Raw genomic sequence first — 224,798 nt, forward strand, 5'->3', positions numbered from 1 at the left:
CCGGTTCCCGCTACCCCAGCCCGCCCCCTGCCGCAGGCAGCCGCCGGAACGCCCGAGGACGCGGCACATCTGGCCCGCGAACTGGCCCGCCATGCGACGACGCTCGGGGAACTGGAGGGTTTGCTTGCCACGTTCGAGGGCTGCGCGCTCAAGTTCAGCGCCAAGAACCTCGCCTTCGCCGACGGCAACCCCGAAGGACGGGTCATGCTGGTGGGAGAAGCACCCGGCGCTGACGAGGATCGGATCGGAAAGCCGTTCATGGGCCGCTCCGGCCAACTCCTCGACCGGATGCTCGCGGCGATCGGCCTGAACCGTACCCAGGTCTATGTTGCGAACATCGTACCCTGGCGGCCACCCGGCAACCGCACGCCGACGCCGCAGGAAGTGGCGATCTGCAAGCCGTTCATCGCCCGACAGATCGAGCTCGCGAACCCCGATTTCCTGCTCTGCCTGGGCGGTCCCGCGGCGCAGAACCTGCTCGACATCAAGGACGGGATCCTACGCACGCGCGGGCGCTGGTTCACGTACCGGACCGAAGACGGACGCGAGATCAAGACGCTCCCGACTCTGCATCCGGCCTATCTCCTGCGCCAGCCCCTGCAGAAGCGGCTTGGCTGGCGGGATTTCCAGGCCCTGCGCCGGGCGCTCGACGGAAAGGAATAGGGCTCCTTGTTCCGCTCTTGCGGAACCTGTCCCTACACTCCAGCTTTAACGCTCGAACGGGGCGATGCGCGCCTCTGGAAGGTGGACCATGCGCTGGGATGATTTTCGAACCTCATCGAATGTGGAAGACCGGCGCGGCATTCCTGGCGGCGCGGGTGGCCTCGGTATTGGCACCATCGTCGTGCTCGGCCTGATCGGCTGGGCGCTCGGCATCGACCCGCGCCTGCTCATCGGCGGCGCGGAGATGATCGCGAACCAGGGCAGTGGCTACGAGCAGCAGCAGGGCAAGACGGGCACGCCCCAGGACGAAATGGGCCGCTTCGCCGCCGCCATTCTCGGCAATACCGAGGACGTGTGGACGGCGGTGCTGCCGCAGCAGGCGAACCGGCAATACAAGGTGCCGAAACTCGTGCTGTTCTCGGGCGCGACGCGTTCGGGCTGCGGCGCAGCGCAATCCGCCATGGGGCCATTCTATTGCCCGCTTGATCAGACCGTCTATCTCGACCTGTCCTTCTTCCAGGAGATGCAGCGCCGCTTCCGTGCCGGCGGTGACTTCGCCTATGCCTATGTGATCGCCCACGAGGTCGGCCACCACGTGGAGAACCAGCTCGACATCCTGCCGCGCGTCCAGGCCCGTCAACAGGAGGTTGGAGCGACCGAGCGCAATCAGTTGTCCGTGCGCGTTGAACTGATGGCGGACTGCCTCGCCGGCGTCTGGGCAAAGCACTCCAACGAGAAGTGGCAGTCCCTCGAGCAGGGCGACATCGAGGAGGCCATTGCCGCGGCCGAAGCCATCGGCGACGACCGCCTGCAGCGGCAGAGCCAGGGCCAGGTGGTCCCGGATTCCTTCACTCACGGCTCCTCGGAGCAGCGCGTGCGGTGGCTGACGACCGGCCTGAAATCCGGCCAGATCCAGGCCTGCGACACGTTCCGGGCGAGCCGGCTGTAGATGTGCAAGGGCTTCACTGTCGTCCCGGACCGGCTCGGGGACCCGGCCCCGGAACCCATGAATGAGAGCGTTGCTGAATGCAGAACGATCGCTGCTTTCGGCACTCTCCCTGGCAACGGCGGCGCACATGGGTGCCGGGCTCTCGCATAACTCGTTCCGGATCGATGAGGAGTGCGCTTTCGCTGGATCACGTGCCGCAAGAGCATTAAATCAGACTCAACGCGAGAAGATTTCATGCCCGGCATCGACGATACGCTCCCCTTCGTGCCCCTCACCATTGCAGTCCTTACCGTGTCCGACACGCGCTCGCTTGCCGATGACAGGTCGGGCGACACCCTCGTCGACCGGCTGGAGCGCTCCGGTCATCGACTCGGCGAACGTGCCGTCGTGGCGGACGACATCGGCGCCATTCGAGACAAAGTGAAGGGCTGGATCGCCGATCCCGCCATCGACGTGATCATTACCACCGGCGGGACCGGGTTCACGGGCCGGGACGTGACGCCCGAGGCGATCGAGCCGCTGTTCGACAAGCGGATGGACGGCTTCTCGGCCACCTTCCACCGCATCTCCTTCGACAAGATCGGCACCTCGACGATCCAGTCGCGAGCAACGGCGGGCCTGGCCGGCACCACCTTCGTGTTCGTGCTGCCTGGCTCGCCCGGCGCCTGCAAGGATGCGTGGGACGGGATCCTCGCCACCCAGCTCGACTATCGCTACCGGCCGTGCAATTTCGTCGAAATCATGCCGCGCCTCGATGAGCACCTGAAGCGGGCCAAGCTCCAGCCCTGAAGCGCCCTCACCCGAAGACCGGATCGCGCGCGACGGTTGCCGGGAGGTTGATCGGCGCGCCAATGCGCCCGCCCTCCAGCAGAACCCGGCGACGGACGAGATCGCCCGCCCTGACCTCTCGCGGATGCAACAGAGCGCGCAGGCCATCGCGCGCGCCGCGAATCGCCCCCCCGCGGCGGCGGCGCAGGCGTCCGAGGCCCTGCTGGGAAGCGCCAAGGCCGACGAACCGCTCAAGCACCCGGATCCAACCCTCCTGCGGCACGTCTCCATCGTCGAGGCACATGAGCCATTCGTGTCTGGCCTTCCGCGCCCCTTCCCTCCACGGATCGCTTCCGGTCACGACGAGCGTGGCGCCGGACGCGTCCGCCACCCGGTCGATGGCTTCGTCGTGGGTTCTGGCCACGATGACGGCATCGGCCACGAGGCCTGCGGCGACGGCGGGAACCAGGGCGCTCAGGGTGACGGCGAGGGCCTCGGGCCCATGCGTCGAGCGGATGAGGACAGTGATCATCGGGACAGCATAACGTTTTCCAACAGCGCCGTCGCCACGAAGACGTCTCCGAAGACGACTTGATTTTGTTCCTTTTTTGTTCTCTATTTGAGCGACATTCTCATTGCCGGATTCGCTCGAGGCCGCCATGACCATCCGTTTCAGGGAAGCACCCCGCGACCCCGTCCTGTCCAGGCCTGTCACGCGTTCGCCCATCGAGGCTGCGGAAGCGGCGCGACGTCGGATGGACGACCCGGCCTACCGGGTCGAGGCGGAGCGGCGCCGCGGCCGGGGGGCGGCCGCCAATCCGACAGGTCGATATGAGCCTGCCAAGCGCGAAAGCTTCGATGACGGCTGGGATCTGGAGGAGGAGCTGCCCTCGCTTCCCACCGAGGTGATCGTCGAGAAGCCGCGGACCATCATCACCCGCAACGATTCGCCCGATATCGGCTACGACCGTTCGATCAATCCCTATCGCGGATGCGAGCACGGTTGTTCCTATTGCTTCGCCCGGCCGACCCATGCCTATCAGGGCCTGTCCTCGGGTCTCGATTTCGAGACCAAGATCTTCGCCAAGCCGAACGCGCCCGATCTTCTCGAAAAGGAACTGCGCGCTCCCTCCTACGAGCCCAAGGTGATCGCGCTCGGCTCCAACACGGATCCCTACCAGCCCGTGGAGCGGCGGTTCCGCATCACCCGTGGCATCCTGGAGGTGCTGAACCGGGCGAATCACCCGGTCGGGATCGTCACCAAGTCCGCCCTCGTCACCCGCGATATCGACATCCTGGGCAGCATGGCCGACCGGCAGCTCGCCAAGGTGGCGATTTCCATCACCACCCTCGATCCGAAGCTCGCCCGCCGCATGGAGCCTCGAGCCGCCTCACCGGCCAAGCGACTGGAGACGGTCCGCAAGCTCGCCGAGGCCGGCATTCCCGTGACGGTTCTGGTCGCACCGATCATTCCGGCGATCAACGACCACGAGATCGAGGATATTCTCAAGGCGGCCAGGAACGCGGGCGCGCAGGAGGCGGGCTATGTCCTCCTCCGCCTCCCCCATGATCTCAAGGACCTGATGCGCGATTGGCTCTTGGAACACTACCCGGACAAGCTCAACCACGTCTTCTCGCTGCTCCAGGAAGCACGGGGCGGCAAGGATTACGATGCGCAATGGGGCCAGCGGCAGACGGGAATCGGCCCCTACGCGTGGATGGTCGGCCGCCGCTTCGAAACCGCCGCCGAGAGGCTGGGACTCAACCGGCGCTCGTGGAAGCTGCGCACGGACCTGTTTTCGCCGCCGGCGAAAGAGACCGGGCAGCTGTCGCTGTTTTAGCGTCCCCTGTCATCCCGGGGCGCCGCAGTCGAGCGCGGAACCCATAGCTACCAGCGTTGAAGAATGGAAAGCGACGATTGCCGCCGCCTTCCTCATAACGTTCGGCGGTTATGGGTTCCGGGCGTGGTCCTTCGGACCATCCCGGAGTGATACCGAGCCACGCGGAAGACCGGTGCGTGCTTTTCGCATCTGGAGACAAACGGCGTTTGCCGCTTTGATAGCGCCCATGACGGAAGCGATTCGCTTGCCCCAGAAACAGGATATCGGCCTCAAGCGCGAGCGCGCTTTGCGTCGCGCGGGCTTCCGCTGTGTCGCGGGCCTCGACGAGGTCGGGCGTGGTCCGCTGGCCGGACCCGTGGTCGCGGCGGCCGTGGTCCTCGATCTGAAGGACGTGCCTGAGGGCCTCGCCGATTCGAAGGTGCTCACGGCGCAGAAGCGAGAAGCCCTGTTCCCGGAAATCCTGGCGAAGGCTCAGGTGGGCATCGCGTCGGTCTCCCATGCCGAGATAGATCTCATCAATATCCGCCAGGCCTCGCTGCTCGCCATGTGCCGGGCGCTCGCGGCCCTCCCCTGCACGCCCGACATGGCGCTCGTCGACGGCAACGATCCGCCGAAGCTGCCCTGCGCCGTCGAAACCATCGTCCAGGGTGATTCGCAGATCGCCTCCATCGCCGCCGCCTCCATCGTCGCCAAAGTGGTGCGCGACCGGCTGATGATGGCGCTCGGCACGCATTACCCGGCTTATGGATTCGCGACCAATGCCGGCTACAGCACGAGGGCGCATCTTTCCGTGCTGGCGAGCGAGGGTCCCTGCCCCTTCCACCGCCTGAGTTTCGCACCTCTGCGCCAAGGGTTACTCGATCTGTAACCGACGTTAATCGTCGTTAACCCGAAAAAGACAATAATATCAATGGATAGGCAGAATTTGCCGACCTAAAATAGGACGTCTTTTTTCGCGCTTGGAAACTTCGTCTTTACCCTAACGGCCCATGATCCGGACTGTCAGTTGCGTAAACGGTGATCACCCATGGGTACCTCGCGTACCGGGGCCGCCGGCGCCGCCACCCGGATCAGTGTCTCGCGTACCGGGCGGGCTGCGCCGGCGCCTCGGATGGGGCGCAAAGCCTCCCTCTCCGTCCTGCCGTCTCTTCCCCTCAATGAGATTCTTCTCGGCGATTGCATCGCCAATCTCGAGAAGCTTCCGCCAGAGAGCGTGGACGTCGTCTTCGCGGATCCCCCGTACAATCTCCAGCTCGAACAAGCGCTCACGCGCCCGGACCAGAGCCTCGTCGACGCGGTCGATGACGACTGGGACAAGTTCTCGAGCTTTTCCGAGTACGATGCCTTCACCCGCGCCTGGCTTGCCGGCGTGCGCCGCGTCCTAAAGAAGAACGGGACGTTGTGGGTCATCGGCTCCTACCACAACATCTTCAGGGTCGGCGTCGCCCTGCAGGACTTGAACTTCTGGCTTCTCAACGACATCGTCTGGCGCAAGGCCAATCCGATGCCGAACTTCAAGGGGCGCCGCTTCACCAACGCGCACGAGACCATGATCTGGGCCTCGAAGAGCGCCGAGGCGAAGAACTATACCTTCCATTACGATGCGCTGAAGGCCGGCAACGAAGACGTGCAGATGCGCTCGGACTGGTTCATCCCGCTCTGCACGGGCGACGAACGGCTGAAGGGCGAGGACGGTCGGAAAGTGCATCCGACCCAGAAGCCGGAAGCGCTGCTCGCCCGCGTGCTGCTCTCGTCCTCCAATCCCGGCGACGTGGTGCTCGATCCGTTCTTCGGCACAGGCACGACCGGCGCGGTGGCCAGGAAGCTCGGACGCCATTTCATCGGCCTCGAGCGGGACCCGGTCTATGCCAAGGCGGCCCGGGCGCGAATCGATGCGGTGGAGCCGCTTTCCGATGTCGCCATCGCGGCACCGCCGGAAAAGCGCGCCGAGGTGCGGGTTCCGTTCCTGTCCCTGATCGAAGGCGGCCACGTGAAGGCCGGCGAAGTTCTCGTCGACGAGCGCCGCCGCTTCCAGGCGACGGTTCGCGCTGACGGTACGCTGGCGCTCGGCGCCATCGTCGGATCGATCCATAAGGTCGGAGCACTGGTGCAGGGCCTTCCGGCCTGCAACGGCTGGACCTTCTGGAACGTGCAGCGCAACGGCAAGCTCGTCTCCATCGACGACTTTCGCGCGAAGGTGCGGGCGGAACTGGCGGCCTAGAGCATCAGGTCGATCCCTGAGGTCGCATCGTTCGGTGCGGAAAACGCAGGCCGACATTTCCGCACGTTGCGCCAGGGCTTCCCGTCCATCCGTTCGAAAGAATAGGATCCCTCGGCCCATGCCGGGGGATTTCCAGTTTGAAGAGGCCGAGACATGAAGATTGCAGTCCTGTCCGACGTTCACGGCAATGTCCTTGCCTTGGAAGCGGTTCTCGCTGATCTCGACAAACGCGGACCCGATCGCATCGTCAATCTCGGCGACTGCGTCTCGGGGCCCCTCTGGCCACGGGAGACCATGGAGCGGTTGGAGAGGCTCGATGCCATCACCATTCGCGGCAATCACGAGCGTCAGGTGTCATGCCTCGCGGTCGAGGCGATGGGACCGTCGGATGTCTATGCCTACGAAAATCTCGCGGCGCGCCAGATCGCCTGGTTGCGGGACCTGCCTGAAACGGCTTGGGTGACGCCAGGATTGCTCGCCTGCCACGGCACGCCGCAGGACGACAATACCTTCCTCATCGATGCCATCGAATCGGGCCGCCTGGTCCGTGGCCGCATGCGGGACATCGAAGAAAATCTCGGTGACACGTCGGCTGGCATCGTGCTCTGCGGCCACAGCCACCGTCCCGATCTCGTGCGCCTGTCCAACGGCGTCGTGGTCATCAATCCCGGCAGCGTCGGCTGCCCTGCCGTCGACGTTTCGGACGACCCGCCCGTCGTATCCGAATCGGGCACGCCGCATGCGCGCTACGCGATGATCGCTCTGCGCGATGGCGGGCAGGTCGATGTGGAGTTCCTCGCGGTGTCCTACGAGCACGAGAAGGCCGCGGCCCGCGCGGACGCCAATGGCCGCCCCGACTGGGCCATCGGCCTGAGAACGGGCTCGACGCGGCGTTCGACCGCCTGAGGGCCGCCATCGGCACTGGAACGGATCTGCTCCGGAGGGAGGTCTCAGCCTCTCACTCGCACCGGATGAGGACGCTCATCAGCCGTGCCCGCTCCGCGAGATCCGCTGACGGCAGTGCCTGGGTCATCGATCCCTGCTCGATTGCAATGCGATTGCTCTCGAGGAAGGTTGCAGCAAGGGTGCCCTTGATCGCAAAATTCACGTTCTGCGGAATGTCGCCATTTGTGGCAAGCATCACATTCAAGGCGTTCAGCTTCGCGGAGACGATTCCTACCACATTGCCGTTCTGGTCGAACAGCGGACCGCCCGAATTTCCTGGCTGCACCGGGGCAGATATCTGGAGGAACCTGCTGTCGTCGCGCAGCCCTGCAAGGGCCGTGACATTGCCGAGCGTGAAATTCCCCGAACTGGAGAGCAGGGTATTGAGCGGGTAGCCGAACGCTGCAATTCCCTCGCCCAGGCGAATTCCAATACGGAAGGCCGCAATGGCCGAGGGCTTGAGATCAACCTTCAGGAGCGCAAGATCGTTGGTCTTGTCCTGGGCGAGGATTCTGCCTGAGGCGACATCGCCGCTTTCTCCCCTCACGTCGATGGCAGCACATGCGTCCACCACGTGTGCGTTGGTCAGGACATGGCCCTCGGGGGAAACGAAGAATCCGGTGCCGGAAGACGGCCCCTGCCTTTCCGCCCGCTCTTTCGGCGGCTGGGCGGGGGCAGGCGCGGGGTTCGGAGGAGCGACCGGTTCGGACGGCCTCGCGACGGCAACGGATTCACGCGGCGCGGTCATCGTCGGAGGTTCGGTGAAGGCCGCTCCCGTCATCGCCGCCCAGAACGATCCGGAAATGAGTGTGGCCACCCTTTCCATGTGAAGCTGGGTCTCGCTGCTCCTCCAGAGCAAGAGGAACCCGAGAATACCATCACCGTCGCGGTGATAGCGCATGTAGCCGTCCAGTCCGTTCGCCGTGGAGTACGAAATCACGAAGAAGTCGGGCTTGAGGATCCGGAAGTGAATCTGCCCGCCTTCCGCCACGACGTCGTAGGCCGTCCTCCGGTAGTTCGCAGCCAGATCCGCGTTGCGAAAGAAAGAGTAGCTCAGCGATGCGCGCTGCAGGGAATCTTTCCAAATTGTCCCGGCGGCACTGCGCTCCGGGGAGAGCCCCAGGCCGAATGGTACCCAGATCGGGCGGCCGCGCGTGGGATGAGAAACCGAACGGAAGTTCCATGTTTGCAGGAGAGGCAGCGCAAGGTTCAGCAAGTGCTTGAATTGATCGTCATCGACGGCGCCGTTCGCGGAACGGCCATTCTCCCTCTGGAATTGTTGGATCGCGTCGAACAGCCGATTGCTGAAATTGACGTTCGGAACCGCCGGCCAGTAACCGTTCGCCGTCAGGAGCACCTGGAGCTTGATGCGCTCATCGACGCTGAAGCGATCGAATGCCCCTTGAGCTTCCGCAAATCCCTGGGGACGCTGCTGCGCGGAAACGGTCCCGATGATGCTCATCAGGAACACACATACGGCCAGCCAACGCTTCATACCCATCCCAACCCATGACGTCAGGTCGAAAATGACACAGGACGCGCAAGGGAATCCATAGCCGAGTTGAAGTCGCGGTGGCCGGGCGCCGGCCTTCAGCCCTCGTGACACGATCGATCACGGGACCGGAAGCGCTCCGAGTACCCTGGAATTGAAGATTACCCAAAGACTTGTGACGGGCTGCGTCGGACACCCGGGCCGCGCGATGGTCGGAGGCTCCTGCAGCCTCAGCCGAATGCGACCCTGCTATGCCAAAACCGTATAAGACCTTTAGTATCGTTTCATGGATTCTTCTTCTCTCGACACATCCCGGAACGCCCAGGCGGAGCCGTCCTGGGATGACCTCAAGATCTTTCTGGCCGTGGTGGCTCATGGATCGATGAACAGCGCCGGACGGGCTCTCGGCCAGAGCCAGCCGACGATTGCGCGCCGGATCAGGACGCTCGAGGAAACCCTCGGCGTCGATCTTTTCCAGCGCGGCCCCAACAGCCTGATCCTGACGGAGGCCGGACGAGCGGTGCTGGAAGCCGCGTCGCCCATGGCGGAAGCCGCCGGCTCGGTGCCTACGCTCGCTGCTGCCTTTCGCCCCGACCCGTCCGCGCCGGTGCGGCTGACGGCAACCATGTCGGTGACCCTGTTCCTGTCCCACCACGCCGCGAGCCTGGCGCGGGCGACCGCGCCGGTGGAGATCGCCTATCTCCCCATGCGACGGAAGGCCGACCTCGCCGCCGGGGAAGCGGATATCGCCCTGCGCATGCGCACCCTGCCGACGGGGGACGACCTGATGGTGCGCAAGGTCGGGCGGATCGCCTTCGCGGTCTATGCCAGTTCGGAGGATGTCTCTGCGGTGATCGTGCCGCCCGAGGATCCGCACCTGTCGACGCAGGCAGCCCTGATCGCGCGCTATGCCGACGGGCGCCCGATCGCGGCTCGGATCGGCGACGTGCCGATCCGGTATCAGGCCGCGAAGGCGGGCCTCGGGGCGGCCGTCCTGCCCTGCTGGATGGGCGACGCGGATCCCGGTCTCGTGCGGGTCATGGAGCCGCCAGACGAGATGATCGAGGATATCTTCCTCGTGACCCACCGGCGCGGCCGCGACAGGGCGAGCGTCGCCCAGGTCTCGACGGCTCTCGTGGACCTTTTCAAGCGTGAACGGAGGGCCCTGGCCGGCATCCGTCAGGCGGATTGAGCCCGTTTTCCTTTCGGCTGCGGCTTCTTCGGAGCAGCGGCGTCGCCCAGCGCGTCGCCCAGCGCATGGGCGAACACCTTCTTCATCACCCCCGGCAGGGCTTCCGCGTGCAGGTCCCGGCGCGGCGTCCAGCGCATGTCGTCCGGGGACGGCGTGCCCTTGGGCACCTTCGCGAAGAGCACGGTCAGTTCGAGGGGGAAATGCGTGAAGACGTGGCGCACCACGCCGGGGAGGCGCTGCCAGCGCGCGTCGAGGGGCGCGTCGAGCACGGCGCGGGAGGATTCGTAATCAGGGACCCAGGCGCTCGTGGGTGCCTCCGCCATGCCGCCAAGAAGGCCCTGCGGCGGCCGGGTCCTCAAAAGAATGCTGTCGTCGGCACGCAGGACTACGAAGGCTGCGCCGCGCCTGAGCTGCCCGCTCTCCTTCTTCACCTTCCTCGGAAAGGCTTCCTGCAGCCCCTCGGCCCGCGCCCGGCAGGGTGTCATCCACGGGCAGAGGGCGCAGGCGGGACGCTTCGGAGTGCAGATCGTGGCCCCGAGATCCATGAGCGCCTGCGCGAAATCGCCGGGGCGCTCCTCAGGGACGAGATCCTGCGTCAGCGCCCGGATCAGTGGCTTTGCCCGTGGCAGCGGCTCCTCGACCGTGAACAGACGGGAGATGACCCGCTCCACGTTGCCGTCGACGGCGGCGGCCGGCTGGCCGAAGGCGATGGCGGCCACCGCCGCCGCCGTATAGGCGCCGACACCCTTGAGCTTCAGGAGTTCGACCTCGGTCTCGGGAAACCGTCCCTCATGCTTCTCCATCACGGCCTTGGCGCAGGCATGGAGATTGCGGGCGCGGGAATAGTAGCCGAGACCCGCCCAGGCCTGCATCACCGTATCCACGGGAGCTTCCGCAAGCGCGGCGACCGTCGGGAATCGGTCGAGGAATCGCTGGTAGAAGGGTTTGACCGCCGCCACCGTCGTCTGCTGCAGCATGATCTCGGACAGCCAGACCCGGTACGGGTCTGCGGCCTCGCCGGGCCTGGCGCGCCATGGCAGGTCCCGCCGGTGACGGTCGTACCAGGCAAGCAGGTCGGTGGGATCGGGCTTGGTGACGCGCGAGGCGGGCGTTAACATGATCGTGGAATAATGGTCCTGACGGAATATTCCAACGCGGCTTTTGGATCGAAATCAACATGCGCCAGCCGAGGCCCCGGCCCCGACCCCTTGCCGACTTTCTCGACGCGTGTCTCGGTCCGAGCCTTGCGGCGCAAGGCTTTGCCACGTCCGATGTGATCGTCGCGTGGCCCGATATCGTCGGCGAGCGCCTGGCAGGTTTCACACAGCCTCTCAAGATCGAATGGAAGCGGAAGGCTCCCCATGCCGACCCGGAAGCCCGGCCTGATCCCGCGACCCTGGTCGTACGGGTGGAGAGTGCCTTCGCCCTGGAGATGCAGCACCTGGCTCCTGTCGTGATCGACCGGGTCAACACCTATTACGGGTGGCGCTGCATCGGAAAGCTCGTGCTCAAGCAGGGCTCGGTCCGGCGAATCGAGAAGCCGCGCCCGGCTGCGCGGTCCCTGACAGACGCGGACCGCGAGCGCCTCGGCGCCGCGATCCAGCCTATCGAGGAGGAGCGCCTGCGGGCGGCGCTGGACCGGCTTGGCCAGGCAATCGTCGGTTCGGGAGCCACGCGCACGAAAGCGTGACGCGGGAGGCGCTTGCCACGCGGCGCGTCTCCCTCTACCGCAGGACGAAATTTCTCACGGAGCATTTTGCAGATGATCACCCGGCGCCAAACGCTTCAGCTTCTCGGCACCGCCGCGGCGGCGGCCCTCCTCGCCACCAGCCTGCCGCTGCCGGCCCTGGCACAGAACGCCTCGGTTCAGGACCTTGCCGTTGCCGGCCCTCTCGGGGACGTGGCGCTCGGCCCGGCCGATGCCAAGGTAACGATCATCGAATACGCGTCCCTGACCTGCTCCCACTGCGCCCATTTCCACAAGGAGACCTGGCCGGAGCTGAAGAAGCGCTACATCGAAACGGGCAAGGTCCGCTTCATCCTGCGCGAATTCCCCCTCGATCCCTTGGCCACGGCCGGGTTCATGCTCGCCCGCTGTGACGGGAACGACAAATACTACCCCATCACCGACCTGCTCTTCGAGCAGCAGAAGAACTGGGCCTTTGTGGACAAACCGCTGGATGCCCTGCGCCAGATCATGCGCCAGGCGGGTTTTTCACAGGAGAAATTTGACGCTTGCTTGCGGGACCAGAAACTTTATGACGCGGTGAACGCGGTGAAGAACCGGGGTATTGAGCAGTTCAAGGTGGACTCGACCCCGACCTTCTTCATCAATGGTCAGCGTCACCCGGGAAGCATGTCGATCGATGAGCTCGAGCAGATCATCAAGCCCTTGCTGGGAGCCTAAGCTCTCTCCCCCCGCCCCCTCCGGGCGGGATGGAAGGGCGCGTCGATGAAGCTGACGCGCCTGCGCATCGCCGGATTCAAGACCTTCGTCGAGCCGATGGATTTCCTGATCGAGCCGGGCCTGACCGGCGTGGTCGGGCCGAACGGCTGCGGCAAGTCCAATCTCGTCGAGGCGTTGCGATGGGTCATGGGAGAGAACTCCCACAAGAACATGCGCGCCTCGGGAATGGATGATGTCATCTTCTCCGGTTCCGGCGGCCGCCCGGCCCGGAATTCCGCCGAGGTGATGCTCACCATCGACAATGCGGAACGCACGGCGCCAGCCGCCTTCAACGACGCCGACCTTCTGGAAATCTCCCGCAAGATCGAGCGCGAGGAAGGCTCCACCTACCGGATCAACGGCAAGGAGGTGCGCGCCCGCGACGTGCAGATTCTCTTCGCGGACGCGGCGACCGGCGCCCGCTCGCCCGCCCTCGTCCGGCAGGGCCAGATCAGCGAGATCATCGCCGCAAAGCCCCAGGCCCGGCGCCGCATTCTCGAGGACGCGGCCGGAATTGCCGGCCTCCACGCCCGCCGGCACGAAGCGGAGCTGCGGCTGAAGGCTGCCGAGGACAACCTGCTCCGGGTCGAGGATGTGATCCGCGAGTTGGAAAGCCAGGTCGACAGCCTGAAGCGCCAGGGGCGCCAGGCCTCGCGCTACAAGAACCTCTCCACGGAAATCCGCCGCCTCGAAGCGCTCATGTACGCCATTGGCTTTTCCGAGGCCCGGGAGCAGGCGGCAGCGTCCGAGCGGCAGGCGGCCGACGACCTGAAGGCCGTGGCCGACCGTACCGAGGAGCAGACGCGAACCGCGACGGCGCAGGCCATCGCCGCCCATGCGATCCCGCCGCTCCGGGAGGCGGAGGCCAAGGCGGCAGCTGCCCTCCAGCGCCTGACCCATGCCCGTAACGAGCTCGAATCCGAAGAGCGCCGCTCGAAGGAGCGCGTGACGGAACTCGAGCGCCACGTGAGCGACCTCAACCGGGACCTCGCCCGCGAGGCGGCACAGCGCACGGATGCCGAGGCGACCATCGAGCGCCTGCGTGGCGAGGAGGCCGAACTCGCGCTCACCACGGACGGGGCCGACGATATCCGCGCCGAGAGCGAGGAGCGGCTCCGGAGGGCCGAAGCGGATCTGGCGGAGGCCGAGGCGTCCCTGGCCGCCCTGCAGGCTCAGACCTCCGACCTGAACGCCCGCCGTGCTGCGCTGGAGCGGACGATCCGCGAGGAGCTGGAACGGGCCGCCCGGTTCGCTGCCGAGAAGGAGCGCATCGAGCACGACATCGCCGCGCTCGTGGCTCCTTCGGATGACGGCCCCGGGATCGAGACCCTGCGCGAGGAAGCGGCGCTTGCCGAGGAAGCGGCGCAGAATGCCGAAGAGGCGGTCGTCGGCGCCCGCGAGAATCTCGCCGCCGCCCGCGAGGGCGAGAACCGCCTCCGCCAGCCCCTCAACGAGGCCGAGCGCAAGGCGCAGAGGCTGGAGACCGAGGCCCGCACGCTGGCGAAACTCGTCACCTCCGCCACGGGCGATCTCTGGCCCCCGGCCCTCGACCAGATTACGGTGCAGAAAGGCTACGAGACCGCCCTCGGCGCCGCGCTCGGCGACGACCTCGACGCTTCGACCAACCCGTCCGCTCCCGCCCACTGGGCGGAGACCGGCACGGGCGGGAGCGACCCCGCCCTCCCCGAAGGCGTGACGTCCCTGGCGGATCTCTGCCAGGCACCGTCCGCGCTGCAGCGCCGGCTGCGCCAGATCGGCGTCGTCGGCAAGGATGATGGCCTCCGCCTGCGCGGAGTGCTGAAGCCGGGCCAGCGCCTTGTTTCCCAGGAGGGCGATCTCTGGCGCTGGGACGGCTTCACCACCGCGGCGGAAGCACCCTCCCCGGCCGCCCGCCGGCTCGCGGAGAAGAACCGCCTGGGCGACCTGGAGCGGGAGGCCGCTGTCGCCCGCGAGGAGGCCGAGCATCTGCGGCATGAGGCGGAGGAGGCACTGAACGCCGTCCGCACTGCCGCTTCCCATGAAATGCAGGCCATCGAGGCCGCCCGCCAGGCTCGCCAGGCCCTCGACGCCTTCCGCACACGCCTCGCCCACGCGGAGCGGCGTGAGGCGGAACTGGGCCAGCGTCGCTCGGCTCTCCAGGAAGGCCTCTCCCGCCTCACGACCAGCCAGAGCGAAGCCGAGGAGCGCGCCCACGGCGCCGAAGCGGCTCTCGAGGATCTTGCTCCTGCCCCGGATCTGGAAAACCGCCTCCTCGAGGAGCGAACCCGGGTGGCGGAGCGCCGGGCAGCAGCCTCCGAGGCGCGCGCCGCCGTGCAATCCCTCGTCCATGAGGCGGAGCTGCGCCGCCGCCGGCAGGAGGCAATCGCCGCCGATATCCGCCTATGGACGGAGCGCGCCGCCCGCGCCGCCAAGGCCCTGGAGGATCTGGGGGAGCGCCTGGAGCGGTCCCAGGACGAGCACCAGCGGCTCCTGGAGGCGCCCGATACCTACCTCATGCGCCGGCGCGCCCTGATCGCCGAGGTCGAGCAGGCGGAGGCCGCACGCAAGGAAGCCGCCGACCGGCTCGCCGACGCGGAAACTCATCTGGCGGAGACGGACCGCGCCGCCCGCGCCGCCCTCGAGGCCCTTTCCGCCGCCCGCGAAGCGCGCGCGGGGTCGCAGGCGCGGCACGAGGCGGCGATCCAGCGTCTCTCCGAGATCACCCATGCCATCGCCGAGAATCTCGACACGACGCCGGCGGGGCTGATCGAGCTCGCCGGTCTCAAGGAAGGGATCGAGCTCCCGACGCAGGCGGAGATCGAATCGAAGCTTCATTCGCTCAAGGCCGACCGGGAGCGCCTCGGCGCGGTCAACCTGCGTGCCGAGGAGGAACTGACGGAACTCGAGACGAAGCACGGCAGCATCGCCGCCGAGCGGGACGACCTCGTCGAGGCGATCAAGCGCCTGCGCGGCGCCATCGGCAGCCTCAACCGCGAGGGAAGAGAGCGTCTGCTGGCTGCGTTCGACGTGGTGAACAGCCACTTCCAGCGCCTGTTCTCGACTCTGTTCGGCGGTGGCACCGCCGAGCTGACCCTGGTCGATTCGGACGACCCGCTGGAGGCCGGCCTCGAAATCCTCGCGCGCCCGCCGGGCAAGAAGCCGCAGAGCATGACCCTGCTCTCCGGCGGCGAGCAGGCGCTGACCGCCACCGCCCTGATCTTCGCAGTCTTCCTTACCAACCCCTCGCCCATCTGCGTGCTGGACGAGGTCGATGCGCCGCTCGACGATGCCAATGTGGAGCGCTACTGCGACCTTCTCGAGGAGATGGCCCGCAGTACGGAGACCCGGTTCGTGGTGATCACCCACAACCCGATCACCATGGCGCGCATGGATCGTCTGTTCGGCGTGACGATGGCGGAACGGGGCGTCTCGCAGCTGGTTTCCGTCGACCTCCAGAGCGCCGAGCGCATCCTTGAGACAGCGTAAGGGTTTGGGGCGCAGTCATCATTCGGCCCCAGAATCGCGACCGATTTGACGCAAACCTGTTGCCACATCAAGTTTTACCTTTGAAATTCAATAGCTTAACTCTTTCTTGACGGTCCTTGACAGGGGGGACCCTCCCCCATATGTTTCGCGCGGCTTTCGGGGCCGGGATTCCAGACCTTTCCCGCACCGCTTACAAGGAGAACGCCATGGCGGACCCGACGAAGCGGAACGGCGAAAATGGTCAGGAGCCGACCAGTTCCGACGATGCTAACCTGACAGCGAGACTGAAATCTCTCGATGCGCGGATCGACCAAGCGTCCGCACAGCGAGCCAAGACAACAGGATCGCCGTCCCGTTCGAAGTCCGACTCGACCGCTCTCGGCCAGGCCTTCCGGCTTTCGGCGGAGTTCGTGTCCGGCGTCGTGGCAGGCGGGATCGTCGGGTGGCTCGTCGATTATCTGTTCGGAATCTCTCCCTGGGGGCTCATCGTCTGCATCATTCTCGGCTTCTGTGCCGGGATGCTCAATCTCCTGAGAGCGGCGGGCCTCGTAAAGGGCGCCCGATATGATGAGAAACGGTGACGTATCCCAATCCCCGGCCTCACGGCGACAGGTAACAGCGGTTTAAGAGCGGATCATGGCAAGCCCGATTGAGCAATTCCAGATCAAGCCCATCATTCCTGTCATCAATTTCACCAATTCGTCCCTGTTCATGGTCGGCGCCGTGGCGGTCATCGTCGGCGGCCTGATGCTCGCCACCCGCAAGCGCGCCATCGTTCCCGGCCGCGCCCAGTCCGTGGCGGAGGTGCTGCACGATTTCGTGGCAGGAACCTTGCGGGACGCGGCAGGCGAGGAGGGAATGAGATTCTTCCCGCTCGTGTTCTCGCTGTTCATGTTCGTGTTCACGGCCAATATGCTCGGCATGATCCCGGGCTTCTTCACGGTCACGAGCCACGTCATCGTCACGTTCTCCCTGGCGCTCCTGGTCATCGGCACCGTGGTCGTCTACGGCTTCATGAAGCACGGCACCCACTTCCTTGGTCTCTTCGTGCCATCGGGCGTGCCGGCCTGGCTCCTGCCCTTCATCGTCGTGATCGAGCTGGTCTCCTTCCTCTCACGGCCGATTTCGCTCTCTCTGCGTCTCTTCGCGAACATGCTCGCGGGGCACATCGCATTGAAGGTTTTCGCCGGCTTCGTGGTCGCCCTCCTGGGCGCCGGCGGCGCCCTGTCGATCCTCGCTCCGCTTCCGCTTCTCATGGCGGTCGCTCTCATGGCGCTCGAGTTCCTCGTCGCCGCCTTGCAGGCCTACGTCTTCACGGTGTTGACCTGCATCTACCTCAACGACGCGCTGCACCCGGGCCACTAGGTCTGCGCCGAGTTAATCCCCTCCCTCCCGGTCAAACACCTATTTCCAAGGAGATCACGATGGATCCGGTTGCTTTCAAGTTCCTCGGCGCGGGCCTCGCCTGCATCGGCATGGGCCTCGCCGCTATGGGCGTTGGCAACATCTTCGGTAGCTTCCTCTCGGGCGCCCTGCGCAACCCGTCGGCTTCCGACGGCCAGTTCGCCCGCGCCTTCATCGGTGCGGCGCTCGCCGAAGGACTTGGCATTTTCTGCCTCGTCGTCGCCCTCGTCCTTCTGTTCACCTAACATCCACGCGGTGATCGGGAGGGCGAAGCGCCCAGCGCTTCGCTTCGAGAAAGGTGACGGCGGGTCCACCGCCGTCATTCATTGTTTCTAGGATCGTTCAAAGTCCTATCAGGATCAGCTCCATGGCTCAGGCCCAGACGACCCATGCTGCAACGGAAGCACACGGCGGTGCTCACGAAGACGTCGGCTTTCCGCCCTTCCAGACGGAGACCTATCCCGGCCAGATCCTCTGGCTGATCATCACCTTCGCCGCGCTCTACGCCCTGCTGTCCAAGCTGGTTCTGCCGCGTCTGTCGGGCATCATCGAGAACCGCCGCGTGAGCATTGCGAGCGACCTCGACGAGGCCGCAGCCATGAAATCCCGCGCCGAAGAGGCGGGCGTTGCCTACGAGAAGGCGCTGTCGGAAGCCAAGGGCCGCGCCCAGGCTCTCGCTCAGGATGCCCGCGCCAAGGTGTCGGCCGAGACCGAGGCCAAGCGCAAGGCCCTCGAAGCCGACCTCGGAAAGCGCCTCGCCGAATCCGAGGCCGTCATCGCCCAGAAAAAGTCCGAAGCGATGAGCAATGTCCGCGGCATCGCCGTGGAAACGGCGAGCGCCATCGTCGAGCGCCTGACCGGCAAGGCTCCGGCCCCGCAGGTGGTGGAAGCCGCCATCGACCAAACCAAGGCTTGATAGGAGATCCACATGCTGTCCAGCGCTGAATTCTGGGTCGCCGTCGCCTTCTTCATCTTCTGGGGCATCCTGTTCTACTATGGTGTCCCCGGGAAGCTGATGAGCTCGCTCGATAGCCGCGGCAAGCGGATCGCAGACGAGCTCACCGAGGCCAAGCGCCTGCGCCAGGATGCCGAGAAGCTCCTCAAGGAGTTTGAAGCCAAACGCGCCGCCGCCGAGCGCGAGGCTGCCGACATCGTCTCCACCGCCAAGGAAGAGGCCGAGCGGCTTGCCCGCGAGGCCCAGGAGAAGATGGCCGATTTCGTGACCCGCCGCACGGCCTCGGCCGAAGCGAAGATCGCCCAGGCCGAGGTGCAGGCTGCCGCCGAAGTGCGCGCCGCCGCCGTCGACGCCGCCGTGAAGGCCTCCGAGCGCGTCCTGCGCGACGAGCTGTCGGGCCCGGTCGGTGCGTCGCTCCTGGAAAAGAGCCTCGGCGACGTTCGGACCAAGCTGCAGTAAGCTGCCACAGGGATCCCCATCGAAGGCCGCCCCTGAGGCGGCCTTCGTCGTTTCAGAGGTACTGATCATGCTGCTGATCTTCGATTGCGACGGCGTCCTGGTCGATTCGGAGGCCCTTGCCTGCACGGTCGATGCCGAGATCCTCACCGGGCTCGGCTTTCCCTACACCGCGGACGAGATCGTCTCCCAGTTTGTCGGCGTGAGCCTGAAGGACATGGTGGCGCGCATCGAGGCGGAGCACGGCCGCCGCCTGCCGGAAGATTTCGAGGAGCGCCTCAATGCACCCCTGTTCGCACGCTTCGAACAGGACCTGCAGCCGATCCCCGACATCCGCGATGCAATCCTCTCCCTGCCCTATCGCCGCTGCGTCGCCTCCTCGTCGGTGCACGAGCGGATCGCCCTGTCGCTCAGGGTCACGGGACTGGCCGATCTTTTCACGAATGTGTTCAGTGCCACGGAGGTCGTGCATGGCAAGCCGGCGCCGGATCTGTTCCTGCACGCCGCCTCGCGCATGGGATTCTCGCCGGGCGACTGCCTGGTGATCGAGGATTCACCCTCCGGGGTCCGCGCCGCCCGGTCCGCGGGCATGCGCGTCATCGGCTTCATCGGTGGCGGCCATTGCGGGCCTGCGCATGCGGACAAGCTCCGTGCGGCCGGCGCACCGGACATCCTGGAGCGGATGGCGGACCTGCCGGAGATGGTGCGTCGATCCATCGAGCCGACGTCATAATTTCTCCGCGGCAGGAAAACACCACGCCGCCATTCCAGGGCCACGCCAGCGGAGCCCAGAGCCCATCGCCACGAAGGTTCGTGGAAAAGGCGCAGCAGCAACAGCGACGTTCTATTCCGGGCTGTCAGCGGCCCAAGGTTCAGAGCCCAGCGCTCCGCGCTATTCCGGCATGCCGATCGCGAACGTCCGTCTCGTGGATCCGGGCCCGAGAGCCATGATTCATCGCGTAAGCCGGGAATGCCCGACTTGCGTAGCGAAAGGGCGAAGCCTGCCTCGAAGAGAATTGGCCGGGCAGAACCCGGCCATTTCCGCACGTGTGGGCACTTTGGAGAGAGAGCCCCCTACTCGGCCGCTTCGGCGATCGGCGCGGGCGGCGTCCACTTGAGCACCGGATTGCGCGCGGCACGGGTCTCGTCGAGGCGGCGGCGCGGCGCGTGGTACGGTGCGCCGATGAAGCGGCCCTTGTCGTTGCCCGTCTTCGCGGCCATCGCGAGATCGCGCAGGGTGGCGATGAAGAGGTCGAGGGAGGCCTTCGATTCGGATTCCGTCGGCTCGATCAGCATCGCCCCATGCACGACCAGCGGGAAATACATGGTCATGGGATGATAGCCCTCGTCGATCATCGCCTTGGCGAAATCGAGCGTCGTGACGCCGGTATCCTTGAGCCAGGCATCGTCGAACAGAACCTCGTGCATGCAGGGCTTGTCGCCGAACGGCTGCGAGAACAGGTCCGACAGCGAGGCGCGGACGTAATTGGCGTTGAGCACGGCGTCTTCCGAAGCCTGCCTCATCCCGTCCGTCCCGTGCGAGAGCATATAGGAGAGCGCGCGCACATACATGCCCATCTGGCCGTGGAACGCGGTCATGCGGCCGAAGGGCTCCTCCGCAGCATCCGCCTCCTGCTCCACCAGGGTCAGCTTCCCGTCCTTCACCGTCACGAACGGCACCGGTGCATAGGGCGCAAGCCGCGCGGAGAGCACGACCGGGCCGGAGCCCGGGCCGCCGCCGCCATGGGGCGTCGAGAAGGTCTTGTGCAGGTTGATGTGCATGGCGTCGACGCCGAGATCGCCCGGACGCGCCTTGCCGACGATGGCGTTGAAATTCGCGCCGTCGCAATAGAAATAGGCGCCCGCGTCATGGACCGCCTTGCCGATTTCCGAAACCTGGTTCTCGAAGAGGCCGCAGGTATTCGGGTTTGTGAGCATGATCGCGGCCACGTCCGGGCCGAGCAGCTTCTTCACGTCGTCCACATGCACCCAGCCGTCGTCGCGGGCCGGCACCGGCTTCACGGTGAAGCCGATCAGCGCCGCCGTGGCGGGATTGGTGCCATGGGCCGAATCGGGAACCAGAACCACCTTGCGGGTCTCGGCTTCGCCGCGCGCCTCGATGGCGGCCTTGATCGCCATCATGCCACAGAGCTCGCCATGGGCACCCGCCTTGGGCGAGAGCGCGACGGTGGTCATGTTGGTAAGCGTCACGAGGTAGCGGGCAAGCTCGCTCATCAATTCGAGGGCGCCCTGCACCGTCGAGACCGGCTGGAGCGGATGCACGTCCCCGAAGCCCGGCAGGCGGGCCATGCGCTCGTTGAGGCGCGGATTGTGCTTCATCGTGCAGGAGCCGAGCGGGAACAGGCCCGTGTCGATGCCGTAGTTCTGCTGGGAGAGGCGCACGTAGTGGCGCATCGTCTCCGGCTCGGAAAGACCGGGAAGGCCGATGGCCTCCTTGCGCTCGAGCCCGCCGAGGCGCGGCGTGAAGGCCTCCGGCTCGTCGAGGTCGACGCCCGTCGTCCCGGCATGGCCGATCTCGAAGATGAGCGGCTCGATCTGTGCCAGCGCCTTGTTGCCGGTGAAGGTCGGATGCTCGGTTTGGCCGGCCTCGCCGGTGGAAGAGGGACGTCCCTGGCGGTTCAACATCACAGAACCTCCTTCAAGGCGGCAACGAAGGCCGCGCGATCATCGTCGGTGTTCACTTCAGTGGAGGCCACCAGCAGCAGGTTGTCGAGGCCGGCGCCGGGCAGGAGCCGCGACACCGGCACGCCGCCGAGAACGCCCTTCTCCGCGAGACGCTCAACGACCTCCGCCGCGGGTTTCGAAAGCTTCACGGTGAATTCGTTGAAGAAGGTCTTGTTGAGAACCTCGGCGCCCTTCACGCCCGCGAGCTGGTCGGCGAGCTTCACGGTATTGGCATGGTTGATCCGCGCCAGCCGCGTCAGACCGGCCTCGCCGAGCAGCGTCATGTGGATCGTGAACGCCAGGGTGCAGAGACCCGAATTGGTGCAGATGTTCGACGTCGCCTTGTCGCGACGGATATGCTGCTCGCGGGTGGAGAGCGTGAGCACGAAGCCACGGCTGCCATCCGCATCCACGGTCTCGCCACAGAGGCGGCCGGGCATCTGGCGGATATATTTCGACTTGGTGGCGAAAAGGCCCACATAGGGCCCGCCGAAATTCAGCGCATTGCCGATGGACTGGCCCTCGCCCACGACGATGTCCGCGCCCTGGTCGCCGGGCGACCGCAGCAGGCCGAGGGATACCGCCTCCGTGAACACGACGACGAGCAATGCGCCGTGCTGGTGCGCCTTGTCGGCAACGGCCTTCACGTCGCGTACGTTGCCGAAGACATCCGGCGTCTGCACGACCACGCAGGATACGCTGTCGTCGATCTGTGCAAGCAGGTCTTCCGTTGCGGAAACGTCGGCCGGAAGCGTCACGACCTCGTCGCTCGCCATCTTCGAGAGCGTCCTCACCACATCCGCGTAATGCGGATGCAGGCCGCCGGACAGAACCGCCTTGCGGCGCTTGGTGACCCGGTGCGCCATCAGCACCGCCTCACCTGTGCCTGTGGAGCCGTCATACATGGAGGCGTTCGCCACCTCCATGCCCGTGAGAGCGGCCACCTGCGTCTGGAACTCGAACAGGTATTGCAGCGTCCCCTGCGCGATTTCAGGCTGATACGGCGTGTAGCTGGTCAGGAACTCGGAGCGCTGGATCAGGTGGTCCACGGTCGACGGCACATGGTGCTTGTAGGCGCCCGCACCGACGAAGAACGGGACGGACGAGGCCGAGACGTTCTTCGCGGACATGCGGGTCAGGATGCGCTCCACCTCCATCTCGCCCTTTCGGCGCGGAAGATCGATGAGGTCTTTTAGGAGCTTGTCCTGCGGAATGTCGGCGAACAGGTCGTCGACGGACTTGACCCCGATCCGCGCGAGCATCTCGCCGCGATCGGTATCGGAGAGGGGGAGATAGCGCATCAGATACAACCCTATGCGTTAATGCGACGGAATGCCGGCCACCACCACGTCCGCGAGGACGGAATTGGCGATGAAGCATTCCTGATGGGCGAGGTGGTGGAGTTCGGCGATCTGTTCGGGCGTCGGCACTTTTTCGCCGGAGAAGGTGATCTTCGGATCGAGGGTCACCTTGGAGACGTAGAGTTTGCCCTTGTCGTTCTTCGTCATGACGCCACGCGCGTCGTCCTCGTAGGAATCGACGACGAAGCGCTTCTTGGCGGCGACATAGAGGAAGGTCAGCATGTGGCAGCTTGAAATCGATGCCACCAGCGCTTCCTCCGGATCGATGGCATTCTCCAGCGAATACGGCAGCGGCACCGACGACGGCGCGGAGGAGGCCTGAACCGTGATGCCGCCGTCGAAGGACCAGCGATGGCCCCGGCTGTAGCGGCTGTCGGTGAAGACAGCCCCGTCACGGTTCCAGGAGATCTTCGCAGAATATTCGTGCGCCATCGCCGCTGCTCCGTTTAGGAAATCGACTTCACGAATTCCTGGTACTGCTCTTCGGTCATCAGGCCGTCGAGTTCGCCAGGGTTCGTAACGCGGAGCTTCAGGAACCAGCCCCGGCCGGCCGGATCCTCGTTGACGGTGCCGGGCGTATCCTCGAGGGTCGAGTTGACCTCGACCACCTCGCCGGAAACCGGCGCATAGACTTCGCTCGCCGCCTTCACGCTTTCGACGACGGCCGCCTCGTCGCCCTTGGCAAGCTTCTTGCCGACGCTCGGAAGCTCCACGAACACGACGTCGCCAAGCTGGCTCTGGGCGTAGTCGGAAATACCGACGGTGCCGGCATCGCCTTCGACGCGGATATATTCGTGATCCTTGGTGTAGCGTGTGGTCATTGGTATCCCCCTTGGATTGTCAGCGCCTGTAGCGATGCGGTGTGAACGGCATGGCCGCGACCTTGGCCGGAAGCGGCTTGCCGCGCACCATGAGATGAAGGTCCGTCCCCACAGCGGAGACGTCCCGTGAAACGTAACCCATGGCCACGGGACCATTGACCGTCGGCCCGAACCCGCCGGAGGTGACGATGCCGACCTCGCGGCCGTCGGGCGTCATGATGACGGTTCCCTCGCGGGCCGGGGCCCGGCCCTCCGGCTTCAGGCCGACGCGGACGCGGGCCGGCCCGTCCTTGAGCTCGCGCTGAACACGGGCGGCTCCAGGAAAGCCTCCCTCCTCGCGCCGGCGCTTCTGGATCGACCAGTTGAGGCCGGCCTCGATGGGCGAGGTCGTGGTGTCGATATCGTGGCCGTAGAGGCAGAGCCCCGCCTCCAGACGGAGCGAATCGCGCGCTCCGAGGCCGATGGGCTTCACTTCCGGATCGGCGAGGAGCGTCCGCCAGAGCTTTACGGCATCCGCCGCCTTCACGGAGATCTCGAACCCGTCCTCCCCCGTATAGCCGGAGCGGGACACGTGGGCCCATGCGCCGTCGATCTGCACGTCGGCGGACGCCATGAAGGCAAGGTCGGCCGTTGCGGGCGCGAGCTTGGCGAGAACCGCTGCGGCGGTGGGACCCTGGAGGGCGATCAGGGCCAGGTCGTCCTTGCGCCTCAGGGCGACGCCGTTCGGAAGCCGGGCCTCGATATGGGCATAGTCGGCGTCCTTCATCGATGCGTTGACCACCAGGTAGAGCCAGCCCTCGTGGCCCGGAGCGCCCACGCGCGTCACCATGAGGTCATCGAGAATGCCGCCGTCGTCGGCGAGCAGCTGCGAATAACGCTGCTGGTTCGGCTTCAGGTTCAGGATATCGGCCGGGATCAGGGCTTCGAGCGCCTTCGCCACGGTCGCGTGGTTCTTGTCCTCGGCGACCAGGAAGGCCTGGCCCATGTGGGAGACGTCGAACAGGCCCGCGTGCTCGCGGGTCCAGTTATGCTCCGTCAGGATTCCGGTCGGGTACTGGACCGGCATGTCGTAGCCGGCGAACGGCACCATGCGGGCGCCGAGGCCCACATGCTCGGCATGGAGCGGAGTTTGCAGGAGCGGCTCGTCGGCACGGACTGGCTCAGCCATGGGATTCCCTCAAAAGGCGCGCGTTTCATCGGGCCTTGTCAGCCCGTTCTGCGCCCCCTCTGTCCCGAGACCTGAGAGATTTCCCTTGATCGCCTGCGCGCAAGGTTACGCCCGTCGGTGGGCGACGTCGCGAAACGTCGCCGCTTTCCAGAGTGCCAGCTCCCACGCGGTCCTTTGGCCTGAGCGTTTCCGGGGCGGTTGCGCCTTCGGCGCCGGACATGACGTCCGGACTCTCCCGCGGGGATCATCGGCTCCCTCTCCTCTGAAGAGGATTTGCAATCCTGTCAATAAAGCAGGCTGCCGCAACCGGGCTGTACCCATGTCAATTGACGGCCTGTCCGCCAGGGCTCATGTTAGGTCCATCAATCACAGAAGGGGAGACGCGCGACCCGAGCCGGTCGGCAGCTCCGCACATCGTTGCTCGAACTGGTCATCGCATTCGTCCTTATCGCCCTCAACGGCGTTTTCGCGCTCTCTGAACTTGCCATCGTTTCCGCCCGCCGCGCCCGCCTCAAGACCTATGCGGACCAGGGCCGTGCCGGCGCCAGCACCGCGCTCGCCCTCATGGAGGATTCGGGGCGCTTCCTCTCGACGGTCCAGATCGGCATCACCCTGGTCGGCATCCTGGCCGGCGCCTTCTCGGGCGCGGCGCTGGGCGGCCGTCTCACCCAGATCCTCATCGGCAACGGTGTTCCACCGGGGGCAGCGGAACCCCTCGGCTACGGCATCGTGATCGGCCTGATCACCTATTTCTCCATCGTGATCGGCGAGCTCGTGCCCAAGCAACTGGCCCTGCGCCACCCTGAAAGCATCGCCTGCTACGTTGCTCCGTTGATGATGCTGGTCTCCAAGGTCGGCGCACCCGCGGTCTGGCTCCTGAACGCTTCGACGCGCCTGATCTTTGGGCTGTTCGGCTCAAGCTCCGACGGGGAGACGACCGTCACGGAAGAAGAGATCAAGATGCTCGTCGGCGAGGCGGAAAGCGCCGGCGTGATCGAGGAGGAGGAGCGCCGCATGATCGGCGGCGTGCTCCGCCTCGGGGACCGGCTCACCCGCGCCCTGATGACGCCGCGCACGGATGTGGACTGGATCGACCTCGAGGACGATCCCGAGGCGGTCCGCGAGCTTCTCATCACCACGCCACACTCGCGGCTGCCGGTGAGCGAGGGAGATTCCGACAACATGATCGGCATCGTCGAATCCCGGGAGCTGCTCGCGGCGATCCTGGCCGGGGAGGAACTCGACGTCCGCAGACACGTAAAGTCAGCTCCCGTCATCCCCGACACCCTCGACGCCCTCGATGCCCTGACGGTTCTGCGCGATTCGCCGGTGCCGATGGCCCTGGTCCATGACGAGTACGGCCATTTCGAAGGGGTCGTGACCCCTGCGGACGCGCTCGAGGCCATCGTCGGCGCCTTTCGCTCGGATGCAGGGGAAACCCAGGAGCCCGATGCCGTACGCCGGGACGACGGCTCCTGGCTGCTCTCCGGCTCCATGCCGGTGGATGAGATGGCGGATATCCTCGCCTTCCCCCTGCCCGAGAACAGGAGCTACCATACGGTCGGCGGCCTGGTCATCAGCGAGATCCAGCACCTCCCGGCGGTGGGCGAGCACGTGGACGCCTTCGGCTGGCGCTTCGAAGTGGTCGACCTCGACGGTCGCCGCATCGACAAGGTCCTCGCTCATCCGCTCGGCCAGCGGGCCGGCACCAGCGCGCCATTGCCCTGACGGAATCCGCCCCTGACAGCAAAATGCCCCGCTCTCGCGGGGCACTCAGGTCGTGTTGCAGCGTCAACGGCGCATTACTTAGCCGGGACGGGCTCTTTCGCCGGTGCGGCCTCGGGGGCGGCCTTCGCCGCCTTGTCGGCTTCGTGGAGCAGAGTGCCGACGGTCTCGGTGCGCTTGGCGCTCGCCTCTTTCTGGCGGTCGGCCTCAGCCTTTGCCTTGGCGTCGGATAGGGATGATGCCCGATAGTAGCACATGATGTCCTCCATCCATGGAGCACAGGGGCAACGTCACCCGATGAACGTGGTTCCGGGCGATCCGCTGCCGCTTTGGCTACGTGTCCTGTTTTTCTCAGCCCCGCTTCCGACGGGCCGTCGCCCCGCTGCCGAGGCCGACTTCGATCTCGAAGGTGGACGCATCGACCGCCGGGACGACGATGTCCTCCGCGATGATCGTGAAGCTTCCCTGGGTGTCCCCGGCAGGAATCGTGACGCTCGTGCGCGCCGAGCGGTTCGCGATGACCCTCGAGCCGTTTTTCACGACGATCTGGACCGGGACATCGTAGCGCCCAGGCGTACCACCCGCCCCGAGGAGCGCGCGGCCCTCGACGCCGATCTTCACGAGGGTCGAACCGTCCTGCTGGCCGGTGCATTCACGGGCGAGGTTGCTGATGGCGATCTGGCTACGCAGTCCGCTCTGTTCGCCGACCCGCCCACCGGAGAAGGCCTGGATCGCGGAGCCGCCTTCCATGATCTCGACGGTCGGGCAGTAAACGTCCTCGGTGACCTTCTTCGCAGCGGGGGGCACCGATGTGCCCGCGAACAGCACCATGTTCCCCAGCGTCGCCCCGCCCTCGCCCGGCGCGCCGCAGCCGCCCAGGGCGGTCAGGCCAAGCACAGCGAGAGCCCAGCCTGCCTTTGCGTTCCATCCGCTCATGACTTCACCCCCACAGTTCTATTCTGATCTGGCTGCTCTTAAGGCAGCGCGTCGTACCCGGCCGCGAATCCGTTCAGCGACACCGGAATGCCGATCCCTTCCTCAGGCGTCTGGAAGACGATGAAGGTGGCCGTCTGGCCGCCCTTCATCTGGTTCACGAGGTTGTCCTCCATGACCACCTCGGCAACGCAACCCGTCGAAAGGCAGCGCACGAAGCCGGCGCGGCCGATGTCGGTCTGGTCGATCTTGAGACCGAGACCGGAGGGGAGCAGGATACCCAGCGGTGCCACCACGCGAAGAAGCCGGCTCTTCGCATCAGCGGTTTTCAACACAATAATGACGAGCGTGACATTCGGACGATCTTCCGCCGCCACGTTCTGCACGAGGGCGCATTGCTCGCTCGTGGCCCCGGCCGGGGTCTCGCACCGCATCTGCCAGTCGCCGAACGTATTCTTGACCATGCCCTGAGCCTGGGCGCCGCCGGCAAAGGCCAATCCGTACAGGCCAAGCACAGCAGCCGCCGCGCGGCCAACCCAACGAGACACGCTCACAGGCACCTCCGTCCTCGATTCCAACATGCAGGGCGGGCCGGGCCGCACCTTTCCGTAAAGGTCCGTTCGGACCATGCCTAGGGCCGGGATGTCAAGCGAGAGCGCCCGCGGGATGGTGATATTGAGTCACGGAATGGGGCATTTGGCGGTTATGACGCATAAATTGCGACGCTTGAGACGTTGCGCTCCCGCCCATCCTGTGGTCATAGACGCTGATCAAAGGTGATGGCGCAGGCCGGGCACCGCATTTTGCACGCCCGCGCCCTCCCCGATGCATTTCGCGGCCTTCCTGGCCATCACATCTTAGGAGCTTTGGAACACCGATGCGGATCGAGACCTCAAGACTTCGATCGGTGACTGCCCTCTCCACGGCGGCGGTCGCACTTGTGTTGGGCATAAGTGAGGCGGCCGCTGGCACCGGCGCACCTTCCCCTTGGGAAATTAGCATGCAGGGAATGGTCACGGAGGTCGGACGCGACATGTCCAACTTCCATACCTACCTCGTCTGGCTCATCGCAGCGATCTGCCTGTTCGTACTGGCGCTGCTCATCGTCGTCATCGTCCGGTTCAACGAACGGAAGAACCCGGTCCCGTCGCCGACGACACACAACACCCTGCTCGAGGTCGCCTGGACCATCGTCCCGGTGCTGATCTTGGTGGCGATCGCAATTCCCTCCTTTCGCCTCCTGCGCCAGCAGCTGGTGGTTCCGCCTGCCGACGTCGTGGTCAAGGCCACCGGCTATGCCTGGTACTGGGGCTACGAGTATCCGGCCGATCAGGGCGGCGGCTTCAAGTTCGATTCGAACATGGTCGAGACCAAGGACCTGAAGCCCGGCCAGCCGCGCCTCCTCACCGTCGACAACGAGATGGTCGTTCCGGTGAACAAGGTGGTGAAGGTTCAGGTCACCGCCGCCGACGTGCTGCACTCCTTCGCCATGCCGTCCTTCGGCATCAAGGTCGATGCGGTCCCCGGCCGTCTCAACGAGACCTGGTTCAAGGCGGAGGCCGAGGGCGTGTATCACGGCCAGTGCTCGGAGCTCTGCGGCAACGGCCATCCCTACATGCCGATCACGATCCGTGTCGTGAGCGAGCAGCAATATGCCGCTTGGCTTACCGAGGCGAAACAGAAGTATGCTTCCGTGGACGCCCTGGCCCCGCTCAAGCTCGCGACCGCACAGTAGTATCGAAAGAAGGACCACAGAGGTCTCATCATGGCACATTCAGCTGATGCCGCTCACGCGGATCACCACGATCACCCAACCTTCTGGCGCCGGTGGTTCTATTCCACGAACCACAAGGATATCGGCACGCTTTACATGCTGTTCGGCTTCACGGCGGGCCTGGTGGGCGCAGCGCTCTCCATCGGCATGCGGCTCGAACTCCAGGAGCCCGGCCTGCAGTTCTTCTCCAATCCGCAGACCTTCAACGTCTTCGTGACCGGCCACGGCCTCATCATGGTGTTCTTCATGGTGATGCCCACCCTGATCGGCGGATTCGGCAACTGGTTCGTGCCGCTGATGATCGGCGCGCCGGACATGGCCTTCCCCCGCCTGAACAACATTTCGTACTGGCTCACCGTCGCGGGCTTCGCCCTTCTGGTGTGCTCGCTCTTCGTCGAGGGCGCTCCCGGCTCGCTCGGCTTCGGCGGCGGCTGGACGGTCTATCCGCCGCTCTCGACCGCGGGCCATCCGGGACCGGCGCTCGACTTCGGCATCCTGGCCCTGCACCTGGCCGGCGCCTCGTCGATCCTCGGCGCGATCAACTTCATCACCACCATCCTGAACATGCGCGCCCCGGGCATGACGCTGCACAAAATGCCGCTGTTCGCCTGGGCCATGCTGGTCACCGCCTTCCTGCTGCTGATGACGCTGCCCGTCCTTGCGGGTGCGATCACGATGCTGCTCACCGACCGCAACTTCGGCACGACCTTCTTCGATCCGGCCGGCGGCGGCGATCCGATCCTGTACCAGCACCTGTTCTGGTTCTTCGGTCACCCCGAAGTGTACATCATGATCCTGCCGGCGTTCGGCATCATCAGCCACATCGTCTCGACCTTCTCCAGGAAGCCGATCTTCGGCTATCTCGGCATGGCCTATGCCATGGCGGCGATCGGCGTCGTCGGCAGCGTGGTGTGGGCGCACCACATGTTCACGGTCGGCCTTTCGCTCCAGACGCAGGCCTACTTCGTGTTCGCCACCATGGTGATCGCGGTGCCGACGGGCGTGAAGGTGTTCTCGTGGATCGCCACCATGTGGGGCGGCTCCGTCCGCTTCACCGCGGCGATGACGTGGGCTGTGGGCTTCATCTTCGTGTTCACCGTCGGTGGCGTCACCGGCGTGGTCCTCGCGAACGCGCCCGTCGACCGCTACATGCACGATACCTATTATGTGGTCGCGCACTTCCACTACGTGCTGTCGCTCGGCGCGGTGTTCGGCATCTTCGCAGGCATCTACTACTGGTTCCCGAAGATCACCGGCTACATCATGCCGGAGTGGATCGGAAAGACACATTTCTGGATCGCCTTCATCGGCGCCAACGTGCTCTTCTTCCCGCAGCACTTCCTCGGCCTCTCCGGCATGCCGCGCCGTTATGCGGACTATCCGGATGCCTTTGCCGGGTGGAACCTGGTGTCGTCGATCGGCGCCTACATTTTCGCCGCCGGCCTCATCTTCTTCATCTTCGGTGTGATCTACGCCCTGATGCGCAAGGAGAAAGCCGCCGGGAACCCGTGGGGCGAGGGTGCCACGACGCTGGAATGGACCCTGTCCTCTCCTCCGCCGTTCCACCAGTTCAACGAACTGCCCCGCATTGCGGATACGGGACACTAATCCCGAGAGCCGGGCGGCCTCCGCCGCCCGCTCCTCCCCAGAGGGCTTGGGACCCAAGCCTTCCGGCGAGGAGTTGACATCGAAAGGACCCGAGCGCCGCGCCCGGGGAATTTGGAAGTTCATCGTAATGAGCATTGTATCGAATAGCCTGACCGACGCCCGTGACGAGAGCCTCGTCACCTCCGGGATCTCGCAGGGCGACGTGTCCGACTTCTTCGCGCTCCTGAAGCCGCGTGTCATGTTCCTGGTGGTCTTCACGGCGCTGGTCGGCATGCTGGTCGTCCATCCGAACGTGCATCCCGTGGTGGCCTTTGCCTCGCTGCTGATGATCGCCGTGGGGGCCGGCGGCTCGGGCTGCCTCAACATGTGGTGGGACGCGGACATCGACGCGGTGATGACCCGGACCCGGAAGCGGCCGATCCCTGCCGGAAAAATCCAGCCTGGCGAGGCCCTGGCCTTCGGCATGATCCTCTCGGTCGGCTCGGTGATCGTGCTTGGCCTCGTGAGCAATGTCCTCGCCGCGGGCCTGCTCGCCTTCACGATTTTCTTCTACGCCGTCATCTATTCGATGTGGCTGAAGCGCTCGACCCCGCAGAACATCGTCATCGGCGGCGCGGCGGGCGCCCTGCCGCCCATCGTCGCCCAGGCGGCGGTGACCGGCAACGTGGGCTGGGAGAGCATCATTCTCTTCGCCATCATCTTCATCTGGACCCCGCCGCATTTCTGGGCTCTCGCCCTCGTCAAGTCCGGCGACTACGAGCGGGCGGGCATTCCGATGATGCCGAACGTGGCCGGTCCCGATTCGACCCGCCGCCAGATCCTCGCCTATACCCTGCTCCTGGCTCCCCTGGGACTTGCCCCCGTTGTCTACGGCTTCGGCGGCCTCGCCTATGCGATCGTCGCGACGATCGGCGGTATCGGCATGCTGGCCCTGGCCTTCCAGGTTTACCGTTTGCGGACGGGCGAGCCGGCGATGCGGGTGGCGCAGCAGCTCTTTGCCTTCTCGATCCTGTATCTTTTCCTGCTCTTTGCGACCCTGCTCGCGGAGCATGGGCTCGGCTTCTTCCGGCCGGTTCTGGGGTGACGTCATGGCTGAGTTCCACCCGCGCCGCCTGACTCCCGAAGAAACGAAGCGCCGCCGCAAGCGTTCGATCGCCATCGGGCTGACGCTCGCCGCCCTCGTCCTCCTTTTCTACGTGGTCACCATCGCCAAGCTGGGCGTCGGTGTCATGCAACGTCCTCTGTAGGCGGGAGGTCACGATGTCCGGAGCGCCTCACCTCCAGAAGAACGTCCGTCGCACGGTCCTGAGCTGCATTGCGGCCGGAATCGGCATGATCGGCCTCGCTTATGCGTCCGTGCCGCTCTACGACCTGTTCTGCAAGGCCACGGGCTACGACGGCACGCCGAGCGTGCGCACGGCGAATGATTCAACCGTCGTGGACCGGGAAATCTCGGTTCGCTTCGACGCCAATGTGGCTCCTGGCCTCAACTGGCGCTTCACGCCGGAAACTCCCGAGATCAAGGTGAAGCTCGGTGAGACCACCACGGTCCTGTACCGGGTCACCAACGCGGGCGACAAGCCGACGACAGGCATCGCCACCTACAACGTCCAGCCCGATCTGGTAGGCAGCTATTTCTCGAAGCTCGAGTGCTTCTGCTTCACCGAGCAGACCCTGAAGCCGGGCGAGAGCGTGGAATCGGCCGTGGTCTTCTATGTCGATCCGCGCCTTGTGCAGGATTCCGACGTGAAGGACCTCAGCTCCCTTACCCTCTCCTACACCTACTTCCCCTCCAAGGGGGGCAAGCCGGTGGCGGAGGTCGCAACCAAGAAACCCATCGTTCAATAACGGACGTGACAAGCTAGACAGAAACGTCTTAAAGCGAGACACCTTCGAGGCACGGAGACGATACGAATGGCCGAGGCCCACGCCAAACAACACGATTACCACCTTGTCGACCCGAGCCCGTGGCCGCTCGTCGGTGCATTCAGCGCCTTCGTGATGGCGTCCGGCTTCGTGACCTGGTGGAAGGACGTCCCGGTCGCCGGGATGCATATTGGCGCCTATATCTTCGGCGCCGGCATCATCGGTGTAATTTATACGATGATCAGCTGGTGGTCGGACGTCATCCGCGAGGCGAATGACGGCCATTCCCACACCCGGGTCGTCCAGCTTCACCACCGCTACGGCATGATCATGTTCATCGCCTCCGAGGTGATGTTCTTCGTCGCCTGGTTCTGGGCCTATTTCGACGTCGCGCTGTATCCGAACGAGGCGATCCAGTACGCGCGGACCGAAGCGCTCGGCGGGCAATGGCCCCCGAAAGGCATCGAAACCTTCGATCCCTGGCACCTGCCGCTCCTGAATACCCTGATCCTCCTGACCTCGGGCACCACCGTCACCTGGGCACATCATGCGCTGCTGCAGGACGACCGCCGCGGCCTGAAGACGGGCCTGTGGCTCACCGTCATCCTGGGCATGCTTTTCACCGCCCTCCAAGCGTACGAATACAGCCACGCGGCCTTCGCCTTCAAAGGAAACATCTACGGCGCCACCTTCTTCATGGCGACCGGCTTCCACGGCGCACACGTCATCATCGGCACGATCTTTCTGGCGGTCTGCCTTCTGCGCGCTTATCGCGGCGATTTCACGCCCAAGCAGCATCTCGGCTTCGAATTCGCCGCCTGGTACTGGCACTTCGTCGACGTGGTCTGGCTGTTCCTCTTCGCCTCCATCTACGTGTGGGGCTTCGGCGGACATGTCGCCGGCCATTGACGCTGCCGCACAGCACATCATTCCACGGGGGGCGGCGACAGGCCGCCCTTCGTTTTTGACGACCAACGACTATCTGACAGCCTCCCGCTAATCTCCAGAGAGGCGGCCGGGAGAAAGATCGTGGCCCAGGACCTCACCCCACCGAATCCCATCATGGCTGGCCTGGCGGGCCGTTGCCCGCGATGCGGCAAGGGTCATCTGTTCAGCGGATACCTGACCGTGCGCCCGTCCTGCGAAAATTGCGGCCTCGACTATAAATTCGTCGATACGGGCGATGGCCCGGCCTTCTTCGTCATGTCCATCGTCGGCATCGTCGTGGTCGCCCTGGCCCTGTGGGTCGAATTCGCCTTCGAGCCCCCGATCTGGCTCCACATGGTGCTGTGGCTCGGACTGTCCGTGATCCTGAGCATGGTCCTGGTACGGCCGCTCAAGGGTGTCATGATCACCCTCCAATATCATCATAAGGCCGAGGAAGGGCGCCTTCGGAAGTGACTGGAAGCACCGCCCCGCACCCTCTCCGCTCGCTGTTGCTGCCCGGCCTTGCGACCCTGGTCGGACTCGCCATCCTGACCGGCCTCGGCACCTGGCAGCTCCAGCGCAAGGCCTGGAAGGAAGCTCTGATCGCCCAGATCCAGTCTCGCGCCTACGGGGAGCCGGGGGCGATCCTGCCGGAGGCGGAATGGAACCGCTGGCAGGCGCAGGCGGATGAGTTCCGCCGCGTCCGGGTGACCGGGACCCTTCTGAACCGGTTCGAGACGCCCGTCTACGGTCTGGCGCCCGCCGCTCCGGGCAAGACGTCGGCGCAGGGATACTACGTGATGACGCCGCTGCGCCTGGAAGACGGTGCCATCGTCATGGTCAATCGCGGCTTCGTGCCCATGGACCTGAAGGATCCGGCATCGCGACCCCAGAGCCAGGTTTCCGGCGCGACGACCGTGACGGGACTGGTGCGGGCACCGGAGGAGCGCAACATGTTCACGCCCGCCGACAACGCAGCCAAGAACACGTGGTTCACCCGCGATCCCCAGGCCATTGCCCGCGCCCACGACCTCGAGCGGGTCGCCCCCTTCTATGTGGAGGCGGATGCCACGCCCAATCCGGGCGGGTGGCCCAAGGGCGGGCAGACTCGGCTCGAGCTTCCCAACAACCACCTGCAATACGCTGTCACCTGGTACGGGATCGCCCTCACCCTCGTCGGCGTGTTCGCTGCCGTCGTGTGGCGGCGGCTGAACCCCGAGCCGGGCGAAGCCTCGCGGAGCGAAGGAAGCGGGCCGTAGCGGGCCTTCCGCTGCGCCGCAAAGCCCGCTGCCGGATCTCACTGCAGTGACATCGCCGTGCCCGCGATCCGCCTGAGTGTCCGGGGCGTCACTCCGCTTCATCGAGTGACGAGCCGCTTGGAAACTCTTTCGTTTGTCGCATTTCGGACGGAAACCGGTTCCCACCTCTCGTGAAAATGCTCTAATGTCCGGCCACCTTTCAGGAGATCGACCCTTGCTTCACGTCTCGACCCGGGGCGAAGCCCCCGCGCTCGGCTTTGCCGACGCCCTGCTCGCCGGATTGGCCCGCGATGGCGGCCTGTACGTTCCGAAAAGCTGGCCCGGCCTGACGCAGGAAACGATCAGGGAGTTCGCGGGCAAGCCCTACGCGGCGGTGGCCAAGGCGGTGCTGGGCCCCCTTGTGGATGGAGACATCTCTGAGGCCGCGCTCGGAGCCATGATCGAAGACGCCTATGCAACCTTCCGCCACGCCGCCGTCTGCCCTCTGAACCAGATCGGCGACAATCTCTTCGTTCTGGAGCTGTTCCACGGGCCGACCCTTGCCTTCAAGGACGTGGCCATGCAGCTTCTCGGCCGCCTGATGGACCATGTCCTCAAGGAAAGGGGTGCCCGCGCCACCATCGTGGGTGCGACCTCCGGGGATACGGGCAGCGCCGCGGTCGACGCGTTCAAGGGCCTCGACCAGGTCGATATCTTCATTCTCTACCCGCATGGCCGCGTGTCCGATGTCCAGCGGCGGCAGATGACGACCGTGGAATCACCCAATGTCCACGCGCTCGCGGTCGAAGGCACCTTTGACGACTGCCAGGCCATGGTGAAGGGCATGTTCAATCATGCCCGCTTCCGCGACGAGCTCCAGCTTTCCGGCGTCAATTCCATCAACTGGGCCCGCGTCGCGGCGCAAGCGGTCTATTACTTCACCGCCGCCGTTGCCCTCGGCTCGCCGCACCGGCCCGTATCCTTCGCCGTGCCGACGGGCAATTTCGGCGACATCCTCGCTGGCTGGGCCGCGAAGCGCATGGGGCTGCCCATCGAGCGGCTGATGATCGGCACCAACGCGAACGATATCCTCGCCCGGACGCTCGAGACGGGATCCTACGAGATCCGCACCGTCCAGCCCACCGCCTCGCCGTCCATGGATATCCAGATCTCGTCCAATTTCGAACGGCTTCTCTTCGAGGCCCATGGCCGGGATGCTGCGGCGGTCCGCCGCCTGATGGCCGGGCTGGCGCAGTCGAAGGCCTTCACCCTCGACGAGGCCCCGCTGGCCCGGATCCGCCAGGAATTTGGAGCCGTGGCGGTGGACGAGCCCGGCGTGGCCGCGGAGATGGCCGAGACCTACCGCACGACCGGTTACGTGCTCGACCCCCACAGTGCTGTCGGCACCCGCGCCGGTCGGGCACTGCTGAAGGACCGGCCCGAGGTCCCCGTCGTCGCCCTTTCCACCGCTCATCCGGCGAAATTCCCTGACGCTGTGGAACGCGCGACCGGGGTCCGGCCCCAGCTTCCGCCGCATATGGCCGATCTGATGACCCGGCCGGAGCGTTTCACGATCCTTCCCAACGACCAGAAGAGCGTCGAGCACTTCATCCGCGAGCGCGCCCGGGCGCTCCGAGGCGAGGCGGCATGAACCATCACTTCGTGCGCGAGAAGCGGATCGACATCACCCGGCTGCCCAACGGCCTGACGGTGGCGACTGAGCAGATGCCAGAGATCGCCACCGCGACGCTCGGAGTCTGGATCGGAACGGGTTCGCGCCACGAAACGGCCCATGAGCACGGGCTGTCGCACCTGATCGAGCACATGGCCTTCAAGGGCACCGCCCGGCGCTCCGCCCGCCAGATCGCCGAGGACATCGAGAATGTCGGCGGCGACATCAATGCGGCGACGAGCGTCGAATACACGAGCTACACGGCCCGAGTCCTCGGTGAGAATGCCGACGTGGCGCTCGACGTGCTCGGCGACATCCTCACCTCGTCCGTCTTCGATCCTGTCGAGCTCGCCCGGGAGAAGACCGTCATCCTTCAGGAATATGCGGCCGTCGAGGATACGCCGGACGACCTCGTCTACGACGCCTTCATGGAAGCGGCCTATCCGGGGCAGCCGATCGGCCGCCCGATCCTGGGCACGCCCGAGACCGTCAACGGATTCGACGAAGGCACGATCCGGGCCTTCATGGCGCGGGAATATGTGCCCGGGAAGATGGTGGTCGCCGCCGCGGGCGACGTGGACCATGATCGCATCGTCGCTCTCGCCGAAAGCTGCTTCGGCGCCATGCCCTCCGCATCGCTCCGCGAACCCGAGCCGGGAATCTACGGTGGCGGGGAGCGGCGGATCCAGCGCAAGCTGGAACAGGCCAACATCGTCCTGGGACTGCCCGGCCTTTCCTTCAAGGACCCCGGCTACTACGCCGCCCATCTCTTCGCCCATATCCTCGGCGGCGGCCTGACCTCACGGCTCTGGCACGAGGTGCGAGAGACCCGAGGGCTGGCCTATTCCATCGAGGCCTTCCACTGGCCGTTCTCCGATTGCGGCCTCTTCGGCGTCGGCGCCGGGACAGCGGGAAAGGATGTGGCCGAGCTGATGGAAGTCACGCTCGCATGCATGCGCAAAGCGACCGGCGATATCGGCGAAGCCGAGATGACCCGCGCCAAGGCGCAGATGAAGGTCGCACTATTGACGGCACTGGAAACGCCCGGCGGACGTCTCGAGCGAATTTCACGCCAGCTCTTGTCCTGGGGCCGCATCATTCCGAGCGATGAGATCGTTCAAAAGGTCGACGCACTGACCGTCGACCAGGTTCGCGAAGCTGGGAGACAACTGCTTCGGGGCGCCCCCACCTTGACGGCTATCGGTCCCCTGAAAGGGTTGCCCACCCTCAACCACGTCGCAGAGGCTCTGCGTCCCTAGATCCGATGCCCATTCTTTAAGCAGCATCGTGCGGAAAACCGGTTTCCTTCTCCGCACGATGTTCCGACCTCGGACCCTTCGAACCTTGTTGCAATTCGAGGATCTTCTCCTCAATCCCGCCGCAAAGTCGCCCCAGGCCAAGGCTACGTCCTTCCGGCGTGAGTCTTGCGGACAAGTCCGGGCATATCCCGACTTCGCCTTGCCCTCGAGCCCCCCGACCGATACCAATCCCGTTTAACCCTGTGCCCGGACGGAAGACCGAAGCGTTGCGGATCGTCTCTTTCGCCATAACCGTCATCCTGACGGCTTTCATGTGCCTTGCATGGCCGGCAAGCGGCCGGGCCGTCGAGTCCGTCCGCGTGGATCCCAAGGTCCGCGCCATCGACCTCACGCCGATGGTCGAGCGCTATCGTTCGGACGGCGACGAGATTCGCATCTCGACGGCCCCGGGCCGTGACGGCATCGTCCGCCGCATCGCGGTCAAAGCCCGCGAGTCCGGAACGCGGCCGGACTGGATCGTCTTCGCGCTCACCAACGACAGCGACGAACAGGTCGATCGGCTGCTGGTGGCACCCCATTTCCGCCTGACCTCCTCCGGCGTGATCTGGCCCGATCTCGGGTCGTCGCGTATCGCGGCGATCACGGCGAGCCAGGGAATCCGGCCAGAGCGCGACGACAGCGCGGATGCCGATATCTTCCTCGTCACCCTCGACCCGGGCAGCACGGTAACCTTCGTCGCGGAGCTTCGGTCCAACAACCTTCCCCAGCTCCATCTCTGGGATGCGGATGCCTACAAGGAACGGGTCAACGGTCTGACGCTCTACAAGGGCATCATCATCGGCATCGCCGGTCTCCTGGCCCTTTTCCTCACCATCGTATTCGTGGTGAAGGGTGCGTTGATTTTCCCCGCCGCGGCAGCGCTTGCCTGGGCCGTCCTTGCCTATGCGTGCATCGATTTCGGTTTCTTCCAGCGCATCTTCCCGATCACCGAGAAGGCGGAGCAGATCTATCGCGCCGGCGCGGAGGCGGTGCTGGCGGCCACTCTGCTCGTGTTCCTCTTCGCCTATCTCAACCTGAACCGCTGGCACGTCCGCTACAGCCACGTCACCGCGTTCTGGCTGGTCTTCCTCGGCGCGCTCATCGGGCTTGCCATCATCGATCCGCCCGTCGCCTCCGGCGTGGCGCGCATCTCGATCGCGGCCGTGGCCGGAATCGGCTTTGTCCTGGTGCTTCACCTCGCCACGCATGGCTACGACCGCGCCGTCATGCTCGTCCCGACCTGGCTTCTCCTCATCGCCTGGGTCACGGCGGCGACCTTCACCGTGATGGGTCATCTCGTCTCGGATCTCGTTCCCCCGGCCCTGATCGGCGGCCTCGTGCTCATCGTGATGCTCATCGGCTTCACGGTGATGCAGCATGCCTTTGCTGGCGGTGCCTTCGCACAGGGATTCGTGAACGATACGGAGCGGAGGGCTCTCGCCCTCGCGGGAGCCGGCGACATCGTGTTCGACTGGGACGTGGTGTCCGATATCGTCTTCGTCAGCCCGGAGGTGGAGCACCAGCTCGGCCTCAAGCGTGGTGCCCTGGAAGGTCCGGCTTCCGCCTGGCTCGATCTGGTTCACCCATTCGACAAGGACCGGTATCGCGCCGCCCTCGATGCCATCATCGAACAGCGCCGCGGACGCCTGACCCAGGATTTCCGTCTGCGCGCAGCCTCGGGCGGGCACCATTGGTTCCGTCTCAAGGCCCGCCCGGTGATCGGCACGGATGGGGAGGTCATCCGGGTCGTCGGAACCCTCGCGGATGTCACGGATTCGAAGACGTCGGAAGAGCGACTGCTCCACGACGCTGTCCATGACAATCTTACCAGTCTCCCGAACCGCCAGCTCTTCTACGACCGGCTCGAGGCGGCTCTCACCTACGCCAGTCAGGACGACAACGTGCGTCCGACGGTCCTCGTTCTCGACATCGATAATTTCAAGACCACGAACGATTCCGTGGGCCATGCGGCGGGAGATTCGATCCTTCTGACCTTGTCCCGCCGGCTGGGACGGCTCCTCAGGCCACAGGACACCGTGGCCCGGATTTCAGGCGATGAATTCGCCATCATCCTCCTCTCCGAGCGCGAGCCGGACCGGATCATCGCCTTCGCCGACATGGTGCGGCGAGCGATGACGACCCCTGTGACCTACGCGGAACGGGAGATCTTTCTGACCGCCTCCATCGGCCTTGCCCTGCACGATCCCCAGATCGCGGCGCGGCGCGAGGAGGTTCTGCGCAACGCCGAGATCGCGATGGCTCACGCCAAGCGCCAGGGCGGCGACCGGATCGAGGTCTTCCGCCCGACCATGCGCTCGGACCGGAGCGATCGCTTCACGATGGAAGCGGATCTGCGCCGCGCCCTCGAGCGCAACGAGATCAAGGTCCTGTTCAAGCCCATCGTCCGCCTGGAAGACCGCACCATTGCGGGCTTCGAATCGATGCTGCGCTGGGACCATCCGCGCCTGGGCCGTATCGGTCCCGAGGACTTCATGTCCCTGGCGGAGGAGACCGGACTCATCGTTTCCCTCAGCTTCTTCCTCCTGGAACAGACCGCACGGGAGCTCGCGGCCTGGCAGGAAGCACTCGAGGTCGAGCCGCCGATCTTCGCCAGCGTCAACATGTCGAGTCATCATCTGCTCCGCCACGATCTTCTCCAGGACGTGAAGGCGGTGATCGCCCGTACGGGCGTTCTTCCGGGATCGCTCAAGATCGAGATGACCGAGAGCCTGGTGATGGAGAACCCGGAATACTCCGCCCAGATGCTTGCCCGCCTGCAGGATCTCGGCGCGGGACTTTCCCTCGACGATTTCGGGACCGGATATTCGGCCTTGTCCTACCTGCTGCGTTTTCCCTTCGACACGATCAAGGTGGACGAATCCTTCGTGCGCCAGATGGCGTCCGGCAAGCCCGTCATTCTGCGCTCCATCATCAAGATGGCGCACGAACTCGGCATGGCGATCATCGCCGAAGGCGCGGAGACGGAATCGGAAGCCATCGAGCTCTACCAGCTCGGCTGCGAATATGCGCAGGGACCCGTTTTCGGCGAGCCGATGTCGGTGCTGCAGGCACGCCAACTCGTCGGCGCGGCCACAGAGGCCGCCTAGGACCGGATCAGGCGTGTCCGGCCTGCATCGACAGCATGGCGGGATCGATGCCGATCCGGCGAAGAGCCATCTCGTAGCGGAGTTCGGCGGACGCGTTGAAGATCAGCTCCGCATCGGCGGGGCAGTTGAGCCAGCCATTGGCCTGGATTTCGATTTCGAGCTGGCCGGCTTCCCAACCGGCATAGCCCAGCGCCAGGATGGCGTCCTTGGGTCCCTCGCCCCGGGCAATGGCACGCAGGATGTCGACGGTCGCAGTCAGGCAGATGCTCTCGTCGATCAGCAGGGTCGACTGGGCGATATGGAAATCCGACGAATGCAGAACGAAGCCGCGACTCGTTTCCACGGGGCCGCCCATGAGCACCTGCATCTGACCGACCTTCTGCGGCAGAAGGATGCGTTCCAGCTCCGGAATGATGTCGAGCTGCACCAGCAGGTCGGGCAGGCTCACATTGGCAGCAGGCCGGTTGAGGACAATGCCCATGGCGCCTTCCACCGAGTGGGCGCAGATGTAGATCACGGCCCGCGCGAAGCGCTCGTCCATCATCCCGGGCATGGCCACGAGAAGCTGGCCGTCCAGGTAACCGGGTTTCATATCGGTCGGCGTCGTCAGGAGGCTCATCTCTCACATCTGCGTTGCGGGTGCCCGATCACGGGATCGTGGATGGCGGCGCGCCCATTATAAACCGCATAAGGGAAGCGCGTCAGGGAGGCGTCAGTTCCATGACATTTCGATTAAGTTCTGCTTCAGTTGCTATTTCGGTCATTCTAGCGTTTTTCCCCTCCATTGGGCAGGCTCAACCTCCCTCTCCTTGGGTACAGGGCTTTCATTCCCGCGTCCGCCTTCTCACGGGTGGGCCGGTGAGCGCAAATTGGCTGGGCGGAATCGAAATCGCCCTCGATCCCGGGTTCAAGACCTATTGGCGCACGCCGGGAGATTCGGGGCTCCCTCCCCGCTTCGACTGGTCTGCCTCGGACAACGTTGCAGCCGTCGAGGTGAAATGGCCGCCTCCGGCCCGCCATGACGATGCCGCCGGTGCTGCCTACATCTACCGCGACGCCGTGATCCTTCCCGTGATCGTGAAGCCTGTCGATCCGGCCAGGCCCGTGAAGCTCGGGCTGTCCATCGATTACGGCGTGTGCAAGGACATCTGCATCCCGGCCCATGCGGATCTGTCCCTTCCCCTCGGGCCGGATGCGGCGCAGCGCGCCGTGCTGGAGAAGGCGCTCGCCAGCCAGCCGCGCCCTCAGCCTGTCGGGGCGCATACGGATCTGTCCGTGCTGTCCATTGAGAACCTTGCCGGCGACAAGCCGGGTTTCGCGGTCAAGGTGCAGGCACCGGCAGGTTCGAAGCCCGCTCTCTTCGCCGAGGGACCGGAGAACTGGTATCTCTCCACTTCCGCACCCGACGCCGGAAACGTCTTTGCCGTCACCATTGAAGAGAAGCCGAAGGATGCAGCCGGTCCCGTCACGATTCGTCTTACGCTTGTCGACGGGGAGCGAGGCATCGAAACCGACGTGAAGCTCGACGGGGATGGGCGGCCGCGCTAGGAGAGAGGTGCACACACCGCCTCACCTTGGGAGAACTGCCTATGACCATCCAGGTTGGAGATCGCCTGCCGCAGGCGACGTTCCGCATCATGACCGCGGACGGACCCGTTGCGAAAACCACCGACGATCTCTTCAAGGGGCGCAAGGTCGTGCTCGTCGCCGTTCCCGGCGCTTTCACGCCCACGTGCCACCGCAATCATCTGCCGGGCTATGTGCAGAAGTTCGATGACATCAAGGCCAAGGGTATCGACGCCGTCGTCGTCACCTCGGTCAACGACGTGTTCGTGCTCGATGCGTGGTCGAAAGCGACCGGCGCCGAGAACATCGAATTCATATCCGACGGCAATGCCGAGTTCGCCAAGGCCCTCGGCCTCTCCATGGACGGTTCGGGATTCGGTCTCGGCATGCGCTCCCAGCGCTATGCCATGGTCGTCGACGACGGCGTCGTGAAGGTCCTGAACGTGGAGGATGCTCCCTCCAAGGCGCAGGTCTCCGGCGCCGAGAACCTGCTCAAGAGCCTCTGATCACCCTGGCCGGCCGGCGGCCTTCGCTCAGCCCCGCGCGAGCGAAGGCTTCGGGCCGGCGCCGTTGCCACTGCCCTTGAAGGGCTGAAGGGCCGCGACCGCCAGTTGATCCACCCGGACATTGGTCGGGTCATCCGCATGCCCCTTGACCCAGTGCCAAGCCACCTGATGGCGATGGGCGGCTTCATCCAGCGCCCGCCATAAGTCTTCGTTCTTCACGGGCTTGTTGTCCGCCGTGCGCCAGCCGCGCCGCTTCCAGTTGTGCATCCAGGATGTGATGCCCTGGCGCACATACTGGGAATCCGTGAAAAGATCGACGGTGCAGGCCCGCTTCAGGGCGTTCAGCCCCTCGATGGCAGCCCGCAACTCCATGCGGTTGTTGGTCGTCTGCGGCTCGCCCCCGGAGACTTCCTTCTCGACGCCGCGGAAAATCAGGATCGCCGCCCATCCGCCCGGGCCCGGATTCCCCGAGCAGGCTCCGTCCGTGTAGATCGTGACGCGCTCACGCTCACTCATGCGGCGAGCCCCAATTCACGGGCGTGCTTCACATGTCGGTGGAAGTTGAGCTTGCGGTCGTATTCGAGCGGATCCTTCGGCTTCACGAGGGCGCCCGGCGGGACATTGAGCCAGTCGACCAGGCGCGTCAGCATGAAGCGCATGGCCGAGCCTCGGCAGAGGATCGGCAAAGCCTCGATTTCGGCCGGTGCGAGCTTGCGGACGGACTGGTAGCAGCCAAGGAGCGCCCGGCCCTTTGTCAGGTTGAACGAACCGTCCGCCTCGAAGCACCAAGCATTGAGGCAGATGGCGACATCGTAGGCAAAGGCGTCGGTACAGGCGAAGTAGAAATCGATGAGACCCGACACCTCCCCGCCGATGAAGAACACGTTGTCGGTAAAGAGGTCGGCATGGATGATGCCGGACGGCAGGCCGCCCGGCCACTCGGCCTTGAGAGCCTCGAGCTCCTGCCGGGTCCGCTTCGCCAGTCCGGAGGCGACCGTATCGGCCTGGGCCTCGGCCTGGGCGAACAGGGGCGGCCAGCCGTCGATGGAGAGGGCGTTGGGCCGGACCATGTCGAAATCCTGACCCGCAAGGTGGAGCTTTGCCAGCGCCGCACCGAGGGCGCCGCAATGCTGCGCCGTCGGTCGCCGGACAGCGATTCCTTCGAGGAAGGTACAGATCGCAGCCGGCCGGCCCGTGAGCTTCCCCAGCGCCTCGCCCTTACGGTTGTTCACCGGCAGAGGGCAATTCAGGCCCTTCCGGGCCAGATGCTGCATGAGATCGATGAAGAACGGCAGGTCGCTCTCCTTCACCCGCTTCTCGTAAAGCGTCAGGATGTACGAGCCTGCCGTCGTGTGCAGGAAGTAGTTGGTGTTTTCCACGCCCTCGGCGATGCCCTTGTAGGACAGAACCGTGCCGATGTCGTAGGTGGCGAGGAAAACGGCGAGTTCCTCGTCCTGGACTTCCGTATAGACTGCCATGGTTTATTCCGCCGCCTGTTCGCGCAGTTCGCGAGGCAGTGGAAAGAACACGCTCTCATCCGCCGTCGAGACACTTTCGACCGACACCTCATACCGCTCGGCGAAGGCGTCGATGATTTCTTCCACAAGGACCTCCGGGGCCGATGCGCCCGCAGTGATCCCGAGCCGCCGGATATTGCCGAAGAGGCTCCAGTCGATATCCTCGGCCCTGAGGATCAGGCGCACGACCGGACAGCCTTCCCGCTCCGCAACCTCGCGGAGCCGCTGAGAATTGGAGGAATTGGGCGATCCGACCACGATCATCGCATCGACGAGGGGTGCCACGCGCTTGACCGCACCCTGCCGGTTGGTCGTGGCGTAGCAGATATCTTCCTTGTGCGGACCGACGATGGCCGGGAACCGGGCTTTCAAGGCCTCCACCATGTCCTGCGTGTCGTCCACGGAGAGCGTCGTCTGCGTCACGAAGGCGAGGTTGTTTTCGTCCACGGGATGGAGCCGGGCGATATCCTCCACAGTCTCGACCAGGGTGGCCGCGCCCTCGGGCAGCTGCCCCATGGTGCCGATCACCTCCGGATGACCGCGATGCCCGATCAGGACGATGTGGCGGCCGCGTTTGTGGTGGACCTGCGCCTCCCGGTGGACCTTGGTCACAAGCGGACAGGTCGCATCGATGGCGAAGAGGCGGCGGACGGCAGCGGCCTCCGGCACCGATTTCGGGACCCCGTGGGCGGAGAAAATGACAGGCGCATCGCCGTCCGGAATCTCGTCGAGCTCCCTCACGAAGACCGCGCCTTTCCGCCTCAGGCCCTCCACCACGTACTTGTTGTGGACGATTTCATGGCGGACATACACCGGAGCGCCGTAGATCGTCAGCGCCTGCTCGACCGCATCGATGGCGCGAACGACACCGGCGCAGAAGCCACGCGGCGCGCAAAGCAGGATATCGAGGGGCGGGTTCGTCATGATGCCGCGATGTGGCGAAACCGGGCCTGCAATGTCAAGCGGGAGCGACGCATATTCGCGCCGGCGGCAGGCTGAAGAAAGGCTCGCACTTCAGGAAAAGACCCCCTAGAAAGGGGGGCATCAGCTCACCAATTGCGAATACCGATGGCGGATACGGCCTCCCACGTCAGCTTTCTTCCCCCGATCCTGACCTTCTGCGGTGCAGCGGTCGTGGCCGTGCCCCTGTTCCGCCTCCTTGGCCTGAGCGCGGTCCTGGGCTATCTCGCCGCGGGCATCGTCATCGGCCCGTCCGGCCTGAGCCTCGTCGGGGAGCCGGAAACCATCGCCACGGTGGCCGAACTCGGCGTCGTCCTCCTGCTTTTCATCATCGGGCTCGAGCTCAAGCTGAGCCACCTGTGGTCGATGAAGCGCGACATCTTCGGGCTCGGCCTTGCCCAGCTTGTCCTCACGACCCTCTGCCTCGGGGCCGCCGCGGTCGAGATCGGCTTCTCTCCGAACAGCGCTTTCGTGACCGGCGTCGCACTGGCGCTCTCGGCTACAGCGATTGCCCTGCAGATGCTCGGCGAGCGGAACGATCTCCAGACGGCCTATGGGCAGCGCTCCTTTTCGATCCTGCTGTTCCAGGACCTCTCCGTCGTACCCCTTCTTGCCTTGCTGCCGCTCCTCGCGACGGGGCTGGATGCCATCGAGCACGATTCGCTCTCCGAGCGCCTGATGACGGTTGCGACGACCATCGGGGCAATTGCCGCCGTGGTGGTCGTGGGCCGTTATGGGCTGAATCCCTTCTTTCGTGTGCTAGCGCGCAGCGGCGCCCGCGAAGTCATGACCGCGTCCGCCCTGCTCGTCGTGCTCGGGTCGGCCCTGCTGATGCAGGAGGTCGGCCTCTCCATGGCCATGGGCGCCTTCCTGGCAGGCCTCCTGCTCGCGGAGTCGAACTTCCGGCACCAGCTTGAAGCTGATATCGAGCCGTTCCGCGGGATTCTGCTCGGCCTGTTCTTCATGAGCGTCGGCATGTCCATCGACCTCGCCCTCGTGCACAGGCAATGGATCGTCCTCGCCGTCGCCGCTCCGGTGGTGGTGGTCGGCAAGACCCTGATCATCACGCTTCTGTCGCGCCTCTTCGGTGCGACCTGGCGCGACGCTCTGCGCTCCGCCGTGCTCCTGAGTCCGGCCGGCGAGTTCGCCTTCGTCCTGATTCCCTTCGCGCTCAGCCTCGGCCTCATGCCCGGGCCGGAAGCGCAGCTCGTGACGGCGCTGGCCGCCATCACGATGCTCCTGGGACCCATCGTGGCGACGGTCATGGAGAAGTCCATGCACCTCCGGGATCAGGGAGAAGCCCATCCCGAGCAGGCGGGACTCCCAGGACAGGAAGGCGAACTCTCCAGCCGCGTGCTGGTGATCGGCTTCGGCCGCTTTGGCCAGATCGTCAATCAGGTGCTTCTCGCCCAGGGCATCGAGGCGACGGTCATCGACAAGGACGTGGAGCGCATCCGGGATGCGGCCCGCTTCGGCCTCAAAGTGTATTACGGCGACGGCACGCGCCTCGACGTCCTGCGTGCCGCTGGCGCAGCCACGGCGGAAATCGTCTGCATCTGCACAGACCATCCCGACACGACGCGGAAGATCGTCGAGATTGTCCACCAGGATTTCCAGAACGCCCGCAGCTTCGTGCGTGCCTATGACCGGATCCACGCGATCGGGCTCATGGGCATGGATGTGGATTACCAGATCAGGGAATGCTTCGAATCCGCGATAGCGTTCGGACAGGCGACCTTGGAGGAACTGGGCATCGATTCCGAAACCGCGCAAGCGAGCGCCGGCGAGATCCGCAAGCGCGATATCGCGCGCCTCGTCCTGCAGAAGACGAGCGGAGACATGGGCGGGGCCGAGCTTGTCGTCGGCGCGAAGATCACGCCCGAGCCCCTGTTGAAGCCCGCCACCAAGGCACGTGGGCTCAGCGCCGAAACCCGGGACATCCTGAACGAAAGCATCTTCTGATGGACACACCCCGTGTCGAGGAAACACCTCCGAAGGAGGTGAGCGCGCCGCGCTTCGTCGTCGGCTCGACCATGCGCCACGTGCTCGTCATGACCGGAACGGGCGCGGCCGGCCTGATCGCGATCTTCATCGTCGATCTCGTTTCCCTTCTCTACATCTCCTGGCTGAACGATCCAAGCATGACCGCGGGCGTGGGCATCGCCTCCGTCGTGATGTTCTTCACCATCTCGATCAACGTGGGACTGATGATTCCCATTGGCGCCCTCGTCTCGCGCGCTCTTGGCGCGCGGGAGAACGCCCGCGCCCGCCGTCTGGCAACTTCGGGCTGCGCTCTGATGGTCATCGTGGCGAGCCTCGTCAGCGTCGCGTCCCTGGCCAGCCTGCCTTGGACCCTCGGCCTGATCGGCGCCTCCGAGCGGACCTACGGCGTCGCCCATGACTTCCTCTGGATCTCCCTGCCGACCAACGGGCTGATGGCCCTCGCGATGGCCCTCTCCAACGTCCTGCGCGCCGTCGGCGATGCCAAGCGCAGCATGTATGCGACCCTCTCGGTCGCAGCCGTCACCGTGCTGCTCGATCCGCTGTTCATCTTCGGCCTGGGACTCAAGTCGAACGGTGCCGCTCTCACCATCGACCTCGCGCGCGTCGTCTATGTCTATGTCAGCTATCGCTATGTGACGCGGTATCACGATCTGCTGTCCTGGCCACGCCTCGACCACATGATCGCGGATGCGCGACCGTTCTTCGCCATTGCTGTCCCGGCCATCCTGACGAACATCGCCGCCCCGGTCGCGAACGCTTTCTTCACAGGCATCATGGCGCGCTTCGGCGACCAGGCCATTGCCGCCTCTGCGATCATCGACCGGGTCACGCCGGTTGCCTTCGGCGGCCTGTTCGCCCTCGCCGGGGCCATTGGACCGGTCATGGGCCAGAACTGGGGCGCGCGGCAATACGATCGAGTGCGGCAGATCCTGAAGGACGCCCTCACGTTCAACCTTGTCTATGTGGCGGTCGTCTGGCTGCTTCTCTATCTGCTTCAAGTCCCTTTGACGCTTCTGTTCAATGCGCCGCCCCTGACTGCGGAGATCGTCCAGTTCTTCTGCCAGTACAGTGGACTGATCTGGTTCTTCGTGGGCCTCGTTTTCGTCTGCAACGCGTCCTTCAACAATCTCGGCTTTCCACTGTTGTCGACGTTCTTCAATTGGGGCCGCGCCACGCTCGGCATGATCCCCTTCGCCTATGTTGGCGCCGAAATGGGAGGCCCGAAGGGCGCTCTCCTGGGGATCGGGGCGGGCTCCATTGCCTTCGGAATCGGGGCCGTCATCACAGCCTTCTGGACAATTCGCAAATTGGAGCGTCAAGCTACGGTGCCATTGTAGCCAACCCGGCACATTGCGTTTGTCGAGAGGATCCCTGTGATGCTCAACTGGTTCGATCTGATGCGGCAGGCCCAGTCGAACGCCGGCCTCGACGTGCTGACCCGGCAGTTCAACCTCTCCGAAGACCAGGCGCAGAAGGCCATGCTTGCCTTCCTCCCGGCCTTCGCCATCAGTATGCAACACCTCATGCTGACGGCACCGTCGAACCCGCTCCTCCAGGGCATGGCCGCCTCTTGGCCGGCAAACCCGTGGCAGGCGGCCATGACGTCGCAGGCGCAGCAGAATGGAAAGCGCCTGATCGACACTCTCTTCGGCTCCGACGAGGCAAGCCGGCGCATCGCACATCGCGCCGCCGATTTCACGGGCCTGAATGTCGAACTGATGCAGCAAATGCTGCCGCTGATGGCCGGCATCCTCGCTGGAACCATGCACCAGATGATGACCGGCCAGGGGCACGTGGCCGAGATGTTCCCGGACCCGGCCAAGGCGCCTGGAAAGGCCGGCGACGGAGCCGATCCCTGGACAGCCCTCTGGGCCGGATGGGCGCAGGCTTTTCCCCTGAAGGATCAAGGCGGCGGCGCGTCCAGGGAGCGCAAGCCATCCCCCTCCGGGCAGCGGGATGCCGCCCTCCCCTGGCAGGACATGATGCAGAAGGGGCAGGAGATGCAGATGCAATACCTGACCTCCCTCCAGTCGATCCTCGATGAGGCTTGGAAGACCCGCAAGCCCGGGCGCTAGAGCGTTGGCCCCAAAAGCGGAATCCACTTTCGGGAATTATCCGACGCCCCTCCTCAACAGACACACTGCCCGATGAGAAAGACCCGGTTCGCATGATGCGCTACGCGGCAAACGGACTTGTCTTCACAACGGGAACAACCGGTCGAACGGATTGCTCCTTCGGCCCGATCTTCTCGCCTCGGGCATGCCTCCCGGCACATCGAACCAAAACCCGTGAGGGATTGTGAAGCAGGGACCCGGAGAGCGCCCCTTCCACATCGCTCCGCATGAGCCCGATATCCTTGAGCATGCGATCATCGAATTCGGCCAGATGCATGATCTCGCGGCGGTGTTGCAGAGCCTTGGCAACGTCGGCAACGGCGCGGAAAATCGATCCCAGGAACGTCGCTCCGGGGAGTTTCGTGACGTTAATGGTGGACCGGATCATGGTTCTATCCTTGCTCTCTGACACTCTCAATTGTCGGTTGATCCGCCTGAAACGGAGGGTCGCGTCTCAAGCGGATGTCCTTCTCGTTTCAGCAGGATGAGCGAAACGCTCCAACGCGCAAATCACGTCCAAGTCCTTGAAACAAAAAGTTTTTATGTGGTCTGCATGATATTGTTAGCATGCTTGATTCATCACTTGAAACGATTGTTTGAGATATGTATCATCAGCAATTATGATGAACGGGAAAAGGCCGATGTACCTTCTGGATATCGATCAGCTGCGGACTTTCGTCGCCATCGCGGATACGGGCTCCTTCACCCGCGCAGCGGACGTGGTGCACAAGACGCAGAGCGCCGTTTCCATGCAGATGAAGCGCCTTGAGGACCGGGTCGGACGGGCAATCTTCGAACGCGACGGACGCCTCTCGAAGCTGACCGAGGAAGGCGAGCGGTTGCTGGATTATGCCCGCCGCATCGTGCGCCTGAACGCGGAATGCATGGCCTCCTTCAACGACAACGAGCTCGTCGGCCGGGTGCGGCTCGGCGTGCCGGACGACTACGCGGACCGCTACCTGCCCGAGATCCTGGCGCGCTTCTCGCGCTCCAATCCGAAGGCCGAGGTGACGGTGATGTGCGAGCCGACGCACAACCTGATCGAGCGCGTGCAGCACGGGGACATCGACCTCGCGATCATCACCCATGTGGATCGGCGCGGCCCGTCCGAGATCGTGCGCATTGAGCAACTCCTATGGGTTACGTCCGGTCGGCACGCGGTCCACGAGGAGACCCCGATCCCGCTGGCGCTGGGACGCCCGAACTGCGACTGGCGGCACTCCGCCACGGAAGCGCTGGAAAGCGCCGACCGGCCCTTCCGCATCGCCTATGTGGCATGGCACTCGACCGCCGTCGGCGCGGCGGTCCTGTCGGGGCTCGCGGTCTCGGTACTGCCTGAGAGCGCCGTGCGTCCCGGCATGCGGATCCTCGGCCCCTCGGATGGCTTCCCGGCCTTGCCTTCGTGCAAGATCGGCCTGATCCGCGCCCGCGGCGGGGAGAATCCGTTGGCGGATGCGCTTGGCTTCCACATCAAGCAGTCGCTCGACAATCTCGGCTCGACCCGGACGCTGCTGGCGCCGGCAGCCGAATAGCCCGCCGAAGCGTTCAGGTCTTGGCGGTCGGGCGGCGCAGCACGAGGATGTTGCCGGCGAGTGCCAGAACGACGCCGGCGAGTGCAAGCGGCGTCCACACATAGCCCTCGACCAGCGTCGACACGGCAAGTGCGATGATGGGGAAAAGCACCGTTGCGTAACCCGCTCGCGCAGCGCCCAGGCGGCGCAGAAGCGTCAGATAGGACGCGAAGGCGAGGACCGACGCGCCGATGGCGAGATAGGCCAGGGCCCCGAGATAGGTCACCGTCGGCTCGATGATGAAGTCGTTGCCGCGCACCAGGTTCAGTACGAGAAGCACGACCACGCCATAGGTCATCGCCCAGGCGTTTGCGGAGATCAGCGGCGCGCCCCGCCGCTGTACCACCGTCGAGATCATGTTGCCGGAGCAGAAGAACAGGGTGCCGAGCACGCAGAGGCCAAGACCGCGCAAGGCCGCGACGTTGAAGCCAGCACCGGTGATTTCGGGCCAGAACAGCAGCACGATTCCCAGTACGCCCACCAGGCCTCCGAAGGCGACCCGCGCCTCCACGCGCTGGCGGAAGATCACGAAGCCGAGCACCAGGTTGAAGATCGAGGCCAGGGAGAAGACGACGGACAGCAGCCCCGACGGCACGGTGAGGCCGCCATAATAGAAGCAGATGAAGTTGAACGAGAAGAGACAGAGGCCCACCGCCATGAAGCGCAGGTGATCGGAGAGCGCGAAGCGCACGCGCATGCCCGCCACAAGAACCCAGCCCCAGGTGCAGAGCGCCGCCAGCGCGAAGCGCCACAGCACGGACATCTCGGGGGCGACCACTCCAAGCTGGGCATGGATACCGATCCAGCTCACGCCCCACAGGACGACCGTGGCCCCATAGAGGCCAAGAGTGCTTCCCGCGAGCCGCGCGGATGGCGCGCCCGGCATCGTTCCAGCTTGTGTCATGGTGGCTTGCGACATGGTTTCATCCCTGCGGAGCGTCCGAATTACGCCGCGCGATCCATCAAGGCAAATGATGAAATATGATCGATTTTCCTTCGAACGCTGATGAGACGGCCGCAGCGTTTCGATGAAACTCCTCGAAACCTGGATGAAACGCCGGGGATGGAACCGCGAACCATTCAACCGGCCCGCCCCCGACGGCGGGCGGCCTTGATGGCGCGGATCCGCTCCCCGTCCTCGGCCTGCAGATGACAGCCGCGTTCGAGGATCTCCAGGGTATATTCGTCGCTCGTCAGTCCCAGCCTTTCGGCCCTGTCGTCCCGGAAGCGTGCCACGTCCCATGACGGGCTGCGCCAAGCGCTCCGCTTGGCTGCCTTCCAGGCGAAGTAAGTGCCGAAGCCGCCGCGCCCCCATTCGGGAACATGGACGGGATCGTCCAGAGGCGGGCCACCATTGTGGCTGCGCGGGGGTCTGCGTGGGGCCATGGCGTCCTCAGGTCTTCAGAACAACGACGAGATAGGTGCAGGGATCGGCCGCCCTGTTGCGAAAGACGCAATCCTGGGGTGGGCCAAGGGCAAGGCAATCGCCGGGTGCAAGTTCGTGAACGGTTCCGCCTTCGACGAAGGTGAGCTCTCCGGAGAGAACCCAGATCATCTGGCGGATGAAGGCATAGGACCCGGCGGGATAGGCGACTTCGGCCCCTGGCGGCAACTCGATCCGGGTGAGTTCGAAGGGCGGATCGGGCACCGGCGGGGAAATCTGACGGCGAAGATAGCCCGTGCCTGGGTCCTGCCAGACAGGCTGATCGGCCTCCCGCAGGAGGCGGCCTGGCTGCCGCTCGGCGCGGGCAAGCAGCGTGGACAGCGTCAATCCGAACGCACTCGACAGCCGTCCCAGCAGGACCGCGGTCGGACTCGTTTCGTGACGCTCGATTCTGCTGATCATCGCTTTCGAGACGCCGGAGCGCGCCGCGAGATCCGCAAGGGACCAGCCGCGCTGTTCCCGCTCGGTCCGGATCCGTTCAGCGATCAATGATCCTGCGTCGTCTGATATGGGTGACATTCGTCCATTATATTCAACATCTCCGAAAGGTCCAGATCTCCGCTGAAACCATCCGTACCAAGCAGCCCTGCCCTCCGGCGGGAATGGGAAGCGATCCAGCACCCCGTGGAGATCCAGAGAACCGGGTCAGTGAGGACGTGACGAAGTTGTTCCGCAGGTGACGATCCGCTGCTCGAAGGATTGAGCCTCGGACCCGGAAGCGCGCCTAGCAGATCCAGTGTCGGGTCTGACCGCAATGGCACTCGGTCAGGACGTGCCGACCAGATGTGCAACCAGCTCGCAGATGCACTGCGGCGGGCGGAAGCGGCCACGCGCTCACCTCTCCATGTTCAGCATGTATGAAGTCGCCTCCTGCGCGGACAACGCATCCATTGCGTATGTGAATGTGCCGCGCTCCTTCACTTCCCGGGCAGCGCGCATGAGGGCACCGAGGGCGGCTCGGGCGAAGGATCCCCCGACACTGATCCGCTTGACGCCCGCTCGTTCGAGCTCGCTGACAGTAAATGTCTGCCCTGCGAGCCCCATCACGACATTCACCGGGCGCTTGACGGATGAACATACCGTCCGAATGGCATCCAGGCTTGGAAGCCCAGGTGCATAGAGGACATCGGCGCCCACCGCTTCGAAGGCTTGCAGGCGGCGAATCGTGTCATCCAGGTCCGCACGCCCGTTCAGGAAGTTCTCAGCGCGCGCCGTCAGAACGAAAGGGTGTCGGCGTGCCTCCTCAGCAGCCGCAGCAATCCTTTCCACCGCAAGAGTGAAGTCGAAGATGGGAGCGGCGGGATTTCCGGTCGCATCCTCGATCGAGCCGCCGACGAGACCAACCTTCGAAGCGAGGGAAATTGTTTCGGCACAGGATGCTGGATCGGCCCCGAAGCCATCCTCCAGGTCGGCGGATACAGGCAGATCGGTCGCGTCGACGATGCTCCGTGCATTCCGCAGGATATCGTCGCGCGAAAGAGCGGCTGCCGAGTCACGTCGGCCGATGGAGAAGGCGAACCCCGCGCTGGTGGTCGCCAATGCTTCGAAGCCGAGGGCTGCGAGAATGCGGGCTGAACCCGCATCCCAGGGGTTAGGAATGACGAAAGCGCCCGGACGTCGATGCAACGCGCACAGTGCCTGATATTTGTCGCTCTGACTTGCCATGCCGTGCTCCTGCTCACAGGCGAAGCATAGCATGAAGCAAGAAAGGACAATCTGTCGGGCAATGATCGCCCACCGGATCTTCGGTCGTTTCCCGCTGCGCGCCGCAACACAGGTGAGAATTGGAGAGGCCTTCGCCGTGGGCTGGAGGGCATCATATCCGGCACATGGTGAAGCGTATCGCCTAGCACTCGGCAGCTGGAATGAGAGACAACGTCTCGAAGAGCAGCGTATTCGAATAACAACTCCAGCCCAAGACAAGACAGTTCTTTAGAACATTACATTGTTGAGACTGAATTGGATGAATCGTTAAGGGACCGCCTCCGGCTGGAAGTAGACGATCAAACGTTCTCTGCCGTCATCGATCAGGCGCGGCAGATTCAGAGCGAGCGGCAGTAATGACAAGACGGTCCTGCCGCTCTTGCCGGTGGCAGGACCGCACTGTCGAAGGCTCGCTCGGGTCTCATAAGAAGACAGCCGGTCTGTCCCAGGACTGTATCGGCCTTCTGCCGCGGCTTGCGAGGCGCCGTTGCGCTTTCACACAATGCACCTCCGCCACGAAAGCGCCGCGGCAAACCGTGTTCTCTCCGCGCGTTCATGCAAACCAGAAGTCGCTCGCCCTCAGCTGCGTTACTCCAGCGATGGTGATATCGTTGTCAGTATCGAAGCGGATCACGCTGTCACCATTCACTGTGTCGACGGTCAGGTCGAACAGGCTATGGATGCCGTCGGCCGCAAATGCCGTCAGGTCGATCCAATCGCGCCCCCTTTCAAAATCGAGTACCGTGTCGTGACCGTTCGGCGGTGCGAACACGAAGGCGTCCGCGCCGCCACCGCCGAAGAACGTGTCGTTACCGACGCCGCCTGTAAGCGTGTCCTTTCCGGTGCCGCCGTCGAGGTGGTTGCCGACTCCTCCGATCACCGTTAGGGCGTCGTTGCCCCCGCCGCCGCTTAGAAAGCTCGTGCCGATCAGCGAACCAACCGTCACTGTGGCCGTCAGAATGTCGTTGCCATTGCCGCCATCGAGGTGATTCTCCGCGCGGGAGCCTTCCCCATCAGGCACCAGATCCGGGACTGCCACTGACAGCAGGGCCACGAGCGTGTCGTCATCCGCGCCGCCGTTGAGTCGGTTTTCTGCATCGATGCTGAAAGTCCCCGACCGAACAACGAGTTCCGAGGTCAGGATGTCGTTGCCGATGCCTCCATCGAGAAGATTCAGTGCCTTCACATCGAAGGGACTGCTGGCCTCGGTCGTAGCGGTCAGGATGTCCTGTCCGACGCCTCCGTCCAGGTGATTGGTCGTATCCTTCTCACCTCTCATGACCGAAGTGATCGTATCGTTTCCACCTTCGCCCCAAAGCTCGTTGGTGCTGACCGTATCCCGGAAATTGGACGATGCCGCACTCGTCGCCAGCATGGTGTCATTGCCGCGACCACCATGGAGTTCGTTCAACATGGGCTGGTCGTAACGAGCGAACGCGAGAGTGGTAGACTCTAGATAATCGTCACCATCCCCGCCATCAATCATGGCAGTAGCGCTCCCAAGGGCGGACCCAAATCCGACCGAACGAGTGAATGCAGTGACGTGATCGTTCCCTGACCCACCGTCGACTACGGTTCTGACGACGTTATTCGCATCATGCTGGCCTTCGTTATCTGCAATGGCATTGATGGTGTCGTCTCCGGCTCCGCCAAAGGCATCGACCTGGAAAAGATCGATTATTGCATCCGTTTCCGCGCCGAGTTTCGCCGTGGCATTAATAAGATCGTTGCCCGATCCTCCATCGACCAGGATGTGTGCCGACAGCACCTGTACCGGCTGACCAGGATTGATTCGATCCCCTCGAAGGTCAGCGGTGGCATTCATCGAGTCGTCGCCCGCCCCGCCGAGCTGTACGATAACAGCATCGAGCCTCTCATGAGGCTGTGCCGTCAGAGTAAGGTTGGTGGTCAGTGTGTCGGAATCCTGACCGCCAATCAGCGCCGTGCGGTTGAACGTGCTGCTCAGGTCGTCGTCGCCGCGCAGACCGTCGACGATGTCACCTTCGGCCGCGGCGGCCAGCGTATCGTTGCCATTGGTGCCGATGATCGTCTGGTGAACAGGGTCGATCAGGGACAGCCAGTCCGCCGATGCGGGGGCGGCGCGGAGACGGGCTTCGCCTCCATTGCTCAGATCGGCGGTGGGTGCGTTTGCTGTCGCCATATTTGTCCTCCTGACGGATGTCGGGACAGTCCGGAACCGGAACCGGCCGCATCCGTGCGTCGTCGGCCCCGATGAATGCTGGCACGGCGCCGGAGCCAGATCGTTCGCCGCCGTGCCTTGAGTTCGCGGTCAGGCGAACAGGAAATCCGTCGCCTTCAAGTTGGCGACGCCAACGACGGTGACATCATTGTCCGTGTCGAAGCGGATGATGCTGTCGCCATTGGTCGTGTCGATGGTCAGGTCAGAAAACTCGTGAATGTCGGCAGTGGCAAAGGCCGTAAGGTCGATCAGGTCGCGGCCGCTGTCGAAATCGCCGATCGTGTCGTGACCGTTGGGCGGCGCGAAGACGAAGGCATCGGCGCCGCCGCCGCCGAAGAACGTGTCGTCGCCGGTGCCGCTGGTGAGCGTGTCCTTTCCGGTGCCGCCGTCGAGGTGATTGTCGGTCCCTCCGATGACGGTCAACCGGTCGTCTCCGGTGCCGCCGCTCAGGAAGCTCGTTCCCGCCGAGCCCGATGCAACCGTCGCCACGAGCGTGTCGTCGCCGCTTCCGCCGTCGAGATGGTTCTCTGCGGTAGATTCACCGACGGGCGTGCCGGGCGAAACGGTAACCGAAAGATACGCTTCGAGACTATCGTCGCCGAAGCCTCCGTTCAGGATGTTGGACAGATGGTACAGGTCGGACGGTGCGGGGCCGCCAATCGCCAAGGCATCCATGCGAGCGTTGAGCACATCCTTTCCCGCGCCACCTTCCAGTTGGTTGAGAGCTCGCACATGCTGACCTTGCGCATTGGACACAGCCGTGAGGGTGTCGTCGCCAATCCCGCCGTCAAGAAAATTGGTGACGTCGGACAGACCATTTCGGAACGCCGAATCCTGTGTCGCTTCCAGGACGTCGTTGCCCTGATCACCCCACAATTCATTGACGCCGACGGGTCCAAGGCCATTCGAGTTCGTGGTGTTGTGCGCGGTAACGACGTCGTCGCCGCGGCCACCGTGAACGGAGTTCCTGACAAGTTCTGTGTCGAGGGATATGCCATTGGCCGTCGCGTCGATGATGTCGTCGCCGTCGCCGCCGTCGATCTCATTGATGGCCGTGCCGGTGAACCCGGAAATGTTGGTTTGTGCAAGAGCGGTGATGTGATCCTCGCCGGAGCCGCCTTGAATGTGGTTCATGACATGATTGTCGCCAACCGAGCCGGTGGCGTCGGCAATGGCATTGATCGTGTCGTTTCCCGGGCCGCCGAGGACGTCCGTTCTCAGGGTGACGTCGGCTGACGTCGGCCCTGCGAGATTTGCAGTGGCATTGATGATGTCGTCGCCTCTGCCGCCGTCGGACAGGACATCAGCGGTGAGTTCCTGTGCGTGAGGAGTAGGAGACGAGCCACCTTGAAGCGACACGGTCGCGTTCAGGGTGTCGTTGTCCGCACCGCCGAGCTGGATGGCAAGACCATGGGCGGTTTCGTCGTCCGGTGCCGTCACGACGTCGTTAGTGGTCAGGGTATCGTTGCCCCGGTCACCGACCAATGCCGTGCGATTGAACGTGCTGCTCAGGTCGTCGTCGCCGCGCAGCCCCTCCACGATATCTCCATCCGCGCCGGCGGCAAGAGTGTCGTTGCCATTCGTGCCGACGATGGTTTCATGAACCGGATCGATCAGTGACAGCCAGTCCGCCGATGCGGCGGCGGCCAGCGCTCGGGTTTCGTCCGTGTCGATTGTGTCGGTGTTAGTCGCCATTGTCGTCCTCCTGGCGCTGGAAGCCCCCAAGGAACGCTTGACGGACACACGCACCCGACATCCGCCAGGTTTCGTCCGTCGCAACGAATGCCGCTGCGTGCCGAATCCCGCCCCTTCCGGTCGGGTTGCTCTATGTCACCACGCAGCCACCGATGGTGTTGCGGCCACTTACGGCCAAGCCGGCGATCCGGCGTCGCTCGTTTCGAACTTAGGGAACGTTCGATGCTGATCGGGTCTGTATCGACCGGCCGATGCTCAATCGCGCCGATTACAACGGAGTGTGCCCCGCTCTTCAACCGTTCATAAGAGGTAACGGATCTCCAGAACCGCCATTTCCGTCCCTTTCGAGTAGGGGCTACGGGGCCAGGACGGTCCGGTTTACGGGCCTCAGGCCACGGGATTGAGGCCTGGTGGAGGCGATGGCTATTTCGCTGCGGCAAGGAGGGCCAGAGTCACTTTACTAGAGGACAGCTATCGCACTTCAAGAAATACCCTCCAGTTCTCACACACCGAACCCTCAGAACCCGACCTCAAGCAAGGATAGGCACCTCTATTCCTCGTATCATGGAGGAAAGTCTGTCGATATTTCAGAAAGCAAGCGAATCTCGGTTCGCCTTTCCGAAGCGTCTGTTCAATAATCCTGGCACTTCACAAGGGGACAACGCGATGAACACTTCCATGCTCTTCACTCGGACTTTGCAGACCTCTCGCTGGGTCCCGGCCCTGTTGGCACTGGGTCTGCTGTTCGCACCGGGCATGGCTCAGGCGCAGGACGTTCGATCTCCCGCGAGGGAGATGGCGGCTCCGTCAAAAGACGCTACCTCCACCCGTATCGTCCTCGTGGAATGGCGCATCAAAAAGGGGCGTGAGCAGGAATTCGTGGATTACTGGTCGAAGCAGGCGACGATCGCGGATCGCTCCGGCCTGGTCGGCGAGTTCCTCAGCCGAGTGGAGGACCGAAAGCAGTTCCCCTGGATGGTGTGGAATCTCGATCCGCGCTGGACCACCTTCGTGAATGTGGGCATCTGGCGCAGTGGCGCCGACTTCGACCAGCAAATCGGTCGCTTCATCAACAATGCAAAGCCGCCCTTGGCCTTCGAGGCGCAGAAGCGCCGCCGCGTCCTCGTTGCGCCCGAGCGCTGGCGCATCGGCGCCACGCCCTTCATGACGGCGGACCATCCGGCGGTGCGATGAGATTGCTCCTTCCGAAGCGAGGCAATGCCCGGCCGGGCGGCCCCGGAAAGCCGAAGGCATTGTTCCGGCCCAGACACTTTCTCGTCGCCGTCATCCTGGCGGCCGTCATCATGATCCCGGTCTGGGGCGTTATCTGGTGGCTTCTTCCCTGACTTCGCGATGCAGGAGGGAGGGAGCCGGTGGCCAGCGGCGGCTCCATTGCCATATGGCCCGAGCCGAGCCGTCGATCAATCCTGGCAGGGCCGGGGCTGTGGAATCCTCGACAGGGAATGCACCGCCTGGGAGGCGACGATCTGCCGGCACCGGCCGGCAATCCTGCGCCTCGCGGACAGAGCGATGGACCGGACCTGCTGTTCCGAGGTACCGTCGCGCGCCATGAGCTGACGCACGATGGGATCGGACAGCAATTCCGTCAGGCTGGGCTCGCGACGATATGGCATTGGCGGCTCCGCTTCATCCCAAGGGCCGATTCACTAAGCGATCTATGTGACGTGGCTGTGGCAGCGTCGAACCCGAGAATGGACGACATGTCGCGATGTCAGAGCCGCGCGCGCGTACTGCGTGGCGTTGCAAGGAGAAGGTTGGTCTCCGAGGCCATGACGCCAGGAATGAGCCGGATACGCCGCAGCACGGCGTCGAAATCCGTCAGGCTGGCAGCGCCAAGTTCGACCACGAGGTCCCATTTGCCGTTGGTCGTGTGGATGGCGCTGACCTCGGGGAAGCCGCCCAGGGCGTCCACCACCCGGTCGGCCGCCCTGCCCTCGACCTCGATCAACATGATGCCGCGAACGGGCAGCGATACCGCATCCGCCCGCAGGATGACCGTATAGCCGACAATGTCGCCGGATCGTTCCAGGCGTTCCATCCGGGCCCGCACTGTCGCCCGCGAGACGCCGAGCTCCAGCGCCAGATCGGAGATGCTGCGCCGCCCGTTATGGCGCAGGAGCGTGATGAGGCGCTGGTCCAGTCCGTCCATAAGTCACCATATTGATAAGCGATTCTTTTCTTTTTGGAAAATAAACCCGCCGTTATTGTCAATCTTTATCGTTCGTTTCGCCAACTTCGTTCGGTAGCTTCCCAGCTGGCCACAAGGAGAACCGAATGACGCGCAGACCATGTATCCTCTTGGGAGTTCCGGTGCAGGAAGGAGCGGGCTATCTCGGCTGCGACATGGGTCCGAGCGCCTTCCGGACGGCGGGCCTCGCCGGAGCCCTGCGCGAACTCGGCTACGAGGTCGAGGACCGGGGAAACCTTGCGCCGGCTCCGCGCCGGGATCTCACGCATCCAAACAAGGCCATCAAGGCTCTACCCGAGGTGGTTGCCTGGACGGAGACGATTGCGAAAGCCGCTTATGAGGCCAGTGGCGACGGCATGCCGATCTTCCTCGGCGGCGACCACAGCCTGTCTGCCGGCTCGATGACCGGCCTGAGTCGCCGGGCGGTCGACGACGACCGCGAATTCTTCGTCCTATGGCTCGACTCGCACCCAGACTTCCACACACTCGACACGACGCAGAGCGGCAACCTGCACGGCGTGCCGATGGCCTATGCCACCGGCCGCGACGGCTTCGACCGCCACTTTCCGGCCGTGCATGCGCCGGTCAGGCCGGAAAATGTGTGCATGATGGGCATTCGCAGCGTCGACCCTGCGGAGCGTGCCGCCCTGGCGACGGCGGGCGTCACGATCCATGACATGCGCGCCATTGACGAGAACGGCGTCGGGCCGCTGCTCGATGCGTTCCTGCGACGGGTCGCAGGCGCCAGGGGCCGACTGCATGTGAGCTTCGACGTGGACTTCATCGATCCGAGCATCGCGCCCGGCGTCGGAACCACGGTTCCGGGCGGCGCTACGTTCCGCGAGGCACATCTGATCATGGAAATCCTTCACGACAGCGGCCTCGTCACCAGCCTGGATCTCGTCGAGCTCAACCCCTTTCTGGACGAGCGCGGTCGCACCGCCCTGCTCATGGTGGATTTCGTCGCAAGCCTCATGGGCCGGCGCGTCCTCGACCGCCCGACGCGGAGCTACTGAAAATGATCGCGAACCTCAACGTCGTTCCCTTCGTCAGCGTCGACCACATGATGAAACTGGTTCTCGCCATCGGCGTGGAACGCTTTCTCACGGAGCTGGCGGATGACATCGAAGCCGATTTCCGCCGCTGGGAATTGTTCGACAAGACGCCCCGTGTCGCATCGCACAGCAAGGAGGGCGTCATCGAGCTCATGCCCACCAGCGACGGCGAAGTCTACGGTTTCAAATATGTGAACGGTCATCCGAAGAATACCCGTGAAGGACGCCAGACCGTCACCGCCTTCGGCGTGCTGGCGGATGTGGGAACGGGTTATCCCGTCCTGCTGACTGAAATGACCATCCTCACCGCCTTGCGTACGGCGGCGACCTCTGCGCTCGCCGCCAAGCACCTCGCGCCGAGGGGGGCGCGCACCATGGCGATGATCGGCAACGGCGCGCAGGCCGAGTTCCAAGCCCTCGCCTTCAAGGCCCTGCTGGGCGTAGACCGGCTCCGCCTCTATGACATCGACCGGGCAGCAAGTGCGAAATGCGTCCGCAATCTGGCGGGGATGGGACTGGACATCAAGGTATGCGCCTCCATCGAGGAAGCGATGGAGGGGGCCGAGATCGTCACCACCGTCACCGCCGACAAACAGAACGCGACCATCCTGACCGACAACATGATCGGGTCCGGCATCCATATCAACGCCATTGGCGGCGACTGCCCGGGAAAGACCGAGCTGCATCCGGACATCCTGAGGCGATCCGACATCTTCGTGGAATATCCACCGCAGACACGCATCGAAGGGGAGATCCAACAGCTGAGCCCCGATCATCCCGTCACCGAGTTGTGGCAGGTGATCGCGGGCCTCGCGCCGGGACGAAGGGATGCCCGGCAGATCACCCTGTTCGATTCGGTCGGATTCGCCATCGAGGATTTCTCTGCCCTGCGCTACGTGAAGCGGCAGATCGCCCGCACAGGCCTCTATGAAGAGCTCGATCTCCTTGCCGACCCGGATGATCCGCGCGACCTCTTTGGCATGATCCTGCGTGCGGCAGCCGCTCCGACGGCGGCGTGATCGCCGGAGGCGCATCGCTGTCCGCCGACATGGTTTTAACGCAATGGCAAGCTCCTCCGGGGCAGGCTGCGCCGCCTCGAATGCATTCTAAAATTGCGGAGCTCAGAATGAGCAGCATCACGATCCGGCCCATCGCACGGGAGGACTATGCCCGGTGGGAGCCGCTATGGGACGGCTACAATGCCTTCTATGGTCGCTCGGGACCGACCGCCCTCGACCCCGCCGTCACGCGAATGACCTGGGAGCGCTTTTTCGACGCCTATGAGCCGGTCCATGCTCTCGTGGCCGAGAACGACGGCCAGCTCCTTGGCCTGACACATTATCTCTTCCACCGCAGCACCACGGCTATCGCGCCAATCTGCTACCTGCAGGATCTGTTCACCAGCGAAGCCGCACGTGGAAGAGGTGTCGGCCGGGCCCTGATCGAGGGAGTCTATGAGCGAGCCGCCCTCGCTGGATGCCCCCGCGTCTACTGGCAGACGCACGAGACGAATGCGACGGCGATGCAGCTCTATGACAAGGTGGCGGATCGCTCGGGCTTTGTCGTCTATCGCAGGCAATTCTGAACCACGGGACGACAGAATCACCCTGAAACGAAGGGCGGAGCGGACTCTCGGGAGCCCGCTCCGGTCATGTTCGGCGGAGACGCCGTCTGCGGCGCCGGCGAGTTCCGGCTCAGCTGCGCTTCGGGGGCGACGCAGGCCAGCTCTTGATCAAGGTGTCATAATCGACCGTCTCACCCTTCGGCTTCTCGTTGGCGAGCTTGCGCTGCGGCGCGATATTGCCGGCGGCTTCGGACTTCTTGAACCATTCCTCGGCCGTGGTCTTCGGATTCAGCTTCGGGCCACACTCGCCCTGCACGTTGGCGCGCTCGAGACGTCCCAGCACTTCGTCCTGGGCTGCCGCGAGAGAGTCCATGGCCTGCTGCGGCGTCTTGGCGCCTGACGCCGCATCGCCGATGTTCTGCCACCAGAGCTGCGCGAGCTTGGGATAGTCCGGCACGTTGTTGCCGGTCGGCGTCCACTGCACGCGGGCGGGCGAGCGGTAGAACTCGATGAGGCCACCGAGTTTCGGCGCGCGCTCGGTGAAGCTCTTGTCCCAGATGTCGCTCTCACGAATGAAGGTCAGTCCAACGTGGCTCTTCTTCAGCGACACGGACTTGGAGGTCACGAACTGGGCGTAGAGCCAGGCGGCCTTGCGGCGCTCCAGCGGCGTGGACTTGAGGAGGGTCCAGGAGCCGGCGTCCTGATAGCCGAGCTTCATGCCCTCCTTCCAGTAGGATCCGTGCGGTGACGGAGCCATGCGCCATTTCGGCGTGCCGTCCTGGTTCACCACGGGAAGGCCTGGCTTCACCATGTCGGCGGTGAACGCGGTGTACCAGAAGATCTGCTGGGCGATGTTGCCCTGCGCAGGAACCGGTCCCGACTCGGAGAAGTTCATGCCGTTCGCCTGAGGCGGGGCGTATTTCTTCATCCAATCGAGGTATTTGGCGATCGAATAGACCGCCGCCGGGCCATTGGTGTCGCCGCCGCGCTCGACCGAGGACCCGACCGGACGGCAGCCTTCCATGCGGATGCCCCATTCGTCGACAGGAAGGCCGTTCGGAATGCCCTTATCGCCGTTGCCCGCCATCGACAGCCAGGCATCCGTGAAGCGCCAGCCGAGCGACGGGTCCTTCTTGCCGTAATCCATGTGGCCATAGACCTTGACGCCGTCGATCTCCTTCACGTCGTTGGTGAAGAATTCCGCAATGTCTTCATACGCCGACCAGTTCACCGGAACGCCAAGATCGTAACCATACTTGGCCTTGAACTTCTCCTTCAGGTCGGGACGCTGGAACCAGTCGTACCGGAACCAGTAGACGTTCGCGAACTGCTGATCGGGCAACTGGTACATCTTGCCGTCCGGTGCCGTCGTGAAGGACTTGCCGATGAAGTCGTTCACATCGAGCGTCGGAAGGGTGACGTCCTTGCCCTCGCCTGCCATCCAATCGTCGAGGGGAATGGCCTGCTTGTAGCGGAAATGCGTCCCGATGAGATCGGAATCGTTGACCCAGGCGTCGTAAAGATTGCGCCCGGACTGCATCTGCGTCTGGATCTTCTCCACCACGTCGCCCTCCTGAATGAGGTCGTGGGTGAGCTTGATCCCGGTGATTTCCGAGAAAGCCTTGGCGAGGGTGCGGGCCTCGTATTCGTGGGTCGTGATCGTCTCTGAAACCACGTTGATTTCCATGCCGGCGAAGGGCTTCGCGGCATTCACGAACCATTCCATCTCCTTCATCTGCTCGTCTTTGGACAAGGTCGAGGGCTGGAACTCGCTATCGACCCACTTCTTTGCCTCGTCCATTCCAGCGAAGGCCGTGCTCATTCCGAGGGCCATCGCCACCGTACTCGCCGACACAAGAAGTCTGAGACGCGATCTTGGCACCATTGGTTCTTCCTCCCGTGATCGATCGGCTTACCCGTCCGATCGGCTGTTCTCCCCGGCGCATTGCCACGGAGTCGTCTTGGGCCTCGCCCTCACACGTAGCGGAACACGAGGACCGCATAGATGAGGGAAAGGCCGAAGGCCCACCATAAGCTCGGGCCGACGAGCCCAAGCCAGGCCAAATGGATGAAGGCAGCGCCAAGAAGGGTGACGAACAGGCGGTCTCCCCGCGTCGTGGGGATGCGTAAGATCCCGACCCGCTCTGTTTCGGGCCGGTAGACCGCGAGCAGGGTCATCCCGACCAGCAAGATTGCGATGCCGGCGAAGAAGAGCGCCGTCTGCCACGTCCAGGCCATCCATGCGAAATCGGACATGCGACCCTCCTCACACCCGGCCCAGGGCGAAGCCCTTGGCGATGTAGTTGCGCACGAACCAGATCACGAGAGCGCCCGGCACGATGGTGAGCACGCCTGCCGCAGCGAGCAGGCCCCAGTCCATTCCGGAAGCCGAGACTGTCCGCGTCATCGTGGCGGCGATCGGCTTTGCGTTCACCGTGGTCAGGGTACGCGCCAGCAGCAGTTCGACCCAGGAGAACATAAAGCAGAAGAAGGCCGCGACGCCGATGCCGGATGCAATCAGCGGCATGAAGATCTTGATGAAGAAATGCGGGAAGGAATACCCGTCGATAGCCGCCGTCTCATCGATCTCCCGCGGCACTCCGGACATGAAGCCTTCGAGAATCCACACCGCGAGGGGGATGTTGAAGAGGCAGTGCGCCAGGGCGACCGCCCACGGCGTGTCGAACAGGCCGATGGCCGAATAGAGATTGAAGAATGGCAGAGCGAATACTGCGGGAGGCGCCATGCGGTTCGTCAGAAGCCAGAAGAACAGATGCTTGTCGCCGAGGAACCGGTATCGCGAGAAGGCATAGGCCGCCGGCAGTGCGAAAGAGATCGACAGGACCGTGTTGATGATCACATAGGTGAGCGAATTGATGTAGCCCGAGTACCAGCTCTCGTCGGTGAAGATCTTGATGTAATTGTCGAAGGTGATGTCCCTCGGCCAAAGGGTCAGACCGCTCGTGATCTCCAGGTTCGTCTTCAGGCTCATGTTCACGAGCCAGTAGATCGGCAACATCAGGAACACGAGATAGATGGTCATCACGACCGCTTTCCCGTTGATCCAGGGCCTGGCTACTGCGCGGTTTGCCGAGACATTCTGCGTCACGCCGTCCGACGTCCGACCGATGACGGCGGTATCGCTCATGCCTCGACCCTTTCGCGGTCAGCGTCCACGTTCGTCATGACGGTGTAGAACACCCAGCAGATGACCAGGATGATCAGATTGTACACGAGCGACATCGCTGCTGCCTTGCCGAGGTCGAACTGCCCAAGCGCCAGCTTGACCAGATCGATGGACAGGAAGGTGGTCGCGTTGCCAGGCCCGCCTCCGGTGAGTACGAAAGGCTCCGTATAGATCATGAACGAGTCCATGAAACGCAGAAGAACCGCGATCAGCAGGACGCGGCGCATCTTCGGCAACTGGATTGTGCGAAACACGGCCCATCGCGATGCGCCGTCGATGCGCGCCGCCTGGTAATAGGCATCGGGAATCGACTTCAGCCCGGCATAGCACAGGAGCGCCACCAAGCTCGTCCAATGCCACACGTCCATGACGACGATCGTGATCCAGGCATCAAGAGGATGGCCGGTGTAATTGTAGTCGATGCCGAGCGAGTTGACGGCCCAGCCGAGCAGCCCGATATCACCGCGGGCGAAGACCTGCCAGATCGTGCCGACCACGTTCCATGGGATGAGAAGCGGAAGCGCCATCAGCACGAGGCAGACCGCCACCCCCCAGCCCTCCCGTGGCATCGACAGGGCGACCAGGATCCCGAGCGGTACCTGGATCAAGAGGATGATCGCCGAGAACAGAAGCGTGCGCCACAGGGCGCCGAAGAAACGCCCGCCGAGTTCCTTGGACGGATCGAGCAGATCCTGGAACCAGGCGACGCCGTTCCAGAAGAACTGGTTATTGCCGAAGGTGTCCTGAACGGAATAGTTCACCACCGTCATGAGCGGCAGTACGGCGGAGAACGCGACGATGGCAAAGACGGGCAGAACCAGGAACCATGCCTTGTGATTGACGGTTTTCATCACGGCGCGCGTCCCTCCATCGGCTCGCCCGCGACGAGATGCCCGTCCGCATAGATGTGGATGCGTCCCGCATCGAAGATGAGTGCAGCCTCGTCGCCCTCGATGGAAATGTTGTCCGGTACGTTTGCGGCAAGGGGCTGCCCGGCCATTTCGACCCGTGCGATCCGCGCTCGTCCGATATCGTCGATACGCCTCAGGCGGACGGGCAGGCCCGATCCGCTGTGCTGGAGCCTGACGAATTCTGGACGAATGCCGAGCTCGATCCGCTGCGCCCGCGGCAGATCGGGATAGACGCGCCGAAGCGCCACCGGTTCGTCGCCGACATAGGCTGTCGCGCCCTCGATCCGGCACGGCAGGATGTTCATGCCCGGAGAACCGATGAAATGGCCCACGAAGGTGTGGGCCGGACGTTCGAACAGTTCCTCCGGCGTCCCCGTCTGCACCACGGCGCCATCGTGCATGACGACGACCTTGTCCGCGAAGGTCAGGGCCTCCGTCTGGTCGTGCGTGACGTAGATCATGGTGATGTCGAGAGCGCGGTGAATCTCCTTCAGAGTCGAGCGCAGCTGCCATTTCAGATGCGGATCGATGACCGTCAGCGGTTCGTCGAAGAGGATTGCGGCCACGTCGGGCCGCACGAGACCGCGCCCGAGCGAGATCTTCTGCTTCATGTCCGCCGTGAGATTGCTGGCCTTGCGGTCGAGGACGCGGGTCAGGTCGAGGAGGCGGGCGATCTCCTGGACCCGGGCGGCCGTCCTTTCCCGTGGGGCGCCACGGTTCTTGAGCGGAAAAGCCAGGTTCTCCCTGACCGTCATGGTGTCATAGACCACCGGGAACTGAAAGACCTGAGCGATGTTGCGCGCCTCCGTCGGCAGATCGGTCACGTCGCGGTCATCGAATCGGATACGGCCGCGCGTCGGACGCACCAGTCCCGAGATGATGTTGAGAAGGGTGGTCTTGCCGCAGCCGGAGGGACCGAGCAGGGCGTAGGCACCACCCTGATCCCAGACGTGGTCGATTTCCTTGAGGGCGTAATCCTGGGGGCCGCGCGGATCGGGCCGGTAGGCGTGGGCGAGATGGTCGAGGGTGATCCGGGCCATGGCGTCCTCCCTAAGCCGCCTTTAGGGTGACGCCTGTCCCGGCGAGATTGCCCGACTCATGGAACAGGAACAGGCGGCGCGGATCGAGAAAAGCCGTGACCGGCGATCCCGGCTCAAGGCGTTTCACGCCGGGAACCAGGGCCACGAAGCGGTGGTGTCCCGCGTCCAGATGGACGAAGCTTTCCGAGCCGGTAATCTCCGCGACGGACACGGTCGCCGGAATGGCGATCGCATCGTCCGATCCGGCTTCGAGAGCGAGATGATGGGCGCGGAATCCAACCGTGTAGGCACCGTCCGGAACCGTCGCGAAGATGCCCGCTGCGCGAATGTCCCCGCCGGTGCTCAGGGTGACGATGGCCCCTGCTCTGTGAGCCGTCAGCGTGTTGAGGGGTGGGTCGGAGAACACCCGTGCGGTGGTGATGTCGTGCGGCTGGCGATAGACCTGCGGTGTCGGGCCGAATTGCGTCACCCGCCCCTCGAAAAGCGTCGCCGTGTTGCCGCCCAGAAGCAGCGCTTCGGAGGGCTCAGTGGTCGCATAGACGAAGATCGCGCCGGACGCTGCGAAGACTTTCGGCAATTCCTCCCGCAGTTCCTCGCGCAGTTTGTAATCGAGGTTTGCGAGCGGTTCGTCGAGCAGGACAAGGTCGGCCCGTTTCACGAGAGCGCGTGCAATCGCGGTTCGCTGCTGTTGTCCTCCGGACAGATTGAGTGGCTTGCGGTCGAGATAGGGCTCGAGCTGCAACAGCCTCGCGGCCTCCTTCACGCGACTCTCGATCTCGTTTCTTGGAAGACGCGCGACGCGCAGCGGCGAGGCGATATTCTCGTACACCGTGAAGGACGGATAATTGATGAACTGCTGGTAGACCATTGCGACGCTGCGGCGCTGCACCGGCCAGCCCGTCACGTCCTTGCCGTCCACGTGGATGCGCCCCGTCGTCGGCGCATCGAGGCCGGCCATCAGCCGCATGAGCGAGGTCTTGCCCGCGAGCGTGGCGCCAAGGAGTACATTGAGAGAGCCACGCATAAGAGACAGGGATACGTCCGCGATATGGGTCTCCGACCCTACCGACTTTCCAACGTGATCGAGAACCAGCGACATGGCTCACGCCCCACGGTCGGATAGCCGCGGGCCGAGCCGCCTTCCGCCACGCAGACGTCCGGACACGGTCCCAAGGGATCGCGCACATCCGGCACCGCGGAACCGTTCCTCCAAGCGCTCCTCCCTGAAGCCCTCGTGCGATTCGGTCGTTTCTTGTCATTGTTATCGTAGAGCTTAAGTTGAGCGCCAAGGGAGCGCAAGGGCTCGCGCGTATCCGCCGGGAGCGGCCGGGACCGCCCAATTCTCAAAGCAGGGGACCTCTTCCACAATGAATGCCTTCTCGAACACTCTTCTCGCCGGACGGACGGCTCTGGTGACGGCGGCAGCGCAAGGCATCGGCCGCGCTTCGGCCCTGGCCCTGGCGGATGCGGGCGCGACGGTCTATGCAATGGATATCAATGAAACGGCCCTCTCGGCGCTCGCGGACGAGCGCCCGGCGATCGAAACCCTGGCGATGGACGTCAGGAAGGTCGCTTCCATCGAGGCCGCGCGCGCCCGCACCGGCCCCGTCGATATCCTGTTCAATTGCGCCGGCACGGTCCACCAGGGTCCCGTGCTCGAGTGCGACGAGGAGGCCTGGGACCTTTCCATGGACCTCAACGTCACGGCCATGTTCCGCACGATCCGGGCCTATCTCCCGGCCATGCTCCAGCAGGGCCGCGGTTCGATCATCAACATGAGTTCGGTCGCGGGCGCCGTGAAGGGCGTGGCGAACCGCGCGGCGTATTGTGCCACGAAGGCGGCGGTTGCCGGCCTGACAAGGTCCATCGCAGCCGACTACGTGACGAAAGGCATCCGCTGCAACGCCATCTGCCCCGGCACGGTGGAGACGCCGTCCCTCCACGAACGCATGCTCGCGCAGGGCGACTACGAGAAGGCTCGCACCGCCTTCATTGCCCGCCAACCCATGGGACGCCTGGGAAAGCCTGAGGAAATTGCCGACCTGGTCGTCTATCTGGCCAGTGATGCCGCCGCCTATACGACCGGCCAGCTGCACGTCATCGACGGCGGCTGGACCGGCTGATCGGGCACGGACAGCGATGTGACAACGAGGCCCTGTCGCTTACACGATCAGGAAATCCCCCGCCGTCATCTTGAGGCTTTTCGTCACCTGAGCGAACTGGACAGGAGCGGCCCAGCCGGTGCCGTCCGCATCGTAGGAGATCAAGCCGGTCGTCGCATCGTAGATGATACGGTCGGAAGCATCATGAGCTCTCGCTCCGGTCCAGAACTCACCCGGATCGAGAAAGCCCGAGGTTCCGGCGGCGGAAAAAATCAAGTGGTCGAGTGCGATGGTGTCGTCGACCGGGTTGAAATCGACGATGCGGTCAAGGTTGGTGTTGCGGTTTAGCGTCGCGGTGAACATGAAGGCATCGGCCCCCGCACCTCCCGTCAACACGTCGTTCCCGGCGCCGCCGATCAGGGTATCGTTTCCGCCGAGACCGCTGAGCCGGTCGTTGCCCGCGCCGCCGTTCAGGACATTGGCCGTTGCGTTCCCGGTGATGGTGTCGTTACCCCTTCCGCCCGTGGCGTTCTCGATCAGCGAACGCGGATCATCCTCGAATTGCAGGGCGTTTGCGATGTTGCCTCGCGCCGTATGGCCGCTCCCGAGTTGCGCCAACTGCGACGTCGACAGAGTCGACCACGCTCCGGGGCGGAGATCCACGGAGAGGTTCGTCGCGTAGTTGGAAAGATCGTAGGTATCGATGCCGCCGCCGTCCCAGATCGTCTCGAAGATGCGATTGGCGCCGGGCGCAGCCTGCCCCTGCCCATCGATGAAGGCCTGTCCCGTCGTCGGATCGAAGCGGTAGATGGTATTACTGGAATGGGTGGAGAAATTTGCACCGTACATATGCTGCAGGGCAGCAATATCATCCATCATCAGGGACTGGGCATATCCCCAGGTCTCGTTCTCCACATATTGACCGGCCGCTCCCACATAGGAGCGGTAGGTCATGACGGAAAACTCCATCGAGTCATGCGCGTATGGCAGCGCTCCATAAACCCCAGTCTCGTTTCCATGCTTCAGGCCGAGTGAATGGCCCAGTTCGTGCAGGAACGTGTAGAAGCCGTAATTGCCCAACCGGGGCGCATCGTACCAGCCATTCGCGGTGCCGAACCAGGTATCCCCGGCCTCCTGATAATCCGCAGGAGTGTAGGTCCAGGCGGACGAGGGAGCGCCGGACATGGCGAGCCGCAGGGTTGCGTGCGCGGTCCCCGTTTCCTGGATTTCGGTAAAGGTCAGGTTCGTGACCGCGGCGATCGATCCAAGCACGGCCTGCGCGGCGGCGATCTGCTGGGAATTGAGTGGCCTGAAGCCGTCCTGCGGCTCCCCCTGGCCGTAGCCCGAGCCGTAAAACGATGCGTTGGTTGGAAAGCTATATGTGAGATTGTTTGAGTTCCACATCAGCCCCGAAAACAGGGCATCTATCTCTTGATCGCCGGTGCGCCCGACTGAAACTGTGCTCGACATTACCGTCCCTTGTACTGTTCGGGACCAGAGAGCGTACGGGAGAACTTTGCCGTAGCCCTATATCTCTTAAGAGGTAAAAGCCCGACTAAATGACTGTCGTTATTAAGAATTTCGGCCTAACAATACGCCTTCAGCCCCGCTTGAGGACGATAGGCCCAGAACCGAGGCACGAAATCCTTGGCATCGTTCGAACCGTCAGAACAGTGATTCGACCCAGGTTGTCATGCAGGGCCAGCAATGGCCGTCGCCGTCCATGTCCGAAAACCGCGAGCATCCCCGCTTCGGTGGTGGCAGGATGAGCCCATGACGAATCTCGATCCCACCGCCTGCTACAGGGCCCTTCAGTCCCGGGACTCCCGCTTCGATGGACGCATATTCGTCGGAGTCACCTCGACCGGGATTTACTGCCGCCCGATCTGCCCAGCCTCCACGGCCAAGTTCGAGAATTGCCGGTTCTTTCCTTCGGCTGCGGCGGCCCAGGAGGCAGGCTTTCGCCCCTGCCTCCGCTGCCGTCCGGAGACCGCGCCGGATCTCGGCTCCTGGCGGGGCACATCCAACACCGTTTCGCGTGGCCTCGCCCTGATCGCGGAAGGCGCCCTGGACGGCGAAGGGGCCAGCGTCGAGGCTCTCGCGGCCCGGCTGGGTGTCGGCGAACGCCAGCTCCGCCGCCTGTTCCAGGAGCATCTCGGCGTGACGCCGATCGCGGTTGCGCAGACGCGGCGCATTCTTTTCGCCAAGCAGCTGATCCATGACACGCAACTGCCCATGTCCGAGATCGCCATGGCTGCGGGATTCGGCAGTGTGCGACGTTTCAACGAGACCTTCCAGACGCTCTACCGTCGTCCGCCGAGTGCGATCCGCAACAGGAAGGTGCATGCGCTTCCTGAAGGCTCGTCGGCGACCATCGGCGTCAGGGTTCGGCTCCGTTATCGCGCTCCGTATGACTGGGACGCCATGCTCTCATTCCTAAAGGCGCGCGCCATCGACGGCGTGGAATTTGTGGATGAGAGGGTCTACCGCAGAACTATCCTGCAGGATGGCATGATCGGAACGGTCGCGATCTCCCACCTGCCCGAAAAGGAAAGCCTGGAGGCGACCATCCGATTCCCCGGTGTCCGTGCGTTGCCTGGCATCGTGGCGCGGGTGCGCCGGGTCTTCGACCTCAGCGCCGATGTTATGACTGTCTCCAGTCACCTGGCCCAGGACCCCCAGCTCGCGGTGCTTATCGCGGCAAGGCCGGGACTTCGCGTGCCCGGAGGTTGGGATGGATTCGAAATGGCCATGCGCGCAATCCTTGGCCAGCAGGTCTCCGTGGAGGCTGGTCGCCAGCTCGGAAGCAAGCTCACCCGGATCTGCGGCACAGCGGTCCCGGCGCCGCAGGCCCAAGGCGAGCCGCTCACGATTGCCTTTCCGACGGCGTCGCAGGTGTTGCAGGCAGATCTCACGCCGCTCGGCATGCCGCAGGCGCGCAAGGCCGCCCTGAAGGCAATTGCCGACGCGGCCGTTACGGATCCAGATCTATTTCGTCCGCTCGCTACGGTTGAGGAAACGGTGGCGCGCCTCTGCTCCATTCGCGGCATTGGGGAGTGGACGGCACACTACATTGCCCTGCGTGCCGTCCGCGAGCCGGATGCTTTTCCCGCAAGCGATGTCGGGTTGCTGCGCGGCGCCGCCGGCCAGGACGGGACGAGACCCTCGCCTCACGAATTGCAGAAGCGCGCGGAAGCCTGGCGTCCCTGGCGTGCCTATGCGGCGCAGCATCTCTGGGCTGCCGACAGCCGGGGCGAATGACGTGACCACGACACCACTTCCGCTCTCGGGTTGACGCACCCGGGAAGCCACACGAATGTCCCCAACGTCATCTCATCACGGAGTCTCCGATGAACGCACGACCTGACGCAGCGATAGCATTTCAGCGCCTGCACGAGGGGCCCCAGCCTCTGATCCTCACCAACGCGTGGGATGCCGGAACGGCGCGAATGATGGAAAGTCTCGGCAGCAAAGCCGTCGCGACAACCAGTGCCGGCGTCGCCTGGGCCCACGGCTATGCGGATGGCGACACACTTCCCGTGGACCTTCTCGTAGCGACGGTTTCCTCCATCACGCGCGTCGTCAAGGTTCCCGTGAGTGCCGACATTGAAGGCGGGTATTCGGATGACCCGGACGCGGTCGGCGACATCGTGGCCCGCATCATCGATGCCGGCGTCGTCGGCATCAACATCGAGGATGGAGTAACACCGCCCGACCTGCTCTGCGCAAAGATCGAGAAAGCGCGGAAGGTCGCAAGCGCGCGTGGCGTCGATCTCTACATCAATGCGCGCACGGACGTTTACCTGCGTGGTCTCGCCCCGCAGGATTCGCGGGTCGAGGAAACGCTCGCCCGCGCCGCGCGTTACCGGGATGCGGGCGCGAGCGGGATCTTCGTCCCGGGCGCGACGGCGCCGGACGACATTCGCCGGATCGCGGCGGGGAGCGGCCTGCCTCTTAACGTGATGGCGCGTCCCGGCCTGCCTCCTGCTTCCGAACTCGGGCAACTGGGCGTGCGCCGACTGAGCGCGGGATCGGCATTGTCGGAAGCGCTTCTGAGCCAGCTGTCCAAGCTCGCAAAATCGTTCCTCGAGGCGGGCGACTCTGATGCTATCTGTGTGGCGAAATCCTACGGGGAACTCAACGCGCTGATGGCTGGTCGCTGACCGTCGGTGACACCAGGATGGAACCAGGATCGTCCGTGAGCATTCAGAGTTGGTTCACGGGCGGTTGAATAGGGTCGTTTTCATGACCGTCCGGATAGCTCCGGCCGACCCTGTGGAGAGTTCAATGTTGAACCGCGTTGTCCTGGCCTCGCTGGCGCTCGCCGGTGCTCTTATCGCCGGCGGTCCTGCAACTGCCCAATATTATGACGATGACGGGTATTACGGTCCGCCACGGTCCCGTCAGTACGAAGAATATCCAGGACCGCGTCCCCGTTATGCACCTCCGGGATATCGCGATGACTACGCTCCTCGGCGGCGCAGGGGCGGAGGCCAATGGGACTGTAATGCGAGCCGCTGCATCGACGTGTCGACGGGTGAGTTGTGGGAATCAACCTGCAATAACCGTGGCTGCTTCCCGCTCCGGCCGGCCCGCCAGCGGGGGCGCGGCTGGTAGAGATCTGCTGGGATTTCACGGAAGGGCGCGGGTAAATGGCTGTCGGGTCGGCTGTCCCCCGCATCGGGACTAGTTCCGTCACGAAACGGCGCGCCGACCAAGCTTGTGAAATCGCTTGACCAGCCTGTCCCGTTTCAGCCTTGACAGGCGGTCGAGCCAGAAGATGCCATCAAGCTGATCGATTTCGTGCTGCAGGCAGACCGCCAGGAAGCCCTCCGCATTTTCTTCGCGCATCGCGCCGTCGGTGTCCTGAAAGGCGACTCGGACATGTGCCGAACGCTCGATCTCGTCGGTTATTCCCGGCATCGAGACACTGCCCTCCACATGCCGGATCGTTTCATCGGAGAACCAGACGATCCGCGGGTTGACGTAGATCCTCGGCTCCCTCGCGGGCTCGAGTTGGATCACGGTCACGCGCTCGAGGATTCCGAGGTGCGGCGCCGTGATGCCGACACCGGGCGCCGCATGCATCGTGTCGACCAGATCGCGGACCAGTTCCATCAATGCTGCATCGAAGGCTCTTACGGGCTCCGCCCGCAAGTGGAGGCGGGGATCGGGAAAATAGACAAGGGGCTGCACCGCCAAGATACCGTCTCCGTTTCGGGCTTGCCTATTGTTTCTGCGGCATCGGCGCGACGCGCAAGCCGAAGTGTTTCAAAGGTGGGGAAGGCAAGGCCCGGCCTCAGGGGCGCTGCAGACGAAGGATGATCTCCCGGGCCGCACGTTCTCCTTCCAGCGAGGCGCCGCCAACGGTCATGGCACCGCCGCCTGCGCTCGCTTCGCCGGCGAGCCAGACCCGCTCGCCGACAGGAATGCGCAAGGCCTGTCGTGCAGCCAGGTGGCCCGGCGTCACGATGGAATACGAGCCACGGGAATATGGATCGTTCCACCATCCGGCAAGCCGTCCGCCCGATAGCCGCTCGCGAATGCGGCCTCCGACCATGGTGGCGAGACGCCCGACGGCATAGTCGATGGCTGCGCTTTCGCCTGCGGCACAAAGGTCGCGGGCATGATCGCCCCCAAAATAGGCGAGAACGATATCCTGGCCGTCCGGCCAGAACTCGAAGCTCGTCACTGCACCGCTGGGATCGATATCGGTGAGATCCGTCGCTTCCACCGCGCCGAAGCGCGCCCGGTCCACATGAAGGGCGATCTTGGTCAGCGCTCCCATATGGAGGCCGTCCAGCGCCTTCAGGGTTTCCGGGGGAAGGCCTGGGCTGAAGCGCAGGCTTTCCGCCTGAAGCACCCCTACAGGCACCGTCACGATGGCCAGGCGCGCCGTCACGGTTCCATCCGGGGTCTCCGCCTCGACCCGCCCCTCGCCCCAGCGCAGTTGCGTCACCGGCGTGTTCAGACGAACGGGAATATCGGCGCCATGCTGAGCCACCAGGGCACCATATCCGCCCAGGGGGATGAAATCGTCGCCGCTCCAGAGCTGATCATAATCCTGGACGGACACGCGCTCCGGTTCCTCGCCCAAGGCAAACAGTGTAATTCCATCGGCCGCGGCGGCGATTTCCGGCGTCTTTCCTTCTACGGCATCCGCAAAAGACGTATCGACGGAGCCGGTTGCCTCGAGCAGGTCCTCGAGATCACGATAGGCGGCCCGTCGTCGGCGCCGCTCGCTTTCGGGCAGGGGCACCCCATTGCGAAAGACGCGGAACCCGCCACTGGTCTCGACATTGAGGGCAACATTCAGATCGACCGCGATCTGCCGCCAGGGATTGCGTTCGGCCCAGTGGATATAATGGGCACCGGCATCGAAATAAGCGCCGAGAATTCGATCCGTGTGGGCCCGTCCACCGATCCGCGGACGCGCTTCGAGGACCGCCGTCGTAAGGCCGGCCTGCCGGAGGACCTTGGCGGCCGCGATGCCCGCGGCGCCTGCACCGACGACAAGCACATCCGTGTCTGCTGCCCGGACCCGGTGAACAAAGGGAGCGGACGCTGCGCCGGCTAGAAGACCGCGTCGGGTAATCCGCATGGCACCGTGCCTTCGCTGGGGACCGATGGGAGAATTTCTGCAACCTTCGGCGCAGGCACCCGACTCTAGTCCGGATTGGCGCGAATTTAGGGCGCCGTCACGCGTCGCGGAAATAGGGCTCGACGGGACCTTTCAGCTTGATGGTGAGCGGATTGCCAGCGCGGTCCTTGGTGTTTCCAACGGAAAGACGCACCCAGCCCTCGCTGACGCAGTACTCCTCCACATTGGTCTTCTCCGCGCCCTTGAAGCGGATGCCGACGCCGCGTTCCAGGATGGCAGCGTCGTAATAGGGACTCTTCGGATCCGTGGAGAGACGATCGGGAGGGGTATCGGTCATGGAATTGGCCTTCGGCTCGCTAGGGTTCGACTGCCCATAGCCGCTCCGGCGCGGTTTTCCAACCACGGCTGTGCCAGGCAAGCCGCCGATGCCCCTTGCCCAGGACTGTCGCCCAGCTGCCATGCCAGAGCTCGCCGAAACAATGCATAGACGACCTTGTGCCAGGGACAGACACGGTTTATATAGCGTACATATCATTAGCTATCTATTAATGTTGTCCCTATGAAAACCACCCGCCCGGGCACCCGCGTCGCGTTCATCGACGAGCTGACAAAGGTCAGCCGCAAGCTGCGCACGGCATTCGACGCCAAGGTTAAGGCCAACGGCCTGACCATGGCGCGGGCGCGTACTCTGCTGCGCCTGCTTCGGAAGGATTGCATGACCCAGACCGAGCTGGCGGTAGAACTCGAAATCGAAGGTCCGACGCTCGTCCCTCTCCTCGACAATCTCGAGACTCAGGGCCTGATCGAACGCCGACCGGTCGAGGGGGACCGGCGCGCCAAGCACATTGCCCTGACGGGTGACGGCCGCGCACAGGCGAGCCTTGTGAGCCAACTCGCAGACGATGTCCGGGAGATCGTTCTGGCAGACGTGACGGAGGACGATCTCCAGGCCGCCATTCGTGTCTTTCACGCGATGTCGCGCAACATCGAGGCCGCCACGTGACCGCTGGCTCCGCTGCGACGATGCCGCTTGGGCGGGCTGCGACCACAGAAGCGGCCACGCCGGATTCCAGACAGGCGACCGGCCTCACTGAAACGCAAGAATCGAGGCAGATCCAAGAAGCGCAACAAGCGGAAGCGCGCCCGGCGGCTCCCTCCTTCGTGCCCAAGCCTCCGCTGGTTGCCGCCGCTTACGTCGCGGCCGCGACGGTGCTCTCGCTGACGCAAGGCCTTGGCATGAACCTTGTCTCCGCCAACCTGCAGCAGATCCAGGGATCGCTGGGCGCCACCACCAACGAGGCGACCTGGCTGATGGCGGCTTATATGGCGCCCAATGTCAGCCTGGCGCTGCTGCTCTTCAAGATCCGTGCGCAATACGGATTGCGGCACTTCGCCGAGCTTTCCATCATCGGATTCGTTCTCGTCTCGTTGATGCATGTCTTCGTGAGCGACCTGCATTCGGCCCTCGTGGTGAGGTTCTTCAGTGGAATCGCGGCCTCGCCCATGTCCTCGCTCGGCTTCCTCTACATGCTCGAGCCGTTTCCGCCCGAAAAGAAGATGAACATTGGACTGTGCCTGGCGCTGACGAACATCGCGCTCGCCATGCCCATCGCGCGCCTGATTTCCCCGGCCCTGCTGGACATTGGGCAATGGCACGGCCTCTACCTGATCGAGATCGCTGTCGCACTAATCAGTTTTGCAGCCGTGTATCTTCTGCCGCTCACCCCGCCTCCGCGCGCCAAGGTCATCTCGTGGATCGATGTGGTAAACTATTCCCTGATCGCCGTTGGTTTCGGAGCCCTCGCGGTCGTGCTGACCCTCGGCCGCCTCTATTGGTGGTTCGAGGCACCCTGGATCGGGGTCCTCCTCGCGGTCGCGGTCGCCTGCATTACCGTGATGGCAGTGATCGAGCTCAATCGCGAAAGCCCTCAGATTGACATTCGCTGGCTGGCAAGCAGGGAGATGGTTCACTTCACCGGTGCCCTTCTGCTGTTCCGTATCGTCCTGTCGGAACAGTCGAGCGGTGCCTTCGCCTTCTTCCAGGTGCTCGGCCTTCAGAACGAGCAGATGACCACCCTTGTCTGGATCATTCTGCTTGCCACCATTGCCGGCGGCATTGCCTGCGCCGTCGTGATAAAGCCCGGACGCGAACACGCGATCCATGCGGTATCCCTTGCGCTGCTCACCCTCGGCGCGTACCTGGATAGTCGCGCAACAAACCTGACGCGACCGGTTCAGATGTATGCGAGCCAGGCGATGATCGCCTTGGCCGGCGCCTTGTTCCTGCCGCCGGCTCTCGCCGCAGGTATGACGACTGCCCTGAAGAAGGGCCCGAACTACATCCTGAGCTTCTTTGTCGTCTTTCTCGTAACCCAGAATCTCGGCGGGCTCTTGGGCTCCGCGGTGTTCGGAACTTTCGTTACATGGCGTGAAAAGCTCCATTCGCATGCCCTTACGCAGCATCTGACCATGTTCGACCCGCTGGTCACGCAACGTACGGGCCAGCTTGGTGCCGCCTATGGCCGCGCTCTCGCCGACCCGGCCCTTCGGAACGCGGAAGGCCTGGCACTGCTCGGTCAGCAGGCGACGCGAGAAGCAAACGTGCTCGCCTACAACGACACCTTCCTGCTGATCGCGATTCTCGCCGCGGCGTCGCTCTGCATCCTGCTCATTCACATGGCGGTCATCGCCATCCGGCGAAGCGCCGCCATCCATCAACCCGCCGCAACCTGACGAAACGTTCCCTGCCTCCCATGACACGCCTTTTTCGATCGACTGCTACCCTTATCGCCATCTTCCTGGGCATAGCCGGCGTGATGCTGGTTCTCTACGCGTGGCGCCTGCCCCCATTCACGAGCACTGTCGAGACCACCGAGAACGCCTATATCCGCGGCCAGGTGACCCTCATCAGCCCGCAACTTGCAGGCTACATCTCGGAAGTGGACGCCCAGGATTTCCAGAAGGTCCGTGCAGGGCAGGTTCTCGTCCGCCTCGACAGCCGCATCTACGAGCAGAAGCTCAAGCAGGCGCAGGCGAACCTTGCCGTGCAGAAGGCGGCACTCGCCAATTCCGAGCAGAAGCGCCGGTCGGACGAAGCGCGGATTTCCGCAGGCGAGGCGCAGGTGACAGGCGCCAAAGCCGCACTTGCCACGGCGGAGGCCAACTGGAGCCGTGTCGAGCCGCTGCTCCATCGTGGCGTCACGACGCAGAGCCAGGCGGATCAGAGCCGCGCAGCGCTCGAACAGTCCAGGGCGGCCCTCAGCCAGGCGCAATCCGCCCTCGAAGTGGCACGGCAGGATCTTGCCGCGACCATCGTCAATCGACAATCCCTGGAGGCCGCTGTGCAGAGCGCGGAAGCCGCCGTGCAGCTCGCAGAGATCGACCTGCAGAACACGACCATCAGGGCCCCGCAGGATGGCCGACTCAGCGAGGTTGGGGCACGCCTCGGGCAATACGTGGCCGCAGGCAGCCAGCTCATGGCCATCGTGCCCGACACGGTCTGGGTGATCGCCAACTTCAAGGAGACACAGCTGCCGGACATGAAGGTCGGCCAGCCTGTCACCTTCACGGTCGATGCCCTTGAGCACGCGAGTCTGCACGGCCATGTCGAGCGCTTCTCACCGGCCGCCGGCTCGGAATTCAGTATCCTCAAGCCCGACAACGCGACCGGCAATTTCACGAAGGTCTCCCAGCGCGTTCCGGTCCGCGTCGCCATCGATCCCGGCCAAGAGCTCGCGGAGCATCTTGCGCCCGGCATGTCCGTGGTGGTGAGCATCGACACGGCGGCGCCTGCGGAACGGAAAGCGGCAGGAGGATAGTGGCGGGATCCGTTCAATAGGTTGGCCAGAGGCCGGGCGTCGCAAGCTCCAGAAGATGCCCGTCCGGATCGCGGAAATAGATGCTCCTACCGCCCCGGTGCCAGGTCGTGCGCCCTTCGATGGCCACACCCTGCCCTGTCAGGCGAGCCTCCCAGGCTTCGAGATCTCCCGCCGCAATCGCCAGGGCAATGTGCTGCCGACCGCTTCCATCGTGGGGAGGGATCGTGCCTCCCGGCATCTCGACCGGCTCCGTGGAAGCCCCGCGCTCGAACAGCAGCAGAACGTTTCGCCCGGCGACGTCCAACGCACAGAGGCGGCGGTCCGCGAAGAGCGGCTTGAGTTCAAGGACCTTCTCGTAAAAGGCCCGCGCCCGGGGAACGTCCTCCACATACAGGGCCGTCTCCAGAACTCCGTTCAGTTGCGGCATCCCGCCTCTCCCACACGACCTTGCGCCATTCCGAAACGCCTGGCGCCTCAAGGAGATCCGCGCGTCCTGGACGGTTTCAGGCCCGGCGATATTTCCATCGGCCTGTTCTGGTCGTAAATTCCCCAGGCTGCAATCGAACCAACGAAGCGATCTCATGCCTGCCTCCCTCTCCACCATCGGCTTTGATGCCGACGACACGCTCTGGCAGAACGAGCATTTCTACCGGCTGACGGAGGACCATTTCACCTCGCTGCTGGCGGAGCATGGCGAGCCGGCGGTGCTCTCAAGCCGCCTTCTCGAAGCCGAACGGCGCAACCTCAAGCTCTACGGTTACGGCATCAAAGGTTTCACGCTTTCGATGATCGAGACGGCCATCGAGGTCACGGAAGGACGCGTGCCCTCAGCCGTCATCGAAAGAATTCTCGCCGCGGGCCGGGAGATGCTGAGCCATCCGGTCGAGACCCTTCCCCAAGTGCGGGAAACCCTGGAGCAGCTCAGCGGGCGCTATCGCATCGTGCTGATCACCAAGGGCGACCTGTTCGACCAGGAGCGCAAGCTCGCGCAATCGGGGCTCGGCGAGTTGTTCGACGCCGTCGAGATCGTCAGCGAGAAGAGTCCGACGACCTATGAGCGGCTTTTTACACGGCACGGCGATGGACCGGAGCGCAGCATGATGGTCGGCAACTCCCTCAGATCCGACATCGTTCCCGCCATCGAGGCGGGGAGCTGGGGCGTCTACGTGCCCCATGAGCTGACCTGGGCCATGGAGCATGCCGACGAGCCGATTGCCGCACCGCGTTTCAAGCGCCTGGACAATCTGGGCGAATTGATCGGGCTGGTCGAGACCATCGGCTGATCACCGCTCCGGGAGAACCAGCGCGATGTCCTCATCGCTCAGGACACGGTAGGCACCGGGTGGAAGGTCCTCCGGCAAGGCGAGATTGCCGATGCGGTCACGATGCAGCGCGGTGACGTGGTTGCCGATGGCGGCGAACATGCGCCTGACCTGATGATAACGACCCTCGGTCAGCGTGACATAGGCGCTTGTCGGCGACAGTGTCTCCATGGCGACCGGCAGAAGCGGCTTGTCGTCGCTTTCGAGCACGAGCGTGCCCGACGCGAAGGTCTCCGCTTCATCGCCGCGCAGGGGCCGGTCGAGCGTCACACGATAGCGCTTGGCGACGTGGTTGCGGGGCGAAATGATGCGATGGAGCAGGCTGCCATCGTCGGTCATCAGCAGAAGGCCGGACGTGTCCTTGTCAAGGCGGCCAATCGTGGAGATGGCCGGATCGCGGCGGCGCCAGCGCGGCGGCAGAAGCGAGTAGATCAGCGGCCCCGCCTCCTTGTGCGAGCAGGTGACGCCGACAGGCTTGTTCACCATCAGCACGATGCCCGGCGGCGGATCGAGCTTCTCGCCGTCGATGTGCATACGTTCGGACAAATCACGCGTGACGGCGATGCGCGAGTCGGGATCCTCGATGATCTCGCCGTCGAGGGTGACCCTGTCCGCATACACGAATTGCTGCACCTCACGACGCGAGCCATAGCCGAGATTGGCGAGCAGCCGATCGAGACGGAGGGTGGGCGTCTTACTCATTTGAGCGCCTCGTAGATCTTGTAGCCACCGGTCTCGATCTTGAGCCCGACGCGCCGGAACAAGGGTTTCATGACGGCCTCATAGGGAAGGTGGCGATTGGCGACGATCCAGCAGACGCCGCCCGGACGCAGGGCCTCCGCCGCATGCCGGATGAAACTCTGCCCCAGTGCGCGGTCTTCCGCGCCGCCGTCATGGAAGGGAGGGTTCATGACCACGAAATCGAGCCCGGCGGCGCCCACGCCGGTAGCCCGAACGTCGGCCCAGCGCATCTCGGCACGCGGATCGGCAATGTTGCGCCGCGCTGCCTCTACCGCGCGACGGTCGATGTCGACGAGGATCAGGTGCTCGATCCTTGGGGAGGCCAGGATTGCGCGGGCAAGCGTGCCGACGCCGCAGCCAAGGTCCGCGCCACGTCCGGAGAACAGGGGCAGGTGCTCCATCAGCAGAGCACTGCCGGGATCGAGCCGGTCCCAGCTGAAAATGCCAGGCTGCGACCACAGGCCGAGGTCCCCGACCAATCGCATCGAACCTGCTGCCACGGCCTCGTCGAAACCGAAAACGTTGGCGGGCCGCACCGCCGTGCATATGCGATAATGCCGGCGTGCATCCTCAGAGACCACGCAGCCAAATTCGACGAGCTCCTTGCGCAACCGCGAGCCACCCTTGTCCTTGGGTGCAAGGACGGTCAGCTTGGCCTTGGGGGCCAGCGCCTTCAGGCCGAGCGCAAGGGTATAGCGCCGTTCGAGGGTTCCCGGCGGCGCCTGGACAACGAGGCCGCCCAGGGTTGCTTCCGCGCAGGTTTCCAGGGGACGGGCATCCGGCACGAGGGGCGAGAACTGAATGGCGCCCTCCGGCACGGCCACCAGTTCGGCGGGAGGGGATCCATACACGCCGTCAGGTTTCATCTCGTCCAATGCTGCGCAGTCCCTGCTGATTTGCAGGTGCTCCTATCACGACCCCGGCTCGAAGGTGCGATTCTTTTTTCGACCGGACCGGACCTGAAACGCTCAGCTGGTTGTTTCGGTGCAGCGGTGCCAGGTCTGGAGCGGGTTCCCCTCCCCGCCGAAGCGGATCTGGACGGCAATCTCGCTCAAAAGGCGCATGGAGACCTCCTTTCCACCGTCCGGCTCGCTAGCTGGGGCAGTATAGAGGAAGGAATGGCGCGTATAGGCGCCCTGCATCCGTGTCCCACCGGGAGTGACGATGGTAGGCCCGGCAATGGAAAGGTGGCGTCCATCGTCGCTACACCACTCGCCGTCGATGACGTCCGCCAGGGCCGGTTGCACGCCCACAACTAAAATGAGGCCGGCGGCGGCCCAGAGGATACGTCCGGATCTTCGCGTCATGACGCTCTCCGTTCCGTTGACGGCAAATTATCGATCCGCCAGGCGGCGCGGGTCAACCGGCTGTCGGCCCGCGCCCCTCCGGCTTACGCCAAAAGGGCCCGGTGTCATTTCGCATCGCCGGAGATAGGTTCGCGCGGCCAAGTTCGTAACCTTGCAGCCCAGGGGTCTTCCATGGACACGGAACAGCAGGTCGCGCGTCACTACACCCATGGCTCCCTCGAGCGAGCCATTTTGGAGGCTCTCAAGGCGGGTGGGAAGGACATAGACCGTCTGACGGCTGCCGATCTGTCGGCGGCTGACGAGTTCCATCTCGGATGGGGCGCGGAGACGGAGGAGCTCGCCCATGAGCTCGGCTTCGGGCGCGAGGATCACGTGCTCGATATTGGATCCGGCATCGGAGGACCGGCACGTCATTTCGCGGAGACTCTCGGCTGCCGTGTCACGGGTATCGATCTCACCCAGGAATTCGTGGACGTCGCGGATGCGCTCACCCGCCGCTGCGGCCTGAGCGATCGGGTCGACTTCCGCCAGGGGAGTGCACTTGCCATGCCATTCCCGGACCGGACCTTCGATGGCGCCATTCTCATCCATGTCGGCATGAACATTCCGGACAAGGCGAGGCTCTTCGCCGAAGCGCGGCGCGTTCTCAAACCGGGAGCGCTGTTCGGCGTCTATGACATCATGCGCACTGGCGAGGGTGAGCTGCCCTACCCCATGCCCTGGGCCGCAACGCAGGAGACGAGCTTCGTCGAGCCGGTCGCGGCCTATCGTGCTCTCCTGACCGAAGCTGGGTTTGTCCTCCAGAAGGAGCGCGATCGTCGCGACTTCACGCTCAAGCTCGGACGCGAGATGCGCGAGAATTCCGCCAGACACGGCACCCCTCCCCTCGGCTTGCACGTGCTCATGGGCCCGGCATCCCTGGAACGACTTGCAAATGTGATGGCAGTTTTAGAGCGCGGCCTCATCGCTCCGACCGAAATCATCGCGCGAGCAACTTAGGCTTTGGCACCCGTCACCGAGCTGCCGAAATTCCTTGCAGGTCATGAGTACAGGCATGGGTAGAGAAGATCCTTCTCCCAGATTTGGGAATGCCATCGAAAAGGGGAATTATACATACCTGAGATCACGACACGGGACGGGCTTCGCGGACGACCTGAAGATCGTCGATCTCCCCGTGCCGGTCATGCATGGAGACGACGACCAGATCGTCCCCATCGCTGATGCCGCGCCCGTCGTCCCAGATCGTGGAAACGGCCCACTCAAGGTCTACAAAAGCTTTCCCCACGGCATGTGAACGACCCACGCAGCCGTCACCAACCCGGATCTCCTCGCCCTAATCCAGAACTGGTCGGAGTGCCAAGACGGGCGCCTGCCGCGAACCGCCACGTTTGTGGTGATATTGCAACCCTCGGCTCCGCTTCGCGTTGGCTCATCGGCGAACATCGTCGGTTCGACGATGAGCCTGATCCGAGGAGTGACGACATGCGCTATTTATTAGTCAGTACGATCGCAGCCGCAGCCTTTGCCGTAAGTGCCGGAGCGATGGCCCAAACCCCGGTGCCGAATGCGAGCGGCTCGCAGACTACCAATCCGCAGACTTATGGCGCAACCGCCAACCAGCCCCAGATGGGGCAGAAGATGACACATCCGCAGATGAAGAAGCGCCATGTGACGCGCAAGCCTCGTCATGTCACGAGTACTGGCAGCATCCGCCACTCGTCGAGTCCACGAATGCTTCCGGTCCCGAATGCAAGCGGCTCCCAGGTCACGGCGCCCGACACCTATCGCGCCAACGCCTATCAGAACCGGAGGTAGAGAGGCCTGCGAGCCCTCGCGCAATTCTGGCAAGCAGGCGGTTGACCTTGGCTGTCTGAAGCGACGCTAGAACGGTTTCCAGCCGTGCAAAGATCGTGAGATCAGGCGCGCGGTCTTCATGACCACAGGGGCGAGGCGCTCGCGCGCTCCCTCCACGCTCCAGTCGGCCGTCGAGGTCGATACGCCGACGGCGGCGAGGGGACGGCCATTGCCGTCCAAGATCGGTGCCGCAAGTGCGATTTCGCCATGGTTGACTTCCTCCTCGACCAGGGCGAAGCCGTCGCGCTGTGCCACGACGAGGCGCTGCTCAATCTCTGCGCGATCGACAATGGTGTGTGGCGTCCGCGCCTTGAATTCCGTGCGAGCGAGGATGTCCGCAACTTCCTCGGGCGGTAGCCACGCCAGCTGCGCACGTCCGCCCGCCGTGCAGAAGGACGGCAGCCGACGTCCGATGGTCGATGTCGGATTCATGTAGCGCTGACTCGGCATGCGGATGACAGCGACAACCTCCGGGCCATCCAGTTCGGCGACATTGATGGTTTCGCGGCACTCGTCCCGTGCCGACGCAACGAAGGGAATCGCGACCTCGTAAAGCGGGCTTGCATGAAGATAGTGATAGGCGAAGTCGAGGATGCGCGCCTTGAGCCGATAGCGACGCGTCCTTTCGTCCTTATTCAGATAGCCGAGCCGCACCAGGGTGTGCGTGATGCGTTGAGCGGCACCGATGCTGATGCCGCAGCGGGCAGCGATCTCCCGCAGGCCAAGAGCGTCCCAGTCGCCCTCGAACGCCTTCAGCACCCCGAGGCCTTTCGCGAGCGAATTGATGAAGAGCGGATCCTCCCGCGAATTTCCGCCTTGGGAATCCTTCTGGTCGGTCACGACCGGATCTTCACGCGGATCCGCGTCGCGGTCAGGCCGTTGCGATTCCATCTCGGCTCTCCTCCCAGGCACTCGGCCGACCATACTTTCCATCGATCCCTTGACAAGCTCGACGGTTATAATTGAGATAATCGCGTTGCGCTAGTTTCGTATCGCAATGCGATAACTTGAGCCTGTATTTTAATAACAGGACCGAAAAATCATCCGACCAAGTGCCAAATACCAGAGAGAGGTCATGAAACAGCAGATTACCGTCCTTGCCGGCGCTTTCGCCGCCGCACTCTTCATGGGTCATGCCTCGGCCGCCGAACTGAAGATCGGCACCGCTGCCGAGCCGAGCTCCCTCGATCCGCATTATCATAACCTTACGCCGAACAATACGCTGCGCCGGCATATCTTTGAATCTCTGGTCGATCAGGATGCGAAGCAGCGCCTCATTCCGGCACTCGCCGAATCCTGGCGCACGGTTGACGACAAGACCTGGGAATTCAAACTCCGCAAAGGCGTGAAATTCCACGACGGCTCGGAATTCACCGCGCAGGATTTCGTCTACACGGTCTGCCGGATCCCGAACGTCGCCAACAGCCCCTCGTCGTTCACGCTCTATACCAAGGGCATCGATGCCATCGAAGTCCCCGATCCGTATACCATCATCGTTAAGACAGCCGCGCCCTATCCGCTGCTGCCCGTGGAAATGACCACTTTCGGAATCATCTCCGCAAAGGCAGCCGGCGGCGAAGGCGTCACCTTCGACAAGGCGGGCTGCAAAGCCGAATCCTGGCCTTCCACGCAGGCATTCAATGATGGGACGCTGGCGATCGGCACCGGTCCCTTCAAGCTTGCCGAATATCGCAAGGGTGAACGGATCGTACTCGACCGCAATCCCGGCTACTGGGGCAAGAAGCCGGAATGGGACAAGGTGACGTTCCGTCCGATCACCAGCGACGGACCGCGCATGGCTGCACTGCTCGCCGGCGACGTCGATATGGTCGACGAGCCGCCGCTGCAGGATCTCGAACGTCTGCGCAAGGATCCCAAAGTCACGGTCGTCGAGACGATGTCCAACCGCATCATCTATCTCGCCCTGGACCAGGCCGAGAAGACACCGACCATCAAGGGCACCGACGGCAAGAACCCGCTGCGCGACATCCGCGTCCGTCAGGCGCTTTCCCTGGCCATCGACCGCGAAGCCATCGTGAAGCGCATCATGAACAACACTGCCGAGCCGGCGGCACAGTTGCTGGCGCCGGGTCTGTTCGGCACCAATCCGGATCTGAAGTTCGCCTATGATCCCAACAAGGCGAAGAAACTGCTGGCCGAAGCCGGCTATCCCAACGGCTTCGAATTGACCATCGGCACGCCGAACGACCGCTACATCAACGACGAGAAGATCGCTCAGGCGGCAGCCCAGATGTACAGCCGCATCGGCATCAAGACCCAGGTCGATGCTGCGACCGTCAATGTCTTCTTCTCGCGCCGGAACAAGGGCGAGTTCAGCGTCTTCCTCGGAGGCTGGAGCGCAGCCACCGGCGAGGCCTCGTCGCCGCTGAAGTCTCTCGTCGCGACGCGGATCAAGGAGAAGGGCTTCGGCCCGACCAACTACACCGGCTATTCGAGCCCGAAGCTTGACGATCTTCTGACCAAGGCTCTCGCGACGGTCGACGACGGCGCGCGTGAGAAGCTCCTGGCGGAAGCCATGAAGGTTGCGATCGACGATGTCGCCCTCGTGCCGTTGCACTACGAGGTCACCTCATGGGCCATGCGCAAGGGCTTGAGCTACGAGCCCCGCGCCGATCAGTACACCTTGGCCGCCTCCGTCCAATCGGCCAAGTAACTCTCTTGATCGGGGGCGGTTCGTACCGTCCCCGATTTCGCTTCCTCCGTCATGTGGAATCCGAGATGCTGGTTTTCCTGATCCGGCGCATCGCTCAGAGCGCGATCGTGGTCGCAATCATGTCGGTCCTGGTGTTCACCGGGATCTTTGCTATCGGCAATCCCATCGACGTGCTGATCAGCCCCGAGGCCGACGACATCGAACGGGCTGCCGCCATCGCCCGGCTCGGGCTCGACCGGCCGCTCCACGAGCAGTTCCTGTCCTTCGCACACAACGCCCTCTCAGGCGATCTTGGAACTTCGTTCGTCCACGGCGTCCCCGCCGTCAGTCTTGTTCTCGAACGGTTCCCGGCGACGCTGGAACTGGCGCTGTTCGCCATGCTCATCGCCGTCGTGATCGGGATTCCCCTCGGCATCTGGGCCGGGCTCCATCCCGATTCGAAGGCCGGACGCATCATCATGACGGGTTCGATCCTCGGCTTCAGCCTCCCGACCTTCTGGGTCGGCATGCTTCTGATCATGGCCTTTGCCGTGACGCTGGGATGGCTGCCCGCGAGCGGACGCGGCCAGACCGTGGAGGTGTTGGGCATTCCCTTCAGCTTTCTGACGGCCAACGGCCTGAAGCACATGATTCTCCCGGCTCTGAACCTCGCCCTGTTCAAGGTATCGCTGGTGATCCGCCTGGCTCGTGCCGGCACTCGCGAGGTCGCCCTGCAGGACTATGTCCGCTTCGCCCGGGCCAAGGGGCTGTCGTCCGCCCGCATCGTCGGCGTCCATATCCTCAAGAACATCATGATCCCCGTCGTCACCGTCCTCGGTCTCGAGTTCGGGTCGGTAATCGCCTTTTCGGTCGTTACAGAGTCCGTGTTCGCATGGCCCGGAATGGGCAAGCTCCTCATCGACAGCATCCTCCTTCTCGATCGGCCCGTCGTGGTGGCCTATCTGCTTGTCACCGTACTTCTCTTCATCGTCATCAACCTCGTGGTCGACGTGCTTTACTCGCTGCTCGATCCGCGCATCCGTCTGGGAGGTGCCAAGGCATGACCGCCGCAGCCCCCGTCTCCGCCGACCCCAAGGTCCAGACACCTCTGAAGCGTTTCATCATCGCGTTCTTCGACAGTCGCGTTGCCGTGCTGGGCCTGATTTTGCTGGTGGCCGTCGTCTCAGCCGCCCTGTTCGCGCCATGGATCTCGCCCCAGAACCCCTATGACCTGAGCAAGCTCGACATCATGAGCGGGATGCTGCCGCCGGGCAGCGCCGATTTCGAGGGCAATGTCTTCTGGCTCGGTTCGGACGAGCAGGGCCGCGACCTCTTGAGCGCGATCCTGTACGGACTCCGCACGAGCCTGCTGGTCGGATTCTCATCGACCGCCATGGCACTCGCCATCGGCCTGGTGGTCGGCATGATCGCCGCCTATGCGGGCGGAAGCACCGACAGCACGATCATGCGTCTGGTGGACATCCAACTGTCCTTTCCCGCCATTCTGATCGCCCTGATCCTCCTGGCGGTGCTCGGCAAGGGCGTCGACAAGGTGATCATCGCGCTCACCGCGGTGCAGTGGGCCTATTATGCCCGGACCGTTCGCAGCGCCGCGCTCGTCGAACGGCGGAAGGAATATGTCGAGGCGGCCCAATGCTTGGCTTTGCCGAAGAAGCGTATCGTCCTGCGCCATCTGCTGCCGAACTGCCTGCCGCCGCTAATCGTCGTCGCCACTGTGCAGGTCGCCCATGCGATCACTCTGGAGGCGACATTGTCCTTCCTCGGTGTCGGCGTTCCCGTGACGGAGCCTTCTCTCGGCATGCTGATCGCTTCTGGCTTCGACTACATGCTGAGTGGCGAGTTCTGGGTCAGCGTGTTCCCCGGCCTCGCCCTACTGATCACCATCGTCAGCATCAATCTGGTCGGCGACCAGATGCGCGACGTCCTCAACCCGCGCCTGCAGCATTGAGGAGGCCAGAGTGACGCGACAAGATCCTGTCCTCGAGGTCGAAGACCTGCGAACCCATTTCTTCACCCGCGGCGGCGTCGCGAAGGCGGTAGACGGTGTATCCTTCGCACTCCATCGGGGCGAGATCCTCGGGCTGGTCGGCGAATCCGGCTCCGGCAAGTCCGTCACAGGCATGTCCATCCTTGGGCTCATCGATCCGCCCGGCCGCATCGTCGGCGGCGCGGTGCGTTACCGGGGCGAGGATCTGGTGGCGGCCGGCGAGAGGCGTCTGCGTCAGTTGCGCGGTAATCGCATCGCCATGATCTTCCAAGACCCGATGATGACACTGAATCCGGTCCTCAGCGTCGAGACCCAGATGGTCGAGACCGTGCTGGCGCATGATAAGGTTTCCCGGAAACTGGCCCGCGAGCGGGCGCGGGACGCCCTGGCCCGGGTCGGCATCCCCTCGCCGGACGAGCGGCTCGCCGCTTACCCGCATCAGTTCTCCGGAGGCATGCGCCAACGCGTCGCCATCGCGATCGCACTGCTTCACCAGCCCGACGTGATCATTGCCGACGAACCGACCACTGCACTCGATGTGACGATCCAGGCCCAGATCCTGTTCGAGGTCCAGAAGCTGTGCCGAGAAACCGGGACGGCCCTGGTCTGGATCACCCATGATCTTGCCGTGGTTTCGGGCCTCGCCGACCGGATCGCCGTGATGTATGCGGGGCGAGTCGTAGAGACCGGCACGACACAGCAGGTCATCGACCACGCACGCCACCCGTATACGCATGGGCTACTCGGCTCTGTGCCAAGCCGTAACAAGCGCGGCCAGCCTCTGAACCAGATCCCCGGAATGACACCATCCTTGCTGAGTCTGCCGGAAGGCTGCGCCTTCCGGCCGCGCTGTCCGCGCGCCACCGATGCCTGCCTTGCCTTGCCGCCCCTCGTCGGCGCCGGCGGCCATGGCTGGCGCTGCATCCACCCCGAGGAGGCCGCGGCATGACTGCCACCATCTCTCCGCAAGACGTCGCGTTGCCGGAGTCTGGCCGCGTCACGCCGATGCTCGAACTCTCCCATCTCACAAAGCGCTTCTCCACCGAACTCGACTTTGCCGAGCGGATCGCAAAATGGCTCGGTGCCAAGGTGCACGAATACGACGTGCACGCCGTCGACGATGTCAGCCTGTCCATTGCTCCTGGTGAGTTTGTAGGTCTCGTCGGCGAGTCCGGATGCGGCAAGACTACGCTCGGCCGCATGGTGGCGGGCATTACCCAGCCCAGTTCCGGCCAGTTGCTGTATCACGGACGGCCAATCGGCGAACTGCCACCTGACCAAGCGCGGCAGGCCAAGTTGAAGATTCAGATGGTCTTTCAGGATCCGATGGCCTCGCTCAACCCGCGTCTGCGGGTCAGCGAGATCGTTGGCGAAGCGCCGCGCGTACACGGGCTGATCTCGCGGGGCGAGCAGACCGACTATGTCGCGTCCGTCATGCGCAAGGTGGGACTCGACCCGGCCTACGCTGCACGGTTTCCGCACCAGTTCTCGGGCGGTCAGCGCCAGCGCATCGGCATCGCCCGTGCCCTTGCTGTTCAGCCGGAATTCCTGGTTTGCGACGAGTCCGTGGCGGCCCTCGATGTTTCGATCCAGGCGCAGATCATCAATCTATTCATGGAGCTCCGCCGGGATCTAGGCCTGACCTATCTGTTTATCAGCCACGACCTGGGTGTGGTCGAGCATATCGCCGACCGGACGGTCATCATGTATCTCGGCCGGGTGGTCGAAATTGCCCCCAGCGCGGATCTGTTCGCCGAGCCCAATCATCCCTACAGTCGCGCATTGCTTGACGAGGCGCCCCGCGTCGATACGCGCAAACGCACATTCGCCCCGATCAAAGGCGAAATACCCTCGCCTCTCGACCCGCCTTCCGGTTGCGCCTTCCATCCGCGCTGCCCGCACGCGCTGCCGCGCTGCAAGATGGACCGTCCCCTGCTTCGCGAGATCGCGCCCGGTCGCTTTTCGGCCTGCCATCTGAACGACGTGCAATAATCCTTATGCGGCAGGGCTTGCCATTCGAGCCGGATGGAAGGTCGTGCCGATCCACCAATCCATTTCGGGCTCGCGCAGTCTCCGGCCGGCGCAGCCCCGTCGAAACCTGGAGAAATGATGTCAACGGATAACCTCGTCAGCGTCGACCTGATTCGGGATCTGGTCAGCTTCGATACCACAAGCAGGAACTCCAACCTGGAACTGATCGGCTATATCCGTGACTACCTGGCCCGACTGGGTATCGAGAGTACCCTGGTGTTCGATGCAACTGGCCAGAAAGCCAGCCTGTATGCCACCATTGGGCCCAAGGATCACGGCGGCATTCTCCTCTCCGGTCATACGGACACGGTTCCGGTGGACGGCCAGGACTGGAGCAGCGACCCGTTCACGCTGACCCGCCGGGGCGACAGGTTCTACGGCCGCGGCACAGCCGACATGAAGAGCTTCGTGGCGATCGCCCTCGCCTTCGCTCCGGCCTTCGCGAAGGCGGACCTGAAGACGCCGATTCATTACGCTTTCTCCTACGACGAGGAAGTCGGTTGCGTTGGCGTTCGCCCCTTGATCGCACATCTGAACACGCTGCCGGTGCGTCCAAGCATGGCGATCATCGGCGAGCCGACCGAGATGCAGGTGATCTGCGCTCACAAGGGCAAGCTCGCGATACGGTGCCGGGTCCAGGGCCTTTCGTGTCATTCCTCTCTCGCGCCGAGGGGAGTCAATGCGGTCGAGTATGCAGCGGAGGTGGTTTCCTATCTGCGCGGCATGGCACGCCGGATCGCAGCAGAAGGGCCATTCGATTCGGGTTTCGACATTCCCCACACCACCGTGCATACCGGCGTGCTGCGAGGCGGCACGGCGCTCAACATCGTGCCGTCCGAATGTGAGTTCGACTTCGAATTCCGCCACCTCCCACAGCAGGACCCGGATTCCCTGCTTGCCGAAGTGCAGCGCTATGCCAGTGAAGTTCTTGAGCCGGAAATGAAGGCCATCGCTCCGGATGCAGGCTTCACCTGGAAGCAGCTATCCTCGACGCCAGGCCTGGACATGGCGCCCGAGGACGACGCCGTGACCATGGTCAAAGCTCTCGCCGGGCAGAACGGACATTCCAAAGTCGCTTTCGCCACGGAGGCGAGCCTGTTCCAGAAGTCCGGCGGTCTTCCCGCCGTCGTCTGTGGCCCCGGCAATATCGATCAGGCACACAAGCCGAACGAATATATCGAGGGGATCGAGATCGCGAAATGTGAGGCCCTGATGCGCCGCCTCCTCGACATAGCAACCGCCTGATCCGACACCGGGCGCGGGAAAGCCCGCGCTCCTCCGAAGATCTGATCACCCGAGATGTGTCAGCGTGTGCCTGTCCATCTCTCCGTTGCAATAGCGGTCCAGCGCCCGTTGAAAAATATCCTGGTCCTTACCGGCCGCGAGCGCGAACAGCGTCATGGAGGAACGGAACTTCATGTCGTCGGGCGAGCCGAAGATGGCCTTGAGATCCCGCCCCTCGACATTCAGGACGGCTTGGGTAAGACGAACCAACCTTTGCCCGAGAAGTGGGTGGTCGAGATAGGCCCGTGCCTCGTCGAGAGAGCCGATGCCGTAAAAGTCCGACGTCGCAGAATGTCCGAGACCGCGCAGTTGCGGGAACATGAACCACATCCAGTGGCTGCGTTTCCGCCCTTCCTTGAGCTCTTGGAGAGCACTTGTCCAATTGTCCGTTTGTGCGGTCACAAATCGGTCAAGCTTGAACGGATCCGAGGCGATCATAACGACAATCCTCAAACTGCTTCGCTTCTTCCAGCATTTCCTTTCGTGAGATCGGCACTGGCGACGCTCGGTTTCTTGTCAAGCTGATAGGACAGCCAGCGCAGCGCCATGCCTACGACGGATGTTGCCATCCCGCCGATCAAACACACCATGAGCACGGTATCGGAGTCAGCGCTCTTCCAGGAAACGATCCCGAGTAGGACGACGCTCGCGGTTGATACAAGATAGCCGAGGAATTTGATCGATGAATTCTCCATTGCGAAACCTATTCGACTGATGACGTTCCTGGCGACGCATGTCTGGGGATAACGGTCGCGCTGGCAGGACGTTCAGTTCCTTACCCTCTCTCCTTACGGTCGCTAAGATCCTGTGTAGGATAAGTCCCGTGTCTCGTGCCAAAGAGTCCTTGCGATGATCGTCGAAAAGCAGACGGAAACAATACAGTTCCTCAAGCGCACCCTCGGCGTTCGAGCCCCAGTCGAGATTATTTCCACTCACGCCTCGATGATCTTTCTGACCGGTGAAACGGTCTTTAAGCTTAAGCGGGCGGTCCGCTTTCCGTATCTCGACTACTCCACGCCGCATCAGAGGCACGCCGCCTGCCTGGCTGAGTTCCATCTGAACAGGCGAACAGCTCCTGATCTGTATATCGGCGTTCGTACCATTACCCGCGAGGATCGGGGGAATCTTGCATTCGACGGTGCCGGAGAAATGATTGACGCCGTGGTTGAAATGCATCGCTTCAGCGACGAGTGCCTGTTCGACCGGATGTCCCAGGAGGGCCGGCTGACGCCTGCACTCCTGTCCGACCTTGCTCACCGCATCGCTATCTTTCACAAGGAGGCAACGGTCAGCCTCGACCATGGCGGAACAAGCGGTATTGCGGGCGTCCTCGATATCAACGACCGCGCGCTGCGCGCCACGGGATTGGTCGACGATGATGCTGCGATCACATTTTCCGAAAGGTTCCGGAAGGCCCTCAGCCACCACTCGCCGGTTCTGGAGGCGCGCCGCGTATCCGGAAAGGTGCGGCGCTGCCATGGCGATCTCATTCTTCGCAATATCTGCCTTTGGCAGGGAACGCCGACCCTGTTCGACTGCATCGAGTTCGATGAGAACCTCGCCACGATCGACGTTCTGTATGATCTCGCCTTCCTTTTGATGGACCTGTGGCATCGAGGTCAGAAGCAGCTGGCGAATATTTTGCTGAACCGATACCTCGACGAGAACAACGAGACGGACGGTCTCGGACTCATCCCCTTTTTCATGGCCATTCGCGCAACCGTGCGCGCGCACGTCACGGCCGCTCAGGCGCAACATGCAGCGGCCGATGTGACCGAGGAGCTGCTTCGGGAGGCGCGGCAATACTTTGACCTGGCGGAGTTCCTGTTGACACCTTTGCCATCAGCCCTTGTCGCGGTGGGAGGGTTCAGCGGATCCGGAAAGTCAGTCATCGCGTCGCTCATCGCGCCGCATATCGGACCGGCCCCCGGCGCTCGGATTCTCAACAGCGACCGGATTCGAAAAAGAATGCACGGTGTCCCGGCCGAAACACGGCTCCCAGAAGAGGCTTACCGACATGAGGTTTCCGAGCGCGTCTACGCAACATTGCGACGGGAAGCTCTATGCGCGCTGCAAGCTGGCTCCGCGGTTGTCCTGGATGCCGTCTTCGACAGGGCCGACGAACGAAAGAAGGTGAAACAGATCGCTCTCGAATGCCATGTCCCCTTTTCAGGGTTTTGGCTTGACGCTTCCACAGACCTCCGTGCGGCCCGTGTTTCCGCGCGGCGGAACGATCCGTCGGATGCGACAACGAAGGTCGTGCATCTGCAGGCAGAGCAGGATGCCGGCACAGTTGAGTGGCTCAAAATCGATGCCGCACGGGAGCGGGCCAGCATCGAGGCCGAGATCCTGCAACGACAGAGCAACTGTCCATCCCCGCCGGAGACCCGCTGATCCCTGGAGACTTTGGCCGTCCAAAAGAACTGTCGTATCCGTTTGGATGATGACTTTCCCAATGAGGAAAACGGTGAGCACTCTGATCCCGAAGGACCCCTCATTTCAAGCGCGCATTCAGGCGAGCTTTGACAAGCAGGGCCTGATGACCACTCTCGGCGCGCCGATTCTGGACATTGCACCGGGAGCGGTCGACATCGCGCTGTGGTCTCGGGGCAGCATTCCGGACTCGGGCCCGACGCACCCATACGTCAGTGGGAATGTTCGTGATCGTCGCGGAGTGACGACCGTTCCCGGGGCTAACCCGATCGCCCGGTGGGGGCAATCGGTTTGTAGGTTCCCTATGCGCTCTCGCGCCGCCCCTCGATCAGGCTGCAGTCGATGCAAGTCGCTCCCTGATCCCAGGCCGTTGCTGGACCAGATCGGCCAGGGTAAGCTTATCCAGCTCTGCCAGAAAGGCCTCGAGCGCCCGTGTCAGGGCACCCGTGAGGCGGCACGCACCGCTCAGGATGCAATCGTGCGGTCCCTCGCCAAGACAGCCGACGAGCCGCATGTCGTCCTCGAGCTGACGCACGACAGCTCCCATCCTGATCTCGGACGGATCTCGGGCAAGCCGCAATCCCCCCGCTCTTCCCCGTGCGCTGCGCACGAGTCCGAGCTGGACCAGGGTCTGCGCCACCTTCATCAGATGGTTCTTCGACACGCGGTGACGCCGGGCCAGTTCGTCGATGGTCACGAGCCGGTCATCGAGAACGGCCAGAGACATCAGCATCCGGAGTGCATAGTCGGTATGAACGGTCAGCTTCATCAGTTTCTCAAAGAGGTATTTACAATACCTGTTTAAGTCCCTAAATAGCAATGCACGACAGAGTTATCCATCGAAATCACCATGCCCCCTCGTCACATCCCGCTCGTCGAGCCCAAGGCGTCGATCACCGAAGCCATGATCCGCGAGCTTGTGGATACGTTCTATGGCCGCGTTCTTGAGGACGGGACTCTCGGGCCGATTTTCCGGACTGCCGTGGGAGACCGCTGGAGCGATCACCTTGCAACGATGGTGACATTCTGGTCCTCGGTCAGTCTCGGCACCGGTCGCTATGCGGGCAAGCCCCATCTGGCCCACCGCTCGCTCGGCCTCGATCCAAGCCATTTTGAGCACTGGCTGGCATTGTTCGAGACAACCGCCCGCGATGTCTGCCCGCCGGACGCGGCCGCGTTTTTCATCGACCGGGCACAGCGTATCGCCGACAGCCTGCAGATCGGCCTCAACATCGGACCGAAGGCACTCCATCTCCCGAGCCGACGGGAAAATGCCAGTAAGGCGACCCACACGGACGACACCTCAGTCGTTGCGTGACAATGAAGAAGCAAGGGTGGCGTCCCGTGCCCTCGTACCCGTGTTGTTAGACGGCCTGTCCTGCACACCAGCCAGACGACCAGGCCCATTGGAAATTGTAACCGCCGAGCCAGCCGGTCACGTCCACTACCTCGCCGACGAAATAGAGGCCGGGCACCGCCTTTGCCTCCATGGTTCTGGAGTCGAGGGCCCGTGTGTCGACGCCCCCGAGCGTCACCTCCGCCGTGCGATAGCCCTCCGAACCTGCCGGCTTGAATCGCCAGCGATTGACCGCGTCATCGATGCGGCGCAGGACCTTGTCCGACAGGTCGGCAAGATTACCGCTGACCTTTTCCGTGTCTGCAATGAGCTGCGCAAGTCGCTTCGGGAGAAAATTTGCAAGCGCCGTCTGCACGGCCTGACGGCCGTTTTGTGCGCGTGCCTCCCGCAGTTCCTCGAACAGATCGACCGTCGGCAGCATGGAGATGACGATCTCGTCGCCCTCCCGCCAGTATGAAGAGATTTGAAGAATGGCGGGACCGCTCAGGCCTCGGTGAGCGAACAGCATCGCCTCAGAAAACTGTATTTTGCCGCATGAGACGATGGCATCTACCGACACGCCGGCAAGGGGCTTCAGCCGTTCGAGCAGGGTCGGCTCCAAGGTCAGCGGCACGAGAGCGGGACGGGTCTCGGTCACGTCGATATCGAACCGGCGGGCGAGATCGTAACCGAAGCCGGTCGCGCCCATTTTCGGGATCGACTTGCCTCCGGTCGCCACCACAAGAGAGTGGCAGCGCACACCCCCCTCCGCAAGGCGAAGTCGAAATCCATCCTCTTCGCGCGCGATCTCCTCGATGCCGGTGCCGAGGCGCAGGGCCGCACCGTAACGCTTCATCTCGCTCAGCAGAAGCTCGACGATCTGGCGGGAGGAGCCGTCGCAGAACAGCTGTCCAAGCGTCTTTTCATGATACGCAATGTGATAGCTCTCCACGAGAGCTATGAAGTCGTGCTGGGTATAACGGCGCAGGGCCGAAATACAGAAGCTCGGATTCCGCGAGAGAAAATGGCGCGGCGCGGCATTGATGTTGGTGAAGTTGCACCGTCCGCCGCCTGAAATGCGGATTTTCTCGCCCGGTGCCGCGGCGTGATCGAGAACGAGCACGGAACGCCCGCGCTTTGCCGCTTCGATGGCACATATCATGCCTGCCGCGCCGGCACCGATTACCACCGCATCGTATCGCTCCAAGCCCGGCTCTCCCTGTTCCCCACCATTTCTCCACACAAGCGGAAAGCGGTGGACCGTTGGTAGTCCAATGGCCTGAAGAATGGCAAGTGACCGGCTGCGGGCTTCGGCAGAGCGCAGGCGACGATGGCATGCCCTGCCTGCCTCCCGGGCGAACAGGCTACTTGGTGCGGCGATTACGACCGAGTGGCTGGGTCCAACGCTTGAGGGCATGGAAGACACGACCCGTCATTGTCATGGGAGAGGCTCCCGGCCCTGAAATAGTGCCCTGTCAGGCCACGTCTGAAAGGCCCCGTTGACGTTCGTCGGCGGATTGCCACGGAACCGAGCCTGGCATGCCGGAGCGTACCCTCGAGCGCAGGGCTGCTCCATTGACCGCCTGGACCACCGCGTCCGGGTCGAGATGCTGCACCATATGCCCGACTCCCGGGAGTGCTATGAAAACACTGTTAGGCAAATCATTCTGCAAGCGTTCGGACTGTCGGTGCGTATCGACGATCTCATCCGCATCGCCGGCGACGATGACGGTCGGCGTGGTCACTTCAGCATAATGGCTCTGCAGGTCCATCGCAGCCGGGATCATCAGAGCGGTATCCTCTGACGCAGCGCGCAACTGCAGGGGGCGCAGGATCATCGCCTTGGGAAAGCGCTCCTCGAAACGCCTGGGCACAGGTGCGGGAGCAAAGATCTTGCGGATAAGCTTCGGCAGCAGCGCCTTCGCGATGAGCGGCGAAACCGTATGCCGCATGAGGTCGCCAATCACGGGAATGGCAGGTGACGAAAAGAGAACGACATCCGCTCGGGCAGTCGGGTAGTAGTAACCGGAGAGAAGCACGAGGCCCCGGACGAGGGCAGGCTCTTCCAGCGCGAGAGCAAGAGCGATCAGAGTGCCCCAGGAATGTCCGAGAACCACCGGGTCCCTGGCATTGAGAAGGACCAGTGCCTTCGCGAACAGGTGAGCGTAGGCACGAGGGGTCCACAGACGGCGCGGCCGCGAACTGTAGCCGAAGCCCGGTCTGTCGAACACGATGACCCGGTAGTTCTGCGCCAGGCGGTCGACGATGCCGCTGATGACGAAGTCCTGGAGCATCGAGCCGTTGCCGTGGAGCAGCACGACCGGATCACCGCTCCCACGCTCGATATAGTGCAGGCGCACCCCGTCCACGTTCATGAACCGGCCTGCGGGCGGGCACGCGCCCTCCGCGTCCTTTGTCTGTCGGCGCGTGTACAGCGTAGCCGCAACGAGGGCCGCCGTACCGCCCAGAAGGGTCGGGATCAGCCACGGAGAGGAAGCAAGCCTTGCGGCAACAGCCTTTCCGCCCGCTCGTTCCGCGACACGGGGATGCCCCGTCTGAAGCCTGTTGCGCATGGTAAGTCTCCCTGGTCTCAGGGAACGAACGCATGACGATCCGCGAGGTTGCTGCGGCGCAACAGCCGATGCCGGGATGGAAGCTTGGCCGGCGGCTCGGGACAGGAATGCAGGCAGGATCTTCAGGGACCCTGCACGCTGGCCCAGATCTGCTCCAGCATATCGGGATCAAGGACGCGCCCGGTCACAGTGAGCACATAGGCATCTTTGCCGGGCGGCGGCTCGGCCGTCATGGCCCAATGCAACGCTTCTCGCAGGGAATCGAACTTCTCGGCGTGATTCCAGTCGATTGTTCCGCTCTCAAGATGCGCCCCTGCCCGCTCGAAAGCGACTGAGGCCCGCGCCTCCAGTTCCTCTTTGCTCACCATGACAGGCTCCGTGACATGCCCCCGTTCTCAACGGAGGGAAGCGGGTTCACGTTCCGTCGCTTATCCCCGTTTTCCCTTCTTGGCGAAGGGGCGTTTCGGCTTGCCTTCATGGTGCCCGGGCCTGTCGCGCCCCGCGGAATGCGCGTTCGGCCGCTTTTCCCTGAAACCATCCTTCTTCGGCGGACCCTTCTTTTCTCTCCGATCGTCGCCACCGCGCCTGTCTCCCGGCGCTTCGGCCGGTTCGATGCGGATATCCTCGTCGTTCGCCTTGCGTACGGCAGCTGCGAATTTCGGGGCGATCGATTGAGCGATCTCGAACTTGGTTTCCTGGTCGAAGATGCGGATCGTGCCGATTTCCTTCTTGGTCACGTGGCCCAAGCGGCAGATGATGGGCAGGAGCCAGCGCGGATCAGCATTGTTGCGGCGCCCGACGCTCATGCGGAACCAGGCCATGTCGGCGCCGCCGCCATAGTCCGGGCGCCCTTCGCGCGTTCTCTGCATGTCGCGCTCTTTGTCGCGTGTCCGCTTGTCAGGGCGCTCCCGCGGACCGCGATCGGCGCCCGCGTCGACGAGTTCCTCCGGGGCCGGCAGGCGCGCGCGCAGGACGCGCGCGAATGCGGTGGCGATCTCCTCGGCGGACCGCTCTGCAAGGAGCACACGCGCCATGGCAACGTCTTCCTCCGTCGCTTCCTCCGTCAATGACGGATCCTGCAGGACGCGCTCGCGATCACGCTTGCGGATCTCGTCGGCGGAAGGGGGGCCGCCCCAGGTGACATCGATACCGGCATCGTCGACGAGGCGCTCGGCCTTGCGCCGCCTCGTATAGGGCACGAGCATGACGCAGACGCCCTTGCGCCCTGCGCGGCCCGTACGGCCGCTGCGGTGGAGAAGCGTCTCCGGATCGTTCGGAAGGTCGGCATGGATGACGAGCCCGAGATCGGGCAGGTCGATGCCGCGCGCTGCAACGTCGGTGGCGACGCAGACGCGTGCACGCCCATCGCGCAGCGCCTGGAGCGCATGGCTCCGCTCGTTCTGCGTCAACTCACCGGACAGGGCGACGGCCGAGAAGCCCCGCTCTACAAGGCTCGCATGAAGGTGCCTTACGGTCTCGCGGGTGTGACAGAACACCATGGCGCCACGCATCTCGAAAAAGCGCAGCACATTCACCACTGCGAGCTCGATCTCGTTCGGCGCGATGCGCAGGGCGCGGTAATCGATGTCGCCGTGAGGCTGGTTTTCCACGAGCGTATCGATGCGCAATGCGTCGCGCTGATAGCGGCGTGCCAGCGTGGCAATGTTGCGCGGAATCGTGGCGGAGAACAGAAGGGTGCGCCTTTCCTTCGGCGTCGCATCGAGGATGAACTCAAGGTCTTCCCGGAAACCGAGATCGAGCATTTCGTCCGCCTCGTCGAGAACGACCGCACGCATCTGCGATGTGTCGAGGCGCCCACGCTCGAGGTGGTCGCGCAGGCGGCCCGGCGTGCCCACGACGATATGGCACCCGTCCGCCAGCGCCCGTTGCTCGCGACGTACATCCATACCGCCGACACAGGAAGCCACCCGCGCCCCTGCCGGGCCGTAAAGCCAGATGAGTTCGCGGTTCACCTGCAGTGCCAGTTCACGGGTCGGAGCGATGATCAGCGCAAGCGGCTCTGCCGGCGGCCCGAACCGCTCCGCCTCTCCCAGCAGCGTTCCGGCCAAGGCGAGGCCATAGGCCACGGTCTTGCCCGACCCGGTCTGAGCCGAGACGAGAAGATCCCGGCCCTCCGCCTCCGGCTGCAGCACGGCGGCCTGGACGGGGGTCGGATCGCTGTAGCCTTTGTCGGCGAGGGCGCGTTCGAGGCTGGGATTGGTTTTGGGAAAGGGCATGGATGCGCGGCGCGGGCCGCTCCTTGGAGAAGAGGGAAGCCTGTCAGGGCCTACGGGTGGTTCGTGAGGTGGTCAGGCGTCGCCCTGATCGTCCACATCGTCGACCGCGACGAGGAACATGACATCGATCCCGGACTCGTCATCGTCGTCGTCCTGCTCCTCATCGTCCCATTCCTCTTCGTCCTCGGCCATGGCGTCGTCGAAGGCGTCGATCTCGTCATCGGACGCACGGCGGATATTGAATGCGGCGGAGCCGTCCCAGAGAGGCTGCCCCTCGGTCGTGAAGGATTTCAAATCCTCCTGGAACTCCTCGCTCATGAAGAGTTCCCGGGCCTGGTCCTCGTTGGCATTGGTGATAGCGACCGCCTTGCCGGCGATTTCAAGGGTGAACATGCGGTATCCTTCTCGAGGTGGGAAGCGGTTCTCGTAGCATCAACGCCGATGCCCGCCATTCCGGTCAGTCGTCGCCGGTCCAGAGCAAACCAACGCGTTCCTTACAGGGTTCGGCGGGTTCTGAACAGGCCGCCCGACGGCGATTCCGAGCGAGGTGCCGCAGGACAGAGCTTTATTGCCATGTTATTATATTTTTTTATAAAAGATTCGTACCTGTCATGGAAGGGCTGCGGAGCTATGTCGAACGAACAGATTTTCACCTGGGAAGGAATCACCCTCCCCTCCTACTGGGGCGGCAACCTTACGAGGGAGGGCGGCCATGCCGCGATGACCCAGATCAAGAACACCGGCGCCAACACGGTCACACTCGTCCCGAACTTCTTCCAGGCCGACAAGTTCAGCAATACGGTGAAGCTCAATGTCAATGGCGGGATCAATTCGAGCGAGAGCGACAATTTCGACCAGGTCAAACAGGCCATTGAGCTTGCGAAAACAACCTATGGCCTGAACGTCGTCCTGAAACCGCATCTCGAAACCGACACCCGCGTTTGGCGCGCCGAGATCGCACCCACGGACCCCAAGGCGTGGTTCGCCAACTACAAGGCCATGATGGTCGAGTACGCGAAGGTCGCTCAAGCCGGGGGCGCAGCGATGATCTGCGTCGGCACCGAAATGAAGAGCATGACGGACCCGTCCAAGGTCTGCAGCGACGGTGTCAGCTACACCCAGAAATGGGGTGACATTGTCGATGCCGTGCGGGCCGTCTTCTCAGGCAAGGTCACATACGCCGCCACCTACGACGAGGTCACCAAGGTCGGGTTCTGGGACAAGGTCGACTTCATCGGCATCGACGCCTATCTGCCGCTCTCGGCGAGCAACAGCCCGACAGTCGATCAGATGGTGGAGGCATGGACGACACCGCACTTCAATCCCTGGATCCGTGACACCCTCTATGGCGGCAAGTCCGCCATCGACTACTACAAGGCGCTGTCCGAACAGTACGGCAAGCAGGTCCTCTTCACGGAAGTCGGGTACCGTAGCATGGACGGAGCAAACAAGGACCCCGGGGTCTTCGACGGCGCCGCCGGCGTGGATAACCAGGAGCAGCAGGATTGCTATACGGCCCTCTACAAGGTGATGGAGAATTATGGGGGCCAGTGGCTCGGCGGCGCATTCCTGTGGAGCTATCATCCCTTCGAAAATCCGATGACGGATCCGCTCGCTCAAGTCCCTTGGACCGATTATACGACGCAGTGGAAGCCCGCGAATGACGTCGTGACGGCGAACTATTCGAGTCCGGCCCACGTCACGGGGCTGACCTGGACGGGCACCGACCTCGCGAACAGGCTCGACGGTGGCTACCACAACGATACTCTGATCGGAAAAGGCGGGAGCGATACGCTGTGGGGCGGCGCCGGAGACGACGTCCTGAACGGCGGCGCAGGCAATGATACACTGGACGGCGGCACGGGTGTGAATACCGCCATATTCACGGGCACGAGAGCATCCTCTACGATCGTCAGGAACGCCGACGGCAGTATCAGCATCGCGGGCCAGGATGGCACGGACCTGCTCAGGAATGTCGGTTTCGCGCAGTTCAGCGATCAAACGGTGGACCTGACGCTGATCGATGCCGTGACGCCTCCGGCTTCCGGCAACGAACTGACCGGTCTCGTTCTGCGCGGCACCCCGCGCGTCGATCGACTGACCGGCGCGGACGGGAACGACAGGCTCTACGGCCTGGCCAACAACGACGTGCTCAAGGGCATGGCCGGCGATGACAAGCTCTACGGCGGCGCAGGCCGGGACGTGCTCTACGGCGGCACGGGGAAGGACATCTTCGTGTTCAACACCGGGCTCAGCCGCAAGACCAATCTCGACAAGATCGCGGACTTCAACGTCAAGGACGACACGATCTGGCTCGACAATGCCCTGTTCAAGGCGAACAAGTCCTTCTATGCCGCGATCAAGAAGGGCACGGAGACGAAGCCGCTCAAGCTCGCCAAGGCGTTCTTCACCCTCGGCGACCATGCCAAGGACAAGAACGACTACCTGATCTACGACAACAAGAAGGGGGCCTTGTACTACGACGCCGATGGCTCCGGCGCCAAGGCGGCGATCGCGATCGCCACCCTCAAGAAAGGCCTCAAGATGACCGAGAAGGACTTCTTCATCGTCTGAGGTTGCCCGCCGCTTACCGCGTGGCATCGCGCGTCAGGAAGAGGGCTGCGGGCGTGGCGATCCTTCGGTTGGTGCGCCCGGCTCCGGACGAGGCGCTGCAGCAAGGTGTCCCAGGAGATGAAGGGGAATGGGAAACACGATGGTGGAGCTCCGCTCGCCCGCGATATCGTGCAGCGCCGACAGATACCGCAGCTGCATGGCCTCAGGCAGCTCCGAGAGGACGTGCGCGGCCTCGACCAGCTTTTCGGCCGCCTGCTGTTCCGCCTCTGCACTGATGACGCGGGCGCGGCGGTTGCGTTCGGCTTCGGCCTGTCTCGCGATGGCTCGGATCATGCTCTCGTTGATATCCACATGCTTGATCTCCACATTCGCGACCTTGATGCCCCAGGCATCGGTCTGGGAATCGAGAATGGCCTGAATATCGGCGTTGAGCTTGTCCCGCTCCGCCAGCATCTCGTCGAGCTCATGCTTGCCCAGGACGGAACGCAGGGTCGTTTGTGCGAGCTGACTGGTCGCCGCCAGGAAATCCTCCACCTGGATGATGGCCTTGTCGGGATCGACAACCCGAAAATAGAGCACCGCATTCACGCGCACGGAGACGTTGTCGCGGGAGATCACGTCCTGGCTCGGAACGTCGTGCACGATGGTGCGCAGACCGACCCGCACGATCTGCTGCACGACAGGAATGATGATGACGAGACCCGGGCCCTTCACGCCTGAAAAGCGTCCCAGGGTGAAGACCACGGCGCGCTCGTATTCCCGCAGGATGCGCAGGGCTGTCGCAAGGATGCCGAGCAGCACGACGAGGATCAGAGCATAGGCAATGGTATTCGCGTCAATATACGGCATCGCAGCCTCCTCAGCTCGGCCCGGACGGACGGAGCGGCATCTCAGATGCGGGCTCGACCAAAAGCGTCAGGCCTCGGCGGGCCACCACGCGAACCTGCTGCGTCGGCATCAGCGGAAATGGCGCGCGCGCGCGCCAGCGTTCACCATTGACCAGCACCCAGCCCTCGCCCCCGGACCATTCCACCACTTCGGCCGACCCCGCCTCGAAGACGCCCTCTCCGGTGACGACCTTGCGCCGATAGGCGCGCATGGCGACCGTGCCCGCGGCGAGAAGTAGCAGCGCGGTCGCGGCGCTCGCCGCCAGGATGACAGCGGGGGAGACGGCAAAGCCCGGCACTCCGGTGTCAAAGAGCAGAAGCGAGCCAACGGCAAGAGCCGCAACGCCGCCGATACCGAGCACGAAGGAGGTCGTAAAAGCCTCCGCGACAAGCAGTGCGAAACCGAGCGCCATCAATCCCAGGCCTGCATAGTTGGTCGGCAGGAGATTGAGCGCAAAGAGACCGATCAGGAGCGAAATCGCACCGGCGACACCGGGAAAGAAGGAGCCCGGATTGAAGAACTCGAAGATGATGCCGTACATCCCCACCAGAAGCAGAATGTAGGCGACATTCGGATCCGTGATGATGGTCAGAACCCGCGTCCGCCAACCCGGCTCGATCGAAACGATCCTCAGCCCCTTCGTATCGAGCCGCACGGCGCTGCCCTGCACGCGAATAATGCGCCCATCGGCCTGCGCCAGAAGATCCCGCAGGTCGGAAGCGACGATCTCGACGACGCCTGCCTCCTTCGCGGCGGAGGCGGAAAGGCTGGCCGCTTCGCGCACGGCCTTTTCCGCCCATTCCGCATTGCGGCCATGTATCTCGGCGAGCGCACGAATTGAGGCAACGGCATCATTGGTGGCTTTACGCGCGAGAGTACTGGCGTTGTCATCGCCGCCCTGCTGGTCCGGATCCTTGCTCTTTCCGCTGCCGAAGGGCTGCCCGCCGCCAATCTGCACGGGCGTTGCAGCGCCGATATTGGTGCCCGGCGCCATGGCCGCGAGATGACTGGCATAGACCATATACGTCCCGGCACTCGCCGCGCGCGCACCGCTTGGCGCTACATAGATCGCGACAGGAACGGGCGAGGCAAGAATTTTTCGATCGATCTCCCGCATGGCCGTCTCGAGTCCACCCGGCGTGTCAAGCCGCAGGACGACCAGGGCGGAGCGGCGCTTTTCTGCCTCCTGGAGCCCGTGGGAGATGTATTCCGTCGTTGCCGGACCGATGGCACTCGCAACGTCGAGCACGATGGCGATACGATCCGCTTCAGGAACCTGGGCCGCTTTCATTCCGGAAGCACTGAGCGCGACGCCCACAGCCGCGCAGAGCAGCCACGTCACCGCTCTCGTCGTCATTCGGAACATGCTCCACCTTCATACGGTTGAGCTGACAGGGTAAGCGCCGGTGCGGCGAAAGGTTCCACCATTACGCCGAAACAGAGGGACATCCTGGGATGCCGATCACATGACTGCCTCACTTCACCGTCATCTCCCCTTTTTGGGCATGACGACAGAAGGAGCCCTGCACGCATCGGGGCGCGGCCAAGCGCCCTCCTCATGCGAAGGGGGCGGGGTGATCCGGACCGATCTATGCTCATTATGGGGCTTTCATCTTTTTAGCCCTGCTGTTTCAGCCCGTGAGACTTGACGAAGCACTCTTTCATGAACTCCTACTCATTTGGTCGAGGAAGGATTTTCCGATGCCGCGAACTCACTCCACCCTTCTGGGCCGTCTCATCGGAATTGGGGCAGCAGCTGCAGCCCTGACGGGGCCCGCCTTCGCTCAGGCTGCGCCGAGCACGCCAGGATCCTCTCCCCTCGTCCTCACCGTGCGGCCGTCAGGCTACGATGCCGACGCGGAGGCGCAGGCGCGGCAGGAGCGGCTTTTGAAGCGGATGGAGCAGGCGGACTACTCGGTCCGTTCGATCTGCGTGAATTGCGGCGACGGCTGGAAGCACCAGACCTACGCACCCTTCAACCCGCTCCAATCTCTCAGCTCACCGCATCCGACCGACGATTAGGCGCTTGAGGCAGGCTTGAAGGCGCATTGCCGGCCCGTATAGTGGGCCGGATGGGGGACGACCCCGTCATTGTTCTGCAACCCGGTGGGGACGGCCCTGCCATCGACGGAGGTCCTGTCATGGCATGGATTTATCTCGTTCTCGCGGGCCTGTTCGAAATCGGCTGGGCCATCGGCCTCAAATATACGGACGGTTTCACGCGACCCATGCCCTCGATCCTGACCGTCGCAAGCATGATCGTCAGTGTCGCGCTGCTCGGCATCGCTTTGAAATCCTTGCCGGTCGGCACGGGCTATGCGGTCTGGACTGGCATCGGCACGGTCGGCACCGCCCTCCTCGGCATTTATCTCCTCGGCGAGCCCGCCACGGCAGCGCGCCTCGCCTGTATCGGACTGATCGTCGCGGGAATCCTTGGCCTCAAGCTGGCTGCTTGAGCCCCGAAACGTTGCTTTGGAACTGCGCATCCGTTGCGATGTTGGAGTTAGAGCACTCCAACGGGACGACGACATGTCACTTCAAAGCGCAGATCGGCCATCGCAGGCGTCATTGACCTCCACGGCATGGCTGATTCTGCTGGGCTGGACGGTGGTTCGCCTGGTCACCCTCGGGGGCAGGCCCCAGCCGGCAGGGTTGCGGGCTGGGCGGTCTGCGACCGGGAAGGAGGCGACGGGATTCGGCGCCCGCACCGAAGGACCGCCAACGACACGGGACGATGGCCGCGGCCGCCAAGCCGAGAAGCCGACGGAGATTCCCGCCAAGGGATGGAAGGACATTCTCTGGCGCGTCTATGAACGCGTTCAGCACGACCGCATCATGCTCGTCGCCGCGGGTGTCACGTTCTATGCGCTTCTCGCCATCTTTCCCGCCATCACCGCGCTGGTTTCCATCTATGGGCTCTTTGCCGACCCCGTCACGCTTCAGGAACACCTGAACATGCTTGCCGGCTTTCTGCCGGGCGGCGCCCTCGAGATCATCGGCGAGCAGGTGAAACGCATCGCCAGCAAGGGTGCTGGAACGCTGGGCGTCAGCTTCATCGTCAGCCTTGCGATCGCCCTGTGGAGCGCCAATGCGGGCATGAAATCGATCTTCGACGCCCTCAATATCGTCTATGAGGAAAGGGATAAGCGATCCTTCATCGTGCTCAACGCGGTCTCACTTCTGTTCACCCTCGGAGCCATCGCCTTCCTGCTCATCGCCCTGGGCGCCGTCGTGGTTCTGCCCGTCATCCTTGGATATATTGGCCTTGGAAGTTCCGCAGAGACGCTTGTTTCCGTCCTGCGCTGGCCGGCCCTTCTGGTCGGCATCATCCTCGGCCTCGCCTTGATTTATCGCTACGGACCAAGCCGGGACAACGCGAAATGGCGCTGGATCACCCCAGGGAGCATCGTGGCCTCGATCCTATGGCTGGCCGCTTCGATGCTGTTCTCCTGGTACGTGTCCAATTTCGGCAGCTACAATGAAACCTACGGCTCTCTGGGCGCCGTCATCGGCTTCATGACCTGGATCTGGATCTCGACCATCATTATTCTGGTCGGAACGGAGATCAATGCCGAGATGGAGCATCAGACGGCCAAGGACACGACCGAGGGACCGCATCAGCCCCTCGGCACCCGGGGTGCGCGGATGGCCGATACGGTGGGAGAAGCAAAGGGCTGATCAGCGAGAATGCCGATCAGCCGTCGCGGCCTTTTTCCTCAGAACACACATTCCTGGAACGCAGGCTTCACCGAACCGCCCCAGGCGCCGTGATATCGCTCGAGCAGACGTTCTGCCGGCGTGCGTCCTGTCTCGATGATCTCTTCCGCATAGGTCAGATAGTGCGACTCGTCTCGTCCCGCCTCGTCTTTGAAGGCGCGGCGCCTAAGGCCAGCCTTCGCGAGCACGAGGGCGTCGCGCGCGATGTCGCGCGCAGGGCGCCCTGCAATCTCGGCCTTGAGAGCCCGCGTCGGCACCTCGGCACGCAGGCGGTTGCGGTCCGTCGCGCTCCAGGATTTCACCAGCTCCCATGCTCCATCGAGGGAGGTTTGATCATAGAGGAGCCCGGTCCAGAAAGCCGAGAGGGCCGTGATGTGGTCGGGTGGCCCGACATCGGCGCCGCGCATTTCAAGATAGCGTTTCAGCCGCACTTCCGGAAACAGGGTCGAAACGTGGTTCGCCCAATCGGAATGTGTGGCGCGCTCACCCGGCAATTGCGTGAGCCTTCCCTCGAACAGATCCTTGAAGGAGGCGCCCGCCACGTCATGATACGTTGAGTCCCGCTTGACGAAATACATCGGCACGCCGAGAGCCCAGTCCACATAGCGTTCGTAACCAAATCCGTCCTCGAACGCGAAATCAAGCATGCCGGTGCGGTCGCGATCCGTGTCGAGCCAGATGGCAGAGCGCTTCGAGAGGTATCCGTTCGGCTTGCCGTCCGTGAAGGGTGAATTCGCGAAGATCGCCGCGGCGATGGGCTGCAGCGCCAGGGAAACGCGCAGCTTTTTGACCATGTCGGCTTCGGATTCATAATCCATGTTCACCTGCACGGTGGCCGTGCGGTACATCATGTCGAGGCCGAGCGTGCCGACTTTCGGCATGTAGGCGGTCATGATACGGTAGCGCGCCTTGGGCATGACAGGCGTCTCTGCCCGTGTCCAGAGCGGGCTCATGCCGAGCGTCAGGAATCCAAGTCCGAGCCGGTCGCCGACCTCCTTGGCCTGTTTCAGGTGCAGCGCCGTTTCGGCGGCGGTTTCGTGAAGCGTCCGTAACGGCGCGCCGGACAATTCGAACTGTCCGCCAGGCTCGAGAGAGATCGCCCCACCTTCCGCCTCATCGAACAACCCGATCGGGTGCCCATTTTCCACGATCGGCTCCCAGCCGGTAAGCGTCTGCAGCCCATCCAGAAGAGCGCGGATTCCCTGTTCGCCCTCATAGGGGACTGGGGATGCATCGGCCTTGTAGAACGGAATTTTCTCATGCTCGGTGCCGAGCCGCCAGCTTTCGCGCGGTTTCTCACCGTCCGCGATCCACGCGACGAGTTCCGTGCGCGCGGCGAGTGGGGTCGTATCGGATACGTCCCGCGCCATAAATCACCTCATCAAACAAGCGCGTTCAAGGCGCGCCGACTCAGGTCGGGACTAGATAGGCGGGTTACGGACAAGCTGCAATGAGGGTGCGGGCGGGAAATACAGACATTATGATGCCGTTGTCCGAAACCGCCGGTGCCTCCAGGGGCGGCACCGGCGTGCCTGGCGGCGCCTCCGTTCAGTGCCGCACGATGTCTTCCCCGACTGTTTCGGCGGAGAGCCAGTCGACGATGCTGAAAAGAGCATCCCTGTTCGACAGGCCTCGGCCTACGGCCTCGGTGAACAGGGTGAGCTGCCGGTCGGCGCTCGTTCCCCGGGCGATGATCCAGCGACAGAGGTCGAGCTCCCGCCGGCATCCGAGGGCGTCGGCGTCCTGCGCCACGAGGGTGAGGGTCTCGTCGAGCATCTGCCGCACCGGCTTGGCACTGCGGCTCGCCTCATCGACGAAGCTGCCATGGATCCCGTAACGCTGGGCTCGCCAGCTGTTCTCGTCGTTGATTGCCCTCGAGGCGCCCGTCTGGCCTGAGTTCAGGCCCCTGTCGAGGCTCAGGCGCCGGACGAGGCAGCGGTACAGGGCGGCGATGGCGAGCGTATCGTCGAGGCGCGTGCAACTGTCGGCAACCCTCAGCTCCAGCGTCGGATGCCTCAGGGACGGCCTGATGAACCACCATACATAGCTCGAGTTCTCGATGGCGCGGGCCGCCACGAGGGTATCGATATAGCGCTGATAGTCAGCCCCGCTCTCGAACAGGTCCGGGAGGCCGGTGCGCGGCAATTCACGATAAGCCGCAAGTCGGTACCCGAGGAGTCCCGTGCGCTGGGACTGCCAGAACGGTGAAGAGGTCGAAAGCGCCAGAAGCAGGGGCAGATAGGGCTGGATCCGGTTCATGATATCGACCCGGGTCGCCAGATCCGGAACTTCCACATGGACATGCATGCCGCATACGACCGTGCGGCTGCCGACCATCTGGAGGTCATGCATCACCTTGCCGTATCGCGGCTGCGCATTGGCTCGCACCCGGGACCAGACGGCCAGGGGATGAGTGCCGGCGGCCATGACCGAGAGGCCATGCTCCCGGGCAATCTGCCCGACCGACGACCGCAGGTCCGCCAGCTTCGTGCGAGCTTCCGCAAAGTCGACATATGGAGGGGTCGCGACCTCGATTTGCGGCTCCAGCATCTCGTGCTGAATGCTATCTGCAATGTTTTCGTGGCAATTTGCAAAGAACTCATTGATCTTTGCTCGGGCGACATCCCGTTTAGCGGCATCGTTGACGAAGTACTCTTCCTCAATACCGAACTTGAATTCCCCACCCATACTCGTATTCCTCTTATTTTATTCTTGTACACCGGCGCATTAGCCGATCATTTTTGCCTGCGACGACGTCCAACCTCCCCTTCATTGGGGCGAGATTGGGGCAGGCCGGCCTGAAACTGCTAAGCTGTTATGACTAGTGGAGGATCAGCCTCGCTCCTCGCGGCACTTTCCGATCAGGTCCAATCCCCCAGTACCGACTGGACGATGGCCAGGGCTGCGACGGCGGCGGTGTCGGCGCGCAAGATTCGCGGTCCCAGCGATACACGGATGCATCTCTCGTGGGCGGCAGCAAGCGCTCTCTCCTGATCGACGAACCCCCCTTCGGGGCCGACAATAACGGCGAACTTGGCCGGGTTGTTCCCCCCTGGAACAAAGGCTCTCTTCAGGGCCTCCACCGGGTTGGCGACAGGAGCATTCTCGTCACAGAAGACGATGAGCCGATCCTCTTCCAAATCTCTGATGAACTTATCGAAATTTACCTCTTCCCGGATGCTCGGAAGGCAGAGAATCCCGCACTGCTCGGCCGCTTCGATGGCGTTACTCCGCATGCGCTCGAGATTGACCCGCGTGCTCTGGGTCCGGCGGGTCAGGACCGGCTGCAGCGTGCCGGCTCCCATCTCCACGGCCTTCTGGACCATATAGTCGAGCCGAGCATGCTTGAGGGGCGCAAACGCATAGATGAGATCCGGTGGCGCAGTTTGCTCGCGGGTGCGTGCGAGGCAGATCAGGTCGGCCGCCTTGCGGCCCTCGATGGCAAGCGCCGCCCTCCACTCCCCGTCCTGCCCGTTGAATATCAAAATCGAGTCGTCGGCCCGCAGACGCAGAACGTTCAGGAGATAGTTCGCTTGGGCCCGGTCGAGCGCAATTCGACTTCCCTCAAACAGAGAAGCATCGACGAACAGGCGGGGAGCATTGAAATCGTAAAGGGCCATAGGCTCTCGTCGACGTTAGGATTCGAGCGAGAGAGGTAGCAGCACAAGGTCGGAACGAAAACAGGGGATGAGGATCCGGGATGGGCTGGAGGAAATTTCCGGGCCCGCGTCCGTCATTCCGTTACATCAAAATAGATTGCCGTGCGTCTGCGACCAGTCCGACTGACGACGGCGTCTTGCGGGTCCTCAAGGTGTCTGCGGACGTTTCACACCCCTTCGAGGGCGATGGCGATTCCCTGACCGACGCCGATGCACATGGTGGCGAGGGCGCGCTTCCGGCCGGTCAGCTTCAGCTCCAGCGCCGCCGTGCCGGTGATGCGCGCCCCCGACATGCCGAGGGGATGCCCGAGCGCAATCGCCCCGCCATTCGGGTTCACGTGCCCGGCATCCGCCGGAATGCCGAGCTCGCGCAACACCGCGATGCCCTGGCTGGCAAAGGCCTCGTTGAGCTCGATGATGTCGAAATCCGCCGGCGCGAGGCCAAGCCGGGCGCAGAGCTTGCTCGTGGCCGGCGCCGGTCCGATCCCCATGATGCGCGGCGCCACCCCCGCACTGGCCCCGGCGACGACACGGGCGATGGGCTCGAGCCCGAACCGCCGCACGGCGTCCTCCGAGGCCACGACCAGGGCGGCCGCGCCGTCATTGACCCCCGACGCATTGCCGGCCGTCACGGTTCCATCCTTGCGGAACGGCGTCGGCAGCCTTGCCAGCTGCTCCAGGGTGGTGTCGCCGCGCGGATGCTCGTCCCTGTCGACCACGACCGGGGCGCCCTTGCGCTGCGGGATCGTGACCGGCACGATCTCCCGGGCGAGACGCCCATTGGCCTGGGCGGCGGCGGCCTTCTGCTGCGAGCCCAGGGCGAAGGCATCCTGGTCCTGGCGCGAGACGCGGTACTCCTCGGCGACGTTCTCGCCGGTCTCGGGCATGGAATCGACGCCGTATTGCTGCCGGATCAGCGGGTTGACGAAGCGCCAGCCGATGGTGGTGTCGTAGATCTCGGCCTGGCGCGAGAAGGCCGCGTCGGCCTTCGGCATCACGAACGGGGCCCGCGACATCGATTCGACGCCGCCGGCGATCATCAGCTCGGCCTCGCCGGCCTTGATGGCGCGGGCGGCGGTGACGACCGCGTCCATGCCCGAGCCGCACAGGCGGTTCAGGGTGGTGCCGGGGATCGAGCCCGGCAGCCCCGCCAGGAGAACCGCCATGCGGGCGACGTTGCGGTTGTCCTCGCCCGCCTGGTTGGCGCAGCCGTAGATGACGTCGTCGACCGCCGCGAAGTCGAGGCTGGGAAGGCGTTCCTGCAGAGCCTTCAGCGGCACCGCCGCAAGATCGTCGGTCCGGACGCCGGACAGCGCGCCGCCATAGCGGCCAATCGGCGTGCGCACATACGCGCAGATGTAGGCCTCACGCATCTCAGGCTCCACTTTTCGCGACGAATGCGGCAACGCGACGGGCTGTATCGCGGTGGCGCATCAGTTTCCCGATGCTGTCGATCTCGGCCGCAAGGCCTGCCGCGTGGAGCGTCGCCCCGAGCCGGATGCAGTGCTTCGCTTCGCGGAGCGCTTCCGGCGACAGTTTGGCGACACGCTCGACGATAGTCTCGGCGGCAGCCCTAAAATCGGTAGCTGGGAAGGACCATTGTACGATGCCGAGTCGCTCCGCGTCCTTGCCGCTGACAACCTCGCCGGTCAAGATCAGCCGTGACGCAACACCGACACCACAGAGCGCGGTCATCCGTTGCGTGCCGCCGGCGCCCGGAATCAGCCCGACATTGGCCTCGGGCAGTCCCAACTTCGCCTCGTGGGCAGCGACGCGCAGATCACAGGAGAGCGTAAATTCCAGGCCTCCTCCGAGAGCATGTCCCTCGATCTCCGCAAAGGTGACGATTGGAAGTGCCGCGATCCGGTCGAACACGGAATGAAACCGACGGACGCTCGCAACCATCGCGCCGGCGCCCGTCTCCGTCTCGAGCCGACTCGCCACCATGCGCAGATCGGCCCCGGCACAGAAAACCTTCTGATCGCTTCTGATCCGCAGCACCGAGACCTTATCGTTTCGTTCAACCTCGTCCAAAGCGGTCTCGACCGCATCCAGCATAGCATCGTCGATGGCGTTTACCGGCGGACGCGAAAGCGTCATCGTGGCGACCGGCCCGTCGCCGCCAAGGTGCACCAACTTCGTCGCAAGATCAGTCGGGTGTCTGTTCATGGCATACCACATTTCAACGAGAGGCCCGGGCAAGCGCGTCGAAGCGGAGGTTGCTTTCGAGACGAGATTGTCCATGGCAGACGACGCGCCCACGAGGACCTGAGCATGCATCTTCCACTATGAAAGGCTTCAGCATCGCTCGACTGATCGGCCTCCTTCAGCCGGACCTTCACCTTGTAGTCCACGAGCCGCTTCACACACACCAGCAGCTTCATCGCGATGCCACCTCCCGCAGGATGTCCGGAACGGTTTGCGCACGCCTGAATCCGTGGCCGGTTGACGCTTCGACAGCATCGAGTGCCCGGTTCAGAACCGATGGTTCCTGCCGCGATGCCCAGAAGAGCGGGCCTCCGCGAAACGCAGGAAATCCGTATCCGTTTACAAGAACGACATCGATGTCCGAGGCACGCTGCGCAATTCGATCCTCGATCACGAGTGCAGCCTCGTTGACCATGGCAGCAAGGACACGCTGCTGGATCTCCTCGGCGCCGAACGAGCGGCGCGCGATGGCACGGGATGCCGATACCTGTTCGATCAGCGCCCGCACATCCGGGTCGGGCTCGCGCCGCCGTTCAGGCCCGCAATAGCGATACCATCCTGCGCCAGCCTTCTGCCCAAAGCGTCCCTGCTCGCACAGCATGTCGGCAACGGGCACGTAGCGCTCACGTGGATCGCGAGTCGCAGCAAGGCGCTTGCGGCGGCTCCAGGCGATATCGAGCCCTGCCAGATCAGCGACTGCGAACGGCCCCATGGCGAGGCCGAATGCTTCGAGTGCGTTGTCGATCTCCTCCGGCAATGTCCCTTCCTCGAGCATGATCTCGCATTGACGGCGATAGGCGGAGTAGATCCAGTTGCCGATGAAGCCATCGCACACGCCCGCAACGACGGGCAGCTTTCCCAGCGTTCGCGCCAGCGCCAGGCCTGTTGCCAGAGTCCTGTCGGATGTGGCCCGCCCGCGTACGACTTCAAGCAGGCGCATCACATGGGCAGGACTGAAGAAGTGCAGGCCGAGGACACACTCTGGCCGCGCCGTCGCAGCTGCAATTACGTCGATGTCGAGATAGGACGTATTCGTCGCAAGGATGGCCTCATGCGTGACGACTTGCTCGAGCCGCCTGAATAGATCGAGCTTCACTTCAAGATCCTCGAACGCCGCCTCGATCACGAGGTCGGCATTGCCGAGTGCCGCCATGTCCGTGGATGCGACGAGCGCATTTCGATAACTTTGCATCGTGGCGGCGGGCAGCCGCCCGGACTTCACGGACCTGTTGAGAGTTTCGTCGATCCTGGCGAGCCCGCTTTCGAGTGCCTGCGTGCTTCGTTCCACGAGAATGACGGGAAGGCCTGCGCCCACGAGCGCCACCGCAATCCCCGCCCCCATGGTTCCCGCTCCGACCAGCCCGACCGTCCTGACGGGCATGGGCTGGGCGCTCAGGCCCGAAACTTTCGGAGCTTCGCGCTCTGCGAAGAAGAGATGGCGCAACGCCGCCGCCTCCTCACCATCCCGCAATCGGACGAAAGCGGCCCTCTCGGCGACAAGCCCGTCGCGGAAGCCGAGACGGGACGCATTCGCCACCGCCTCCGCAGCCGTTCGGACCGCCTCACTGACAATGCGTTTGCTCTTCAGCTTGGACGTCCCTGCGTCACTCGGTCCCTGCTCGTCCTCGGGCACGGTCAGAGACGACACGCGTCGCTTCCGCTTTGGAACCTCCCGCAGTCTGCCCAGGCAGGAATCCACGACGGAGCCATCGACAACATCATCGATGAGGCCAAGGGCTGCCGCCTCGGGAGCCCCGACGACCTTCCCGCTTGCGATGAATTCGGCCGCTCTCGCGATACCGACGAGCCTCGGCAGGCGTTGAGTTCCACCCGCACCCGGAATCAGACCGAGCTTCACCTCGGGAAAGCCGAGAGTCGCATTCGCGGACGCTATGCGCCAATCGCAGGCCAGCGCCAGTTCCAGGCCGCCGCCCAGGGCTTGTCCCTCGATGGCAGCGGCCACGGGCTTGCTGCACAGGTCCACGGCCTCGACCACCTCGGGCAGCGTTGGCGACATGGGCGGCTTGCCGAACTCGCGGATATCCGCGCCTGCAATGAAACGGCCGCCGCTTCCAGTCAGCACGATTCCGGATAGGGAAGCGTCGGCCTCAGCCTCTTTGAGCGCTGCAACCAGTTGTCTGCGCACATGTGCAGACAAGGCATTCACCGGCGGATTGCCAATCTCGATGATAGCGGTCCCGTCCTGCCGACGGAGGCTGACGGAACAGCCCTGGCTGTCACCCGTTGCGCGAGGAATGTTCGCCACTCTGAAACCTCTCAACGGGAATCGATGTCGATGGCTATCTTGCCGAACTGCTCGCCGGCATCGAGCCGGGCAAGGGCAACATGGGCTTCGTCGAGACTGTAGTGGCTATCCATCACCGGCCTGATCTCTCCGCGCCTGCAGAATTCGATGAGATCGCGGAACTCGGCAAAGTTGCCTGCAGTCGAGCCGAAAATCTGTAACTGCCGGACGAAGAGACGCCGAAGATCGGCCGACGGGTGATCCCCACTCGTGGCGCCGCAGGTCGCGATGCGTCCTCCTCGCACGAGCGAGCGAAGCGCCGCCGGCCACACGGCCTCGCCGACGTTTTCAATAACGACGTCGACGCCGCGCCCTCCCGTCAGCTCCATGACCCGGCGGGCGATGTCCTGTGTCCGTCCATTGATGGTCTCGTCGGCACCGATGGCTCTGGCGCGCTCCAGTTTGGAATCGTCCCGCGAAGTGACGATTGCTTTGCCACCGATCGCTTTCACGAGTTGAAGCGCTGCCAGCGATACGCCGCCGCCAACGCCGAAGATCAGCACCGTCTCCCACGGCTTAACCTGTGTCTTGGTGAAAACCATGCGCCATGCGGTCAGGTAATTGACGCCAAGAGCTGCGGCCTCCGCGAAATCGAAGTCGTCCGGCATCGGAAAGACGTTTTCCGCAGGAACGCTGACGAACTCCGCCATGGTTCCATCCCGGTGCTCGCCAAGATACTGGATGCCGACGCAGAGGACCTGCTCGCCCCGCTGGCAGAATTCGCACCGGCCGCACACGACACCGGGATGGAGGACCACGCGCTGACTAACGGCGATCCTGCTCTCGTCCGGCCCGACCTCCTCGACGACGCCCGCGCCATCGACACCCATGATCTGCGGCAACCGGTGCGTGATGCCGGCGCCGCTGTCGCGCATGTAGAGATCGACGCGGTTGAGCGTCGCAGCCTTCATCCGCACCAGGATCTCGCCGGGGTTCCTGACAGGATCCGGGCGCTGGCCAATCTCGACAACCTCGTTTCCACCGTGCCCGTTAATGAAGGCCGCTCTCATGATCGCTACCCGTTTCCACCCGAGCCGGAGGGTTTTGCATAGCGGCGGAAATTGGGCTTTCGCTTCTCCCGGAATGCGTTGCCGCCTTCCTTCGATTCTTCGGTCTCGTAGTAAAGGCTCAGGGCTTGCATGCCGAGGCTCGCGATGCCGCGGATGCTCTCGGTATCCGCATTGAAGGAACGCTTTGCGAGGGCCAGCGCAGTCGGGCTGCGTTCGAGCAGCTCGGCGCACCAGCGATCCACCTCGGCATCGAGCTCCGTATAAGGAACGACGGCGTTGACGAGACCCATCCGCATCGCCTCTTCGGCCGTATAGCGGCGACACAGGTACCAGATCTCACGGGCCTTCTTCTCGCCGACGACGCGGGCAAGATAGGCGGTTCCAAATCCCGGATCGACCGAACCGACCTTCGGCCCAACCTGGCCGAATTGAGACCGGTCGGAAGCGATGGTCAGGTCGCAAACGGTCGCAAGCACATTGCCGCCGCCGACAGCGAAGCCGTCGACGCGGGCGATCACGGGCTTGGGCACGTCACGGATCAGGCTCTGCAGTTCCTCCACGGGAAGGCCGATGGTGCCGCGGCCGTCATACTGGCCATCATGCGCCGTCTGGTCACCTCCGGTGCAGAACGCCTTCTCGCCGGCTCCTGTGAGCACGATGACGCCAATGGAACGATCCCATCCGGCGCGCTGGAAAGCGTCGATCAGTTCGTCGACGGTCTGGCCCCTGAAGGAATTGTAGCGTTCGGGCCGGTTGATCGTGATCCGTGCGACCCCCTCCGGACGCACTTCAAAAAGGATGTCGTCGTATTGGCTCATCGTCTGGCTCCCGTCGCAGCTTTGCTGTGCATCATTCGATGCATGTGTCGTCGTCGAAACTAGGAAGCTCTCCAAAATATGTCAACTCATTGATATATTCTTGTACAGCATGGCTGTATCGTCCTCCCATAACCAAAAACCGAGGTTCAGAGCGCGGGCCAGATTCCGCCCGAGACGGGCAGGATGTGGCCGGTGATGAAGGATGCCTCGTCGCTTGCCAGGAACAGGGCGGCATTGGCGATGTCGACAGGCTCCCCGAGCCGTTTCAGCAGCGTACGATCCGCATAAGCCTCGCGCTCCTGCGCAGACAGGCGCTGCATGACCGTCGTGTTGATGAGGCCGGGAGCGATGCAGTTGACCGTCACGGCAGGCGCAAGCTCGATGGCAAGCGACCGGGTCAGAGAGGCGACGGCGGCTTTTGCTGCGCCGTAGTCAGCCACGCCTGCCTCGCCCGCAAAATTGATCGAGGACACATTGACGATGCGCCCTCGCCCGCGCTCGCACATTCCGGGCGCCAGCGCCTTGACGAGGTGGAACACGCCCTTGAGGTTGAAGGCGAAGGTGTCGTCCCAACGTGCCTCGTCCATGGCGGACATGGGAACGGAGATGTCGGCGGAGCGAATGCCGCCGACCACGTTCACCAATACGTCCACCCGTCCGAGGGACGACAGCGCATGATCGACGACCTGTGCCGCCTCGGAGCCCTGCGTGACATCGGCGCGCAGGGCCGCCACTTTCGCGCCGTTTCGAAGGCGGGCGTCCACAGAGACACGCGCCTCTTCGAGGCGGCGTCCGGAAATATCGGTGATGACGAGAGAAGCGCCTTCTTCGGCAAAACGCTCCGCGATGCTGCGACCCATCGGCCCGCCGGCCCCGGTGACCAGTGCGATGACACCTGACAGTCTCATGACCTGGCTCCAGTGACAGCCTGGATCTCGTCGATGGCCGAGGGATTGAGGAGCGCGCTCAGATCGCCGAGGGCTTCTCCAGCGAGAAGGGCGCGGATCACCCGGCGCATGGTTTTCATGTTGCGGGTCTTGGGCAGTTCCGACACGCAGTAAACCGCTTTGGGACGGAATGAACTTCCGAGACCCTTCCCGATGGCCTGTGCGACCGCTGCGGCAACGGTGTCCCGATCCACGCCGCCGCGCGGCACGGCCATGCATACGATGGCAGCACCCTTGATTTCATCCTTCACCGCGATTGCGGCGATGTCGGCGACGGTTCCCGTGGCCAGCGCCAGCGCCTCGATTTCCGCAGGACCGACGCGCTTGCCCGCAATCTTGATCGTGTCGTCGGAGCGCCCGTGGATCGTCCAGATGCCGTCGCTGTCGCGCATGGCCCAGTCGCCCTGAACCCACATGCCCGGGATCTTGCTCCAGTAGCTGTCGATATAGCGCTCCGGATCGTTCCACAATCCCCGCGTGGTTCCGATGCAGGGCTCGCGCATGACGAGTTCGCCAACTTGGTTCTCGCCGACGCTGCGACCTTCCGCATCGACGATGTCCGCGCCGGTTCCGAGGATGGGGCCAGAGAAACTCGCGGGCTTCAAGGGCTGGAGAATGTTGGTGGACAGGATGCCGCCCATCTCCGTACCGCCGGAATAGTTCATCAGCGGCGCCCGGCGCTTGAGCGCATGCTCGAAGATCCAGAGCCAAGACGCTTCGTCCCACGGCTCGCCCGTGGACGCGGCAACCCGAAGGGAGGAGAGATCGTGCCGGGACACCAGCGCTTCGCCCGCGTTGCGCATGAGGCGGGCAAGCGTCGGGCTCATACCGAGGAAGCTGACCCTATGCCTCGCGACGAGTTGCCATAGACGGTCCGCCGCCGGGTAGTCCGGGACGCCCTCCGCCAGCACCATCGTCGCGCCCGCGAGGAGCGTGGCGACGAGCTGCGCCGGGCCGACGAGCCAGCCGAAATCGGTCATCCATAGCACCCGGTCCTCTGGCTTCATGTCGAAGTAGAGACGGTAATCCTCGCCCGTCTTGACGGTGAAGCCGATATGACTGTGCACGGTGCCCTTGGGCCTGCCGGTCGTGCCTGAGGTGTAGATCACCATCAGCGTCGCCTCGGCATCGAGTTCCGCGACCGGATAAACCGATGGCTGATTACGGCAGAGATCGTCCCATCGGATATCCCGGCCCGCTTGCATCGGCACGTCGAGACTGAGCCGCGAGGCGACAACCACATGCTTGAGGGTGGGGATGGACCTAGCGGCTTCGTCGACAACCGGCTTCATGGGCACGGTCTTACCGCGGCGCAGGGTCCCGTCCACGGTAACGATGGCCACCGCGCGCACATCGTTCAGGCGGGAAGCGATCGCGTCGGCGCCGTAACCGGAGAAGAGCGGAACGATTACGGCGCCCAGGCGGGCAAGCGCCAGGAACGCGATAGCCGTCTCCGGCACCATCGGCAGATAGATGCCGACCGGATCACCCATGCCGATGCCCAGTCCCTGCAGGCCTGCGGCAAGACGGCAGCTCTCGCGATGAAGATCGCTATAAGTGAGCGTGCGCTCCGTTCCGTCCTCGCCCTCCCAAACGATGGCTTCATGTCCGCCACGGCCCTCCTGGACATGGCGATCGAGACAGGCAAGCACGAGGTTGGTGGTCCCACCCAGGCACCAGCGTGGCCATTCGATGCCCTCCGATGTGTCGAGCACGCGCTCATATGGCCGCAGAAACGGAATCTTCAGGTAGCGGATCAGCGAATCCCAGAACCATTCCGGCTCCGCAGAGGTGCGTCGCACCAGCGCATCGTAATCAGAAACGCCTGCGATGCTGAAAAAGCCGTGCCAGTTCGCGGCCGCGTGGAAAGCCGGACTCGGATGCCAGGCAAAATCCTGTGTGCTTCGGGCGTCTGCCATCATTCAGCTCCCCTTCTTAACCGATCATCAGGTGGCGCCGCGCAATCTCCGGATCCTTCAGGAATTCCTGTGCAGAGCCCGAGAAAGCGATGGCGCCCCGATCCAGCACATAGACCCGGTCGGCGCAGTTCTCGATCAGCCGAATCTGTTGCTCGGACACGAGCATCGCGACACCTTCCTTTTTCAGTACATTAATGGCATCGATCACCTGCTCCGAGATGATCGGAGCGAGGCCCTCGTGCGGTTCGTCCAGGAGAAGCAGGCGCGGCTGCGTCATCAGCGCCCGCGCGATACTCAGCATCTGCTGCTCGCCGCCGGAGAGCACACCCGCCTGGCGCGACATCAGGACCTCGAGCTTGGGGAACAACCCGAAGACCCGATCGAGATTCCACTCCAGCAAGCCCGCAGGCGCGGCACGGTGCCTGGGCGTCGCGAGGTTCTCCGCCACCGTCAGGCTGGAGAAAACCCGCCGGTCCTCGGGAACATAGCCGATTCCGAGACGGACGATCTCGTGCGGCCTGCGGCCCGTAAGTTCCTGCTCCAAAAAGCGGATGCTGCCTCTGTGCACCTTGATCTGGTCCTGCACGACGGAGCGCATCGTGCTCGACTTGCCGATGCCGTTGCGGCCGATGAGGCAAACCACCTCACCCTGCCGGATCTCGAGGGAGATGCCATGAAGCACATTTCCCTGGTCGTAGCCCGCATGGACCCCTTCGAGAATGAGCATCAGTGAAGGCTCCTGCCCAGATAGACTTCCTGCACCTGCTCATTGGCGGCGATCTCCTGCGGCCGCCCCGCGGCCAGGACCTTGCCCTGCGCCAGAACCGTGATGCGGTCCGCCAGCGTGAACACGATGTCGATGTCATGCTCGACGAAGAGCAGCGCCACGCTGCGCTCCTTTACGACCCGCGTCACCATCCTCATGAGGTCCTGCCGCTCGCTGAGACCCATTCCCGCCGTGGGCTCATCCAGAACGAGAAGCTTCGGACTGCCCGCCAAGGCCATGCCGAACTCGAGCCGCTTGCGATCGCCCGGCGCAAGCTTCTCGACGGACAGATCGCTGTAGGATTCGAGACCGACGGAGCGCAGCGCCGCTGTCGCACGGTCGCGGTATTGATCGAAGAGGGCACGGCTCATGCTGAAGCGCCCGGCGCCGCTTCCGATGAAGGCGCTCAGCATGTTCTCGTACACGCTCATGTGGCGATAGGTTCGGCTGACCTGAAAGGTGCGGCCGACGCCCCTGCGGGCGATCTGGTGGGCTGCAAGCCCGGAGATGTCGTTGCTCTCGAACAGAACCTTGCCCCTGTCCGCCTCGATCTGGCCGCACAACACATTGACGAGAGTGGACTTGCCCGCTCCGTTGGGGCCGATGAGCGCATGGGATTCTCCGGCCACGACCGAGAAACTGACATCGGTGAGCGCGCGGAACCCGCCGAAGCTCTTGCTCACCCCCACGAGTTCGAGAATGCTCGTCATGACCTTCTCCCTCTTCTGTCGGCGGGCCAGAGCCGCGAGACGAAACCCGCCGCGCCAGCCGGAGAGAAAACGATCACGGCGGCGAGGACGAGACCGATGACGAGCTGCCAGTGGGTGAAGTGATGGCTCACTACGGTATCGAGGAGCTTATAGATGATCGCGCCGTAGATCCCACCTGCGAAGCTGTGCAGCCCGCCGATCACGACCATGACGAGCACGTCGAGAGAGAAGCCGAGCCCCGCGTAATCCGGAAACACATTGCCGTGGAACAGCGCGAACAAGGTTCCGGCGATACCTGCGAAGAAGCCGCTCATGACGAAGGTGACCCAAAGGGTCATGCGCGGATCGAAGCCGCTCGCCGCCGCGCGGCGCGGGTCCTCGCCCACGGCCCTGAGCGCGATGCCGAAGGGCGAGCGGACGATGCGCCATAGAAGTGTCAGGCACAGCGTCACGACCGCGAGAACGATCAGCCCATACTGGGGCGCGTCGAACCCGAGGCGGGTCGGTGTGAAGCTCGCGAGGCCCGTATCACCGCCGGTGAAATCGTACCATTGGAAGATCACCGCGAAGGTGATCTCCGCGCAGGCGAGCGTCAGCATGGAGAAATAGATCCGCGTAAGCCGCACGCACAGGGCACCGAAGACGGCTGCCGCGAGGGCCGCCACGAGAGGACCCGCGGCCATGGCTATCCAGAGCGGCAACCCGAAGCGGACCACCGAGAGGGCGAGACCATAGGCGCCCAGGCCGAAATAGGCCGCATGGCCGAACGAGACCATCCCCCCGTAGGAAATCAAGAGATTGAGGCTTGCCGCGAACAGCACCCAGATCATGATCTCGGTGGCAGCGAAGACCAGTCCCGTCGGCAGGAAGAAAAGGATCACGGCCAGCCCGAGGACGGCACTCAGGAGAGCCACGATGCCGGCTTGGCGGAAGGTCGAGCCGGTGGAGGCGGAGGTGGAGAGACTAGGCATGGGCACGTCCGGATGAGCGGAAGATGAGAACGACAGCCATCACGACGAAGATCATCACCATGGAGAGCCGGGGGAACCACAGAAGGCCGACGGCCTTGAGAACGCCGATGGCGAGCGCGCTCACGAGGGCGCCTTTCAGGTTTCCGAGGCCGCCGATGACCACGACGATGAAGGCGGTCACGATCACGGTGGTGTCGAGCAGCGAATTGATGTTGCCGAATGGCGCCGCCAAGCCTCCGGCGAGGCCCGCGAGGAAGCAGCCGGCGGCAAACACCCCGGTAAAGATACGGGCCTGATCGATGCCCAGAAGCGCGACCATGCCACGGTCATCGGTGGCAGCCCGCAGAAGTATGCCGGCGCGCGTATAGCGGATGATCGTCATCATGGCGGCGGCCACGGCCGCGCCGACGAGAAAGACGACAACGAGATAGACCGGGAAGTACTGTCCGGCGATCTCGACCGCTCTGCTCATGGAATCCGGCAAAGGTGTCGTGAGATCGTTGATGCCCCAGATAGTGCGAACCGCGTCACGGATGATGAGCACCAGCGCTACCGTGATGATGAGTTGGAGAAGCTCGTCGCCGTGATAGACGCGCCGCAGGATCACGATCTCGAAGATCATGCCGATGACCGCGACCCCGAGTGCCGCGATGAACACGGACACGAAAAAGTTGAGCTCGCCCAGTCCGGTCAGGAGCGGAATAAGCTGGTAGGTCAGGAATGCCCCGAGCATGTAGAAGGAACCATGCGCGAAGTTGACGATCCGCGATACGCCGAAGATCAGGGTCAGACCCGAGGCGATGAGGAAGAGCATCATGCCCTCCATCAGGCCATTCGCGATTTGAACGAGCATCATGATGGTGTCCCCGCTGCTGCGGCAGGCGCCGTCCGCCTGCCGCAGCAAACCAATGTCAGGTCGGCTGCCTGCCTAGTTGCTGGCCTTGCGCATGGCCTCGACCTCCTCGGGCGTCGGCATGACTTTCGCACCCTCGACACGCTTGATGTCGACAAGGACCGGGAACGGAAAATCGGCCGTCTTCTTGGTGACTCCGACGAAGGTGGGCGCATAGGCATTGCCGTCGAGCTTGCGAACCGCGAGTTCGCCGCGCATGGCGTCCATGCGGATCGACGTCATGGCAGCCATGACCTTTTCCGCATCGACCGAGCCCGCTTCCTTGATGGCTGCGGTAAGGAACTGAATGCCCTCGTAGCCCATGACGGCCCAATCGTCCGGATAGTCGTTGTAGGCGGCGCGGTAGGCCTCGCCGAACGCCTTGGCCTTCGCATTGTTCAGAGCGAACAGCGGAGCGCGGGCAAATCCGTGGACTCCGTCCGGCAGATCGTTGCCGAGCGCCTTCAGGGTGTCGACCGGAAGGAAGGCGAACAGCTTGGTCTGCTGCAGCAATCCGTAGCTCTTACCCTGCTTGATCAGGTTGTTGGTCGCGCCGCCGAAGGTGACCGCGAATACCATGTCGGGCTTCTCGGCCAGAGCGGCCGTGATGTACGACGTCATGTTGGTTTCGCCGAGCTTGGGCCAGAGCGTCTTCACGATCTGCGCATCCGGCTTGAGGGCCTTGAGACGCTTTTCGAACTGCTCCACCGTCATATGGCCCCATTCATAGTCGAGGCCGATGGTGACGATTTTTTTCCATGGCTGGGTCGCCGCATACTCAGCGGCGGCAAGCGCTTCCATCAGCGCGTTGGCCTGGAGCTGCACGTAGTAGGGATGCCAGAGCTCGTAGTTCGGACGCTGCGTCGCGCCAATGGTGGTGTAGAAAGGAATCTTATATTCCTTCGCCACCGGCGACACGGCGAGAACCACCGCACTGGAGCACACGCCCGTCAGGATATCGACCTTGTCGGAGACAACGAGATCGCGGGCGACCTTCGCGCCTTCGTCTGGTTTCGTCTTCGAGTCGCGGATCACAAGCTCGTAGGGACGCCCGAGCACGCCACCCCCCTTGTTGACCTCCTCGACGGCGAGCTTGATCGCCTTCACCTCGGAATCCGTCAGGGGGCCGCAGGGCCCCGACAGGTCGGCCACGATGCCGATCTTGATCGGGTCGGCGGCCTCGGCCGCACTGCTCATCGCCCACGTACTCATCGTCATCACCGCCGCGGCCGCGACGATGTGCGTTTTCCTCAAAATTTGCTTCATAGGTCTTCCTCCCTTGGAAGCGACTTCCAACCACCTCTTCGTTTTTGTTTGCCAGCGGTCTTTGCCGCTTTTGCTGCAGAGGCTTCGCAGACCGATGTCACCCGGACATGGTCAGGCCTCCGGAGACGCTGAGAACCTGGCCGGTCACGAACCCGGCCTGATCACTTGCAAAGAACGCGATGGCGCCGGGCAGATCATCCGGCGTACCGATGCGTCCGAGCGGGATGGAGCGTCGGAACGCCTCCATGAGCTTGTCGGGATTGCCGGCACCCTTTGCGTAGTCCGCGAAGAGATTGGTATCGGTCGGCCCCGGACAGACCACGTTGAACGTGATGCCGTCGCGCGCGTGCTCGCGAGCCAAGGTCTTCGACAGGGCGACGAGCGCGCCCTTGCAGGCGGCATAGACCGCCTCGCCGGTCGATCCGACCCGCGCCGCATCGGAGGCGATGTTGACCACCCTGCCGTACTTGCGCTCGACCATGCGCGGCAGCACGACATGATGCATGTGCAGCGCCCCTACAAGGTTGATGGAGATGAGCTTCTCCCACTCCTCGGGCGAGGTCTGAAGGAAAGGGCGGAAGATGTCCCAGCCCGCGTTGTTGACGAGCACGGAGACCGGCCCGAGCGCTTTCTCGGTATCGGCGAGCGCCTGCTCGATCTGCTTCCGGTCCGTGATGTCGCACCCAAAGGCCTGGGCGGTGCCGCCATCGGCCTTGATGGCCGCAACCGTTCTCTCGGCGGCATTCAGATCGCGGTCGTAGACGGCGACGAGGCCGCCGCGAGAGGCGAAGTGGCGCGACGTGGCCGAGCCTATTCCCCCTCCGCCACCTGTGATGATAATTGTCTTTTCCTGAAAATCGCGCACCGTAACATCCACTGGCTATGTCGATTTATAACAACAGTATGATACATTGCGATTTATGGCAAGACGTTGATGTATTTTGACAGGGCATCCTCATGAGCACGACCAAACCCAACGCCGCCACCGCCGGGCACCCTCACGATCCCGGGTTCGAGGTCGCCAATCGCCTGTTCTTCCGTCTGTATCAGTGCTCCAACCTGATGCATAAGAACGGCACGCGCTACATGGCGGATTACGGCAGCACCACGCAGCAATGGGCGGTGCTCGGCGCTCTCGCGCGGCCCCGGGTGCGCGTTCAAGGAATGTCGGTCAAGGACCTGATCGAGTTCCTGCTTCTCAGCCGCCAGAATCTCACGGCGGTGCTCGACCGGCTTGAAGCGAGGGGCTGGGTGGAACGGGTGAAGGATCCGGAGGACGGGCGCAGCCGGCTCATCAGGCTGACCGCCAAGGGCGAAAAGGTCTGGGCCCAGATGCTGAACTCCATCAGGGCATTCTATGAGGCCGCGCTCGATGGTTTCAGCCTGGAGGACCAGGTTCTGCTCTATCGCCTGCTCGATCGCATGAAGGACAGGCTGAGCTCCGTGTAGGCGCCGCGCAGCCTCGCTGCGCAGCGCTCTGACCGTCAGGAGTCTTTCGCGGCCTCGCGGAGCTTGAACTTCTGGATCTTCCCACTCGGCGTTCGCGGCAGTTCGGCCACGATTTCGAGCCGCTCCGGGATGTACTGGATCGCCATCTTCTGCTCCTTGAGGTAGGAGGTCATTTCCTCAAAGGCCAGGGTCGCACCCTCCCTCAGGGTAACATAGGCGCAGGCCCGTTCGCCAAGGCGTTCGTCGGGATAGCCCACGATGGCGACGCCCGAAATCTTCGGATGCTTGAAGAGAATGCCCTCGATTTCGACGACGGGAATGTTCTCACCACCGCGGATGATAATGTCCTTCGACCGGCCGGCGATGCGGATATATCCATCATCGTCCATACGCGCGATGTCACCGGTGTCGAACCAGCCTTCCGCATCGGTGTTGTCGAGTTCCGGACGCTTCAGGTAGCCGACGAAATTGGAGCATCCTCGCACCTGAAGCTGCCCCTCCTCGCCGCTGGGCAGGATTTTTCCGTTGGCATCGACGACGCGTACCTCCATGCCCGGCAGCGCCTTGCCGTCCGTGGTCGTGGTCTTCTCCTCCGGATCTTCCGGCCGCGTGGTGGTGACGGCGCCGTTCTCCGACATTCCCCAGGCGGAGATGATGGCGGCGCCGAGAGCCTGACGCGCCTTGGTGACGAGCGCCCGCGGAATGGGCGCGCCTGCGGAAACGAAGACACGCAAGGTCGGAGTGGCGGTGCCCGTGCGCTCTACAAAGTCCGTGAGATCATTGAGGAAGGGCGTCGCTCCCATGGTGAAGGTCGCCCCTTCCCGCGTGATCTGTTCCGCCATGGTCTGAGCGACGAACACATCCTGGAGCACGGCGGTCGCGCCCAGCATCACCGGCAGCACGAGCCCGTACATGAAGCCGAGCTGGTGAGCCATCGGCGACGGCATGTGAATGACGTCGTTTCCTCCGAGGTGAAGCCGCTCGGCAAAAGGCACCAGGTTGGACAGCATCGTGTTGGACGTATGCATCACGCCCTTCGGCTCACCGGTCGTGCCGCTGGTATAGAGGAGCTGGATCACGTCGTCGGGCGAGAGCTTGCGTTCCCGGAGGCGCTGGCGCCCCTCCTCTCCGGCTCTCGGCTTCAGCAGCATTTCGAAGGACTTCTCGTTCTCCCCATCGACAACGAAGACGTGCTGCAGCGTCGGCAGCTGTGCCTGGACGCTTGCCGCCATGGCAGCGTAATCGAAGCCCCGAAACTTCGCCGGTACGACGAGCACCTTCGTCTCGGCCAAGCCGAGCATGAACGTCAACTCCCGCTCACGGAAGATCACCATCAGGGGATTGCTGATCGCCCCGAGCTTGAGGCAGGCGAGGTGCAGGACGGTGAATTCCCACCAGTTCGGCAGCTGGAACGACACCACGTCTCCGGATTCCACGCCGCGCTCCTCGAGGCTGAGCGCAACCAGATCCGAGAGACGGTCCAGTTCCCCGTAGGTGAGGCGATGCTCCCGTCCGTGCTCGGATTGCGCCGACACCACGGCGGTCTTGCCGGGCATCTGGGCGACGGCGCGGGCGAGATGATCCAGGAGCGTGTGGTCGCGCCAATGACCGCTTTCCCGCATCGCGGCCCGGCGTCGGGGCAGAGAGTCCAGTTCCAGTTTCATGCGTTTCCTCCTCGCCATGGATCGGGCGTCTGTCGCGCCCGTTTTCTGTTCAGGCCGTGAGCGATTTCAGCGTCTCGCGGGCAATGATGAGCTTCATGATCTGGGCCGTGCCGTCGCCGATCTGCAGGCCGAGGACGTCCCGCAGGCGCTGCTCGAAAGGCAGTTCGGTGCTGTAGCCTGCATGCCCGTGCATCAGCAGGCATTTGTGCACCACCTCGAATGCGAGCTGAGGCGCCCACCACTTGCACATGGCGGCCTCGCGAGTATGTGCAACACCGGCATCCTTGGCCGCCAGGGTGCGATAGCAGAGAAGGCGCGCCGCTTCCACATGGGTCTCGCATTCCGCGAGAGGGAAGGTGACCCCCTGGTTGTCGGACAACGGCTTGCCGAAGGTCTTGCGCTCGGACACGTACTTCCAGGTCTCTGCCAGGGACACCCGGGCGACGGCGAGGCATTGCAGGCCGATGAGCGCGCGGCTGAAATCGAAGCCCTGCATGACCTGCACGAAACCCTTGCCCTCCGCGCCAAGGAGGCGCGACGTCGGAACGCGCACGCCATCGAAGAAGATCGAGCCTCGCCCGATGGCGTGCTCTCCGAGGTCGTTGAACCGCGTGCGGCTGATGCCCGGCGCATCGAGGTCGACGAGGAAGGCCGAAACTCCGTAGGCCCGCTCCGCTTCCGTGCCGGTGCGGGCAAAGACCACCGCATATTCCGATTGGTCCGCCATGGAGATCGACGTCTTCTCCCCGTCGAGAACATAGAAATCGCCATCGCGCGCCGCCTTCAGGCGCAGCGATGCCGCATCGGACCCGCCCTGCGGCTCGGTAAGAGCCAGCGCAATCAGCTTCTCGCCACTGCAGACGGCGGGCAGCACTTCCGCGGCAAGCTCGGGGGACGCATGGCGAGCGACGATGGTGCCGCACAGGGATGCAAGAAGCTGAATGTAGGCGACATTGAAGTCGCCCTCCGCGATGCTCTCGATCACAATGCCGCTCGTGACATGATCGACTCCCAGGCCACCGTATTCGGCCGGCATCTCGACGCCGATCAGCCCGAGTTCACCCATCTGCCTGCGCAGCGGCAGCGGGACGCGCCCCTCGGCCTCGATGCGCCGCGAGGCGGGTGCGAGCACGTTCTGTGCGAAACGGAGCGCCGTTTCGCGAAAACTCCTTTGTTCCGAGGTCAAGCCGAAGAGCGACGCGCTATCCATGGGTCGGGAGACATTCATCCTTGTCAGCTCACATTTGCGGCGCGCACGGTGTCACGCCCGATCTTCAGGCGCTGGATTTCCGATGTGCCTTCATAGATCCGGTAGAGACGAGCGTCCCTGTAATGACGTTCCGCGGGATAGTCGGAGACGTAGCCGGACCCGCCATGAATCTGGACGTTCCGGTCGGCGACCCTGCCAACCATCTCCGAGGCGAACAGCTTGCAGCAGGAGGCCTCTGTTCCGATATCCGCGCCTGCATCCCTGGACCGAGCCGTCTCCAGCACCATGCATCGGGCGGCATAGGCCTCGGTGCGGGAATCGGCGATCATCGCCTGCACGAGCTGGAATTCGGCGATCGGCGAGCCGAACTGCCGGCGGCTGGCGGCGTAGGCCACCATCTCGTCGATGATGCGCTCCGCGAATCCGACGCAGGCCGCCGCGATGCCAAGACGACCCCGATCGAGAACCTTCATGGCGGTGCGGAAGCCCTGCCCCTCGACTCCGCCGATCAGATTCGCCGCCGGCACGGGGCAGTCATCGAAGATGACGTCGGCCACGTGCGAGCCCTGCTGACCCATCTTGTGCTCGGGCTTGCCGATGGAGAGGCCCGGGCTGCCGGCTTCGACGATGAAGGCCGAAACCCCGGAGGCTCCCGGCTTCGACGGATCCGTTCGCGCCATCACGGTGAAGAGACCGGCGCGGGGCGCATTGGTGATGAAGCGCTTCGTGCCCTTCAGGACGTAGACATCCCCCTCGCGCCTGGCAGTGGTGCGCACGGATGCGGCATCGGATCCGGCCTCGGGCTCCGTCAGGGCAAAGGATGCAATGGTCTCGCCGGATGCGATGGATGGCAGATAGCGCTGCTTCTGCTCCTCGGTCCCATCGATGACGATGCCCTGTGATCCGATGCCCACATTGGTGGCGATCAGGGAGCGGAAGGCGGGCGAGGCCCGCCCGAGCTCGAGCATTACCGAGACCTCCTCCTCCAGGGACAGCCCGAGCCCGCCGTATTCCTCGGGCACGGAGAGGCCGAAGAGGCCGAGTTCGCGCATGCCGTCGACGAGCCCCTGGGGAATGGTATCGGTCTTCGAGACCCTTGCTTCCTCGGGTATCAGCCTTTCGTCCACAAAGCGGCGGACTGACGAAGTAAGAGCCTGAAGGAGCGGCTTATCTAAAGGCATTGCTGTTTCTCCCGGGCGAAGATTATCGCCCTTTGATTTAATGTCAATGCATTGATATAAATCGAGCAGAAGGGCAGTGCCGTGGCGATCGTGGAGGCCGTCGGGAGAAGGAGTGGGCCCGGACGCAGACAGGGTCCCGTTGCCGCCACGGTCGCATTGAATCTGGGGGGCTTTTGGAATGCCGACCGCCACAAGCCGCCCTTTTGCTTCTGGCCTTCGAAACAGTGGCGGGCCGGCGGCGAAGCGCCCGACCGGGCCAGGAGGGAGCGCCTGGATTGGTGTGCCAGCGCATACGGCGGTATAGGGAGGCCAATCGTCGCTTGGCCTTAGGGCATGTAATCTGCTAACAGGGCATCGGCCTACGATCCGACGCGGGCCTCCAGATTCAGGGAATGTTTCGATGCTGCCTATCCGTTCGCAACTTGCTGCCGCCATTGCCGTCGCAGGCGTCTTCATGGCTGCTCCTGCCTTCGCGCAGGCGAGCGGCTGCGGAGATGCGCAGAAATTCCTCTCCGAACGCCAGAACCTGATCCAGCAGATCAACAAGCTCGGCGGCAACGGAAAGAAGAAGCAGATCGATCCCCGCGCCGCCTGCGGGATCTTCACCAAGCTCGTTTCCAACGGAAGCGTCGGCCTCAAGTGGCTGGAATCCAACAAGACCTGGTGTCAGGTTCCGGACCAGTTCGCCCAGAGCTTCGAGGAAGACCACAAGCGCGCCGTCGACATGAAGGGCAAGGCCTGCGCCGCGGCGGCGAAGATGGCCGAGATGGAAAAGCAGGCCAAGAAGGCTCAGCAGGGCGGCGGACTGCTCGGCGGCGGCGGCCTGACAGGCACCTACACGATGCCGAAAGGCGCCCTCTAGCCGGTCCGCGCCCGTGCTCGAGCGCCCTGCCGCGTCCGCTCTCCCCGATGCTGTGCGCGGCCACTGGGCCGACCGGTTCGCGCCGCCAGCCCTCCGTCCCTACCTGCGCCTGGCTCGAATCGAGCGGCCGATCGGATGGTGGCTCCTGCTCCTGCCCTGCTGGTGGTCTGCGGCCCTCGCCGCCATGGCCGCCGGGCTCTCCTGGCCGAATCCGGCTCATTGCGCGCTTTTCCTGATTGGCGCCATCGCCATGCGAGGGGCGGGCTGCACCTATAACGATATCGTCGACCGGGATCTCGACACCCGGGTGGAGCGCACCCGCGAGCGGCCCCTCCCCTCCGGGCAGGTCAGCCTGAAGGGCGCTCTCGCCTTCCTGGCGCTCCAGGGTCTGGTCGGGCTCACGGTTCTTCTTCAGTTCAACGGCTTCGCCATCGCCACGGGCTTTGCCTCGCTCGGCATTGTGGCGCTCTATCCGTTCATGAAGCGGTTCTTCTGGATGCCGCAGATCGTCCTCGGCCTCGCCTTCGCGTGGGGTGCGCTGATGGGCTGGGCAGCGGCCTTCGGCTCCCTGGGCCTTCCTGCCCTGCTGCTTTATGCCGGCAGCATCGCCTGGGTCGTGGGTTACGACACCATCTATGCCCTCCAGGACATCGAGGACGACGAGATCGCGGGAATCAAATCGTCTGCCCGGTTCTTCGGCGACAGGGTCAGGCTCGGGGTCGCCATCTGCTACGCGCTCACGATCGCCTTCCTGGTTCCCGCCTTCGCCCTCGCGGGAGCCGGCGCCGTTGCCTTGGCCGGACTCGGGCTTTTCGCCATTCACCTGGCCTGGCAAGTCGCGCGGATCGACCGCAGCGACGGAGCGGGGGCCCTGCGCCTGTTCCGCTCCAACCGGGATGCAGGCCTGATCCTGTTCGCGGCCATGACGCTGGAATGCGTTCTGCGCACTCTCTAGGAACGTCTTATTCGGCCGGCTGCGGAGCCGGTTCCCGCCGTCTCAGGGTCAGGAGACTGAGCACGAGCGCTCCGATCGCGCATAGGGCGATCACTCCCACCATCGGCAGGGCGGTGCCGTCGAACATCAGGCTGACGATCACGATCATGATCCCACCGGCGACCATCTGAAGGGTGCCGCCGAGGGCGGAGGCGATGCCCGCGATCGGACCATGGTCCTCCAGGGCAAGCACCATGGTCGAGGGAATGACCAGCCCCAGGAAGGCGAACGACAGGAACAGCAGCACGACCAGCACTGCGAGAGAATCGACCCCCGCCGCCGTGAGGGCGAAGAGGGCGAGCGCGAAGAAGGCGTAGAGCGATACGGCAACGGTGACCACCTGCGCCATGCCGAACCGGGAGCCCAGGGCGGCGGTCAGCTGCGACGCACCGATGAAGCCGACCGCATTCACCGAGAATGCGATGCTGTACTGCGTCGGGGTCAGGCCGTAATGGCCGATATAGATGAAGGACGAACTCGCGAGAAACGCGAAGAAACTCGACATGCCTAGCCCACCGATGAAGGTGAGGCCGAGGAAATGGCGATCCCTGAAGAGCTGACCGAAGCCGCCGAGCACCTCGCCGCTGCTCACCTTGATGCGGTCCTCCGGCGGGCGCGTCTCCGGGAGAGAGAAAACGAGCAGAATGAAGCTCACCACGGCCGCCACCGTCACGGCGACGAAGACCGCGCGCCAGCCGAACGGCACGATGAGCGCGCTGCCTGCGAGCGGCGCGAGAATGGGCGACACGCTGATCACCAGCATCACGAGGGACATCAGCCGTGTCGCTTCGATGCCGGTGTGGAGATCGCGGATGATCGCGCGCGGAACGACCATGACGGATGCCGCGCCGATCCCCTGCACGAAGCGGAAGAAGATCAGCCACTCGATGCTGCGCGCCATGACGCAACCGACGGATCCGATCGTGAAGAAGACCAGGCCGACATAGAGCGGGCGCTTGCGGCCGACCATGTCCGAGATCGGCCCATAGGCGATCTGGCAGATCCCGAGGGCGACGAAAAAGACCATAAGAGTCATCTGAGTCGCCGCCGTCGAAGCCTGAAGATCGGACGCGATCGTCGGCAGGGCGGGAATATACATGTCGATCGCGAACGGCCCGATGGCCGACAGCAGGCCGAGCACAACGGCGGTTCTGGCGTAACGTGAACTCATCGCAACGTCTTTCGGATCTGGGATGATATCAGGTTGATGATCGGCTTTCGGCAACCGACTTGAGATTGGCGAGGCCGGCCTCGAAATCCTTGCCGATCATGGTATCCATGCTGATGAAGAGCCCAATCAGTTTTCCGATGAAGGGGCTTGGACCATGCATCGCCCATGTGACGTTCGTCGTGTCGCCCTTCGGGTCCAGGATGAACTCGGCGATGTTGTGACCCTCGAGCGGCTTGATGAAATCGAGCTTGATCGTGATCTGCGATGGCGGCGAGGCTTCGGCGATTTCCATGCGTCCGGCGCCCACATTGCCATTTCCTTCCCATTGGTAGACGGCTCCCTTCCCGCTCTCCGCGCCGGTCATCTTTCTCGTCATCGCCGGATCCTTTTTCTCATAGGGCGACCACGTTTCCCATTTCCGGAAGTCGTTGATGAGCGCGTAAATCTTTTCAGGTGGCGCGTTGATGCTCGCCGTACGCTGAACACGGAACGTATCCGGCCGCATGGCCGCGACGACGAGAACGGCCGCAATCACGGCAACAGCGACGATGGCGATGATCTTGAGCATGGTTCCCTCTGGGCCCTTGGGTGATTCGTCCTTGGCAGGCATCGCGGACCGCGCGGGTGACGGAACGGCGTCGTGCTTTGACATCGGCTAGTTATGTTGATATCAACCTAACTGTCAAGGCCGCGGCGCCGAGATGCGTTTGCGGACGGGCCCCACAGGGAAAGCCCTCCCCCTGCCATGTGAACCGGTCCGCCTCCGGGGCTCCCATTTACAATCCGGATCGAAGAGGAATGAGCGATGGTTCCCGATGCTTGCAGAAAAGGCCCTGAATCGGAGATCCGCGAGTTCATCGGTTCCTGGATGGCTGCCGTTCATGCCCGTGACCTCGACGGAATCGCGGCTCATTATGCGCCCGATATCCTGGCCTTCGATGCCGTAACCCCACTTCAATTCAAGGGCCGCGACACCTATCGGGAGCACTGGCGGACCTGCTTTGGCATGAGCCGCGGTCCCGTGATCTTCGAGCTCCACGACCTCGTGATCGTGGCGGGCCAGGATGTCGCCTTCTCGTACTTTCTCAACCGCTGCGGCACGGTGGACGATGATGGGGAAGAAACGGCCTCCTGGATGCGTGGCAGCATCGGCTATCGAAGGATCGACGGCGGATGGGCGATCGTCCACGAGCATTTCTCGGCACCCTTCAACATGGAGACGGGCGAGACGCTCTTCGATCTCACGCCTTAGAATGTCCGCGCCGACTGCCTCCGGAGCGAGGATGCCGCTCATCCGTTTCGTCACATCCCCCGGTCGCGCGACGCGACAAACGGGCCTGTTTGACCGCGGCCGGCTCATGCCTTAAGCGGCTATACTCTCGCATTGATACAGGATGATGCGCGCCCCGCCGCCCGATTGGCGTCACAGATGGGGGCCTGCGTGCACCATTCAGGGGGCCGCATGAATCCGACGCGACGCCAGGTCCTTGGATCGCTCTGCGTGCCGCTCGCGGCACCGGTCGTTCTTGCCGGCTGGACGAACCGGCCCGGCCTCACCTTTTCCGGCTTCGATCAGAGCGGCAGCGCCTATCAGCGATATCTGAACATCTGGAGCCGATATTCCTCCGGCGAGCCTGTGGCCGAGAAGGAGGCGTTGCGGCTGCTCGAGCATCCCGAGAGCTTCGGGGAACGGCGCGAAGCATTCCCGGATGCGAGCCCTTTCGGCATCTTCACCAGCTGCACGCCGCACCGGGACGTGTTCTACGACTGCCTGAATTTCGGTCTGCGCTGGCTCACGGCTCCCGACAATCCCGATCCCAGTCTGCCGCCGCTCTACAACCGCGGTCAGCTCTATTCCTGGCAATGGTCTTTCTGGGGGCGGGCGGCGCTCGAGCTTTACGAAGCAACCGGCGAGCGACGCTTTCTCGACCTTCTGATGGGCGCCTCGCACAACGTCATGGCGGCGCGCGACGACCGGCACGGCATCGTCGACGAGAACCAGAAGCGGGTGGTCAAATCCTGGGGCTCGGTGATCTCCTTCGGCGGCCCCAAGATGCGCGGGACCGACATCACCGCGACCGGACTCATTGCCCTGCCGATCCTGCAACTCGCCAATCGCCTGGCGGCGCGCGGCGAGCTCGACGAGGACGTCGCGGGTCTCGCGCAGCAGCTCGTGCCGTCCTTCGACGAATACGAGATGTTCTATGTCGATCTGCCGAAGTTCGACGCCGGCTGCTACCGCTATGCGTTCATTCCCCAGGCGATCGACCCGACCAACCATATCAACGCATTCGCCGCCGGGCTGGTGGAGCTTCACGCCTTTACCAAGGAGTCGCGTCATCTGGAAAAGGCGCGCAAACTCCTGAACTTCTATCGTGGCTCCATGGTCGTGGATCGGGACGGGGCGATCTCGACCCCCTACGAGCAGGACCCGGAATTCAAGAAGCACCCGAAATCGGAATGGTTCTGGAAGATGACCGTTTCTGCCGAGCTTCCGCTCGCCCTCGCGCGCTACGGATGGATCGTGACGGAGGAGGAGATGATCGGCATTGCCCGAACCTATGCAGACGTCGTCATGGCGGAGCCTCGCGGCATCAACGCCATGACGCGCCGCAGCGATACGGCGCGCCTGATCGACTTCACCAAGCCTCTCGACAGCGAGACGCCCGAATATCGCAGCTATGTGCCGATGATCGCGGCGAGTCTCTTCTTCGTGGACAGGGAACATCGCATCGGCGAAAAGCTTCTCCGCTACATGCTGCATTCTCCGCAATGGTTTACGAACGGCCTGTTCAGCGGCGGCGGCGTTGCCCTGCTCGCCCGCGCCTATTCCCTGCGCCGCGGTTTTCGGCTCTGATCGATGACCGGGGCGGGAGCTCGGCAATGATCGGTCGACGCTGCGGGCTGATCGTACGGGTGGTGCGACAAACGTCACATGCGCCAGCCGCCCATGTGGCATTCCTGTCCCCTCCTCCCCATCTTTGGCCGTAATGTTTTCCTCCGCTATTCCTTTCGATCCCTCACTGGCCGCCGCCATGCGCGATGCAGCCCGCGAGGCCGGCTTGCTCGCCCTTCCCTTCTTCCGGGAGGGCGCCGAAACCGCGGCGCGGCTCTGGTATAAGGAGCGCAGCTCGCCGGTGACGGAAGCGGACATCACCCTCGATACCTTCCTCAAGGACCGGCTGACGCGCCTTCTGCCCGGGGCCGGGTGGCTCTCGGAGGAGACGGCGGATAATCCATCCCGGCTCGAGCAGTCGTCCGTCTGGATCGTTGACCCCATCGACGGCACCCGCGCCTTCGCCACCGGACATCCGGACTGGTCGATTTCCATCGCCCTTGTGGTGGACGGCCGTCCCGTCCTTGGCGTGGTCCATGCCCCGGTGCACGACCGGCTCTACGAGGCCCATCTGTCGCAGGGCGCCTTCTGCAACGGCGTCCGCATGACCCTCCCGTCGGGCCCATCCGGGGAGCCCCTGCGGGTCGCCGGTCCGAAGCCGCTGATCGACCGCGCCGAGCGCCGCCTGGGCCATGTCGAGCGCCTGCCCAAGATCCCGTCCCTGGCCCTTCGGATGGTCCGGGTGGCCGAGGGAACTGTCGATGTCGGCCTCGTCTCCTCGAATTCCGCCGACTGGGACATCGCCGCGGCGGACCTGATCCTCCACGAGGCGGGCGGCAAACTGACCGATTTGAGAGGGAATCCGCCTCCCTACAACCGACCCGATCCGTGCCACGGCGAGATGGTTGCCGCTGCGTCATGGTTGCATCCGAAGGCCGTTGGGGCCATGAGGACTTGAGAATCAGGATTTCCCATAGCAACAAGCCCGCTTCACGTTCCGCAAAGAGATCTCAGCACCATGACCGACAAGCCTGGCAAGCAGCTCCTTCACCTCGTGTTTGGAGGCGAGCTCGACAGTCTAGACTCCACAGCCTTCAAGGACCTGTCCAAGCTCGACATCGTCGGAATCTACCCGAACTATGCCAGCGCCCATGCGGCCTGGAAGGCCAAGGCGCAGGCGAGCGTCGACAATGCGCATATGCGTTATTTCGTCGTCCACCTTCACCGTCTGCTCGAGCCCGATCAGGCCTGATCCGAGCTGCGATGAGTCTGGTCAAGCGCATCACCCGCTCCCGCGCGGTCCAGGAAACCCTCGGATTCCTGGTGGCGAGCTACTTGAGGCTCGTGCAGCGGACCAACCGGTTCGTCATGGAGCCGGCGGATGCGTATGACCGGATCGGCCCGGCGATGCCCGTGATCGCCGCCATGTGGCATGGGCAGCATTTCATGATTCATTTCGCCAAGCGCCCGCAGGACAGGGCAGCGAGCCTCGTCTCCCGCTCGGGAGACGGAGAGTTCAACGCCATTGCCCTCCGTCACCTCGGAATCCGCGCCATCCGCGGATCGGGCGCCCGCGGTCGCGACGTCCGCAAGAAGGGCGGCATCTCCGCCATGCGCGGCATGCTCCGCGCCCTCGGCGATGGCGAGATGGTGGTCATGACGGCCGACATCCCGAAAATCTCGCGGATCTGCGGCGAGGGCATCGTCACCCTGGCCCAGTTGTCGGGCCGGCCCATCGTGCCTGTCGCGGTGGTGACGAGCCGCCGGATCGATTTCGACAGCTGGGACCGCGCGAGCCTCGGCCTGCCCTTCGGGCGCGGCGCGATGGTTCTCGGTGAGCCGATCGCCGTGCCCCGGGACGCGGATGCGGATGCCCTCGAGGCAGCCCGCCAGGCCGTCGAGCGCGAACTCGACGCCGTCCATGCCCGTGCCTATGCCCTGGTCGGCTCGAGGGACCCGGGCGCCCGTCGGAAGCTTGGCGCATCCGCCCTCGTGGAAGGCACCCCTCCATGAGGACGCCACTTCTGATCAGGACCTATCACACGGTCACGGCCGTGCTGGAACCTGCGGTGATCGGGCTCCTCTACTGGCGGCAGCGCAAGGGCCGGGAGGACAAGACCCGCCTCGGCGAGCGGCAGGGCTATCCCAGCCGCCCCCGCCCCAAGGGCCACTTGGTCTGGGTCCATGGCGCCAGCAACGGCGAGACCCTGTCCCTGATGCCGGTGGTGGAGCGGCTGACGCAGCGCGGACTCTCGGTCCTGGTCACCTCGGGCACCCGCACCTCGGCGGCCCTCATTGCCCGGCGGCTCCCGCCCGGCGCGGTGCATCAATATGTGCCTCTCGACGTGCCGCGCTATATCCGGCGCTTCCTCAAGCATTGGCGGCCGGACCTGGCCCTCGTGGCGGAATCCGAGATCTGGCCGAACACGGTTCTTGCCCTCGACAAGCGCCAGATTCCCCTGGTCATGGTCAACGGCCGGATGTCGGATCGCTCTTACCTGCGCTGGCAGAAGCTTCCCCGCATCATCAAGGCCCTGCTTGACCGCTTCTCCCTGTGCCTGACCCAGACGACCGAGGATGCCGAGCGCCTGGCCCGGCTCGGTGCGCCGCGCGTCCTGGTGACCGGCAATCTCAAGTTCGATGCGCCGCCCCCGCCGGCGGATCCCCGCGCCGTGGCCCATCTGTCGGGCCTGATCGCCGGCCGCCCGGTCTGGTTCGTCGCCAGCAGCCATCCCGGAGAGGAAACCATCGCCCTCGCGGTGCATCGTGCCCTGGTCCAGCGCCACCCGAACCTTCTCACTCTCATCGCTCCCCGGCATCCGCAGCGGGGCTCGGACGTCGCGGCCCTTGTCGAGCAGGCAGGGCTGCGGGCGGGACGGCGCTCGCAGGGCATGCCGCCGGACCGGGCAACGGATGTCTACGTGGTCGACACGATCGGCGAGATGGGGTTGTTCTATCGGCTCTCGCCAGTGGTCCTGATGGGCGGAACTCTTGTCCCTGTCGGCGGGCACAATCCCATCGAGCCCGCAAAGCTCGGCGCCGCGATCCTCCATGGACCGCATATCCACAATGCGGCGGAAATCTACGCTGCCATCGACAAGGCCCGCGGCGCGCTCCTGGTGAAGGACAATGCCGGCCTTGCCCGGGCGGTCAGCGAATTGCTGAGCAACGCTGCGCTGACCCGGTCCATGGCAAGGGCCGCGGGCGATGCCGTGCAGGCGCTCGGCGGCGCTGTGGACCGCACGATCCAGTCCATCGAGCCGTTCATCGTGCAGGCGAAGCTCGGGGCACGGCGCTGATGCGCGCCCCCGGGTTCTGGGAACAGAGGCCCCCGTCCCCACTGGCGCGACTGCTCACTCCCATCGGCGCCGTCTATGGGAGCATCGCCGCCCGGCGGATGCGGCGGAAGGGAGTCAGGGTCGATCTCCCGATCGTCTGCATCGGCAATTTCACCGCCGGCGGGGCCGGCAAAACGCCCACCGCCCTCGCCGTCGCCGAGATTCTTGCCGCTGCGGGCGAAAGTCCGGCCTTTCTCTCCCGCGGCTATGGAGGACGCCTTGCCGGCCCGGTTCAGGTCGAGCGCCACCATACTGCTTCCGACGTCGGGGACGAGCCGATCCTGTTGGCCGGCCTGGCGCCCGCCATCATCTCGCGCCGGCGTCCGGCGGGTGCCCGGCTCGCGGGCGCGATCGGCGCAACCGCCGTCGTCATGGATGACGGTTTGCAGAACCCGTCGCTGGCGAAGGATTGCTCGATCGCCGTGGTCGACGGAGCGGCCGGGATCGGCAACGGCCTTGTCCTGCCCGCCGGACCCCTGCGGGCCGCCATGGAGGTGCAGTGGCCCGCCGTCGACGCGGTTCTGGTGATCGGCGACGGCGATCCGGGCCTTGCGGTCGCCAAGGATGCCAAACGGCACGGCAAGCCCGTGTTCACGGCCCACCTGGAACCGGACGAGGCCGTCGTCGATCGCCTGCGCGGCAAGCGCCTTCTGGCCTTTGCGGGCATCGGCCGGCCGGAGAAGTTCTTCTCGACCCTGCGGGGGAGCGGCCTGACCGTTGAGCACGCCGTGGGTTTTCCTGATCACCATGCCTTTCGGGCCGAGGATATCGAGGCCTTGAGGAGCAAAGCGGAACGGCACGGGCTTCAGCCGGTGACGACGGAGAAGGACATGGCACGGATGTCGGGCGCATCCGGTCTGCCACCCTGGCCCGGCCTGATGGTTCTGCCGGTCCGACTCCGCCTCACGGAAGCCGCAGCTTTTCGCCAGTTCATCCTGCGCCGCGTCGGCGACCGGCGGACTGACGTCCCTAGGGCGCAGGCACCGTCCCCGTGACCCTGGCCATGACGGCCTCGGGAGACGAATAGGCCTCCTGGCGCGCGACGCTCCAATATTTCAACTCGTCGAGCGGGATCTGCTTTCCGGTCACCGCGCAGCGCACGAAGGCTCCCGGCTTCAGGATCCGCAGATCGCTGTCGAGATATTGCACGATGGCCTCGCCGCCGGTCGGCTCGAATCTGTTCATGGGTTTGACTTCACGCCGTCTTGTTCAACGGATTCACATAAGATCACCGGGACCCGATTTTCAATGCCGGATCAGAACAGGGCGCCCTGCTCCTCCGCGACCGTCTTCGGCTTGTGCAGCTTTGGCCTGAGGCCGCGCCCGCCCGTCGCCTGGGCGGTTCCGTCCGCGAATTCCAGCACCAGCGCCTGACCGTCCGCCACCTCCTCTGCGGAGCGGAGGGGCTGCCCCCCGGCGTCGCGCACGAGGGCGAAGCCACGCGACAGGACGGACTTGTAATTCAGGCTGTCGAAAAGCTGGCTGAGGGCGCCCAGCCGGTCAGCCTTGCGGTCCATCTGTCCCGCCAGGGCCGGGCGCAACCGCTCGGAAACCCGCCGGATCAGGTCCGCGGACTGGGCGAGGCGTATGCGCTCGGCGCGCAGCAGGGTCTGTCTCGCGACCACGAGACGCTGCCCGGCCTGCTTCAAGGCCTCGCTGCGCTGAAGAAGCGAGCGGCTTGCGGCGAGATGGGGGCGTTGCCCCACGGCATCGAGCCGGGCCCGCATGGCCGCCACCCGGGCGGCGGGGGAAACCCGGGCCAGCCGCCGCGACAGATCGAGAACCCGGGCCTCATGGTTGCGGTTGTTGCGCGAGAGGGCGGGAAGAAGCTTTGCAAGGGCGAGATCGAGACGCTGGCGCTTCGGCGCGAAGAGCGCATCCGGCGCCGGAAGGGCCCGCGCCGTGGCGCGCAGGTCCGAGCGCCGTCGCTCGACGATGCGGAGCACCGATTCCATGTGTCGCCGGGCAAGGTCGTTGACCCCGGCCATCAGCTCGACCCGGACGGGCACCACCATCTCGGCCGCCCCTGTCGGGGTCGGAGCGCGCCTGTCGGCCACGTGGTCGATCAGGGTCCAGTCCGTTTCATGGCCGACCGCCGAGACCAGCGGAATGGCACTTTCCGCGGCCGCGCGGACCACGATTTCCTCGTTGAAGCCCCAGAGATCCTCGATGGAGCCGCCGCCCCGGGCGACGATAAGCACGTCGGGCCGCGGGATCCTGCCCCGCGGGTCGAGGGCATTGAAGCCGCGGATGGCGGCCGCCACCTCGGCCGCGCAGGTCTCGCCCTGCACGCGCACCGGCCAGACCAGGACGTGGCGGGGGAACCGATCCTCCAGTCGGTGGAGGATATCGCGGATCACCGCGCCGGTGGGGGACGTGACGACGCCGACCACCTGCGGGAGGTAGGGAAGTCGCCGCTTGCGCTCGTCCGCGAACAGGCCTTCCGCCGCCAGCTTGCGACGGCGCTCCTCGAGCAGCGCCATGAGGGCGCCGATCCCCGCCGGTTCGAGGGAATCGACGACGATCTGATACGTGGACTTGCCCGGAAAGGTCGTGATGCGCCCGGTGGCGATGACCTCGAGCCCCTCCTCCGGCCTGATCTTCAAGCGCGAGAACGTGCCCTTCCAGATCACCGCATCGATGCGGGCATTCTGGTCCTTGATGCAGAAATAGGCGTGGCCGGACGAGTGCTGCCCGCGGAAGCCGGAGATCTCCCCACGCAGGCGCACGTAGCCGAACGCCTCCTCGAGGGTGCGCTTGAGGGCGCCGGCAAGGTCGGAGACGGACCATTCGGGCGCATTCGAGGGAGCTTTGTCGGCGATCATGCGGGAGACCCTAATCCCCTCCCGGCGAATCTGCCAAGGGCCGGACAGCCTCTGCTCACAGCCTTCGGGTCGCAGGGCCTGGCATGACCGGGCCAGGTGCGGTTTCGCACGTAACGGACGTTACGGGACATTCCCATGGGCTGGAAGTGGAACAATATGTACAAAATAACGTTTCGATTTCGGTTTTCCGTCAAGCAAGGGGAATTTCCTATGGCGAGTACATACATCACGGTCGACGACCAGCGCTCAACCGGCCAAGACTTCACACCTCAGACGCACAGTAATGTTCACGTCACTGTGACTCAGACGGGCAGGATCTCATCAACCTCCGACGACGCGATCAGCATTTTGTATCCCGGCTTCGATTCCGAGGTGACGATCGATGGCTACGTTTCGAGTGCCAGCAACACAGGTGTCTTTCTGTTCCTGGGACAATTGACCGTCGGTGAAACGGGACGCCTCTCAGGACAGGACGGCTTCTTCTCGGCCAATCAGACCAAGGTGACCAATCACGGCTCTATCGAAGGGTCTCGGTATGCCATCAATGGAGCCAAGGACTTGGAAGTCGTGAACGATGGAACCGTTCATGGCTCAAGCTATGGCATCTATTTCAATGCAAGGCCGGGCAGCACATTCCTCAAAGTCGAGAACAGCGGAACCATTATCGGCGACAAGGCAGCCATCTATAGCGAGGGTACTGCGACGAATGCCGCGATCATCAATAACGGCATTCTGAAGAGCAACAACGCCAATGGCGCTGCAGTCGTGCTCGGCGCCGGTAACGACATCTACGACGGAAGCGGCGGAGGACGCGCCATCGGTGTCGTGGACCTCGGCGGCGGGAGTGACACCGCCTGGGGCAGCGCAGCCGACGACGCCTTCAGCGGTGGAACGGGCGACGACCTGCTCGTTGGTGGAGGAGGGACGAACCTGCTCGCGGGTGGAGCCGGCGGCGACACGCTCGATGGCAGCAATGGCATGAGCACAGCCGACTACAAGAATGCAGCAAGCAGCGTGACCGTCAATCTCTCGCACGAGGAGTTGAGCACCGGTGACGCTTTGGGAGATCACTTCATCGCCATCGTCTCGGTCTGGGGATCCAGTTTCGGCGACGTCCTTGTCGGTAATGATGACGGCAACGACCTGCGCGGCATGGGCGGCTCGGATTCCCTTGTTGGCGGCGAGGGAGCAGATGCGCTGTCCGGCGGGATCGGCGACGATACGCTCGACGGCGGGATGCATAACGACTGGATCGACGGCGGCCCCGGTGCCGACAGGATGGACGGAGGGGACGGGTGGGATGTCGTGTCTTATCTGAACACTCCGGCCAGCAATGGAGGCGTCGTCATCGATCTCGTCACGAACGAGAACAGCGGTGCAGCTCTCGGCGACGCCCTGTTCAACGTTGAAGTCGTACAGGGCACGAACGCCGACGATACCATCAGCGGCTTCAATGATGGGGCCAACGGATGCGAGATTCATGGCGAGAACGGCGATGACGTGATCATTGGCAAGGCAGGCGGCGACGTTCTGTTCGGCGACAAGGGCGACGACAGGTTGCGGGGCGGCGACGGACGCGACAGGCTTGACGGCGGCGATGGGCAGGATTGGTTCGATGGCGGAGCAGGCGCCGACACCATCGATGGCGGCGGCGATTGGGATATCGTGTCCTATCTGAGCATGCCGGCCGCTGGCGGTGTTATTGTCGATCTTTCGGACAACACGAAGAACGACGGCGCAGCTGCCGGGGACGTGCTGAGCAATGTCGAGGTGGTTCAGGGCACGAACGCCGACGACACGCTCACGAGCATCGACCGCGGGAACGGTCTCGGCGCCGAGCTGCATGGTGAAGACGGTCGCGACAGGCTGATCGGCAAGGGCGGCGGAGATCGCCTGTTCGGTGAGGCTGGCGCCGATACCCTTGACGGCGGCGCGGGCGCCGACCGGATGGGGGGCGGATCAGACAATGACACCTACGTCATCGACAGCGCCGACGACGTCGTGATCGAAGCCGCCGATGGCGGCACCGATACGGCGATCGTCTCCCTGGACTTCCGCATGGATCGTCTCGCCAATGTCGAGATCCTCAAGCTTGCCGACGGCACGGCGGCGGCGCGCGCCACCGGCGGGTCCGGCAACGATCACCTGATCGGCAATACCAACTTCAACATCCTCGACGGGGGCGCCGGCGCGGACACGATGGAGGGCGGCACCGGCAGCGACGTGTTCATGGTCGACAACACCGGCGATGTGGTGATCGAGACTGCTGGGAATGGCGTGGACGCCGTGCAGGTCTCCATGAGCTATGTTCTGGCCGCCGATGCCGAGATCGAGTTCCTCACCGGACTCGGCTCGGGCGCGCTGAGACTGACCGGCAGCGACCATGCCAACACCATCACCGGCACCGCCGCCGCCAACGTGGCTGCCGGGCGCGGCGGCAACGATGTTCTGCTGGGACAGGCGGGCAATGACACTCTGAGCGGCGATGCCGGCAACGACCGGCTCTGGGGCGGCATCGGCAAGGATGTTCTCACCGGCGGCGCCGGCAAGGACGTGTTCGTGTTCGACACCCGGGCGAACAAGAAGACCAACCTCGACAAGATCGCCGACTTTTCGGTGCGGGACGACACGATCTGGCTCGACAATGCCGTGTTCAAGAAGCTCGGCAAGGGCACGGAACTCAAGCCCGGCAAGCTCAATGCCAAGTTCTTCACCCTCGGCGACCATGCCAAGGACAAGAACGATTACCTGATCTACGACAACAAGAAGGGGGTCTTGTACTACGACGCCGATGGCTCCGGCGCCACGGCGGCCGTCGCGATCGCCACCCTCAAGAAAGGCCTCAAGATGACCTCTCTCGACTTCATGGTCATCTGAAGCCGAAAGCACGCATCGAACTGTCTTTCCTAACTCGAGCAACGAGGCGGGATGCCCCAGTCATCCCGCCTCCCGGATTGAGGGGCTCATAGGGCTTTGGGTTGAAGGGGACCTCCCGTCCGGCTAAGAGCAGCCTGTCATGAAAGGGCGGCAGGCATGAACATCCTTCTCATTGGGTCCGGTGGACGCGAGCACGCATTGGCCTGGAGCATCTCGGCAAGTCCGCTCTGCGACCGGTTGTTCATCGCTCCCGGCAATCCGGGCACGGCGCAGCACGGCACCAATGTGGCCGTCGATATCACCGATCACGTTGCCCTGGTCGAACTCTGTCGCACCGAGAAAATCGATTTCGTCATGGTGGGTCCCGAAGCCCCCCTCGTGGCCGGACTCGTGGACGACCTGACGGCCGCAGGGATCAAGACGTTCGGCCCGAGCCGTGTGGCTGCCCAACTCGAAGGCTCGAAGGCCTTCACGAAGGATCTCTGCGCGGAGTTCGGCATCCCCACGGCCGCCTATCGCCGCTTCACGGACGCGGAGGCGGCCAAGGCCTATATCCGGAACTACGGCGTGCCGATCGTCGTCAAGGCCGATGGCCTCGCGGCGGGCAAGGGCGTCGTGGTCGCCGCGTCCTTCGAGGAAGCGGAGGCAGCGGTCGACATGATGATCGGCGGCGGCTTCGGCGAGGCCGGGGCCGAGGTGGTGATCGAGGCGTTTCTCGAAGGCGAGGAGGCGAGCTTCTTCGCCCTGTGCGACGGCGGGACGGCGATCCCCTTCGGGACGGCGCAGGACCACAAGCGCGCCCATGACGGCGATCAGGGGCCGAACACGGGCGGAATGGGCGCCTACTCCCCCGCCACCGTGGTCACGGCGGAGATCCAGGCCCGTGTCATGCGCGAGATCATCGCGCCGACTCTCGCCGGCATGCATGCGCGGGGCGCGCCCTATAAGGGCATCCTCTATGCCGGCCTGATGCTCACGAAGGACGGTCCTCAGCTCATCGAATACAATGCGCGGCTGGGCGACCCGGAAACGCAGGTGATCCTGCCGCGCCTGAAATCCGATCTCGTGACCGCCCTCGTTGCCGCCTGCGACGGCGTCCTCGACAGCATCTCCCTGCAATGGCTCGACAAGGCGGCTCTGACCGTGGTCATGGCCGCCAGAGGCTATCCCGGAACGGTCGAGAAGGGTTCGGAGATCCGTGGCATCGACGCGGCCGAAGCCCTGGACGACGTGATCGTCTTTCATGCCGGCACGAAGCAGGACGGCGGACGTCTCGTCAGCAATGGCGGTCGCGTCCTCAACGTCACGGCCCTGGGGAACACCATTGTCGAGGCGCAGAAGCGCGCCTACGAAGCCGTTTCCCGGATCGACTGGCCGGGAGGCTTCTGCCGCCATGACATCGGCTGGAGGGAAGTGGAGCGCGAGCAGGGCTGACGGAACAGAAGGCTTTCCTGGCACATTTCGTTGCCGCGAAAGCGGGCCCGTCCTCCCGCCCGACGCTCAATCCCCATATTGGCGTTTCGCTTGCTGCTGAAAGCCGGGTCCCCTTTTGCGCATCGTGCTCTAGGTTGTGGAGCACCGGCCCTGAAGCGAGCGACCCGATGAGCGACGATCTTTTCCCAGGCTTCGAATCCCACTGGATCGACACGGAGGCGGGGCGCATCTTCGCGCGCTCGAAGGGCGACGGCCCTCCCCTCATGCTGCTGCACGGCTTTCCGCAGACGCATGTGATGTGGCATCGCCTCGCGCCGACGCTGGCGGAGACGCATCGGGTCGTGTGCATGGACCTGCGCGGCTATGGCTGGTCCACCGCACCCAGGGGCGACGCCTCCCACGAGACCTATTCCAAGCGCGCCATGGGCCGTGACGTAGTTGCCGTCATGGAGGCCCTCGGCGCCGTGCGCTTCGCGCTGGCCGGGCATGACCGCGGCGCCCGGGTCGCCTATCGCCTCGCCCTCGATCACCCGGGCCGGGTGGAGCGCCTCTCCCTTCTCGACATCCTGCCGACATCCTATGTCTGGGCGCAAATGAAGGCAGGCCATGTGCCGGAGGCCCATTGGGGCTTCCTGTCCCGTCCCTATCCGCAGCCCGAGGAGGAGATCGGCCGCGATCCGATTCCCTATTTCGAGGGCCTGATGAAGCTGTGGGGTGCCCCGGGCGATCTCTCCCCCTTCGATCCCCGCGCCATGCGCTCCTACCGGGACGGGTTCAATGAGCCTTCGCGCATTCACGCCTTCTGCGAGGATTACCGAGCCGGGGCGACGCGGGATATCGAGGCCGACGAGGCCGACCGCACCGCGGGCCGGACGATCCAATGCCCTGTGCAGCTGATCTGGAGCGATTTCTACCTGGTGAGCGGCACCAGCGGCGAAACCCAGCATCCCCTCGACATCTGGCGCTCAACCTTCGCCCCCGGCATCACCGGGCTCGGCGTCTCCTCGGGGCACTTCGTGGCGGAGGAAACGCCGGACGCGACGCTCGTCGCGCTGCAGGAATTTCTCGGGAAGTAACAGATGCCCGTCATTCCGGGACCCAGAGATGTCCCGACCCGATCGGGCGAAGGGGGAAACCCATCGCCGCCAGCCTGTCGGGATGAAGAGCGACGGCGACCGCTGCTCTTTATCCCGAACTGATGGATTTATGGGTTCCGGGCTCCGCTGACGCGGCCCCGGAATGACACGGGATGCGCTTCACCCCTCTCCGCCTGGTGGCGCGGACGGGACGCGCCTCGCTGCAAAGAACTCCCGCAGCAGGTCCGCCGCCTCTCCCTCCCGGATGCCGCCATAGACCTCGGGCGCGTGATGGCAGGTGGGCTGCTGGAAGAAGCGGACACCGTTCTCGACCGCTCCGCCCTTCGGGTCGTAGGCCGCGAAGTAGACCCGGCGGATACGGGCGAACGAGATGGCCGCCGCGCACATGGTGCAGGGCTCGAGCGTCACGTAGAGATCGCAGCCCGCCAGCCGCTCGTCGTCCAGCGTTTCGCAAGCGCGGCGGATGGCGAGGATCTCCGCATGGGCGGAGGGATCGCGAAGTGCGCGGGGGGCGTTCCCGGCCGACGCCACGACCCGGCCGTCCTGCGCGATGGCAGCGCCCACCGGCACCTCGCCGCGCGCCGCGGCGGCGCGGGCCTCGGCGAAGGCCACGCCCATCGGGTCGAAACGGGCGATTTCGGGATCGCTTTTGCCGGTGCCGGGTTTATCCATTGTCCTCGCTTCTCTTCTTCTCCTCTGCTATCAGGCTCGCATGACCGACAGCAACGATGATCGTCGAAAGGGCCGTCCGCCGGGGCGCTCCGATCGAGGCCGCACTTCCGGTGACCGGCCCTTCAAATCCCGCCAAGAGGGCAAACCCCGCAAGGAGGGCGACCGCCCGTTCCGCGACCGCGGCGACGACGCTCCCTGGAAATCCCGCAAGGGTCCGGAGAAGCCTTTCCGCCCCCGCGAGGGCGACGACCGGCCGCGCCGCCCGCGCGCGGACAGCGACAAGCCATTCCGCCCGCGGCGCGATGAAGGGGATCGCCCCTTCCGTGGCCGTGCCGGCGACGAGCGCCCGCGCCGTCCCGCTCCCGATCGCGGAGCAAAGCCCGCGCGGGAAGCCCTGCCCGAGGCCCAAGCTGCCGAGCCTGTCGAGGACCGGATCGCCAAGGTGATCGCCCGTGCCGGGGTTGCCTCGCGCCGGGACGCCGAGGCCATGATCGCGGAGGGCCGCGTCACCCTCAACGGCGAGGTGCTGACGTCGCCCGCCGTGAACGTGACCGCATCCGACAGCATCACCGTCGACGGCGAACCTCTGCCGACCAAGGAACGGACGCGCCTGTGGCTCTACCACAAGCCGCGCGGCCTCGTGACGACGGCCCGCGACCCCGAGGGACGCCCGACCGTGTTCGAGAACCTGCCGGAGGACCTGCCGCGCGTCGTGGCCGTCGGGCGGCTCGACATCAACACCGAGGGGCTGCTGCTCCTGACCAATGACGGCGGCCTCGCCAAGGTCATCGCCCATCCCGATACGGGCTGGCTGCGCCGCTACAAGGTGCGTGCCCACGGGGACGTCACCCAGGCGGATCTCGACCGCCTCCGCGACGGCGTCACCGTCGACGACATGGAATACGGCCCCGTCGAGGCCCGCCTCGACCGGGTGCAGGGCGACAATGTCTGGATCACCCTCGGCCTGCGCGAAGGCAAGAACCGCGAGGTCAAGCGCATCCTCGAGCATCTCGGGCTGCAGGTGAACCGGCTGATCCGCCTCTCCTTCGGCCCCTTCCAGCTCGGGGACCTGGAATCCGGTCTTGTCGAGGAGGTCCGCACCAAGGTCCTGAAGGACCAGCTCGGCACCGCCCTCGCCACGGAGGCCGGCGTCGATTTCGAGAGTCCGGTCCGCGAGCCCATCGCTCCCTTCGGTTCGCCGAAGAAGGAGCGCGGCGAGCGCCATGACCAGCGGGACGAGCGCCCGTCGCGCTTCGGTCGCGACCGCGACGAAGAGCGTCCGCGCCGCGGCAGCGGCGAGGATGAGCGCCCCTTCCGCGCCCGCGGCGACAGCCCGCGCCGGGACCGGGACGACGAGGAGCCGCGAAAGCGCCCATCGCGCCTGGAGCCGAAGAAGAGCATCTGGCGCGCCGACGAGCCCGAAGAAGGCATGCACCGCAAGGCGCCGCGGCGCGGCGCCGATCCCAAGGCGGCCCGCGCCGCCAGCGCCGAACGACCGCGCCAGCGCGTCGGTGCCATCTCCTCCGGCGAAGGCCGCAAGGTGGTGGTGGAGCGTCTGGTGAGCGAACCGCGCGAGGAAGCGCCTCCGCGCAGCGACAGGCGCGCAGCTCCCGGCACCGATGACCGTCCGCGCCGGCGCCATGACCGGGACGAGGCTCCGCGCAGCGAGCGCGAGGGAGGCTCCTCCCGGCCGCGCCGTCACGACGAGGACCGTCCACGCCGCCCGGCGGGTGACAGGCCATTCCGGGCCCGCAGCGACGAGGGCGCACGCCCGCGCCGACCACGTCCGGAGGGGGATCGCCCGTTCCGCGACCGCGAAGGCGACAAGCCCTTCCGACCCCGTGGCGAGGGCGCCGAGCGCCCGTTCAAGCCGCGGCGCGACGAAGGCGACAAGCCCTTCCGCGCCCGTGCCGACGACGAGCGCCCCCGCCGGGGCCCGCCCCGGGGCGACGGCCCGCCGCGTGGCGGACCGAAGGGACGTCCCGGTGGGTTCAAGGGTGTCCCCAAAGGCGGCGGCTTCAAGAGCGGCGGCCCGCGCGGCAGTGGCCCGAGGTCTGGCGGCGGTTCCAAGGGGGGACCGCGGGGACGCCGCCCGTGAGGGTTGATTCATGAGGATCGTGGGTGGGCGCTGGCGCGGCCGCTCGCTGGCAGGGCCGAAATCGGACGGCATCCGTCCGACCTCGGACCGGCTGCGCGAGACGATCTTCAACATCCTCCAGCATTCCTATGACGACCCGGTCGAGGGCGCGCGCGTGCTCGACCTCTTTGCCGGCACCGGCGCGATGGGGCTTGAGGCTCTCTCGCGCGGCGCCGCCTTCGCGCTCTTCGTCGACGACGGCGCGCAGGCGCGCGGCCTGATCCGCGAGAACGTGGAGACCGTGGGCGCTGGCGGCGCCACGCGACTCTTCCGCCGCGATGCCACCCGCATGGGCGCGGCCGCACCCAACGCTCCCTTCTCCGTCATCTTCTGCGACCCGCCCTATGGCCGGGACCTCGCCCCGAAAGCCCTTCGCTCCTGCGCCGAAGGCGGCTGGCTCATGCCTGACGCCCTCGTGGTGGTGGAGGAAGCACAGGATGTCGGCGTCACCCTGCCGGAGGGTTTCGAGGAGATCGAGCGGCGGGACTATGGGGAGACGAAGGTGGTGATCGGGCAGTACCGACCCTAGCCCGGCTGCCGCCGTCATAAAGGGACGGCGCACTGTCATTCCGGGGCCGCGTCGGCGGAGCCCGGAACCCATAGCCACTCACAGTTCAGAATGAAGGGCCATGGTTGCCGTTGCGCATTATCCTGCACCGCTGGCGTTTATGGGTTCCGGACTTGCCTGACGGCAATCCGGAATGACGGGTTGCATATCGTATTTGCCCCTCCGTTACCCGCGCGCTAAACCTCGCCTTGAGCGAACGACAAGGGACAGCCCATGAAAGCCGTCGTCTACGAACAGTTCTCCGCGCCGCCGCGCATTCAGAACGTTCCTGATCCGACGCCGACGCCGGAGGGCGTGGTGGTGAAGGTCGAGGCGACGGGATTGTGCCGGAGCGACTGGCACGGCTGGATGGGCCACGATCCCGATATCGTGCTGCCGCATGTGCCGGGGCACGAGCTGGCGGGGACCGTTCTCGCCACCGGCAAGCAGGTCACGCGCTGGAAGGTGGGCGACCGGGTCACCGTGCCGTTCGTGGCCGGGTGCGGCCATTGCCGCGAATGTCACTCGGGCAACCAGCAGGTCTGCGAACATCAGTTCCAGCCGGGGTTCACCGCCTGGGGTTCGTTCGCCGAATATGTCGCTCTCGACCATGCGGATCTCAACCTCGTCGCCCTGCCGGAATCGCTCGACTTCGCGACGGCGGCGAGCCTCGGCTGCCGCTTCGTGACGTCGTTCCGCGCCATCGTCGACCAGGGCCGAGTGAAGCCAGGGGAATGGGTCGCCGTCCATGGCTGCGGCGGCGTCGGATTGTCGGCAATCATGATCGCCACCGCGATGGGTGCGAATGTCATCGCCATCGACCTCACGCAGGAGAAGCTCGATCTCGCGAAGGCCCTCGGCGCCGTGGCGACGATCGACGCCTCCCTGACCCCGAAGGTGGTCCGTGCGGTCAAGGAGATCACGGATGGCGGCGCCCATGTCTCCATCGACGCGCTGGGGAATCCGACGACCTGCTTCAACTCCATCGCGAACCTGCGCCGCCGCGGCCGTCACGTGCAGATCGGCCTGATGCTCGGCGACCATGCGCGTCCCGCGATCCCGATGGACAAGGTCATCGCGCACGAGCTGGAGATCTACGGCAGCCACGGCATGCAGGCTTTCCGCTACGACGCCATGATGGCGATGATCGAGACGGGAAAGCTCGCGCCCGAAAGGCTGATCGGCAAGCGGATCAGTCTTGACGAGGCGCCCGAGGCACTGATGAACATGGACCGGTTCGAAGGCACGGGAATCAGCGTCGTCACCCGTTTCTGAGGCGCCGTCCGTCGACAAGGGTGGCACGATGTGCGAGCCTCGTCCCGACCCATGACATCGGAGACGACGATGGCCTACCAGCCCGCTGAGAACCGCTATGATTCCATGCTTTACAACCGCTGCGGCCGCAGCGGGCTGAAGCTGCCGGCGATCTCCCTCGGGCTGTGGCACAATTTCGGCGAGGACAAGCCCGTCGCGGTGGCACGCGAGATGTGCCGCATGGCCTTCGATCTCGGCATCACCCATTTCGACCTGGCCAACAATTACGGCCCTCCCCCCGGCTCCGCGGAAACGTTGTTCGGCGACATCCTCCGCACGGATTTCAGCGGCCTGCGCGACGAGATGGTGATCTCCACCAAGGCCGGCTATCGCATGTGGCCCGGGCCTTACGGGGAATGGGGCAGCCGCAAGTATCTGCTTTCGAGCCTCGACCAGAGCCTGAAGCGCCTGGGGCTCGACTATGTCGACATCTTCTATTCCCACCGCTTCGATCCGGACACGCCGCTGGAAGAAACCATGATGGCGCTCGACACGGCGGTGCGGCAGGGCAAGGCGCTCTATGTCGGCCTGTCGTCCTACAACGCGCAGCGCACCCGTGAAGCCCTGGCGATCCTGCGCGACCTGAAAACGCCCTGCATCATCCACCAGCCGAGCTATTCGATGATCAACCGGTGGATCGAGGAGGACGGACTCCTTGACGTGCTCGACGAGGCCGGCATGGGCACCATCGTGTTCTCGCCCCTCGCCCAGGGCATGCTGACGGGCAAGTATCTCGGCGGCATTCCGCAGGACAGCCGCGCCGCCGCCGGCAAATCCCTGCGCCAGAGTTTCCTGAACGAGGACAACCTCTCTCGCATCCAGGGGCTCAATCGCATCGCGGAGCGGCGGGGGCAAAGCCTGGCCCAGATGGCGCTTGCGTGGGTGCTGCGCGATCCGCGCGTGACCACGGCCCTCATCGGCGCGAGTCGGCCGGAGCAAATCGTCGATTGCGTGGCTGCGCTCAAGACCCTCGCCTTCTCGAACGAAGAACTGGCCGAGATCGACCGCTATGCGGTCGAAGGCGGGGTCAACATCTGGGCTGCCTCCTCCGAGCGTCCTGGCCCCTCGCGGCAGAAGTGATCCGCCCCCGGCCGCATGCCGGAATGTGCGCGGCGGCACTGCGAACTTTCCGTTGCGGCATAATGAAAATCGGTTATGGAACCTCGGGCCGCCATCGGCCCTGAGAGTCGGTGCCGTTCCCATGATCGGGCGTCTTGTCCTGCTCGCTGCCGCGGGCCTCTTCCTCGCCGTGCCGGCCACGATGGCGCAAAACGCATCGCTGCCGCTCTGTGCCGGTTCCACGGCTGCCATGCGCGGGCAGGCGCTGCTCCGCAGCGCCATGAGGGCCGCCTATCCGAACATTCCGGAGCGCACGGATGATCAGGACGCACTGGACCCGGAGCCCTGCATCCATCCCTACCAAGCGAACGCCTTCGGCAACGCGGTCGTTCTCTTCACATTCAGCCAGAAGCCGGGGGATGCCTGCCATGGCTGCGGCGCCATGATCAGCGCCACCTTTCTGAGACGTGACGGACATCAGCTGGTGACTGTGGCGCATCATCACGAGTTCACGGAACTCGGCTCCTGGGGAGATGTCACCGCGATGACGCCGGTTCGTTCCGGATCGGACGACGGCATCGTCATCGAAGGCGGCGGCACATTCCAGGGAGAGACCTCGAGCGTCATCCAGGCCTTCATCTTCCGCGACGGCCAGGCGCTGGCGATCAGCCCGGAGAACGGCATCGTCATGTCTCAGAGCAATTGCGATGCGGTCACGAACGGCAAGTCCTGCACTGACATCAAGGGCTCATGGAAGATCGAGCCTTCCGGGCGTTTGACCATCGGCTATCGCGGCAAGCGCAATGGCAAGCCGCTGACATGGCCTCCGGTCGTTTACGAGCGCCAGGGCAATGCGCTGGTGCCGGTCTCCGGCAAGCCGCTGGCGTTCTAACCCTTCGGCCGGGCCGATGTGACCTGGACGGGCAGCCCCCGGGAGATGGAATTGCTCACGGTGGATGTCGCCTTCGCCCGCTCGACGAGGGCATCGAGATCGGCAGTCGCATCCGTCGCCTCGACCGCGACCCGAACCGAGGCGGAGGTCGCGAGGAGCGGGTCGCCATCGAATGTCACCGTCACATCGACGGCAACCGAGGCGAGCCCGACGCCCATCTCGTGCGCCACGTAGTAGAGATCGTTGCAGAAGCACCCGCCGATCGCCAGCGCCAGCAATTGACCGCCATTGAAGCCGAGCCCCTGGCCGCCCGCCTTGCCCTCCGGACGGTCGACGACGACGGAGTGCGCTCCGGCCCAGCCCATGGACGCCTCCGTCCCGGCGATGCCGCGCAGTGTCACCGTCATTGCCGTCGTCATGGGCCGCCCCTCGCCATCGCAGGCAATCTTATGTCGCGGGGCAGGCGGTTTTCAACCGTGTGCAGATACCAGACGAAGTGGACGGGGATGGAGCACTCGATCGATCCCGCATATGGAGGCCGCTTTTGGGTCCGATGCTCTCGACGCTCTCACCGCCGCCCGAACAGGCGCTCGATATCGGCGAGCTTGAGCTCCACATAGGTGGGCCGGCCATGATTGCATTGTCCGGACAGGGGAGTCGCTTCCATCTCGCGCAGGAGAGCGTTCATTTCCTCGGGTCTCATGCGCCGGCCCGCGCGTACGGAACCGTGGCACGACATGCGTGAGAGGACGGCGTCGAGGCGCTCCTCGAGCGGCGAGCCGGCCCCCTGCCCCCACTCGGCGAACGCATCGGCGACATCCTGCACCAGGGCCTTGATGCGTCCGCCCGCCAGCGCGGAGGGAACCTCGCGCACCAGAAGCGCGCCCGATCCGAATGGTTCCAGTACGAGGCCCAGACTCTCCAGCGTCGCGGCCTCCGCCATCACCCGGTCGGCATCGACGGGATCGAGATCGACGACCTCGGGAATCAACAGCATCTGGCGCGCGATGCCCGATGCGGACCGCTCGCGCTTCAGCCGCTCGTAGACGAGGCGCTCGTGGGCCGCATGCTGATCGACGATGACGATGCCGTCCGGCGTCTGCGCGACGATATAGGTGCCGTGGATCTGGGCCCGTGCCGCACCGAGGGGCGCGTGTTCGGCATCGGGGTCGAGCTCGGACAAGGCCGCACGGCTGTCGGCGGAGGGAGCCATGTCCGGCAAACTTGCCTGGGCCTCGGCGAGCCCCGCATGCCGGGACATGGTTTCGTATGGCGCCTGCCAGCCGGCGAAGGCCTGGACATGCCGGAAGGACGGCGCCCGGTGCGCCACGGAGACCGGACGCAGGGGCGGCGCCATCTGCGGGCGCAGGCTCTCGAGGGTGCGTGTCCCACCGGTCGACGCGGAGCGGAAGCCGCAGCGGGCGATGGCCTCCTTCAGCGCCGCGACGACGAAGCCGCGCACGAAGGCGGGATCGCGGAAGCGCACCTCGGTCTTTGCCGGGTGCACGTTCACATCGACGACGCGAGGGTCGCAATCGACCATCAGGGCCAGAACGGGGTGCCGGTCGGAGGCCATCACGTCCGCATAGGCGCCGCGCACGGCGCCGAGCAGGAGCTTGTCGCGCACCGGTCGTCCGTTGACGATGAAATGAATCTGGGTGGAGGTGCCGCGATGATAGGTCGGAAGGCTCGCGAATCCCGACAGGCGCACGCCCTCGCGTTCGATCGCAATGGACATGGCGTTGTCGTTGAACTCCGCTCCGAGCACACGGGACAGGCGGCGCAGAAAGCCATGTTCGCCCTCCGGCTCCGGCGGATAGGTGAAGGACGTGATATGCTCGCCCGTGAGCGTGAACCGGATGGTGGGATGCGCGATCGCGAGGCGCTTGACGATCTCCGCCACGGCCTGCGCCTCCGAGCGGTCGCTCTTGAGAAACTTCAGCCGCGCGGGCGTGGCGGCGAAGAGATCGGTCACCTCGATCTTCGTTCCCTTCGCAGCTGCCACCGGTCGGACAGGACCTTTGACGCCAGCCTCGACGACGATGGCGGATCCCGTCTCCGCATCCGCCGTCCGCGTAGTGATGGCCAGTCGCGCCACCGCGCCGATGGAGGGCAGAGCCTCGCCGCGGAAACCGAGAGTGTCGATGGCAAACAGGTCGCCATCGGGAATCTTCGAGGTCGCGTGACGCTCGACCGCGAGTTCGAGATCTTCCGGCGACATGCCGGCGCCGTCGTCGACGATACGGATCAGGCGGCGCCCGCCGGCCTCGACGGCAATCTCGATCGAGCTCGCACCTGCATCGACGGCATTCTCGACCAGCTCCTTCACCGCCGCGGCAGGACGCTCCACCACCTCGCCTGCGGCGATGCGGTCGACGAGAATGGGATCGAGACGGCGGACAGCCATGAAGCCCTGCGGGTTCGAGGGAATCGAGAGAAGAGAATAAGGCGCCGCGGGCATGGATTCCAGACAGGCGCGGCATTCTCTCACGCCTTCCGCAGCGCGCTGCCATTCCGGGGCGAGCGAAGCGCTGGGCCCGGAATGACAGAGGTGCGTGCTCCTACTTCGCCTGCGCGAGATATTGCTTGGCGAGGATCTTGCCTTCCTCCACCGCGGGCTGGTCGAAGGGATCGACGCCGAGGGCGTAGCCCGTCAGGATCGTCTCCAGCATGCCGTGCATGAGCAGCTCGCCCATGGCGCGCTCGTCGAGCTTTTCCATATGGATGCGGCGGGTCGGGCGGTGGTTGCGGGCCAGCGTATCGGCGGTGGCGCGCCCCTGCGCGGCCACGAGGTCGCCGATGCGTTTGCCGCCGAATTCCGGCACGCCCGCGCGCTGCGCGAGCTTTCCGTCCATGGCCGGCCCCTGCCCCTCCACGTCGGTCGTGATCACCGTGAAGAGCTTGTCGTTCGGGCCGGCGAGATAGAGCTGGAGCTGGCTATGCTGATCGACCGGGCCGATGGCCGCCACGGGCTGCGAGCCCTTGCCGTCCTTGCCGATGCTCTCGGCCCAGAGCTGCACCCACCAGCGGGTGAAGCGCTCGAGCCGGTCCGCATAGGCCATGGTGACGGCGATGTTTCTGCCCTCAAGCGCCATGGCGACATTGAGCGCGGCGCCCATGGCCGCCGTCGACTCCTCAGCCGGGCGGCCGGCACGGAAAGGCTCATAGGCCTCCGCCGCGCCTTGGCGGATGGCCACGATGTCGAGACCGAGCACGGCTGCGGGCAGCAGCCCCACATTGGTGAGGACGGAATAACGCCCCCCGATGCCGGTATGATGCTCGAGAAAGCGGACGCCCTCGGGCTCGAGAAGATCGCGGAGGGCATTCTTGCCGCCCTCCTTCTTCGGTTCCGACAGGCCGAGGAAAGCATCGGCAGGGCGCGCCTTGAGGCCCGCCTTGTCGAGGGCGGAGAGGACCGCCATCGTCTGCATCAGGGTTTCGCCCGTGCCACCGGATTTCGAGATCGCGACGAAGTGGGTCGAGGAGAGTGGCAGCTTGTGCAGAACACGATCGAAGGTGATGGGGTCGAGATTGTCGAGGAAATGCACCCGCGGCCCGTCCGCAAAGCGCCCGGCGCCGGGCACCGCATAATCCTTGAGCTGGGCCAGCGTCTGACCTCCGAGGCTCGAGCCGCCGGTTCCAAGGAACACCACGTCCGTGGCGTCCCGGCGCAGCCAGGACGCCGCCTCGCGGATGCTGTCGAGATCGCCTGTCTCGCGAGGCATGTGCAGCAATGGCAGCCGCCCCGATGCGTCGTCCTCGGCCAGCCGCTTCATCCCGCGCCCGACCACGGCGAGCGCCGCCTCCAGCGCCGTCTGCGGCAGGCCCCCTTCGCCGATGTGGGTCGCAAGGGCAAGATCGATCGATTGCTGCAAGGCCATACGGGATGCTCCGACTCGTCACAGGGGAGCGGAACACTAGGGCAGTGAGGCCGCCACGGCTAGGGCGGGAGGGCCCGTTCATCGGCGAGGTCATCGCTCCGGGGAGCGTCAGCGGAGCCACGCGAAAGGCCATGCGGAGCGGAAAAGTCATCGCCCGCGTCGAAGGATGGAGAGCTGTGGTACCCGCTGCACTTCATCCGGAAGCGATCGAGTTTCCGGGTTCCGGGCTCGCCTGCGGCGCCCCGGAATGACACCGGATTGATACCCTCACGCCGTCGTTCAGGGACGGCCCTCTTTGGAACAGGCCGGAACCCAGGAACACGACGGTTCAGGGTAAGGAGCGACGGCAGCCGCCGCACCTATTCCATCGGGCTCAGTGGCGATGGGCTCCGGGCGCCGCTTCGCGGCCCCGAATGTCAATGAGATGTCCAGGCGGGGATCCCAGAACGACGATGCGGTCACAGCCCCGTCGGCCGGCCCGCGATCACGGTGAGCATCCTGCCGTCGCCGAAGATGCGCTCCGCGGCGCTGCCGATATCGGAGGGGGTCACGGCAGCGACGAGATCGTTGCGGAGCCCGATATAGTCGACTCCGAGGCCCTCGAATGCGATCTGGACGAGGGTATGCGCGATCTTCGTCGAGGTGTCGAAGCCGAGAGCGTAGGAGCCGATGAGGTAGTCCTTCGCCTTCTGCAGCTCCTCCTCCGAGGGCCCTTCTTCCTTCAGGCGCATCATCTCGCCGGCAATGACGTCCAGGGCCTCGGCGACGCGCTCGTTCTTGGTGGCGGTGTAGCCCCAGGTCATGGCGGATGCGCGGTAGCTCACGAGAGACGTGCCGACGCTGTAGGCGAGACCGCGCTTCTCACGCACTTCCTGGAAAAGGCGCGATGTGAAGGCGCCGCCTCCGAGGATGTGGTTGAGGACATAGGCCGGAATGAACCCGGGATCGCGCCACGCCACGCCGGGCGTGCCGAAACGGATGACCGATTGCGGCACGTCGAGATCGACCACATGCCGTGTCCCGAGATTCTGCAGAAGGATCGGTTCGACGGGCTTCAGAGCCTTCGCCTTCGGCAGATCGCCGAAGGTCTTGTCGAGGAGATGGGAGAGGCGCTCCGAATCGATGGCCCCGACGACGGCGACCTTGACGCGGCCCCGCGCGATGAGCGCACGGTGCATGGCGACCAGATCGTCGCGCGTGATTGCCGCAACGCTCTCGATGGTGCCGGAGGTCGGCCGCCCGTAGGCATGACCGGCAAATCCTTCCTCGAAGAAATGCCGCGTGGCCATGACGCCCGGGTCGTTCTGCTGATAGCGCAGGCCCGCGATGGTCTGGGCCCGCACGCGCTCGATCGCATCCTGGTCGAAACGCGGCTCGGCCAGCGCGAGGCGCAGGAGCTCGAAGGCCTCGTCCGCGTGCCGGACCAGGGTCTTGAGCGACCCGCCGATGGCGTCATTGCCAGCGTTGAAGGAGATCTCGATGGCGCGGGCCGCGAGCCGTTCCTGGAACGCGTCGGAATTGTATGGCCCGGCGCCCTCGTCGAGGAGGCGCGACAGCATCTGCGCGACGCCGGGCCTGTCCTCCGGGTCCTGGGTCGATCCGCCCTCGAACGTGAACGCGACGGCGATCAGCGGCACGACGTCGGATTCCACGTGCCAGGCTTCGACGCCGCCGGGAGACGTGAGGATCTTCACCTTCGTCGGCGATGCGGCGGAACGGATATCGGCGGGTGCGTTCATGGTCATCTCGTTTTGGATCGGGCTTTCATTCGGGCGGGGCCGGCGAGGCTTATGCCTCTCAGGAAGCCGGCTTCTGCAGATAGCCCGTCACGGAACGGCGCGGGATGAGATAGCGCTCGGATGCGTTGGCCAGATCTTCCTTCAGCACCGCCTCGATCTCCTGGGGCCAGCGGCGCACATCCTCGAGCGTCTCGCCGATGGCGAGCGCCGAACCATAGATGCGGGCCAGGGAGGATTGGCTGTCGGTGGAATAGATCGTCTCCGCCACGAGACGGGTCTTGGCCCGCTCGATGGCCTCGGAATCCAGCGCCTCCGCGGAAATGGCGCGCAGCACTTCATCCAGCGCCTCTTCGAGAGCCGAAAGCGAAACGCCTTCGGCCGGAACCGCGTAAACACAGAAGCGGGTCTCCTCCATGGCGGAGGACATGTACCAGGCGCCCGCATTCACGGCGATGCCGCGGTCGAGAACGAGCTTGCGGTAGAGATACGACGTGGGACCACCGCCGATCACCTCGGCGAGAAGCTCGAGCGCATAGCAGTCGCGATCCTTGGCGGTGCAGCAGGAGGGCACGAGGTAGAGACGCTGAAGGGTCGGCTGCTCGACCTTCGGGTCGGCGACCGTGATGTGGCGCGCCGCGACCGGCTCCGGATCGCGCGGGCGGAAACGCACCGGACGTTTTCCGCGCGGAGCGATGCGGCCATAGGTCCTGTCGCTGAGGCGGCGCACATCGTCCGCCGTCACGTCTCCGGCCACCACCAGGATGGCATTCTCCGGCGTGTAGAAGCGGCGGTAATAGTCGAGGGCATGGTCGCGGTTGAGGGTTTCGATCTCGTGCATCCACCCGATGATCGGAATGCCGTAGGGGTGGTGCACGAAGAGCGCCGCCGCCATGGCCTCCGCGAGCTGGGACGACGGATCCGTCTCGACGCGCATGCGCCGCTCCTCCAGCACCACGTCGCGCTCCGGCGCAATGACGCTCTCTTCGAGAAGGAGGTTGGTCATGCGGTCGGCCTCGAAGGACATCATGGTCTCGAGATGCTCTCGGGCGACGCGCTGGAAATATGCGGTGTAATCGAACGACGTAAAGGCATTCTCCTGTCCGCCGAGGCCCGAGACGATCCTCGAGAACTCGCCGACCGGATGCTTTTCCGTGCCCTTGAACATCAGGTGCTCGAGAAAATGGGCGATGCCGGACTGGCCGATCGGATCGTCGGCCGAGCCGTTACGGTACCAGACCATGTGGGTCACGACCGGAACGCGGTGATCCGGGATCACGACCACGTCGAGGCCGTTGTCGAGGGTGAAGGAGGAAACGTCCGGCCCGCCGCCTTCTGTCCGCCCTTCGGAGGGTGTTCCGGTGCGCAGCAGGGGCTTCAGGGCTGTGTCCATAATGTTTCCAATCTTAACGGAATCGGGGCGGCTCGGCGGATACGAATTACGGGAATAATGCAATCTGGAGGCCACGCAAGCGGAGCAGCACACCTTTTGCGGGAAGATCGGAACCGGACATTCCGGCCAAGCTCACCCCCAGAAAGCAGTTCAGGCGAGACGGGGGACCGTTCGCCTGAAACACTTGCCATGGCTGGCAGCCTTAGCGCTGCTGCTGCTGCCGGATGAAGTTCATCGGGCTGTCGGGGTCGCCGACCGGGACCGGATCCGCCGAGGCCTTGAGCGGGGCGCCGGCGGCCGCCTTCAGGAGACCGCTCGGCGGATCGCTGAGGTAGCGGCGCTCGAGCCCGTCGCCCGAGAGCTTGACGTCTTCGTCCTTGATGGCGAAGGCGCGCAGCTCGTCGGGGCTCATCAGGCTCTTGTCGGCCTGCCGGCCGACCGGGCCCGGCACCGTGCTGCCGGAAACGTAGTTGTTCGGATCGCGGCCGGCCCGCATCTCCTCGACGGAGAGGCGCTTGCCTTCGCTGTTCTTGTAGAGTTCCGTGCTCGTATAGGGCGTACGGGCCTCGGCCGCGGCCTTGCGGGCGGCGATCACGTCCGGATCCTTGGGCCAGTTGGCATTGCGGGCCTCTGCTCCGCCTCTCGGCGCCGGGGCGCGCAGCTCCATCTTGGGCGGAAGCACGAGCGGGGGACGCTCGTTGTACACGATGGGCGGCTTCTCCTTCGGGATGATGCCGATGCTGCCGAGCAGGCTCTTGACGGCTTCCCCTTCCTCCGCCGAAGCCCCCGAGGCGGCGACAAGGAGCACGAGGGCGCTCGCGCAACCGAAGACCTTCAATCCCTTCATGATACCCACCACCGTTGTTTCATTCTTGCCGGAACGCCTGATTGCTCATTCTGGCGAACATAAGGCGGCCGGGCTGTTCTGCCGCGCCCGATCATGCCTTCCGGCGCTTTTCCAGCACGAAAGAGTCATAAAGCAAACCGACCACCCCCGCAACGATGGCCGCATCGGCCACGTTGAACACGTACCAGGACCAGCCGCCGATCTGGAACTGGATGAAGTCGAAGACGGCCCCATAGGCCAGCCGGTCGATGACGTTGCCGATGGCGCCGCCCACGATCAGCCCCAGGGACGCCGCCAGGAGCTTGCCCGTCGTCCGCCGGATCCAGAGCGACAGGCCGGCCGCCGCCACGAGGGAGACGGCGATGAGGATCCAGCGCCCAAGTTCGCTGTGCTGCTGGAACAGCCCGTAGGATATTCCACGGTTCCAGACGACGATCAGGTTGATGAAGGGATAGAGAGCCACGGGCTCCCGGACCGGAAGATCGAACACGAAGAGGGTGTAGATCTTGGTCGCCTGGTCGAGGATCAGGACGAGGAGGGCGATCGAGAAGCCGATGATCGCGGCGACCGACATGCCCTTCGTCCCCTTGCGGCGTCCCGCGCCCCTACCCTTCCCGCCGGGCCGTGAAGCGCGGCGGGGAGCGCCTGGCCGCGCCGGGGAGGTCTGCTCCGGCCCACCGGGCGGAGGCAGGGACGTCTCGGGATCGCTGCTCTTGCTCATTCCGCGGCCGTCCTCAGGCGATCCCATTCACGCAGCGCCGCCGCATCGCGCAGCGTCACATCCGGGTAGTCGGGGTCGGTGCCCACTTCCGGCGAAACCTTCCAGGACCGGGCGCACTTGCGGCCCGCGGCCAGGGCCGGTACGACCGCCACGCCCCTGACGTCGTCCAGGCGGAAGGCATCGGCAGGACCTTCGCCCCGCTCCACCCTGATGCCCGAGGTGATGGCGATCTCCGCCAGGTCGAGGCCCTGTACGGCGTCGAACAGCACCTCGTCAGTGATGTAGACGACCGGCGCCGCCTCGAGGCTCGCGCCGATGCGCTTCTGCGCCCGCTCGACCTCCAGGGCGCCGGTAACGACGCGGCGGACACGGCGAACCTTCGCCCAACGCTCGGCAAGGGCCTCGTCCCGCCACGCGGCCGGGATCGCCGGGAACGTCTCGAGATGCACAGATTCCGCCTGCGGATACCGTGCCAGCCAGGCCTCCTCGGCCGTGAAGGCGAGGATCGGCGCGATCCAGGTGGCGACGGCGCGGAAGGTCTGGTCGATCACGGTCAGCGCGCTCTTGCGCACATGGCTCGAGAGCGGATCGCAATAGAGCGCATCCTTGCGGATGTCGAAATAGAACGCCGACAGATCCGTGGTCATGAAGGAGTTGAGCAGCGCGACCACCCGCTTGTAGTCGAAGGCGCGGTAGGCCTCGCGCATCTCGCCGTCGAGCTCGGCGAGACGATGCAGCACGAAGCGCTCCAGTTCCGGCATCGTCTCGACCGCGACCTTGTCCGCCTCGTCGAAATGCGCGAGCGAGCCCAGCATCCAGCGGATCGTGTTGCGCAGCTTGCGATAGGTCTCCACGAAGGTCTTGAGGATCTCGGGGCCGATGCGAAGATCGTCGGAATAATCCGATGCCGCCACCCAGAGGCGCAGGATGTCCGCGCCGGAATCCTGCATCACTTTCTGAGGCGAGACCACGTTGCCGACGGACTTCGACATCTTCTGCCCCTTTTCGTCGAGCACGAAGCCATGGGTGAGCACGATGTCATAGGGCGCACGTCCGCGCGTGCCGCAGCTCTCCAGCAGCGACGAGTGGAACCAGCCGCGGTGCTGATCCGTCCCCTCCAGGTACATCACCTGGTCCGGCCCGCCATCGACCTTGCGCCGCACCTTCAGGTCCTCGCGCTTCTCCAGCGCGAAGGCGTGCGTGCAGCCGGAATCGAACCACACATCGAGGATGTCGTTGACCTTCTCGAAATCCGCGGCCGCATGGCCGCCCGCCTTGAGGAAGCGCGCGCCGTCATCCGCGTACCATGCATCCGCCCCTTCCTTCTCGAAGGCTTCCGCGATGGCCGCGTTGACTTTGCTGTCCTTGAGAATGTCGTTGGTGCCTTTCTTCACGAACACCGCGATCGGCACGCCCCAGGCCCGCTGGCGCGACACCACCCAGTCGGGGCGGTTCTCGATCATGCCGGTGATGCGGTTCTCGCCCGCTTCCGGCACCCATTCCACGGTTCTGATCGCGTGCAGCGCGCGCTGGCGGAGCGTATCGCCTTCGCCGTCGAGCGGCTTGTCCATGGCGATGAACCATTGCGGCGTGTTGCGGAAGATCAGCGGCCCCTTCGAGCGCCAGGAATGTGGGTATTGGTGCTTGAGCCGCCCGCGCGCGATGAGCGCGCCGACCTCGACGAGCTTCCGGATCACCGCCTCGTTGGCGCCCGCATCCTTGCCCTTGTCGTCATAGATCCGCTCGCCCGCGAAGAACGGGACGTCGGGGAAGTAGGACGAGTCCGGCGCCACCGTGTGCGGCACCTCTTTCGTGCCGCAGGCCTCGAACACCGCCTTGTGCTTCACGTAGGTGTTGTAGTCGTCCGCGCCGTGGCCGGGGGCCGTGTGCACGAATCCGGTACCGGCATCGTCGGTGACGTAGTCGGCCGGCAGCATGGGCACGTCGAAGTCCCAGTAGCCGTTTGCACCCTCGAGGCCGCGGAACGGATGTGCGCAGCGCTCGATCATCACCGGCAGCACGTCCTTCATCCGCTCGTACCCGGTGACGCGGGCGGCAGCGAATACGTCGGCGGCGAGCTTGTCGGCAATGACGAGACGGTCGCCCACCTTCGCCCAGTTGTCGGCCGCCGCCTCGGTGACCGCATAGAGGCCATAAGCGATGTCCGAACCGAAGGCGATGGCGCGGTTGGCCGGGATCGTCCACGGGGTCGTGGTCCAGATCACCACCGACGCGCCGTCGAGATCGCCGTCGAGGGTCCGGACGATGGGAAACTTCACCCAGATCGTGGTCGAGGTCTTCTCGTGGTACTCGACCTCCGCCTCGGCCAGCGCCGTCCGCTCGACCGACGACCACATGACCGGCTTCGAGCCGCGATAGAGCTGGTCGGAAACCGCGAACTTCATAATCTCGCGGGCGATCTGCGCTTCCGCGTCGAAGGACATGGTCTGATACGGATTCGACCAGTCGCCCTCCACGCCGAGGCGCTTGAACTCCTCGCGCTGCACGTCGATCCACTTCTCCGCGAAGGCCCGGCATTCGCGGCGGAACTCGATGATTGGCACCTCGTCCTTGTTCTTGCCTTTGGCGCGGTACTCCTCTTCGATCTTCCATTCGATCGGCAGGCCGTGGCAGTCCCAGCCGGGAACATAGTTGGAATCGAAGCCCAGCATGCCCTGGGAGCGGACGACCAGGTCCTTCAGGATCTTGTTGAGGGCGTGACCGATATGGATGTTGCCGTTGGCATAGGGCGGGCCATCGTGGAGCACGAAGCGGGTGCGACCCTTCTGCACCTCGCGCAGGCGCTCGTAGAGCCTGTTCTCGTTCCAGCGCTGGAGGATCTGCGGCTCGCGCTGCGGCAGCCCGGCCCGCATGGGGAAGTCCGTCTGCGGCAGGAACAGAGTCTCGGAATAGTCGCGCGCGGGTGCGTCGGTCTTGTCGGCAGTCTTGTCTGACATGGCGGTCAATAATCTTTTGTCTGTCCCCTGGCGTGCGGGACGATCAGGCATCGGAAATCGGGGCGTATCGGGGCGAAAAAGCGGGATCCCGGACCTTCGCGCTCAAGCGAGGGCCGGGCCGATAATTCGCAAGGCGCGGGTCGAAACGCCGCCTGAGGCCTGGATGGACACGGACATGGCGAGCCTTTTAGCAGCGCGGGCGCCGAGAATAAAGCGTGGCGGCGGCGGGGAAAGCTTCTTATTCTCGGGCAACCTCCCCATATAGGCTTGCGCTTTCACCTTTGCGAGAAGGACCGGACGATGGACCACCCCACCACCGCCGCCACGGAGCGACGCTCGCAGGCGGGCTTCGACCTCACCCCTCCGACATCCGGGCAGTTCGACCGCCTGGTCGCGGACCTGGACGACGAGGAGCGCCGGGTCATTCTGGAGCACGGGACGGAACGTCCGTTCTGCGGCATCTTCAACGAGGCCAAGTCCATGGGCACCTATGGCTGCCGCCTGTGCGGGCTCCCGCTGTTCAAATCAGGGACCAAGTTCGAATCCGGCACCGGCTGGCCGAGCTTCTTCGATCCCATCGACCGGGAGCATGTCGCCTTCGTGCGCGACACGAGCTACGGCATGATCCGGACAGAGATCCGCTGCGCCCGCTGCGAGGGCCATCTCGGCCACGTGTTCGATGACGGCCCGCCGCCCACCGGCGAGCGCTTTTGCATGAACTCGGTCTCGCTGCGCTTCGTGGCGGAGGGCGACCCACTTCCCGACCTCCTTGGCCGCGGGGCGCCGGAAGGCCAACCCCTCGCCTGATCGGCCGGGACGGCACGCTCATGAGCATGGACGCCCTGGAGGCCAAAGCCGTCGCGGCAGCCGGATTCTATGACCGGCTGCCGATCTTCGACAGGTTCTCCCAGCTCACTGATCTCTCGATCTACACGCCCCTGCCGCAGGATTGGGTGCTCGGCCTCGCCGACATCGTCCAATCCACCGCCGCCATCGAAGCCGGGCGCTACAAGGAAGTGAACACGGCCGCCGCCGCGGTGATCGCCGCCGTCGCCAACGCCCTCCACGACAACGACTTCCCGTTCGTCTTCGGCGGCGACGGGGCGAGCTTCGCCCTTCCCGCCGACAAGGCCGATCTCGCCCGCGAGGCACTCGCCGCCGTCGCGGCCTGGGTGCGGGACGATTTCGGTCTCCAGCTTCGGATCGCGCTGGTTCCGGTCGCGGTCGTGCGGGAGGCCGGGCACGATGTGCGCGTCGCCCGCTTCGCCGCCTCACCGGACGTGACCTACGCCATGTTCGCCGGCGGCGGCATGGCCTATGCGGAACGGGAGATGAAGGCCGGCACCTTCGGGCTGCCGCCGGCACGACCCGGTAGCCATCCCGACCTGACGGGGCTCTCCTGTCGTTTCGACCAGATCCCGGCCGAGCGCGGGCTCATCCTGTCCCTCATCGTCGTTCCGGAAGAGGGCGCCGACCCGTCCGCCTTCGGAGGGCTCGTCGCCGACATCCTGGCCGCGATCGAGGAACGGGGCGAGGCCAAGCGCCCGATGCCGGACAGGGGCCCGACGATGAGCACGCCCTTCAAGGGGTTCGCCATCGAGGCCAAGGCCGCGGGCGGACGCGGAACGCCCCGTCTCTGGACCGCCCTCTGGCTGGGGGCAAGGCGCATCGCCACCTTCGCCATCCTCCGCCTTGGCCTGCGGATCGGCCCGTTCGATCCGGCCCGGTACCGGCATCAGCTCGTGGAGAACACGGATTTCCGAAAGTTCGACGACGGCCTGCGCATGACCCTCGACTGCACGCCGGCCCTTGCCGACCGCCTGGAGGCCATGCTCGCGGATGCGCGCGACCGGGGCATCGCCCGCTTCGGCGCCTACCGCCAGGATGCCGCGCTGATGACCTGCTTCGTTCCGTCGGCCCTGCGGAGCGATCACATCCACTTCGTCGACGGTGCAATGGGAGGCTATGCCATGGCCGCGCAGGCCCTGAAGGCGTCGTGACTCAACGTCATTCCGGGGCCGCGAAGCGGAGCCCGGAACCTATGAACTGAACCGGTTCAGGATAAAGCGCAGCGGCAGCCGCGATTCTCTCTCCTGAATCGTCGTGGTTATGGGTTCCGGGCCCGCACCTGTGGTGCGTCCCGGAATGACAGCATGAGAATCTGAAGCCCTCTCATTCCGGATTGCCGTCAGGCAAGTCCGGAACCCATGACCGCTGTCGAAAGCGAATGGCGCAATGCTGTTCTGCGCGAGGAGCCGTTCCGGGCGTCCCTGCGTCACGTAACCCTTCGGGCTCGCCTGCGGCGGTGCGGAATGGCCTCAGTGCGGCCATCACCCGATCATCGACCTGGTCCGGTCGGCCGCCAGCAGGCGCCGGGCCGCGTCCGAGTCCCGGTCCATCTGGGCGACCAGGGCCCCGACGCCGTCGAAGCGCTCCTCGCCGCGGATCCAGTCGATGAATTCCACGTCCAGCGTCCTGCCGTAGAGATCGCCGTCGAAGGCGAACAGGTGCACCTCGAGGAGCGGTGCGCCGTTGTCGAAAGTGGGGCGGCGTCCGAAGCTCGCGACACCATCGACGAGGCGGCCGTCCACCGACGCTCTCACCGCATAGATCCCGTAGTGCAGCCGGCAATCGTCGGGCAGGCGGATATTGGCCGTGGGATAATTCAGCAGGCGGCCCCGCTTGTCCCCGTGGCGCACCTCACCGCGGACGAACCAGCGATAGCCGAGCTCCCGGTTCGCCTCGGCGATATCGCCGGCTTCGAGGGCGGTGCGGATGGCGCTGGACGAGACCGGATCGGTTCCCGACTTCACGGCCTCCGCAACCAGGCAATCGAGGCCGCGGGCGGCACACAGCGCGGCCATTCGGGCCGGGTTCCCCTCGCGTCCGCGGCCGAAATGGAAATCGTGCCCGATCACGACGCCGGAGAGGCGCAGCTCCAGGGCCAGCAGGTCGACGAAGCCTTCGGCCGTCAGGGAGGCAAGTCCTGCATCGAAACGCCTGACGAAGGCCCCGGCGAGGCCAAGCCGCGACAGGACCGCGAGTTTCTCCGGCTCGTGGGTGATGCGGAACACCGGGCTGTCGGGATGGAAGTACGTGCGCGGATGCGGCTCGAACGTCACCACGGCCGCCGGGCGGCCCGTCTCCAGGGCCAGGCGGATGAGAGACTGATGCCCGCGATGGACCCCGTCGAGATTGCCGATGGCGGCGACGGCACCGATCAAACGCTCCGGCACGGCCTCGCCATCACGGCAGACCGGGAAAGGACGGGATGGGAATGGCTCGGAGGGCATGGGACCTGGGGCGGGCTGCGATGGCGGCGACCCTGTCGAAAAGCTGGGCGGGGGTCAAGAAGGACAAGCTCCCCGGTCCCATTCGGGCGCGGCGGGCGGGCATGCCCCCCGGGGCGCGTCACGCCGCCCAGGACAGGGCGTCGGTGATCGCCTGCGGCTTGACGGGCTGGAGGTCGACCCAGTCCTGCACATGCTGGGAAATGAGCGGACCCTGATGGGCGCGGAGCTCCTCCGCATGGATGCCGCGGGCGACGAGAAGCGAGTCGATGCCGTAGCCGGCGGCTCCGGCGATGTCGGTGCGGATGGCGTCGCCGATCGCGAGCACCCGGTTCTTGGCGATGGCATCGCCCTTGAGGCGCGCGCCGACGGCGATGGCCCGTTCGTAGATCGGCGCATGGGGCTTGCCGGCATAGAAGACCCGGCCGCCGATCTCCTCGTAGGCCAGCGCGATCGTTCCCGCACAGGGCACGATCACGTTGCCCCGCTCGACGACGAGGTCGGGATTGGCGCAGACCATCAGGATATCCCGGGCCCGCATGGCTTCGAGCGGCTCCCGATAATCCTCGACCGTTTCGCGCTCGTCGTTCTCGAATCCCGAGCAGACCACGTAGTCGGCGTCCTCGATGGGTCCGAAGCGGACATCGAGACCATAATACATCGGCATGTCCCGGGGCGGGCCGATATGGTGCACGACCTGCGCGATCCTCTCTTCGATGGCGAGTCTCGTGAGATCGCCCGAGGTCACGATGGCGTCGTAGGCGCGGCGCGGGACGCCGAACCCGTCGAGCTGCGTGCCGACCGCGGTGCCGGGGCGAGGAGCGTTGGAGACGAGGACGACGCGTCCGCCTCCGTCGCGGAAGCGGATCAGCGCCTCGCTGGCGGGCGCAAAGGCCCGGACGCCATTGTGCAGGACGCCCCAGACATCGCAGAGAATGAGGTCGTAACGGCCGGCGATGGGCTGCAGCCCATCGAGGAGGGCGGGACGGTTCGAAACGGTCATCGGGTCTCACAGATCGGGAGGCCGTTCCGCCTCATGGGCCGAACCGCTCCCTCGGAATCGGGTTGTCGGCGTGCTCCCGCGGCAGGCCTCTGTCGGCTTGCCCGAACGCGCATCCTGGGGCGGCGGTAGGCCCTCGGGGCCGTGAAGTCAACCGACGCGCCGCAGGGCCGAGGGCGCCCCGCCCATCACTTCGGCACGGACCGCGCGGGGCGCGGAGAAGACGAAGCCCTGCGCCAGCGGCACGCCGAGCTCGACGAGAGCGGGCACCATCTCCTCCCGGTCCACGCGCTCCGCGATGAGCTTGACCCCGGAGCGGCGCAGGAGCGCCACGAAATCACGCAGGCCCATGTCGCGAACGTCGTCCCGTCCGGCAGCGGCGAGGATCATCTCGGCGGGCAGCTTCAGGAAGCGCACCCCCTGCTCGGCAAGCATCCGCACGTCGATATGAAGGTTCTTCGCCCCGTCGAGCGAGAGCGGCACGCCGCGGCCGCACAAGGCGAAAACCGCCTCCCGCTGCGCCGCATCGAAGGCCTGCCAGCACGATTGCGGCAGCTCCAGCACGATCTTGCCGGTCACCTCCGGCGCGGCCTCGAGAACGCGCACGACAGATGCCAGGAAGCCCGCTTCCGCCAGCGAGTGCGGCGAGAGATTGACCGTGACGACGGCCTCGCTGCCGCGGGCGACGAGATGACGGGCAACCGCGACGGCCCGGAGCAGCATCCGGCGATCGAAGGCGGAGGCGCGGCCGAACCGCTCCAGGATGGGCAGGAACTCCCCCGGGCCGACGAGGGTGCCGTCATGCAGCCGCAGGCGGGCAAGGGCCTCGTAGAAACGCACCTTCCGCTCCGGCAGGGCGATGACGGGCTGGAGGTGCACTTCGATTCCGTCCGCCTCGAAGGCCTGGAGCACCACGCGTGACCGGCCGAGCTCCTCGCCGAGACCGGAGCGCGGCTGCGGCAGGAGGGACGGCTCCGGCTCGACGCTTCCGCTCGCGGGCTGCCGGGACGTCGGGCCGCGCGGCTCCGGCACGATCCGCAGCGCGGCCCGGCCGTTCGCGTCGCCGCCGGCGGCGGGTTGCAGCGTGCTCCTCAGATCCGTGACGTCCCTGTGCTGGGCGGCCACGTTGCGGGCGAGCTCGCGGACAACCCCGCCGAGCAGCCCGACCGTTCCGGTCACCTCGGCCATGGTCGAGCGCAGGATGGGGCCGGCGCCGGCATCCGGGATCCGGCCCTGCCGCTCCAGCCTGCCGACGCGGCCGGCCAGCGCCGCCACGTCGGCGGACGCCTGCCGCGCCTCCCGCGACGATCGGTCCACCCTCAGGCTGAAGAGGGCGGTGACGGTCAAGGCCGCGATATTCAGGAGAACGACGAGCGGCAGCAGGCTCTCGGCGTGGATGGCCGCCGCAATGGCGATCCCGGCCGCTGCCACGCCGCAGGCGCCGGCGAACCATTTCGCTCCCCGGACTTTGAAGAAAACAGGCCATTTGGCCGTTTCGACCATGGGTGCCCCCGCTCCCGTGGTAAAAGGCGAATCGATGATGCAACGATGTTGTCCGACCCGGACCCGGACCGCAAGCGTTACTGTTCCGAAACGACATGATTTCCGATGCCGGCTCCGGCATCTGGACATCGCCCGCCCGGCGCATGAAAGGACAGACCGATGGACGAAGCCCGCAAGGATCTGCTGATGCAGGTCGACGGCATGACCTGCCAGGGATGTGTGAACGCCGTCACGAAGGCGATCCAGCGCCTCGATCCCGGCGCACGGGTCGAGGTCGATCTCGACCATGGCCGGGTCCATGTGACGACCAGGGCGCAGAGCATCGAGGTCGCGCAGGCGCTCAACGCGGCCGGTTACGAGGCCCAGGCGATGACGGGCTGATCCGATCGCCGCTCTCTCGCATCCGGATGAGGCTCCCGTCCACGGCAGGAGCCGTATTCGCCGTCGTGGAACTGCGAACCGCTCCGAGGTCTTCGATGCGTCGCTTTTTCGAACGGAAATCCGGTTCCCACTTTTCCTGAAAATGCTCTAGGCTCCCGGCGAATCCATGTTCCGGGGAAAGCCATGAACGCTCATCCATCCAGGGTCGCCAACGACCTTTCAGCGCCCAACGATCTCGAAGCCTGGTGGCTTCCCTTCACCGCGAACCGGGCGTTCAAGCAGCGGCCGCGCATGGTCGCCCGCGCCAAGGGCATGTACTACTACACGCCCGAAGGGCGGGAGGTTATCGACGGCGCTGCGGGCCTGTGGTGCTGCAATGCGGGCCATAACCGGGATGAGATCACCGCCGCGATCCAGGCCCAGGCCGCCGAGCTCGATTATTCCCCGGCTTTCCAGTTCGGCCATTCGGGCGGCTTCGCCCTTGCATCCCGCCTCGCGCAGCTTGCGCCCGGCGATCTCGACCACGCCTTTTTCTGCAATTCCGGCTCGGAGGCCGTCGATACGGCGCTGAAGATCGCGCTGGCCTACTGGAACGTGAAGGGCCAGGGCAGCCGGACCCGGCTGATCGGCCGCGAGCGCGGTTACAACGGCGTCGGCTTCGGCGGCATCTCGGTCGGCGGCATCGCGCCGAACCGCAAGTTCTTCGGCTCCCTGCTCGCCGGCGTCGACCATCTGCCGCATACCTATAACCGGGCAGAGCAGGCCTTTTCCCGCGGCGAGCCCGAATGGGGCGCGCATCTGGCCGACGACCTGGAGCGCATCGTCGCCCTGCATGACGCCTCGACCATCGCCGCCGTGATCGTGGAGCCCATGGCCGGATCCACCGGTGTCCTCCCGGCGCCGAAGGGCTATCTCCAGCGCCTGCGCCAGATCTGCGACAAATACGGCCTGCTGCTGATCTTCGACGAGGTCATCACCGGCTTCGGGCGCCTCGGCACCGCCTTCGCGGCGGAGCGCTACGGCGTGGTTCCCGATATGATCACCTTCGCCAAGGGCGTGAATTCCGGCACCGTGCCCATGGGCGGCGTCCTTGTGCGCAAGGGCATCTACGATACGTTCATGAAGGGCCCGGATCACGTCATCGAGCTGTTCCACGGCTACACCTATTCCGGCCATCCCCTCGCCTGCGCGGCGGCCCTCGCGGCCCAGGACATCTACCGGGACGAGAAGCTGTTCGAGCGCGCCAAGTCCCTCGAGCCGGTCTGGGCGGATGCGATCCAGGGCCTGAAGGGCCTGCCGAACGTCCTCGACATCCGCACCATCGGTCTCGTCGGCGCCATCGACCTCGCCTCGCGCCCCGACGCTGTCGGCGCCCGCGCCTACGAGGCCATGGACCGGGGCTTCCAGGAGGAAGGCCTGATGATGCGCGTCACCGGCGACACCATCGCCCTCTCGCCGCCCCTCGTCATCACCGAGGAGCAGATCGGCGAGATCGCCGACAAGATCGCGCGGGTAATCAAGAAGGTGGCGTAACCCCTCCCCACGAGGGGACGCGAACACCCTCTCCCCGGTGGGGAGAGGGGAACAGTGCCGAACCGCTGCTGTCATGCCGGGGCGAGCGCAGCGAGCGCCCGGAATCCCTCACCGCCGGGCCTGAGGGGACAGGCGCAGCGGCTCTCGCGGCTCTCCGACCTGGACCCGTCGTGGCCATGGATTCCGGGCCCGCACTGCCGGTGTGTCCCGGCATGACGGCGCCGCTGGAAACGCGGCGGGCGCCCTGAGCTCCCGGCCTGTTATTTTCCCCTCCCCGTCATGCCCGGGCCGCCCTCGTCATTCCGGGACAGCGCAGAGCGCTGGGCCCGGACCCCATCACCGCTGCCAGTGCAGCGGGAAGCGCCGCGGATGGCGCCGCCCTCCCACTGTGAACCCTCAGCCGGGCCGGGCCGCTGTTCCGTCTTTGTTCTTGACGCCGCGCTCAAGCTAGGCTATATCATGACCTGTCCCGCCGCAGCGAGGGGCGCGCGCGCGAGGCGTCGCTGGTGTGGCGGTGGGAACGGTCCCGCAGGCAAGGTCACGCCGCCTTTGCCGGGCGGGGGGCCCAGGCTGTGCCCGGGGCTGCCGGTTGGTCCGCCGCCGCCCGCTGTCGCGAACAGCGGTGTCCGCGCCGGGCAGCAGGCCAGCCTTGCGCCGCCTGTCCGCCGCAACGAACCGTGCGCGATGATGCTTCGGCTCTTCGCTTCACTCCCATCCCACCCGAGCCGGAGCCGACACCGCGCCCCCTCGAGCCTGCTTCCCCTCCGGGCCCACAGCCCGGAGGTCGAAGCGGCGTGGCGGTTTCAAACATCCCTTCCTGACGATCGTGACGGATCCCTTTGCCGCGACAACCCTTGCCCCTCCCCGCGTCACGGGTTAGGACGCCCCACCTTTCTCTCAAAAGCCGGCTGTCCTGACCCATGTCCAAGCCCGACAAACTCAAGGCGCGCGCGCCGCGCGGCTTCGCCGACCGCGGACCCGCCGACCTCGCGGCGACCGAGCGCATGCTCGCGGCGATCCGCGAAACGTACGAACTCTACGGCTTCGAGGGGGTCGAGACACCGTTCGTCGAGTACACGGACGCGCTGGGCAAGTTCCTGCCCGACCAGGACCGGCCGAACGAGGGCGTGTTCTCCTTCCAGGACGACGATGAGCAGTGGCTCTCGCTCCGCTACGACCTGACCGCGCCTCTCGCCCGCTACGTGGCCGAGAATTTCGACGCCCTGCCCAAGCCTTATCGCAGCTACCGGGCCGGCTGGGTGTTCCGCAACGAGAAGCCCGGCCCGGGCCGCTTCCGGCAGTTCATGCAGTTCGACGCCGACACGGTCGGCGCCGCCTCCGTCGCGGCGGACGCGGAGATCTGCATGATGGCGGCGGATACCCTGGAAAAGGTCGGCATCGGGCGCGGCGACTATCTGATCAAGGTCAACAACCGCAAGGTGCTCGACGGCGTGCTGGAAGCCATCGGCCTTGGTGGAGAGCAGCACGCTGCGCAACGCCTCACCGTGCTGCGCGCCATCGACAAGCTGGATCGCCTCGGTCCGGAGGGCGTGCGTCAATTGCTCGGCGCGGGCCGCAAGGACGAGAGCGGCGACTTCACCAAAGGCGCGGGGCTCGACGCCGAGGCCATCGCGCGGGTGCTCGCCTTCACGGATGCCAAGGGCGGCACGAATGCGGCGACGGTGGAGAACCTCCACCAGGTCGTGAGCGGCTCGGCCCGCGGGACGGAAGGCGTGAACGAGCTGTCCGAGATCGCCACTCTCGTCGCCGCGTCGGGCTACGAGGACCGCATCGTCATCGACCCCTCCGTCGTGCGCGGCCTCGAATATTACACCGGCCCTGTCTACGAGGCGGAATTGACCTTCCAGGTCCAGGACGAGGACGGACGCCCGGTCCGCTTCGGCTCGGTGGGCGGCGGCGGACGGTATGACGGGCTCGTGGGCCGCTTCCGGTCCGAGCCCGTGCCGGCGACCGGCTTCTCCATCGGCGTCTCGCGGCTGTACTCGGCGCTCAGGATGGTGAACAGCCCGATCGTCTCCGGAGCGGAGACACCCGGCCCGGTCGTGGTCCTTGTCATGGACAGGGACCGGGTCGCGGTCTACCAGCGCATGGTCTCCACCCTGCGCCGGGAGGGCATCCGCGCCGAGCTCTATCTCGGCTCGTCCGGCATGAAGGCGCAGATGAAATATGCCGACAGGCGCCAGAGCCCCTGCGTCGTCATCCAGGGCTCCAACGAACGCGAACGCGGCGAGGTCGAGATCAAGGACCTGATCGAAGGCGCGAAAGCCGCTCAGGCCATCGCCTCGAACGAGGAATGGAAGGCTGCCCGCCCGGCGCAGTTCTCGGTTCCCGAGACCAGGCTCGTCGAGGCCGTGCGCGAGGTTCTGGGCCGGCATTTCGGGTGAGGTCGACGCCGTTCCGGATTCGCCGGCGGCGCCCCTGGTGTGACAACGGAGCGGGAACTCCCCAACGCTCTCCCGGGTTGTGCTATCAAGCTTGACCGATCAGGAGAGTCCATCATGGCAAAAGCCAAGGCGAAGAAGAGCGCGAGTGACAAGAAGTCGAAGGGCAAGAAGGATTCCAGCGAGAAGCTGTCGAAGGCGCTGAGCAAATTCTCGCCCCTCAGGGACATGCTGAACTCCGATCTGGGACGCGAGCTTCTGGCGGATGCGCTGATCGCCGCCGCCGGCGCCGCCGCGGCGGCGCTGACCCGCAGCCGCCCCGCGAAGAAGGCCGGCGCCGCCACGGCCGAGGCGAGCACCCTGGCCGCCGGCGCGACCAAGGACGCGATGCAGACGGCGGCCGGCGCCGTGGCCGGCGTGGTGACGGAGACCGCGCGCCAGTTCCTCCCCGCCTCGCTGCTGGGCGACGAGAGCGAGGGCACCCGCTCGTCGGGCCCGTCGGACCGCAAGCCCCGCGTTGTCCAGCGCGCGAGCGATCACAGCAAGCGCAAGACCACCCGCAAGATCGCCAAATCCGACAAGACCGGAGAGTCCGACAAATCGGATAAGGCCGAGAAGTCCGACAAGTCCGCCTGACCTGCGCCGTCTCCCGGGGCGCGCGCAGGTGCCCCGGGGCCAGCGGCAAGTCCGCAGGACTGTCGCGTCCGTTCACCCTTCCCGTCGAAAACGGTCGCGTTCCCGGCCAAGCATTGCTAGAGAGCAGGCGGCGAGAGCGTCGTGTGGGGCAAGCGGATCCGGTTTTGCACACGATGCTCGGCAACAGGGAAGCATCGGATCGATCCTGAGGGTGGTGCGCACTTTCAGCTCCGATGCCCGAGAGGGTTCGAGCGACGCCAGTGACAGAGACGGATGCCATTCTTGCGCTGATCGCGCTTTTCGAGCGCGAGGGCTATGCGCGTGTCGAGCCTCCGGTGCTGCAGCCGGCGGACGTGTTCGTCGATCTTTCCGGCGAGGACATGCGGCGGCGCATGTTCGTCACCCAGGACGCCTCGGGCACGGAATTGTGCCTGCGGCCCGAATACACCATTCCCGTCTGCCTCCGGCATCTCGGCACCCATGGGGCGGAGCCGGCCGGCTACAGCTATGGCGGTCCGGTCTTCCGCATGCGCCCGAACGAGACGGGTGAATTTCTCCAGGCAGGCCTCGAATCCATCGGCCGGAAGGACATTGCGGCAACGGACGCGGACATCATCGGCCTTGCCCTGGAGGGCCTCGCGCGGCTCGGTCTCAGCGATGGCCGCGTCAGGCTCGGCGATATGGGCCTCCTGAACGCGCTGGTCGAGGCCCTGGGGCTGATGCCCGCCGCGAGGCGCCGGGTCGTCCGGGCCATCGTCTCGGGACAGGGACTGGATGCGCTCCGCGACCCGGAGCATCAGGGCCAGCCGGAACACGCCGGCCTTCTCGCCGCCATCGAGGGCCAGGCGCCACAGGCCGCCAAGGCCTTCGTGGAGGATATTCTCTCGATTGCCGGGATCGCCCGTGTCGGCGGGCGCAGCGCCGGCGAGATCGCGGAGCGTTTCCTGGCGAGGGCGGCGAACCGTGGCGGCGTCGGAGACGAAGCGCGGGCGGTGCTGGAGCGATACCTGTCCGTGTCCGGCAATCCGGACCAAGCGGCGGAGGCGGTCAGGACACTCGCCAGGGATGCCGGGCTCGACCTGTCGGAAGCGCTCGATCTCTTCGAGGAGCGCACCGGATTCATGGCCGCGCGGGGCCTCGACGTGAGCGGCTTCTCCTTTGCCGCGACCTTCGCGCGCAATCTTGATTACTACACGGGCTTCATCTTCGAGGTGCAGGACCCGCGCCGGGGCGACGGCAAGCCGGTCGTCGGCGGCGGGCGCTACGACCGGCTGCTCGAGCATCTCGGCGCCACCCTGCCGATCCCGGCGGTCGGCTGCTCCTTCTGGCTCGACCGCATTGCAGGGAGCGCCCGATGACCGAATCTCCCCTCATCATCGCCGTGCCTTCCAAGGGGCGGCTGCAGGAGAATGCGGCCGCCTTCTTCGCCCGCGCAGGCCTCGTCTTCACCCAGTCCCGGGGTGCCCGCGACTATCGCGGCACCCTTGCCGGCGTACCCCATGTAGAGGTGGCCTTTCTCTCGGCCTCGGAGATCGTCAACCAGCTTGCCACCGGCACCGCCCATCTCGGCATCACCGGCGAGGACCTGATCCGCGAGCAGATCGCCGATGCGGATGCAGCCGTGGAGATCCTGACGCCGCTCGGCTTCGGGAATGCCAACGTGGTTGTCGCCGTGCCGCAGGCCTGGATCGACGTGCGCACCATGGCCGACCTCGACGAGGTCGCCGCCGACATCCGCGCCCGCCATGGCTACAAGATGCGGGTCGCGACCAAATACGTAAACCTCACCCGCCGCTTCTTCGCCGAGAAGGGCATCGCGGATTACCGGATCGTGGAGAGCCTCGGGGCCACGGAAGGGGCGCCGGGAGCGGGCTCGGCGGAGCTGATCGTCGACATCACCACCACCGGCGCGACCCTGACGGCCAATGCCCTCAAGGTGCTCGACGACGGGGTCATGCTGCGCTCCGAAGCCAATCTCGTCGCCTCCGTCCGGGCTCCGTGGAGTCCCGCGGCACGCGAGGCGGCCACGACCGTCCTGACGCGGATCGCCGCAGAGGAAGAGGCCCGCATGAGCCGCGAGATCCGCGCCGCCCTCGATCCCGCCCGGGCCTCCGGCCTTGCGGGTATCCTCCAGGATCTCGGAGCCTCCCTTCCCTTCGGCGAACCGAAGGGGTGGGAAACGGTGGTCCATTGCAGGGCATCGACGGTCTTCGAGATCGTGGCCGGTCTCCAGAACCTGGGCGCGCAGAACATCACCGTGCGCGCCTTCGACTACCTGTTCCGCCCCACCAACGCCCTGACCGAACGCCTCCTGAACCGGCTCGGATGATCCTTCGAAGCGAATTTTCATCCTGGCTTCAGGCAGCGTGTGGTTGATCACAAAGCAACGGGACAACAATGCGATGGGGCGTTGCCTCTGCGGCAAAGGCCCCTTATGGTCCCGGCGTCTTCGATGAATGAGGTTCTCATGAACGCGCTTCGACTTGCGGCGCTCCTGGCCGCCCTCGCCGCTGTGCCGGCCGCCTATGCCCAGACATCGACAGTTCCCGGTCGTCCGGCCGGTCCGACGCGTACGGTGGACAGCAAGGTCCCGCAGCCGGGTCAGCTGGACAAGGTCTTCCCCTTGCGCTCGAACTGGACCGCCGTCAGCCTGAACGGCAAGCCCTTCAGCGGCGACCGGCCCAGCTTTACCCTGGACGATCAGCTGCGCGCCCGGGGCTTCGGCGGGTGCAACAACTATTCGGCGACGGCCTATCCTCTGCGCGAGCAGAAGCTCGCCGTAGGGCCCTTCGCCCTGACGAAGAAGAGCTGCGACAAGGCGGCCATGGCCACCGAACAGGAATTCCTCATCGCCCTGCGCACCTCGGCGCAATGGGATATCCAGGGATCGATCCTGACCATCAAGACCCAGAGGGGCGAGCTGCGCTTCGAGCGGACGCTCTGAGCCGCTCGGCCACATCCCAGGGTTCAGGCCGGCCTCGCGCCGGCCTTTTTCATGGCAGGGCGCCCCGTCACTCAGCCGGCTGAGGCTGCCGCTTGTCCGTGGGCGCGAACAGGCCATCCTCCTGCTTCTGCATGTCGATACGCCGGTCGTGGAAGGCGGCAAGCGTCGACCGGTGGCCGATGGACACGATGGTGGTCTCCGGCAGTTCCCGCTTCAGCATGGCGTAGATCTCGGCCTCGGTCGGCTCGTCGAGCGCCGCCGTTGCCTCGTCGAGGAAGAGCCAGTCGGGCCGCGCCAGCAGGGCCCGCGCAATGGCGAGGCGCTGCTGCTCTCCGAGGGAAAGGGTCTGCGCCCAGGCGCGTTCCTCGTCGATCTTGTCGACGAGGGCCGGAAGCTTCGCAGCCAGCAGGGCCTTCCGGATCGCCGCATCGTCATAGACCCCGTGCATGCCCGGATAGGTCACGGCGGCGCGCAGGGACCCCATCGGAATGTAGGGGCGCTGCGGCAGGAGCATCATGCCTTGGCCGTCGGGAATCTCGATCCGCCCGCCCCCGAAGGGCCAGATTCCCGAGATGGCGCGGAACAGGGTCGACTTGCCGGATCCGGAAGGACCGGTCAGGAGCGTCGTTTCTCCGTTGCGGAATGCGACGTCGTCGGCGCGCATGAGAGGACGCCCTTCGGGCAACGCCACGGTGAGGTCGGACACCTTCAGATCCCCGTCGATGGACGGAACCAGCTCCACATGCTCGTCCGCCTCCCGCCGGCGCACGTTTTCGATGGCCGCTTCGAAGGTCAGCAGACGGTCGACCACGGCCTTGTAGCTCGCGATCGTCGAATAGGACGTGATGAAGAAGTCGAGCGCGCCCTGGACGCTCGAGAACGCGCCCACCGTCTGCTGCATCTGGCCGAGGCTGATCTTGTCGATGAAGTAGTAAGGAGCGGTGAGGATGTAGGGAACAACCACGTTGGCCTGGAAGTAGGCCGACTGGAAGATGGTGAGGTTCATCACGCGCCGGACGATGCGCATGAAGTTGTCGACGATCATGTCGAAACGCCGTCCGAGCGCCTGCTTTTCCGCCTCCTCGCCACCGAGCAGGGCGACCTGCTCCGTATATTCGCGCAGCCGCGCCAGGGAGAAGCGGTAATCGGCCTCCACCCGCTCCTGCTGGAAATACAGCCCGATGAGCGGGCGGCCGATCACATGGGTGAGCCAGGTACCGAACGCAGCATAGAGGATCGCGACCCAGACGAGCAGGCCCGGCACCGGGATGTCGGTTCCCGGCAGGGTGAAATCCCGCGACAGGGCCCAGAGGATGGCGATGAAGGAAACGAGGGTCGCAGACTGATTCAGAAGGCCGATGGAGAGCGTATAGGTCTGATCGACGTAGTTGCGCAGGTCGTCCGCGATGCGCTGGTCCGGGTTGTCCGCCTCGCGACCCACGAGCTGCATGCGATAATGGGTTCCGTCCCCGAGCCATTCGCGCACATAGAGACCGTTGAGGAACGCCCGCCAGCGGATCCGCAGCACGTATTGCGAAACGATCTCGACCAGCGCGACGCAGATATAGACCGCCGCCAACGGCACGAAGATCCAGAAGAGCTGATACCAGAAGGCGGCACCGTCCTTGGCCTGGAGGGCATTGAACATGTCACGGCTGAAGAAGTTGAACCGGACGCTCAGCGCCACCTGCGACAGGTTGATGAGAACGAGGAAGGCGAGCAGCGCCGTGCCGATGGCGCCCTCGGATGCCCGCACCGTGCCGATGAGAGGAATGTGGATCTCGCTCGCCGCCGTCGAATCGAAGTACCGATCGGCGATTCCCATGATCCTCCGGATCACGGGGATGCGGGAGACGCCAAGGATGACAAAGGCGAAGATCGTCGCGCCGATCGGCATGGAGGGCGGCGGCACATAGCCCGCCCAGTCGCCCGTGATCACACCGAAGGCGTCGGCGAGCTGAAGCGCAGCCATGATGACCTGCACCAGAGCCAGAACACTCACGAAGACCTTGAGGTATTTCGGCATGTCCCGCGACAGGAACAGGGCCGCGGCCAGTCCGATCAGCGAAAGGGGCAGCAGAAGAGACAGAGGGGCGCCGCCCATCTGAATGGCAAACAGGGCAAGACCGAGGAGTCCCGCCGCAAGGCTGGCCTTCACCATTACATCGTCCTCGTACAATTCATGACGGCGCTGCGGCCGGCTCGCTCAGCCGATCCGACGAACCCGTGGCAAAGATATGGACACAATTCTGCTTTGTTGCGACTGAATTTTTTGTAATGCAGAGAAAGCCTTAATCCTGCGGACCTTGAGCCGGAAGCATCGGCCCAAACCGATCGGATCCGTTCTAAACAACAGAATTTTCGCTATATAGAACGAAAAGATTGACATAGAGAACGGGCTCGGGCATTGCTGCACCGCAGAAAGCGACGGCCCGGAATGAACGTACCCCTTGGAAACCTCAACGACTCATCGCTGCAGCGACTTGCCCCGGTCGAGCCCATTGTCCAGCTGCAGGACGTATCGAAGGTCTATCCCGGCAGGCACGGCGCTCCCGTTGCGGCCCTGGAAGGGATCGCCCTCACCGTGCCGCGGGGCTCGGTCCTGGGGGTCATCGGACGCTCGGGGGCCGGGAAATCGACCCTGATCCGTCTCGTCAACGGCCTGGAGAAGCCGACATCCGGCCGCGTCATCGTCGACGGCGCGGATATCTCCGCGCTTCCGGAACGCGCCCTGCGCCACGCGCGGCGCTCCATCGGCATGATTTTCCAGCACTTCAATCTGCTCTCCTCCCGAACCGCCGCCCAGAACATTGCTTTGCCTCTCGAAGTGGCAGGCTACGACAAGGCGGCCATCGCGGCGCGGGTGGACGAGCTTCTCGCTCTGGTCGGCCTGTCGGACAAGCGCAACCGTTACCCCTCGGAGCTGTCCGGCGGACAGAAGCAGCGGGTCGGCATCGCCCGCGCCCTCGCCACCAAGCCAAAAGTTCTCCTGTCGGACGAGGCCACGTCGGCCCTCGATCCGGAGACCACCCGTTCGATCCTTGACCTCCTGGCTCGCATCAATGCGGAGCTTGGTCTTACCATTCTGCTGATCACCCATGAAATGGCGGTGATCCGCTCGATCGCCAAGGAAGTGGCGGTGATCGAAGGCGGGCGCATCGTCGAGCAGGGTGGCGTCTTCGACGTGTTCACCCGTCCGCAGCACGAGGTGACGCGCTCCTTCCTCGCGGACGAGACCGGCCGCGCGCTTCCGGTCTACGTGGCCGACAGGCTGCGCCCCGAACCGGCGCCGGGCGGCCAGGCTGTGGTCAGGATCGGCTTTCGCGGTCCGCACGCGACCGATCCCGTCCTGGCGCGGCTCGCGCGGGACCTCAACATCGAGGCCAACATCCTGGCGGGCTCCGTGGACGAGATTGCCGGCCGGCCCTGCGGCATTCTCGTGATCGGCGTGCCGGAAGCATCTCTGGAGCGCACCCTCGATTTCCTAAAGCAATACGGTCTCGACACGGAGGTACTCGGCCATGTCGCCTGAGATGATCCGCCTCATCGCCAACTCCACCGGCGAAACGCTCTACATGGTCGCCGTCTCGGCGCTGATCGCGACCCTGTTCGGCCTGCCCCTCGGTGTGTTTCTCGCCACCAGCGGAAAGGGTGAGCTCTTCGCCGCGCCATGGGTCAACCGCGTCCTCGGCGCCGTCGTCAACGCGGCCCGCTCGACGCCTTTCATCATTCTCGTCGTCGCAATCATTCCCTTCACGCGCCTGATCGCGGGCACCTCCATCGGCACCAATGCCGCTATCGTGCCGTTGACGATCGCCGCGACGCCCTTCATCGCCCGCCTGATCGAGGGCGCGATCCGTGAAGTGGATCAGGGTCTCATCGAGGCGGCGCGTGCCTTCGGCGCAAGCCCGTTACAGATCGTCGTCAAGGTGCTGATCCCCGAGGCGCTGCCCGGCATCACGCTGGGCCTCACTCTCGCCGTCGTCTCGCTCATTGGCTTCTCGGCCATGGTTGGCGCAGTCGGCGGCGGCGGACTCGGCGATCTCGGTATCCGATACGGCTATCAGCGTTTCATGCCCGACATGATGATCGCCGTCGTCGTGGTGCTGATCGTTCTCGTTCAGCTCGTGCAGAGCATTGGCGATCGCCTCGCCCGCCATCTCAACAAGCGCATCCGTCAGGCCTGATTTTCGAACCGTCGAACAAGGAAGAACGATATGTCTCTCAAGTCCCTCGGCCTTGCTGCCCTCCTCACTCTCACCGCGCTCCCGGCAGTCGCGCAGCAGACGCAGACGGTGCGCATCGGCGTGACGCCCGGCCCGCATGCGCAGATTCTCGAAGCCGTGAAGCCGATCGCAGCGAAGAATGGTCTCGACATCAAGATCGTCGAGTTCTCGGATTATGTGGTGCCGAACGCGGCGCTTGCCTCGGGTGAACTGGAGGCGAACTCGTTCCAGCACCAGCCCTATCTCGACAACCAGAAGGCCGACCGCGGCTACAAGATCGAAACCGTGGCGCTGACGGTCAACTTCCCGATCGGCGTCTACTCGAAGAAGCACAAGGCCTTCGACGCCCTTCCGAGCGGTGCAACCGTCGCGATCCCGAACGATCCGACCAATGGCGGACGTGCGCTCCTCCTTCTTCAGGACAAGGGCCTGATCAAGCTGAAGGACGGTGTCGGATTCAAGCCGACCATCATCGACATCACCGAGAACGCGAAAAAGCTGAAGTTCGTGGAGATCGACGCCGCTCAGGCGCCGCGTGTTCTGGATGACGTGGACGCCGCCGTCATCAACACCAACTACGCCACGCAGGCCGGCCTCGACCCGGTGAAGGACGCGCTGACCCGCGAGAACCCGAAGGGCCCTTATGTGAATGTCATCGCCGTGCGCAGCGAGGACAAGGACAAGCCGTGGGTGAAGACCCTGGTCGAATCCTACCACACGCCGGAAGTGAAAAAGTTCGTCGAAGAGACGTTCAAGGGCGCGGTGCTCACCAGCTGGTAAGCCGCCTCACCTGTTCCTCCCTGGACCTGGCCGGGCCCTGCGCCCGGCCTTTTTCATAAGGCCGTCGGCCAGAGACGAGCTCGCGTCAGGAGTCCGAAGGGCGTCCGCAGGAGGCCATCGGGAAACTTGAGCGGGTGATTCCGCAAAAGGCCCGTCAGTCGCGGAGTCAACGATGGCTCGTAACCCGAGAACCATAGGCCGCGGTAGATGAAGGGCATCAGCGATTCGAATTCAGGCTTCGCCAGGGGCCCATCCCAGCGATAGGTGAAGCTCGGATCGCGCAACCCGATGAGGACATTGTACGTCTCGTCCGACAGGAGCACATTCTCGGAATAGGTTCGTGCGAACCCTTTCATGTCCTGATCGGACACGAGAATGCCAGCATGCCTGCAGGCGAGCGGAAATTCCAGCGTGACGGCGGCCTTCCAGAATGCCTCGGGCGCAACCTTCTGTGTCGAGAACGGCTCGGGGATGTAGGCCCAGAATGCGGCCCCCCTGTCGTCGAGGGTGATCCCGCGCTTGAAACCGTTCCAGAGCATCTCCAGTCGCGTGAACACGTCCTTGTCGCCTGTCAGGCGGTGGATTTCCGCCCCGGCGGCGGCGAGCGCATGCACATGGTTTTGCGCCTCGAAGGTTTCAGGCTCGAGCCACGAACGGTAATAGCCCGATCGGCCGCCATACAGCACGGCAAAATAGCGGTCGTACTCCCAGAAGCCCTGCAACAGGTCGTGCCCGTATGCTCCGAACTCGTCTGCCAGCGGGTCGTTCCGCCCAAGTTCGTTGGCAAAGGTGACGATCGGCAGTGAGACGAGACCGGTGACGGTGACGTCCGTAATGCGCTTCGTCGCTCCGTGCACCGGCCATGGCGCACCCCAGGATCGCACGACACGGCCCTGGATCTCATCCTTGCGCCCAGTCCTGTCGTCCCGCAGAGCCATGATCCGGCGGGCGGAATCGACGAACAGGGTTCGGAAGCGCTCCTGTCCCGTCGCTTTCCAGAGCGTGATCGCCGCACGCGACGTATAGGACCACGACCACGCAAAAACCTGCCCGCGATCCTCGAGCGCAGGCAGCCCGGCACCCGAAGGACCGAGGACGCTCGCAATCTGCAGTGCAACGGCATCGTAGAGGACGTCCGCATGCGGCATCGCAGCGGAGAAGCACCCCAGGTCGAGGCCGTCCTCCGGCAGGTCGGCGGGATCGTTGACAAGCGTCTCGATATCCCCGCGCGCCATCGTCTTGCCACCGGCAAGGGCAGACCACACGGCCGCATACCGCTCAAAGGGTCTGCTCTGCGCCATCGCAGCAGGTCCCGCCTTTGCCAACGCCGGCAGAGTGAGCCCTGCAAGGATCGCGCGTCGTGTGGGTTTCAAGACCATGTTGCCGTCGAAGTCGACGAACGGACACAGCCGTTCTCTCTGAATGGGGACATCAGGGCCACAACGTCTGCCGCCGCCATTGGTTCGCCCCGAAGGAGCTTGACAATGAGCCGGCTCACCTTCTTCATCGCCCGATGAAGACGCCGGATCGCTTTTCCGGACAGGGAGGGAAGTCACATGCGCCTATCGATCTTCGGTCTGTCTCTCGTCGCTGCCACCTGCACCGCGCCGCTTGCCGCGCAGGCTCAGGCACCGCTGACGATCTACTGCTCGATTCTCGAAGAGCAGTGTCGAGTGGGCGTGGCCGCGTTTGAAAAGGCCACGGGGGCGAAGGTGACGATGGTGCGCAAGAGCACGGGCGAGACCTTGGCGCAGATCCGTGCCGAAGCGTCCAACCCGCGCGCGGATGTCTGGTGGGGCGGCCCCGGCGACTCGCATATCCAGGCGGCGGAGGAAGGCCTGACGGCCGAATACAAGTCGCCGGTTCTGCCACAGCTGCACGATTGGGCCGTCCGGTTTGCCGAGCAGTCGGGCCACCGTTCCACGGGCACTTACCTTGGCGCGCTGGGCCTCGGATACAACACCAAGGTTCTCGCCAGCCGCAGCATCCCCGAGCCGAAATGCTGGGCCGACCTCCTCGACCCGAAATATCATGACGAAGTTCAGGTCTCCGATCCGAACTCCTCCGGCACGGCCTATGTCTTTCTCGCGACGCTCGTGCAGTTGATGGGGGAGGACAAGGCCTTCGACTATATGAAAGGCCTGCACAAGAACATTAACCAGTACACCAAGTCGGGTGCGGCGCCGGTGAAGGCCGTGGCTCTCGGCGAAACTGCCATCGGCATCGCCTTCATGCACGACATGGTCACGATGATTGCCGACGGTGCGCCGGTGAAAACGGTCGCCCCATGCGAGGGCACCGGCTACGAGACCGGCTCCGTCTCCATCGTGAAGGGCGGGAAGAACACGGAGATGGCACAGAAATTTGTCGACTGGGCCCTGTCGGCCGACGCGCAGAAGCTGGTCGGCGCGGATCTGAAGATCTATTCGATCCCGTCCAACAAGGGCGCTCCGATTTCTCCCGATGCGCCGAAGCTCTCCGAGATGAAGCTCATCAACTACGACACGGCGAAATACGGATCGGTCGCCGAACGCACACGTCTTCTGAAGAAGTGGGATGCCGAGGTAAAATCGGCCCCGAAGTAGGACCTCTCATCATCGGGCGTGAAGGCGCCGCGGGTCCAAAGCGCGGCGTCGTTTCATTTCATGCGCGGCTCTTCGATATGGCGTCCAGCGGAAACGAGCCTTCCGTCCCGCTTCGCCACGACGGCTTCGAGCAGCGTGCGCGCCGCGTCGCGCACCTCCTCCTGCACAGCAAGGTCGCGGTCGAGTTCGTCGTGGCTGGTGGCATAGGGCTGCCAGTAACCGATATAGCGGTCGAGTTCGGCGGGCGTACCGGCGGGAATGAGGTCCATGTCCTTGAGCCAGTCGACGATGGCGCGGCGGACATTCTCCACGCCCGCCGCATCCCCATGCGCAACGACGGAGAACAAGCGTCCTGACAGGTGCTTGGGATAATCCCAGCCGTCCAGCTCGATCTCCTTGGCATGCCTGGCGTCCTTGCCGTGTGTGCGTGTGGGATCCGGGTTGCCGCCGTCGGCACAGACGAGCCGGTCCATCATCAGCTTAAGGGGGGACGTCGCCTGGTACCAGTTCACAGGCGTGACGATCATGACCCCATGGGCCTCGACCCATTTCGGGTAGATGTCGTTCATCCAGTCCTGCGTCTGTCCCATGGCATAGTTGGGATAGCAGGAGCACGGCCAGTGACAGAGCGCCGCCGCTGTCGAGAAGCAGGCCTTGCACGGATGGATGTGGCGGCCATATTCCGCCGCGAGCCGGCTCAGCTCGAGAACCTCCACCGCGACACTGGGCGCGCCAGCGAAAACCTCCCGCGCGATCTCGGCCAGGCGATAGCTCTTCGACATTTCGCCCGGACAGGTATGCTCGCTGCGCGACGATGCGCTGATGAGCAGAATTCTCGCAGGCCCGTGCGCGGAATCATGCCGTTGCCGGGCCGCGCCGATGGCATCGCGCGCCGCGATCCAATCCACAGAGAGGTCGTAATCGGGATCGGCGAAGCCCGGCCCCGCCTTGCGGGTGAGAGGGCTCTTGCGGTAGTCGCTATAGGCGTTCCAGGCGGCTGCGGCGACGCGAGAGAGCTCTCCGGAAAGTGGATCGAAGACGGGGTCCTGGAACTGGCTGAGGAAGCGCCTGCGGAACTCATCCTCGCTCAAAGTAGGATCGGGCGTTCCCTTGCGCGGTTCGGGTGCTGGCAAGACGCCCTCCTCACATTCGCTGAAAAGCTCGGCTTTGGAACGTGATCCTCGCGTCCTTTGTTCCAGAGCCCTGCGTCCGGGGCGGGCTGTGCAATTCGCTGCGGAGAGCCCGTTGAAACGACCGACACACGCGAGAATGGCAAGCGCGGCCGCGATAGCCTGCCGCGACGCAACGCGAGTCGGGCTTCGCGCAGGCGATCCTAGGGGCCCCGGCGGCAGGGGTAGGCCTGCGTGTTGAGGGTTATTTGGTCCTGAAGCTTTAAAGCTGCATAATATTCCGGTAGCATCTGGCCTCGATCGCACGCTCTCGATTCAGATCAATTTTGAGCTCTGTCCATTACGCACAAGGTTTATGCATTCCGCGAGGCTGTCGTCGTGCCGCACTGCACTATCTAGGACAGCGATAATCCATTTGGGTGCTGCGGCGCCCTAACGTCATTGGAGGGTTTTGTTGCCTCGCCTCGTCGTCGTTTCCAATCGGGTCGCCATTCCGGACCCGACCGGCAAGGGCTCTGCCGGCGGCCTAGCCGTCGCTCTGAAGGAAGCGTTCCAATCCTATCAGGGTCTGTGGTTCGGCTGGAGCGGACGGGTTTCGTCCCACCCCTCTCTCGAGCCGAAAATCATTGAAAAGGGCAATGTGCACTATGCCCTGATGGATCTGACATCCATCGACCGTCAGGAATATTATAACGGCTTCGCCAACCGGGCGCTCTGGCCCATCATGCACTACCGCCTCGGCCTGTCCGAGTTTTCGCGGGCCGACTACGCCGGCTACCTGCGCGTCAACCGCAGCTTCGCCAATGCCTTGGTGCGATTGACGCGGCCGGACGACCTCATCTGGATTCATGACTACCACCTGATCCCCCTTGCTGCGGAGCTTCGGGCGCTGGGCGTGACGAACCGCATCGGGTATTTCCACCACATTCCATGGCCCGCGCCGGAAGTGTTCGGAACGTTGCCCGGAAGCAGGGAGTTGCTGCGCGCCATTGCCGACTACGATCTCGTCGGCGTCCAGACGGACCGCGATGCGGACAATCTGCGCCGCGCCATCGTCCAGGAGGCCGGCGCGATGCAGCAGGGGGCGGATATCGTCGTCCTGAACGGGCACCAGACCCGGGTGAAGGGCTTTCCCATCGGCATCGACGTGAAGGGCTTCCAGCAGGTTGCGCGCCGGGCGCCGACGCATCGGGTGGTGAAGCAGACCCTCGCGAGCCTCGGCTCGCGCCGATTGATCATCGGCGTGGACCGTCTGGACTACTCGAAGGGGATCCCCGAGCGCATGGAAGCCTTCGAGCGCTTCCTCATCGCCAATCCCGACCAGCGTGGGCACGTCACCTTCCTGCAGATTGCCCCGACCAGTCGCAGCGAAGTGCCCGAATATGCCTCCCTGAGCCGCACCGCGAGCGAGACGCTCGGGCGCATCAACGGAACCCTCGGGGAGCCAGGCTGGGTGCCGATCCATTATGTCACCAGCCCCTACCCCCGCTCCGTCCTCGCCAGCCTCTACAAGATCGCCCGCGTCGGCCTCGTCACGCCGATGCGGGACGGCATGAACCTCGTCGCCAAGGAATTCGTCGCCGCCCAGGACCCCGAGGATCCGGGTGTGCTGATCCTGTCGAAATTCGCGGGCGCGGCCCAACAGCTCACCGACGCACTCATCGTCAATCCCAACGACAAGTTCGAGGTGGCGGAGGCGATTCGCGACGCGCTCCACATGGACCGCCCGGAGCGGATCGCACGTTGGCAGCGCATGATGAAGACGATCCAGGATTACGATGTATCCTGGTGGGCCGATTCCTTCCTGAAGGAACTCAGCAACTACAAGGGCCTGAGCAAGGCGCGAAGCCGCATCCCGGTCGGGGAGTAGGCCGAACCGACACTGGACAGCCCCCACGCGCCTCAGCAAGATGCGGCATGTCAGCCGGTCGCATCGATCTCCTCGCATGAATCCTCTCAGCAGCCTGTCCTGGGCCACGGCATACCTGGCCTCGGAATGGATCATCCGCCTTGTCATGCTGATCGTCGTGCCGTTCCGGCGGTCGCCGGAAGCGGCGAAGGGCTGGCTTCTCTTCGTGTTCTTCCTGCCCTGGCCGGCCCTTGTGCTCTATCACATCATCGGTCGGCCGAACTACCCGCGCTGGCGGCGCGAGCGCTTTGCGCGCCTGCCCGTGGCCTTCAAGGGGGTCGCCGACCGGATCAGGGGAGTGACCGCGTCCCAGGAGCCCGAGCTGCCGGGGAACCTGCAGCAGGCGGCGACCCTGATCCAGAACCTGGGACGGTTTCCCAATGTCGACGGCAACGACGTGGCGCTTCTCTCCGACTATGACGGATCGATCGCGCGGCTCGTGGCGGATATCGACGGCGCGAAGGGCCATGTGCACCTGCTCTTCTACATCTTCGCCGACGACCGGACCGGCTGGAGCGTGATCGACGCGCTGGCGCGGGCAACCGAGCGCGGCGTGACCTGCCGGGTGCTGATCGACGCCCTCGGCTCGCGGGCCTGGGCGCCGCGCGTCGTGGAAGCGCTCGCGCAGCGCGGCATCGCCGTCCATCTCGTCCTTCCCGTGGGCGTCCTGAGACGCAAATCCGCCCGCGCCGACCTGCGCAACCACCGCAAGATCGCAGTAATCGACGGCGCCATCGGCTATGTGGGCTCGCAGAACATCGTCGATTCCGACTTCAAGCCCGGCATCACGAACCAGGAACTCGTGGTGCGCGTCACCGGTCCGGTCGTGCTCGAACTGCAGGCTGTGTTCGTTGCGGACTGGTTTCTCGAGACGCGGGAGATTCTCGAAACGGCGGACCTCTTCCCGGAGCCGGCTCGAACGGGGCATGTGGTGGCGCAGGTGCTGCCGAGCGGTCCGGATTATCCGGAGGCCGCCGTCGGACGCCTCATCGAGGCGCTGATCTACGGCGCGCGCAGGCGCGTGGTCATCACGACACCCTACTTCATCCCGAACGAAGCGCTGCTCCACGCCCTGGAAACCGCCATCCTGCGGGGCGTCGAGGTTCATCTCGTGCTCTCGAAGCCGGTAGACCAGATCCTCGTCAGCCTCGCGCAGCGCTCCTACTATACGGACCTGCTCGCGGCCGGCGTCAGGATCCACCTCTACCGGGACAAGCTCCTGCACGCGAAGCATCTGAGCGTCGACCGCCGCGTATCGCTCATAGGCTCCAGCAACATCGACATGCGTTCCTTCATCCTCAATTCGGAGGTCAGCCTGGTCCTGTTCGACCGCGAGATCACGGCGCAGCTCCATGCGGAGCAGGAGCGCTACTTCTCATCGAGCGATGAACTGTCGCTCGAAGCCTGGCGCGCACGGCCCCTCTCCTCGAAGATCGTCGAGAACATCGCGCGGTTGGTGAGCCCGCTGTTGTGAGAGTACTTTCGTCCGTGCGAGTGTGAGAGCGGGTATTCTCCAGGGGACCGCGTCTGCAATCAGGCGATCAGGAAATCGTGCGCGCCCAGGTCAGTCTTGGCCTTCAGCTGCGCGAACATCACTGCAGCATAGGCGGAGCCGGAGCCGTCCTTGTCATAATACAGGGCGCCAGTCTTCTTATTGTAGATGATCCGATCGTCAGCATCGAGCGCCTTTGCGCCGAGCCTGAACTCGCCCTTATCCAGGCCCCCCTTGCCGATCCCGCTGAAAATCCTGCCCGAGAGCTGGATCGTATCGTCGGCAGCCGCGAAGTCGAGAATGCGGTCGATATTGCCCTTCCCGAGCTTCGTCGTGAAAGCAAACACATCATCGCCCGCGCCACCTGTCAGCTTGTCCCTCCCGAGGCCGCCATTAAGATGGTCGTCCCCAGCTCCGCCGACGAGACGGTCAGCCTTCTTCCCGCCTTTCAGGAAAAGCGCCTCGACAGATTCGTCGGGTTGCGCAGACGAACCCTCCGGGTGGGCCGTCGAGACGCCGCTGGCCGTGACGGCAATGGTGAAGTGCCGGTCGAGCGACGCGCCCTTGGGATCGCTCGCCCGCACGACAATGTCGAAGGCCGTATCTCCGGGCACGAAAGCTTTGTCGACGAGAAGCTGATCGCCCTGGATGCGGAAATGGCTGCCGGGGTTGGAGGCCAGAAAATACCCGAGCGCATCGCCGTCCGGATCGACGCCGCTCAGATGGCCGACGAGAGCGCCGGGCTTGGAGCGCGCATCGATGCTCGTGGCGTCGAGGCTGATGGAAGTCGGCGCGGAGTTTGTCGTCGATGCCAAGGCAATCGTACGGTCGGCGAATTGGGCATATTCGATGCCGATGAGAGAGTCCGTGCCGTCGAATGAAACGTATCGCAGATCCTTTACTGAGAAGCTGCCATCCGAGCGCTTTTCGATGACGTAATCGGAGAAATTTCCGCTGAAGACCGCAACATCGGTTCCAAAGCCTCCGGAAAGGGAATCATTCCCCGAGGCTCCAATGAGCCTATCATTACCGTTATTGCCCTCGAGAAGATCATTACCCGCGACACCGTTCAAGGTGTTGTCATCGTCACTTCCATAGAAGCGATCCGCTAAGGGGCTGCCGATCAAGTTCTCGACATTGCGGATAGTATCCCACGTCGTGTCCGACGTCCTCTGCTCATAGGCATACCTCAGATCCACGAAGACCTGACGATCAAACCGAATGGTATCAATCCCCTCGCCACCATCGATGAAGTGCTTACCACCCTCTATATGGAATGTTTCAGAACCCACACCTCCGAAAGCGACATCGTCACCACTGTAAAGATACAGGTCACCGACAATGCTTCCTCCGCGTCCATCATAGACGTCGTTGCCATAGCCGAGGAACACCGATCCTTTGATGAGACCGGAATTGATAACGACGTTCGTTCCACGGGAGCTACCGCCAATCGCTTCACCACCCGTGGCTTCGATGACACCGGTATTGCTGATCGTCAGCGATGCGGAGCCGCTATCGGTTGGATAAATCCAGTAGATGCCGCCGGAGCCTGTAATCTTGCCCGAATTGTTGATCACGGCCTGAGGCGCTCCAACCCAGACGCCCACATGCTCCACCGCGACCGTTCCGGCGTTGTTGACGATGCTGGCGCTCTGATCGAACCGATTCCCAAGGAACAATCCCTCCGCGCCGGTGACGCTTCCGGACTGTCCAATCGAGAGCGCGCCGCTCATCGAAATCCCGAAAGATTGTGCGCTATGAACTCGGCCGTCGATCAGCAGATTGACCCGCCCTGAGGCATCGATGCCATTCGCCATGTAACCGAAGGCTCGGATCTCAGCACCCTCCCCAAGGATAACCGTGTCGCCATCACCAATCTCAAGGGCATGCTCATAATCCCCCGTGGCGGGCGGAAGGGGATTGTTGGCATCGATCACATAGACGGTCATGAGCGACCTCCGTTGATTTAAGTCCTATGTGATATGTTGTTGCATTTAGCTTGACAATAAGCGGTGCGCCAAAGCACAAGAGAAAAGCCCCGGAGTTTCCTCCGGGGCCTTTCGTTAGGTCAGCGCTGTTCAGCGGGACTTAGAAGTCCATGCCGCCCCTCAAGTCCGGCAGGCCGGACTTGAGCTTCTTGAGTGATGGGCGGCTTTTATGGACTTAGAAGTCCATGCCGCCCATGCCGCCGCCCGGCATCGCCGGAGCGGATTCCTTCTTCGGCAGCTCGGCGACCATGGCTTCGGTCGTGACGAGCAGGCCGGCCACGGAGGCTGCGTCCTGCAGAGCCGTGCGCACCACCTTCGCCGGATCGACGATACCGGCCTTCAGCAGGTCGACATACTCTTCGGTCTGAGCATCGAAGCCGAACGTCTCCGACTTGTTCTCGCCGATCTTGCCGACGACGATCGAGCCTTCGACACCGGCGTTCTCGACGATCTGACGGATCGGAGCCTCGAGGGCACGCAGGACGATGTTGATGCCGGCCTTCACGTCGGCATTGTCGGTCTTGAGCTTGGCAACCGAAGCCTTTGCGCGGAGCAGAGCCGTGCCGCCGCCGGGAACGATGCCTTCCTCGACCGCCGCGCGGGTGGCGTTCAGGGCGTCATCGACGCGGTCCTTCTTCTCCTTCACCTCGACCTCGGTCGCGCCGCCGACGCGGATCACCGCGACGCCGCCAGCGAGCTTGGCGAGACGCTCCTGGAGCTTCTCACGGTCGTAGTCCGAGGTGGTCTCCTCGATCTGAGCCTTGATCTGACCGACGCGGGCCTCGATGTCCTTCTTCTTGCCGGCGCCGTCGATGATCGTGGTGTTTTCCTTCTCGATGCGGACGCGCTTGGCGCGGCCCAGCATGTTGAGGGTCACGTTCTCGAGCTTGATGCCGAGGTCTTCGGAGATCGTCTGGCCGGCGGTGAGGACGGCGATGTCCTCGAGCATGGCCTTGCGGCGGTCGCCGAAGCCCGGAGCCTTCACGGCGGCGATCTTCAGGCCGCCACGGAGCTTGTTGACCACGAGGGTGGCGAGAGCCTCGCCTTCCACGTCCTCGGCGATGATGAGCAGCGGCTTGCCGGTCTGCACAACGGCCTCGAGGATCGGCAGCATGGCCTGGAGCGAGGAGAGCTTCTTCTCGTGGATGAGGATGTAGGGATCCTCGAGCTCGGCGACCATCTTCTCGGCATTGGTGATGAAGTACGGCGAGAGGTAGCCGCGGTCGAACTGCATGCCCTCGACCACATCGAGCTCGGTCTCGGCGGTCTTGGCTTCCTCGACGGTGATGACACCCTCGTTGCCGACCTTCTGCATCGCATGAGCGATCATCTCGCCGATGGAGGCATCGCCGTTCGCGGAAATCGTGCCGACCTGGGCGACCTCGTCGGAGGACTTCACCTTCTTGGCGCGGGCCTGGATGTCCTTCACGGCTTCAGCCGCCGCGAGGTCGATGCCGCGCTTGAGGTCCATCGGGTTCATGCCGGCGGCCACGGCCTTGGCGCCCTCGCGGACGATGGCCTGGGCCAGAACCGTCGCGGTGGTGGTGCCGTCGCCGGCGATGTCGTTGGTCTTCGAGGCAACTTCGCGCACCATCTGGGCGCCCATGTTCTCGAACTTGTCGGCGAGCTCGATCTCCTTGGCGACGGTAACGCCGTCCTTGGTGATGCGGGGAGCGCCGAACGACTTCTCGATCACCACGTTGCGGCCCTTCGGACCCAGCGTGACCTTCACCGCATCGGCGAGGATGTCGACACCGCGCAGCATCTTCTCGCGGGCATCGGAGGAGAACTTAACGTCTTTGGCAGCCATGGGCTTTGCCTCCAGTTGACTTGAAAATTGGTTGGAAGGGACGGTGCGAACTTACTTCGCGATCACGCCCATGATGTCGGATTCCTTCATGATCAGGAGATCCTGACCGTCGATCTTCACCTCGGTGCCAGACCACTTGCCGAACAGAACGCGGTCGCCGGCCTTCACATCGAGAGCAATGAGCTTGCCGCTCTCGTCGCGGGCACCGGAGCCAACGGCGACAACCTCGCCCTCCTGCGGCTTTTCCTTGGCGGTGTCGGGGATGATGATGCCGCCCTTCGTCTTCTCTTCGCTCTCGAGGCGGCGGACGACGACGCGGTCGTGCAACGGACGGAACTTCATGGAACTTCCTCTTTGACTGTTAGCGTAGCCCCCAATGGCCACGTCCTGGTCTGTCGCTGTTAGCACTGTCAGGCATCGAGTGCCAACGCAAGTGGCGAGATAAGGACCCTGCGGGAATGAGTCAAGACACCCCAAAAGGATATCGTGAACGGGCCGAGGGTGTCGCCGCCCCTTGGAGCGGCGCGTCGTCGCCCGCGTAGACCTCAGCCGTCACTGCGCCGATGCGGTCCTCCGGCGCGGCCCAAAGCGCTAGCGGCGCGATGTCAGGAGGGCTGCCAGAACGATCAGGGCTCCGCCGCCCATGGTGGCCCAGGTCGGAACTTCGCTGAAGACGCCGTAGCCGATCAGGACGGCCCAGATCAGGGCGGTGTATTCCAGGGGGGCGAGCCGGGCCGCCTCCGCCCGCGCATAGGCGGTCGCCATGAGGATATGGCCGATGACCCCGAGCACGCCCATGAGCATGAACCAGGCGAGATGGGCGAGGTTCAGGGGCTGCCAGACCACCAGGGCCAGGGGCAGGACCAGGAGTCCGGGGCCGATGTTCTGGAAGAATACGATATGCATGAACTTGTCCCTCTGGGCCCGCTGGCGCAGGAGGACGAGGCTGAAGGCATAGGTGACGGCGGAGAGAAGCGCCGCCGCGACTCCGGACCAGGAGCGCGCCGCCTGCGCGCCCTCCGACTGGCCGAGGACGACGACGAGGGTGCCCCCGAAACCTACGGCGATCGCAAGGACGATCCGGGGATCGACCGACTCCCGCAGCAGGATCACCCCGAACACGGCGATGAACATCGGCGACAGGAATGACAGCACCAGGGTCTCGGCAAGCGGCAGCTGGCCAAGCGCATAGAAGAAGCTCACCGCCGTCACCACGGCGGCAACCGAGCGCAGGAGGTTCGCGACGACCGTCTCGCGGGACGGCCAGCCGGGCCGGAGCACCGCCACCACGCCCGTGGCGACGAGGGTTCCGCAGGCAAAGCGAAGGAAGGCGACCTGGAAGATCGGATAATGGGCGGCCATCCCCTTGATGACCGCATCCATGACGGACAGGACCGCGATTCCCGCGGCAGCCCGCAAGGCGGGACCGAACTGCATGATGTCTCGACGGGTAGAGGGGAGCGCCCGGAATGGGCACCGCAGGCCAAGGCGGGCTGATAGCGCAGTTCGCCGCCCTTATCACCATCACTTTTCATGTATCGACAGGAATAAAGGACCCGAGACACTTTTCATTCCTGCCGTATTCGCGGAAACAATCGCCGCGCTTCCCGTTATGTCCGGAGTAAGCCAAAGCTTGAAACCACAGGATGCTTCGATGCGCTCTCTGCTTCCTTGCACCGCTGCCCTCTTCGCTGTCCTCCTCCCCGCTGCCGCCTTCGCGCAGGCACCCGGCTACTACGCAGCGCCGCCGCGGGACGTCTATGGCAACCTGCTCGTGGTGCCGCATTCCAATGCCGGCTATGTGCCCGGCTACAGCTACCCGCCCGGGTATCCGCAGGACGGCTACCGCGAGACCTATCCGAGCGTGACCCGGCCGGCATCGCGCCGGGAGGTCTATCGGAATGTCGATCCGATGACGGGATATGCCTATAACGACCCCTCCGCCGCCCTGCCCGACAGCGACATGACCGGAGCGGACGTCCTCGATTACGCGATCAAGCCACAATACCAGCGCCAGATCGTGACCTATCGCGGCCCCGAGAAGCCCGGCACGGTCATCATCGATACGCCCTCGCGATACCTCTATCTCGTGCAGGAGGGAGGCCGGGCGATTCGCTATGGCATCGGCGTCGGCCGCCCCGGCTTCGAATGGGCCGGCCGCAAGACGGTCAGCATGAAGCGCGAATGGCCCGACTGGCGCCCGCCTAAGGAAATGCTGAAGCGCCGTCCCGACCTGCCCACCCACATGGAAGGCGGACCGGACAACCCGCTCGGCGCCCGCGCGCTCTATCTCGGCTCCTCACTTTACCGCATCCACGGCACCAACGAGCCGCATACCATTGGCCATGCGGTGTCTTCCGGATGCATCCGCATGCTGAACAAGGATGTGATCGATCTCTACAACCGAGTTCCCGTCGGCGCGCCCGTCATCGTGATCTGACCGGGATCGGACTTGCATGGCGCCTGATAAGGCCGGACATCCTCTGTCCGGCCTTTCGTATGGGCCTGCCTCCAAAAAGCGCCGATGGAGATGTTGCCGTTTCGTTCCAGAAATCTCGCCGCAATCTACCTCTTCCGGATAATGTTACGTACTTCACGGGATCAGATGCGGAACAGAAAACAAATATTCTGGCAACACAATTCGCTATTGATGAATGTCCAATAAAATACTCTTTGAACGTATAGCTGCTTATTTAAAGAGGAGCACAGTAAGTCACCGTTGTCCCTTCCTCTCTGAACAGAGAGGAAGCGTGGTTTAACCCTATAGATCGCTCCCTGGCGCGCATTTCTACAATCGCATACCCGGCCTTCCGGCCGATGATGGATTGGCCATGCCTCTTTTGCCTACGGGAGCCTATGACCATCGACGAAACGTCCGCTCCACCGGCCCCGCTTTGGCGAGAGCGACGATCTCGGCTATCAGCAGATGAACCGAACCGACCGCGCACATCGAGGCCCCATGACCTATGCTTATCTGCTTGTCGCCATCGTCAGCGAGGTCATCGCCACTTCCGCTCTGAAGGCATCGGAGGGCTTTACCCGCCTGTGGCCGTCCATGCTCGTGGTCATCGGATACGGGGTGGCGTTCTTCTGTCTGTCGCTGACCTTGCGCACGATCCCGGTCGGCATCGTCTATGCGGTCTGGTCGGGGATCGGCATCGTTCTCATCGCCCTCGTCGGCTGGTTTCTCTACCGCCAGGCCCTCGACCTGCCGGCCATCCTCGGCATCGCTCTGATCATGGCCGGCGTGCTCGTCATCAACCTGTTCTCTCAAACCGTCGGGCATTGAAGCGACGGCACCTTCCTCTCGCATGGCTCTCGTCATCCAGGGCGGGCGCCGCGAAGAACGAAGATCGACGGCACCAGGCTTCGACCGGCAGTGACACGGGACAGGCGCAACAGCCGTCAGGTTTTGCCTGGATAGATCGTCTGGCCCTGCGCCAGCATCGACACGAACTTTTCGATCCGCGCGGCGCGGGTCTTGTCCGTCTTCGCGTCGTGGACGCGGTAGAGAATGGCGTAGCGATTGGCACCCTTCAATGTCGCGAAGAAGGCCTTGGCTGCCGGCTGCGCGTCGAGGGCTGCCTGTAGGTCCGCTGGAATATCGATCCTGCTCTGTGGTGCATAGGCCGCGTCCCAGCGTCCGTCGGCCTTGGCCCTCTCGATCTCGGCGATACCGGTCGGAGCCATGCGCCCTGCCGCCAGCAGCCGATTGGCTGTGTCGACATTGATCTGCGACCACTTGCTCTTCGGCGTGCGAGGGGTAAAGCGGATCAGCCAGAACAGCTCATCGAACCGATCGAGCTGACCGTCGATCCAGCCGAAGGCGATGGCCGTCTCGACAGCCTCGGATTTGCCGACCGTCGCGAGACCCGATGACTTCTTGGCCAGTTTCAGCCAGACACCGACGGAAACCGCTCCATTCTCGGCCAGCCATGCTTCCCAGTCATCTCGCGACGCGAAGGTAAGTACCGGCAATCCCTTATGCGCACTCATATCCGAATCTTGGCTCTCCAGGTTGGCAGGTTAGGCGATCGTCCCCACGATATGGAAGAGCCAGAACCGGAAGCGTCATCAAGCACGGGGAAGGCCCCTGGGCGGGACCTCCCCTTACAACCTGTCCGCTAGATCCAGTCGCCCTGGTCCTCGCCCTCGCCGTCCATGTCCCACTCATCGGGCTGACCACCGTTCTCCTGCCGGTCGGGATAGAGCGCATCCGTGATCCCGGCATTGCCAGCGGCATCGTTGCCCGGCGCGTTATCGAGGCCCGCGAGAGCTGACTTGTCCCCGGCGCCCTGCGCGGCTTCTCCTGCACCGCCGAAGGCATGCGACAGGGCGTTGGCGATCATCACACCACCCGCGACGCCGGCCGCCGTCGACAGCGCACCCTGGAGGAAGCCGCCGCCACGCTGCACGCCGCCGCCCCAGGGGCCCGGCGCGCCCACGCCCGTCATGCCGCCCTGCGGGGCACCGAAAGGCTGCTGTTGCTGCTGATAGGATGGCGGCACTGGCTGCGGCTGGCCCCAGGGCGAGGCCTGACGGGCTGGTTCGCGGTATTCCGGCTCGGGACGGGCCCCGCCTCCGAAGAGGCCGGACAGGAAGCCACCCTGCTGGGGCTGGGGCTGGCGCCGCTCGGCCTCCAGCTCGGCGCGAAGGGTCTCGTTCTCGGCCTGCAGCCTGGCAAGCGCCTGTTCCTGAACGAAGACCGCCTGCGCCATTGCATAGGGCGCATAGGGCTGCCGGCGGATGTTCTCGGCGATGAAGGCCTCCGCCTCCGGATCGCGCGGCTGGCTTGCAACCTGCTCGAGGCGACGGAAAATATCGGCGATGACCTGACGTTCCTGGTCGTTCATGGCAAATCTCCTTCACGCGCCTCGGGCGCTGGACGAGATGTAAGCATGGCGTCGATGATTTTTAGAGGGCGGCGTCCGCAACCGGGGCCGAAGGGCAGCGCCGCCTCGGGAGTGCTCTGACAACAAGATGTCCCGGGCGCTACGGCCCGGGACATGGCTGCGATGGTCCTCGCGACGCGCGCCGATCAGGCGGCCCGGACGTTATCGAGGAACTGGCCGATCTCGGTGCCGAGCCGCTCGGCCTGCTGTTCCAGGGTGACGGACAGATCCGCGACGGCCTGCGCGGCCTCGAGTGAACGAACCGCCACCGCTTCCGTGGTCTGGATGGCGACGGCTCCCGCCTGTGCATCGGTCGACACCTGCGCGACCGACCGCGCGATCTCGGAGACCGCGGCCGTCTGCTGACTGACCGAGACCGCAACCGCCGAGACAACCGAGGCGAGATCTTCGACGCTGCTCTGGACGCTGCCGAGCGCGCCGAGGGTGTTGCGCGAGGCTTCCTGGACCGCCTCGATCTGGCGGGCGATGTCTTCGGTCGCACGGGTCGTCTGCGCGGCGAGGGTCTTGACCTCCTGCGCCACCACGGCGAAGCCTTTGCCGGCCTCGCCGGCGCGCGCTGCCTCGATGGTCGCATTGAGAGCGAGCAGGTTGGTCTGGGCGGCGATGGTGCGGATCAGCCCAGCCACTTCGTCGATCTGCGACGTGGCGGCGGACAGGGCCGCCATGCTGCTGGACGCGCCGCGCGCCTCCGCGACCGCCTTTTCGGAGGCCTGGGTGGAGGCACTCGTCTGGGCCGCCACCTCGGCAAGGGAGTTGTCGAGCTCTTCCGCGGCGCTCGCCACGGCCGAGACGTTCATGGAGGCACGGGTCGAGGCGTCTCCCGCTACCTGCGCCTGCTGGGTGACGTGATGCGCCGATCCCTGGAGGTCGCCCGCCGCGTTGGCAAGTTCGCCGGAAGCCTGCCGGACCTCCGCCAGGATCCGCTCGACAGAGGCGTCGAAGGCGCCGATTGCCTCCGCGATCGCGGTGGCACGCTCGGCCTCGAAGGAAGCCGTTCGTTCGCGTTCGCCGGTCAGCCGCTCGCGTTCGCGCGCATTGTCGCGGAAGACGAGCACCGTACGCGCCATCGCACCGATCTCGTCGGAGGCCTTGGTCGACGGGATCTCCGCCATGGCATCGCCGTCCGCCAGGCGCTGCATGGCCTGCTGGAGCCGGGTCAGCGGCAGGGAGATCGAACGGCCGACAAGGAGCATGAGGATCAGGCCGAGCAGCAGAGCGCCGCCCATGACCCAGAGAATGAGTGTAAAGGTCCGCTCCTGCGAGGCGATCAGCTGGGCATCGGCCTTCTCGGATTCGGCGCGCACCTTCGCGAGAAGTTGTTCGAGGGTCGGCACGAGAAGCTCGAACTGACCCATCAGGTGCTCGCTCTCCCCCGAGACCTTCTGCTCCTGATCGGCCCAGGATGCGAACGCCCTCTGGTAGGTCTCGCCGGCGGCCTCGATGGCGGGCTTGGCCTCGGCCGCCTCGCCGCCGAGCCTGTTGACCGCCCGCGAGAAGCGGCCCTGCTCCACCTCGAAATTCCCCAGAACCGTCGTGTCCTCCAGGGATGCACGGGCGCGGGCCTCTTGGAGGAACATGCCGAGAGTCGCTGCCCAGAGACGCTGGCCATCCATTTCGCCGCTGCTCGACAGCGGCCGCACGAGCTTCTCGAGATCCGCCTGCGCCTTCGCGAGTTCCCCGCGGGCGCCCTGATCCGCCTGGTAGCCGATCTGGAGATACAAGCTGTCGAGGATCTTCGCCTGCTGAATGAGTCCGGTGGCGCGCTGGACCAGATCGGCCACTTCCGGTCCGACCAGCGCCGCGCCGCGCGCCGCGTTCATGGCGACGAGTTGCTCCACGAGGGCGTTGTGCTGATCGCTGAAGGCCTGGCTCAGGTGGCTGAGACGCGAGGAGGTCCATTCCCGGGCCGTCACCTTCAGGGCATCGGCGCGTACCCGGAACTGGTAGGCGTTGTCGGCCAGGGCAGAATAGGTCTGCTGAGAGTCGAGCGCCTGCTCCACATCTCCCCGCCCCCTCTGGAACACCGCACCGACGATTCCGAAACCCAGGATCATCACGACGCTCAGCGCAGCAACCCGCACCCGCACCGACGGCCACCGCAAGCGAGCAAGAACCTTCATTGCCCGTACCTCCGCACATTGCATGGCGGGCACAATGTCGCCAAATACGTTAACAGTGACTTAGCGTAATGAGACGTTTAGCCTTTGTAATCTCAAGTAATAGCCGACTAAATTCTTCTTCCTACGGCGACGATCCTCGAGGGAAACTACGAGTGGAGCGCAGGGGCACGCTGCATTGATCCTGAGGAAGCACCGTCATGCGCGTACGAGGCCGAGTGCTCTCATATGCGTCATGGCCACGGGCGCGATGTCCTCGAGGACAGCGAGGGGATGCCAAGCGGCCTGCACCACCTCTGAAAGATCCGGCCGAAGGTCCTGTGTTCGTCTGGCGCGCATCACGTAACGGAAATCGTGATGCCAATGCTCCGGCTCGTTTCGCGTAGGGCGGGCCGGGATGCGGTGGCTGTCGATGTCGATGGGAAGGTCCGCCTCCTGGTGCCAGGGATCGAAGCCAATCTCCGCCAGCCCCGTTTCCTCGACGGCCTCGCGACGGGCGGAAATGTCGAGTGCCTCTGGCGCCTCGTAATGGCCGCCCGGCTGGAGCCAACGCCCGAGGGAGCGATGGCGAACAAGCAAGGTGTATCGCCCCGTCTCGTCGAGAATCAGGGCGGAGGTGGTGACATGGCCCGGGAACGTACGGCGGGAGTGAATGTCGTCTCCCCTCCCGATCTGGCTCCGTAATCGGGCGTGGTCGGCCCCGGAGCGGCCGAACAGAGCCGCGTGGCCGTCAAGGAGGGCAAGAACACTGTGCCGGAAAGCCGCCGGATCGAAGCTCACCTCGTCAGCCCTGTCTCTTCGTGCTCGACCGTGTCCGGTCCTCATGCACACCGAGCTTTCTTATAGGCTCGAGGCGAGCCGGCGGATACCCGGTAGCCGCCGGGTATCCGCCGATCTTCCCTTCCTAGTGGGCAGGCGCCTTCGGCAAGCCGGTCACGAGAGCCGCCGGCTCCTCGCTGATCCAGCGGTAGAAAACCCCGCCGAGCACGCCGCCGATCATGGGTGCGAGCCAGAACAGCCAGAGCTGCGCCAATGCCCAGCCGCCAACGAAGAGCGCCGGACCGGTGCTTCGCGCCGGATTGACCGAGGTATTGGTGATCGGAATGCCGACGAGGTGGATCAGCGTCAGACCGAGCCCGATGGCGATCGGCGCGAAACCGACCGGCGCTTTTCCATGCGTTGCGCCCATGATGATGAACAGGAACATCATCGTCAGGACGACCTCGGCCACCAGCCCGGAGACCAGGGAATACCCCCCGGGGGAATGCTCGCCGTAGCCGTTGGCGGCGAAGCCCTTGGCGAGGCTGAAATCCGCCGAGCCGCTCGCGATCAGGTACAGGATCGCCGAGGCGACGATGGCGCCGACGACCTGGGCGGCGATGTAGGGCGCGATGTCTTTCGTCGGAAACCTCCCCCCGGCGGCCAGGCCGACGGTGACGGCGGGATTCAGGTGGCAGCCCGAGATATGGCCGATGGAATAGGCCATGGTCAGGACGGAGAGGCCGAAGGCCAGGGCAACCCCAAGCAGGCCGATGCCAACCTGCGGAAAGGCGGCGGCGATCACCGCGCTGCCGCAACCGGCAAAGGTGAGCCAGAAGGTGCCGACGGCCTCGGCGAGATACTTGCGGATATCCATGCGATCCTCCCGAGAAGATAGGGCTGGAGAGTCTTGTGCGGCGACTACGCGACAGCGGCTCCAGGGATTTCGGGAGTCCCCACCGGCTTGAGGTCGCTTCCCCTGCCCTGCATCCGTCCCGGAAGGCGCCCGATCGCGGATCCCAGCTCCAGTCCGCAGGAGCTTCCGAGAATTTGGAAATATCGATCTTCGTGTCCGTGCCTGACAAAGACTATATCAGGCACTTCGAAGTCTGTCTCGCAGCCCCAACTTCATCGAAGCGTAGGCGGAACTCGTTCAGACGCCCCGGCGGCAGAAACCCGCACTTTGGCCAGGAGGGTGTCCGGCGGCCGTGAATCCCGTGCTGCGGTCCAGGCCGTCCGGGCTCAAACCTTCGAGAGCATCTTCCAGATCCCCTGCGAGGAGGCAATGGCGCGCTCCCCGACGCTCAACGTTCCCCTCATGAACAGGATGGAGCGGGTGCGCCGGACAACCTCGGCCTTCGTCGAAACGAATTCGCCGGCCACGGCGGGCGCTATGAAATGGGTATCGAGCTGAATAGTTGCCTGGGCCAGCCCGCCTGTGATCGCCCGGGCCGTGAGGCCGAGGGCCTGATCGGCAAAGGTCATCACCATGCCGCCATGCACCACATGGCGACGGTTGAGGTGCTTCCCCTCTATGACGAAACCGAAAGCGATGCTCTCGCCCTCTCCACGCTGCCACAGGGGGCCGACCAGATCCATGAGCCCAGGCTCGTCATCCCGGATTCTCCAGCCCTCCGTTGCAGGATCGAAGGCTGCTGTCATGGCCGCGGACCCGCACGATCGAGCAGGACCTCGATCTCCTTCTCCATCATCCCGAGTTCGCGCCCGAGAACGTCGTGGGTGTGCTCGCCGAGCCTGGGCGGCGCGACGGGCGGGCGCACGGGCGTTTCAGAAAGGCGGAGGGGAGAGGCCGTCAGGCGCAGACGTCCGTGCCGCGCGTCGTCCACCTCGACGACGATGTCACGCTCCGCCACCTCGGGACTGGAGAAAACCTGGGAGACATTGCGGACCTGACCTGCGGGAACTCCGGTCTGCTTGAGGAGGGCGATCCAGTCCGCCGTCGTGCGGGTGCGGAATACCTCCGCGAGAGACGGGATCAGGGTCGCCCGGTTCATGACCCGATCGCGATTCCGCTGATAGCGCTCATCCGCCCAAAGGTCGGGACGTTCCAAGACCCGGAGGCACAGGTTCTTGAACTGAAGGTCATTGCCGACCGCCAGCGCAAGGACTCCGTCGGCGGTGTCGAAAAGCTGGTACGGAACGACCGTCGCGTGGGCATTGCCATACCGCTTGGGCTCATTGCCGGTCGCCAAATGGCCGGAACCGACATTCGCGAGAAGGGCGACAGCGGAATCGAACAGGGACACGTCGATGAGCTGGCCCCTCCCAGTCTTTTCACGTGCAAGAAGCGCGGCAAGGACGGCCTGGGTGGCATTCATGCCTGTCACGATGTCGGTGATGGCGATTCCGTGCTTCATGGGCGAGCCCGTCGGCTCGCCGGTGATCGCCATGAGACCGCTTTCCGCCTGAATGGCGAAATCGTAGCCGGCTTCGTCCGCGCGAGAGCCGGTGCGGCCATAGCCCGAGATGGAGCAATAGATCAAACGCGGATTGATGCCGGAGAGCTGCTCATAGCCGAGGCCGAAGCGATCCAGGGCCCCTTTGCGGAAGTTCTCGACAAGAACATCGGCCTTTGCTGCAAGGCGGCGCAGCACGGCTTGCCCCTCAGGGTCCTTCATGTCGATGGCGACGGACTGCTTCGAGCGATTGCAGCACAGGAAATAGGTGGATTCGCCATGGAGATCAGGCGGCATCCAGCTTCGGGTATCGTCTCCCTTGGCGGGCTCCTCGATCTTCCATACCTCGGCTCCGAGATCCGCGAGCGTCTGCGTGCACCACGGGCCGGCGAGCACCCGCGACAGATCGAGAACCTTGATCCCCTCCAACGCTAGCATCTGGCTCTCCTACTCTGCCGCGATCATGTGAAGACCGGGGCCGAGATGGGCGGCTCCGTCGATCTGGATCAGCTGCCCTGTCATCAGGCGTCCGGCCGGGCTCGCGAGGAAGGCGACAAGCTCCGCCACCTCCTCGACCGAGGTGGGAATCCCCATGGGCGTGGCCTCGATCAAGCGCTCGAGCATCGGGCGGGCAGCCTCCCCGGCAAGGCCTTCGGTAACCACCGTGCCGGGCGCAATGCAGTTGAGACGGATGCCATCCTTCGCCCATTCCAGCGCGAGCGACCGGGTCATGCCGAGAACGCCCGCCCGCGCCGCGATCGAATGCGCCAAGCCCATGGAGCCACGGTCCACGCCCGAGAGCGAGATGCTGGCCACGCAGCCACGGCTCGCCCTGAGATAGGGATAGGCCGCTTTCGTGACGGTGAAGACGGCATTCAGGTTCAAATCGATGACTGCGTCCCAGCCCTTTCGGCTGATTGCGGTGGCCGGCGCGAAAAACTGTCCCCCCGCGTTGTTCACCAGAAGGTCGATGCCCCTGCTCTCCCCCACTTCACGAACGAGCATCTCGGCGGCTTCCGCGTCGCGGACGTTACAAGGCTTGTACGCGAACTGCCCCGCCATGCCTCTTGTCAGGCTTTGCGTCTCCTCCAGCATCTCCACGCGGCGGCCCGTGCCGAAGACCGACATGCCGAGCTCGACAAGCCGCAGCACGATGGCGCGGCCGATACCGGACCCTGCCCCGGATACGAAGGCGGAGCGGTTTTCGAAAAGCCCGTCCCGGAGGACGGACGCATCGTAGGAATCTCTCGAGGACGCTGAAGGCATGATCTTGCTCCGGTCAGTCGGCTCGGCGGCTGCCGCCGAGCGATGGTGCTGGGGAACGGTGGATGCGCTCACCGTCGAACAGGGCTGGGAAGCTCGGGACGTGCTCGCCGCTCTCCAGTTTGCGGCTGACCGCGCCGGCACGCAGGCTACGGATCGTCTCGATCGCCTTCATAGGATCACGGACAGCTCCCGCGGGAATGGCGAGTTCGTTCATGACGGACAGCACGGCCTCTCGCGTCCGCTGCGATGTCCAGGCGATGACCTGGTCGTCGAACTCATGGGCACTGGCGAGGCGCTCGTCCAACGGCACGTCCCTGCCGCCCACGATGCCTCTCAGCTTCGCCCAGTAGGGATCGAGGCCGCCATAGATGTAGACGTAGCCATCCTGGCACGGATAGACGCCGGAAGGAGCCGAAGCGCGGTCGCGGTTGCCGGTACCCGGGGCAGGCCTGCCACCTTCCGACACGAGCAGGGCCGCGGGTCCAAGCAGCATGGCGGCGGCGATCTCCATCATGGAGATGTCGATGATACAGCCTTCGGTGCGGCCCGCCTCCGCCAGGGCCATAGCGGTCGAGAGGGCCGCGTACAGTCCTGAGAAAAAGTCGGCGGGCCAGCTCGTCGAGATCCGGGGGCTGCCATCCTCTGCCGCGTTGAGCCAAGCAAAGCCGCTTTCGCACTGGGCGATCGTGTCCATGCAGGTCCTGTCGTCGTCCTGGCCATAGCCGGATACGAGGGTGGCAATCAGGTGCGGGAACCGACGGCGGATGGAAGCCGCATCGAGCTCGAGCCTCCGCAGCGCTCCCGGTGCGAGATTGCAGACGAGGGCGTCCGCCGAGCCCAGGAGATCGAACAGCTTGGCGCGGTCCGCCTCCCGGCGCGTATCGATGACGACGCTTGCCTTCGATGTATTGAAGCTCCGGGTATAGACGCTCCCGAAAGCCGTTCCCGGCAAACCCCGCGATCCATCGCCCGTCGGCGCTTCGATCTTGATGACCTCGGCCCCGAAATCCGCCAGAAGTTGCGCCGCGGTAGGCCCGGCGATGAACTGGGACAACTCGATGACACGTTTCCCTTCGAGCGGACGCGGCGCTGCCATACCCGCTACTCCGTGATCACGCGTTTGGCCTTGTGCACGGTGCGCGGCAACGACCCGGCAGGCAACACTTCGACGACGAAGCGGACCTGCAGGCGCTCGCGCAGTCGGTGGGAGAGCTTTTCGCCCATATCCTCGGGAGCATCCTCCGTCCGTTCCACGCGCAGCTTCACGCCGGTCAGAAAGCCGCTTTTGGGATCCTTCACGGAATCGTCGATGACGAGCACATATTCGTTGGTTGTGCCCGGGAAGGCGCGCACGATATCCTCGACCGCACTGGGGAACAGGTTGACGCCGCGCACGATCAGCATATCGTCCGCGCGCCCGAGCACGCCGCCCTTGAGGGTCGCATGCGTGCGTCCATCAGGCGTCGGCGTGCGATCCCTTACAACAACGTCGCCCGTCCACCAGCGCACAAGGGGACAGGCCTCCTTGTCGAGATGGGTCAGTACGAGAACGCCGCGCTGTCCATCGTCGACCGGCTCGAGCGTGTCCGGATCGAGGATTTCCACATAGATGAAATCCTCGGCGATCTGAGGACCGAGCTGCAGGGCGGTGTCCCAGCCGATGGGCTGGCATTCCAGCGCCCCGTAGCAGTCGAACATCTTCGCACCCCACATGCGCTCCAGCCGCTCCCGGGTCCCGGGGATGCTCGCGCCGGGCTCACCGCCGACGCAGACCATGCTGACGGTCGAGGCCGCCAGATCGACGCCCATCTCCTCGGCGGCCTCTGCCACGTGCGCCATGAAGGAAGGCGTGCCGATCACCGCCTTGGTGCCGTATTCCCTGATTGTCTCGATCTGACGCTTGGTATCCACCGATCCGCCTGGGATCACGAGCGCACCGATATGCTGCGCAGCTAGCGTCGCGCCGAGGCCCCCGACGAACCAGGAATAGTTGAACATGCACTGGAACACGTCGCCTGCTCGTAAGCCCTGGGCATAGAGATAGCGGGCGTAGAGATCCGCCCACCGCTCGATATCGCGCTTGGACCATAGAACGGGCGATGGACGCCCGGTCGTGCCGGACGAGAAATGCACGCGCACCGCTTCGTTCAATTCCACGGCCCGCATGGTTCCGAACGGCGGATCGTCCTGAAGTCCTGCGACGTAGTCGGCCTTGCGGGTGATGGGGAGGCGGCGCAGATCCTCGAAGCTTTCAAGGCCGGCCGCCGAAAACCCAGCTTCCTTGAAAACCTTCTGATAGTAGGAGCTTTTTGCCTCGACGCGGGCGAGCTGTCTCTTGAGGGCAGTCAGCTGAAATTCCTCGATCTGGTCCCTGGACCAAGTCTCGACGGGATCCCAGATATCTTTCGAGTACGGACGAACGACCTGAGCATTCACGGCTGGGCTCCTTTGAGAATTCCGCGCATGGCGTATTCGGTCAGGGTATGGGCGATTTCAGCAATATCCTCCGCCGTCTGCAGGCGGCGCGGCGCGTACCAGACGGTGAGCCAGTTCAGGGCTCCGAAGAATGGCTTCGTCGCCAAGCGCGGCGGAATATCCACGAAGAGACCCGCTCGGATTCCTTCGTCGATCACTTCGGCAAAGATCCGTTCGTAGTCGTCCCTCAGCCGGATGATCGAACGCAGGGTCTTGGCATGTCGCGCGGCGACCGCGCCGAGAAGTTCCCGCTCGAGACCCCGAACGGCAACTTTCTGCATCGGCAGGTCCTTCATGAGGATCGTCGTGTGTCGCAGAGCCATCGCTTCAAGACGCTCTGCTGCATTGCCGGAGCCGCGGGCAATCGGCTCGATCTCGCGATTCAGCTTCTCCATGGCGGCGATCTGCACGTCGAAGTACAGCTCCGCCTTGCTGCGGTAGTAGTGATAGATCCGCCCCTTGGTCGCTCCTAGCCGCTCGGCGACAGCGTCGATGGAGGTAGCCGCGAAGCCGAACTCCATGAAGACCTCGGCTGCTGCGCGCACAATCTCGTCCCGCGCCTCGTTGCCGGTGGGCGATGCGAGGTTTGGCCTCTCCTCATCCATCAGGCGCTCCGTCTGCGCAAGGCATCGCCCTGCCCTGCGGCCGCGGCGTCCTCGACTTCCTTGCGCACGGCGCGCGCCAGCACGAGGCGCTGTACCTCGGACGTGCCCTCATAGACTTCCAGAATGCGCTGATCGCGATAGAGGCGCTCGGCCACGTTCGGCTTGCAATAGCCGAACCCGCCCCAGATCTGCACCGCCGCATCCGCCGCCCGATGAGCCACCTCGGAAGCATAGAGCTTGGCCATCGCACCGAGATTGGCGACGTCACGACCTTCATCATAGGCCTTGGCAGCCTCATAAAGCATCATGCGGGCGGCCGAGATCTCCACTGCCATATCGGCGAGCTTGAAGCCGATGCCCTGATTGTCGATGATGGCCTGCCCGAAAGCCTTGCGCTCGACCGCACGCATTGACGCCTCGCGATAGGCGGCGAGAGCCAGACCGAGCGACTGGGCAGCCACCATCACGCGGCCCACATTGAGGGTCTGGAATGCCAGGCGCAGGGCCCGGTTGACCTCGCCGATCCGCGCTTCGTCCGACACCACGAGATCGAGCTTCAGATTCGACGTCTGAGTGCCGCGAATACCCATCTTGTCGGAGAGTTCGTCAATGATCGCGCCCTCCTGCTCCTTGTCGACCATGAAGGCGGAGATGCCGCGCCCGCCGGCCGCCGGATCCGTCTTGGCAAACACCACGTAGTAGCGCGATGCGCCGCCGTTTCCGATCCAGTACTTCTCACCCCTGAGCCGCCAGCCATCGCCCTCGCGGACGGCAGTCGCTGTGATGGCAGCGGCGTCCGAACCGGCCTCGCGCTCCGAAAGGGCGAAGCTCGTCGAGACACCCCTGGTCATCTCACCCAGATACAGCTTCTTCTGGTCTTCCCGCCCTGCCAGCAGAACCGGGAATGCACCAAGCTGGTAAGCGCACAGAATCGCGGCGGTGGATGAGCAGCCCGACCCGACCCGTTCGACCACGGCGACAGTGGAGGTCAAGCTGGCGCCTTCCCCGCCATAGGCCTTGGGAATGAACAGGCCCGCCAGTCTGTTGTCGACAAGGCGGCGCACATTTTCCCACGGGTAGCGCTGCTCGCGATCAAGCTCCTCGGCCAGCGGGCCGAAGTGCTCGTCGGACAGTTGTGCGGCGAGGGATTGCCAGCGCTGCGCTTCGGCATTCAGGACAGGTTGCCAGATAACGGCCATGGACTTAACTCCTCTCAGGAACAGGTTTGCCGAGCGGCGTGACGCGTCGGGTCAATAGCTTTCGTAACGGTGCGAAAATTCCGAACAAACCATTGGGCAGGAATGCGAGCGTCAGGATCAGAACGCTGCCGAGAATGATCTTGTCCACATAGCCGCCGAAGGACAGGAACTTCTCCTGCATCAGGATCAGGGCAACACCGAGCAGTGGCCCGAGGAGCAGGCGACGGCCCATCAGCACCACGGCGGTCAGCATGAGGATGAGGAAGTACGTCTCCAGGACGTCCGCACTGATATAGGCCCGCTGGTACGCGTACAGCCATCCGGCGGAAGCGGTAATCGGAGCCGACACAAGGAAGACCTGAAGCCTGATGCGCTGCGGGTCGACGCCGGAGCTCACCGCGAGGCGCTGGTTGAGATGCACCATCATGGCCGCCTGCCCCAGCTTCGAACGGCGGAAGGCGGATATGAGATAGATCGCAACCAGGAGCAACAGATAGGCGACCGGCCAAAGCTCCTGGTCGTTCCTCGCCGTAAAGCCGAGCCATGGAATCGCGAAGGCGGGAATCCCCCTTAGGCCATCGGATCCGCCGAGGAAGCCCCAGTTCTGCGCGATGGCCGCCGCGACGACGGCGACCGCGTAGGTGACAAGGGAGAATACGAACTCGCGCAACTGCAGAGTCACGAAGCCAAGCGCCGCTGCGACCAGCAGAGCCATGAGGACCGCGCCGGCGAGCGAGAGTACGGGCCCGAGGCCGGCGCTGGCGGAGAGCAACGCCGTCGTATAGGCCCCGACGGCGAAGAAGACTGTGTGTGCAAGGCTGACCTCGCCGAGATCGGACACCACGATGTCCAGGCCGTACGACATGACGGCGAAGATGGCGATCAGCACGCAGGCCGCATAGACTGCGCTCGAGCCGCCGAAAAGTGTCGGCACGAAGAAGCCGAGAATGGCGAGACCGGCAAGCAGGATGGTCTTGACCCCGAGATTCACGATCATCGTCCTCCAGGACTGACGGCGAGGCCACCGGGCCGGATCACGAGAACCGCAATCAGGACTGCAAAGGCGGCGGCCGTGGTGTAGGCCGGTGAAACGAAAGCCCCGAAGAACGCCGTGAAAAGTCCGAGGGCAAGCCCTGCTACATAGCTGCCCGTGACGCTTCCGATGCCGCCGAGAACCACGACGACGAATGTGATGATCACCTCATCGAAGCCCATGGAGGTGAGGATCGGCGTACGGGGAGCCACAAGCGCCGCCGCCAGGGCCACGGCTGCCCCTTCAAAGGCGAAGACGCCGAGATACACGCGACGTACGTTAATTCCCGAAAGCTGCGCCAACTGCGGATCTTCGGCCACCATGCGCGCGAGACGGCCCAGGCGCGTACGGTCGATCACGTATTTCAAGGCCGCGAAAAATATGATCGCTACGATGACGATGGCGATATCCTGGTAGGTGAACCAGAGATCGCCCCAATAGATGTCCTTCATCGAGAACGGCGTCTCCAGAATCTGACCGGTCGAACCGAAGAACAACGCCGCCGCGCCATGGAGCACATAGCCGAAACCGAGAGTGACGATCATGATCGACACCAGATCCTGCTTCAGGGTGAGCTGAAGCATGATCCTCTGCATCACATAGCCGACCGCGACACCCACCAGCATGGCAAGCGGAATGGCTACGAAATACGGGAGACCGAGCCGGGAGACGCCATACCAGGTCACGAAGGCGCCGAGCATATACATTTGCCCGTGACCGAAATTGACGAGCCGGGCGACACCCAGAAGCACCGTCCAGCCGATGGCGATCAGCGCATAGGCATGGCCAAGCACGATGCCGTTGACAAGTTGCTGCGCTAAATTCATGCCACATGCGCTCCGAGATAGGCTTCGGCAATCCGTGGATCGTCCCGCATCTCCGATGCCGGGCCTTCGGCGATGATTCTCCCGCGCTCGAGCAGGACCAGACGGTCGACCACCTCGATGGCGGCCCGCACGTTCTGCTCCACGAGGAGCACGGTCAGGCCCGAATCGACCAGGGAGCGCACCGTTTCGAGAACGGTGGAGACGAGCCGCGGAGCAAGGCCGATGGACGGTTCGTCGAGCAGCAGCGCTCTTGGCCCCAGCCTCAGCGCCCGGGCGATGCCGAGCATCTGCCGCTCGCCACCCGAGAGCTGCGAGCCGAGGTGGTGCCGGCGCTCGTAGAGCCGCGGGAAGAGCGCGTAGACATCGTCGACGGTATAGTACCGCCGCCCGTGCCCGGAAGCCGCCCTCGCGCCGGTACCTGCCAGATTTTCCTCGACGCTCATATGGGTGAAGACGAGCTTGCCCTCGGGAATGAGGAGCAGGCCCGCCTTGACCCGCTCGTGCGGCGGAAAGTTCGAAATGTCCTTACCGTCGAGCATGACCCTCCCCGAAACCTTCGGTGCGCCGCGGGACCATCCGAGGAGACCGTTCACGAGAGTCGATTTGCCCGCCCCATTCGCACCCACGACGCCGACGAGCTCCCGTTCCCGAACCGCGATGCGCGGGACGTCGAGAGCGAGATTGCCGCCGTAGGCGACCTTGAGGTCGGTCGCTTCCAGAACCGGACGAGTGTTCATTGCGCACGCCCCAGATAAGCCTCGAGAACCCGTGGGTCGGACTGGACCTGCTGCGGCGTTCCAGTGGCGAGCGTCCTGCCCTGTTCGAGCACCACAATCCGATCCGCCACGGACATGATCAGGTCCATGTGATGTTCGATGACGACCACCGCCAGGCCTTCCTTCTTGAGCGAGATCAGAAGGTTGATCAGGTGGGTCATGTCCGCGCCACCGAGACCGGCGGCAGGCTCGTCGAGCAGCAGAGCCCGGGCCCCGCTCCCATATGCGAGTGCAATCGAGAGCATCCGCTGCGTGCCGTACGGAATATTGGTGGGCTTGAGATGGTGGTAGGTCTCCGGGATTCCGAAGCGGATGAGGCGCCGGCTTGCATCCTCCACCGCATCGGCCCTGCGTCGGACCTGAGTAAAGGGCAGCAGCGTCGTGGCGAGAAGGCTTGTTCCATAGCGATCCTGGAGAACGGTCACCATGTTCTCGAGAACGGTCAGTTCATGGAAGAAGGCGTTCTGCTGGAAGGCCCGTTTCAGACCCCGTTCGGCGAGGAGATACGGAGCGGTGTCCGTCACCTCCTCGCCATTCAGGAAGACCCGTCCCCGCCTCCTGACAAGGTGAGTGACGGCATCGTAACAGGAGCTCTTTCCGGCGCCGTTCGGACCGATGATGCCGAGGATTTCCCCTGCGCCGACACTCCATGTCACGTCATCGAGAGCGACCAGGGCGCCATAGGTGACGCCGAGGCCCTCGACACGAAGGATCGGTTCCAAACCGCCGGCCATCTCACCGCCCTCAGTTCGAGGCCGGACGGACGGCGATCTTCTGGTTTTCGACCGTGAAGAGCTTGTGGTTCGAATCGAGCTGACCATTCGCCGCGAAGGAGACGTCGCCAAAGATGGTGCCTTTGAAGCTGCCGCCGCGAATGCGCTTCGCGACCGGCTCCTTATCGAGGCTCTTGACCTCGTTCGCGGCCATGGCCCAGACCTGCAGCGACGTCGCGCCGAGCGCCATGTACTTGTCCGGGGTGTACTTGAACATTTCCTGCGTCTTGGCGACGAACTTCTTGTTCGCCGCATTCGACGCGAAGGGCTCCACGTCCGGGAAATAGATGTCAGCCCCGATCACGCCATTCGCGGCTTCGCCGGCAACGGAGATGACGCTCGGTGCCACCGTTCCGACGGCCGTGACGAGCTGTCCGGGGAGACGGCTCTGCTTCGCCTGACGGATGAGGGCCGGCATGCCGAGACCTTCATTGGCGTTGATGGCGATTGTCATCTCCGGATTGGCAGCGCGCACGTTCGTCAGCGCGACGCGGAAGTCCGCCTGGTTGAAGGGGAACTTTTCCTCAGCCACCTTCTCATAGGCGTAATTCATCTTTTTGAGTTCGCCTTCGATGGATTCCTGCGCGCCGTTTCCGTAGGCGTCGTTCTCCGTCATGAAAGCGATACGCTTGGCCTTGCTGCCCGCAATATATTTCGCAATGACCGCGCCGTCCTGCGAGTTGGAGCTGTTGAGCCGGATCGCCAGCGGATTGCCTTCGCCGGACAGGATGGGGTCGGCCTTCGAGATCGCCGTAATGTCGAGGATGTTGGCACGGTTGATCACCGGCTGCATGGCAAGCGTCACCGGGCTGTTCCACCCTTCGATGATGAGCGAGACGCCAGCGGAGATCAGCTCGTTGGCGCGCGACACGCCTACGGCCGGAGTCGATTCATCGTCCCGCGACAGAATCTCGATCTGGCGGCCCATGACGCCACCGGATTCATTGATGATCGCAGCCATGGCCTGAATGGCCTGCGTGACGTGCTGCCCCTGCGGTCCCGCGCCCCCGCTGAGAGGAAAGATCACGCCGACCTTGATCGGCTGTTGAGCTTGGGCATGAGCCTGGCCGGCAAGAGCGAGAGCGCCAAGGGATACGATAGCAAGTGTCTTGAGAGCCTTCATGAACTTTCCTCCTGGTTGGATGCCGTGTTCGGCTTTTTTATTTTCAGGTACGATACTGATGAGTATGTCACGGTGTCAATCGCGTTATAATATAACTTCGATCTGCTGCATCTTTACTGAAAATGCCTAGATTATATCCCCGCTTCTATTCCCCTTGCGGACATACTGATCAGTATGTAACCTCCCGGTCGGAATTCAGGAGCGGTCATGTCAGCCAGCGACGAATCTTTTGTGAAGGCAGATCGGAATGGCTCCGTCCTGCAACTCCTCATCGATCGGCCGGCAGCGCGTAATGCTTTGAACCCACGCATTCTCGCAAGGCTGGCGGCAGAGCTTGCCGCTGCCGATCAGGATCCGGCCATTCGCGCAATTGTGATTACCGGCGGGCCCAGCCATTTCTCGGCAGGCGCAGACATCGACACGCTCTCGGGGCATTCACCCGCAAGCTATCTTGCTTCACCGACGCGACGCGCCTTCGAGAGCATCATCCGTACAGAGAAGCCCATCATTGCCGGGGTAGCGGGGTTCTGCCTGGGCGGGGGATGCGAGCTGGCCCTGGCATGCGACCTGATCATTGCGGGTGACAGCGCGGTCTTTGGACAGCCCGAGATCAATCTCGGCATCATCCCTGGCGCCGGCGGAACGCAGCTTTGGCGCCAGCGCACAGGCGCGGGTCCGCAAACAGAGGCTGCCCTCCTGGGGCAGCTGGTCGATGCCTGGACGGCCAGACGCATAGGGCTGGTGGATGAGGTCGTGCCCACCGAGCGGATCGTCGATGCAGCCGTCGAGAAAGCACGCATCATCGCGTCGAAGGCCCCTCTCGCAAGCCGCACCGCAAAGGCCGCCTTGCGGAGTGCCGGAGCGATGAACCTGCATGCGGCGCTCTCCCATGAGGTCGGACTCATGGCGGGACTTCTTGGAACCGAGGACGCGCGGGAGGGCACGAAAGCCTTTCTCGAGAAGCGCCGCCCTCACTTTACGGGGCGCTAGACGGCCATGGCGAACACCGGACCCTACCGCCTCGATCTTCCTGCTCAGGCAAGCGACGCGGAAATCCTATCGCAGGTGAAACGGGCACTGCGCGAGGCGGATCGATCTGCAGTGCTCATCCTTGCAGGTTCCTTTGCCGGAGACGTGACGGATACCAAGGCCCATGGCGATGTGATCGGCCTGCTGCTCGACGCCGCGATCCCGATCCTTGCCCTTCCTTCGGGCCTCATCGGACAGCGCGGCCTCGCCCTTCTTCTGGCAGCGGATCGCATCGTCATCGACGGCGAAGCGAGCATGAGCGGCAACTGGAGAGCAAGCCCCGGGCTGTGTCCCCTGCTCCAGGAAAAACTCGGGTCAACCCTGGCCAGGACGATCGTCTTCGACCCATCCGCAGACGTTCTCACCCGCTTCGTCGACCTCGGGCTCGCAGTGGTTCCGAGTGATCCTGGAGGCCACGTGCGGGAGATCGTTGCTGCCCTTGAGGATGGTCTCGGGCGTCGCCTCAAGCGATCACTCAAGGCCTCAAGCGAGCTGCCGCTGAAAGAGGCCATCAATTTCGACCTGTGGTTTTCCATTTCCCGACACGCGAGCGCCTTATGACGACAGATGCCCGCTTCGACGGCCCCGGACCGGATGAGATTTGGCGTTCTGCCGTTGCCGAGGGGCGCTTCCTGCTCCAGCACTGCGGAGCGTGCGGCGCCTGCCGTTTTCCACCCGCCCTCGTCTGCGCATCATGCGGCTCTCCCGACCTCGTGTGGAAAGAGGCGTCGGGGCGGGGAGCGGTATACTCGTCGACGACCGTCCGTGAGCGTGAGGGCAGCTACAACGTCGCGCTCATCGACCTCGCGGAAGGTGCACGCATGATGAGTCGCGTCGAGGGGATCGATCCCGGTGCGGTTCGCATCTCCATGAAGGTGACTGCACGCATCGTCCAGAGCCCTGAGCCGATGGTGGTCTTCTTTCCGGACGAGGGCGAGATTCAATGACCCACCCTCTGCGCGGACGCGCCGCCATTGTCGGTATCGGAAACACGAAGCGCTGGAATGCACCCGGGCGCACCCCCTTCGACCAGCTGCAGGAGGCGGCAATCCTCGCGCTGGAGGATTGCGGGCTCTCATTGAAGGATGTCGATGGTCTCTTCTGCGCCATCTCCTCATCCGGTCTTCCGGTCCTGAACGTCGCCGAACGCCTCGGGATATCCGTTCGCCACGCGGACGGCACCATGGTGGGCGGTGCCTCGTTCCTGTTCCATCTCCAGAGCGCCGTCGCCGCCCTGGACAACGGTTTGTGCGACGTGGCGCTGATCTGCTACGGCTCCAACCAGCTCAGCGCAGGCGGCAAGCTCGTTTCCATGCCCGACCCGCAACCCTATGAGTCCCCGTACAAGCCTCGCTATCCGATTTCGAGCTACGCGCTCGCCGCCGCAAGGCATATGCATGACTATGGCACAACCCGCGAAAACCTCGCCGACGTCGCCCTCGCCGCCCGCGCCTGGGCCAACCTCAACCCGGATGCTTTCGCCCGCGGTCCGCTCAGCCGCGACGAGATCCTTGCCTCCCGCATGGTAAGCGATCCTATCACGCGGGCCGATTGCTGCCTCGTCACGGACGGCGGCGCAGCTTTGGTGCTCACCCGAGCCGAGCGGGCACGCGACCTTCCCAGTCAGCCCGCCTACATTCTTGGAACAGGCGTCGCTGTCAGCCACAGGCAGATCGCCGCCATGCCGGACCTCACGACCACGGCGGCGGTGCAATCCAGCCGGAGAGCGTACGAAATGGCGGGCGTCGGTCCAGCCGACATCGACCATGTGATGGTCTATGACGCCTTCACCATCACGACGCTCCTGTTCCTGGAGGATCTCGGCTTCTCTTCCAAAGGAGAGGGCGGAGCCTTTATTTCGAGCGGAGCCATCGCGCCAGGCGGGACTTTGCCGGTCAACACCAATGGTGGGGGATTGTCGTGCAACCACCCGGGGATGTACGGCCTGTTCACGATCATTGAAGCGGTGGAGCAGTTGCGGGGCAACTGTGGCGCACGGCAGATTGAAGGGGTCGAAGTCGCGCTCGCTCATGCCAACGGAGGCGTTCTCTCCAGCCAGGCGACCGCGATCCTCGGCTCGACAGCAACGATTTGAGACAAAGGGAGGAGCAATCATGCCGGGAATGCTGGAAGGCAAGGTGGCCGTCGTCACCGGGGCGGGCCAGGGCGTCGGGCGGGCCATTGCGGAAGGGCTTGCCAAGGCGGGCGCCAGCGTCGTCGTCAACGATGTCGGCGTGACGCTCACCGGAGAGACGGAGAACGCGTCGGCGGCCGAAGAGGCGGCCGCCGCGATCCGCAATGCGGGCGGCCAGGCTGCAGCGAGCCGTGATTCCGTGACAGAATGGGCGAGCGCCCAGCGCATCGTGCAAACGGCGCTCGACAATTTCGGCCGTATCGACATCGTGGTGAACAACGCCGGCATTCTCCGGGACGCCATCTTCCACCGCATGGAACCGGATGATTGGCGAGCGGTGATCGACGTACACCTCCACGGCAGCTTCAACATCAGCCGCGCAGCCGCCACGCATTTCAGGGAGCAGCAATCCGGTTCCTACATCCATATGACCTCGACCGCAGGCCTCGTCGGGAATTTCGGCCAGGCGAACTACATGGCCGCCAAGCTCGGCATCGTCGGCCTCTCCCGCGCCATCGCCATGGACATGCAGCGGGCCCATGTGCGTTCGAACTGCATCGCACCCTTCGCCTGGAGCCGAATGGTCAGCTCCATTCCCACCGAAACCGAGGCCGACAAGATCCGTGTCGCCAAGCTCAAGCAGATGACGCCGGACAAGATCGCACCCATGGTGACCTTCCTCGCGTCGGACGCCGCCAAGAACATCTCCGGCCAGATCTTCGCGGTTCGCAACAACGAAATCTTCCTTATGAGCCAACCTCGTCCCGTGCGCGCGCTGCACCGCGGCGAAGGCTGGACGCCCGAGGCGATTGCCGAACAGCTTCCCGGCGCCTTCGGTCCGTCGCTCACGCCGCTCGAGCGCTCGGCTGACGTTTTCTCCTGGGATCCGGTCTGAGCCATGCCCATCGACCCTGAAAAACTCTTCGCGCTACGGTTCCCTGAGATTCGGCAGAGCTATATCTGGCGTGACAGCGTGCTTTATGCCCTGGGTACCGGCTACGGCATCGACGCTACGGACGAACGGCAGCTGCGTTTCGTCGACGAGACAAAGTTGAAGGCCGTGCCCACGATGGCGAACGTGCTCGCCTATCCGGGGTTCTGGATGCGCGATCTCGATACCGGTATCGACTGGGTGAAGGTGGTGCATGGCGAGCAGGCAATGCGCCTTCACAGGCCCCTGCCGCCTGAAGGAGAGGTCGTAGGACGCACACGCATCGTCGATCTCGTCGACAAGGGGCCCGGAAAGGGCGCGCTCGTCTACGCGGAGCGAGTGATCTCCGATGCAGCGACGGGTGAGAAGATGGCGACCCTGCTCCAGACCGTCTTCTGCCGTGGCGATGGTGGATTCGGCGGCAAGAGCGAGGCGCCGCGCGCGCCTCATGCCATCCCCGAACGCGATCCGGACTTGTCTCTCAACATGCCGACCCATTCCCAGATGGCTCTGATCTACCGACTGTCCGGCGATCTCAACCCGCTGCATTCCGATCCTGCCATCGCCAGGAAGGCTGGATATGACCGTCCGATCCTGCATGGGCTCGCAACCTATGGTGTGGTTGGCCACGGGCTGATGGCCGCACTCTGCGAATATGCACCGGAACGTGTTGTCGCGATCGAGGGACGCTTCTCCGCGCCTGTCTTCCCAGGGGAGACGATCAGCATCGACATCTGGCGGGACCGGCCAGGGCGGGCCGCTTTCCGTGCCCGCATCGCTGCCCGCGACGCCGTCGTGTTCAACAACGGCCTTTTCGAATACGCGGTTTGAGGAGACGACCTATGGATTTCCGGCTTACGGAGGATCAGCGGGCCCTGCAGGAGAGTGCCCGCCGCTTCGCGCAGAACGAGTTGCCAGGGCTCGCCGTCGAAATCGAGAAGACCTCGCATCCCGTGCCGCACGACTGGCTCAAGCGCTATGCGGAAATGGGATTTCTTGGCATCAATGCCGATCCGGATCTGGGTGGCCTCGGTCTGTCTCATCTCGACGCCTTCCTCGTCATGGAAGAGTTTGCAAAGGTTTCGGTGGGCGTCGCCTTTCCCATTTTCGAGTGCTGCGCGGGTCCGGTGCGGATCGTCGAGCGCCTGGGCCATCCATCCCTGCGGGAGCGCGTCGTCCCGAAGGTTGTCGCGGGCAAGATGCTGGTTGCAATCTCCATGTCGGAACCCGATGCGGGCACGGCCCTCACGGATCTTCGCACCCGCGCCCGAGCGGATGGCGACAGCATCGTGATCGACGGGACGAAACGCTGGTGCTCCGGTGCGGGCCATTCGGAGGGCTATGTGGTGTTCTGCCGGTTCGATGGAACGCCGGGAGCCAAGGGGATCGGCGCCGTCTTCGTCGATAAGGAGACGCCCGGACTCACCTTCGGCCCGCAGGAAGAACTCATGGGCTTTCGCGGCGTTCCCTCTGCCGACATGAATTTTGAGAACGTCAGGGTGCCCCGGGAGCATCTGCTCGTCGGTCCTGGCGGGTTTCCCAGCCTCATGGGTCTCTTCAACATCGAGCGGCTCGGCAACGCCACGATGGCGTTAGGCGTGGCGGCTGGAGCGCTTGAGCACGTGATCGCCTATGTCCAGGAGCGAAAGCAATTCGGCAAGCCGATCGTCGACTTCCAGGCCGTTCAAATTCGCCTCGCCGAGATGGCCATCAAGGTCGAAGCCGCCCGTCTCCTGATCCACCGGGCAGCCGCCAACGCAGAACAGGGTTTGCCGGACGCACGCGAGGCGTCCATTGCAAAATGCTACGCCAACGAGATCACCCGCGAGGTGAGCGCGGCGGCCCTGCAACTCATGGGCGGCTACGGCTATGCCAGGGAGTATGGCATGGAGCGGCGGCTGCGCGATTCCTTCGGCTGGGGCATCGCGGGCGGAGCCATCGACATTCAGAAGGTCAACATCGCAGCCGAACTCGTCGGCCGCCGCTTCGACCAGAGACGGTGAGACGCGCGATGGGCTCGAAGACCGTTCTGATCGCCGGAGCGTCGGGCGTGGTCGGACACGCCGCGGTCGAGCACTTTTCCCGTCTCGCGGAATGGAACACCATCGCTCTCTCCCGCCGGAGCCCCAATATTTCGACGGACCGTCCCTATCGCCACATCTCCCTCGACTTGCGCGATGCACAAGCCTGCCATGCCGCCGTGGACGACATGCCGGAGGTCACGCATCTCGTCTACGCGGCATTGTATGAGAAGGCGGGCCTGGTGGAGGGCTGGCGCGATCCGGAGCAGATGGCCACCAACCTGGCCATGCTGCGCAATCTTCTGGATCCGCTCACGAGGAAATTTGGAAATCTCAGGCATGTGAGCCTTCTGCAGGGCACGAAGGCCTACGGCATTCATATCCATCGCATCGCCATTCCGGCGCGGGAGCGCTGGCCCCGCGACCCGCACGAAAATTTCTATTGGCTGCAGGAGGATTACCTGCGCGAGGCATCCGGCCGCCATGGCTTCGGCATGACGATCTTTCGCCCGCAGGTGGT

213 protein-coding genes and 1 riboswitch (2 of these 214 running past the window's edge) are annotated in these 224,798 nt (G+C 64.4%); of the genes, 104 read left to right on the forward strand and 109 right to left on the reverse strand.

Going from position 1 to position 224,798, the window contains the following annotated elements:
- The 3 genes from AC522E_RS14310 to moaB form a co-directional block, all read left to right on the forward strand.
- Positions 1-663, forward strand: the 3' portion of a protein-coding gene (locus tag AC522E_RS14310; protein ID WP_500746928.1) for a uracil-DNA glycosylase. The gene continues 177 nt to the left of window position 1, outside the view; the window shows 663 of its 840 coding nt (coding positions 178-840); its start codon lies off the left edge, out of view; it ends in the stop codon at positions 661-663.
- A gap of 88 nt (positions 664-751) precedes the next feature.
- Positions 752-1,612 carry a KPN_02809 family neutral zinc metallopeptidase gene (ypfJ, locus tag AC522E_RS14315; protein ID WP_500746929.1) on the forward strand — a complete coding sequence of 287 codons (861 nt, stop codon included), beginning with the start codon at positions 752-754 and terminating at the stop codon, positions 1,610-1,612.
- A gap of 234 nt (positions 1,613-1,846) precedes the next feature.
- Positions 1,847-2,401, forward strand: coding sequence for a molybdenum cofactor biosynthesis protein B (moaB, locus tag AC522E_RS14320; protein ID WP_500746930.1), 555 nt, complete (start codon positions 1,847-1,849; stop codon positions 2,399-2,401).
- 7 nt (positions 2,402-2,408) lie between these two features.
- Here moaB and AC522E_RS14325 read toward each other — a convergent pair whose 3' ends face one another.
- The gene (locus AC522E_RS14325; RefSeq protein ID WP_500746931.1) at positions 2,409-2,912 is read right to left on the reverse strand and encodes a glycosyltransferase family 2 protein; all 504 of its coding nucleotides are present in this window, start codon (positions 2,910-2,912) and stop codon (positions 2,409-2,411) included.
- A gap of 127 nt (positions 2,913-3,039) precedes the next feature.
- Between AC522E_RS14325 and AC522E_RS14330 the strand changes: the two genes are divergently transcribed.
- From AC522E_RS14330 to AC522E_RS14345, 4 genes are all read left to right on the forward strand, one after another.
- On the forward strand, positions 3,040-4,221 hold the full coding sequence (locus tag AC522E_RS14330; protein ID WP_500746932.1) for a PA0069 family radical SAM protein: 1,182 nt from the start codon (positions 3,040-3,042) through the stop codon (positions 4,219-4,221).
- A 226-nt stretch (positions 4,222-4,447) separates the two neighbouring features.
- The gene (gene rnhB / locus AC522E_RS14335; protein ID WP_500746933.1) at positions 4,448-5,089 is read left to right on the forward strand and encodes a ribonuclease HII; all 642 of its coding nucleotides are present in this window, start codon (positions 4,448-4,450) and stop codon (positions 5,087-5,089) included.
- A 159-nt stretch (positions 5,090-5,248) separates the two neighbouring features.
- Positions 5,249-6,442, forward strand: coding sequence for a site-specific DNA-methyltransferase (locus tag AC522E_RS14340; protein ID WP_500746934.1), 1,194 nt, complete (start codon positions 5,249-5,251; stop codon positions 6,440-6,442).
- Between the two features lie 153 nt (positions 6,443-6,595).
- Complete coding sequence (locus AC522E_RS14345; protein ID WP_500746935.1) at positions 6,596-7,348, forward strand: metallophosphoesterase family protein; 753 nt, start codon at positions 6,596-6,598, stop codon at positions 7,346-7,348.
- A 52-nt stretch (positions 7,349-7,400) separates the two neighbouring features.
- Here AC522E_RS14345 and AC522E_RS14350 read toward each other — a convergent pair whose 3' ends face one another.
- A complete protein-coding gene (locus tag AC522E_RS14350) occupies positions 7,401-8,882 on the reverse strand; it encodes a trypsin-like peptidase domain-containing protein (protein WP_500746936.1) in 1,482 nt (493 codons plus the stop codon).
- Between the two features lie 283 nt (positions 8,883-9,165).
- Here AC522E_RS14350 and AC522E_RS14355 point away from each other — a divergent pair, with 283 nt between their 5' ends.
- Positions 9,166-10,071 (forward strand): LysR family transcriptional regulator, encoded by a 906-nt coding sequence (locus AC522E_RS14355; protein ID WP_500746937.1) that lies wholly within the window; start codon positions 9,166-9,168, stop codon positions 10,069-10,071.
- On the opposite strand, the gene mutY is transcribed toward AC522E_RS14355, so the two are convergent.
- Complete coding sequence (mutY, locus tag AC522E_RS14360; protein ID WP_500746938.1) at positions 10,059-11,189, reverse strand: A/G-specific adenine glycosylase; 1,131 nt, start codon at positions 11,187-11,189, stop codon at positions 10,059-10,061. The genes AC522E_RS14355 and mutY overlap by 13 nt on opposite strands.
- Positions 11,190-11,248: 59 nt before the next feature.
- Between mutY and AC522E_RS14365 the strand changes: the two genes are divergently transcribed.
- The 9 genes from AC522E_RS14365 (at position 11,249) to AC522E_RS14405 (ending at position 19,530) form a co-directional block, all read left to right on the forward strand.
- A complete protein-coding gene (locus AC522E_RS14365; RefSeq protein ID WP_500746939.1) occupies positions 11,249-11,761 on the forward strand; it encodes a DUF721 domain-containing protein in 513 nt (170 codons plus the stop codon).
- Between the two features lie 72 nt (positions 11,762-11,833).
- Positions 11,834-12,478 (forward strand): DsbA family protein, encoded by a 645-nt coding sequence (locus AC522E_RS14370; protein WP_500746940.1) that lies wholly within the window; start codon positions 11,834-11,836, stop codon positions 12,476-12,478.
- Positions 12,479-12,523: 45 nt separating this feature from the next.
- Positions 12,524-15,982: a chromosome segregation protein SMC gene (gene smc / locus AC522E_RS14375; RefSeq protein ID WP_500746941.1), complete on the forward strand. Its 3,459-nt coding sequence runs from the start codon at positions 12,524-12,526 to the stop codon at positions 15,980-15,982.
- 206 nt (positions 15,983-16,188) lie between these two features.
- On the forward strand, positions 16,189-16,563 hold the full coding sequence (locus AC522E_RS14380; protein WP_500746942.1) for an AtpZ/AtpI family protein: 375 nt from the start codon (positions 16,189-16,191) through the stop codon (positions 16,561-16,563).
- A gap of 55 nt (positions 16,564-16,618) precedes the next feature.
- Positions 16,619-17,347 (forward strand): F0F1 ATP synthase subunit A, encoded by a 729-nt coding sequence (locus AC522E_RS14385; protein ID WP_500746943.1) that lies wholly within the window; start codon positions 16,619-16,621, stop codon positions 17,345-17,347.
- 59 nt (positions 17,348-17,406) lie between these two features.
- Positions 17,407-17,631, forward strand: coding sequence for a F0F1 ATP synthase subunit C (locus tag AC522E_RS14390; RefSeq protein WP_500746944.1), 225 nt, complete (start codon positions 17,407-17,409; stop codon positions 17,629-17,631).
- A 122-nt stretch (positions 17,632-17,753) separates the two neighbouring features.
- Entirely contained in the window at positions 17,754-18,302 is a 549-nt protein-coding gene (locus tag AC522E_RS14395; RefSeq protein WP_500746945.1) for a F0F1 ATP synthase subunit B family protein, read from the forward strand.
- A gap of 15 nt (positions 18,303-18,317) precedes the next feature.
- Positions 18,318-18,800, forward strand: a complete 483-nt coding sequence (locus AC522E_RS14400; protein WP_500750702.1) for a F0F1 ATP synthase subunit B family protein — start codon at positions 18,318-18,320, stop codon at positions 18,798-18,800.
- Positions 18,801-18,867: 67 nt separating this feature from the next.
- On the forward strand, positions 18,868-19,530 hold the full coding sequence (locus AC522E_RS14405) for an HAD family hydrolase (RefSeq protein WP_500746946.1): 663 nt from the start codon (positions 18,868-18,870) through the stop codon (positions 19,528-19,530).
- Positions 19,531-19,871: 341 nt separating this feature from the next.
- Here AC522E_RS14405 and gcvPB read toward each other — a convergent pair whose 3' ends face one another.
- From gcvPB to gcvT, 5 genes are read right to left on the reverse strand one after another with little or no spacing between them, the layout of a single operon-like run.
- Positions 19,872-21,443 carry an aminomethyl-transferring glycine dehydrogenase subunit GcvPB gene (gcvPB, locus tag AC522E_RS14410; protein ID WP_500746947.1) on the reverse strand — a complete coding sequence of 524 codons (1,572 nt, stop codon included), beginning with the start codon at positions 21,441-21,443 and terminating at the stop codon, positions 19,872-19,874.
- The gene (gcvPA, locus tag AC522E_RS14415; protein ID WP_500746948.1) at positions 21,443-22,783 is read right to left on the reverse strand and encodes an aminomethyl-transferring glycine dehydrogenase subunit GcvPA; all 1,341 of its coding nucleotides are present in this window, start codon (positions 22,781-22,783) and stop codon (positions 21,443-21,445) included. The genes gcvPB and gcvPA overlap by 1 nt, the downstream gene beginning before the upstream one ends.
- 18 nt (positions 22,784-22,801) lie before the next feature.
- Positions 22,802-23,275 (reverse strand): OsmC family protein, encoded by a 474-nt coding sequence (locus AC522E_RS14420; RefSeq protein WP_500746949.1) that lies wholly within the window; start codon positions 23,273-23,275, stop codon positions 22,802-22,804.
- 14 nt (positions 23,276-23,289) lie between these two features.
- Positions 23,290-23,664 (reverse strand): glycine cleavage system protein GcvH, encoded by a 375-nt coding sequence (gcvH, locus tag AC522E_RS14425; protein ID WP_500746950.1) that lies wholly within the window; start codon positions 23,662-23,664, stop codon positions 23,290-23,292.
- A gap of 19 nt (positions 23,665-23,683) precedes the next feature.
- Entirely contained in the window at positions 23,684-24,832 is a 1,149-nt protein-coding gene (gene gcvT, locus AC522E_RS14430; protein ID WP_500746951.1) for a glycine cleavage system aminomethyltransferase GcvT, read from the reverse strand.
- 157 nt (positions 24,833-24,989) lie between these two features.
- Positions 24,990-25,080: riboswitch (glycine riboswitch) on the reverse strand.
- Positions 25,081-25,249: 169 nt separating this feature from the next.
- On the opposite strand from gcvT, the gene AC522E_RS14435 reads away from it, so the two are divergent.
- Entirely contained in the window at positions 25,250-26,560 is a 1,311-nt protein-coding gene (locus AC522E_RS14435) for a hemolysin family protein (RefSeq protein ID WP_500746952.1), read from the forward strand.
- A gap of 74 nt (positions 26,561-26,634) precedes the next feature.
- Here the strand turns inward: AC522E_RS14435 and AC522E_RS14440 are convergent, their stop codons facing one another.
- The 3 genes from AC522E_RS14440 to AC522E_RS14450 form a co-directional block, all read right to left on the reverse strand.
- A complete protein-coding gene (locus AC522E_RS14440) occupies positions 26,635-26,814 on the reverse strand; it encodes a hypothetical protein (RefSeq protein WP_500746953.1) in 180 nt (59 codons plus the stop codon).
- 94 nt (positions 26,815-26,908) lie between these two features.
- Positions 26,909-27,493: a hypothetical protein gene (locus tag AC522E_RS14445; RefSeq protein WP_500746954.1), complete on the reverse strand. Its 585-nt coding sequence runs from the start codon at positions 27,491-27,493 to the stop codon at positions 26,909-26,911.
- Positions 27,494-27,531: 38 nt separating this feature from the next.
- On the reverse strand, positions 27,532-28,071 hold the full coding sequence (locus AC522E_RS14450) for an invasion associated locus B family protein (RefSeq protein WP_500746955.1): 540 nt from the start codon (positions 28,069-28,071) through the stop codon (positions 27,532-27,534).
- 296 nt (positions 28,072-28,367) lie between these two features.
- Here AC522E_RS14450 and coxB point away from each other — a divergent pair, with 296 nt between their 5' ends.
- The 11 genes from coxB to AC522E_RS14505 all read left to right on the forward strand — a co-directional run bounded on the left by coxB (position 28,368) and on the right by AC522E_RS14505 (position 40,980).
- Positions 28,368-29,225 carry a cytochrome c oxidase subunit II gene (gene coxB, locus AC522E_RS14455; RefSeq protein ID WP_500746956.1) on the forward strand — a complete coding sequence of 286 codons (858 nt, stop codon included), beginning with the start codon at positions 28,368-28,370 and terminating at the stop codon, positions 29,223-29,225.
- 30 nt (positions 29,226-29,255) lie between these two features.
- Positions 29,256-30,872, forward strand: a complete 1,617-nt coding sequence (gene ctaD, locus AC522E_RS14460; RefSeq protein WP_500746957.1) for a cytochrome c oxidase subunit I — start codon at positions 29,256-29,258, stop codon at positions 30,870-30,872.
- A 127-nt stretch (positions 30,873-30,999) separates the two neighbouring features.
- A complete protein-coding gene (locus AC522E_RS14465; protein WP_500746958.1) occupies positions 31,000-31,956 on the forward strand; it encodes a heme o synthase in 957 nt (318 codons plus the stop codon).
- Positions 31,957-31,960: 4 nt separating this feature from the next.
- A complete protein-coding gene (locus AC522E_RS14470) occupies positions 31,961-32,119 on the forward strand; it encodes a cytochrome c oxidase system small membrane protein (RefSeq protein WP_500746959.1) in 159 nt (52 codons plus the stop codon).
- Positions 32,120-32,132: 13 nt separating this feature from the next.
- Complete coding sequence (locus AC522E_RS14475; protein WP_500746960.1) at positions 32,133-32,720, forward strand: cytochrome c oxidase assembly protein; 588 nt, start codon at positions 32,133-32,135, stop codon at positions 32,718-32,720.
- Positions 32,721-32,786: 66 nt separating this feature from the next.
- On the forward strand, positions 32,787-33,647 hold the full coding sequence (locus AC522E_RS14480) for a cytochrome c oxidase subunit 3 (RefSeq protein WP_500746961.1): 861 nt from the start codon (positions 32,787-32,789) through the stop codon (positions 33,645-33,647).
- A gap of 153 nt (positions 33,648-33,800) precedes the next feature.
- Positions 33,801-34,139: a DUF983 domain-containing protein gene (locus tag AC522E_RS14485; RefSeq protein ID WP_500750703.1), complete on the forward strand. Its 339-nt coding sequence runs from the start codon at positions 33,801-33,803 to the stop codon at positions 34,137-34,139.
- Positions 34,136-34,924, forward strand: a complete 789-nt coding sequence (locus AC522E_RS14490) for an SURF1 family protein (protein ID WP_500746962.1) — start codon at positions 34,136-34,138, stop codon at positions 34,922-34,924. The genes AC522E_RS14485 and AC522E_RS14490 overlap by 4 nt, the downstream gene beginning before the upstream one ends.
- A 214-nt stretch (positions 34,925-35,138) precedes the next feature.
- Complete coding sequence (gene thrC, locus AC522E_RS14495; RefSeq protein ID WP_500746963.1) at positions 35,139-36,554, forward strand: threonine synthase; 1,416 nt, start codon at positions 35,139-35,141, stop codon at positions 36,552-36,554.
- Complete coding sequence (locus AC522E_RS14500; RefSeq protein WP_500746964.1) at positions 36,551-37,834, forward strand: M16 family metallopeptidase; 1,284 nt, start codon at positions 36,551-36,553, stop codon at positions 37,832-37,834. The genes thrC and AC522E_RS14500 overlap by 4 nt, the downstream gene beginning before the upstream one ends.
- 311 nt (positions 37,835-38,145) lie before the next feature.
- Positions 38,146-40,980 (forward strand): EAL domain-containing protein, encoded by a 2,835-nt coding sequence (locus AC522E_RS14505; RefSeq protein ID WP_500750705.1) that lies wholly within the window; start codon positions 38,146-38,148, stop codon positions 40,978-40,980.
- 7 nt (positions 40,981-40,987) lie between these two features.
- On the opposite strand, the gene AC522E_RS14510 is transcribed toward AC522E_RS14505, so the two are convergent.
- The gene (locus tag AC522E_RS14510) at positions 40,988-41,599 is read right to left on the reverse strand and encodes a YqgE/AlgH family protein (RefSeq protein WP_500746965.1); all 612 of its coding nucleotides are present in this window, start codon (positions 41,597-41,599) and stop codon (positions 40,988-40,990) included.
- Between the two features lie 239 nt (positions 41,600-41,838).
- Here AC522E_RS14510 and AC522E_RS14515 point away from each other — a divergent pair, with 239 nt between their 5' ends.
- The gene (locus AC522E_RS14515) at positions 41,839-42,528 is read left to right on the forward strand and encodes a protein-disulfide reductase DsbD domain-containing protein (protein WP_500746966.1); all 690 of its coding nucleotides are present in this window, start codon (positions 41,839-41,841) and stop codon (positions 42,526-42,528) included.
- A 41-nt stretch (positions 42,529-42,569) separates the two neighbouring features.
- Positions 42,570-43,052 (forward strand): peroxiredoxin, encoded by a 483-nt coding sequence (locus AC522E_RS14520; protein ID WP_500746967.1) that lies wholly within the window; start codon positions 42,570-42,572, stop codon positions 43,050-43,052.
- Between the two features lie 27 nt (positions 43,053-43,079).
- Here the strand turns inward: AC522E_RS14520 and rnhA are convergent, their stop codons facing one another.
- The 3 genes from rnhA to ispH are packed head-to-tail and all read right to left on the reverse strand — an operon-like array spanning position 43,080 to position 45,493.
- Complete coding sequence (gene rnhA, locus AC522E_RS14525; protein WP_500746968.1) at positions 43,080-43,568, reverse strand: ribonuclease HI; 489 nt, start codon at positions 43,566-43,568, stop codon at positions 43,080-43,082.
- Entirely contained in the window at positions 43,565-44,530 is a 966-nt protein-coding gene (locus tag AC522E_RS14530; protein WP_500746969.1) for a homoserine kinase, read from the reverse strand. The genes rnhA and AC522E_RS14530 overlap by 4 nt, the downstream gene beginning before the upstream one ends.
- 3 nt (positions 44,531-44,533) lie before the next feature.
- Complete coding sequence (gene ispH / locus AC522E_RS14535) at positions 44,534-45,493, reverse strand: 4-hydroxy-3-methylbut-2-enyl diphosphate reductase (RefSeq protein ID WP_500746970.1); 960 nt, start codon at positions 45,491-45,493, stop codon at positions 44,534-44,536.
- A gap of 144 nt (positions 45,494-45,637) precedes the next feature.
- Between ispH and AC522E_RS14540 the strand changes: the two genes are divergently transcribed.
- The 3 genes from AC522E_RS14540 to AC522E_RS14550 are packed head-to-tail and all read left to right on the forward strand — an operon-like array spanning position 45,638 to position 49,608.
- Entirely contained in the window at positions 45,638-47,491 is a 1,854-nt protein-coding gene (locus AC522E_RS14540; protein WP_500746971.1) for a monovalent cation:proton antiporter-2 (CPA2) family protein, read from the forward strand.
- Positions 47,491-48,870 carry an MATE family efflux transporter gene (locus tag AC522E_RS14545; protein WP_500746972.1) on the forward strand — a complete coding sequence of 460 codons (1,380 nt, stop codon included), beginning with the start codon at positions 47,491-47,493 and terminating at the stop codon, positions 48,868-48,870. Before AC522E_RS14540 ends, AC522E_RS14545 begins: the two co-directional genes overlap by 1 nt.
- A gap of 39 nt (positions 48,871-48,909) precedes the next feature.
- On the forward strand, positions 48,910-49,608 hold the full coding sequence (locus tag AC522E_RS14550; protein ID WP_500746973.1) for a DUF937 domain-containing protein: 699 nt from the start codon (positions 48,910-48,912) through the stop codon (positions 49,606-49,608).
- A 100-nt stretch (positions 49,609-49,708) separates the two neighbouring features.
- Here AC522E_RS14550 and AC522E_RS14555 read toward each other — a convergent pair whose 3' ends face one another.
- The gene (locus AC522E_RS14555; protein ID WP_500746974.1) at positions 49,709-50,035 is read right to left on the reverse strand and encodes a DUF1127 domain-containing protein; all 327 of its coding nucleotides are present in this window, start codon (positions 50,033-50,035) and stop codon (positions 49,709-49,711) included.
- Between the two features lie 253 nt (positions 50,036-50,288).
- On the opposite strand from AC522E_RS14555, the gene AC522E_RS14560 reads away from it, so the two are divergent.
- Positions 50,289-51,179, forward strand: a complete 891-nt coding sequence (locus AC522E_RS14560) for a LysR substrate-binding domain-containing protein (RefSeq protein ID WP_500746975.1) — start codon at positions 50,289-50,291, stop codon at positions 51,177-51,179.
- 13 nt (positions 51,180-51,192) lie between these two features.
- Here AC522E_RS14560 and AC522E_RS14565 read toward each other — a convergent pair whose 3' ends face one another.
- From AC522E_RS14565 to AC522E_RS14590, 6 genes are all read right to left on the reverse strand, one after another.
- On the reverse strand, positions 51,193-52,137 hold the full coding sequence (locus AC522E_RS14565) for a DMT family transporter (protein WP_500746976.1): 945 nt from the start codon (positions 52,135-52,137) through the stop codon (positions 51,193-51,195).
- Positions 52,138-52,298: 161 nt separating this feature from the next.
- Positions 52,299-52,604 (reverse strand): hypothetical protein, encoded by a 306-nt coding sequence (locus AC522E_RS14570; RefSeq protein WP_500746977.1) that lies wholly within the window; start codon positions 52,602-52,604, stop codon positions 52,299-52,301.
- Between the two features lie 7 nt (positions 52,605-52,611).
- On the reverse strand, positions 52,612-53,181 hold the full coding sequence (locus AC522E_RS14575; protein ID WP_500746978.1) for a helix-turn-helix domain-containing protein: 570 nt from the start codon (positions 53,179-53,181) through the stop codon (positions 52,612-52,614).
- A gap of 315 nt (positions 53,182-53,496) precedes the next feature.
- On the reverse strand, positions 53,497-54,327 hold the full coding sequence (locus AC522E_RS14580; RefSeq protein ID WP_500746979.1) for an isocitrate lyase/PEP mutase family protein: 831 nt from the start codon (positions 54,325-54,327) through the stop codon (positions 53,497-53,499).
- A 592-nt stretch (positions 54,328-54,919) separates the two neighbouring features.
- Entirely contained in the window at positions 54,920-56,527 is a 1,608-nt protein-coding gene (locus AC522E_RS14585) for a M10 family metallopeptidase C-terminal domain-containing protein (RefSeq protein ID WP_500746980.1), read from the reverse strand.
- A gap of 129 nt (positions 56,528-56,656) precedes the next feature.
- Positions 56,657-58,261 carry a hypothetical protein gene (locus AC522E_RS14590; RefSeq protein WP_500746981.1) on the reverse strand — a complete coding sequence of 535 codons (1,605 nt, stop codon included), beginning with the start codon at positions 58,259-58,261 and terminating at the stop codon, positions 56,657-56,659.
- 666 nt (positions 58,262-58,927) lie between these two features.
- Here AC522E_RS14590 and AC522E_RS14595 point away from each other — a divergent pair.
- Both AC522E_RS14595 and AC522E_RS14600 read left to right on the forward strand, forming a co-directional pair.
- Positions 58,928-59,455, forward strand: a complete 528-nt coding sequence (locus AC522E_RS14595) for a hypothetical protein (RefSeq protein ID WP_500746982.1) — start codon at positions 58,928-58,930, stop codon at positions 59,453-59,455.
- The gene (locus AC522E_RS14600; RefSeq protein ID WP_500746983.1) at positions 59,452-59,607 is read left to right on the forward strand and encodes a hypothetical protein; all 156 of its coding nucleotides are present in this window, start codon (positions 59,452-59,454) and stop codon (positions 59,605-59,607) included. The genes AC522E_RS14595 and AC522E_RS14600 overlap by 4 nt, the downstream gene beginning before the upstream one ends.
- 75 nt (positions 59,608-59,682) lie before the next feature.
- Here AC522E_RS14600 and AC522E_RS14605 read toward each other — a convergent pair whose 3' ends face one another.
- Both AC522E_RS14605 and AC522E_RS14610 read right to left on the reverse strand, forming a co-directional pair.
- A complete protein-coding gene (locus tag AC522E_RS14605; RefSeq protein ID WP_500746984.1) occupies positions 59,683-59,895 on the reverse strand; it encodes a hypothetical protein in 213 nt (70 codons plus the stop codon).
- Positions 59,896-59,993: 98 nt separating this feature from the next.
- The gene (locus AC522E_RS14610; RefSeq protein WP_500746985.1) at positions 59,994-60,431 is read right to left on the reverse strand and encodes an Lrp/AsnC family transcriptional regulator; all 438 of its coding nucleotides are present in this window, start codon (positions 60,429-60,431) and stop codon (positions 59,994-59,996) included.
- A gap of 125 nt (positions 60,432-60,556) precedes the next feature.
- Here AC522E_RS14610 and rocF point away from each other — a divergent pair, with 125 nt between their 5' ends.
- From rocF to AC522E_RS14625, 3 genes are all read left to right on the forward strand, one after another.
- Positions 60,557-61,486 carry an arginase gene (rocF, locus tag AC522E_RS14615; protein WP_500746986.1) on the forward strand — a complete coding sequence of 310 codons (930 nt, stop codon included), beginning with the start codon at positions 60,557-60,559 and terminating at the stop codon, positions 61,484-61,486.
- Positions 61,487-61,488: 2 nt separating this feature from the next.
- Complete coding sequence (ocd, locus tag AC522E_RS14620; protein ID WP_500746987.1) at positions 61,489-62,544, forward strand: ornithine cyclodeaminase; 1,056 nt, start codon at positions 61,489-61,491, stop codon at positions 62,542-62,544.
- Positions 62,545-62,651: 107 nt separating this feature from the next.
- On the forward strand, positions 62,652-63,110 hold the full coding sequence (locus AC522E_RS14625; RefSeq protein WP_500746988.1) for a GNAT family N-acetyltransferase: 459 nt from the start codon (positions 62,652-62,654) through the stop codon (positions 63,108-63,110).
- A gap of 109 nt (positions 63,111-63,219) precedes the next feature.
- Here AC522E_RS14625 and AC522E_RS14630 read toward each other — a convergent pair whose 3' ends face one another.
- The 6 genes from AC522E_RS14630 to AC522E_RS14655 form a co-directional block, all read right to left on the reverse strand.
- Entirely contained in the window at positions 63,220-64,923 is a 1,704-nt protein-coding gene (locus AC522E_RS14630) for an ABC transporter substrate-binding protein (protein WP_500750709.1), read from the reverse strand.
- A gap of 140 nt (positions 64,924-65,063) precedes the next feature.
- The gene (locus tag AC522E_RS14635; protein WP_500746989.1) at positions 65,064-65,345 is read right to left on the reverse strand and encodes a DUF2160 domain-containing protein; all 282 of its coding nucleotides are present in this window, start codon (positions 65,343-65,345) and stop codon (positions 65,064-65,066) included.
- A 10-nt stretch (positions 65,346-65,355) separates the two neighbouring features.
- The gene (locus AC522E_RS14640) at positions 65,356-66,132 is read right to left on the reverse strand and encodes a carbohydrate ABC transporter permease (RefSeq protein ID WP_500750711.1); all 777 of its coding nucleotides are present in this window, start codon (positions 66,130-66,132) and stop codon (positions 65,356-65,358) included.
- A 101-nt stretch (positions 66,133-66,233) separates the two neighbouring features.
- Positions 66,234-67,130, reverse strand: coding sequence for a carbohydrate ABC transporter permease (locus AC522E_RS14645; protein ID WP_500746990.1), 897 nt, complete (start codon positions 67,128-67,130; stop codon positions 66,234-66,236).
- Positions 67,127-68,227: an ABC transporter ATP-binding protein gene (locus tag AC522E_RS14650; RefSeq protein ID WP_500746991.1), complete on the reverse strand. Its 1,101-nt coding sequence runs from the start codon at positions 68,225-68,227 to the stop codon at positions 67,127-67,129. Before AC522E_RS14650 ends, AC522E_RS14645 begins: the two co-directional genes overlap by 4 nt.
- 10 nt (positions 68,228-68,237) lie before the next feature.
- A complete protein-coding gene (locus AC522E_RS14655) occupies positions 68,238-69,326 on the reverse strand; it encodes an ABC transporter ATP-binding protein (RefSeq protein WP_500746992.1) in 1,089 nt (362 codons plus the stop codon).
- A gap of 268 nt (positions 69,327-69,594) precedes the next feature.
- Here AC522E_RS14655 and AC522E_RS14660 point away from each other — a divergent pair, with 268 nt between their 5' ends.
- Positions 69,595-70,350 (forward strand): SDR family oxidoreductase, encoded by a 756-nt coding sequence (locus AC522E_RS14660; protein ID WP_500746993.1) that lies wholly within the window; start codon positions 69,595-69,597, stop codon positions 70,348-70,350.
- 39 nt (positions 70,351-70,389) lie between these two features.
- Here the strand turns inward: AC522E_RS14660 and AC522E_RS14665 are convergent, their stop codons facing one another.
- A complete protein-coding gene (locus tag AC522E_RS14665) occupies positions 70,390-71,799 on the reverse strand; it encodes a M10 family metallopeptidase (RefSeq protein ID WP_500746994.1) in 1,410 nt (469 codons plus the stop codon).
- A gap of 303 nt (positions 71,800-72,102) precedes the next feature.
- Between AC522E_RS14665 and AC522E_RS14670 the strand changes: the two genes are divergently transcribed.
- Together AC522E_RS14670 and AC522E_RS14675 are read left to right on the forward strand one after the other, a co-directional pair.
- Positions 72,103-73,590, forward strand: coding sequence for a DNA-3-methyladenine glycosylase 2 family protein (locus AC522E_RS14670; RefSeq protein ID WP_500746995.1), 1,488 nt, complete (start codon positions 72,103-72,105; stop codon positions 73,588-73,590).
- Between the two features lie 89 nt (positions 73,591-73,679).
- A complete protein-coding gene (locus tag AC522E_RS14675) occupies positions 73,680-74,492 on the forward strand; it encodes an isocitrate lyase/PEP mutase family protein (RefSeq protein ID WP_500746996.1) in 813 nt (270 codons plus the stop codon).
- Positions 74,493-75,024: 532 nt separating this feature from the next.
- Here the strand turns inward: AC522E_RS14675 and AC522E_RS14680 are convergent.
- The 3 genes from AC522E_RS14680 to AC522E_RS14690 form a co-directional block, all read right to left on the reverse strand.
- Complete coding sequence (locus AC522E_RS14680; protein WP_500746997.1) at positions 75,025-75,531, reverse strand: peptide deformylase; 507 nt, start codon at positions 75,529-75,531, stop codon at positions 75,025-75,027.
- A gap of 97 nt (positions 75,532-75,628) precedes the next feature.
- Positions 75,629-76,930: a flavin monoamine oxidase family protein gene (locus AC522E_RS14685; RefSeq protein WP_500746998.1), complete on the reverse strand. Its 1,302-nt coding sequence runs from the start codon at positions 76,928-76,930 to the stop codon at positions 75,629-75,631.
- A gap of 97 nt (positions 76,931-77,027) precedes the next feature.
- Positions 77,028-77,267 carry a DUF3297 family protein gene (locus AC522E_RS14690; RefSeq protein WP_500746999.1) on the reverse strand — a complete coding sequence of 80 codons (240 nt, stop codon included), beginning with the start codon at positions 77,265-77,267 and terminating at the stop codon, positions 77,028-77,030.
- 222 nt (positions 77,268-77,489) lie between these two features.
- On the opposite strand from AC522E_RS14690, the gene AC522E_RS14695 reads away from it, so the two are divergent.
- From AC522E_RS14695 to AC522E_RS14705, 3 genes are read left to right on the forward strand one after another with little or no spacing between them, the layout of a single operon-like run.
- On the forward strand, positions 77,490-77,933 hold the full coding sequence (locus AC522E_RS14695) for a MarR family winged helix-turn-helix transcriptional regulator (RefSeq protein WP_500747000.1): 444 nt from the start codon (positions 77,490-77,492) through the stop codon (positions 77,931-77,933).
- Between the two features lie 20 nt (positions 77,934-77,953).
- The gene (locus AC522E_RS14700) at positions 77,954-79,663 is read left to right on the forward strand and encodes an MFS transporter (RefSeq protein WP_500750713.1); all 1,710 of its coding nucleotides are present in this window, start codon (positions 77,954-77,956) and stop codon (positions 79,661-79,663) included.
- Between the two features lie 20 nt (positions 79,664-79,683).
- Entirely contained in the window at positions 79,684-80,748 is a 1,065-nt protein-coding gene (locus AC522E_RS14705; RefSeq protein WP_500747001.1) for an HlyD family secretion protein, read from the forward strand.
- Between the two features lie 13 nt (positions 80,749-80,761).
- On the opposite strand, the gene AC522E_RS14710 is transcribed toward AC522E_RS14705, so the two are convergent.
- Entirely contained in the window at positions 80,762-81,175 is a 414-nt protein-coding gene (locus AC522E_RS14710; RefSeq protein ID WP_500747002.1) for a VOC family protein, read from the reverse strand.
- Positions 81,176-81,329: 154 nt separating this feature from the next.
- Here AC522E_RS14710 and AC522E_RS14715 point away from each other — a divergent pair, with 154 nt between their 5' ends.
- Positions 81,330-82,031, forward strand: a complete 702-nt coding sequence (locus AC522E_RS14715; RefSeq protein WP_500747003.1) for an HAD family hydrolase — start codon at positions 81,330-81,332, stop codon at positions 82,029-82,031.
- Here AC522E_RS14715 and AC522E_RS14720 read toward each other — a convergent pair whose 3' ends face one another.
- From AC522E_RS14720 to AC522E_RS14730, 3 genes are all read right to left on the reverse strand, one after another.
- A complete protein-coding gene (locus tag AC522E_RS14720) occupies positions 82,032-82,772 on the reverse strand; it encodes a pseudouridine synthase (RefSeq protein ID WP_500747004.1) in 741 nt (246 codons plus the stop codon).
- A complete protein-coding gene (locus tag AC522E_RS14725) occupies positions 82,769-83,677 on the reverse strand; it encodes a class I SAM-dependent methyltransferase (protein WP_500747005.1) in 909 nt (302 codons plus the stop codon). The genes AC522E_RS14720 and AC522E_RS14725 overlap by 4 nt, the downstream gene beginning before the upstream one ends.
- Positions 83,678-83,779: 102 nt before the next feature.
- On the reverse strand, positions 83,780-84,118 hold the full coding sequence (locus AC522E_RS14730) for a hypothetical protein (RefSeq protein WP_500747006.1): 339 nt from the start codon (positions 84,116-84,118) through the stop codon (positions 83,780-83,782).
- A 171-nt stretch (positions 84,119-84,289) separates the two neighbouring features.
- Here AC522E_RS14730 and AC522E_RS14735 point away from each other — a divergent pair, with 171 nt between their 5' ends.
- Positions 84,290-85,117, forward strand: coding sequence for a class I SAM-dependent methyltransferase (locus AC522E_RS14735; protein WP_500747007.1), 828 nt, complete (start codon positions 84,290-84,292; stop codon positions 85,115-85,117).
- A gap of 124 nt (positions 85,118-85,241) precedes the next feature.
- Here AC522E_RS14735 and AC522E_RS14740 read toward each other — a convergent pair whose 3' ends face one another.
- A complete protein-coding gene (locus tag AC522E_RS14740) occupies positions 85,242-85,421 on the reverse strand; it encodes a hypothetical protein (protein WP_500747008.1) in 180 nt (59 codons plus the stop codon).
- A gap of 179 nt (positions 85,422-85,600) precedes the next feature.
- Here AC522E_RS14740 and AC522E_RS14745 point away from each other — a divergent pair, with 179 nt between their 5' ends.
- Positions 85,601-85,933, forward strand: coding sequence for a hypothetical protein (locus AC522E_RS14745; protein ID WP_500747009.1), 333 nt, complete (start codon positions 85,601-85,603; stop codon positions 85,931-85,933).
- A gap of 66 nt (positions 85,934-85,999) precedes the next feature.
- On the opposite strand, the gene AC522E_RS14750 is transcribed toward AC522E_RS14745, so the two are convergent.
- Entirely contained in the window at positions 86,000-86,863 is an 864-nt protein-coding gene (locus AC522E_RS14750; protein WP_500747010.1) for an IclR family transcriptional regulator, read from the reverse strand.
- 184 nt (positions 86,864-87,047) lie between these two features.
- On the opposite strand from AC522E_RS14750, the gene AC522E_RS14755 reads away from it, so the two are divergent.
- From AC522E_RS14755 to argE, 6 genes are all read left to right on the forward strand, one after another.
- Positions 87,048-88,646: an ABC transporter substrate-binding protein gene (locus tag AC522E_RS14755; RefSeq protein WP_500747011.1), complete on the forward strand. Its 1,599-nt coding sequence runs from the start codon at positions 87,048-87,050 to the stop codon at positions 88,644-88,646.
- A 65-nt stretch (positions 88,647-88,711) separates the two neighbouring features.
- The gene (locus AC522E_RS14760) at positions 88,712-89,689 is read left to right on the forward strand and encodes an ABC transporter permease (protein ID WP_500747012.1); all 978 of its coding nucleotides are present in this window, start codon (positions 88,712-88,714) and stop codon (positions 89,687-89,689) included.
- On the forward strand, positions 89,686-90,594 hold the full coding sequence (locus tag AC522E_RS14765) for an ABC transporter permease (protein ID WP_500747013.1): 909 nt from the start codon (positions 89,686-89,688) through the stop codon (positions 90,592-90,594). Before AC522E_RS14760 ends, AC522E_RS14765 begins: the two co-directional genes overlap by 4 nt.
- Positions 90,595-90,604: 10 nt before the next feature.
- Complete coding sequence (locus AC522E_RS14770; protein WP_500747014.1) at positions 90,605-91,582, forward strand: ABC transporter ATP-binding protein; 978 nt, start codon at positions 90,605-90,607, stop codon at positions 91,580-91,582.
- Positions 91,579-92,625, forward strand: a complete 1,047-nt coding sequence (locus AC522E_RS14775) for an ABC transporter ATP-binding protein (RefSeq protein ID WP_500747015.1) — start codon at positions 91,579-91,581, stop codon at positions 92,623-92,625. The genes AC522E_RS14770 and AC522E_RS14775 overlap by 4 nt, the downstream gene beginning before the upstream one ends.
- 114 nt (positions 92,626-92,739) lie before the next feature.
- The gene (argE, locus tag AC522E_RS14780) at positions 92,740-93,909 is read left to right on the forward strand and encodes an acetylornithine deacetylase (RefSeq protein WP_500747016.1); all 1,170 of its coding nucleotides are present in this window, start codon (positions 92,740-92,742) and stop codon (positions 93,907-93,909) included.
- Positions 93,910-93,954: 45 nt separating this feature from the next.
- On the opposite strand, the gene AC522E_RS14785 is transcribed toward argE, so the two are convergent.
- Both AC522E_RS14785 and AC522E_RS14790 read right to left on the reverse strand, forming a co-directional pair.
- Positions 93,955-94,386 carry a DUF1810 domain-containing protein gene (locus AC522E_RS14785; protein WP_500747017.1) on the reverse strand — a complete coding sequence of 144 codons (432 nt, stop codon included), beginning with the start codon at positions 94,384-94,386 and terminating at the stop codon, positions 93,955-93,957.
- An 11-nt stretch (positions 94,387-94,397) separates the two neighbouring features.
- Complete coding sequence (locus AC522E_RS14790) at positions 94,398-94,643, reverse strand: hypothetical protein (RefSeq protein ID WP_500747018.1); 246 nt, start codon at positions 94,641-94,643, stop codon at positions 94,398-94,400.
- Between the two features lie 154 nt (positions 94,644-94,797).
- On the opposite strand from AC522E_RS14790, the gene AC522E_RS14795 reads away from it, so the two are divergent.
- Positions 94,798-96,342: a bifunctional aminoglycoside phosphotransferase/ATP-binding protein gene (locus tag AC522E_RS14795; RefSeq protein ID WP_500747019.1), complete on the forward strand. Its 1,545-nt coding sequence runs from the start codon at positions 94,798-94,800 to the stop codon at positions 96,340-96,342.
- A 367-nt stretch (positions 96,343-96,709) separates the two neighbouring features.
- Here AC522E_RS14795 and AC522E_RS14800 read toward each other — a convergent pair whose 3' ends face one another.
- The gene (locus AC522E_RS14800; RefSeq protein ID WP_500747020.1) at positions 96,710-97,150 is read right to left on the reverse strand and encodes an RrF2 family transcriptional regulator; all 441 of its coding nucleotides are present in this window, start codon (positions 97,148-97,150) and stop codon (positions 96,710-96,712) included.
- An 81-nt stretch (positions 97,151-97,231) separates the two neighbouring features.
- Between AC522E_RS14800 and AC522E_RS14805 the strand changes: the two genes are divergently transcribed.
- A complete protein-coding gene (locus tag AC522E_RS14805) occupies positions 97,232-97,699 on the forward strand; it encodes a group III truncated hemoglobin (protein ID WP_500747021.1) in 468 nt (155 codons plus the stop codon).
- 46 nt (positions 97,700-97,745) lie between these two features.
- Here AC522E_RS14805 and AC522E_RS14810 read toward each other — a convergent pair whose 3' ends face one another.
- The 5 genes from AC522E_RS14810 to AC522E_RS14830 form a co-directional block, all read right to left on the reverse strand.
- Entirely contained in the window at positions 97,746-98,924 is a 1,179-nt protein-coding gene (locus tag AC522E_RS14810) for a BaiN/RdsA family NAD(P)/FAD-dependent oxidoreductase (RefSeq protein ID WP_500747022.1), read from the reverse strand.
- A gap of 268 nt (positions 98,925-99,192) precedes the next feature.
- Positions 99,193-100,290 carry an alpha/beta fold hydrolase gene (locus AC522E_RS14815; RefSeq protein ID WP_500747023.1) on the reverse strand — a complete coding sequence of 366 codons (1,098 nt, stop codon included), beginning with the start codon at positions 100,288-100,290 and terminating at the stop codon, positions 99,193-99,195.
- Between the two features lie 122 nt (positions 100,291-100,412).
- Positions 100,413-100,658: a hypothetical protein gene (locus AC522E_RS14820; protein WP_500747024.1), complete on the reverse strand. Its 246-nt coding sequence runs from the start codon at positions 100,656-100,658 to the stop codon at positions 100,413-100,415.
- Positions 100,659-100,718: 60 nt separating this feature from the next.
- Complete coding sequence (locus tag AC522E_RS14825; protein ID WP_500747025.1) at positions 100,719-102,527, reverse strand: DEAD/DEAH box helicase; 1,809 nt, start codon at positions 102,525-102,527, stop codon at positions 100,719-100,721.
- Positions 102,528-102,599: 72 nt separating this feature from the next.
- Positions 102,600-102,920 carry a hypothetical protein gene (locus AC522E_RS14830; RefSeq protein ID WP_500747026.1) on the reverse strand — a complete coding sequence of 107 codons (321 nt, stop codon included), beginning with the start codon at positions 102,918-102,920 and terminating at the stop codon, positions 102,600-102,602.
- A 237-nt stretch (positions 102,921-103,157) separates the two neighbouring features.
- Here AC522E_RS14830 and AC522E_RS14835 point away from each other — a divergent pair, with 237 nt between their 5' ends.
- Positions 103,158-105,101 (forward strand): glycoside hydrolase family 113, encoded by a 1,944-nt coding sequence (locus tag AC522E_RS14835; protein ID WP_500747027.1) that lies wholly within the window; start codon positions 103,158-103,160, stop codon positions 105,099-105,101.
- Positions 105,102-105,134: 33 nt separating this feature from the next.
- Here the strand turns inward: AC522E_RS14835 and AC522E_RS14840 are convergent, their stop codons facing one another.
- Both AC522E_RS14840 and AC522E_RS14845 read right to left on the reverse strand, forming a co-directional pair.
- On the reverse strand, positions 105,135-105,950 hold the full coding sequence (locus AC522E_RS14840) for a slipin family protein (protein WP_500747028.1): 816 nt from the start codon (positions 105,948-105,950) through the stop codon (positions 105,135-105,137).
- A 10-nt stretch (positions 105,951-105,960) separates the two neighbouring features.
- Positions 105,961-107,346, reverse strand: a complete 1,386-nt coding sequence (locus AC522E_RS14845) for an NfeD family protein (protein WP_500747029.1) — start codon at positions 107,344-107,346, stop codon at positions 105,961-105,963.
- A 344-nt stretch (positions 107,347-107,690) separates the two neighbouring features.
- On the opposite strand from AC522E_RS14845, the gene AC522E_RS14850 reads away from it, so the two are divergent.
- The 3 genes from AC522E_RS14850 (at position 107,691) to AC522E_RS14860 (ending at position 109,667) form a co-directional block, all read left to right on the forward strand.
- Positions 107,691-108,011 (forward strand): hypothetical protein, encoded by a 321-nt coding sequence (locus AC522E_RS14850; RefSeq protein ID WP_500747030.1) that lies wholly within the window; start codon positions 107,691-107,693, stop codon positions 108,009-108,011.
- A gap of 119 nt (positions 108,012-108,130) precedes the next feature.
- Positions 108,131-108,445 carry a quaternary ammonium compound efflux SMR transporter SugE gene (gene sugE, locus AC522E_RS14855; protein WP_500747031.1) on the forward strand — a complete coding sequence of 105 codons (315 nt, stop codon included), beginning with the start codon at positions 108,131-108,133 and terminating at the stop codon, positions 108,443-108,445.
- 73 nt (positions 108,446-108,518) lie between these two features.
- Positions 108,519-109,667 carry a YihY/virulence factor BrkB family protein gene (locus AC522E_RS14860; protein WP_500747032.1) on the forward strand — a complete coding sequence of 383 codons (1,149 nt, stop codon included), beginning with the start codon at positions 108,519-108,521 and terminating at the stop codon, positions 109,665-109,667.
- Between the two features lie 38 nt (positions 109,668-109,705).
- Here the strand turns inward: AC522E_RS14860 and AC522E_RS14865 are convergent, their stop codons facing one another.
- The 16 genes from AC522E_RS14865 to AC522E_RS14940 form a co-directional block, all read right to left on the reverse strand.
- Positions 109,706-111,076 (reverse strand): glutamate--cysteine ligase, encoded by a 1,371-nt coding sequence (locus AC522E_RS14865; protein WP_500747033.1) that lies wholly within the window; start codon positions 111,074-111,076, stop codon positions 109,706-109,708.
- 178 nt (positions 111,077-111,254) lie between these two features.
- On the reverse strand, positions 111,255-112,394 hold the full coding sequence (locus AC522E_RS14870) for a carboxylate-amine ligase (protein WP_500747034.1): 1,140 nt from the start codon (positions 112,392-112,394) through the stop codon (positions 111,255-111,257).
- A gap of 173 nt (positions 112,395-112,567) precedes the next feature.
- A complete protein-coding gene (locus AC522E_RS14875) occupies positions 112,568-113,326 on the reverse strand; it encodes a 16S rRNA (uracil(1498)-N(3))-methyltransferase (RefSeq protein WP_500747035.1) in 759 nt (252 codons plus the stop codon).
- A gap of 206 nt (positions 113,327-113,532) precedes the next feature.
- The gene (pcaF, locus tag AC522E_RS14880; protein WP_500747036.1) at positions 113,533-114,738 is read right to left on the reverse strand and encodes a 3-oxoadipyl-CoA thiolase; all 1,206 of its coding nucleotides are present in this window, start codon (positions 114,736-114,738) and stop codon (positions 113,533-113,535) included.
- Between the two features lies 1 nt (position 114,739).
- A complete protein-coding gene (locus tag AC522E_RS14885; protein ID WP_500747037.1) occupies positions 114,740-115,534 on the reverse strand; it encodes an enoyl-CoA hydratase/isomerase family protein in 795 nt (264 codons plus the stop codon).
- 211 nt (positions 115,535-115,745) lie between these two features.
- Positions 115,746-117,839 (reverse strand): 3-hydroxyacyl-CoA dehydrogenase NAD-binding domain-containing protein, encoded by a 2,094-nt coding sequence (locus tag AC522E_RS14890; RefSeq protein ID WP_500747038.1) that lies wholly within the window; start codon positions 117,837-117,839, stop codon positions 115,746-115,748.
- An 11-nt stretch (positions 117,840-117,850) separates the two neighbouring features.
- Entirely contained in the window at positions 117,851-118,888 is a 1,038-nt protein-coding gene (locus AC522E_RS14895) for a zinc-binding dehydrogenase (RefSeq protein ID WP_500747039.1), read from the reverse strand.
- 5 nt (positions 118,889-118,893) lie between these two features.
- On the reverse strand, positions 118,894-119,706 hold the full coding sequence (badI, locus tag AC522E_RS14900) for a 2-ketocyclohexanecarboxyl-CoA hydrolase (protein WP_500747040.1): 813 nt from the start codon (positions 119,704-119,706) through the stop codon (positions 118,894-118,896).
- Positions 119,707-119,852: 146 nt separating this feature from the next.
- Complete coding sequence (locus tag AC522E_RS14905) at positions 119,853-120,614, reverse strand: SDR family NAD(P)-dependent oxidoreductase (protein WP_500747041.1); 762 nt, start codon at positions 120,612-120,614, stop codon at positions 119,853-119,855.
- Positions 120,611-122,575, reverse strand: a complete 1,965-nt coding sequence (locus AC522E_RS14910; RefSeq protein ID WP_500747042.1) for an AMP-binding protein — start codon at positions 122,573-122,575, stop codon at positions 120,611-120,613. The genes AC522E_RS14905 and AC522E_RS14910 overlap by 4 nt, the downstream gene beginning before the upstream one ends.
- Positions 122,576-122,588: 13 nt before the next feature.
- A complete protein-coding gene (locus AC522E_RS14915) occupies positions 122,589-123,299 on the reverse strand; it encodes an ABC transporter ATP-binding protein (protein ID WP_500747043.1) in 711 nt (236 codons plus the stop codon).
- Complete coding sequence (locus tag AC522E_RS14920) at positions 123,299-124,048, reverse strand: ABC transporter ATP-binding protein (RefSeq protein WP_500747044.1); 750 nt, start codon at positions 124,046-124,048, stop codon at positions 123,299-123,301. Before AC522E_RS14920 ends, AC522E_RS14915 begins: the two co-directional genes overlap by 1 nt.
- Positions 124,045-125,019, reverse strand: a complete 975-nt coding sequence (locus AC522E_RS14925) for a branched-chain amino acid ABC transporter permease (RefSeq protein WP_500747045.1) — start codon at positions 125,017-125,019, stop codon at positions 124,045-124,047. Before AC522E_RS14925 ends, AC522E_RS14920 begins: the two co-directional genes overlap by 4 nt.
- Complete coding sequence (locus AC522E_RS14930) at positions 125,012-125,875, reverse strand: branched-chain amino acid ABC transporter permease (RefSeq protein WP_500747046.1); 864 nt, start codon at positions 125,873-125,875, stop codon at positions 125,012-125,014. The genes AC522E_RS14925 and AC522E_RS14930 overlap by 8 nt, the downstream gene beginning before the upstream one ends.
- A 72-nt stretch (positions 125,876-125,947) precedes the next feature.
- Positions 125,948-127,177: an ABC transporter substrate-binding protein gene (locus tag AC522E_RS14935; protein WP_500747047.1), complete on the reverse strand. Its 1,230-nt coding sequence runs from the start codon at positions 127,175-127,177 to the stop codon at positions 125,948-125,950.
- A gap of 97 nt (positions 127,178-127,274) precedes the next feature.
- Entirely contained in the window at positions 127,275-128,042 is a 768-nt protein-coding gene (locus tag AC522E_RS14940; RefSeq protein WP_500747048.1) for a glucose 1-dehydrogenase, read from the reverse strand.
- A gap of 92 nt (positions 128,043-128,134) precedes the next feature.
- On the opposite strand from AC522E_RS14940, the gene AC522E_RS14945 reads away from it, so the two are divergent.
- The gene (locus tag AC522E_RS14945) at positions 128,135-128,626 is read left to right on the forward strand and encodes a MarR family winged helix-turn-helix transcriptional regulator (protein WP_500747049.1); all 492 of its coding nucleotides are present in this window, start codon (positions 128,135-128,137) and stop codon (positions 128,624-128,626) included.
- 35 nt (positions 128,627-128,661) lie between these two features.
- Here the strand turns inward: AC522E_RS14945 and AC522E_RS14950 are convergent, their stop codons facing one another.
- The 3 genes from AC522E_RS14950 to AC522E_RS14960 are packed head-to-tail and all read right to left on the reverse strand — an operon-like array spanning position 128,662 to position 132,681.
- The gene (locus AC522E_RS14950; RefSeq protein WP_500747050.1) at positions 128,662-130,290 is read right to left on the reverse strand and encodes a cyclohexanecarboxylate-CoA ligase; all 1,629 of its coding nucleotides are present in this window, start codon (positions 130,288-130,290) and stop codon (positions 128,662-128,664) included.
- Between the two features lie 49 nt (positions 130,291-130,339).
- Complete coding sequence (locus AC522E_RS14955) at positions 130,340-131,500, reverse strand: acyl-CoA dehydrogenase family protein (RefSeq protein ID WP_500747051.1); 1,161 nt, start codon at positions 131,498-131,500, stop codon at positions 130,340-130,342.
- Between the two features lie 23 nt (positions 131,501-131,523).
- On the reverse strand, positions 131,524-132,681 hold the full coding sequence (locus AC522E_RS14960) for an acyl-CoA dehydrogenase family protein (protein WP_500747052.1): 1,158 nt from the start codon (positions 132,679-132,681) through the stop codon (positions 131,524-131,526).
- 400 nt (positions 132,682-133,081) lie between these two features.
- On the opposite strand from AC522E_RS14960, the gene AC522E_RS14965 reads away from it, so the two are divergent.
- Both AC522E_RS14965 and ubiA read left to right on the forward strand, forming a co-directional pair.
- Positions 133,082-133,543: a hypothetical protein gene (locus tag AC522E_RS14965; RefSeq protein WP_500747053.1), complete on the forward strand. Its 462-nt coding sequence runs from the start codon at positions 133,082-133,084 to the stop codon at positions 133,541-133,543.
- A gap of 13 nt (positions 133,544-133,556) precedes the next feature.
- Positions 133,557-134,498 carry a 4-hydroxybenzoate octaprenyltransferase gene (gene ubiA, locus AC522E_RS14970; RefSeq protein ID WP_500747054.1) on the forward strand — a complete coding sequence of 314 codons (942 nt, stop codon included), beginning with the start codon at positions 133,557-133,559 and terminating at the stop codon, positions 134,496-134,498.
- A 7-nt stretch (positions 134,499-134,505) separates the two neighbouring features.
- Here ubiA and AC522E_RS14975 read toward each other — a convergent pair whose 3' ends face one another.
- Entirely contained in the window at positions 134,506-135,708 is a 1,203-nt protein-coding gene (locus AC522E_RS14975; protein WP_500747055.1) for a multidrug effflux MFS transporter, read from the reverse strand.
- 28 nt (positions 135,709-135,736) lie between these two features.
- The gene (locus AC522E_RS14980) at positions 135,737-136,276 is read right to left on the reverse strand and encodes an SRPBCC family protein (RefSeq protein WP_500747056.1); all 540 of its coding nucleotides are present in this window, start codon (positions 136,274-136,276) and stop codon (positions 135,737-135,739) included.
- A 237-nt stretch (positions 136,277-136,513) separates the two neighbouring features.
- Between AC522E_RS14980 and AC522E_RS14985 the strand changes: the two genes are divergently transcribed.
- The 7 genes from AC522E_RS14985 to lpxK all read left to right on the forward strand — a co-directional run bounded on the left by AC522E_RS14985 (position 136,514) and on the right by lpxK (position 142,877).
- On the forward strand, positions 136,514-136,960 hold the full coding sequence (locus AC522E_RS14985) for a YybH family protein (RefSeq protein ID WP_500747057.1): 447 nt from the start codon (positions 136,514-136,516) through the stop codon (positions 136,958-136,960).
- Positions 136,961-137,170: 210 nt separating this feature from the next.
- A complete protein-coding gene (locus AC522E_RS14990; RefSeq protein WP_500747058.1) occupies positions 137,171-138,565 on the forward strand; it encodes a hypothetical protein in 1,395 nt (464 codons plus the stop codon).
- A gap of 178 nt (positions 138,566-138,743) precedes the next feature.
- Complete coding sequence (locus AC522E_RS14995; RefSeq protein ID WP_500747059.1) at positions 138,744-139,502, forward strand: 3'(2'),5'-bisphosphate nucleotidase CysQ; 759 nt, start codon at positions 138,744-138,746, stop codon at positions 139,500-139,502.
- A gap of 60 nt (positions 139,503-139,562) precedes the next feature.
- Positions 139,563-139,796, forward strand: coding sequence for a DUF4170 domain-containing protein (locus tag AC522E_RS15000; RefSeq protein ID WP_500747060.1), 234 nt, complete (start codon positions 139,563-139,565; stop codon positions 139,794-139,796).
- A gap of 11 nt (positions 139,797-139,807) precedes the next feature.
- A complete protein-coding gene (locus tag AC522E_RS15005) occupies positions 139,808-140,557 on the forward strand; it encodes a lysophospholipid acyltransferase family protein (protein WP_500747061.1) in 750 nt (249 codons plus the stop codon).
- A complete protein-coding gene (locus AC522E_RS15010) occupies positions 140,554-141,843 on the forward strand; it encodes a 3-deoxy-D-manno-octulosonic acid transferase (protein ID WP_500747062.1) in 1,290 nt (429 codons plus the stop codon). Before AC522E_RS15005 ends, AC522E_RS15010 begins: the two co-directional genes overlap by 4 nt.
- Positions 141,843-142,877 (forward strand): tetraacyldisaccharide 4'-kinase, encoded by a 1,035-nt coding sequence (gene lpxK, locus AC522E_RS15015; RefSeq protein WP_500747063.1) that lies wholly within the window; start codon positions 141,843-141,845, stop codon positions 142,875-142,877. The genes AC522E_RS15010 and lpxK overlap by 1 nt, the downstream gene beginning before the upstream one ends.
- Here the strand turns inward: lpxK and AC522E_RS15020 are convergent.
- Positions 142,852-143,067, reverse strand: coding sequence for a DUF2093 domain-containing protein (locus tag AC522E_RS15020; RefSeq protein WP_500747064.1), 216 nt, complete (start codon positions 143,065-143,067; stop codon positions 142,852-142,854). The two genes, lpxK and AC522E_RS15020, sit on opposite strands and share 26 nt — an antisense overlap.
- Before the next feature lie 71 nt (positions 143,068-143,138).
- Entirely contained in the window at positions 143,139-144,707 is a 1,569-nt protein-coding gene (xseA, locus tag AC522E_RS15025; RefSeq protein WP_500747065.1) for an exodeoxyribonuclease VII large subunit, read from the reverse strand.
- 210 nt (positions 144,708-144,917) lie between these two features.
- On the opposite strand from xseA, the gene AC522E_RS15030 reads away from it, so the two are divergent.
- The 3 genes from AC522E_RS15030 (at position 144,918) to AC522E_RS15040 (ending at position 150,094) form a co-directional block, all read left to right on the forward strand.
- On the forward strand, positions 144,918-147,584 hold the full coding sequence (locus AC522E_RS15030; protein WP_500747066.1) for a calcium-binding protein: 2,667 nt from the start codon (positions 144,918-144,920) through the stop codon (positions 147,582-147,584).
- Positions 147,585-147,740: 156 nt separating this feature from the next.
- On the forward strand, positions 147,741-149,018 hold the full coding sequence (gene purD / locus AC522E_RS15035) for a phosphoribosylamine--glycine ligase (protein WP_500747067.1): 1,278 nt from the start codon (positions 147,741-147,743) through the stop codon (positions 149,016-149,018).
- 167 nt (positions 149,019-149,185) lie between these two features.
- Positions 149,186-150,094 (forward strand): alpha/beta fold hydrolase, encoded by a 909-nt coding sequence (locus tag AC522E_RS15040; RefSeq protein WP_500747068.1) that lies wholly within the window; start codon positions 149,186-149,188, stop codon positions 150,092-150,094.
- A gap of 180 nt (positions 150,095-150,274) precedes the next feature.
- Here AC522E_RS15040 and AC522E_RS15045 read toward each other — a convergent pair whose 3' ends face one another.
- Positions 150,275-150,787 carry a nucleoside deaminase gene (locus tag AC522E_RS15045; RefSeq protein ID WP_500747069.1) on the reverse strand — a complete coding sequence of 171 codons (513 nt, stop codon included), beginning with the start codon at positions 150,785-150,787 and terminating at the stop codon, positions 150,275-150,277.
- 40 nt (positions 150,788-150,827) lie between these two features.
- On the opposite strand from AC522E_RS15045, the gene AC522E_RS15050 reads away from it, so the two are divergent.
- The 5 genes from AC522E_RS15050 to AC522E_RS15070 all read left to right on the forward strand — a co-directional run bounded on the left by AC522E_RS15050 (position 150,828) and on the right by AC522E_RS15070 (position 156,736).
- Positions 150,828-152,885, forward strand: coding sequence for a pseudouridine synthase (locus tag AC522E_RS15050; RefSeq protein ID WP_500747070.1), 2,058 nt, complete (start codon positions 150,828-150,830; stop codon positions 152,883-152,885).
- Positions 152,886-152,895: 10 nt separating this feature from the next.
- Positions 152,896-153,453 carry a 16S rRNA (guanine(966)-N(2))-methyltransferase RsmD gene (rsmD, locus tag AC522E_RS15055; protein ID WP_500747071.1) on the forward strand — a complete coding sequence of 186 codons (558 nt, stop codon included), beginning with the start codon at positions 152,896-152,898 and terminating at the stop codon, positions 153,451-153,453.
- Positions 153,454-153,705: 252 nt separating this feature from the next.
- Positions 153,706-154,746: a zinc-dependent alcohol dehydrogenase family protein gene (locus AC522E_RS15060; protein WP_500747072.1), complete on the forward strand. Its 1,041-nt coding sequence runs from the start codon at positions 153,706-153,708 to the stop codon at positions 154,744-154,746.
- 69 nt (positions 154,747-154,815) lie between these two features.
- Positions 154,816-155,865 (forward strand): L-glyceraldehyde 3-phosphate reductase, encoded by a 1,050-nt coding sequence (gene mgrA / locus AC522E_RS15065; RefSeq protein ID WP_500747073.1) that lies wholly within the window; start codon positions 154,816-154,818, stop codon positions 155,863-155,865.
- 121 nt (positions 155,866-155,986) lie between these two features.
- Positions 155,987-156,736, forward strand: coding sequence for a hypothetical protein (locus AC522E_RS15070; protein WP_500747074.1), 750 nt, complete (start codon positions 155,987-155,989; stop codon positions 156,734-156,736).
- Here AC522E_RS15070 and AC522E_RS15075 read toward each other — a convergent pair.
- The 8 genes from AC522E_RS15075 to ileS all read right to left on the reverse strand — a co-directional run bounded on the left by AC522E_RS15075 (position 156,733) and on the right by ileS (position 168,271).
- Complete coding sequence (locus AC522E_RS15075) at positions 156,733-157,155, reverse strand: OsmC family protein (protein ID WP_500747075.1); 423 nt, start codon at positions 157,153-157,155, stop codon at positions 156,733-156,735. The genes AC522E_RS15070 and AC522E_RS15075 overlap by 4 nt on opposite strands.
- A gap of 149 nt (positions 157,156-157,304) precedes the next feature.
- Complete coding sequence (gene mutL, locus AC522E_RS15080) at positions 157,305-159,197, reverse strand: DNA mismatch repair endonuclease MutL (RefSeq protein ID WP_500747076.1); 1,893 nt, start codon at positions 159,195-159,197, stop codon at positions 157,305-157,307.
- Positions 159,198-159,297: 100 nt separating this feature from the next.
- Positions 159,298-160,617 carry a phosphoglucose isomerase-related protein gene (locus tag AC522E_RS15085; protein WP_500747077.1) on the reverse strand — a complete coding sequence of 440 codons (1,320 nt, stop codon included), beginning with the start codon at positions 160,615-160,617 and terminating at the stop codon, positions 159,298-159,300.
- A gap of 458 nt (positions 160,618-161,075) precedes the next feature.
- Complete coding sequence (locus AC522E_RS15090) at positions 161,076-162,362, reverse strand: M16 family metallopeptidase (RefSeq protein ID WP_500747078.1); 1,287 nt, start codon at positions 162,360-162,362, stop codon at positions 161,076-161,078.
- Between the two features lie 52 nt (positions 162,363-162,414).
- Complete coding sequence (locus AC522E_RS15095; RefSeq protein WP_500747079.1) at positions 162,415-163,746, reverse strand: M16 family metallopeptidase; 1,332 nt, start codon at positions 163,744-163,746, stop codon at positions 162,415-162,417.
- Between the two features lie 202 nt (positions 163,747-163,948).
- Positions 163,949-164,593 carry a hypothetical protein gene (locus AC522E_RS15100; protein ID WP_500747080.1) on the reverse strand — a complete coding sequence of 215 codons (645 nt, stop codon included), beginning with the start codon at positions 164,591-164,593 and terminating at the stop codon, positions 163,949-163,951.
- A 91-nt stretch (positions 164,594-164,684) separates the two neighbouring features.
- Positions 164,685-165,167, reverse strand: a complete 483-nt coding sequence (gene lspA, locus AC522E_RS15105) for a signal peptidase II (protein ID WP_500750715.1) — start codon at positions 165,165-165,167, stop codon at positions 164,685-164,687.
- 143 nt (positions 165,168-165,310) lie between these two features.
- The gene (ileS, locus tag AC522E_RS15110; RefSeq protein WP_500747081.1) at positions 165,311-168,271 is read right to left on the reverse strand and encodes an isoleucine--tRNA ligase; all 2,961 of its coding nucleotides are present in this window, start codon (positions 168,269-168,271) and stop codon (positions 165,311-165,313) included.
- Positions 168,272-168,571: 300 nt separating this feature from the next.
- Between ileS and msrB the strand changes: the two genes are divergently transcribed.
- Positions 168,572-169,078 carry a peptide-methionine (R)-S-oxide reductase MsrB gene (msrB, locus tag AC522E_RS15115; protein ID WP_500747083.1) on the forward strand — a complete coding sequence of 169 codons (507 nt, stop codon included), beginning with the start codon at positions 168,572-168,574 and terminating at the stop codon, positions 169,076-169,078.
- Between the two features lie 26 nt (positions 169,079-169,104).
- Positions 169,105-170,271 (forward strand): DUF3095 domain-containing protein, encoded by a 1,167-nt coding sequence (locus AC522E_RS15120; protein ID WP_500750716.1) that lies wholly within the window; start codon positions 169,105-169,107, stop codon positions 170,269-170,271.
- A 330-nt stretch (positions 170,272-170,601) separates the two neighbouring features.
- Here the strand turns inward: AC522E_RS15120 and AC522E_RS15125 are convergent, their stop codons facing one another.
- From AC522E_RS15125 to AC522E_RS15135, 3 genes are all read right to left on the reverse strand, one after another.
- Entirely contained in the window at positions 170,602-171,564 is a 963-nt protein-coding gene (locus AC522E_RS15125) for a bifunctional riboflavin kinase/FAD synthetase (RefSeq protein ID WP_500747084.1), read from the reverse strand.
- Between the two features lie 118 nt (positions 171,565-171,682).
- Positions 171,683-172,564: a TIGR01459 family HAD-type hydrolase gene (locus tag AC522E_RS15130; protein ID WP_500747085.1), complete on the reverse strand. Its 882-nt coding sequence runs from the start codon at positions 172,562-172,564 to the stop codon at positions 171,683-171,685.
- Positions 172,565-172,711: 147 nt separating this feature from the next.
- Complete coding sequence (locus AC522E_RS15135) at positions 172,712-174,064, reverse strand: EAL domain-containing protein (protein WP_500747086.1); 1,353 nt, start codon at positions 174,062-174,064, stop codon at positions 172,712-172,714.
- Positions 174,065-174,223: 159 nt separating this feature from the next.
- Here AC522E_RS15135 and AC522E_RS15140 point away from each other — a divergent pair, with 159 nt between their 5' ends.
- From AC522E_RS15140 to AC522E_RS15170, 7 genes are all read left to right on the forward strand, one after another.
- Positions 174,224-174,445, forward strand: a complete 222-nt coding sequence (locus tag AC522E_RS15140; protein WP_500747087.1) for a heavy-metal-associated domain-containing protein — start codon at positions 174,224-174,226, stop codon at positions 174,443-174,445.
- 183 nt (positions 174,446-174,628) lie between these two features.
- Positions 174,629-175,978: an omega-aminotransferase AptA gene (aptA, locus tag AC522E_RS15145; protein WP_500747088.1), complete on the forward strand. Its 1,350-nt coding sequence runs from the start codon at positions 174,629-174,631 to the stop codon at positions 175,976-175,978.
- Positions 175,979-176,898: 920 nt separating this feature from the next.
- Positions 176,899-178,383 (forward strand): histidine--tRNA ligase, encoded by a 1,485-nt coding sequence (gene hisS / locus AC522E_RS15150; protein WP_500747089.1) that lies wholly within the window; start codon positions 176,899-176,901, stop codon positions 178,381-178,383.
- Positions 178,384-178,497: 114 nt separating this feature from the next.
- On the forward strand, positions 178,498-179,016 hold the full coding sequence (locus AC522E_RS15155) for a hypothetical protein (protein WP_500747090.1): 519 nt from the start codon (positions 178,498-178,500) through the stop codon (positions 179,014-179,016).
- Between the two features lie 233 nt (positions 179,017-179,249).
- Positions 179,250-180,374: an ATP phosphoribosyltransferase regulatory subunit gene (locus AC522E_RS15160; RefSeq protein ID WP_500747091.1), complete on the forward strand. Its 1,125-nt coding sequence runs from the start codon at positions 179,250-179,252 to the stop codon at positions 180,372-180,374.
- Positions 180,371-181,345, forward strand: a complete 975-nt coding sequence (gene hisG / locus AC522E_RS15165) for an ATP phosphoribosyltransferase (RefSeq protein WP_500747092.1) — start codon at positions 180,371-180,373, stop codon at positions 181,343-181,345. The genes AC522E_RS15160 and hisG overlap by 4 nt, the downstream gene beginning before the upstream one ends.
- A 138-nt stretch (positions 181,346-181,483) precedes the next feature.
- Positions 181,484-181,960, forward strand: coding sequence for an META domain-containing protein (locus AC522E_RS15170; protein ID WP_500747093.1), 477 nt, complete (start codon positions 181,484-181,486; stop codon positions 181,958-181,960).
- A gap of 67 nt (positions 181,961-182,027) precedes the next feature.
- On the opposite strand, the gene AC522E_RS15175 is transcribed toward AC522E_RS15170, so the two are convergent.
- Positions 182,028-184,121 (reverse strand): ABC transporter ATP-binding protein/permease, encoded by a 2,094-nt coding sequence (locus tag AC522E_RS15175; RefSeq protein ID WP_500747094.1) that lies wholly within the window; start codon positions 184,119-184,121, stop codon positions 182,028-182,030.
- Positions 184,122-184,397: 276 nt separating this feature from the next.
- Here AC522E_RS15175 and AC522E_RS15180 point away from each other — a divergent pair, with 276 nt between their 5' ends.
- From AC522E_RS15180 to AC522E_RS15190, 3 genes are read left to right on the forward strand one after another with little or no spacing between them, the layout of a single operon-like run.
- Positions 184,398-185,492, forward strand: a complete 1,095-nt coding sequence (locus tag AC522E_RS15180) for a methionine ABC transporter ATP-binding protein (protein ID WP_500747095.1) — start codon at positions 184,398-184,400, stop codon at positions 185,490-185,492.
- A complete protein-coding gene (locus AC522E_RS15185; protein WP_500747096.1) occupies positions 185,482-186,147 on the forward strand; it encodes a methionine ABC transporter permease in 666 nt (221 codons plus the stop codon). The genes AC522E_RS15180 and AC522E_RS15185 overlap by 11 nt, the downstream gene beginning before the upstream one ends.
- A gap of 30 nt (positions 186,148-186,177) precedes the next feature.
- Positions 186,178-186,966, forward strand: a complete 789-nt coding sequence (locus AC522E_RS15190; RefSeq protein ID WP_500747097.1) for a MetQ/NlpA family ABC transporter substrate-binding protein — start codon at positions 186,178-186,180, stop codon at positions 186,964-186,966.
- 53 nt (positions 186,967-187,019) lie between these two features.
- On the opposite strand, the gene AC522E_RS15195 is transcribed toward AC522E_RS15190, so the two are convergent.
- Positions 187,020-188,267 (reverse strand): hypothetical protein, encoded by a 1,248-nt coding sequence (locus tag AC522E_RS15195; RefSeq protein WP_500747098.1) that lies wholly within the window; start codon positions 188,265-188,267, stop codon positions 187,020-187,022.
- 255 nt (positions 188,268-188,522) lie between these two features.
- Between AC522E_RS15195 and AC522E_RS15200 the strand changes: the two genes are divergently transcribed.
- The gene (locus AC522E_RS15200; RefSeq protein WP_500747099.1) at positions 188,523-189,551 is read left to right on the forward strand and encodes an ABC transporter substrate-binding protein; all 1,029 of its coding nucleotides are present in this window, start codon (positions 188,523-188,525) and stop codon (positions 189,549-189,551) included.
- 53 nt (positions 189,552-189,604) lie between these two features.
- Here AC522E_RS15200 and AC522E_RS15205 read toward each other — a convergent pair whose 3' ends face one another.
- Positions 189,605-190,684: a flavodoxin family protein gene (locus AC522E_RS15205; protein ID WP_500747100.1), complete on the reverse strand. Its 1,080-nt coding sequence runs from the start codon at positions 190,682-190,684 to the stop codon at positions 189,605-189,607.
- 451 nt (positions 190,685-191,135) lie between these two features.
- On the opposite strand from AC522E_RS15205, the gene otsA reads away from it, so the two are divergent.
- A complete protein-coding gene (gene otsA, locus AC522E_RS15210) occupies positions 191,136-192,551 on the forward strand; it encodes an alpha,alpha-trehalose-phosphate synthase (UDP-forming) (protein ID WP_500747101.1) in 1,416 nt (471 codons plus the stop codon).
- Between the two features lie 76 nt (positions 192,552-192,627).
- Complete coding sequence (gene cls, locus AC522E_RS15215) at positions 192,628-194,064, forward strand: cardiolipin synthase (RefSeq protein ID WP_500747102.1); 1,437 nt, start codon at positions 192,628-192,630, stop codon at positions 194,062-194,064.
- Positions 194,065-194,123: 59 nt separating this feature from the next.
- Here the strand turns inward: cls and AC522E_RS15220 are convergent, their stop codons facing one another.
- The 4 genes from AC522E_RS15220 to AC522E_RS15235 form a co-directional block, all read right to left on the reverse strand.
- Positions 194,124-196,031, reverse strand: a complete 1,908-nt coding sequence (locus AC522E_RS15220; protein WP_500747103.1) for a calcium-binding protein — start codon at positions 196,029-196,031, stop codon at positions 194,124-194,126.
- Between the two features lie 214 nt (positions 196,032-196,245).
- Positions 196,246-197,880, reverse strand: coding sequence for a chaperonin GroEL (groL, locus tag AC522E_RS15225; RefSeq protein WP_500747104.1), 1,635 nt, complete (start codon positions 197,878-197,880; stop codon positions 196,246-196,248).
- 51 nt (positions 197,881-197,931) lie between these two features.
- Positions 197,932-198,222, reverse strand: a complete 291-nt coding sequence (gene groES / locus AC522E_RS15230) for a co-chaperone GroES (RefSeq protein ID WP_500747105.1) — start codon at positions 198,220-198,222, stop codon at positions 197,932-197,934.
- Between the two features lie 249 nt (positions 198,223-198,471).
- Positions 198,472-199,317 (reverse strand): DMT family transporter, encoded by an 846-nt coding sequence (locus AC522E_RS15235; RefSeq protein WP_500747106.1) that lies wholly within the window; start codon positions 199,315-199,317, stop codon positions 198,472-198,474.
- 217 nt (positions 199,318-199,534) lie between these two features.
- Between AC522E_RS15235 and AC522E_RS15240 the strand changes: the two genes are divergently transcribed.
- Together AC522E_RS15240 and AC522E_RS15245 are read left to right on the forward strand one after the other, a co-directional pair.
- Positions 199,535-200,320 carry a L,D-transpeptidase gene (locus tag AC522E_RS15240; protein WP_500747107.1) on the forward strand — a complete coding sequence of 262 codons (786 nt, stop codon included), beginning with the start codon at positions 199,535-199,537 and terminating at the stop codon, positions 200,318-200,320.
- Between the two features lie 519 nt (positions 200,321-200,839).
- Positions 200,840-201,169 carry a DMT family transporter gene (locus AC522E_RS15245; RefSeq protein WP_500747108.1) on the forward strand — a complete coding sequence of 110 codons (330 nt, stop codon included), beginning with the start codon at positions 200,840-200,842 and terminating at the stop codon, positions 201,167-201,169.
- Between the two features lie 116 nt (positions 201,170-201,285).
- Here AC522E_RS15245 and AC522E_RS15250 read toward each other — a convergent pair whose 3' ends face one another.
- The 17 genes from AC522E_RS15250 to AC522E_RS15330 form a co-directional block, all read right to left on the reverse strand.
- Positions 201,286-201,876 carry a YdeI/OmpD-associated family protein gene (locus AC522E_RS15250; protein WP_500747109.1) on the reverse strand — a complete coding sequence of 197 codons (591 nt, stop codon included), beginning with the start codon at positions 201,874-201,876 and terminating at the stop codon, positions 201,286-201,288.
- A gap of 128 nt (positions 201,877-202,004) precedes the next feature.
- A complete protein-coding gene (locus AC522E_RS15255) occupies positions 202,005-202,733 on the reverse strand; it encodes a DUF2076 domain-containing protein (RefSeq protein WP_500747110.1) in 729 nt (242 codons plus the stop codon).
- Between the two features lie 185 nt (positions 202,734-202,918).
- Positions 202,919-204,913 (reverse strand): methyl-accepting chemotaxis protein, encoded by a 1,995-nt coding sequence (locus AC522E_RS15260; RefSeq protein WP_500747111.1) that lies wholly within the window; start codon positions 204,911-204,913, stop codon positions 202,919-202,921.
- Between the two features lie 195 nt (positions 204,914-205,108).
- A complete protein-coding gene (locus AC522E_RS15265; RefSeq protein ID WP_500747112.1) occupies positions 205,109-205,690 on the reverse strand; it encodes an NUDIX hydrolase in 582 nt (193 codons plus the stop codon).
- Positions 205,691-205,814: 124 nt separating this feature from the next.
- Entirely contained in the window at positions 205,815-206,546 is a 732-nt protein-coding gene (aqpZ, locus tag AC522E_RS15270; protein WP_500747113.1) for an aquaporin Z, read from the reverse strand.
- A 365-nt stretch (positions 206,547-206,911) separates the two neighbouring features.
- Complete coding sequence (locus AC522E_RS15275; RefSeq protein ID WP_500747114.1) at positions 206,912-207,331, reverse strand: PaaI family thioesterase; 420 nt, start codon at positions 207,329-207,331, stop codon at positions 206,912-206,914.
- Positions 207,328-208,524 carry a CaiB/BaiF CoA transferase family protein gene (locus AC522E_RS15280; RefSeq protein WP_500747115.1) on the reverse strand — a complete coding sequence of 399 codons (1,197 nt, stop codon included), beginning with the start codon at positions 208,522-208,524 and terminating at the stop codon, positions 207,328-207,330. Before AC522E_RS15280 ends, AC522E_RS15275 begins: the two co-directional genes overlap by 4 nt.
- A gap of 9 nt (positions 208,525-208,533) precedes the next feature.
- On the reverse strand, positions 208,534-209,352 hold the full coding sequence (locus AC522E_RS15285) for an SDR family NAD(P)-dependent oxidoreductase (protein ID WP_500747116.1): 819 nt from the start codon (positions 209,350-209,352) through the stop codon (positions 208,534-208,536).
- Between the two features lie 13 nt (positions 209,353-209,365).
- On the reverse strand, positions 209,366-210,448 hold the full coding sequence (locus AC522E_RS15290) for a CoA transferase (RefSeq protein WP_500747117.1): 1,083 nt from the start codon (positions 210,446-210,448) through the stop codon (positions 209,366-209,368).
- 5 nt (positions 210,449-210,453) lie between these two features.
- Positions 210,454-211,788, reverse strand: coding sequence for a phenylacetate--CoA ligase family protein (locus AC522E_RS15295; RefSeq protein WP_500747118.1), 1,335 nt, complete (start codon positions 211,786-211,788; stop codon positions 210,454-210,456).
- Entirely contained in the window at positions 211,785-212,432 is a 648-nt protein-coding gene (locus AC522E_RS15300; protein ID WP_500747119.1) for a TetR-type transcription factor C-terminal domain-containing protein, read from the reverse strand. Before AC522E_RS15300 ends, AC522E_RS15295 begins: the two co-directional genes overlap by 4 nt.
- Positions 212,432-213,631: an acyl-CoA dehydrogenase family protein gene (locus AC522E_RS15305; protein ID WP_500747120.1), complete on the reverse strand. Its 1,200-nt coding sequence runs from the start codon at positions 213,629-213,631 to the stop codon at positions 212,432-212,434. The genes AC522E_RS15300 and AC522E_RS15305 overlap by 1 nt, the downstream gene beginning before the upstream one ends.
- Positions 213,632-213,635: 4 nt before the next feature.
- Positions 213,636-214,628: a branched-chain amino acid ABC transporter permease gene (locus tag AC522E_RS15310; RefSeq protein WP_500747121.1), complete on the reverse strand. Its 993-nt coding sequence runs from the start codon at positions 214,626-214,628 to the stop codon at positions 213,636-213,638.
- Positions 214,625-215,491, reverse strand: a complete 867-nt coding sequence (locus AC522E_RS15315) for a branched-chain amino acid ABC transporter permease (RefSeq protein ID WP_500747122.1) — start codon at positions 215,489-215,491, stop codon at positions 214,625-214,627. Before AC522E_RS15315 ends, AC522E_RS15310 begins: the two co-directional genes overlap by 4 nt.
- Positions 215,488-216,228, reverse strand: coding sequence for an ABC transporter ATP-binding protein (locus AC522E_RS15320; RefSeq protein ID WP_500747123.1), 741 nt, complete (start codon positions 216,226-216,228; stop codon positions 215,488-215,490). The genes AC522E_RS15315 and AC522E_RS15320 overlap by 4 nt, the downstream gene beginning before the upstream one ends.
- Positions 216,225-217,001, reverse strand: a complete 777-nt coding sequence (locus AC522E_RS15325; protein ID WP_500747124.1) for an ABC transporter ATP-binding protein — start codon at positions 216,999-217,001, stop codon at positions 216,225-216,227. The genes AC522E_RS15320 and AC522E_RS15325 overlap by 4 nt, the downstream gene beginning before the upstream one ends.
- 10 nt (positions 217,002-217,011) lie before the next feature.
- Positions 217,012-218,163, reverse strand: a complete 1,152-nt coding sequence (locus AC522E_RS15330; RefSeq protein WP_500747125.1) for an ABC transporter substrate-binding protein — start codon at positions 218,161-218,163, stop codon at positions 217,012-217,014.
- Positions 218,164-218,370: 207 nt separating this feature from the next.
- Between AC522E_RS15330 and AC522E_RS15335 the strand changes: the two genes are divergently transcribed.
- The 8 genes in view from AC522E_RS15335 to AC522E_RS15370 are tightly spaced (at most 19 nt apart) and all read left to right on the forward strand, a layout consistent with a single transcriptional unit that may run on beyond the window.
- Positions 218,371-219,153: an enoyl-CoA hydratase/isomerase family protein gene (locus AC522E_RS15335; RefSeq protein WP_500747126.1), complete on the forward strand. Its 783-nt coding sequence runs from the start codon at positions 218,371-218,373 to the stop codon at positions 219,151-219,153.
- A gap of 6 nt (positions 219,154-219,159) precedes the next feature.
- A complete protein-coding gene (locus tag AC522E_RS15340; protein WP_500747127.1) occupies positions 219,160-219,753 on the forward strand; it encodes a hypothetical protein in 594 nt (197 codons plus the stop codon).
- On the forward strand, positions 219,750-220,139 hold the full coding sequence (locus AC522E_RS15345; protein ID WP_500747128.1) for a Zn-ribbon domain-containing OB-fold protein: 390 nt from the start codon (positions 219,750-219,752) through the stop codon (positions 220,137-220,139). The genes AC522E_RS15340 and AC522E_RS15345 overlap by 4 nt, the downstream gene beginning before the upstream one ends.
- The gene (locus tag AC522E_RS15350; protein ID WP_500747129.1) at positions 220,136-221,287 is read left to right on the forward strand and encodes a thiolase family protein; all 1,152 of its coding nucleotides are present in this window, start codon (positions 220,136-220,138) and stop codon (positions 221,285-221,287) included. The genes AC522E_RS15345 and AC522E_RS15350 overlap by 4 nt, the downstream gene beginning before the upstream one ends.
- A gap of 19 nt (positions 221,288-221,306) precedes the next feature.
- Positions 221,307-222,221 (forward strand): SDR family NAD(P)-dependent oxidoreductase, encoded by a 915-nt coding sequence (locus tag AC522E_RS15355; RefSeq protein ID WP_500747130.1) that lies wholly within the window; start codon positions 221,307-221,309, stop codon positions 222,219-222,221.
- Between the two features lie 3 nt (positions 222,222-222,224).
- Complete coding sequence (locus tag AC522E_RS15360) at positions 222,225-223,088, forward strand: MaoC/PaaZ C-terminal domain-containing protein (protein WP_500747131.1); 864 nt, start codon at positions 222,225-222,227, stop codon at positions 223,086-223,088.
- A gap of 11 nt (positions 223,089-223,099) precedes the next feature.
- Positions 223,100-224,260 (forward strand): acyl-CoA dehydrogenase family protein, encoded by a 1,161-nt coding sequence (locus AC522E_RS15365; protein ID WP_500747132.1) that lies wholly within the window; start codon positions 223,100-223,102, stop codon positions 224,258-224,260.
- A gap of 8 nt (positions 224,261-224,268) precedes the next feature.
- Positions 224,269-224,798 carry the 5' end (the start) of an SDR family oxidoreductase gene (locus AC522E_RS15370; RefSeq protein ID WP_500747133.1) on the forward strand. Its footprint extends 625 nt past the window's final position, so the window shows 530 of its 1,155 coding nt (coding positions 1-530); its start codon is at positions 224,269-224,271; the stop codon falls past the right edge of the window.

The organism is Microvirga sp. BF8 (assembly GCF_059888585.1).

What these genes read in the sequence shown, in the direction of transcription:
- AC522E_RS14575 (WP_500746978.1), bottom strand. Translation starts at nt 53,181, where the DNA reads ATGTCACCCATATCAGACGACGCAGGATCATTGATCGCTGAACGGATC.
- AC522E_RS15155 (WP_500747090.1), top strand. Translation starts at nt 178,498, where the DNA reads ATGGCAAAAGCCAAGGCGAAGAAGAGCGCGAGTGACAAGAAGTCGAAG.
- AC522E_RS14850 (WP_500747030.1), top strand. Translation starts at nt 107,691, where the DNA reads ATGCCGCGAACTCACTCCACCCTTCTGGGCCGTCTCATCGGAATTGGG.
- AC522E_RS14355 (WP_500746937.1), top strand. Translation starts at nt 9,166, where the DNA reads ATGGATTCTTCTTCTCTCGACACATCCCGGAACGCCCAGGCGGAGCCG.
- mgrA (WP_500747073.1), top strand. Translation starts at nt 154,816, where the DNA reads ATGGCCTACCAGCCCGCTGAGAACCGCTATGATTCCATGCTTTACAAC.
- AC522E_RS14745 (WP_500747009.1), top strand. Translation starts at nt 85,601, where the DNA reads ATGCGCTATTTATTAGTCAGTACGATCGCAGCCGCAGCCTTTGCCGTA.
- AC522E_RS15235 (WP_500747106.1), bottom strand. Translation starts at nt 199,317, where the DNA reads ATGCAGTTCGGTCCCGCCTTGCGGGCTGCCGCGGGAATCGCGGTCCTG.
- AC522E_RS14710 (WP_500747002.1), bottom strand. Translation starts at nt 81,175, where the DNA reads ATGCCGCAACTGAACGGAGTTCTGGAGACGGCCCTGTATGTGGAGGAC.
- AC522E_RS14585 (WP_500746980.1), bottom strand. Translation starts at nt 56,527, where the DNA reads ATGGCGACAGCAAACGCACCCACCGCCGATCTGAGCAATGGAGGCGAA.
- AC522E_RS14670 (WP_500746995.1), top strand. Translation starts at nt 72,103, where the DNA reads ATGACGAATCTCGATCCCACCGCCTGCTACAGGGCCCTTCAGTCCCGG.
- AC522E_RS14380 (WP_500746942.1), top strand. Translation starts at nt 16,189, where the DNA reads ATGGCGGACCCGACGAAGCGGAACGGCGAAAATGGTCAGGAGCCGACC.
- lspA (WP_500750715.1), bottom strand. Translation starts at nt 165,167, where the DNA reads ATGTCGGTCGCCGCGATCATCGGCTTCTCGATCGCCCTCCTCGTCCTG.
- cls (WP_500747102.1), top strand. Translation starts at nt 192,628, where the DNA reads ATGAATCCTCTCAGCAGCCTGTCCTGGGCCACGGCATACCTGGCCTCG.
- gcvPB (WP_500746947.1), bottom strand. Translation starts at nt 21,443, where the DNA reads ATGTTGAACCGCCAGGGACGTCCCTCTTCCACCGGCGAGGCCGGCCAA.
- AC522E_RS14845 (WP_500747029.1), bottom strand. Translation starts at nt 107,346, where the DNA reads ATGACGACGAGAGCGGTGACGTGGCTGCTCTGCGCGGCTGTGGGCGTC.
- AC522E_RS15060 (WP_500747072.1), top strand. Translation starts at nt 153,706, where the DNA reads ATGAAAGCCGTCGTCTACGAACAGTTCTCCGCGCCGCCGCGCATTCAG.
- AC522E_RS14820 (WP_500747024.1), bottom strand. Translation starts at nt 100,658, where the DNA reads ATGGTGAGCAAAGAGGAACTGGAGGCGCGGGCCTCAGTCGCTTTCGAG.
- AC522E_RS14485 (WP_500750703.1), top strand. Translation starts at nt 33,801, where the DNA reads ATGGCTGGCCTGGCGGGCCGTTGCCCGCGATGCGGCAAGGGTCATCTG.
- ispH (WP_500746970.1), bottom strand. Translation starts at nt 45,493, where the DNA reads ATGACGAACCCGCCCCTCGATATCCTGCTTTGCGCGCCGCGTGGCTTC.
- AC522E_RS15190 (WP_500747097.1), top strand. Translation starts at nt 186,178, where the DNA reads ATGTCTCTCAAGTCCCTCGGCCTTGCTGCCCTCCTCACTCTCACCGCG.
- ypfJ (WP_500746929.1), top strand. Translation starts at nt 752, where the DNA reads ATGCGCTGGGATGATTTTCGAACCTCATCGAATGTGGAAGACCGGCGC.
- AC522E_RS15285 (WP_500747116.1), bottom strand. Translation starts at nt 209,352, where the DNA reads ATGCCTTCAGCGTCCTCGAGAGATTCCTACGATGCGTCCGTCCTCCGG.
- AC522E_RS15020 (WP_500747064.1), bottom strand. Translation starts at nt 143,067, where the DNA reads ATGAACAGATTCGAGCCGACCGGCGGCGAGGCCATCGTGCAATATCTC.
- AC522E_RS14600 (WP_500746983.1), top strand. Translation starts at nt 59,452, where the DNA reads ATGAGATTGCTCCTTCCGAAGCGAGGCAATGCCCGGCCGGGCGGCCCC.
- AC522E_RS14650 (WP_500746991.1), bottom strand. Translation starts at nt 68,227, where the DNA reads ATGGCCCGGATCACCCTCGACCATCTCGCCCACGCCTACCGGCCCGAT.
- AC522E_RS14925 (WP_500747045.1), bottom strand. Translation starts at nt 125,019, where the DNA reads ATGCCTAGTCTCTCCACCTCCGCCTCCACCGGCTCGACCTTCCGCCAA.
- AC522E_RS15160 (WP_500747091.1), top strand. Translation starts at nt 179,250, where the DNA reads ATGCCCGAGAGGGTTCGAGCGACGCCAGTGACAGAGACGGATGCCATT.
- AC522E_RS15170 (WP_500747093.1), top strand. Translation starts at nt 181,484, where the DNA reads ATGAACGCGCTTCGACTTGCGGCGCTCCTGGCCGCCCTCGCCGCTGTG.
- coxB (WP_500746956.1), top strand. Translation starts at nt 28,368, where the DNA reads ATGCGGATCGAGACCTCAAGACTTCGATCGGTGACTGCCCTCTCCACG.
- xseA (WP_500747065.1), bottom strand. Translation starts at nt 144,707, where the DNA reads ATGATCGCCGACAAAGCTCCCTCGAATGCGCCCGAATGGTCCGTCTCC.
- AC522E_RS14705 (WP_500747001.1), top strand. Translation starts at nt 79,684, where the DNA reads ATGACACGCCTTTTTCGATCGACTGCTACCCTTATCGCCATCTTCCTG.
- AC522E_RS14800 (WP_500747020.1), bottom strand. Translation starts at nt 97,150, where the DNA reads ATGAAGCTGACCGTTCATACCGACTATGCACTCCGGATGCTGATGTCT.
- AC522E_RS15365 (WP_500747132.1), top strand. Translation starts at nt 223,100, where the DNA reads ATGGATTTCCGGCTTACGGAGGATCAGCGGGCCCTGCAGGAGAGTGCC.
- AC522E_RS14955 (WP_500747051.1), bottom strand. Translation starts at nt 131,500, where the DNA reads ATGGATAGCGCGTCGCTCTTCGGCTTGACCTCGGAACAAAGGAGTTTT.
- purD (WP_500747067.1), top strand. Translation starts at nt 147,741, where the DNA reads ATGAACATCCTTCTCATTGGGTCCGGTGGACGCGAGCACGCATTGGCC.
- AC522E_RS15075 (WP_500747075.1), bottom strand. Translation starts at nt 157,155, where the DNA reads ATGACGACGGCAATGACGGTGACACTGCGCGGCATCGCCGGGACGGAG.
- AC522E_RS14785 (WP_500747017.1), bottom strand. Translation starts at nt 94,386, where the DNA reads ATGATCGCCTCGGATCCGTTCAAGCTTGACCGATTTGTGACCGCACAA.
- AC522E_RS14730 (WP_500747006.1), bottom strand. Translation starts at nt 84,118, where the DNA reads ATGACGCGAAGATCCGGACGTATCCTCTGGGCCGCCGCCGGCCTCATT.
- AC522E_RS14480 (WP_500746961.1), top strand. Translation starts at nt 32,787, where the DNA reads ATGGCCGAGGCCCACGCCAAACAACACGATTACCACCTTGTCGACCCG.
- AC522E_RS14815 (WP_500747023.1), bottom strand. Translation starts at nt 100,290, where the DNA reads ATGCGCAACAGGCTTCAGACGGGGCATCCCCGTGTCGCGGAACGAGCG.
- AC522E_RS14325 (WP_500746931.1), bottom strand. Translation starts at nt 2,912, where the DNA reads ATGATCACTGTCCTCATCCGCTCGACGCATGGGCCCGAGGCCCTCGCC.
- AC522E_RS15180 (WP_500747095.1), top strand. Translation starts at nt 184,398, where the DNA reads ATGAACGTACCCCTTGGAAACCTCAACGACTCATCGCTGCAGCGACTT.
- gcvH (WP_500746950.1), bottom strand. Translation starts at nt 23,664, where the DNA reads ATGACCACACGCTACACCAAGGATCACGAATATATCCGCGTCGAAGGC.
- lpxK (WP_500747063.1), top strand. Translation starts at nt 141,843, where the DNA reads ATGCGCGCCCCCGGGTTCTGGGAACAGAGGCCCCCGTCCCCACTGGCG.
- AC522E_RS14915 (WP_500747043.1), bottom strand. Translation starts at nt 123,299, where the DNA reads ATGCTCATTCTCGAAGGGGTCCATGCGGGCTACGACCAGGGAAATGTG.
- AC522E_RS14695 (WP_500747000.1), top strand. Translation starts at nt 77,490, where the DNA reads ATGAAAACCACCCGCCCGGGCACCCGCGTCGCGTTCATCGACGAGCTG.
- AC522E_RS14690 (WP_500746999.1), bottom strand. Translation starts at nt 77,267, where the DNA reads ATGACCGATACCCCTCCCGATCGTCTCTCCACGGATCCGAAGAGTCCC.
- AC522E_RS15010 (WP_500747062.1), top strand. Translation starts at nt 140,554, where the DNA reads ATGAGGACGCCACTTCTGATCAGGACCTATCACACGGTCACGGCCGTG.
- AC522E_RS14605 (WP_500746984.1), bottom strand. Translation starts at nt 59,895, where the DNA reads ATGCCATATCGTCGCGAGCCCAGCCTGACGGAATTGCTGTCCGATCCC.
- AC522E_RS15350 (WP_500747129.1), top strand. Translation starts at nt 220,136, where the DNA reads ATGACCCACCCTCTGCGCGGACGCGCCGCCATTGTCGGTATCGGAAAC.
- AC522E_RS15045 (WP_500747069.1), bottom strand. Translation starts at nt 150,787, where the DNA reads ATGGATAAACCCGGCACCGGCAAAAGCGATCCCGAAATCGCCCGTTTC.
- AC522E_RS15355 (WP_500747130.1), top strand. Translation starts at nt 221,307, where the DNA reads ATGCCGGGAATGCTGGAAGGCAAGGTGGCCGTCGTCACCGGGGCGGGC.
- AC522E_RS15335 (WP_500747126.1), top strand. Translation starts at nt 218,371, where the DNA reads ATGTCAGCCAGCGACGAATCTTTTGTGAAGGCAGATCGGAATGGCTCC.
- AC522E_RS15100 (WP_500747080.1), bottom strand. Translation starts at nt 164,593, where the DNA reads ATGAAGGGATTGAAGGTCTTCGGTTGCGCGAGCGCCCTCGTGCTCCTT.
- AC522E_RS14350 (WP_500746936.1), bottom strand. Translation starts at nt 8,882, where the DNA reads ATGAAGCGTTGGCTGGCCGTATGTGTGTTCCTGATGAGCATCATCGGG.
- groES (WP_500747105.1), bottom strand. Translation starts at nt 198,222, where the DNA reads ATGAAGTTCCGTCCGTTGCACGACCGCGTCGTCGTCCGCCGCCTCGAG.
- AC522E_RS15175 (WP_500747094.1), bottom strand. Translation starts at nt 184,121, where the DNA reads ATGGTGAAGGCCAGCCTTGCGGCGGGACTCCTCGGTCTTGCCCTGTTT.
- AC522E_RS14390 (WP_500746944.1), top strand. Translation starts at nt 17,407, where the DNA reads ATGGATCCGGTTGCTTTCAAGTTCCTCGGCGCGGGCCTCGCCTGCATC.
- AC522E_RS15305 (WP_500747120.1), bottom strand. Translation starts at nt 213,631, where the DNA reads ATGGCCGTTATCTGGCAACCTGTCCTGAATGCCGAAGCGCAGCGCTGG.
- AC522E_RS15290 (WP_500747117.1), bottom strand. Translation starts at nt 210,448, where the DNA reads ATGGCAGCGCCGCGTCCGCTCGAAGGGAAACGTGTCATCGAGTTGTCC.
- AC522E_RS15185 (WP_500747096.1), top strand. Translation starts at nt 185,482, where the DNA reads ATGTCGCCTGAGATGATCCGCCTCATCGCCAACTCCACCGGCGAAACG.
- AC522E_RS15095 (WP_500747079.1), bottom strand. Translation starts at nt 163,746, where the DNA reads ATGGACACAGCCCTGAAGCCCCTGCTGCGCACCGGAACACCCTCCGAA.
- AC522E_RS15135 (WP_500747086.1), bottom strand. Translation starts at nt 174,064, where the DNA reads ATGGTCGAAACGGCCAAATGGCCTGTTTTCTTCAAAGTCCGGGGAGCG.
- AC522E_RS14665 (WP_500746994.1), bottom strand. Translation starts at nt 71,799, where the DNA reads ATGTCGAGCACAGTTTCAGTCGGGCGCACCGGCGATCAAGAGATAGAT.
- AC522E_RS14735 (WP_500747007.1), top strand. Translation starts at nt 84,290, where the DNA reads ATGGACACGGAACAGCAGGTCGCGCGTCACTACACCCATGGCTCCCTC.
- AC522E_RS15130 (WP_500747085.1), bottom strand. Translation starts at nt 172,564, where the DNA reads ATGACCGTTTCGAACCGTCCCGCCCTCCTCGATGGGCTGCAGCCCATC.
- AC522E_RS14555 (WP_500746974.1), bottom strand. Translation starts at nt 50,035, where the DNA reads ATGATCCGGTCCACCATTAACGTCACGAAACTCCCCGGAGCGACGTTC.
- AC522E_RS14565 (WP_500746976.1), bottom strand. Translation starts at nt 52,137, where the DNA reads ATGTCGCAAGCCACCATGACACAAGCTGGAACGATGCCGGGCGCGCCA.
- argE (WP_500747016.1), top strand. Translation starts at nt 92,740, where the DNA reads ATGATGTCAACGGATAACCTCGTCAGCGTCGACCTGATTCGGGATCTG.
- AC522E_RS14395 (WP_500746945.1), top strand. Translation starts at nt 17,754, where the DNA reads ATGGCTCAGGCCCAGACGACCCATGCTGCAACGGAAGCACACGGCGGT.
- AC522E_RS14340 (WP_500746934.1), top strand. Translation starts at nt 5,249, where the DNA reads ATGGGTACCTCGCGTACCGGGGCCGCCGGCGCCGCCACCCGGATCAGT.
- AC522E_RS14345 (WP_500746935.1), top strand. Translation starts at nt 6,596, where the DNA reads ATGAAGATTGCAGTCCTGTCCGACGTTCACGGCAATGTCCTTGCCTTG.
- AC522E_RS15255 (WP_500747110.1), bottom strand. Translation starts at nt 202,733, where the DNA reads ATGAACGACCAGGAACGTCAGGTCATCGCCGATATTTTCCGTCGCCTC.
- AC522E_RS14790 (WP_500747018.1), bottom strand. Translation starts at nt 94,643, where the DNA reads ATGGAGAATTCATCGATCAAATTCCTCGGCTATCTTGTATCAACCGCG.
- AC522E_RS14580 (WP_500746979.1), bottom strand. Translation starts at nt 54,327, where the DNA reads ATGGCAAGTCAGAGCGACAAATATCAGGCACTGTGCGCGTTGCATCGA.
- msrB (WP_500747083.1), top strand. Translation starts at nt 168,572, where the DNA reads ATGGACCACCCCACCACCGCCGCCACGGAGCGACGCTCGCAGGCGGGC.
- AC522E_RS15315 (WP_500747122.1), bottom strand. Translation starts at nt 215,491, where the DNA reads ATGAATTTAGCGCAGCAACTTGTCAACGGCATCGTGCTTGGCCATGCC.
- AC522E_RS14950 (WP_500747050.1), bottom strand. Translation starts at nt 130,290, where the DNA reads ATGAAACTGGAACTGGACTCTCTGCCCCGACGCCGGGCCGCGATGCGG.
- AC522E_RS15320 (WP_500747123.1), bottom strand. Translation starts at nt 216,228, where the DNA reads ATGAACACTCGTCCGGTTCTGGAAGCGACCGACCTCAAGGTCGCCTAC.
- AC522E_RS15030 (WP_500747066.1), top strand. Translation starts at nt 144,918, where the DNA reads ATGGCGAGTACATACATCACGGTCGACGACCAGCGCTCAACCGGCCAA.
- AC522E_RS14980 (WP_500747056.1), bottom strand. Translation starts at nt 136,276, where the DNA reads ATGCTCAAGATCATCGCCATCGTCGCTGTTGCCGTGATTGCGGCCGTT.
- AC522E_RS14550 (WP_500746973.1), top strand. Translation starts at nt 48,910, where the DNA reads ATGCTCAACTGGTTCGATCTGATGCGGCAGGCCCAGTCGAACGCCGGC.
- AC522E_RS14635 (WP_500746989.1), bottom strand. Translation starts at nt 65,345, where the DNA reads ATGTCCGATTTCGCATGGATGGCCTGGACGTGGCAGACGGCGCTCTTC.
- AC522E_RS14610 (WP_500746985.1), bottom strand. Translation starts at nt 60,431, where the DNA reads ATGGACGGACTGGACCAGCGCCTCATCACGCTCCTGCGCCATAACGGG.
- AC522E_RS14760 (WP_500747012.1), top strand. Translation starts at nt 88,712, where the DNA reads ATGCTGGTTTTCCTGATCCGGCGCATCGCTCAGAGCGCGATCGTGGTC.
- AC522E_RS14450 (WP_500746955.1), bottom strand. Translation starts at nt 28,071, where the DNA reads ATGTTGGAATCGAGGACGGAGGTGCCTGTGAGCGTGTCTCGTTGGGTT.
- moaB (WP_500746930.1), top strand. Translation starts at nt 1,847, where the DNA reads ATGCCCGGCATCGACGATACGCTCCCCTTCGTGCCCCTCACCATTGCA.
- AC522E_RS14865 (WP_500747033.1), bottom strand. Translation starts at nt 111,076, where the DNA reads ATGGCGCGGGACGTATCCGATACGACCCCACTCGCCGCGCGCACGGAA.
- AC522E_RS15330 (WP_500747125.1), bottom strand. Translation starts at nt 218,163, where the DNA reads ATGAAGGCTCTCAAGACACTTGCTATCGTATCCCTTGGCGCTCTCGCT.
- AC522E_RS14590 (WP_500746981.1), bottom strand. Translation starts at nt 58,261, where the DNA reads ATGGCGACTAACACCGACACAATCGACACGGACGAAACCCGAGCGCTG.
- AC522E_RS14625 (WP_500746988.1), top strand. Translation starts at nt 62,652, where the DNA reads ATGAGCAGCATCACGATCCGGCCCATCGCACGGGAGGACTATGCCCGG.
- AC522E_RS15325 (WP_500747124.1), bottom strand. Translation starts at nt 217,001, where the DNA reads ATGGCCGGCGGTTTGGAACCGATCCTTCGTGTCGAGGGCCTCGGCGTC.
- AC522E_RS14685 (WP_500746998.1), bottom strand. Translation starts at nt 76,930, where the DNA reads ATGCGGATTACCCGACGCGGTCTTCTAGCCGGCGCAGCGTCCGCTCCC.
- AC522E_RS14330 (WP_500746932.1), top strand. Translation starts at nt 3,040, where the DNA reads ATGACCATCCGTTTCAGGGAAGCACCCCGCGACCCCGTCCTGTCCAGG.
- AC522E_RS14990 (WP_500747058.1), top strand. Translation starts at nt 137,171, where the DNA reads ATGAATCCGACGCGACGCCAGGTCCTTGGATCGCTCTGCGTGCCGCTC.
- AC522E_RS15195 (WP_500747098.1), bottom strand. Translation starts at nt 188,267, where the DNA reads ATGGCGCAGAGCAGACCCTTTGAGCGGTATGCGGCCGTGTGGTCTGCC.
- AC522E_RS14475 (WP_500746960.1), top strand. Translation starts at nt 32,133, where the DNA reads ATGTCCGGAGCGCCTCACCTCCAGAAGAACGTCCGTCGCACGGTCCTG.
- AC522E_RS14560 (WP_500746975.1), top strand. Translation starts at nt 50,289, where the DNA reads ATGTACCTTCTGGATATCGATCAGCTGCGGACTTTCGTCGCCATCGCG.
- AC522E_RS14765 (WP_500747013.1), top strand. Translation starts at nt 89,686, where the DNA reads ATGACCGCCGCAGCCCCCGTCTCCGCCGACCCCAAGGTCCAGACACCT.
- AC522E_RS14775 (WP_500747015.1), top strand. Translation starts at nt 91,579, where the DNA reads ATGACTGCCACCATCTCTCCGCAAGACGTCGCGTTGCCGGAGTCTGGC.
- AC522E_RS15345 (WP_500747128.1), top strand. Translation starts at nt 219,750, where the DNA reads ATGACGACAGATGCCCGCTTCGACGGCCCCGGACCGGATGAGATTTGG.
- AC522E_RS14750 (WP_500747010.1), bottom strand. Translation starts at nt 86,863, where the DNA reads ATGGAATCGCAACGGCCTGACCGCGACGCGGATCCGCGTGAAGATCCG.
- AC522E_RS15090 (WP_500747078.1), bottom strand. Translation starts at nt 162,362, where the DNA reads ATGACCATGAACGCACCCGCCGATATCCGTTCCGCCGCATCGCCGACG.
- AC522E_RS14630 (WP_500750709.1), bottom strand. Translation starts at nt 64,923, where the DNA reads ATGGCCCTCGGAATGAGCACGGCCTTCGCTGGAATGGACGAGGCAAAG.
- AC522E_RS14445 (WP_500746954.1), bottom strand. Translation starts at nt 27,493, where the DNA reads ATGAGCGGATGGAACGCAAAGGCAGGCTGGGCTCTCGCTGTGCTTGGC.
- AC522E_RS14510 (WP_500746965.1), bottom strand. Translation starts at nt 41,599, where the DNA reads ATGAGCCTCCTGACGACGCCGACCGATATGAAACCCGGTTACCTGGAC.
- AC522E_RS15310 (WP_500747121.1), bottom strand. Translation starts at nt 214,628, where the DNA reads ATGATCGTGAATCTCGGGGTCAAGACCATCCTGCTTGCCGGTCTCGCC.
- AC522E_RS14470 (WP_500746959.1), top strand. Translation starts at nt 31,961, where the DNA reads ATGGCTGAGTTCCACCCGCGCCGCCTGACTCCCGAAGAAACGAAGCGC.
- AC522E_RS14720 (WP_500747004.1), bottom strand. Translation starts at nt 82,772, where the DNA reads ATGAGTAAGACGCCCACCCTCCGTCTCGATCGGCTGCTCGCCAATCTC.
- AC522E_RS14440 (WP_500746953.1), bottom strand. Translation starts at nt 26,814, where the DNA reads ATGTGCTACTATCGGGCATCATCCCTATCCGACGCCAAGGCAAAGGCT.
- gcvPA (WP_500746948.1), bottom strand. Translation starts at nt 22,783, where the DNA reads ATGCGCTATCTCCCCCTCTCCGATACCGATCGCGGCGAGATGCTCGCG.
- AC522E_RS15245 (WP_500747108.1), top strand. Translation starts at nt 200,840, where the DNA reads ATGACCTATGCTTATCTGCTTGTCGCCATCGTCAGCGAGGTCATCGCC.
- ileS (WP_500747081.1), bottom strand. Translation starts at nt 168,271, where the DNA reads ATGTCAGACAAGACTGCCGACAAGACCGACGCACCCGCGCGCGACTAT.
- rnhA (WP_500746968.1), bottom strand. Translation starts at nt 43,568, where the DNA reads ATGAGTGAGCGTGAGCGCGTCACGATCTACACGGACGGAGCCTGCTCG.
- AC522E_RS14795 (WP_500747019.1), top strand. Translation starts at nt 94,798, where the DNA reads ATGATCGTCGAAAAGCAGACGGAAACAATACAGTTCCTCAAGCGCACC.
- AC522E_RS15070 (WP_500747074.1), top strand. Translation starts at nt 155,987, where the DNA reads ATGATCGGGCGTCTTGTCCTGCTCGCTGCCGCGGGCCTCTTCCTCGCC.
- AC522E_RS14835 (WP_500747027.1), top strand. Translation starts at nt 103,158, where the DNA reads ATGTCGAACGAACAGATTTTCACCTGGGAAGGAATCACCCTCCCCTCC.
- AC522E_RS14505 (WP_500750705.1), top strand. Translation starts at nt 38,146, where the DNA reads ATGTGCCTTGCATGGCCGGCAAGCGGCCGGGCCGTCGAGTCCGTCCGC.
- AC522E_RS14945 (WP_500747049.1), top strand. Translation starts at nt 128,135, where the DNA reads ATGAGCACGACCAAACCCAACGCCGCCACCGCCGGGCACCCTCACGAT.
- AC522E_RS14920 (WP_500747044.1), bottom strand. Translation starts at nt 124,048, where the DNA reads ATGACGAGCATTCTCGAACTCGTGGGGGTGAGCAAGAGCTTCGGCGGG.
- AC522E_RS14675 (WP_500746996.1), top strand. Translation starts at nt 73,680, where the DNA reads ATGAACGCACGACCTGACGCAGCGATAGCATTTCAGCGCCTGCACGAG.
- badI (WP_500747040.1), bottom strand. Translation starts at nt 119,706, where the DNA reads ATGAGCCAATACGACGACATCCTTTTTGAAGTGCGTCCGGAGGGGGTC.
- AC522E_RS14860 (WP_500747032.1), top strand. Translation starts at nt 108,519, where the DNA reads ATGTCACTTCAAAGCGCAGATCGGCCATCGCAGGCGTCATTGACCTCC.
- AC522E_RS14545 (WP_500746972.1), top strand. Translation starts at nt 47,491, where the DNA reads ATGGACACACCCCGTGTCGAGGAAACACCTCCGAAGGAGGTGAGCGCG.
- AC522E_RS15340 (WP_500747127.1), top strand. Translation starts at nt 219,160, where the DNA reads ATGGCGAACACCGGACCCTACCGCCTCGATCTTCCTGCTCAGGCAAGC.
- AC522E_RS14520 (WP_500746967.1), top strand. Translation starts at nt 42,570, where the DNA reads ATGACCATCCAGGTTGGAGATCGCCTGCCGCAGGCGACGTTCCGCATC.
- AC522E_RS14715 (WP_500747003.1), top strand. Translation starts at nt 81,330, where the DNA reads ATGCCTGCCTCCCTCTCCACCATCGGCTTTGATGCCGACGACACGCTC.
- AC522E_RS14725 (WP_500747005.1), bottom strand. Translation starts at nt 83,677, where the DNA reads ATGAAACCTGACGGCGTGTATGGATCCCCTCCCGCCGAACTGGTGGCC.
- hisG (WP_500747092.1), top strand. Translation starts at nt 180,371, where the DNA reads ATGACCGAATCTCCCCTCATCATCGCCGTGCCTTCCAAGGGGCGGCTG.
- AC522E_RS15200 (WP_500747099.1), top strand. Translation starts at nt 188,523, where the DNA reads ATGCGCCTATCGATCTTCGGTCTGTCTCTCGTCGCTGCCACCTGCACC.
- AC522E_RS15000 (WP_500747060.1), top strand. Translation starts at nt 139,563, where the DNA reads ATGACCGACAAGCCTGGCAAGCAGCTCCTTCACCTCGTGTTTGGAGGC.
- AC522E_RS14755 (WP_500747011.1), top strand. Translation starts at nt 87,048, where the DNA reads ATGAAACAGCAGATTACCGTCCTTGCCGGCGCTTTCGCCGCCGCACTC.
- AC522E_RS15125 (WP_500747084.1), bottom strand. Translation starts at nt 171,564, where the DNA reads ATGCCCTCCGAGCCATTCCCATCCCGTCCTTTCCCGGTCTGCCGTGAT.
- AC522E_RS15300 (WP_500747119.1), bottom strand. Translation starts at nt 212,432, where the DNA reads ATGGATGAGGAGAGGCCAAACCTCGCATCGCCCACCGGCAACGAGGCG.
- mutL (WP_500747076.1), bottom strand. Translation starts at nt 159,197, where the DNA reads ATGCCCGCGGCGCCTTATTCTCTTCTCTCGATTCCCTCGAACCCGCAG.
- AC522E_RS14910 (WP_500747042.1), bottom strand. Translation starts at nt 122,575, where the DNA reads ATGATGGCAGACGCCCGAAGCACACAGGATTTTGCCTGGCATCCGAGT.
- AC522E_RS14895 (WP_500747039.1), bottom strand. Translation starts at nt 118,888, where the DNA reads ATGAGAGCGGCCTTCATTAACGGGCACGGTGGAAACGAGGTTGTCGAG.
- aqpZ (WP_500747113.1), bottom strand. Translation starts at nt 206,546, where the DNA reads ATGGATATCCGCAAGTATCTCGCCGAGGCCGTCGGCACCTTCTGGCTC.
- AC522E_RS14870 (WP_500747034.1), bottom strand. Translation starts at nt 112,394, where the DNA reads ATGGGTGGGGAATTCAAGTTCGGTATTGAGGAAGAGTACTTCGTCAAC.
- AC522E_RS14385 (WP_500746943.1), top strand. Translation starts at nt 16,619, where the DNA reads ATGGCAAGCCCGATTGAGCAATTCCAGATCAAGCCCATCATTCCTGTC.
- AC522E_RS15220 (WP_500747103.1), bottom strand. Translation starts at nt 196,031, where the DNA reads ATGACCGTCTATGTGATCGATGCCAACAATCCCCTTCCGCCCGCCACG.
- AC522E_RS14655 (WP_500746992.1), bottom strand. Translation starts at nt 69,326, where the DNA reads ATGTCGCTGGTTCTCGATCACGTTGGAAAGTCGGTAGGGTCGGAGACC.
- AC522E_RS15085 (WP_500747077.1), bottom strand. Translation starts at nt 160,617, where the DNA reads ATGGCCTTGCAGCAATCGATCGATCTTGCCCTTGCGACCCACATCGGC.
- AC522E_RS14885 (WP_500747037.1), bottom strand. Translation starts at nt 115,534, where the DNA reads ATGAACAGACACCCGACTGATCTTGCGACGAAGTTGGTGCACCTTGGC.
- AC522E_RS14825 (WP_500747025.1), bottom strand. Translation starts at nt 102,527, where the DNA reads ATGCCCTTTCCCAAAACCAATCCCAGCCTCGAACGCGCCCTCGCCGAC.
- AC522E_RS14830 (WP_500747026.1), bottom strand. Translation starts at nt 102,920, where the DNA reads ATGTTCACCCTTGAAATCGCCGGCAAGGCGGTCGCTATCACCAATGCC.
- AC522E_RS14965 (WP_500747053.1), top strand. Translation starts at nt 133,082, where the DNA reads ATGCTGCCTATCCGTTCGCAACTTGCTGCCGCCATTGCCGTCGCAGGC.
- AC522E_RS14995 (WP_500747059.1), top strand. Translation starts at nt 138,744, where the DNA reads ATGCGCGATGCAGCCCGCGAGGCCGGCTTGCTCGCCCTTCCCTTCTTC.
- AC522E_RS14905 (WP_500747041.1), bottom strand. Translation starts at nt 120,614, where the DNA reads ATGAGACTGTCAGGTGTCATCGCACTGGTCACCGGGGCCGGCGGGCCG.
- groL (WP_500747104.1), bottom strand. Translation starts at nt 197,880, where the DNA reads ATGGCTGCCAAAGACGTTAAGTTCTCCTCCGATGCCCGCGAGAAGATG.
- AC522E_RS14405 (WP_500746946.1), top strand. Translation starts at nt 18,868, where the DNA reads ATGCTGCTGATCTTCGATTGCGACGGCGTCCTGGTCGATTCGGAGGCC.
- AC522E_RS14660 (WP_500746993.1), top strand. Translation starts at nt 69,595, where the DNA reads ATGAATGCCTTCTCGAACACTCTTCTCGCCGGACGGACGGCTCTGGTG.
- AC522E_RS14935 (WP_500747047.1), bottom strand. Translation starts at nt 127,177, where the DNA reads ATGAAGCAAATTTTGAGGAAAACGCACATCGTCGCGGCCGCGGCGGTG.
- AC522E_RS14420 (WP_500746949.1), bottom strand. Translation starts at nt 23,275, where the DNA reads ATGGCGCACGAATATTCTGCGAAGATCTCCTGGAACCGTGACGGGGCT.
- gcvT (WP_500746951.1), bottom strand. Translation starts at nt 24,832, where the DNA reads ATGGCTGAGCCAGTCCGTGCCGACGAGCCGCTCCTGCAAACTCCGCTC.
- AC522E_RS15040 (WP_500747068.1), top strand. Translation starts at nt 149,186, where the DNA reads ATGAGCGACGATCTTTTCCCAGGCTTCGAATCCCACTGGATCGACACG.
- mutY (WP_500746938.1), bottom strand. Translation starts at nt 11,189, where the DNA reads ATGTTAACGCCCGCCTCGCGCGTCACCAAGCCCGATCCCACCGACCTG.
- AC522E_RS14960 (WP_500747052.1), bottom strand. Translation starts at nt 132,681, where the DNA reads ATGCCTTTAGATAAGCCGCTCCTTCAGGCTCTTACTTCGTCAGTCCGC.
- AC522E_RS14930 (WP_500747046.1), bottom strand. Translation starts at nt 125,875, where the DNA reads ATGATGCTCGTTCAAATCGCGAATGGCCTGATGGAGGGCATGATGCTC.
- AC522E_RS15005 (WP_500747061.1), top strand. Translation starts at nt 139,808, where the DNA reads ATGAGTCTGGTCAAGCGCATCACCCGCTCCCGCGCGGTCCAGGAAACC.
- AC522E_RS15050 (WP_500747070.1), top strand. Translation starts at nt 150,828, where the DNA reads ATGACCGACAGCAACGATGATCGTCGAAAGGGCCGTCCGCCGGGGCGC.
- AC522E_RS14875 (WP_500747035.1), bottom strand. Translation starts at nt 113,326, where the DNA reads ATGGCCCTTTACGATTTCAATGCTCCCCGCCTGTTCGTCGATGCTTCT.
- AC522E_RS14365 (WP_500746939.1), top strand. Translation starts at nt 11,249, where the DNA reads ATGCGCCAGCCGAGGCCCCGGCCCCGACCCCTTGCCGACTTTCTCGAC.
- rocF (WP_500746986.1), top strand. Translation starts at nt 60,557, where the DNA reads ATGACGCGCAGACCATGTATCCTCTTGGGAGTTCCGGTGCAGGAAGGA.
- AC522E_RS14530 (WP_500746969.1), bottom strand. Translation starts at nt 44,530, where the DNA reads ATGGCAGTCTATACGGAAGTCCAGGACGAGGAACTCGCCGTTTTCCTC.
- rnhB (WP_500746933.1), top strand. Translation starts at nt 4,448, where the DNA reads ATGACGGAAGCGATTCGCTTGCCCCAGAAACAGGATATCGGCCTCAAG.
- AC522E_RS15140 (WP_500747087.1), top strand. Translation starts at nt 174,224, where the DNA reads ATGGACGAAGCCCGCAAGGATCTGCTGATGCAGGTCGACGGCATGACC.
- AC522E_RS14975 (WP_500747055.1), bottom strand. Translation starts at nt 135,708, where the DNA reads ATGAGTTCACGTTACGCCAGAACCGCCGTTGTGCTCGGCCTGCTGTCG.
- AC522E_RS15280 (WP_500747115.1), bottom strand. Translation starts at nt 208,524, where the DNA reads ATGCTAGCGTTGGAGGGGATCAAGGTTCTCGATCTGTCGCGGGTGCTC.
- sugE (WP_500747031.1), top strand. Translation starts at nt 108,131, where the DNA reads ATGGCATGGATTTATCTCGTTCTCGCGGGCCTGTTCGAAATCGGCTGG.
- AC522E_RS14805 (WP_500747021.1), top strand. Translation starts at nt 97,232, where the DNA reads ATGCCCCCTCGTCACATCCCGCTCGTCGAGCCCAAGGCGTCGATCACC.
- AC522E_RS15250 (WP_500747109.1), bottom strand. Translation starts at nt 201,876, where the DNA reads ATGAGTGCGCATAAGGGATTGCCGGTACTTACCTTCGCGTCGCGAGAT.
- ctaD (WP_500746957.1), top strand. Translation starts at nt 29,256, where the DNA reads ATGGCACATTCAGCTGATGCCGCTCACGCGGATCACCACGATCACCCA.
- AC522E_RS14370 (WP_500746940.1), top strand. Translation starts at nt 11,834, where the DNA reads ATGATCACCCGGCGCCAAACGCTTCAGCTTCTCGGCACCGCCGCGGCG.
- AC522E_RS14595 (WP_500746982.1), top strand. Translation starts at nt 58,928, where the DNA reads ATGAACACTTCCATGCTCTTCACTCGGACTTTGCAGACCTCTCGCTGG.
- hisS (WP_500747089.1), top strand. Translation starts at nt 176,899, where the DNA reads ATGTCCAAGCCCGACAAACTCAAGGCGCGCGCGCCGCGCGGCTTCGCC.
- AC522E_RS15120 (WP_500750716.1), top strand. Translation starts at nt 169,105, where the DNA reads ATGGACGCCCTGGAGGCCAAAGCCGTCGCGGCAGCCGGATTCTATGAC.
- ocd (WP_500746987.1), top strand. Translation starts at nt 61,489, where the DNA reads ATGATCGCGAACCTCAACGTCGTTCCCTTCGTCAGCGTCGACCACATG.
- AC522E_RS14570 (WP_500746977.1), bottom strand. Translation starts at nt 52,604, where the DNA reads ATGGCCCCACGCAGACCCCCGCGCAGCCACAATGGTGGCCCGCCTCTG.
- pcaF (WP_500747036.1), bottom strand. Translation starts at nt 114,738, where the DNA reads ATGCGTGAGGCCTACATCTGCGCGTATGTGCGCACGCCGATTGGCCGC.
- AC522E_RS15275 (WP_500747114.1), bottom strand. Translation starts at nt 207,331, where the DNA reads ATGACAGCAGCCTTCGATCCTGCAACGGAGGGCTGGAGAATCCGGGAT.
- AC522E_RS15360 (WP_500747131.1), top strand. Translation starts at nt 222,225, where the DNA reads ATGCCCATCGACCCTGAAAAACTCTTCGCGCTACGGTTCCCTGAGATT.
- smc (WP_500746941.1), top strand. Translation starts at nt 12,524, where the DNA reads ATGAAGCTGACGCGCCTGCGCATCGCCGGATTCAAGACCTTCGTCGAG.
- AC522E_RS14500 (WP_500746964.1), top strand. Translation starts at nt 36,551, where the DNA reads ATGAACCATCACTTCGTGCGCGAGAAGCGGATCGACATCACCCGGCTG.
- AC522E_RS14640 (WP_500750711.1), bottom strand. Translation starts at nt 66,132, where the DNA reads ATGACCATCTATCTCGTGTTCCTGATGTTGCCGATCTACTGGCTCGTG.
- AC522E_RS14985 (WP_500747057.1), top strand. Translation starts at nt 136,514, where the DNA reads ATGGTTCCCGATGCTTGCAGAAAAGGCCCTGAATCGGAGATCCGCGAG.
- AC522E_RS15240 (WP_500747107.1), top strand. Translation starts at nt 199,535, where the DNA reads ATGCGCTCTCTGCTTCCTTGCACCGCTGCCCTCTTCGCTGTCCTCCTC.
- rsmD (WP_500747071.1), top strand. Translation starts at nt 152,896, where the DNA reads ATGAGGATCGTGGGTGGGCGCTGGCGCGGCCGCTCGCTGGCAGGGCCG.
- AC522E_RS14700 (WP_500750713.1), top strand. Translation starts at nt 77,954, where the DNA reads ATGCCGCTTGGGCGGGCTGCGACCACAGAAGCGGCCACGCCGGATTCC.
- AC522E_RS14840 (WP_500747028.1), bottom strand. Translation starts at nt 105,950, where the DNA reads ATGCCGTATATTGACGCGAATACCATTGCCTATGCTCTGATCCTCGTC.
- AC522E_RS14465 (WP_500746958.1), top strand. Translation starts at nt 31,000, where the DNA reads ATGAGCATTGTATCGAATAGCCTGACCGACGCCCGTGACGAGAGCCTC.
- AC522E_RS14540 (WP_500746971.1), top strand. Translation starts at nt 45,638, where the DNA reads ATGGCGGATACGGCCTCCCACGTCAGCTTTCTTCCCCCGATCCTGACC.
- AC522E_RS15260 (WP_500747111.1), bottom strand. Translation starts at nt 204,913, where the DNA reads ATGAAGGTTCTTGCTCGCTTGCGGTGGCCGTCGGTGCGGGTGCGGGTT.
- aptA (WP_500747088.1), top strand. Translation starts at nt 174,629, where the DNA reads ATGAACGCTCATCCATCCAGGGTCGCCAACGACCTTTCAGCGCCCAAC.